This is a genomic window from Winogradskyella pacifica (assembly GCF_013403915.1).
Classification (GTDB): Bacteria; Bacteroidota; Bacteroidia; order Flavobacteriales; family Flavobacteriaceae; genus Winogradskyella; species Winogradskyella pacifica.
Map to the genome: position 1 here is coordinate 57,672 of NZ_JABFDI010000003.1, position 230,686 is coordinate 288,357.

198 protein-coding genes and 1 other RNA gene (2 of these 199 only partly in view) are annotated in these 230,686 nt (G+C 33.5%); 78 read left to right on the forward strand and 121 right to left on the reverse strand.

Features of this window, described 5'->3' with window-relative positions; all coding sequences use genetic code 11:
- On the forward strand, positions 1–1,887 hold the 3' portion of the coding sequence (locus HM984_RS03670; protein ID WP_306455283.1) for an endonuclease. The gene continues 216 nt to the left of window position 1, outside the view; 1,887 of the gene's 2,103 nt are visible here — the last part of the coding sequence; the start codon falls outside the window, past its left edge; it ends in the stop codon at positions 1,885–1,887.
- Positions 1,888–1,949: 62 nt separating this feature from the next.
- Here the strand turns inward: HM984_RS03670 and HM984_RS03675 are convergent, their stop codons facing one another.
- Positions 1,950–4,184 (reverse strand): M56 family metallopeptidase, encoded by a 2,235-nt coding sequence (locus HM984_RS03675; RefSeq protein WP_179348165.1) that lies wholly within the window; start codon positions 4,182–4,184, stop codon positions 1,950–1,952.
- Positions 4,185–4,186: 2 nt separating this feature from the next.
- Positions 4,187–4,546 carry a BlaI/MecI/CopY family transcriptional regulator gene (locus HM984_RS03680; protein WP_179348166.1) on the reverse strand — a complete coding sequence of 120 codons (360 nt, stop codon included), beginning with the start codon at positions 4,544–4,546 and terminating at the stop codon, positions 4,187–4,189.
- A 167-nt stretch (positions 4,547–4,713) separates the two neighbouring features.
- Between HM984_RS03680 and HM984_RS03685 the strand changes: the two genes are divergently transcribed.
- Positions 4,714–5,664: a calcium/sodium antiporter gene (locus HM984_RS03685; RefSeq protein ID WP_179348167.1), complete on the forward strand. Its 951-nt coding sequence runs from the start codon at positions 4,714–4,716 to the stop codon at positions 5,662–5,664.
- A gap of 461 nt (positions 5,665–6,125) precedes the next feature.
- Here HM984_RS03685 and HM984_RS03690 read toward each other — a convergent pair whose 3' ends face one another.
- Both HM984_RS03690 and HM984_RS03695 read right to left on the reverse strand, forming a co-directional pair.
- Positions 6,126–7,967, reverse strand: a complete 1,842-nt coding sequence (locus HM984_RS03690; RefSeq protein WP_115807611.1) for a T9SS type A sorting domain-containing protein — start codon at positions 7,965–7,967, stop codon at positions 6,126–6,128.
- A 337-nt stretch (positions 7,968–8,304) separates the two neighbouring features.
- Positions 8,305–9,330, reverse strand: a complete 1,026-nt coding sequence (locus HM984_RS03695) for a glutamine synthetase beta-grasp domain-containing protein (protein WP_115807610.1) — start codon at positions 9,328–9,330, stop codon at positions 8,305–8,307.
- Between the two features lie 179 nt (positions 9,331–9,509).
- Between HM984_RS03695 and HM984_RS03700 the strand changes: the two genes are divergently transcribed.
- From HM984_RS03700 to HM984_RS03720, 5 genes are all read left to right on the forward strand, one after another.
- Positions 9,510–11,696, forward strand: coding sequence for a glutamine synthetase III family protein (locus HM984_RS03700; RefSeq protein ID WP_115807609.1), 2,187 nt, complete (start codon positions 9,510–9,512; stop codon positions 11,694–11,696).
- Positions 11,697–11,922: 226 nt separating this feature from the next.
- Positions 11,923–12,066, forward strand: coding sequence for a hypothetical protein (locus HM984_RS03705; protein ID WP_179348168.1), 144 nt, complete (start codon positions 11,923–11,925; stop codon positions 12,064–12,066).
- 509 nt (positions 12,067–12,575) lie between these two features.
- A complete protein-coding gene (locus tag HM984_RS03710) occupies positions 12,576–12,845 on the forward strand; it encodes a hypothetical protein (RefSeq protein WP_179348169.1) in 270 nt (89 codons plus the stop codon).
- Between the two features lie 135 nt (positions 12,846–12,980).
- Positions 12,981–14,159 carry an AIR synthase related protein gene (locus tag HM984_RS03715; RefSeq protein ID WP_115807607.1) on the forward strand — a complete coding sequence of 393 codons (1,179 nt, stop codon included), beginning with the start codon at positions 12,981–12,983 and terminating at the stop codon, positions 14,157–14,159.
- Between the two features lie 12 nt (positions 14,160–14,171).
- Positions 14,172–15,176, forward strand: a complete 1,005-nt coding sequence (locus tag HM984_RS03720) for a DUF3078 domain-containing protein (RefSeq protein ID WP_115807606.1) — start codon at positions 14,172–14,174, stop codon at positions 15,174–15,176.
- Between the two features lie 5 nt (positions 15,177–15,181).
- Here the strand turns inward: HM984_RS03720 and HM984_RS03725 are convergent, their stop codons facing one another.
- Positions 15,182–15,841, reverse strand: coding sequence for an ATP-binding cassette domain-containing protein (locus HM984_RS03725; protein ID WP_179348170.1), 660 nt, complete (start codon positions 15,839–15,841; stop codon positions 15,182–15,184).
- A gap of 7 nt (positions 15,842–15,848) precedes the next feature.
- Positions 15,849–16,136, reverse strand: a complete 288-nt coding sequence (locus HM984_RS03730) for a hypothetical protein (RefSeq protein WP_115807604.1) — start codon at positions 16,134–16,136, stop codon at positions 15,849–15,851.
- A 321-nt stretch (positions 16,137–16,457) separates the two neighbouring features.
- Here HM984_RS03730 and prfA point away from each other — a divergent pair, with 321 nt between their 5' ends.
- The 3 genes from prfA to HM984_RS03745 all read left to right on the forward strand — a co-directional run bounded on the left by prfA (position 16,458) and on the right by HM984_RS03745 (position 19,268).
- Positions 16,458–17,537: a peptide chain release factor 1 gene (gene prfA, locus HM984_RS03735; protein WP_179348171.1), complete on the forward strand. Its 1,080-nt coding sequence runs from the start codon at positions 16,458–16,460 to the stop codon at positions 17,535–17,537.
- Between the two features lie 34 nt (positions 17,538–17,571).
- Positions 17,572–18,381, forward strand: coding sequence for an orotidine-5'-phosphate decarboxylase (gene pyrF, locus HM984_RS03740; protein WP_179348172.1), 810 nt, complete (start codon positions 17,572–17,574; stop codon positions 18,379–18,381).
- Between the two features lie 104 nt (positions 18,382–18,485).
- Entirely contained in the window at positions 18,486–19,268 is a 783-nt protein-coding gene (locus HM984_RS03745) for an ABC transporter substrate-binding protein (protein ID WP_179348173.1), read from the forward strand.
- A gap of 160 nt (positions 19,269–19,428) precedes the next feature.
- On the opposite strand, the gene HM984_RS03750 is transcribed toward HM984_RS03745, so the two are convergent.
- The 3 genes from HM984_RS03750 to purU form a co-directional block, all read right to left on the reverse strand.
- Positions 19,429–19,626, reverse strand: coding sequence for a Lacal_2735 family protein (locus HM984_RS03750; RefSeq protein ID WP_179348174.1), 198 nt, complete (start codon positions 19,624–19,626; stop codon positions 19,429–19,431).
- Positions 19,627–19,725: 99 nt separating this feature from the next.
- On the reverse strand, positions 19,726–20,436 hold the full coding sequence (locus HM984_RS03755; RefSeq protein ID WP_179348175.1) for a DUF4197 domain-containing protein: 711 nt from the start codon (positions 20,434–20,436) through the stop codon (positions 19,726–19,728).
- A 162-nt stretch (positions 20,437–20,598) separates the two neighbouring features.
- A complete protein-coding gene (purU, locus tag HM984_RS03760) occupies positions 20,599–21,453 on the reverse strand; it encodes a formyltetrahydrofolate deformylase (protein WP_179348176.1) in 855 nt (284 codons plus the stop codon).
- Between the two features lie 145 nt (positions 21,454–21,598).
- Between purU and HM984_RS03765 the strand changes: the two genes are divergently transcribed.
- The 4 genes from HM984_RS03765 (at position 21,599) to HM984_RS03780 (ending at position 27,151) form a co-directional block, all read left to right on the forward strand.
- Positions 21,599–25,012: a methylmalonyl-CoA mutase family protein gene (locus tag HM984_RS03765; RefSeq protein WP_179348177.1), complete on the forward strand. Its 3,414-nt coding sequence runs from the start codon at positions 21,599–21,601 to the stop codon at positions 25,010–25,012.
- Positions 25,013–25,222: 210 nt separating this feature from the next.
- The gene (locus tag HM984_RS03770; RefSeq protein WP_179348178.1) at positions 25,223–25,696 is read left to right on the forward strand and encodes an OsmC family protein; all 474 of its coding nucleotides are present in this window, start codon (positions 25,223–25,225) and stop codon (positions 25,694–25,696) included.
- Positions 25,697–25,941: 245 nt separating this feature from the next.
- Positions 25,942–26,481: a sigma-70 family RNA polymerase sigma factor gene (locus tag HM984_RS03775; RefSeq protein WP_115807595.1), complete on the forward strand. Its 540-nt coding sequence runs from the start codon at positions 25,942–25,944 to the stop codon at positions 26,479–26,481.
- Between the two features lie 55 nt (positions 26,482–26,536).
- Positions 26,537–27,151 carry a DEAD/DEAH box helicase gene (locus HM984_RS03780; RefSeq protein ID WP_179348179.1) on the forward strand — a complete coding sequence of 205 codons (615 nt, stop codon included), beginning with the start codon at positions 26,537–26,539 and terminating at the stop codon, positions 27,149–27,151.
- A gap of 4 nt (positions 27,152–27,155) precedes the next feature.
- Here the strand turns inward: HM984_RS03780 and HM984_RS03785 are convergent, their stop codons facing one another.
- The gene (locus HM984_RS03785; RefSeq protein ID WP_115807593.1) at positions 27,156–27,551 is read right to left on the reverse strand and encodes a hypothetical protein; all 396 of its coding nucleotides are present in this window, start codon (positions 27,549–27,551) and stop codon (positions 27,156–27,158) included.
- A gap of 117 nt (positions 27,552–27,668) precedes the next feature.
- On the opposite strand from HM984_RS03785, the gene HM984_RS03790 reads away from it, so the two are divergent.
- On the forward strand, positions 27,669–28,112 hold the full coding sequence (locus HM984_RS03790) for an Lrp/AsnC family transcriptional regulator (protein ID WP_115807592.1): 444 nt from the start codon (positions 27,669–27,671) through the stop codon (positions 28,110–28,112).
- A gap of 46 nt (positions 28,113–28,158) precedes the next feature.
- Here HM984_RS03790 and HM984_RS03795 read toward each other — a convergent pair whose 3' ends face one another.
- Entirely contained in the window at positions 28,159–29,130 is a 972-nt protein-coding gene (locus HM984_RS03795) for a YpdA family putative bacillithiol disulfide reductase (RefSeq protein WP_179348180.1), read from the reverse strand.
- Positions 29,131–29,245: 115 nt separating this feature from the next.
- Between HM984_RS03795 and HM984_RS03800 the strand changes: the two genes are divergently transcribed.
- Entirely contained in the window at positions 29,246–29,848 is a 603-nt protein-coding gene (locus HM984_RS03800) for a DUF1684 domain-containing protein (protein WP_115807590.1), read from the forward strand.
- Positions 29,849–29,882: 34 nt separating this feature from the next.
- Here HM984_RS03800 and HM984_RS03805 read toward each other — a convergent pair whose 3' ends face one another.
- The 4 genes from HM984_RS03805 to HM984_RS03820 form a co-directional block, all read right to left on the reverse strand.
- Positions 29,883–30,347, reverse strand: coding sequence for a GNAT family N-acetyltransferase (locus HM984_RS03805; protein ID WP_179348181.1), 465 nt, complete (start codon positions 30,345–30,347; stop codon positions 29,883–29,885).
- Complete coding sequence (locus HM984_RS03810) at positions 30,344–31,204, reverse strand: hypothetical protein (RefSeq protein ID WP_115807588.1); 861 nt, start codon at positions 31,202–31,204, stop codon at positions 30,344–30,346. The genes HM984_RS03805 and HM984_RS03810 overlap by 4 nt, the downstream gene beginning before the upstream one ends.
- Before the next feature lie 72 nt (positions 31,205–31,276).
- Positions 31,277–32,089 (reverse strand): 3-deoxy-8-phosphooctulonate synthase, encoded by an 813-nt coding sequence (gene kdsA / locus HM984_RS03815; protein WP_218845007.1) that lies wholly within the window; start codon positions 32,087–32,089, stop codon positions 31,277–31,279.
- 176 nt (positions 32,090–32,265) lie between these two features.
- On the reverse strand, positions 32,266–32,625 hold the full coding sequence (locus HM984_RS03820) for a hypothetical protein (RefSeq protein WP_179348182.1): 360 nt from the start codon (positions 32,623–32,625) through the stop codon (positions 32,266–32,268).
- A 210-nt stretch (positions 32,626–32,835) separates the two neighbouring features.
- On the opposite strand from HM984_RS03820, the gene typA reads away from it, so the two are divergent.
- From typA to HM984_RS03850, 6 genes are all read left to right on the forward strand, one after another.
- A complete protein-coding gene (typA, locus tag HM984_RS03825) occupies positions 32,836–34,632 on the forward strand; it encodes a translational GTPase TypA (RefSeq protein ID WP_115807586.1) in 1,797 nt (598 codons plus the stop codon).
- A gap of 273 nt (positions 34,633–34,905) precedes the next feature.
- Positions 34,906–35,823 carry a GNAT family N-acetyltransferase gene (locus tag HM984_RS03830; protein ID WP_179348183.1) on the forward strand — a complete coding sequence of 306 codons (918 nt, stop codon included), beginning with the start codon at positions 34,906–34,908 and terminating at the stop codon, positions 35,821–35,823.
- A 181-nt stretch (positions 35,824–36,004) separates the two neighbouring features.
- A complete protein-coding gene (locus HM984_RS03835; RefSeq protein WP_179348184.1) occupies positions 36,005–37,144 on the forward strand; it encodes a DegT/DnrJ/EryC1/StrS family aminotransferase in 1,140 nt (379 codons plus the stop codon).
- On the forward strand, positions 37,145–38,455 hold the full coding sequence (locus HM984_RS03840) for an O-antigen translocase (RefSeq protein WP_115807583.1): 1,311 nt from the start codon (positions 37,145–37,147) through the stop codon (positions 38,453–38,455).
- 10 nt (positions 38,456–38,465) lie between these two features.
- Positions 38,466–39,770, forward strand: coding sequence for an O-antigen translocase (locus tag HM984_RS03845; protein ID WP_179348185.1), 1,305 nt, complete (start codon positions 38,466–38,468; stop codon positions 39,768–39,770).
- Positions 39,754–40,587 carry a phytanoyl-CoA dioxygenase family protein gene (locus HM984_RS03850; protein WP_179348186.1) on the forward strand — a complete coding sequence of 278 codons (834 nt, stop codon included), beginning with the start codon at positions 39,754–39,756 and terminating at the stop codon, positions 40,585–40,587. Before HM984_RS03845 ends, HM984_RS03850 begins: the two co-directional genes overlap by 17 nt.
- Here the strand turns inward: HM984_RS03850 and HM984_RS03855 are convergent.
- The gene (locus tag HM984_RS03855; RefSeq protein ID WP_179348187.1) at positions 40,584–41,717 is read right to left on the reverse strand and encodes a glycosyltransferase; all 1,134 of its coding nucleotides are present in this window, start codon (positions 41,715–41,717) and stop codon (positions 40,584–40,586) included. The two genes, HM984_RS03850 and HM984_RS03855, sit on opposite strands and share 4 nt — an antisense overlap.
- A gap of 121 nt (positions 41,718–41,838) precedes the next feature.
- On the opposite strand from HM984_RS03855, the gene HM984_RS03860 reads away from it, so the two are divergent.
- A complete protein-coding gene (locus HM984_RS03860) occupies positions 41,839–42,921 on the forward strand; it encodes a glycosyltransferase (RefSeq protein ID WP_179348188.1) in 1,083 nt (360 codons plus the stop codon).
- A gap of 9 nt (positions 42,922–42,930) precedes the next feature.
- Complete coding sequence (locus tag HM984_RS03865; protein WP_115807578.1) at positions 42,931–43,338, forward strand: sugar 3,4-ketoisomerase; 408 nt, start codon at positions 42,931–42,933, stop codon at positions 43,336–43,338.
- Here the strand turns inward: HM984_RS03865 and HM984_RS03870 are convergent.
- The 11 genes from HM984_RS03870 to HM984_RS03920 all read right to left on the reverse strand — a co-directional run bounded on the left by HM984_RS03870 (position 43,323) and on the right by HM984_RS03920 (position 53,915).
- Positions 43,323–44,243 carry a glycosyltransferase family 2 protein gene (locus HM984_RS03870; RefSeq protein ID WP_179348189.1) on the reverse strand — a complete coding sequence of 307 codons (921 nt, stop codon included), beginning with the start codon at positions 44,241–44,243 and terminating at the stop codon, positions 43,323–43,325. The two genes, HM984_RS03865 and HM984_RS03870, sit on opposite strands and share 16 nt — an antisense overlap.
- Positions 44,244–45,140, reverse strand: a complete 897-nt coding sequence (locus HM984_RS03875) for a glycosyltransferase family 2 protein (RefSeq protein ID WP_179348190.1) — start codon at positions 45,138–45,140, stop codon at positions 44,244–44,246. It lies immediately after the preceding gene.
- A 49-nt stretch (positions 45,141–45,189) separates the two neighbouring features.
- Complete coding sequence (locus HM984_RS03880; protein WP_115807575.1) at positions 45,190–45,873, reverse strand: cell division ATP-binding protein FtsE; 684 nt, start codon at positions 45,871–45,873, stop codon at positions 45,190–45,192.
- Between the two features lie 104 nt (positions 45,874–45,977).
- Positions 45,978–47,165, reverse strand: coding sequence for a tryptophan synthase subunit beta (gene trpB, locus HM984_RS03885; RefSeq protein ID WP_115807574.1), 1,188 nt, complete (start codon positions 47,163–47,165; stop codon positions 45,978–45,980).
- A gap of 393 nt (positions 47,166–47,558) precedes the next feature.
- Positions 47,559–48,176, reverse strand: coding sequence for a phosphoribosylanthranilate isomerase (locus HM984_RS03890; RefSeq protein WP_179348191.1), 618 nt, complete (start codon positions 48,174–48,176; stop codon positions 47,559–47,561).
- Between the two features lie 167 nt (positions 48,177–48,343).
- Positions 48,344–49,132 carry an indole-3-glycerol phosphate synthase TrpC gene (trpC, locus tag HM984_RS03895; protein WP_179348192.1) on the reverse strand — a complete coding sequence of 263 codons (789 nt, stop codon included), beginning with the start codon at positions 49,130–49,132 and terminating at the stop codon, positions 48,344–48,346.
- The gene (trpD, locus tag HM984_RS03900; protein ID WP_179348193.1) at positions 49,129–50,121 is read right to left on the reverse strand and encodes an anthranilate phosphoribosyltransferase; all 993 of its coding nucleotides are present in this window, start codon (positions 50,119–50,121) and stop codon (positions 49,129–49,131) included. The genes trpC and trpD overlap by 4 nt, the downstream gene beginning before the upstream one ends.
- A 421-nt stretch (positions 50,122–50,542) precedes the next feature.
- Complete coding sequence (locus tag HM984_RS03905) at positions 50,543–51,115, reverse strand: anthranilate synthase component II (RefSeq protein ID WP_179348194.1); 573 nt, start codon at positions 51,113–51,115, stop codon at positions 50,543–50,545.
- Between the two features lie 86 nt (positions 51,116–51,201).
- Positions 51,202–52,602, reverse strand: a complete 1,401-nt coding sequence (locus HM984_RS03910) for an anthranilate synthase component I family protein (RefSeq protein WP_179348195.1) — start codon at positions 52,600–52,602, stop codon at positions 51,202–51,204.
- A gap of 282 nt (positions 52,603–52,884) precedes the next feature.
- Positions 52,885–53,454, reverse strand: coding sequence for a YceI family protein (locus tag HM984_RS03915; protein ID WP_179348196.1), 570 nt, complete (start codon positions 53,452–53,454; stop codon positions 52,885–52,887).
- Between the two features lie 2 nt (positions 53,455–53,456).
- Positions 53,457–53,915, reverse strand: coding sequence for a MarR family winged helix-turn-helix transcriptional regulator (locus HM984_RS03920; RefSeq protein ID WP_179348197.1), 459 nt, complete (start codon positions 53,913–53,915; stop codon positions 53,457–53,459).
- Positions 53,916–54,261: 346 nt separating this feature from the next.
- Here HM984_RS03920 and HM984_RS03925 point away from each other — a divergent pair, with 346 nt between their 5' ends.
- The 4 genes from HM984_RS03925 (at position 54,262) to HM984_RS03940 (ending at position 58,718) form a co-directional block, all read left to right on the forward strand.
- Positions 54,262–54,579, forward strand: a complete 318-nt coding sequence (locus tag HM984_RS03925; protein ID WP_115807567.1) for a rhodanese-like domain-containing protein — start codon at positions 54,262–54,264, stop codon at positions 54,577–54,579.
- A gap of 17 nt (positions 54,580–54,596) precedes the next feature.
- Positions 54,597–55,007, forward strand: coding sequence for a rhodanese-like domain-containing protein (locus tag HM984_RS03930; protein ID WP_115808390.1), 411 nt, complete (start codon positions 54,597–54,599; stop codon positions 55,005–55,007).
- A 137-nt stretch (positions 55,008–55,144) separates the two neighbouring features.
- On the forward strand, positions 55,145–57,541 hold the full coding sequence (locus HM984_RS03935) for a protein-disulfide reductase DsbD family protein (protein ID WP_179348198.1): 2,397 nt from the start codon (positions 55,145–55,147) through the stop codon (positions 57,539–57,541).
- Positions 57,542–57,734: 193 nt separating this feature from the next.
- Positions 57,735–58,718 (forward strand): DNA topoisomerase IB, encoded by a 984-nt coding sequence (locus tag HM984_RS03940; protein ID WP_115807565.1) that lies wholly within the window; start codon positions 57,735–57,737, stop codon positions 58,716–58,718.
- Between the two features lie 4 nt (positions 58,719–58,722).
- On the opposite strand, the gene HM984_RS03945 is transcribed toward HM984_RS03940, so the two are convergent.
- From HM984_RS03945 to msrB, 5 genes are all read right to left on the reverse strand, one after another.
- On the reverse strand, positions 58,723–59,679 hold the full coding sequence (locus HM984_RS03945; protein ID WP_179348199.1) for an aldo/keto reductase: 957 nt from the start codon (positions 59,677–59,679) through the stop codon (positions 58,723–58,725).
- Positions 59,680–59,686: 7 nt separating this feature from the next.
- A complete protein-coding gene (locus HM984_RS03950) occupies positions 59,687–60,214 on the reverse strand; it encodes a peptide-methionine (S)-S-oxide reductase (RefSeq protein ID WP_179348200.1) in 528 nt (175 codons plus the stop codon).
- Positions 60,193–60,447 (reverse strand): glutaredoxin family protein, encoded by a 255-nt coding sequence (locus tag HM984_RS03955; RefSeq protein WP_179348201.1) that lies wholly within the window; start codon positions 60,445–60,447, stop codon positions 60,193–60,195. The genes HM984_RS03950 and HM984_RS03955 overlap by 22 nt, the downstream gene beginning before the upstream one ends.
- A gap of 74 nt (positions 60,448–60,521) precedes the next feature.
- Positions 60,522–61,061, reverse strand: coding sequence for a peptide-methionine (S)-S-oxide reductase MsrA (gene msrA / locus HM984_RS03960; protein WP_179348202.1), 540 nt, complete (start codon positions 61,059–61,061; stop codon positions 60,522–60,524).
- Positions 61,061–61,513, reverse strand: a complete 453-nt coding sequence (gene msrB / locus HM984_RS03965) for a peptide-methionine (R)-S-oxide reductase MsrB (RefSeq protein WP_179348311.1) — start codon at positions 61,511–61,513, stop codon at positions 61,061–61,063. Before msrB ends, msrA begins: the two co-directional genes overlap by 1 nt.
- A gap of 250 nt (positions 61,514–61,763) precedes the next feature.
- On the opposite strand from msrB, the gene HM984_RS03970 reads away from it, so the two are divergent.
- Entirely contained in the window at positions 61,764–62,192 is a 429-nt protein-coding gene (locus tag HM984_RS03970; RefSeq protein ID WP_115808388.1) for an FKBP-type peptidyl-prolyl cis-trans isomerase, read from the forward strand.
- A 142-nt stretch (positions 62,193–62,334) separates the two neighbouring features.
- On the opposite strand, the gene HM984_RS03975 is transcribed toward HM984_RS03970, so the two are convergent.
- Positions 62,335–63,834: a sulfatase family protein gene (locus HM984_RS03975; RefSeq protein WP_179348203.1), complete on the reverse strand. Its 1,500-nt coding sequence runs from the start codon at positions 63,832–63,834 to the stop codon at positions 62,335–62,337.
- Positions 63,835–63,862: 28 nt separating this feature from the next.
- Complete coding sequence (locus HM984_RS03980) at positions 63,863–64,624, reverse strand: DeoR/GlpR family DNA-binding transcription regulator (RefSeq protein WP_115807559.1); 762 nt, start codon at positions 64,622–64,624, stop codon at positions 63,863–63,865.
- 192 nt (positions 64,625–64,816) lie between these two features.
- On the opposite strand from HM984_RS03980, the gene HM984_RS03985 reads away from it, so the two are divergent.
- The 9 genes from HM984_RS03985 to bglX all read left to right on the forward strand — a co-directional run bounded on the left by HM984_RS03985 (position 64,817) and on the right by bglX (position 80,765).
- Entirely contained in the window at positions 64,817–66,382 is a 1,566-nt protein-coding gene (locus HM984_RS03985) for a glycerol-3-phosphate dehydrogenase/oxidase (RefSeq protein WP_179348204.1), read from the forward strand.
- 54 nt (positions 66,383–66,436) lie between these two features.
- The gene (gene glpK / locus HM984_RS03990; protein ID WP_179348205.1) at positions 66,437–67,933 is read left to right on the forward strand and encodes a glycerol kinase GlpK; all 1,497 of its coding nucleotides are present in this window, start codon (positions 66,437–66,439) and stop codon (positions 67,931–67,933) included.
- 15 nt (positions 67,934–67,948) lie between these two features.
- The gene (locus HM984_RS03995) at positions 67,949–68,677 is read left to right on the forward strand and encodes an MIP/aquaporin family protein (RefSeq protein ID WP_179348206.1); all 729 of its coding nucleotides are present in this window, start codon (positions 67,949–67,951) and stop codon (positions 68,675–68,677) included.
- A 91-nt stretch (positions 68,678–68,768) separates the two neighbouring features.
- Positions 68,769–71,540 (forward strand): helix-turn-helix and ligand-binding sensor domain-containing protein, encoded by a 2,772-nt coding sequence (locus HM984_RS04000; RefSeq protein ID WP_179348207.1) that lies wholly within the window; start codon positions 68,769–68,771, stop codon positions 71,538–71,540.
- A gap of 301 nt (positions 71,541–71,841) precedes the next feature.
- Positions 71,842–74,916, forward strand: a complete 3,075-nt coding sequence (locus tag HM984_RS04005) for a SusC/RagA family TonB-linked outer membrane protein (protein WP_179348208.1) — start codon at positions 71,842–71,844, stop codon at positions 74,914–74,916.
- 19 nt (positions 74,917–74,935) lie between these two features.
- Complete coding sequence (locus tag HM984_RS04010) at positions 74,936–76,543, forward strand: RagB/SusD family nutrient uptake outer membrane protein (protein ID WP_179348209.1); 1,608 nt, start codon at positions 74,936–74,938, stop codon at positions 76,541–76,543.
- Positions 76,544–76,645: 102 nt separating this feature from the next.
- Entirely contained in the window at positions 76,646–77,452 is an 807-nt protein-coding gene (locus HM984_RS04015) for a glycerophosphodiester phosphodiesterase (RefSeq protein ID WP_179348210.1), read from the forward strand.
- 81 nt (positions 77,453–77,533) lie between these two features.
- Positions 77,534–78,397: an endonuclease/exonuclease/phosphatase family protein gene (locus HM984_RS04020; protein ID WP_179348211.1), complete on the forward strand. Its 864-nt coding sequence runs from the start codon at positions 77,534–77,536 to the stop codon at positions 78,395–78,397.
- A 10-nt stretch (positions 78,398–78,407) separates the two neighbouring features.
- The gene (gene bglX, locus HM984_RS04025) at positions 78,408–80,765 is read left to right on the forward strand and encodes a beta-glucosidase BglX (protein WP_179348212.1); all 2,358 of its coding nucleotides are present in this window, start codon (positions 78,408–78,410) and stop codon (positions 80,763–80,765) included.
- Positions 80,766–80,909: 144 nt separating this feature from the next.
- On the opposite strand, the gene HM984_RS04030 is transcribed toward bglX, so the two are convergent.
- The 4 genes from HM984_RS04030 to ssrA form a co-directional block, all read right to left on the reverse strand.
- Positions 80,910–81,230 carry a hypothetical protein gene (locus HM984_RS04030; RefSeq protein WP_115807549.1) on the reverse strand — a complete coding sequence of 107 codons (321 nt, stop codon included), beginning with the start codon at positions 81,228–81,230 and terminating at the stop codon, positions 80,910–80,912.
- 127 nt (positions 81,231–81,357) lie between these two features.
- Positions 81,358–81,765, reverse strand: a complete 408-nt coding sequence (locus HM984_RS04035; RefSeq protein WP_257018445.1) for a hypothetical protein — start codon at positions 81,763–81,765, stop codon at positions 81,358–81,360.
- Positions 81,766–82,063: 298 nt separating this feature from the next.
- On the reverse strand, positions 82,064–83,584 hold the full coding sequence (locus HM984_RS04040; protein WP_115807547.1) for a hypothetical protein: 1,521 nt from the start codon (positions 83,582–83,584) through the stop codon (positions 82,064–82,066).
- Between the two features lie 316 nt (positions 83,585–83,900).
- Positions 83,901–84,294, reverse strand: a transfer-messenger RNA (tmRNA) gene (gene ssrA / locus HM984_RS04045).
- Positions 84,295–84,740: 446 nt separating this feature from the next.
- Here ssrA and HM984_RS04050 point away from each other — a divergent pair.
- Both HM984_RS04050 and HM984_RS04055 read left to right on the forward strand, forming a co-directional pair.
- Positions 84,741–85,610, forward strand: coding sequence for a DMT family transporter (locus HM984_RS04050; RefSeq protein ID WP_179348214.1), 870 nt, complete (start codon positions 84,741–84,743; stop codon positions 85,608–85,610).
- Positions 85,611–85,922: 312 nt separating this feature from the next.
- Complete coding sequence (locus tag HM984_RS04055) at positions 85,923–87,125, forward strand: NAD(P)-dependent oxidoreductase (protein WP_179348215.1); 1,203 nt, start codon at positions 85,923–85,925, stop codon at positions 87,123–87,125.
- A 1-nt stretch (position 87,126) separates the two neighbouring features.
- Here HM984_RS04055 and HM984_RS04060 read toward each other — a convergent pair whose 3' ends face one another.
- The 9 genes from HM984_RS04060 to HM984_RS04100 all read right to left on the reverse strand — a co-directional run bounded on the left by HM984_RS04060 (position 87,127) and on the right by HM984_RS04100 (position 92,922).
- Positions 87,127–87,825 carry a hypothetical protein gene (locus HM984_RS04060; RefSeq protein ID WP_179348216.1) on the reverse strand — a complete coding sequence of 233 codons (699 nt, stop codon included), beginning with the start codon at positions 87,823–87,825 and terminating at the stop codon, positions 87,127–87,129.
- 4 nt (positions 87,826–87,829) lie between these two features.
- Positions 87,830–88,495, reverse strand: coding sequence for a DUF1361 domain-containing protein (locus HM984_RS04065; protein WP_179348217.1), 666 nt, complete (start codon positions 88,493–88,495; stop codon positions 87,830–87,832).
- Positions 88,483–88,890, reverse strand: a complete 408-nt coding sequence (locus HM984_RS04070) for a ribosomal maturation YjgA family protein (RefSeq protein ID WP_179348218.1) — start codon at positions 88,888–88,890, stop codon at positions 88,483–88,485. Before HM984_RS04070 ends, HM984_RS04065 begins: the two co-directional genes overlap by 13 nt.
- Before the next feature lie 17 nt (positions 88,891–88,907).
- On the reverse strand, positions 88,908–89,522 hold the full coding sequence (locus HM984_RS04075) for a SanA/YdcF family protein (RefSeq protein ID WP_179348219.1): 615 nt from the start codon (positions 89,520–89,522) through the stop codon (positions 88,908–88,910).
- The gene (locus HM984_RS04080; protein WP_179348220.1) at positions 89,519–90,037 is read right to left on the reverse strand and encodes a hypothetical protein; all 519 of its coding nucleotides are present in this window, start codon (positions 90,035–90,037) and stop codon (positions 89,519–89,521) included. The genes HM984_RS04075 and HM984_RS04080 overlap by 4 nt, the downstream gene beginning before the upstream one ends.
- Complete coding sequence (locus HM984_RS04085; protein WP_179348221.1) at positions 90,034–90,369, reverse strand: hypothetical protein; 336 nt, start codon at positions 90,367–90,369, stop codon at positions 90,034–90,036. Before HM984_RS04085 ends, HM984_RS04080 begins: the two co-directional genes overlap by 4 nt.
- Before the next feature lies 1 nt (position 90,370).
- The gene (locus tag HM984_RS04090) at positions 90,371–91,765 is read right to left on the reverse strand and encodes a DUF4153 domain-containing protein (protein WP_179348222.1); all 1,395 of its coding nucleotides are present in this window, start codon (positions 91,763–91,765) and stop codon (positions 90,371–90,373) included.
- A gap of 76 nt (positions 91,766–91,841) precedes the next feature.
- Positions 91,842–92,135, reverse strand: coding sequence for a winged helix-turn-helix domain-containing protein (locus HM984_RS04095; protein WP_179348223.1), 294 nt, complete (start codon positions 92,133–92,135; stop codon positions 91,842–91,844).
- Between the two features lie 178 nt (positions 92,136–92,313).
- Positions 92,314–92,922 carry a hypothetical protein gene (locus HM984_RS04100; protein WP_179348224.1) on the reverse strand — a complete coding sequence of 203 codons (609 nt, stop codon included), beginning with the start codon at positions 92,920–92,922 and terminating at the stop codon, positions 92,314–92,316.
- Positions 92,923–93,029: 107 nt separating this feature from the next.
- On the opposite strand from HM984_RS04100, the gene HM984_RS04105 reads away from it, so the two are divergent.
- Positions 93,030–93,383 carry a hypothetical protein gene (locus HM984_RS04105; RefSeq protein ID WP_179348225.1) on the forward strand — a complete coding sequence of 118 codons (354 nt, stop codon included), beginning with the start codon at positions 93,030–93,032 and terminating at the stop codon, positions 93,381–93,383.
- 42 nt (positions 93,384–93,425) lie between these two features.
- Here HM984_RS04105 and HM984_RS04110 read toward each other — a convergent pair whose 3' ends face one another.
- Positions 93,426–94,397 (reverse strand): transglutaminase domain-containing protein, encoded by a 972-nt coding sequence (locus HM984_RS04110; protein WP_179348226.1) that lies wholly within the window; start codon positions 94,395–94,397, stop codon positions 93,426–93,428.
- A 31-nt stretch (positions 94,398–94,428) separates the two neighbouring features.
- Between HM984_RS04110 and HM984_RS04115 the strand changes: the two genes are divergently transcribed.
- The gene (locus HM984_RS04115) at positions 94,429–94,797 is read left to right on the forward strand and encodes a DUF1801 domain-containing protein (protein ID WP_179348227.1); all 369 of its coding nucleotides are present in this window, start codon (positions 94,429–94,431) and stop codon (positions 94,795–94,797) included.
- Between the two features lie 284 nt (positions 94,798–95,081).
- On the opposite strand, the gene crcB is transcribed toward HM984_RS04115, so the two are convergent.
- Both crcB and HM984_RS04125 read right to left on the reverse strand, forming a co-directional pair.
- Entirely contained in the window at positions 95,082–95,447 is a 366-nt protein-coding gene (gene crcB / locus HM984_RS04120; RefSeq protein ID WP_115809020.1) for a fluoride efflux transporter CrcB, read from the reverse strand.
- Positions 95,448–95,670: 223 nt separating this feature from the next.
- The gene (locus tag HM984_RS04125; protein ID WP_179348228.1) at positions 95,671–96,690 is read right to left on the reverse strand and encodes an SRPBCC family protein; all 1,020 of its coding nucleotides are present in this window, start codon (positions 96,688–96,690) and stop codon (positions 95,671–95,673) included.
- 94 nt (positions 96,691–96,784) lie between these two features.
- Here HM984_RS04125 and HM984_RS04130 point away from each other — a divergent pair, with 94 nt between their 5' ends.
- The 10 genes from HM984_RS04130 to HM984_RS04175 all read left to right on the forward strand — a co-directional run bounded on the left by HM984_RS04130 (position 96,785) and on the right by HM984_RS04175 (position 106,197).
- Positions 96,785–98,821, forward strand: coding sequence for a dipeptidyl-peptidase 3 family protein (locus HM984_RS04130; protein WP_179348229.1), 2,037 nt, complete (start codon positions 96,785–96,787; stop codon positions 98,819–98,821).
- Positions 98,822–99,080: 259 nt separating this feature from the next.
- A complete protein-coding gene (locus tag HM984_RS04135; RefSeq protein ID WP_218845008.1) occupies positions 99,081–100,235 on the forward strand; it encodes a DUF3095 family protein in 1,155 nt (384 codons plus the stop codon).
- A 329-nt stretch (positions 100,236–100,564) separates the two neighbouring features.
- Entirely contained in the window at positions 100,565–101,236 is a 672-nt protein-coding gene (locus tag HM984_RS04140; protein WP_179348230.1) for a phosphoglycolate phosphatase, read from the forward strand.
- A 220-nt stretch (positions 101,237–101,456) separates the two neighbouring features.
- The gene (locus HM984_RS04145; protein ID WP_179348231.1) at positions 101,457–102,176 is read left to right on the forward strand and encodes a DUF2971 domain-containing protein; all 720 of its coding nucleotides are present in this window, start codon (positions 101,457–101,459) and stop codon (positions 102,174–102,176) included.
- Between the two features lie 196 nt (positions 102,177–102,372).
- The gene (locus HM984_RS04150) at positions 102,373–102,615 is read left to right on the forward strand and encodes a type II toxin-antitoxin system ParD family antitoxin (protein ID WP_028284019.1); all 243 of its coding nucleotides are present in this window, start codon (positions 102,373–102,375) and stop codon (positions 102,613–102,615) included.
- Positions 102,612–102,914: a type II toxin-antitoxin system RelE/ParE family toxin gene (locus tag HM984_RS04155; RefSeq protein ID WP_115809027.1), complete on the forward strand. Its 303-nt coding sequence runs from the start codon at positions 102,612–102,614 to the stop codon at positions 102,912–102,914. The genes HM984_RS04150 and HM984_RS04155 overlap by 4 nt, the downstream gene beginning before the upstream one ends.
- A 161-nt stretch (positions 102,915–103,075) precedes the next feature.
- Positions 103,076–103,801, forward strand: a complete 726-nt coding sequence (locus tag HM984_RS04160; RefSeq protein ID WP_257018446.1) for a tRNA-uridine aminocarboxypropyltransferase — start codon at positions 103,076–103,078, stop codon at positions 103,799–103,801.
- A gap of 153 nt (positions 103,802–103,954) precedes the next feature.
- Complete coding sequence (locus HM984_RS04165; protein ID WP_179348233.1) at positions 103,955–104,179, forward strand: hypothetical protein; 225 nt, start codon at positions 103,955–103,957, stop codon at positions 104,177–104,179.
- A gap of 14 nt (positions 104,180–104,193) precedes the next feature.
- Positions 104,194–104,682 (forward strand): P-loop nucleotide/nucleoside kinase family protein, encoded by a 489-nt coding sequence (locus HM984_RS04170; RefSeq protein ID WP_179348234.1) that lies wholly within the window; start codon positions 104,194–104,196, stop codon positions 104,680–104,682.
- A gap of 27 nt (positions 104,683–104,709) precedes the next feature.
- Positions 104,710–106,197 carry a pyridoxal phosphate-dependent decarboxylase family protein gene (locus HM984_RS04175; RefSeq protein WP_179348235.1) on the forward strand — a complete coding sequence of 496 codons (1,488 nt, stop codon included), beginning with the start codon at positions 104,710–104,712 and terminating at the stop codon, positions 106,195–106,197.
- A gap of 55 nt (positions 106,198–106,252) precedes the next feature.
- On the opposite strand, the gene HM984_RS04180 is transcribed toward HM984_RS04175, so the two are convergent.
- The 4 genes from HM984_RS04180 to HM984_RS04195 form a co-directional block, all read right to left on the reverse strand.
- Positions 106,253–107,158 carry a TIGR01777 family oxidoreductase gene (locus tag HM984_RS04180; RefSeq protein ID WP_179348236.1) on the reverse strand — a complete coding sequence of 302 codons (906 nt, stop codon included), beginning with the start codon at positions 107,156–107,158 and terminating at the stop codon, positions 106,253–106,255.
- A 348-nt stretch (positions 107,159–107,506) separates the two neighbouring features.
- A complete protein-coding gene (gene mnmC2, locus HM984_RS04185) occupies positions 107,507–108,208 on the reverse strand; it encodes a tRNA (5-methylaminomethyl-2-thiouridine)(34)-methyltransferase MnmC2 (protein WP_179348237.1) in 702 nt (233 codons plus the stop codon).
- Positions 108,209–108,377: 169 nt separating this feature from the next.
- Positions 108,378–108,836 carry a hypothetical protein gene (locus HM984_RS04190; protein WP_179348238.1) on the reverse strand — a complete coding sequence of 153 codons (459 nt, stop codon included), beginning with the start codon at positions 108,834–108,836 and terminating at the stop codon, positions 108,378–108,380.
- The gene (locus HM984_RS04195) at positions 108,814–109,317 is read right to left on the reverse strand and encodes a DUF4920 domain-containing protein (protein WP_179348239.1); all 504 of its coding nucleotides are present in this window, start codon (positions 109,315–109,317) and stop codon (positions 108,814–108,816) included. Before HM984_RS04195 ends, HM984_RS04190 begins: the two co-directional genes overlap by 23 nt.
- 117 nt (positions 109,318–109,434) lie before the next feature.
- Here HM984_RS04195 and HM984_RS04200 point away from each other — a divergent pair, with 117 nt between their 5' ends.
- Entirely contained in the window at positions 109,435–110,508 is a 1,074-nt protein-coding gene (locus HM984_RS04200) for a branched-chain amino acid aminotransferase (RefSeq protein ID WP_179348240.1), read from the forward strand.
- 45 nt (positions 110,509–110,553) lie between these two features.
- On the opposite strand, the gene HM984_RS04205 is transcribed toward HM984_RS04200, so the two are convergent.
- The gene (locus tag HM984_RS04205; protein ID WP_020894985.1) at positions 110,554–110,940 is read right to left on the reverse strand and encodes a pyrophosphohydrolase domain-containing protein; all 387 of its coding nucleotides are present in this window, start codon (positions 110,938–110,940) and stop codon (positions 110,554–110,556) included.
- A 41-nt stretch (positions 110,941–110,981) separates the two neighbouring features.
- Here HM984_RS04205 and HM984_RS04210 point away from each other — a divergent pair, with 41 nt between their 5' ends.
- From HM984_RS04210 to HM984_RS04225, 4 genes are all read left to right on the forward strand, one after another.
- The gene (locus tag HM984_RS04210; protein WP_115809037.1) at positions 110,982–111,167 is read left to right on the forward strand and encodes a hypothetical protein; all 186 of its coding nucleotides are present in this window, start codon (positions 110,982–110,984) and stop codon (positions 111,165–111,167) included.
- 203 nt (positions 111,168–111,370) lie between these two features.
- Positions 111,371–113,224, forward strand: coding sequence for a tetratricopeptide repeat-containing sensor histidine kinase (locus HM984_RS04215; RefSeq protein WP_179348241.1), 1,854 nt, complete (start codon positions 111,371–111,373; stop codon positions 113,222–113,224).
- A complete protein-coding gene (locus HM984_RS04220; RefSeq protein WP_179348242.1) occupies positions 113,221–113,841 on the forward strand; it encodes a response regulator transcription factor in 621 nt (206 codons plus the stop codon). The genes HM984_RS04215 and HM984_RS04220 overlap by 4 nt, the downstream gene beginning before the upstream one ends.
- 158 nt (positions 113,842–113,999) lie before the next feature.
- Positions 114,000–115,322 carry a DUF5723 family protein gene (locus tag HM984_RS04225; protein ID WP_179348243.1) on the forward strand — a complete coding sequence of 441 codons (1,323 nt, stop codon included), beginning with the start codon at positions 114,000–114,002 and terminating at the stop codon, positions 115,320–115,322.
- 363 nt (positions 115,323–115,685) lie between these two features.
- On the opposite strand, the gene HM984_RS04230 is transcribed toward HM984_RS04225, so the two are convergent.
- A complete protein-coding gene (locus HM984_RS04230) occupies positions 115,686–116,339 on the reverse strand; it encodes a YceI family protein (protein ID WP_115809041.1) in 654 nt (217 codons plus the stop codon).
- Positions 116,340–116,486: 147 nt separating this feature from the next.
- Here HM984_RS04230 and HM984_RS04235 point away from each other — a divergent pair, with 147 nt between their 5' ends.
- From HM984_RS04235 to HM984_RS04270, 8 genes are all read left to right on the forward strand, one after another.
- Positions 116,487–117,044, forward strand: a complete 558-nt coding sequence (locus HM984_RS04235; RefSeq protein WP_115809042.1) for a nucleotide exchange factor GrpE — start codon at positions 116,487–116,489, stop codon at positions 117,042–117,044.
- Between the two features lie 52 nt (positions 117,045–117,096).
- Positions 117,097–118,224 (forward strand): molecular chaperone DnaJ, encoded by a 1,128-nt coding sequence (gene dnaJ / locus HM984_RS04240; RefSeq protein WP_115809043.1) that lies wholly within the window; start codon positions 117,097–117,099, stop codon positions 118,222–118,224.
- Positions 118,225–118,604: 380 nt separating this feature from the next.
- Positions 118,605–119,534: an ABC transporter ATP-binding protein gene (locus HM984_RS04245; RefSeq protein ID WP_115809044.1), complete on the forward strand. Its 930-nt coding sequence runs from the start codon at positions 118,605–118,607 to the stop codon at positions 119,532–119,534.
- The gene (locus HM984_RS04250; RefSeq protein WP_179348244.1) at positions 119,534–120,847 is read left to right on the forward strand and encodes an ABC transporter permease; all 1,314 of its coding nucleotides are present in this window, start codon (positions 119,534–119,536) and stop codon (positions 120,845–120,847) included. The genes HM984_RS04245 and HM984_RS04250 overlap by 1 nt, the downstream gene beginning before the upstream one ends.
- A gap of 3 nt (positions 120,848–120,850) precedes the next feature.
- A complete protein-coding gene (locus tag HM984_RS04255; protein ID WP_115809046.1) occupies positions 120,851–121,726 on the forward strand; it encodes a mechanosensitive ion channel family protein in 876 nt (291 codons plus the stop codon).
- 96 nt (positions 121,727–121,822) lie between these two features.
- Complete coding sequence (locus tag HM984_RS04260) at positions 121,823–122,986, forward strand: sigma-54-dependent transcriptional regulator (protein WP_179348245.1); 1,164 nt, start codon at positions 121,823–121,825, stop codon at positions 122,984–122,986.
- Positions 122,987–122,998: 12 nt separating this feature from the next.
- Positions 122,999–123,877, forward strand: a complete 879-nt coding sequence (locus HM984_RS04265; protein WP_179348246.1) for a PPK2 family polyphosphate kinase — start codon at positions 122,999–123,001, stop codon at positions 123,875–123,877.
- Between the two features lies 1 nt (position 123,878).
- Positions 123,879–124,457, forward strand: a complete 579-nt coding sequence (locus HM984_RS04270; RefSeq protein ID WP_218845009.1) for a hypothetical protein — start codon at positions 123,879–123,881, stop codon at positions 124,455–124,457.
- A 138-nt stretch (positions 124,458–124,595) separates the two neighbouring features.
- On the opposite strand, the gene HM984_RS04275 is transcribed toward HM984_RS04270, so the two are convergent.
- The 10 genes from HM984_RS04275 to lysA all read right to left on the reverse strand — a co-directional run bounded on the left by HM984_RS04275 (position 124,596) and on the right by lysA (position 138,678).
- Positions 124,596–127,859: a S41 family peptidase gene (locus HM984_RS04275; RefSeq protein ID WP_179348247.1), complete on the reverse strand. Its 3,264-nt coding sequence runs from the start codon at positions 127,857–127,859 to the stop codon at positions 124,596–124,598.
- A gap of 41 nt (positions 127,860–127,900) precedes the next feature.
- Positions 127,901–129,088: an acetyltransferase domain-containing protein gene (locus HM984_RS04280; protein ID WP_179348248.1), complete on the reverse strand. Its 1,188-nt coding sequence runs from the start codon at positions 129,086–129,088 to the stop codon at positions 127,901–127,903.
- An 87-nt stretch (positions 129,089–129,175) separates the two neighbouring features.
- Entirely contained in the window at positions 129,176–130,456 is a 1,281-nt protein-coding gene (locus HM984_RS04285) for an acyltransferase family protein (RefSeq protein ID WP_218845010.1), read from the reverse strand.
- Between the two features lie 83 nt (positions 130,457–130,539).
- The gene (locus HM984_RS04290; protein ID WP_179348249.1) at positions 130,540–131,898 is read right to left on the reverse strand and encodes an MFS transporter; all 1,359 of its coding nucleotides are present in this window, start codon (positions 131,896–131,898) and stop codon (positions 130,540–130,542) included.
- Between the two features lie 255 nt (positions 131,899–132,153).
- Positions 132,154–132,663 (reverse strand): nuclear transport factor 2 family protein, encoded by a 510-nt coding sequence (locus HM984_RS04295; RefSeq protein WP_179348250.1) that lies wholly within the window; start codon positions 132,661–132,663, stop codon positions 132,154–132,156.
- Between the two features lie 44 nt (positions 132,664–132,707).
- Positions 132,708–133,445 carry a hypothetical protein gene (locus HM984_RS04300; RefSeq protein WP_115809054.1) on the reverse strand — a complete coding sequence of 246 codons (738 nt, stop codon included), beginning with the start codon at positions 133,443–133,445 and terminating at the stop codon, positions 132,708–132,710.
- 165 nt (positions 133,446–133,610) lie between these two features.
- Complete coding sequence (locus HM984_RS04305) at positions 133,611–134,348, reverse strand: LytR/AlgR family response regulator transcription factor (protein WP_115809055.1); 738 nt, start codon at positions 134,346–134,348, stop codon at positions 133,611–133,613.
- Complete coding sequence (locus HM984_RS04310; RefSeq protein ID WP_179348251.1) at positions 134,348–136,237, reverse strand: tetratricopeptide repeat-containing sensor histidine kinase; 1,890 nt, start codon at positions 136,235–136,237, stop codon at positions 134,348–134,350. Before HM984_RS04310 ends, HM984_RS04305 begins: the two co-directional genes overlap by 1 nt.
- Positions 136,238–136,344: 107 nt before the next feature.
- Entirely contained in the window at positions 136,345–137,382 is a 1,038-nt protein-coding gene (locus tag HM984_RS04315; protein WP_179348252.1) for an AI-2E family transporter, read from the reverse strand.
- A 90-nt stretch (positions 137,383–137,472) separates the two neighbouring features.
- Entirely contained in the window at positions 137,473–138,678 is a 1,206-nt protein-coding gene (lysA, locus tag HM984_RS04320) for a diaminopimelate decarboxylase (RefSeq protein WP_115809718.1), read from the reverse strand.
- Positions 138,679–138,919: 241 nt separating this feature from the next.
- On the opposite strand from lysA, the gene HM984_RS04325 reads away from it, so the two are divergent.
- The gene (locus HM984_RS04325; RefSeq protein WP_179348253.1) at positions 138,920–139,576 is read left to right on the forward strand and encodes a hypothetical protein; all 657 of its coding nucleotides are present in this window, start codon (positions 138,920–138,922) and stop codon (positions 139,574–139,576) included.
- 104 nt (positions 139,577–139,680) lie between these two features.
- Positions 139,681–140,874, forward strand: a complete 1,194-nt coding sequence (sucC, locus tag HM984_RS04330) for an ADP-forming succinate--CoA ligase subunit beta (protein WP_115809058.1) — start codon at positions 139,681–139,683, stop codon at positions 140,872–140,874.
- 99 nt (positions 140,875–140,973) lie between these two features.
- Here the strand turns inward: sucC and HM984_RS04335 are convergent, their stop codons facing one another.
- Positions 140,974–141,234, reverse strand: a complete 261-nt coding sequence (locus HM984_RS04335; RefSeq protein WP_020894963.1) for a DUF1456 family protein — start codon at positions 141,232–141,234, stop codon at positions 140,974–140,976.
- Positions 141,235–141,317: 83 nt separating this feature from the next.
- On the reverse strand, positions 141,318–142,118 hold the full coding sequence (locus HM984_RS04340) for an alpha/beta hydrolase (protein ID WP_179348254.1): 801 nt from the start codon (positions 142,116–142,118) through the stop codon (positions 141,318–141,320).
- Positions 142,119–142,260: 142 nt separating this feature from the next.
- Between HM984_RS04340 and HM984_RS04345 the strand changes: the two genes are divergently transcribed.
- Positions 142,261–142,662: a TerB family tellurite resistance protein gene (locus tag HM984_RS04345; protein WP_115809061.1), complete on the forward strand. Its 402-nt coding sequence runs from the start codon at positions 142,261–142,263 to the stop codon at positions 142,660–142,662.
- Positions 142,663–142,998: 336 nt separating this feature from the next.
- Here the strand turns inward: HM984_RS04345 and uvrB are convergent, their stop codons facing one another.
- The 11 genes from uvrB to HM984_RS04400 all read right to left on the reverse strand — a co-directional run bounded on the left by uvrB (position 142,999) and on the right by HM984_RS04400 (position 174,209).
- Positions 142,999–145,002, reverse strand: coding sequence for an excinuclease ABC subunit UvrB (uvrB, locus tag HM984_RS04350; protein ID WP_179348255.1), 2,004 nt, complete (start codon positions 145,000–145,002; stop codon positions 142,999–143,001).
- 156 nt (positions 145,003–145,158) lie between these two features.
- Positions 145,159–148,092 carry a T9SS type B sorting domain-containing protein gene (locus tag HM984_RS04355; RefSeq protein WP_179348256.1) on the reverse strand — a complete coding sequence of 978 codons (2,934 nt, stop codon included), beginning with the start codon at positions 148,090–148,092 and terminating at the stop codon, positions 145,159–145,161.
- Positions 148,093–148,126: 34 nt separating this feature from the next.
- Positions 148,127–150,433 carry a T9SS type B sorting domain-containing protein gene (locus tag HM984_RS04360; protein WP_179348257.1) on the reverse strand — a complete coding sequence of 769 codons (2,307 nt, stop codon included), beginning with the start codon at positions 150,431–150,433 and terminating at the stop codon, positions 148,127–148,129.
- A 431-nt stretch (positions 150,434–150,864) separates the two neighbouring features.
- On the reverse strand, positions 150,865–153,210 hold the full coding sequence (locus tag HM984_RS04365) for a choice-of-anchor L domain-containing protein (protein ID WP_179348258.1): 2,346 nt from the start codon (positions 153,208–153,210) through the stop codon (positions 150,865–150,867).
- A gap of 83 nt (positions 153,211–153,293) precedes the next feature.
- Complete coding sequence (locus HM984_RS04370; protein WP_179348259.1) at positions 153,294–158,960, reverse strand: T9SS type B sorting domain-containing protein; 5,667 nt, start codon at positions 158,958–158,960, stop codon at positions 153,294–153,296.
- Positions 158,961–159,309: 349 nt separating this feature from the next.
- Complete coding sequence (locus tag HM984_RS04375) at positions 159,310–164,151, reverse strand: T9SS type B sorting domain-containing protein (protein WP_179348260.1); 4,842 nt, start codon at positions 164,149–164,151, stop codon at positions 159,310–159,312.
- Positions 164,152–164,617: 466 nt separating this feature from the next.
- The gene (locus HM984_RS04380) at positions 164,618–166,399 is read right to left on the reverse strand and encodes a T9SS type B sorting domain-containing protein (protein ID WP_218845011.1); all 1,782 of its coding nucleotides are present in this window, start codon (positions 166,397–166,399) and stop codon (positions 164,618–164,620) included.
- A 38-nt stretch (positions 166,400–166,437) separates the two neighbouring features.
- Positions 166,438–168,900, reverse strand: a complete 2,463-nt coding sequence (locus HM984_RS04385) for a T9SS type B sorting domain-containing protein (RefSeq protein WP_179348261.1) — start codon at positions 168,898–168,900, stop codon at positions 166,438–166,440.
- Positions 168,897–172,331, reverse strand: coding sequence for a T9SS type B sorting domain-containing protein (locus HM984_RS04390; protein WP_179348262.1), 3,435 nt, complete (start codon positions 172,329–172,331; stop codon positions 168,897–168,899). The genes HM984_RS04385 and HM984_RS04390 overlap by 4 nt, the downstream gene beginning before the upstream one ends.
- Positions 172,332–172,427: 96 nt before the next feature.
- Positions 172,428–173,255 (reverse strand): ABC transporter permease, encoded by an 828-nt coding sequence (locus HM984_RS04395; protein WP_179348263.1) that lies wholly within the window; start codon positions 173,253–173,255, stop codon positions 172,428–172,430.
- Positions 173,256–173,312: 57 nt separating this feature from the next.
- Positions 173,313–174,209 (reverse strand): ABC transporter ATP-binding protein, encoded by an 897-nt coding sequence (locus HM984_RS04400; RefSeq protein WP_115809071.1) that lies wholly within the window; start codon positions 174,207–174,209, stop codon positions 173,313–173,315.
- Positions 174,210–174,423: 214 nt separating this feature from the next.
- Here HM984_RS04400 and HM984_RS04405 point away from each other — a divergent pair, with 214 nt between their 5' ends.
- Positions 174,424–175,488, forward strand: a complete 1,065-nt coding sequence (locus HM984_RS04405) for a hypothetical protein (RefSeq protein WP_115809072.1) — start codon at positions 174,424–174,426, stop codon at positions 175,486–175,488.
- Here HM984_RS04405 and HM984_RS04410 read toward each other — a convergent pair.
- The 6 genes from HM984_RS04410 to HM984_RS04435 form a co-directional block, all read right to left on the reverse strand.
- Positions 175,485–176,003 (reverse strand): IS1096 element passenger TnpR family protein, encoded by a 519-nt coding sequence (locus HM984_RS04410; protein WP_020894948.1) that lies wholly within the window; start codon positions 176,001–176,003, stop codon positions 175,485–175,487. The genes HM984_RS04405 and HM984_RS04410 overlap by 4 nt on opposite strands.
- A gap of 24 nt (positions 176,004–176,027) precedes the next feature.
- Positions 176,028–177,044 (reverse strand): COX15/CtaA family protein, encoded by a 1,017-nt coding sequence (locus HM984_RS04415; RefSeq protein ID WP_179348315.1) that lies wholly within the window; start codon positions 177,042–177,044, stop codon positions 176,028–176,030.
- A 41-nt stretch (positions 177,045–177,085) separates the two neighbouring features.
- Positions 177,086–177,448 carry a four helix bundle protein gene (locus HM984_RS04420; RefSeq protein WP_179348264.1) on the reverse strand — a complete coding sequence of 121 codons (363 nt, stop codon included), beginning with the start codon at positions 177,446–177,448 and terminating at the stop codon, positions 177,086–177,088.
- Positions 177,449–177,453: 5 nt separating this feature from the next.
- Positions 177,454–178,890 (reverse strand): CCA tRNA nucleotidyltransferase, encoded by a 1,437-nt coding sequence (locus tag HM984_RS04425; RefSeq protein ID WP_179348265.1) that lies wholly within the window; start codon positions 178,888–178,890, stop codon positions 177,454–177,456.
- A gap of 173 nt (positions 178,891–179,063) precedes the next feature.
- On the reverse strand, positions 179,064–179,768 hold the full coding sequence (locus HM984_RS04430; protein WP_179348266.1) for a nucleotidyltransferase family protein: 705 nt from the start codon (positions 179,766–179,768) through the stop codon (positions 179,064–179,066).
- 3 nt (positions 179,769–179,771) lie between these two features.
- The gene (locus HM984_RS04435; protein WP_179348267.1) at positions 179,772–180,962 is read right to left on the reverse strand and encodes a UDP-N-acetylglucosamine 4,6-dehydratase; all 1,191 of its coding nucleotides are present in this window, start codon (positions 180,960–180,962) and stop codon (positions 179,772–179,774) included.
- 226 nt (positions 180,963–181,188) lie between these two features.
- Between HM984_RS04435 and HM984_RS04440 the strand changes: the two genes are divergently transcribed.
- Positions 181,189–181,950 carry a lipopolysaccharide kinase InaA family protein gene (locus tag HM984_RS04440; protein WP_179348268.1) on the forward strand — a complete coding sequence of 254 codons (762 nt, stop codon included), beginning with the start codon at positions 181,189–181,191 and terminating at the stop codon, positions 181,948–181,950.
- Here HM984_RS04440 and HM984_RS04445 read toward each other — a convergent pair.
- The 6 genes from HM984_RS04445 to HM984_RS04470 form a co-directional block, all read right to left on the reverse strand.
- Positions 181,930–182,709, reverse strand: coding sequence for a glycosyltransferase family 2 protein (locus tag HM984_RS04445; protein ID WP_115809078.1), 780 nt, complete (start codon positions 182,707–182,709; stop codon positions 181,930–181,932). The genes HM984_RS04440 and HM984_RS04445 overlap by 21 nt on opposite strands.
- A 98-nt stretch (positions 182,710–182,807) precedes the next feature.
- Entirely contained in the window at positions 182,808–183,887 is a 1,080-nt protein-coding gene (locus HM984_RS04450; RefSeq protein WP_179348269.1) for a UDP-N-acetylglucosamine 2-epimerase, read from the reverse strand.
- A 29-nt stretch (positions 183,888–183,916) separates the two neighbouring features.
- Positions 183,917–184,858 carry a stealth family protein gene (locus HM984_RS04455; protein ID WP_179348270.1) on the reverse strand — a complete coding sequence of 314 codons (942 nt, stop codon included), beginning with the start codon at positions 184,856–184,858 and terminating at the stop codon, positions 183,917–183,919.
- Positions 184,859–184,907: 49 nt separating this feature from the next.
- Complete coding sequence (locus HM984_RS04460; RefSeq protein WP_257018447.1) at positions 184,908–185,822, reverse strand: ATP-grasp fold amidoligase family protein; 915 nt, start codon at positions 185,820–185,822, stop codon at positions 184,908–184,910.
- A 24-nt stretch (positions 185,823–185,846) separates the two neighbouring features.
- On the reverse strand, positions 185,847–186,893 hold the full coding sequence (locus HM984_RS04465; protein ID WP_179348271.1) for a sugar-transfer associated ATP-grasp domain-containing protein: 1,047 nt from the start codon (positions 186,891–186,893) through the stop codon (positions 185,847–185,849).
- 26 nt (positions 186,894–186,919) lie between these two features.
- The gene (locus HM984_RS04470; RefSeq protein WP_115809082.1) at positions 186,920–187,735 is read right to left on the reverse strand and encodes a 2,3,4,5-tetrahydropyridine-2,6-dicarboxylate N-succinyltransferase; all 816 of its coding nucleotides are present in this window, start codon (positions 187,733–187,735) and stop codon (positions 186,920–186,922) included.
- Positions 187,736–188,197: 462 nt separating this feature from the next.
- On the opposite strand from HM984_RS04470, the gene ruvX reads away from it, so the two are divergent.
- The 4 genes from ruvX to mazG all read left to right on the forward strand — a co-directional run bounded on the left by ruvX (position 188,198) and on the right by mazG (position 190,541).
- Positions 188,198–188,608 carry a Holliday junction resolvase RuvX gene (gene ruvX / locus HM984_RS04475; RefSeq protein ID WP_115809083.1) on the forward strand — a complete coding sequence of 137 codons (411 nt, stop codon included), beginning with the start codon at positions 188,198–188,200 and terminating at the stop codon, positions 188,606–188,608.
- A gap of 124 nt (positions 188,609–188,732) precedes the next feature.
- Positions 188,733–189,323, forward strand: a complete 591-nt coding sequence (gene def, locus HM984_RS04480) for a peptide deformylase (RefSeq protein WP_115809084.1) — start codon at positions 188,733–188,735, stop codon at positions 189,321–189,323.
- Between the two features lie 10 nt (positions 189,324–189,333).
- On the forward strand, positions 189,334–189,765 hold the full coding sequence (locus HM984_RS04485) for a DUF5606 family protein (RefSeq protein ID WP_115809085.1): 432 nt from the start codon (positions 189,334–189,336) through the stop codon (positions 189,763–189,765).
- A gap of 2 nt (positions 189,766–189,767) precedes the next feature.
- Positions 189,768–190,541 carry a nucleoside triphosphate pyrophosphohydrolase gene (mazG, locus tag HM984_RS04490; RefSeq protein WP_179348272.1) on the forward strand — a complete coding sequence of 258 codons (774 nt, stop codon included), beginning with the start codon at positions 189,768–189,770 and terminating at the stop codon, positions 190,539–190,541.
- Positions 190,542–191,026: 485 nt separating this feature from the next.
- On the opposite strand, the gene HM984_RS04495 is transcribed toward mazG, so the two are convergent.
- From HM984_RS04495 to HM984_RS04565, 15 genes are all read right to left on the reverse strand, one after another.
- A complete protein-coding gene (locus HM984_RS04495; RefSeq protein ID WP_179348273.1) occupies positions 191,027–193,051 on the reverse strand; it encodes a DUF349 domain-containing protein in 2,025 nt (674 codons plus the stop codon).
- Positions 193,052–193,131: 80 nt separating this feature from the next.
- Complete coding sequence (locus HM984_RS04500; RefSeq protein ID WP_179348274.1) at positions 193,132–193,893, reverse strand: shikimate dehydrogenase family protein; 762 nt, start codon at positions 193,891–193,893, stop codon at positions 193,132–193,134.
- Entirely contained in the window at positions 193,862–194,881 is a 1,020-nt protein-coding gene (locus tag HM984_RS04505; RefSeq protein WP_115809089.1) for a DUF368 domain-containing protein, read from the reverse strand. Before HM984_RS04505 ends, HM984_RS04500 begins: the two co-directional genes overlap by 32 nt.
- On the reverse strand, positions 194,881–195,849 hold the full coding sequence (locus HM984_RS04510) for a DUF368 domain-containing protein (protein WP_115809090.1): 969 nt from the start codon (positions 195,847–195,849) through the stop codon (positions 194,881–194,883). The genes HM984_RS04505 and HM984_RS04510 overlap by 1 nt, the downstream gene beginning before the upstream one ends.
- A gap of 37 nt (positions 195,850–195,886) precedes the next feature.
- On the reverse strand, positions 195,887–197,293 hold the full coding sequence (locus HM984_RS04515) for a tetratricopeptide repeat protein (RefSeq protein WP_179348275.1): 1,407 nt from the start codon (positions 197,291–197,293) through the stop codon (positions 195,887–195,889).
- A gap of 161 nt (positions 197,294–197,454) precedes the next feature.
- Positions 197,455–198,630, reverse strand: a complete 1,176-nt coding sequence (locus HM984_RS04520) for an aspartate aminotransferase family protein (RefSeq protein ID WP_179348276.1) — start codon at positions 198,628–198,630, stop codon at positions 197,455–197,457.
- Positions 198,631–200,448: an OstA-like protein gene (locus HM984_RS04525; protein ID WP_179348277.1), complete on the reverse strand. Its 1,818-nt coding sequence runs from the start codon at positions 200,446–200,448 to the stop codon at positions 198,631–198,633. It lies immediately after the preceding gene.
- Between the two features lie 191 nt (positions 200,449–200,639).
- Complete coding sequence (locus HM984_RS04530; RefSeq protein ID WP_115809094.1) at positions 200,640–201,920, reverse strand: adenylosuccinate synthase; 1,281 nt, start codon at positions 201,918–201,920, stop codon at positions 200,640–200,642.
- 12 nt (positions 201,921–201,932) lie between these two features.
- On the reverse strand, positions 201,933–202,385 hold the full coding sequence (locus tag HM984_RS04535; protein ID WP_020894917.1) for a Fur family transcriptional regulator: 453 nt from the start codon (positions 202,383–202,385) through the stop codon (positions 201,933–201,935).
- A 102-nt stretch (positions 202,386–202,487) separates the two neighbouring features.
- The gene (locus tag HM984_RS04540) at positions 202,488–204,695 is read right to left on the reverse strand and encodes a RelA/SpoT family protein (RefSeq protein ID WP_115809095.1); all 2,208 of its coding nucleotides are present in this window, start codon (positions 204,693–204,695) and stop codon (positions 202,488–202,490) included.
- Between the two features lie 158 nt (positions 204,696–204,853).
- Complete coding sequence (locus tag HM984_RS04545) at positions 204,854–205,795, reverse strand: FAD-dependent oxidoreductase (RefSeq protein WP_179348278.1); 942 nt, start codon at positions 205,793–205,795, stop codon at positions 204,854–204,856.
- A 195-nt stretch (positions 205,796–205,990) separates the two neighbouring features.
- Positions 205,991–206,710 (reverse strand): 3-ketoacyl-ACP reductase, encoded by a 720-nt coding sequence (locus tag HM984_RS04550; protein ID WP_179348279.1) that lies wholly within the window; start codon positions 206,708–206,710, stop codon positions 205,991–205,993.
- 143 nt (positions 206,711–206,853) lie between these two features.
- Complete coding sequence (locus tag HM984_RS04555) at positions 206,854–207,303, reverse strand: SET domain-containing protein (protein ID WP_218845013.1); 450 nt, start codon at positions 207,301–207,303, stop codon at positions 206,854–206,856.
- Positions 207,304–207,352: 49 nt separating this feature from the next.
- Positions 207,353–208,585 carry a M48 family metallopeptidase gene (locus HM984_RS04560; protein WP_179348280.1) on the reverse strand — a complete coding sequence of 411 codons (1,233 nt, stop codon included), beginning with the start codon at positions 208,583–208,585 and terminating at the stop codon, positions 207,353–207,355.
- A gap of 96 nt (positions 208,586–208,681) precedes the next feature.
- On the reverse strand, positions 208,682–209,479 hold the full coding sequence (locus HM984_RS04565) for a TrmH family RNA methyltransferase (protein WP_179348281.1): 798 nt from the start codon (positions 209,477–209,479) through the stop codon (positions 208,682–208,684).
- A gap of 47 nt (positions 209,480–209,526) precedes the next feature.
- Between HM984_RS04565 and HM984_RS04570 the strand changes: the two genes are divergently transcribed.
- Both HM984_RS04570 and HM984_RS04575 read left to right on the forward strand, forming a co-directional pair.
- Positions 209,527–211,293, forward strand: a complete 1,767-nt coding sequence (locus HM984_RS04570; RefSeq protein WP_179348282.1) for a T9SS type A sorting domain-containing protein — start codon at positions 209,527–209,529, stop codon at positions 211,291–211,293.
- Positions 211,294–211,397: 104 nt separating this feature from the next.
- Complete coding sequence (locus HM984_RS04575) at positions 211,398–212,198, forward strand: DUF6503 family protein (RefSeq protein ID WP_179348283.1); 801 nt, start codon at positions 211,398–211,400, stop codon at positions 212,196–212,198.
- 211 nt (positions 212,199–212,409) lie between these two features.
- Here HM984_RS04575 and HM984_RS04580 read toward each other — a convergent pair whose 3' ends face one another.
- The 4 genes from HM984_RS04580 to HM984_RS04595 form a co-directional block, all read right to left on the reverse strand.
- The gene (locus tag HM984_RS04580) at positions 212,410–213,720 is read right to left on the reverse strand and encodes an amidohydrolase family protein (RefSeq protein ID WP_179348284.1); all 1,311 of its coding nucleotides are present in this window, start codon (positions 213,718–213,720) and stop codon (positions 212,410–212,412) included.
- A gap of 13 nt (positions 213,721–213,733) precedes the next feature.
- Entirely contained in the window at positions 213,734–216,706 is a 2,973-nt protein-coding gene (locus HM984_RS04585; RefSeq protein WP_257018448.1) for an amidohydrolase family protein, read from the reverse strand.
- A gap of 112 nt (positions 216,707–216,818) precedes the next feature.
- On the reverse strand, positions 216,819–217,886 hold the full coding sequence (locus HM984_RS04590; protein ID WP_179348285.1) for a DUF3810 domain-containing protein: 1,068 nt from the start codon (positions 217,884–217,886) through the stop codon (positions 216,819–216,821).
- 261 nt (positions 217,887–218,147) lie between these two features.
- Positions 218,148–219,773, reverse strand: a complete 1,626-nt coding sequence (locus HM984_RS04595; protein WP_179348286.1) for a glycoside hydrolase family 30 protein — start codon at positions 219,771–219,773, stop codon at positions 218,148–218,150.
- A 216-nt stretch (positions 219,774–219,989) separates the two neighbouring features.
- On the opposite strand from HM984_RS04595, the gene HM984_RS04600 reads away from it, so the two are divergent.
- Positions 219,990–221,453 (forward strand): aminoacyl-histidine dipeptidase, encoded by a 1,464-nt coding sequence (locus tag HM984_RS04600; RefSeq protein ID WP_179348287.1) that lies wholly within the window; start codon positions 219,990–219,992, stop codon positions 221,451–221,453.
- Between the two features lie 109 nt (positions 221,454–221,562).
- On the opposite strand, the gene HM984_RS04605 is transcribed toward HM984_RS04600, so the two are convergent.
- The 3 genes from HM984_RS04605 to HM984_RS04615 all read right to left on the reverse strand — a co-directional run bounded on the left by HM984_RS04605 (position 221,563) and on the right by HM984_RS04615 (position 224,544).
- Positions 221,563–222,783: a peptidylprolyl isomerase gene (locus tag HM984_RS04605; RefSeq protein ID WP_115809113.1), complete on the reverse strand. Its 1,221-nt coding sequence runs from the start codon at positions 222,781–222,783 to the stop codon at positions 221,563–221,565.
- On the reverse strand, positions 222,776–223,309 hold the full coding sequence (gene gldI, locus HM984_RS04610) for a gliding motility-associated peptidyl-prolyl isomerase GldI (RefSeq protein WP_179348288.1): 534 nt from the start codon (positions 223,307–223,309) through the stop codon (positions 222,776–222,778). Before gldI ends, HM984_RS04605 begins: the two co-directional genes overlap by 8 nt.
- Before the next feature lie 215 nt (positions 223,310–223,524).
- The gene (locus HM984_RS04615) at positions 223,525–224,544 is read right to left on the reverse strand and encodes a DHH family phosphoesterase (RefSeq protein WP_179348289.1); all 1,020 of its coding nucleotides are present in this window, start codon (positions 224,542–224,544) and stop codon (positions 223,525–223,527) included.
- A 276-nt stretch (positions 224,545–224,820) separates the two neighbouring features.
- Between HM984_RS04615 and HM984_RS04620 the strand changes: the two genes are divergently transcribed.
- A complete protein-coding gene (locus tag HM984_RS04620) occupies positions 224,821–225,240 on the forward strand; it encodes a nucleoside-diphosphate kinase (RefSeq protein WP_115809119.1) in 420 nt (139 codons plus the stop codon).
- A 174-nt stretch (positions 225,241–225,414) separates the two neighbouring features.
- Here HM984_RS04620 and HM984_RS04625 read toward each other — a convergent pair whose 3' ends face one another.
- From HM984_RS04625 to HM984_RS04660, 8 genes are all read right to left on the reverse strand, one after another.
- On the reverse strand, positions 225,415–226,119 hold the full coding sequence (locus HM984_RS04625) for a M949_RS01915 family surface polysaccharide biosynthesis protein (RefSeq protein WP_179348290.1): 705 nt from the start codon (positions 226,117–226,119) through the stop codon (positions 225,415–225,417).
- 207 nt (positions 226,120–226,326) lie between these two features.
- On the reverse strand, positions 226,327–226,626 hold the full coding sequence (locus HM984_RS04630) for a type II toxin-antitoxin system RelE/ParE family toxin (protein ID WP_179348291.1): 300 nt from the start codon (positions 226,624–226,626) through the stop codon (positions 226,327–226,329).
- Positions 226,613–226,870, reverse strand: coding sequence for a type II toxin-antitoxin system ParD family antitoxin (locus tag HM984_RS04635; RefSeq protein ID WP_179348292.1), 258 nt, complete (start codon positions 226,868–226,870; stop codon positions 226,613–226,615). Before HM984_RS04635 ends, HM984_RS04630 begins: the two co-directional genes overlap by 14 nt.
- A 203-nt stretch (positions 226,871–227,073) precedes the next feature.
- Positions 227,074–227,682 carry a porin family protein gene (locus tag HM984_RS04640; protein WP_179348293.1) on the reverse strand — a complete coding sequence of 203 codons (609 nt, stop codon included), beginning with the start codon at positions 227,680–227,682 and terminating at the stop codon, positions 227,074–227,076.
- On the reverse strand, positions 227,672–228,103 hold the full coding sequence (locus HM984_RS04645; RefSeq protein ID WP_179348294.1) for a lipocalin-like domain-containing protein: 432 nt from the start codon (positions 228,101–228,103) through the stop codon (positions 227,672–227,674). Before HM984_RS04645 ends, HM984_RS04640 begins: the two co-directional genes overlap by 11 nt.
- 165 nt (positions 228,104–228,268) lie before the next feature.
- Positions 228,269–228,775, reverse strand: a complete 507-nt coding sequence (locus tag HM984_RS04650; RefSeq protein WP_147298337.1) for a hypothetical protein — start codon at positions 228,773–228,775, stop codon at positions 228,269–228,271.
- Between the two features lie 293 nt (positions 228,776–229,068).
- On the reverse strand, positions 229,069–229,572 hold the full coding sequence (locus HM984_RS04655) for a YfbM family protein (protein WP_179348295.1): 504 nt from the start codon (positions 229,570–229,572) through the stop codon (positions 229,069–229,071).
- Between the two features lie 171 nt (positions 229,573–229,743).
- Positions 229,744–230,686 carry the 3' portion of a serine hydrolase gene (locus tag HM984_RS04660; RefSeq protein WP_179348296.1) on the reverse strand. 869 nt of this gene lie beyond the right edge of the window, so only the last 943 of its 1,812 coding nucleotides appear in the window; the start codon falls outside the window, past its right edge; the stop codon is at positions 229,744–229,746.

Here is a 230,686-nt window from a genome sequence, read left to right on the forward strand (position 1 = left end):
TTAGAACCTGATAGTCCTAGTATAGATACTGACGAGTTTATTGAAATAAAATCAACAACTCCGAATTTTTCAACAGATGGCTACATATTAGTATTCTTTAATGGATCGAGTAGTGGCGGCGATAGCAGCTATTTTACATATGATTTAAATGGTTTAACAACAGATATTAATGGTTTGTTGGTTGTGGGTAGTGCGAATGTGACTCCTTTTCCACAAGCTTTAATGTCCGAAAATGTCATTCAGAATGGTCCAGATGCCGTAGGTATTTATCAAGCTTCAATAAATGATTTCCCAGAAGAAACGGTAGCAACTCAAACGAATCTAATTGATGCTATGGTGTATGGAACTAATGATTCTGATGCTACTGGTTTATTAGATAAGCTGGGTGAAACACTTCAGCATAATGATAGTGGTACTAATGCCAATCCAAAATCTATTCAACGTTATGTCGATGGTATGGGAAATGAAACGTTTTCGTCTGCAACTCCAACACCAAGAAGAGAGAATGATGGATCTGGTATTGCTATTACTGCGATTGCAATTTCAGTAACAGAAACACAGATTGGGGAAGGTGAGGCTTTTGATATTTTGTTTACATCAGATACAGAGATTACTTCAGATATAAATTTCAATATAAGTTTAGATAATTACGGATTTAATACCTCAGATTATACGGGTAATACAAATATTACAATTTTAGTTGGTGAGACTACGGCGAGTACAACAATTACAATAATTGATGATGCGGATGATGAAGGTGATGAGGTTTTAAAAATTAGATTTTTAGATTTAGTTGAACCTATCATTGCTAATAATGGTGATATTGAAATACGAGTTGTAGATAATGATTTTACAGTAGCAGCTTGGGGGACACCATTAGAGCCAACATATGGCATTGTAGAAAGTACACAACCAAATGGCTATTATAGTAATTTAGATGGTTTAGCTGATGTAGAATTGCGACAAGCATTACAAGATATTATAGCCGATCCAAGTGTTGTTAGAGCGCAGACGTATGCTGATGTTATTGATATTCTAAATGAGGCAGATCAAAACCCAGAACATAGTAATGAGGTATGGTTGGTTTATTTAGAAGAAGGACGTGCTAAATTAGATATTCAAACAAATTCTTTAAGTACGGGGAAGTGGAATAGAGAACATACATTTCCGAGATCTCGTGGTGGATTTGACAGTATAGAGGATGATGAAATTGCAGATGGGATTGATGTGTATTGGACAACCAAAGCAGACTCGTTACGTCATGGGAATTCTGATGCACATGCGTTAAGAGCTGCAGACGGACCAGAAAATAGTAGTAGAAATAACCAGTTCTATGGTCAGTATAATGGTCCAAGTGGAACAGCAGGTAAATTTAAAGGAGATGTGGCAAGAGGTGTATTCTATATGGCAGTACGTTATAATGGTTTGGAAATTGTAAACGGCTTTCCGGAAGGCAATGTTGGTGAGTTTGGCGATTTAGCAACCTTATTAGATTGGCATAGAAATGATCCGCCAGATGATTTTGAAATGAATAGAAATAACGTAATTTATAACTGGCAGAAGAATAGAAACCCATTTATAGATCAGCCAGATATGATAGAATATATTTGGGGAAATATGATTGGTGAAGATTGGGATCAGACATTAAGTGTTACTGATAATACAGAACTTAAAGTAGCTATATTTCCTAATCCTACAACAGGACGTGTTTATATTTCAGGATTAAATGCGAGTGCAGATGTTGAGGTCTATTCTATTGATGGAAAACTTTTAAAGCAATCGCAATCTGTAGAGGAGTATATAGATTTAGATGTGGCTTCTGGCTTGTACCTTTTAAAATTATCGAGTAATAATCAATCCGTGATAAAAAAAGTTATTGTAGATTAAGTAAGGTGTATTTATAAAAAAAAAGCCAAACTAAATGATTTTAGTTTGGCTTTTTTTTAGGATTAGTAACCATCGAGTTCGAGGTCACTAGTCCTTATTATTAGTTCATTTTCAGCTATTCCAAATTCTATATTGGGAATGCCATCGTTATTTCTATAGCTTGCACTACTTTTCTTTCCTTCTTTATTGTTAAGACTGATTTTTATACTTATAATCTCACCTAATTTATTGCGTTTTAACTTTGTGTATTTCACTGAGATATCCTGATTTTTCATAATGTTTTTTTGCGCTTCTAAAATGTAATTTTGACTAGTCTTTGAAATGTAAACTAAAGATGCACTTTTTGAGATGTCTTCTGTATCAATATAATTTGTGCTATATGATATGCTCCATGGATTGTCTTTTTTATTGCTTTCTTCGTTTGGAGTAAAAATAAAAGTTTTACTCTCTGTAGAGTCGTTTTTGTTTTTCGATATAACTTCTACAACTCCGTTTGTACCTTTTTCTCCGTATTTTTCTTTGGCTTCTTTTCCTTTTAAAACTGAAATACTCGAAACCGTTTCTTTAGAGTATACTTTTAATAAATCTGATTTAGATATTTCTTTACCATCAAGAATATATAATAGGTTGTCCTCATTTGGAAATTGGGCGTTCGTATCAGTATGTCTATAACTTCCTTTTACAGTGTTATTTGATTTTGTAGTAAGAACAATGACACCATTCTGCCCTTTTTTACCATAAACTTCTAGAGCGTTTTCGCCTTTTAAAACAGTCATGCTTTCAATATCATTAGCATCGATAGTTTTTAAATATTCTGACGTCGCAGGTTTGCCATTTACAATTATTAATGGTTTTGGATTCTGAGAACTAAAACGTGAGTTGTAAATTGCCTTATTGGATGGGTTATGAATTATGACTTCTTGACTGATAATTTTAGGTTTAGATCCGTCTTCATAATAAAAATCAGATTTTTTGTTGATTTGACTCTTAATCTCTAAGGAATCCATAGAGGAATGAATAGTGTCTTTATTAAAACTTAATTGACTAATTTTAGTCTTGTATTCAGGAGTTTGAGTATTAAAATAGATACTGTCTTCGATTATAAAGCTTGTATTTTTATGATCATTAGGTTGAACGACTTCAACTCCAAAACTCCCGTCATCATCCATTTTAAATTCAAAAGGAGCAATACCATCTTTGTCTTTAACATGGTAATTTGTGGTGCCATTTTCGGTTTTAAAATCAATATTTAGATTCGAAATTTCGCTGTTACTGTTGCGCTTTATATGTTTTATGGTCATGGTTACACTCTTAGACTTTAACAATGTTTTCATTTGGTCTAAGCTTTCGTCACTCATGTTTTTTGTAAACTTAACCTTGATGCTTTCGGTTGTGATGCTGTTAATAAATTCAGTGGTATTGCTATTGTTTTGAGCTTCAACATAAACAGTTTCCGTATTCATACTCATTAATAAGCCAGCTAAAAGCGGAAGAATTAAAAGGTACTTAAATAGATTTTTTTTATTTGATCTCGATTTGTTTAACATAAGTATTCGTTTTTTGATTGATGAATTATAAAAATTATTAGATAATATAGTGGCGTGATTGGCAACGCTGGTTTTTAATAATAAATGTTGGTATTCTTTTGTGGTGTTGGTAAGGGATTGTGTTTTAGAATCTGCGATATATTCTAAGTTTTGGCGCACTTCTTTTCTGTACAACCAAATTAAGGGGTTGAACCAAAATAGAATACAGGCCAATTGTGTACAGATAATATCTATAGAATGCAATTGGTTAACATGAACTTTCTCGTGTGTTAGAATAAGTTGAAGTTCTTCTGCTTCATACGATTCCGGATTATAAACAATCCATTTAAAAAATGAAAAGGGTGAAATTTTAGTATCTACAATCACATAAGTGAAATGTTGGTCTTTGTGTTTTGGATTTTTTAGAAGGAGTAAAACTAACGAGCCCAACTGAAAAACAAACTGAATAGCAAACACGATCAACCCAATACCATAGAGTATTGGAATAAGTTGAAACCAATCAAATGCGACTTCAGTTGGAGTAGTAACAAAACTTGAAGGTGTAGATGATATAAAGGTTGTTACTTCATTTGCTATAGGTTCAACAGGGATATAAACAGGAATTACGATTAAGGGGAAAATTAACGCAAGTACTAATCCCGTTAAAAGAAACCATCGGTTGTGCTCAAAAAAAGTTTCTTTTTTCAAAAAAAAGTAAAAACACACATACATTATGGCAATTACGGAGGATGCTTTTAATAGATATTCCATAATTATTTTTTGTTTTCTATTAAGGCAATAATCTCTTTTAACTCATCGACACTAATTTTTTCTTCCTTAGCAAAAAATGAAACCACATTTTTGTATGAGCTATTAAAGTAGTTTTCAATAGCGGTATTCATAAACTTGGTTTTATAGTCTTCTTTTGTTACAATAGGGAAGTACTGATGTGTTTTGCCATAGGCATTATAACTAACATAGCCTTTTTCTTCTAGATTTCTAATAATGGTAGAAAGCGTATTGTAATGTGGTTTATCAACCGATATCTCTGCTAATACATCTTTTACAAAAGCTTTTTCCAACTTCCATAAAATGTGCATTATTTCTTCTTCTTTATTTGTTAGCTTTTGCATAAACGTAAAATCTAGTGTTAGTCTTTAATTCAAATGTATAACTATTTTTGTAGTTATACAACTGTAAAAATAGTTTTATAACGAAAATTATAGTTTTAGTAGGTGTGAAAATGAAATATTATCTTTGCGCTTTTAATGGATATAAGTAATTAAAAATATAAATAGAGATGAGTGTGTTAATGGTTGTTGCAGGGTTAGCGTTGTTAGTAATTGGTGGAGATTTTTTGGTTAAAGCATCCGTTGGATTGTCTTTTAAACTTAAGCTGTCTAAGTTGGTTATTGGTATGACAGTTGTGTCTTTTGCGACGTCTGCACCAGAATTATTAGTGAGTTTGCAAGCTGCTTTAGAAGGGGTTTCGGATATTGCCTTAGGAAATGTCATCGGTTCTAATATTGCAAACATTGGCTTAGTATTAGGAATAACGGCTATTATTTCTCCATTAGCTGTAGATCGTGACTTTTATAAACTGAATTGGCCAATGATGATGTTATTGTCATTTGTACTGTATTATTTCTTAAAAAATGATGGAGTTTTAACCGCTATTGAAGGCTTGTTAATGATGATTTCTTTAGTTGTCTTTTTAGTTATTTTAATTAGAAGTTCTAGAAAATCAACTAAAGCAAACGTTGAAGAGGTAGACGATGCACTTGCTGTAGTTTCTAACTTTAAAATAGTAATGTGGTTGCTAATTGGTGCGGCAGGTTTATATTTTGGTTCTCTTTGGTTAGTAGATGGAGCTAAAGAGTTAGCGATATCTATAGGTATTAGTGATTATGCCATCTCTGTTACCGTAATTGCTATTGGTACAAGTGTACCAGAATTAGCAGCTTCTGTTATTGCGGCATTAAAGAAAGAAAAAGCTATTTCATTAGGAAACCTTATCGGTTCAAATATATTTAACATCGCTTCAGTATTAGGTCTTACAGCAATGATAAAACCTATCGTTGTTAATCCTCAAACTCCAGAGATATTATCAACAAATATATTTTGGATGATTGGTTTTGCTGCTATTTTAATTCCGTTTATAATCATCCCAAAACGTTTTGAAATAGGAAGGTTTAAAGGAGTGTTATTGTTAGGGTCTTATTTGGTGTTCATATATATGGCGCTTAAATAGATGTTGAGGTAAATTAGGAATGTACGTTGTTGATGAAGGTACGATTACCTTCTCTTAATTAGCATAAAGCATAAAGCATAAAGCATAAAGCATAAAGAGAAAGCCTCATGACCTTATAATCCGTGAGGCTTTTGTATGCGCTAGAATGGTTCATTAATTCTATTATTTCTAGCGAATAACTCAGCAAGCACTATTTTGAGTTTCTTGTTGTAACCTCTACAGTGGTTGGTCTAACAACTAAATTCTTAGCATTAAATTTAGCCTCTTATACTCGCTAGGGTAAGTTTTTAATTATATGAAATGAACGTTATGACTATTGAGTCGTTGAGGTATTAAAGCTCATTTTACACCTGTCCTCAATTGAACATAACGTCTAAAAAGTAATAGAAAAAAAAAGCCTCCTGAAAATATTTCAGGAGGCTTTGTATATAGTAATTGGAATTACTAATATGTTGCTTTACTTATTTAGTAACAACAAACTTCTTAGTAATGCTTGAGTTTCCAGTGGTAACTTTATATACATATAATCCTGCAGCTAAATTACTAGAATTAAATTCTGCTTTGTATACTTTACCTGGGTAAGCTTCCTCATTGAATACACGACCAACATTACGACCGTTAATATCAAATACCTCTATCGATACGTTACCAGTTGCTTGAGGTGTAAATTCAATATAAGATACACCATTTGTTGGGTTAGGGTATGTTCTAAAGCCTAATTCTTCAGCATTCACTGTATTTACACTAAGTAAACGTTGTTGTTCAGCGTAAGCCTGGTAATCAAATTCTTCACAAGTTCCTATAGCAATTACACCGTCAAGGTCATAACCGTCTTCCGTTGTTGTTAATTCGTCGTTATTTACAATTTTCACGTAGTAAATAAAGTTAAACCCACCAGCGTCTGAAATATCAATTGTATTATCTGATTTACATACAGTACCAGCAAAATGATAATTGATATCATCAGCAGACACATAAACATTAGCAAACTCTTTGTAACTGTCACATCCTAATGAATTACCAAAAGTAGTTTCAACAATTACTAAGTCTGGACCTTCTTGGTTGTAAACAGCACCACCAAATGTTAAAGTAACTTCTCCACCGTATCCTAATGATGTAAAGACGTAATCATCAGTTGATTCTGGCTCACCAAGTACATTGTTAGGCGTTTCAGTTCTAATAGCGTCAATAACACCACCATTCTTTTTAGTTCCTTCAACATAGTTAAAGTAATCTACAGCATAACATCCTGCAGGTGTAGGTAAAATAGGTTCTTTACAACCCGTTAAAGCAACAACACCATCTAAGTCAAAACCATCAGCAGAAATAGATCCACTAGGTGTTGTATCTACAATCTTCACCTCTGTAATATAAGATAAGAAAATAGGTGCATTGCTAATATCTAAATCGCCTGCGTCATCTGTAAGAACTGATCCAATAAGGTAAAAATCGATACCGTTTTGAGATACATAAATATCAGCAGATTCTGGGTAGCTAGCGAATGATGCGTTACCAAATGTAGTTTCAACAACTTCGATATCTGGACCTTCATTATTGTAAACAACACCATCAAAAGTTATTGTAACTTCTCCACCGTAACCTAATGATAAAAAGTTTAATGAGTCATCCATCTGAGGTTGACCTAAAGCTTTATTTGTGTCCATGCGCTCAGCAACTGTTAATGCATTTCCATTGTTATCTAATCCTGGGATATAGTTCATAGCTCCTGAACCATAACAAACATCAAGAGGAATGTCTTCACAGCCATTAACTGCTTCAATACCATCTAAATCGTAGCCATCTCCAGCTCCATATGTTATATCTGTAATTCTAATTTGAGTAACGTAATCTAAAGCAACACCTTCAAGGTCTATTGCTCCATCACGACAAACTGTACCGTATTCGATCCATGTTTCACCGTCTTGAGATAGCTCTACTAATGCCATTTCATCATCATATCCACTGCAGTTATCTCCAGAGAAAGACGTTTCATAAATCATTATATCGGTTCCGCGCTCATTGTATACAGCTCCGCCTAAAGCAAGAGTAATGCTTCCTTTCATACCTAAAGTATAAAATCCGTTAGCAGCGTTTGATTTGTCTGGTGCATTTAAAGCGGCATTAACATCTGAACGACTCGCAAGTACCGCATCACCATTTGATTGAGTGCCTTGGGTTGAGGCAATCACTTCGACAGCATTACAGCTATCTTGTGAATTACCTTGGAAGGCATTCATATTAATTGACATAAAAGTAGCAGCTCCGCATAAAACAGGAAGTAGGTGCTTAGTAAAATTTTTCATAAGTATTTGAATTTGGTTAATAACAATACAATATTATGAAGGTGTGTATTGGTAGCCCAAAAAAGGCGAAGACTATCTCAAAAAGTCGATAAAATGACGTAATTTACTATGAAAAACAGATTTTATCGTTGTAAGGGAATACTCCTTAGTTCTTATGAAACTCATAAGTATGAGCGAGATACAGTAATAAGTGAAGTTGTTTCTTGAGAAGTATGTTGCTTACTTGTAAATAAACATGAGATTAAGTGTGTTTTAATCTTCACATGTAATAAGGAGTGAAAAAGTCGTCTAGAAAAAAAAATTCTAGACGACTTTTAAAATATATAATAGTGGCTAATTAAGAAATGTCAGCACTTTTTACAGTTTTAATAATTCTACCTGCAATTTTGTATGGATCACCATTAGAAGCTGGTCTTCTATCTTCTAACCAACCTTTCCAGCCTTTCTCAACTACGATAATAGGAATACGGATTGAAGCTCCTCTATCTGAAACTCCCCAAGAGAAATCATTAATAGATGCCGTTTCGTGTAAGCCTGTTAAACGTTGATCGTTAAATTCTCCATAAACAGCAATGTGTTCTTTAACTACAGGACGGAAAGCTTCACAAATTTTTGCATAAGTTTCTTTATCTCCACAAGTTCTTAATACCTCGTTAGAGAAGTTGGCGTGCATACCAGAACCATTCCAGTCCATATCTCTACCTAATGGTTTTGGATGGTATTCAATATAGTAACCATATTTTTCAGTTAAACGGTCTAGTAAGTATCTAGCGATCCAAATTTCGTCACCAGCCTTTTTAGCTCCTTTAGCAAACAATTGGAATTCCCATTGTCCGGAAGCAACTTCTTGGTTAATACCTTCAAAATTTAAACCAGCATCAATACATAAATCAGCATGTTCTTCAACTAAACCTCTTCCGTGAGTATGTAACCCACCTACAGAACAGTAATACATACCTTGTGGTGCAGGGTATCCGCCTATAGGGAATCCTAATGGTAACTGAGTTTTAGTATCCATAATAAAATACTCTTGCTCAAAACCAAACCAGAAATCATTATCATCATCATCAATAGTAGCTCTACCATTAGAAACGTGAGGTGTTCCATCAGCATTTAAAACTTCTGTCATTACTAAATAACCGTTGATTCTGTCTGGATCTGGATAAATAGCTACTGGCTTTAATAAGCAATCAGAAGATCCACCTTCAGCTTGTCTAGTAGATGATCCATCAAAAGACCACATGCCTAATTCTTCTAAAGTACCTTTAAAGTTTTCGTGCTCTTCTACTTTGGTTTTACTTCTCATATTTTGAGTTGGGAAGTAGCCATCTAACCAAATGTATTCTAATTTAATTTTTGCCATAATGATTGTTTTGTTTATCAGATAATAATGACACAAATATTGTTATTTTTTTTTACCCATCAAAAAAAATGGGGGTATTTAGTTTAAAAGTGTTTAATTATTGTAGACTACCCTAATTTTGTGTAGGTAATTGTCTATTTTTTAAATATTTTGTATTTTTGACCTTAAAAACTAACAATATGTCAACACTCAGATTTCATGCTGTAAAAGCATCTTTAAAAAGGAAGCCGTTAAAGATTAAGGAGAAGAAACGCCGATCCGAAATCTTTGGCTCTAATGTGTTTAACGAGGTAGCGATGCGTCAATATTTAACTAAGACCGCTTTAAATAGTGTTTTAGAAGCCGTTGAAAAAGGAACTAAAATAAACCGTCTTGTTGCAGATCATATTTCTACAGGAATGAAAGAATGGGCAATCAGTAAAGGAGCAACACACTATACACATTGGTTTCAGCCATTAACTGGGGCAACAGCTGAGAAACATGATGCATTTTTTGAAACTATTGGTGATGGACTCGCTATTGAAAAATTTGGTGGAGATCAATTAGTACAGCAAGAACCAGATGCTTCTAGTTTTCCAAATGGTGGTATTAGAAACACGTTTGAAGCTAGAGGTTATACAGCTTGGGACCCTACATCACCTGCTTTTATATATGATAAAACATTATGCATTCCAACAGTTTTTGTATCCTATACAGGTGAAGCATTAGATTTTAAAACTCCACTTTTACGAGCTTTGCAAGTGGTAGATAGTGCTGCAGTTGCTGTGTGTAAATACTTTGATAAAAACGTAAAAAGCGTCAGAACCTCTTTAGGTTGGGAACAAGAATATTTTTTAATAGATACGGCATTGGCATTATCTAGACCAGATATCTTATTAACCGGAAGAACGCTATTGGGGCATTCGCCAGCAAAGGGTCAACAATTAGATGATCATTACTTTGGTACTATTCCGGCAAGGGCGATGTCGTATATGCGCGATTTAGAACACCAATGCATGCTATTAGGAATTCCTGTTAAAACAAGGCATAATGAGGTGGCACCAAACCAATTTGAATTGGCTCCCATATTTGAAGAAGCTAATTTAGCAGTGGACCATAATTCATTGTTAATGGATATTATGCAGAAAATTGCCAAACGACATAGTTTTACAGTGCTTATGCACGAAAAACCATTTGCAGGTGTTAACGGTTCAGGTAAGCATAACAACTGGAGTTTATCTACAAATACAGGTGTCAACTTATTATCTCCAGGAAAAACACCGATGAGTAATCTTCAGTTCTTAACCTTCTTTATTAATACGATTAAAGCGGTACAGACGCACGAAGAGTTATTAAGAGCTGCGATTGCTTCTGCTAGTAACGATCATCGTTTAGGAGCTAATGAAGCACCTCCTGCGATTATTTCTATATTTATTGGAGATCAACTAACAAAAGTGCTCGGGGAATTAGAAACAGTAACTAAAGGGAAATTATCTCCTAAGGAAATTACAGACCTAAAACTTAATGTGGTTGGTAAAATACCAGAAGTGATATTAGATAATACAGACAGAAATAGAACCTCGTCATTTGCCTTTACTGGTAATAAGTTTGAATTTAGAGCAGTGGGTTCTACAGCGAATTGTGCTAACCCAATGACAGTTTTAAGTACGATAGTTGCAAAACAACTAATGGATTTTAAAATTGAAGTCGATGAGTTAATCGATAAGAAATCAATGAAAAAGGATGATGCTATTTTTAATGTATTGAGAGAATATATTAAAACATCTAAGGCGATTCTTTTTGAAGGTAATGGTTATAGTGAAGCATGGGAGAAAGAAGCTAAGAAGCGTGGGTTAAGTAATAATAAAACGACACCTGAAGCATTAAAGATAAAAAAGGCTAAATCTACAATAGAACTTTTTGACAGCTTAGGGGTGATGAATAAGGTGGAGTCTGAAGCGCGTTACGAAATCGAAATGGAAGATTATATTCACCATGTTCAAATAGAAAGTAGAGTCATTGGGGATATTGCCAGAAATCATGTAGTGCCAACTGCTGTGAGGTATCAAAATATTCTGATAGAAAATGTAACAGGTCTTAAGACTATTTATGGAGATCGTTTTAAAGATTTTGCGAAAGCACAACTGGTTCTTATCGAGCAAATATCAGAACATATTGAAACGATTAACTCAACGGTAACTAAAATGACGGAAACGCGAAAAGCAATTAATAAAGAAGCGAGTCTAGAAAAGAAAGCTGATGGATATTGCAATGAGGTAAAACCATTATTTAAGGATATTAGATATCATTGTGATAAACTAGAATTAATGATTGATGATGAGTTGTGGCCTTTAACTAAATATAGAGAGCTTTTGTTTACTAAATAATTCATATAAAATGTCTTAGAGGTGTTTGAGTAGGTAATTCTATGCGATGAAATACGTATATATACGTACAACTTACAGTGCTAAAATTGTGTTTTGTGCAGTTTGTCGATAACATTAAACTAGTTGTCGAAAAGGTGATGGTATCATGCGAAATAATTGGGGGTGGACCTTTTAACGATACGTTTGTTTAGTATCTTTGTAGGGCTATTAATCAATATTTGTAAAAATGAAAAAGTTACTACTTAGTGTAGCAATTCTTGTTGGAGCAACGCTTATTTTATCTCAAGACAATTCTAGCGAATTGAAAAATGTTAATAATGATGAAGTTGTAAGTGTACAAGTAAAGCTACCAGCAGATCTTAAAAATTAAGATAAAATTATTAGGTAATATTTGCCTTCTAGGCTATAAGATAAAATCGATGTTTCGGTTTTATCTTTTTTTTTGCTTTAATTGATTTCTTCCAGTAAACATATAGTGTGCTTATAGTTAAGTAACTATTTATCGGTATTGTCAATCTCTCGTTAAATCTGTAATAGAATATACAGATCTTCTAATTTAGGAGTATATGATTTCTAAACTCCAAGCTATTGCTTTGGGTATAGTATTGACTTTTTTTCTAATTCAGAGTTTTCTCAAGAAATTAGTAAAAAAAAAGTAAAAAGACTATCAATCGCAAATATGCTTTTTTTGATTACAGATATCCTATTTCTGTAGATTGAGCAACTGTTTCAACAATGATGGAGGGCGATTATCCAGAATCAGAGTGTGAGTTGTTCTTCAGAATAGGGTGCAAGCATCATATTACAAGTCATCTTAATATATATATCACATAGAATAAATACAACGTTGCTGTTAAGGCTGTTTTTAACGAAGGATTTATGTCTTTCGATTTAAATTTAGAAATCCTATTTAGTCCCTATACGAGATTTTTACCATTTTTATTTGTGGGTGGTGGTTGCAATGTATCTAATTCTTTTATAAGTACAGTTGCAAGAGCACAAGGAGGGTTTGGTTTTGAGGTTCTACTCACTAAAGGTGTTGGCCTAATATTATTTGGGGAATATAATTATATGTTTATCGAGGATCATTTAGTTTGTCTTATGGCAGATGAAACAGATGACGTTATTGAGAGGTGGATTAAGCTCTAATTTATACTTCGGTGGTAAAAAGAAAAAGGAAGCATTATTTAGAAAAATGAAAACTGTTATTAATTACAGCTTAATCATTCCTTATAATTAAACGCAATTCTTACTTTTGCAATATCAATACTAATAAACGATACAATGAGTAATTCGGTGAGTAAAAGATATGCGCAAAGAGGAGTTTCTGCTTCAAAGGAAGATGTCCATAATGCTATAAAGAATATCGATAAGGGCTTGTTTCCTAAAGCGTTCTGTAAAATAGTTCCAGATTATTTAACTAATGATTCTGATTATTGTTTAATAATGCATGCCGATGGAGCTGGTACAAAATCGTCTTTGGCATACATGTATTGGAAAGAAACTGGAGATATTTCAGTTTGGAAAGGCATCGCTCAAGATGCGTTAATTATGAATATTGACGATTTACTCTGCGTCGGAGCCACAGATAACATAATGTTGTCTTCAACCATTGGAAGAAATAAGAATCTAATTCCTGGTGAAGTCATTTCAGCAATAATTAACGGAACAGAAGACTTAATTGAAGATTTAAAGTCTTTTGGAGTTACGATCCATTCAACTGGTGGTGAAACTGCAGACGTTGGCGATATAGTAAGGACGATTATTGTCGATTCTACAGTCACGGCACGTATAAAGCGCTCAGATGTTATTGATAACGCTAATATTGTTGCAGGTGATGTTATTGTCGGTTTAGAGTCTTTCGGTCAGGCCTCTTACGAAACCGAATATAATGGAGGTATGGGAAGTAATGGATTAACATCAGCAAGACACGATGTGTTTTCAAAATATTTAGCCGAAAAATATCCAGAAAGTTTTGATGCTGCTGTACCAGAAGACTTAGTGTATTCCGGACAAACAAAATTAACAGATACTGTTGAGAACTCACCAATCGACGCTGGTAAGTTAGTGTTATCGCCGACAAGGACTTACGCGCCAATAATCAAAGAAATTCTGAATACATATAATAGTGATTCGGTTCACGGCATGGTGCATTGTAGTGGAGGAGCGCAAACAAAAATTCTTCATTTTATTGATGAACTTCATATTGTAAAAGATAATATGTTCAAAGTTCCGCCGTTATTTAAACTAATTCAAGAACAATCTAAAACAGATTGGAAAGAAATGTATCAAGTGTTTAACTGTGGCCATCGTATGGAATTGTATGTAAAGCCAGAAGTTGCAAGTGCTATTATTGAGATTTCAAAATCTTTTAATGTAGATGCTAAAATCATTGGTCGCGTAGAAGCTTCCGATAAAAAACAACTTACTATTAGCAGTGAATACGGCACATTTAAGTATTAATTTATTTCAAACATGAAAAACTATTCTTGGTTTATATTTAGCGTATTTGTCTTATGCTCTAGTATCCTTTTTGCTCAGCCAGATTCTTTATATTTTCAAAAGAAAAAGAATGAACCTATTCAATTAGGGTGGAGAACTAAAAAAGAAGTTGGCTTAACGCTTAATCAGGTGTCTTTTACAAACTGGAATACAGGTGGAGCTAATTCAATCTCGGCTATTATATCAGGTAAGGCAGAGGCAAAATATAAGCAAGAAAAATGGTTTTGGAATTCTAACTTTAACATCCGTTATGGTTTAAACAAGCAAGAAGATCTAAACATTAGAAAAACGGAAGATGTTATTGAGGTAATCTCTAATATTGGTTTAGAAAAAGACCCCAAAAGTAATTGGTTTTATTCTTCAAAATTTAGTTTCAACACGCAATTAGCAAATGGATATAATTATCCTAATAGAGATGAGCCTATATCTAGAGTTTTAGCCCCTGGTTATATGTTTTTTGGTTTGGGAATGGAATATGGAAGGTTTATAGAGCGCATGTCCTTTTATGCCTCACCATTTACCTTAAAAACAACATTTGTTTTAGATAATGATTTAGCAAATAGAGGTGCTTTTGGAGTAGAGCCAGCTATTTATGATTTAGAGGGGAATATGCTTAGGGAAGGTAAAAAGGTGAGACAAGAATTGGGTATATTATTAACTAATAAATATGAAGAGGAGCTTTTTGAGAATATTAAAGTGTCAAGTTTATTACGTTTATATACGGATTATATTAATAGTTTTGGAAACGTTGATTTAGAATGGGAACTCAATTTGGACATGAAAGTCAATAGATTTGTAAAGGCTACTTTAGGCTCCCATCTTAGGTATGACGATGATATTAAGGTAGAAGTTGAAACCAATGAATTAACCAATGAAGAAAGTGTTATTGTAGGTCCGAAGTTACAATGGAAACAAATTTTGGGTGTTGGTGTAGTGGTAGATTTAGATCAAATTATTAAAAGTAATTCATCATCTTAATTCTTTTATAAGGTACCTTCACTTAAATATTTATAATCCTCAAGTTCTGTAAGCTTTTCAATTTTTTTTGTGGAGCCATTATTTAATAAGTAAATATGATCTGATGCCTCAATAATGTGTTGATACATATGGTCGGAGATAATAATAGCTTTTTCTTTTTTTTCTTCTTGAATAAGCTGTTTTACAGTTTCAATATGTAAAGGTGATAAATGAGAAAATGGTTCGTCTAAAAATACGATTTGACTTTTGGTTTTTAGAATAATATAGGTTTCAATAATACGTCTTTCCCCACCTGATAGTGCGTTGAATCTCGCATTTTTATAGATAGAAAACGCTTCAAAACTTTCAATAAAAATAGCCCAATCAATAGCATATAATTTAAATACAAAAGACAAGGTCATGTCACCAGGAATAAAATTATACTGTGGCAGATATATGGCAATTCCTGTAGAATATAAGGGCTTTAAAAGAGGTTTGCTATCTAATCTTACCAACATGTATTTTGGTTTTAAATTCCCAAAAGCAATATTGAGCAAGCAGCTTTTGCCACAGCCATTTCTACCTAAGATAGCTGTAACCTCTCCCGTTTCAGCTTTGAGGTAAATACCGTTTAAAATGCGTTTGTTTTTAAAGTAAAGTTCGACATTGTCTAGTTCAAATATCATTTTGTTATCAAGTGAATTCCTTAAATATGGTAATAAAAATAATGGTTAAAATACAGTCTAAAATAAATATAACAGAAAAAAGCTTTAAAGTAGAAATACCTAAATTTTTATAAAAGGTTAATTTCCGTTTATTATTAGTTTCACTCACATAATACCATGCAAAAACCGTAAGAAATAATTTGGTCACTAATGCTGGTACTATTAGTGGATTGAAAAATCCGATAATAGCATTCGCCGTAAAAGACCAAACCACAAACGGTCTGTAAAATGTAAGTATAGCTAGGAATCGATACATAGTTTTATACTAACGTTATTTATGGGGAGTTTATTTTTACCTGTAATATTGAATTTGTATTAGCATTGAAAAGAATCAAGGCCGCTCTGCTTTTAGAGTCAAGAATAAAGATTTTATAGTAAAGCGACATTTTCTATGTTTTAATACTGATAACAATAATACTAAAAGAATTTATTAGTATTAAAGTAACTTAATAGAAGCTAACTAGATCATTGAAAGTTACTGATTTATCAATATTTAGGTCTTGATTCTTTATTCTAGAAGCGCAGCGGTCTAATATCTCAAAAAAAACGTATTTTTGAAATCCAATTTTGAAGAGAGATGTTAGAGAAAATACAGATTATAAAACAACGTTTTGATGAGATCAATGATCTTATCATTCAACCAGATATTATATCAGATCAGCAGCGCTACACCAAGCTGATGAAAGAATACAAGGATCTTAAATTAATTGTAGATAAAGGTGAAACCTACAAAGAATCCTTAGAAAATATTTCTGAAGCTCAAGAGGTTCTTGCGGATGGCTCTGATGCCGAAATGGTAGATATGGCTAAAATGCAACTTGAAGAAGCAGAAGAAATCATTGAAAAGCTTGAAGAAGAGATTCGTTTTATGTTGATTCCTAAAGATCCAGACGATGCTAAAAATGTCGTTGTTGAGGTGCGTGCGGGTACAGGTGGAGACGAAGCTAGTATTTTTGCGGGTGATTTATACCGAATGTATTCAAAATATTGTAGCGATAAAGGTTGGAGAGTCGATGTTGTAAGTCAAAGTGACGGAACATCTGGTGGTTTTAAAGAAATTATTTTTGAAGTATCAGGTGAAGATGTTTATGGAACTTTAAAGTTTGAAGCTGGTGTACACCGTGTACAACGTGTGCCACAGACAGAAACTCAAGGTCGTGTGCATACAAGTGCAGCAACGGTTATGGTATTACCTGAAGCGGAAGAGTTTGATTACGAATTAGATATGACGGAAGTTCGTATAGAGCGTACCACATCAACTGGTCCTGGGGGGCAGTCGGTAAACACAACCTACTCTGCTATTAAGTTACATCACGAGCCAACGGGAATGATTGTAAGTTGTCAAGACCAGAAATCATCTCATAAAAACTTAGAAAAAGCCTTAAAAGTGTTACGTTCGCGATTATACGATTTAGAATTAGCGAAGCAACAAGCAGCCGATTCTGAAAAACGTAAAAGTATGGTGAGTTCTGGTGATAGATCTGCTAAAATTAGAACCTACAATTACCCACAAGGACGCGTAACAGATCATAGAGTACCAGGTTTAACCCTTTACGATTTGCAAAATATCATTAATGGTGATATTCAAAAAATAATAGACGAATTAATGTTAGCCGAAAACACAGAGTTGTTAAAGGCTAATGATGATGTAATTTAAATTGAAGCCTCTTTACTGAGGCTTTTTTTATACTATGACTACACAGCAACTTATAGACCAAATTAAAAAAAAGAAATCGTTCCTTTGCATAGGATTAGACGTCGATTTAAATAAAATTCCAAAGCATCTATTAAAAGAAGAAGATCCTATCTTTGCTTTTAATAAAGCTATTATTGATGCGACACATCATCTTTGTGTTGCCTATAAACCCAACACAGCATTTTACGAAGCATACGGTATAAAAGGCTGGCAAGCTTTAGAAAAAACAATCAACTATCTTAACGAAAATTATCCTGAAATTTATACGATTGCAGATGCGAAACGTGGAGATATTGGGAATACAAGTACGATGTACGCTAAAGCATTTTTTGAAGATTTAGGTTTTGATAGTGTTACTGTTGCACCTTATATGGGAAAAGATTCAGTAGAGCCTTTTTTAGCTTTTAAGGACAAACACACCATACTTTTAGCATTAACTTCAAATGAAGGAGCTTTTGATTTTCAAACAAAGTCGGTTGATGGAGTAGAGTTGTATAAACAGGTTTTAGAAACGTCTAAATCTTGGAAGAATTCTGAAAACTTAATGTATGTGGTTGGTGCTACTAAAGCTGAGTTTTTAGCGGATATTAGAAAAATTATCCCAGATAGCTTTTTATTAGTGCCTGGCGTTGGTGCGCAAGGAGGAAACCTTCAAGAGGTTTGTAAATATGGTATGAATAGTTCTGTTGGCTTATTAATTAATTCGTCTCGAGGCATAATTTATGCGTCTCAAGAAGAAGACTTCGCGGAAGCTGCAGCTCAAAAAGCTAAAGAATTACAACTACAGATGGCTGTTGAATTGTGAACTGTCATTCCGAGGACGTAGGACGTGGGAATCTCTTGAAACAGAACTATAATTAAACAGATTGCTGTACTCAGGTTTTACTGAGCGGGGCCAAAGTATTCATAATGACATATATCGATCAACTTAAACGAGACATCCAACTCAACAAAACACCCAAGCGTATCATCTCTTTGGTGCCTTCGCAAACCGAATTATTGGTAGATTTAGGTTTAGAATCCTCAATTGTTGGCGTCACTAAGTTTTGTGTACACCCGAAGCATCTTAGAATGTCTAAAGCTGTTGTTGGTGGCACAAAGAAAATCAATATTGAAAAAATAAAAGCACTTCGTCCAGATATTATCCTTTGCAATAAAGAGGAGAATACTAAGGAGATTATTGAAAGTTTAGAAGAAATAGCTCCAATTCACGTGAGTGATGTTTATAACCTCGACGATTGCTTTGAGCTCATTAAGATGTATGGGGCGATTTTTAATATTGAGAGGACAACGTCAACTTTAGTAGCAAATATTCAATTAGAACGCGAAGCATTTCAAATTACACTTCAAAACACGGATAAGTTAAAAGTTGCTTATTTTATTTGGAAAAAACCCTGGATGATTGCGGCATCAGAGAATTTTATAGATGCTATGATTACAGAAGCTGGTTTTGTAAATGTGTTTAAAGATGATAAACGTTATCCGGAAGTCGACATAAGTAATCCAAAATTAAAAGAGGCAGACCTCATTTTACTATCAAGTGAACCTTTTCCGTTTAAAGAAGAACATGTCTTAGAATTAAAAGCTCAATTTCCAGAGAAGACTATAAAAATTGTCGATGGTGAATTGTTTTCTTGGTATGGGAGTCGTGTACTGAAATCTTATAGCTATTTCAAAACCTTTCATAATTAAGCATAAAAAAAGTCGATACCTAACTACAATATCGACTTCTAACTAACTAATGTAAGATCTAACTAACTCAATCTTTTGCACTGCAAAGATGGTGAGTTTAATTAGCTTCGAAGTTAAGAGAACGTTAGGGTATAATTAAGTGTAATTTAATAAGTTAGGATTAGTGGACTTGGACTTCCGAATTGTGCACAACAAATCCTAATTTATTAATTTTATAAAGAACTTTAGTGGCTTTGTACTCAGAGAAATCACTTAAAGCGTGATCTGTTTGTCTTAAATTATAAGCGTCTTCAATAAGTTGAAGGTACTTTTTCTTAAGCTTTATTCTTTTTTTTATTATTTTTTCTGAATTGCTCACAGCTAAATTTTAATAAATACCTTAGTAAATTACTAAAATTTAGCTAGAACAAGTGTTTTTTTAAGTAAAAGATAACAAAATCTATAGCGTAATGCTGATTTAATCTTGCATAGCAAAGACCTTCTTCAATAAATCACTACTACGAGAAGATACTTTTGTTCTTATTTCTTTTTCTTCAACAGCAATCATAGTATAAACACCTTTTAAAGCTTCTTGCGTTACGTAATCCGTTAAATCAGGGTTCACATTATTTGTCAAAGGAATGTTGTTGTATTTGGTAATAAGGTTAGACCAAATTTGATCAGCACCTACTTTGCTAAACGAATTATTTATAACAGGCTTAAACTTGCTATATAATTCCGTTTGCGTTTTTGATGTTAAATACGATGTTGCAGCGTCATCTTCTCCTAAAAGAATGTTTTTGGCATCATCAAAAGTGATGTCTTTTACAGCATTAACAAAAATTGGAGTCGCTTCAGATACGGCATCTTCTGCAGCTCTGTTAAGTACCTTTAAACCTTCATCAGCTAAACTGCTTAATCCAATTTTACGAAGTGCGCTATCTACTTTTTGAAGTTCTTCTGGTAAAACAATTTTTACCAATTCATTTTTAAAGAAACCATCTTCTGCGGTTAATTTAGTTACTTGTTTTTCAATCCCTGTGTCTAAGGCTTCTCGTAATCCGGCTGCAATATCAGCATTACCTAAAACACCACCAGTTCCTTGTGGTAAAGAATCGACAACTTGCTGTAATTCAGCACAAGCTGTTAAATTGAAAATAATCAGTAGGGCAAAAATTCTTTTAATCATCATTTAAGTTTTAATTTTTGGTAAAGATAATTTATATAGGCAAAAAAACTTCAAGTTTTAGGCCTAAAATAGACATCTCAACTTATTATTATAGACACATTTAAGTTGCAATAGTCACTATAAAATTGTTTTTAAGTTGAATTTGTATCTGTAAATTAGTATTTAAGAGAAGACAATGGTCTTATTATTATAGACCATAACTTTTCTATTGGCGTGAAGTTTAATAGCATTAGATAAAACTATCTTTTCTAAATCGCGTCCTTTTGCTATTAAATCTTTAATTGAAAAGGTATGAGATACATGTGCCACATCTTGTTCTATAATTGGTCCGGCATCTAATTCTTCAGTGATATAATGACTTGTAGATCCAATAATTTTTACACCGCGTTTGTATGCCGAATGATACGGTTTTGCTCCGACAAAAGCAGGTAAAAACGAATGATGAATATTGATAATCTTATTAGGGTATTTATCAATTAATGTTTCAGAAACAATTTGCATATAACGCGCTAAAACGATAAAATCAACCTGATGCGTTTCAAGTAAATTCAACTGTTCTTGTTCAGCTTCATGCTTTGTCGCTTTGGTGACAGGCACATGATAAAACGGAATATTGAAACTATCGGCAATTGGTTTTAAATCGAGATGATTACTAAGAATGAATGGGATTTCAAGAAATAATTCACCCGAGTTATAACGGCCTAAAATATCATACAAACAATGATCGTATTTAGAAACGAATAATGCCATTTTTGGTTTCCTTTCAGCAGAATATATTTTCCATTTCAATTGAAATTTCTCGGCCAATTCAGAATTGAATAGGTGTTTGAATTTTTCAAGTGAGAACGAATTTGATGCAAATTCACATTCCAATCGCATAAAAAATATGTTTTGCTCTCTGTCGACATGCTGATCGATATAGACAATATTTCCATCGTTTGAAGCCATAAAAGTAGTCACCGAAGCAATAATATTCGGTTGATCTACGCAATGAATAAGTAATGTGATTTTATGCATAAAACTAATCTTGAATGAGTTGATAAAAGTAATTAAAATTGTGTGCCATTGCCACTTTCTCTGCGTTTTAGATAATTGATGATTATTGCCTTAGATTTTTGAATATTCCTTAAATTTGCCATTCAAATAAGCAAGATTTTTAAGAATGGAACAAGTTGCACCTTATAAGCCAAAATATAAAGTACGTATAGTAACAGCCGCATCTCTTTTTGATGGACACGATGCAGCCATAAATATAATGCGTCGTATCATTCAATCGACTGGAGTTGAAGTGATTCACTTAGGTCATGATAGAAGTGTAGAAGAGGTTGTGACTACGGCTATCCAAGAAGACGCGAATGCCATTGCATTAACATCATATCAAGGGGGTCACAACGAGTATTTTAAATATATGTATGATTTGCTGAAAGAAAAAGGAGCTGGTCATATTAAAATCTTTGGTGGTGGAGGTGGAGTTATTCTTCCTGAAGAAATCAAGGAATTAATGGATTATGGGATTACCAGAATCTATTCTCCAGATGATGGAAGAGCGCTTGGTTTACAAGGCATGATTAACGATTTGGTTCAACAATCAGATTATGCTATTGGAGATTCATTAAGTAACGAAGTAGATCTACTTCCTACTAAAAATCCAAAAGCAATTGCTAGAGTGATATCTTCTGCAGAAAACTTTCCAGAAGTTGCAAAAGCGACATTAGACAAAATTCATATAAAAAATAAAACATCTAAAACACCAGTTTTAGGAATAACAGGAACGGGTGGAGCAGGAAAATCGAGTTTAGTCGATGAGCTGGTTCGTCGTTTTTTAATTGATTTTCCAGAAAAAACTATAGGTTTAGTATCGGTAGATCCTTCTAAACGTAAAACAGGAGGTGCACTTTTAGGCGATCGTATTCGTATGAATGCAATCAACAATTCAAGAGTGTACATGCGTAGTTTGGCAACACGTCAATCTAACTTAGCATTATCCAAATATGTAAACGAAGCCATTGAAGTTCTAAAAGCTGCAGAATACGATATCATCATCTTAGAAACTTCTGGTATCGGTCAATCGGATACTGAGATTATGGAACATTCTGATGTGGCCTTATACGTTATGACTCCAGAATTTGGTGCAGCAACACAATTAGAGAAAATTGACATGCTAGATTTCGCCGATTTAGTAGCGATTAACAAGTTTGATAAACGTGGTTCTTTAGATGCGTTACGCGATGTAAAAAAACAATACATGCGTAACAATCATCTTTGGGATGTTCACCAAGACGATTTACCGGTTTACGGAACGATAGCTTCACAATTCAACGATCCAGGAATGAATACGCTTTATAAAGCGATTATGGATAAATTGGTTGAAAAAGCTAATTCAGAATTAAAATCGACTTTCGAAATTTCTAAAGAAATGAGCGAGAAGATTTTTGTGATTCCACCGTCTAGAACACGTTATTTATCTGAAATCGCAGAAAGTAATCGCGCTTATGATAAAACCGCAGATGCGCAAGTTGAAGTGGCTCAGCGTTTATACGGCATTTATAAAACATTAGAATCTGTTTTAGAGGCAACTCCAGAATTAGATAAAGCAGGAATTGCTTCAGAATCGATAGTGTCTAATGAAGAGAATAAAGATTTTGTAAAACTTTTAGTTAGTGAATTCGACCGTGTAAAATTAAACTTAGATCCTTACAATTGGGAAGTGATTACTGGTTGGGATGAGAAAGTTAATAAATACAAAAATCCAATTTATAGCTTTAAAGTAAGAGATAAAGAGATTAAAATCGAAACACATTCGGAGTCGTTATCCCATTTACAAATACCACGAATAGCGTTACCAAAGTATCAAGCTTGGGGAGATTTATTACGTTGGACATTGCAAGAAAACGTACCAGGAGAATTTCCATACACCTCAGGATTATATCCTTTTAAACGTACAGGCGAAGATCCAGCACGTATGTTTGCAGGTGAAGGAGGACCAGAACGTACTAACAGACGTTTTCACTATGTAAGTGCAGGTTTACCAGCAAAACGTTTATCTACTGCTTTCGATAGTGTAACACTTTACGGAAACGATCCAGATTTAAGACCAGATATTTACGGTAAAATTGGTAATGCAGGGGTTAGTATTTGTTGTTTAGACGATGCTAAAAAACTGTATTCTGGTTTTGATTTAGCCAATGTAATGACCTCGGTAAGTATGACGATTAATGGTCCTGCACCAATGTTATTAGGGTTCTTTATGAATGCGGCCATTGACCAACAATGTGAGTTTTACATTAAAGAAAATGGTTTAGAAAAAGAGGTTGAAGCCAAAATGGCTAAGATTTATAAAGGCAAAGAACGTCCATCTTATAATGGAGAGCTACCAGAAGGAAACAATGGTTTAGGACTCATGTTATTAGGTGTTACTGGAGATAAAGTATTACCAGCAGATGTGTATGCCGAAATAAAAACCAATACCATTGCTCAAGTTAGAGGAACGGTTCAAGCAGATATTTTAAAAGAAGATCAAGCACAAAACACCTGTATTTTCTCTACAGAATTTGCATTGCGCTTAATGGGAGATGTTCAAGAGTATTTTATTGAAAATAACGTCCGTAACTTCTATTCCGTTTCTATTTCTGGATATCATATTGCAGAAGCAGGAGCCAATCCAATTACGCAATTAGCGTTGACCTTATCTAATGGTTTCACTTACGTGGAATATTATTTAAGTCGTGGTATGGACATCAATAAATTTGGTCCAAACTTATCGTTCTTTTTCTCAAACGGTATTGATCCAGAATACGCAGTAATAGGTCGTGTGGCACGTAAAATTTGGGCAAAAGCAATGAAGCACAAATATGGCGCCAATGCAAGAGCACAAATGTTGAAATATCATATTCAAACCTCTGGGCGTAGTTTACATGCTCAGGAGATTGACTTTAATGATATTCGTACTACGCTTCAAGCTTTATATGCTATTTATGATAACTGTAACTCACTACATACTAATGCGTATGATGAAGCTATTACCACGCCAACTGAAGAATCAGTTAGACGTGCCATGGCAATTCAGTTAATCATCAATAAAGAATTAGGATTAAATAAAAACGAAAACCCAATTCAAGGCTCTTTTATTATTGAAGAGTTAACAGATTTAGTAGAAGAAGCTGTGCTTTTAGAATTCGACAGAATTACAGAACGTGGTGGTGTTTTAGGTGCTATGGAAACGATGTACCAGCGTAGTAAAATACAAGAAGAAAGCTTGTATTATGAAACCTTAAAACACAACGGGAAATTCCCAATTATTGGAGTGAATACCTTCTTAAGTTCTAAAGGGTCTCCAACGGTTGTGCCGGCGGAAGTAATTAGAGCAACAGAAGAAGAGAAGCAATTCCAGATTAAAACGTTAGCGAATCTTCATGAAGCAAATGATACAGCAGCATTGTTAACAGATTTACAACAACGTGCCATTAATAACGAAAATATATTTGAAGCTTTAATGGAAGTTTGTAAAGTATGTAGTTTAGGTGAAATTACGGCTTCGCTATTTGAAGTTGGAGGTCAGTATAGACGAAACATGTAAGTAGAGAGCCCATTTTTCCTTTTTTGAAAAATGGTGCGAATCACTTATGCTGAGCGTAGTCGAAGTATCTCAGAGAGCCACTTTTTGCTTGTCGAAAAAAGTGTGCGAATCGCTTATCCCAAACTAGTTTTGGGATCTCAATAAATAATAATAAGATAAAAAAGCGTTTCAATCTGAAGCGCTTTTTTTTACATCAATTAAAATAACACCATGTCTATAAAACACATCTTTAAAGCAACCGTAAACTGGACAATTAATCAAGGCGAAAGCACACAAAACCCAAGAACTTTCAGTCGGAATCATGAGGTGTTAATAGATAATAAAACAACGCCATTACAAGTGTCGGCAGCAAAACCCTTTAGAGGTGACGACGCCTTGTTCAATCCGGAAGATTTATTATTGTCAGCTTTAACATCGTGCCACATGATGTCTTATTTATACGTTTGTGCTCAAAATAATATTGAAATCTTAAGCTATACAGATCATGCAGAAGGCGATTTAGAAGTTATGGCTTCAGGAAGTGGAAGTTTTAAATCGGTAAGGTTAAAACCTATGGTGACTATAAAAGATGAGGCACAAAAAACACTAGCACTAAGTTTGCATAATAAGGCAAACAGCTTATGTTTTATAGCTAATTCTTGCAATTTTCCAATTACTCACGAAGCAATTATATTGGTGAAATAATTCAACATCAATAAATAGTGTCATCTTTTTTGCATCTTTTTAAAGATTCTTTCGTCTATTATATGAACTAAAAAAATAGATATCATGAAAAATAAAGAATGCACTTGCGACTGTGATAGTTGCGCAAAAGGAAATTGTTTTGACTGTACTTGTAATAGCTGTGCATGTACAAACTGCAATTGTTAAATTAGTGTTAGTTCGGATACAAGATTTTGTGTCCGAACTAATTTTAATTAATTTAGAGTATGACTACAAAAGATGTTTGGGGACTATATGCAGAAGACATAAGACGCTTTATACTAAGTAAAGTAAAGAATCCTGTGATTACAGAAGATATTCTTCAGGAAACCTTTATAAAAGTTCATACAAAGTTGCATACCCTAAAAGACGAAGATAAACTGAAATCATGGTTGTTTTCAATTGCTAGATATACGGTTTTAGATTACTTTAGAGAAAATAAACAAGAGTTTCCTGTAGACGATTTAGAAATAGAATCAGAGCCAGAACCTAGTGAACATTCGGAGCAAGATTGTCTTAGAGGTATTATAAAAAGCTTACCTAAAAAATATAGAGACCCTTTGTTTTTATCTGATATTAAAGGCTTAAAACAACAAGAGGTCGCTAATCAATTACACCTTTCATTACCAACGGTAAAATCTCAAATTCAGCGTGCAAGAAAACAGATTGCACAGGGTTTTATGGATTGTTGCGGCTTTAAAATGAATGATGAAGGTCATTTAGTTGGAGAAATACAAGACAAAGCCGACTGTAAAGTCTGTCATTAATGGTATCTTTGCAGTCCTTAGTAAATTTTTAATTTACTATTTAAAAAATGCATTCATGTCTTTCAAAAAATTACATCCTTTATTAAAAGAATCTTTAGAAAACGCTGGTTATGAAACTTCAAATCCGTTTCAGAAAAAAGTACTTCCAATATTAAAAGGGGGCTCTGATGCTTATATCATTGCACCAAAAGATAGTGGGAAAACAACAGCGCTTATTATTGCGACTATTCATAAGCTGAAAGCTGAAGCGTTTGAGGATTCTCCACGTGCCGTAATCATTGTAAAAGATAAGGCAGATACTTTAGCTTTAAAAGATGAATTTGAGCGTTTTACTAAAAACACAGATTTAAGGGTTTATGCGCTTTACGATGAATATGATATTGAAAAGCAAAAAACGGAAGTGTATTACGGTCAGGATATTGTGATTGCCACTCCTGCACGATTAAGTAAGTTGTATTTTTTAAATGGTATTCATTTAGGAGAAATCCAATTATTTGTTATTGAAGATGCGGATTATGTAGGTAGAAATAACACCTATAATCTCCTATTACGCTTATCAGAAAGTGTTGGTAAAAGTCAATTTGTAATTATAGCAGATGCCATGAGTTCTAAAATTAAGAATTATCAAAATTCTTTTATGAGCAATGCACAACTAATTGAAAAAAAATAACGTCTTAAAGCGTCAACATCCAAGTGCGTTGTAATTTTCTAAACTTTCTTAATTCTCCACGAAGAATAGGTAGATAATCTCTTCCGTTACTATTAGATTTTTCTAGTCTTTTGCAATTGCTGTATAGACGCGTTGTTAAACGGTCTAAGCTTTCTAGATGCTTACTCTTTTTATGAGAACAACGTTCTTGTTCAGCACTAATAATTTGAGGGGCAAGATTTGTAGATTGTTGAACAATATCTCCTGAGAAATAAATATGCTCATCCTCTGAACCATCAGCATTCAAGTATGATAAATCTTGATTGAGATAGGTTGAGATACTTCGAGACAACACAATAATATCTATTGCCTTCTGGTAAACAGGCAAATGAGAAAAATGCGATGGTAGGTTATAATTCATAATTTCAATAGCAATTACTACGAAATTAAGGACTAAATACGAATTTAAACTTTAAGATTTAAAGTGATTTTGTATATTTACTTTAATAATAATGTTATTATAGTTAAATTTCTTTAAATGAAGATAGATAATTTAAATTGGAAGATTTTAAAGTGCTTACAACAGAATGCGCGCATATCTAATGCCGAAATCGGAAGACAAGTTGGTATAACGTCGCCAGCAGTTTCGGAACGTATAAAAAAAATGGAGGATGCTGAAGTTATTCAAGGGTATACCACATTCGTTTCTCCTTTTGAAGCGGGTTATCAGCTTAAGGCTTTAATTACATTACGAGCGTTTATGGGGATGCTAAAACCTTTTTTAGAGAAGGTGAAAACCTATGATGAGGTGGTAAATTGCTATCGTATTACGGGTAACGAAAATATAGTAATGGAAGTGGTGCTAAAAAATCAGAAGCACTTAGAGGTTTTTATTGATCAGTTAATTAGTTATGGTGAAACTAAAACCCAGATTGTACTATCTCATGTTATTAAGTACAGTGAAATTAAACCTGTGAAATAATTACTCTAGAGAAGCCTAGATTCGTAAGTCCGTTTTCTTTTAATAATTATATAGTTTGCTCTATATGATTAGCAATCATTTTGGCATGTACTCTAGAGTTTTCAATAAACCATTTGTGCGTTTCTTTTCCTCCACAAATAACTCCAGCTAGATAAAGGCCTTTAACATTAGATTCCATTGTTTCTGGATTATAATTAGGAATGGATTTTCCATCTGTAGAAAATGCAATTCCAGCCTTCTCTAAAAACTTAAAATTTGGTCTGTAACCTGTTAATGCAATGACGTAATCGTTGGTTATTATTTTTTCGCCTTTAGGAGTATTAACGATAATTTCTGAAGGTTTTATTTCTTTGATTTCAGAATTAAAATAAGCTTTAATACTACCTTCTTCAATTCGATTTAAGATATCTGGTTTGACCCAATATTTTACACGTTCTCCAATGGCGTCCCCTCTTACAATCATAGTAACATTACCCCCTTTTCTATAAATTTCTAAAGCGGCATCCACCGACGAATTACTTGCACCTACAACTACAATATCTTGTAAAGTAAAAGGATGGGCTTCTTTATAGTAATGAAACACTTTTGGTGAATCTTCACCTTCTACATTTAAGAGATTTGGAATGTCATAAAACCCTGTCGCTATGATGATTTTCTTTGTGTTGTATTCTGCTTTATCCGATTGAACTTTAAATCCGGTTGGTGTTTTGTTGACGTCTATTACCGTTTCATAAAGATTAATATTTAAAGCGTTAGATGTTGTAACACGCCTGTAATATTCTAAAGCTTCATTCCGCGTTGGTTTAGGGTTGTTACTAATAAAAGGAATGTTGTCAATCTCTAATTTTTCAGATGTTGAAAAAAAGGTCATGTTCAACGGATAATTAAATAATGAGTTGGTTAAAGCTCCTTTTTCGAGTACCAGATAATTCAAGTTTCGTTTTTTGCATTCTAACGCACAGGCAATTCCTATTGGGCCAGCTCCAATAATTAAAACGTCTAAATCTAAATCTTCCATAAGTGTTTAAAATTACATTTAAAGTAGATGATTATAAAATGTATACTATTAAATATCTCATAAAACTGAAATGAAATTCTATATGTTGTATTTTTGAAGTTTAAATCATAAAATTATGCGCATTTTAGTTGTTTTAATTACGGTTTTGTTTTGTTTTAGCTGTGCTCAGGAAAAAAAGGTTTTAAAATATGAAACTCCATTTCAAGAAAAAATGAATACTGAGTTTAAGGATGCGTCAAAATCCCCTTTAAAAGCGAAGGATTTAAAGAATTTTGAAGGTTTAGATTTCTTTCCTTATGATTCGACTTATGTTGTAATAGCTACTTTAAAGCGCACGCCAAATAGCGAATGGTTTTATATGAAAACCAGTACAGATCGCTTATCTAAAGAACGTGTTTTTGGTGTTTTAACTTTTGAATTAAAAGGTGAATCTCATCAATTGAATGTTTACCAAGGAGAAGAATTGATGCAAACGGAAGGTTTTGAAGATTATTTATTCTTGCCTTTTTTAGATCATAGTAATGGATATTCAACTTATGGTGGTGGTCGCTATATAGATTTAGAAATTCCCGATGGCAATGCATTAGAAGTAGATTTTAACTCTGCATATAATCCGATGTGTGCTTATAATGAGAAGTATTCTTGTCCTATTGTACCCGGTGAAAATTATATTAAACTAGAAATTGAAGCCGGAGTAAAAGCTTATAAAAATCACTAGACATGATGCCTCTATCTACTGTATGATTTTTACTTTATAGTTGCTTTTCTACCAGGTAATTTTCAAAGCCAGCGCCTTTAACATTCTTGTTTTGTTTTTTAAGAACTTCAAAGTATTTATTGTCAAAAAAAGGTAAAGCTGTTTTGCTGACGTCAGATTTCAGGACTTCAAAATCATTCATCATCACTTGAGATTCTATAATCCGTAATAGTTTTGAACCCACCCCTTGGCGTTGATGGTCTTTATGAACAAATAATCCATCTAAATAATTGCCGTTTTTTAAGTAGGCAAAACCAACCATATTGTTTTCGATTTCAGCAATAATAAAATAGAATTTATCGATTCGTTTTTCCCACTCTTCAACATCGTCAGCACCAGAAGACCAAGCATTAATTTGCTTTTCAGAATAATGTTTCTTATTAATATGAGTAATAGTATCTCTAAAAAGTGAAGTGATTTCAGGAATATCTTCTAATGTTGCGGGTCTTATTTGTATCATTTTTTTAATTTAAATATACTACCAAAAGAGACAACACGCTGAAAAAAGTAAAAACTTTGCTCTGCATGATCTGCTGAATCATTGGTTGTTCTTATATTATTCATATCAATATAGCCACCTTTTGCATTTAATTGTATAAAAAAGTGTTTAAAGAATGTGAGATTTAATCCAATATTAGCAGATAATCCATAACCTGACACATGAAATTGATCATATCTATCCTTTTGTAACAGTGTTGTATTCGTTCTAGGAAATAAAAGACCTCCTCCGATACCTTCGGTTATATTGACTTGAAATTTATCTGTATCGTTTATATGAAATAATGATGAAATATCATCATATCTTGCAATTTCGGTGTAGATAAAGTTGAGACCGTCCGTGTGTTCAAATTTTAATAAATCACTAGAAATAAATACATTTTCATCATTAAACTCACCGTTATAATTGCTTCCAGGTTCATTGTCTGGTAAATTAATATAGCCGTTTACATTTCTATTTCTGTCTCTATTCATAACATATTTCATGTGGTCTAAACCAATTGAAACGGTGTAATGATCTGAAATAAAATAACCCAATTTGGCATTTGTTTGAGGGATGGTCATTCGAGTAGGATTTATATAATCGATATGCCAACCTTTAGGTTTGTCTTTTGCTGTAGCATCACTTATCGTAAAATCGTAATCTTCACCTTTAAAGCGAATATCCGATTTTGAATAGGCTCCTCTATTTCCGCCCCAGCTAATAAATAATTTTCCTTTATTAGAGGTTGAGTATTTTAGTGTTCTTTGAGTTTGGCTGTATGTTATTGTACATAACAAAGTGAATCCTAAGTTTAGAATTCTATTTAAATAGTTCATAAGATAACTTCCGTAAGGATAAGGGTAGACGTTAATCTAATCCCTTACTTACAATAGTTGTGAAAATAGAAGTTATAATGAGTTAATTGTTTTTCTAATAGCAACTAAATTAGATAATAAGCTTTCCAAATTATCTAAGTGTAACATGTTGGCTCCATCACTTTTTGCATTTGCGGGGTCAAAATGTGTTTCAATAAATAAACCATCGACGTTATTAACGACACCAGCTCTTGCAATTGTCTCAATCATATCTGGTCGTCCTCCGGTAACACCAATACTTTGATTAGGCTGTTGTAATGAGTGGGTAACGTCTAAAACTGTTGGGGCATATTGGCGCATGGTTGGGATACCTCTAAAATCTACAATCATGTCTTGGTAACCAAACATGGTACCACGATCTGTAATCCAAGCTTTATCATTGCCAGCATCTTTAACTTTTTGAACGGCATGCTTCATCGCTTCAGGACTCATAAATTGTCCCTTCTTTAAATTAACAACTTTTCCGGTTTCGGCAGCAGCAACTACTAAATCTGTTTGTCTCACCAAAAATGCAGGAATCTGTAAAACATCTACATATTCTGCAGCCATTGCAGCATCAGATACTTCGTGGATATCGGTTACTGTTGGGACGTCAAAAGTTTCAGAAACTTTTCTGAGAATTTTTAAGGCTTTTTCGTTTCCAATACCTGTAAAACTATCAATTCTACTACGATTCGCTTTTTTGAAACTACCTTTAAAAACGTAAGGGATTTCAAGTTTATCTGTAATTTTTATAACTTTCTCGGCAATACGAAGTGCCATATCTTCACCTTCAATAGCGCAAGGGCCGCAAAGTAAAAAGAAGTTATTGGAATCTGTATGTTTTAATTTTGGAATTGATATCAAAGCTTTAGACTTAAAATTAGTAAGGTACAAAGATACGATTATGTATGTTTAGATGAAACTATGATTAATGGATATTAAGTTTCAAAGTTTCAAAGTTTCAAAGTTTCAAAAGTTCGATGCTTTGCGTTTTTGCAAATTTGTTTTTACTTAGCCATCAATAAGTCTTCCGTATTCAATTAAAAGACCTTCTTAATACTATTTCTCACAATCCATAGTGACATTACAAAGTTTCCAATAACTAAAAGCCCTCCATAAAATAGTAGTTTTTTTGAGGTTTCTGACCAATGAATAATATGGAGTAAATCAAATACATAAGCTAGAATTAAGTAAGAAGACAAGCACACAAAAATAATTCCTAAAGAGAAATTTAATTTTCTATTTGGTTTAATTAGTTGCCATAAAAACGGAATTCCAAATAATAATATAGGATAAGCAGAAATGCCTTCACTTTTATTCATGGTTGTAAACCAATATATAATTACCGACAAAAAATAGAGGTAAGGGATAAATTTGGTGTATTTGCTAAGAGTTTTCATCTGTTAATTTTTTAGAGTTCAGATTAGCCTAAAAAAGGCAGTTTTAGTTGCCTAGTTAGCGGTAGGTTTTGTAGGGAAGGCTTTACCTGTTAATCAATTATTTAACGTAAGATACGGCTTCAAATTATTTGATAATAAAATTATAACATATAATTAACGGAAAAAGAAGAATAAAACGTACATTTGCACGCTTAAAAATCAGCATCAGTTATGACCAAGATTAAAAATATTGCAATTATTGCGCACGTCGATCACGGAAAGACAACATTGGTAGATAAGATTATGTATCACTGTCAATTATTCCGTGAAAACGAAAATACAGGAGACTTAATTCTAGACAACAATGATCTAGAAAGAGAAAGAGGTATTACAATTACTTCTAAAAATGTTTCTGTAGTATACAAAGATACTAAGATCAACATTATTGATACACCTGGTCACGCCGATTTTGGAGGTGAAGTAGAACGTGTATTAAACATGGCTGATGGTGTTGTGTTATTGGTAGATGCTTTTGAAGGGCCAATGCCACAAACACGTTTTGTATTACAAAAAGCAATTGATTTAGGTTTAAAGCCTTGTGTAGTTATCAATAAAGTGGATAAAGAAAACTGTACTCCAGATGAAGTACATGAAAAAGTTTTCGATCTAATGTTTGAACTTGGTGCTGAAGAGTGGCAGTTAGATTTCCCAACCGTTTATGGTTCTGCAAAGAACAACTGGATGAGTGATGATTGGAAAAATGAAACTAAAAATGTTGAGCCATTATTAGATATGGTAATTGAGCATGTGCCAACTCCAGAATTTGAGAAAGGAACAACACAAATGTTAATTACATCTTTAGATTTCTCTTCATTTACTGGTCGTATTGCGATTGGTCGTGTACAAAGAGGAAATATTGTAGAAGGACAACAAATCGCTTTAGTAAAAAGAGATGGTTCAATCGTAAAAAGTAGAATTAAAGAAGTATTCATTTTTGAAGGTTTAGGACGTAAGAAAGTTCAAAGCGTTGAAACTGGAGATATTTGTGCACTTGTTGGTGTTGAAGGATTTGAAATTGGAGATACTGTTTCGGATTTAGAAAATCCTGAAGGTTTAAAATCTATTGCGATAGATGAACCAACAATGAGTATGTTATTTACAATTAACGATTCTCCTTTCTTTGGTAAAGACGGAAAATTTGTAACATCTCGTCATATTAAAGATCGTTTAGAAAAAGAATTAGAGAAAAACTTAGCGCTTAAGTTAGGTGAAACAGGTAGTGCAGATAAATTCATGGTTTTTGGTCGTGGTGTATTACACTTATCGGTATTAATCGAAACGATGCGTCGTGAAGGTTATGAATTACAAATTGGACAACCACAAGTAATCATCAAGGAGATTGATGGTGTTAAATGTGAACCAATTGAAGAGTTAACAATTGACCTTCCTGAGACGGTATCTGGTAGAGCTGTAGAGTTTGTTACTAAGCGTAAAGGTGAGTTACTAAGTATGGTAACTAAAGGTGAGCGTATGATTTGTGAGTTTATGATTCCTTCTCGTGGTATTATTGGTTTACGTAACCAATTACTAACAGCAACTGCTGGTGAGGCAATTATGGCACACCGTTTTAAAGAATACCAGCCTTATAAAGGTGATATTCCTGGACGTATTTCTGGATCTTTAATCTCTATGGAAAACGGAACAGCGATTCCTTATTCAATTGATAAATTACAAGATAGAGGTAAGTTCTTTGTTGAGCCAGGAGAAAGTATTTATGAAGGACAAGTTATCGGAGAAAATTCTCGTCAAGATGATATGTCTGTAAACATTACAAAAGCTAAAAAGCAGAGTAATGTACGTAGTTCTGGAGCAGATGATAAAGCTAAGATTGTACCTGCAATTAAGTTTTCTTTAGAAGAAGCTTTAGAATATATTCAGAAAGATGAGTATGTTGAGGTAACTCCAAACTCTTTAAGATTACGTAAAATCTATTTGAAAGAAACAGATCGTAAGCGTAATAAAATATAATCTACTAAGATTTATTATATATTTTGAAAAGAGAAACATTGAAAAATGTTTCTCTTTTTTTGTTTTATAAATTCAGGAAAACAAACACGTTAATCACTCATTGGGTTTTGCTTATAATGTGGTTAATTATTTCCTTGTCGCTTCAATAATTACTCTGTATTAATAAACTTAACTCATAGTTTTTTGTTTACTTTGGTGTCTAACTAAATAGTCAACATTATTTTCTCAGTAAAAAAATATCACTCTAGCTTACAATCGGAATGGGATGCGTTTGTGAAAGAGGCTAAGAATGCGACATTCTTGTTTCAACGTGGTTTTATGGATTATCACAATGATCGTTTTGAGGATTTTTCAATAATGATCTATAAAGATGATCAGTTGTATGCGTTACTTCCTGCAAATAGTGTTGAGGATAAAGTAATTTCTCATCAAGGCCTAACTTACGGGAGCTTTGTGCTTCAAGATAAATCTAAATTCTTTTATGCTTTTGAAGCCTTTAAAGCGATGCTTGCTTTTTATGAATTAGAAGGGTTTAAGCAACTCGAAATAAAAGTGATACCCACGTTTTATAATAGTATGCCAGCAGATGAATTGGACTATTTCCTTTATAAAGCTAACGCACAATTATTAAAAAAAGATGTGCTAATGGTCATTGATTATGCCCATAAATTACGTTTTCAAAAAAATAGAAGAGAAGGTATCAATAAAGCCTTAAGATCTGGACTAAAACTTAAAGTAGATACAAATTTCAGCGAGTTTTGGAATTCAGTTTTAATACCAAATCTAGATAAGAAACATGGTGTAAAACCAGTCCATTCTTTACAAGAAATAGAATTATTGGCGACGCGTTTTCCAGAGAATATCAAACAGGTCAACATATATAAAGATGATAAAGTTGTCGCAGGATCAACCGTTTTTTTAACTAAAACAACTGTTCATCCTCAGTATGTTTCTGGTAATGCTGATAAAAACGCGTACGGTAGTCTCGATTTGGCTTATGATTTTATAATCAATGAAATGGGCGATGATAAGCGTTATTTTGATTTTAATATTTCGAGTGAAGACAACGGGAATAAAATTAATGAAGGTCTCATTTTTTGGAAAGAAAGCTGTGGTGCACGAAGTTATACGGCTAACACATATCTGTTAGAAACGTCTAGTCATAAAATTTTGGATATACCTAAAACATAAGTTTATTTTTCTTCCTTATAATTCAAATAATTATGAACTAATTAAAATGAGTATTATATAAGGTTGTTGAAATCTAATTAATTAAAGTTTTAATTTAATCAATTGTTGTTTTATATTTCACAGACTTATCTGATTAGTTAATTGTACAAAGAAGAGATATGTCCTTTCAATTTTTAAATTTATGATTAAGTTTTTAGATTTATATAAGATCAATAACCGCTTTAGAGACGCGTTTCAAGCGTCGTTTAGTAAATCTTTAGACGATGCCCATTTTATTCTAGGAAATAACGTTACCAATTTTGAAAACGAGTTTGCCAACTATTGTGGTACAAAATTCTGCATTGGTACAGGTAATGGATTGGATGCCTTAACTCTGATCTTAAAAGGCTATATAGAACTCGGTAAGCTAAAAAAAGGAGATAAGGTTATTGTACCTGCCAACACATTTATTGCAACAATCTTATCGGTTATACATGCGGATTTGATTCCTGTTTTGGTGGAGCCCAATCCAGATACATATACGATTTCTGTCGATACAGATAAGGCCATATTTGTTGATGCTAAAGCCATTATAATGGTTCATTTATATGGTCAATTGGCAGATGTTGAAGGCTTACAACAAATAGCTAAAGATTTTAATTTACTTTTATTTGAAGACGCAGCCCAAGCACACGGAGCCATTTTAAATTCCAAAAAGAATAGTTCAAATTCGATTGCAGATTCAATTTCAAATTCAGCTAAAGCAGGTAACCTTTCAGATGCAGCAGCATTTAGCTTCTATCCGAGTAAAAATTTAGGAGCACTTGGAGATGGTGGAGCCATTACAACTAACGATTCAGAATTAGTTACTGTCATTAAGTTATTGCGAAATTACGGTAGTGAAGAAAAGTACACGAATAAAATTATTGGTTTTAATAGTCGTTTAGATGATATGCAAGCGGCATTTTTAAGTATAAAATTGAAGACCTTAGACAACGATAATGATAGACGCAGGGAAATTGCTAAGGCTTACTTAAATGGCATTAAAAACCCAAAGCTAAAATTACCACTTTATGATGGTAGCAAGAATCATATATTTTATGCTTTTGTCGTTGAGGTTGATGATAGAGCTGATTTTATAAAGTTTTTAGATGCCAATCAAATAGAATGGTTGATTCATTATCCTATACCACCGCATCAACAAGAGGCTTTGCGTTCTTTTTCGTGTTTTAATCTTCCACTTACGGAAAATATTCATAAAAGAATTATAAGTTTGCCTATGAGTCCTGTGATGATAGATAAAGATATTCAGTCGGTTATCTCGGCTTTAAACACATATTAATTGAAAAAGTTTTTTAATTACATCAATAGCGAAGTTTTAGTAAAGGCAGCAAGTTTAAACTTAGCCAATATTAGTCTCAGAATTTTAGCAGGTATTTTAATTTCTAAATTTATTGCTGTATACATTGGTCCACAGGGGATGGCACTTATTGGAAATTTGCGAAATTTTATGAGCGGTCTGCAGTCGTTATCGATTTCAGGACTTTATAAAGGTGTTGTTAAGTTTGTAAGTCAGGTTAAAAATGATTCGGTTGAGCTTACAAAAACCTTATCCACTGTCTTTTATTTAGGGTTTTTCTCGTCTACTTTCCTCGCTTTTTTATGTTATTACAATGCTCAGTTTATAAATGATATTATTTTTTCGTCAAATTATAGATATACATATATCATTAAAACGCTTGCCATTATTTTGCCTTTCTATGCTTTAAATATGTTTACCTTTTCTATTATGAACGGGTTTTCTAAGCACAAATATTTGTTGCTTATAAATGTTTTAGGTCAAGTTCTTGGGCTTTTAGTAACGCTAATTCTCATATATCAAGAAAATATAGATGGTGCATTAATAGCCATAGTGATTACGCCTGCGCTTAATTTGCTTATAACTATTGTTGGTATAGCGTTTAGACGCAGTTTAATGTCATTTGTTAAGATTACACAAATAAGTCTGTCGGTCTTAAAGAAATTAAGTCCTTATATGATTATGGCGTTGGTTAGTGCTATTGCAATACCAATTGTGATGATTATAATTAGAAATTATCTTATTGACGAAGTTGGTATTAAAGCCGCAGGCCATTGGACAGCAATGACAAGAGTTTCAGATTATTATTTGATGTTTATCAATTCGTTGACGGCACTTTATATTTTGCCTCGTTTTTCTGAAATTAATTCTAAACGCGATTTTAGAAAGGAAGTATTTAGTTTCTACAAGAGTATTATGCCTGCATTTTTGGTATTACTATTAATTATTTACTTAAGCAGATCTCTATTAATAAACATATTGTTTACCGAAGATTTTAGACCAGTAGAAGATTTATTTGGGTATCAGATCTTAGGTGATATTGCACGTGTACTTTCTATGGTTATAGCCTATCAGTTTTTAGCGAAAAAGATGTTTGCACATTTCTTAATTCTAGAAGTGTTTTTATTCATAATGATGTACTTTTCTAGTATCTACCTCATTGATGAGTTTGGATTACAAGGAGCTGTAATGGGACATTGCTTGAGTTATTTTATGTACTTCGGAATAATATTATTACTCTTTAGTAGTTCTTTATTTGGGGTTTTAACTGAAGATGGTATAGAAGGATATTAAAAGCAAACACGTGAAACTTCCAAAATTTATTAGTAGTAATATAGTGCTTAAAATTACCTCGCTTAATGCAGTGGTGATTACTATTAGACTAATTGTTTCTGCATTTGTTCAGCGTTTACTTGCGGTTACTGTTGGCGAAGCTGGTTATGCAAGTATTGGTCAGGTACGAAATGTATTGGCGATGCTTACAAGCACATCTACTTTAGGGACTTTTAATGGAGTTGTTAAATATGTCGCAGAATTTAAAAAGGATCAGCCAGAACTTTCTAAGCTATTTTCTACTGTTAGTGTTTTTGCAATAGTTGGCTCATTGCTTTCTGCGGCGGTATTATTTTTAGGAGCATCGTTCTTATCCGATTATCTGTTTCAATCTCAAGAGTATATTTATATTTTTCAATTGTTTGCTGCTATTGTACCATTTATTGCTGTTGGTAGAGTTACCAATGCGGTGGTTAGTGGGTTGTCGGATTATAAACGCTATGCTAAAATTGAACTCATAAGTTATCTTCTAGCAACAGTGGCCCTTGTTATTGGTGTATATACTTCAGAATTAAAAGGAGTAATCATTGCTATTGCACTAGCACCAGTAATTCAGTTAGTTGTTTTGGCTTTTGTATTTGGAAAAACCCTGAAAACCTATGTGAAATTTAAGTCTTTAAATTTCAGTCTCATTTATAAAAATAAATTATTGGCATTTACATTAATGTCTTTTATTTCTACGTTTTTGTTGAATTATATTGAGTTGAATATAAGAACTCTAGTCACTGATGAATTAAACATTAATGAAGCAGGTTATTGGACAGCAATTACATTTATTTCTAAAAACTATATGGTGTTTGCTACAGGATTATTTACACTGTATGTATTACCAAAATTCGCGAGTATCCATAATAAGCATGAGTTTAAGATTGAAGTACTCAATATTTATAAAACCATTTTGCCGATTTTCGGATTAGGAATGCTTTTGGTTTATATCCTGAAAGATTATATTATTCTATTAATTTATCCAGATTTCACAGGAATGGAACCTTTGTTTAAATGGCAATTATTAGGTGATTTTGTAAGATTAGGAGCCTTAGTCTTATCACATCAGTTTTTAGCGAAACGTTTAGTAAAAAGTTTTGTAATTACTGAAATAGCGTCTTTAGCATTGTTTTTTGTATTGTCTAAAGTGTTTATTCAGTATTATGGTACCGAAGGGATTGTAATTGCTCATTTTGTGAGGTACATTCTTTATTTTATAATGGTCTTTTTTGTTATAAAAATATATTTCAGTAATCAAAAAAATAATTTCACCGATGGAAAAAACATGTAAAATATTTATTGATAATCAACCTTTTGAATTTAAGGTTGAAGGTGATTTTTTTTGGGGGAAACCAGAATTACTTTACCCACAGGAAGATAATGTTTTGTCTAAAATGTCGTGGGAAAATGATGGTTTTAATATCGTGGAAGCATTTGAAAATCAAGATTTTTTAAAGCTTCAAGAATCTGTAAAAAATATTATAATTGATGCTTTAAAGGCTAATAATGTCGCTGTAGATAATGAAATATTTGACTTAAAGGATTATCACAAATTTGTGACTACAGATGCATTACATAATCAGGTAATTTCTATAACTCGTAATCTTGAAACCTTAGATTTTGATTTTGATATTGACTTGTTAGCAAAACGGTTTGGGGACATTTTGGGTTACAAATTGACATCTTATGTAGAGGAATTAAAAAAATCACATATTCAAATAAGAATAAGCAGACCAAAGTCGTTGGATATAAATCCACCACACAGAGATGGTTATTTGAGTTATTGGGAAGATATTATTAATGTTTGGTTACCTGTAGCAGGTTGTAATGAAAAATCGTCTTTACCAGTAGTAGCAAAAAGCCACCTTATACCAGAAAACGAAATTTTAAGAACAGAAAGTAAGGGCGCAAAAATTAACGGTAATATTTATTATGTGCCCTGTATTTTGGAGACAAAATCTGGAGTCATAAAGATGACAAGACCAAACCCTAAGGAAAGTGAAGCCTTATTATTTTCTCCATTTTTAATTCATGGTGCTGCCGTAAACGAAAATGAAGATATCACAAGAGTTTCTTTAGAACTTCGATTTCCAAAACAAAAAAATTAAGACCATTTTTCTAAAAATAATTTCGCATTCTCTGTATGGTCATGATACTGTTTTACAAACTGACGTGCATTCTTAGAAATGTTAATTATTTTTTCAGGGTTTTCAATTAGCCATTCTAGTTTAGAGGCAATCGCCTTAGCGTCTGGTAACGCATTTATGGCAATAGTATTGGGTGTAACATTATAATAGTCCTCCCATTCCTTTTCAGCGCCTGTAAACACTACTTTTCCTTTTGCCATAGCTTCTAAGGCATTATAGCCTTGGTCATAAGCATAGACTTGATCTAGTAAGATATGAGCAGTGTCAAAAGCTGTAATGTATTCTTTATAAGGTAAATTTTCAACTTTAATTATATTGACTTTTGTTTTGTATTTGGCATCAATTAGATCTAATGCAGCATCAAAAATATCATTTCCTTTTTTATAATAGTTGGCTCTGTTGATGCCATGAAAAATAGTTATTTTTTCATCTAGATTAGGTGCCTGATAAGGTATACTATCTACATTTATAACATGAGGAATCATTCCTAAATGTTTTTTATGGTTTTGTAAAGGAATATAATAATCGAGATCAGAACTAATAACACCTTCAATTTTATCATAAATATGATGGTGTAATTTTACAAATTCAGGTGTTAAATATTTTAAACCTAACGCGAAATCTGTAGGCTTTACACGACCTTCAAAATAAGGGGTATGTATGGAGTATCTAAATTTTTTATCTATCGAGAATTTTACGCTAGAGTAGTCTGTACCACAAGATAATATGTATGCTTTCTTGTTCCAGCTAGTTAATAAATCAAATACGTTTTGTTCATCTTTAGCCGAACAGAGAAAAGAAGATTCATTTATAAATTGGACAACATCAAAGTTTTCTAATTGCGCTTTATGTTTTAATAGTTGCTTCTTTACATCAATAAAATGTAAGTCTATTTTAAACAAACGGATCATTAAAGATCTCACTTTTTGTAATGGTCCTATTCTAAATTTTTGATTTATTTCTATATCAACATCAATTTTTTTGAACCCATCATCCATGCCAACAACAATTGCTTCATGTCCTAAATTTTGCAGCCCTTCTTTTAAATATCTATGTGACCTGTTGTATTCGCCAACCAATAAAACTCTCATGTGTAGATTCTAATTATTGTAATCAAAGTTAAGGAACATCTCAAGAATAATCTAGTTAGAATAGCATTGAAATATAGATGTTTCATTTATATCGTTACATTTGTCTTAAAGATAATCGTTAATGCCAAAAGTTAAGAATAAAAAGATTTGTATTGTTGTTTCTTCCTTGGGTAAAGGCGGCGCAGAACGCTCTTCTGGCTTATTATCGCAAATACTTTTTGATGTTGGTTATGATGTGCACGTAGTTAGTGTGCTTAATGATATAGAATTTCCATACAAAGGGAAACTGCTTAACCTTGGAGAATTAAAGGATGAAAATGATACCACCTTTGGAAGATTTAAAAGATTAAGAATTTTAAAAGCCTATTTAAAACAGCATAACTTTGATTATGTCATTGATAATAGAACAAGAATTGGGACTTTAAAAGAATATATTATTTCACAGTTCATCTACAATCCTAAGAAAACGATTTATTGTGTTAGAAGTTATAATGTAGATTTATACATAAATCCTAATCGATTTTTAGGAAAATTAATATATAGTAATGCCTATAAAATTGTTGGTGTTTCTAAGCTTATTGCTCAAAAAGTAAAGGAAGATTATGGGGTAAGCAATGTCACTTCTATTTATAATGCAATTAACTTTAAAACTGAAGTGATAACAACGGAAACAACTGAGGACTATATCCTGTTTTTTGGACGCTTAGATGATGATGTAAAAAATATTTCGTTGTTGTTAGATGGCTACTCAAAATCAAAACTACCGAGTCAGAATATTAAACTTAAAATTTTAGGAGACGGTAAAGATTTAGAGAAATTAATAAGTAAAACTAAAGATCTTTATTTAGACGCTTCTGTAGAGTTTCTAGGTTACAGTCCTAATCCTTCAGCAGTAGTTAAATCGGCGTTGTTTACAGTATTAACAAGTAGGTATGAAGGTTTTCCTAGATCGATTATAGAATCCATGGCGTTGGAAACTCCTGTGATTTCAGTCGATTGTAAATCTGGTCCAAATGAAATTATTCAAAATAACCACAATGGTCTTTTGATAGAAAATTATAATTCAGATGCATTAGCAGAGGCGATGAACCGCCTTTTTGAAGATAAAGATTTATACTTGCATTGTAAACAGAATTCTAAATTGAGTGTTTCGCAGTTTTCGGAAGAAAATATAGCAGCACAATGGCAATCTATTTTAAAGTAAAACCTTAATATGAATACAATAAACGACGTAAAAATAATTGACATTCCTAAGGTACATGATGAGCGTGGTTTTTTAGCCGTAATAGAAAAAGACGCTATTCCATTTGCAATAAAACGTGTGTATTATTTATACGATGTACCAAGTGATAGTTTTCGAGGTGGACATGCGCATAAGGAACAAGAATCGGTGATTATTGCTTTGAGTGGAAGTTTTGAAGTTCTTATAGACGATGGTAAGACTAAAAGACGAATCATGCTTAATAAACCTAATCAAGGCTTATATATACCCACAGATATTTGGAGAGAAATCGATAATTTTTCTTCTGGCTCTGTTTGCTTAGTGTTAGCTTCTACAGAATATGATGAAGTTGAATATATAAGAGATTACGATGATTTTAAAAATCAGCTTTTAGGATAAATTAAACGTTCTCCTTTTAATGATTGTAATTTAAGCAAGAGTTGAAGCAACCATTTAGGTGACTTAAGAAGCAAGCGCTGTCTAGTACTAATATTCTTACGGTCTAAATGTGATGTGTAATACAAAAAACTCTTATTATCATTTTGTAACTTACTTAATACGGCCATCGAGTATCTATTACGATCTAAGAAATCTTTTAAAGAATTATTGGTTTTTTCATATTCAAAATAGGAGTCAAAATTTGGTTTTTTTTCTAAATCGAAATTTGTATTCGATAGGCTATAATCGTCATGGTGATAATAGGTCAAGAGCTTATTAATAAATAGGATCTCAAAATGAAGCCCAAACCTAATCCACATGTCAGTATCTTCTCCGGTAATAAGTGATGTATCAAAAACTCCACTTTTCTCTATAACTGATTTTTTGAAAACGACACTAGAACTTGTAAGAAGTGTGTATTTCTTGCTGGCTTTAAAATAATTATAAACTCCGTAAAGTTCGGTTTGTGTGAAGCTATATGGCACAGGAACAACTTTATTCTCATATTTTTGAGCTATAGCAGCAGAAAAAATATTTATGTTAGGAAATGCGGTGATAGCATCAAACATGTATTGCAAATAGGATGCATCCCAAGTGTCATCTCCATCTAAAAGTGCAATATAGTCAGTGGTTGCCGTTTTTATTCCTGTATTTCTAGCATTTGAAGCTCCTTGGTTTTTAATGCTTAGAAGTCTTATACGATGGTCGTCAAAACTGTTTATAACGGCTTCGCTCTTATCTGTAGAACCATCGTTAATAATAATAACCTCAAAATCTTTGAAACTCTGATTCAGAACACTTTTAATGGTGTGTTGAATATAGTTTTCCTTATTATAAACCGATATGATTACAGAGAAAAATGCCATTTATCTTTTCGATTTTAAAGTGCAATAATAACTTAATCGGTACAAATCAAAAATCATGAGCGAAGGGTTTTTACCAAGTAGGTTCTTTCTGAAAGTAGCTTCAAACTTATAATAAATAGAGGCTAGTACTTTTGAAATGACGTTATCCTTAACTTTTGAATAGATATTTGTAATTCGAGTGTAATTAGATGGTAATAAATCTTGATTGATAAATAGATTTATCGCTTCAACCGAGTCTAATGATTTTTGTAAAAAAATCTTACTGTCTTCAAGACCAAGATGGTAAACAGGATTTTCTATATGTTGTATTCTAATGTTTGCTTCCTTTAAATTATAGGAAAACAAGGTGTCTTCATGCCGTAAGTTAGGAATATCTTCATTAAAACGAACCGTATCAAAAACACGTTTATGTATTAAGAAGTTTAAGGTTAAAAAGCTCAAATATGTGTTTTTGTTTCGAACTTCGGCAGATAAGGCTTCTCGTTTATTTCCATAAATCCAACGTAAGAGTTGAGCATCATCTACATGTTTTTCTTGATATAAAATACCACCATAAATAACATCTGATTGTTCAGAAATAGATTTAAGATAGGTACTTATAAAATCATCATTTTTGGGAATGACGTCTGCATCTAGAAAAAGGCACCAGTCGTATGTTGCCTTTTGAGCAAGCTTATTTCTTATAGCACTTCGGCCGATATTCTTTGGCAGAATATGATACTCAGAATGTGAAAGTGTATTTATAATGTTATTATACTCCTGAAATTTAATATCGTTAGAACAGTCATCATAACACAATATTTCAAAAGGGGTTTCCGACGTAATTAACTGCTTATGTACTTCGGAAACGAGTTCTGAAATATTATAATTATAAACAGGAATTAATACAGAAATCATAAGATTTTACAAAGGTTAACCAAGAACTTAAGAGCGTTACATTGAAGATTTAACTCTTACGTTGTACAACTTCAAAAACTTTGTTCTCGTCACATTTTAATGTTTTGCTCGGATACTTTAAAAGTAAAGCATAATCGTGTGTGGCCATTAAAATAGTATTGCCATTTTTATTAATATCTTGTAATACTTCCATGACTTCAACACTGGTTTGTGGATCTAAATTCCCGGTTGGCTCATCGGCTAAAATCAATTCAGGATCATTTAACAATGCACGTGCAATAGCAATACGTTGTTGTTCTCCACCAGAAAGTTCATGAGGATATTTAAAGCCTTTGGTCTTCATTGCCACCTTATCTAAAACTGTATCTATACGGTCTTTAATACGGTCTTTTTCTTTCCAACCTGTTGCTTTTAACACAAATTCTAAATTTCCAATAATCGTACGGTCTGGTAGTAATTTAAAATCTTGAAAAACGATACCCAATTTCCGTCTTAAAAAAGGGATGTCTTTTTCTTTCATGGTTTTTAAATTGAAATCCACAATTGAACCTTCTCCTTCTGTTAATTGTAAATCACCATAAAGCGTTTTCATGAAACTACTTTTTCCACTTCCTGTTTTACCAATAAGATAGACGAAATCGCCTTTCTTCATTTCAAAATTCACCTTAGACAGCACCATACTGTCACCTTGATAAATTGTAGCATCTCTAAGTTCTAAAACTGTTTCGGACATATTATAGATATAAATAATTGGTAACTGTAAATGTATTGCTTAAAATTTCAAATCCAAAACATAAGTTTTAAATTCCAATTTAGAATTCTATTTTCAACCAACAACTACAAATCAAAATAATCAATATAGTTCTGCAAATCCTTATCACCACGACCAGATAAACTAATCACCACAACGTCGCTAGGTTTAAAAGTTTTATGTTTAAAAATAGCCAAAGCATGCGAACTTTCAATAGCCGGGATAATACCTTCCAACTTTGTTAATTCTAAGCCAGAGTTCATCGCTTCATCGTCGGTTGCTGAATAAAATTCACCACGACCTGTTTTATACAAATGTGAATGTAGTGGTCCAACACCAGGATAATCTAATCCTGCAGAAATCGAATACGGCTCTGTAATTTGTCCGTCTTTGGTTTGCATTAATAAGGTTTTACAACCATGAATTATACCTTCTTTTCCTAATACAGAAGTTGCTGCACTTTCACCGGAGTGAATACCTTTTCCTGCAGCTTCTACAGCAATAATACCAACATCTTCATTGTCTAAAAAATGATGATAGGTTCCTGCGGCATTACTTCCTCCGCCAATACAAGCCACAACGTAATCCGGATTTTCTCGACCTTCTTTTTCCTTTAATTGCCATTTTATTTCTTCGGAAATCACCGATTGAAATTGCGTAACCATGTCTGGGTAGGGATGTGGACCAATAGCAGAACCAATAATGTAATGGGTATCAACCGGATTGTTAATCCAATCGCGAATAGCTTCATTAGTGGCATCTTTTAAAGTTCGACTACCAGATAATGCAGGTACCACTTTGGCGCCTAACATTTTCATTCGGGCGACGTTGGGTGCTTGACGTGCAATATCAATTTCTCCCATATAAACCACACAGTCAATACCTGTTAAAGCACAAACAGTAGCGGTTGCAACGCCATGTTGACCAGCTCCGGTTTCGGCAATAATTCTGTTTTTGCCTAAACGTTTTGCCATCAGAATTTGACCAATGGTATTGTTGATTTTGTGGGCTCCAGTATGATTTAAATCCTCACGTTTTAAATACACTTTGGTATTGTATTTTTCTGAAAGACGTTTCGCAAAATAGAGTGGAGAAGGACGACCAACATAATCTTTTAAAAGTTGATTGAACTCTTCTTGAAACGAAGGTTCAGCCATAATCTTTAAATAGTTTTGACGCAATTCTTCTACATTAGGATAAAGCATTTCGGGAATGTATGCTCCACCGAATTCTCCGTAATAGCCTTTTTCGTTAATTTTGTATGTGTTTTTCATAAGCCTTTGTCATTCCTGCGAAGGCAGAAATCTATTATTTTCATTGTGGATCACGCTTTTTTGCGTGATGTGGCAATCTGTTTCTTTATTTCTTTCCGTTCATTTTGTCTTGAAACACTATTAAATAAAAATTGTCCAGTGGACGATTTTTGTTTAATACAAAACCAAAAATTCAAAACGATTTATTAGGAAATTGCTAAAGCACCATTCGCTTTCAAAGCTACATGCTTGAAGCTTCGCTTCGCAGTTCCGCTTTTTCGCTCTTTATTTCTGAAAATCGTTGTTTCCGACGCTGTCGGAATTTGGGACACTCTTATATGCTAATTTTTGCTTTCCTCCCAAGTTGTTTTAATTTTTGCTAACAGCTAACAGCTAACAGCTAACAGCTAACAGCTAACAGCTAATTACATTATGTTTAAACGTTTTCAATTCCTCCACATTCTTCAATCCAGGTTCTATTTCAAATTTACTATTCACATCAATAGCATAACAGAACTTTGAAGCCGGACTTTCTTTGAATTCTTTTATTTTTTCAATTTCATGTAATCCAATACCTCCACTTAAAAAATAAGGTTTGCTTGATGGATACTTTTCTAATACATTCCAGTTGAACGTGTAACCGTTTCCTCCTGGTAATTTTCCTTTGGTATCGAATAAAAAATAATCACAGACATCTTCGAAAGGTTGAAGCACATCAAAGTTGAATTCATCTTTAATGCTAAACACCTTTATAACCTCAACAGTATTTATAGCAGCACAATATTCTGGCGATTCGTGACCATGAAATTGAACGGCTTGTAAGTTGAATGTCTTAATAGTGTCTTGTACAATTTCTAGTTCTTCATCCACAAAAACACCAACTTTTTTAATTGATTTTGGCAATTCAGGAATACTAGAATCAAAATGTCTGGCTGATTTTTTATAAAATATAAAACCGAGATAGTCAGGTCGCAAATTAGCCACAGTTTCTAGGTTCTCCTTATATTTCATGCCGCAGACTTTTAGTTTCATATATTCCAGCGAAAGCGGGAATCTCACCACGCTTTTTAATTTTTGTCATTCCTGCGAAGGCAGGAATCTATTTATTTCTTTTCGATATAATTTTTTCGTACTTCAAATAGCACTCGAAGTGACGTTAAAATTAATTTGTTTCTTTTCTATTTTAGACCTGCTAGGTTTTATAAACCTGCTAGGTCTTTTATAAATTGAGTAGCACTGGCTCCAGGATTATCTGTTTTCATAAAGTTTTCGCCGATTAAAAAACCTTTAAATCCATAAGGCTGTAATTCTTTGATGGCGTCCACCGAACTAATACCTGATTCTGATACTTTTACAAAATCATTTGGTATCAATGCACTTAATTGTTTTGAGATATCTAAACTGACTTCAAATGTTTTTAAATTTCTGTTATTCACACCTAACATATCTAAAGATGGCATAATGGACTTATGTAATTCGTCTTCGTTATGGACTTCTAATAACACATCAAGTTTTAGGCTTTTAGCTAATTCAGAAAACTGCTTAATCTCAGCTTTAGTTAATATGGCTGCAATTAGTAAAATAGCATCTGCACCAATGGCTTTGGCCTCAATAATCTGATATTCATCAATAATAAATTCTTTTCGAAGCAAGGGCAATTCGCAATTTTCTCGGGCAATCATTAAGTCGTCCATGGAACCACCAAAATAAATCTCGTCTGTTAAAATAGACATGCCACATACTCCTGCGTTTTCGTAACCAATGGCAACATCTTCTACCAAAGCAGTATCATTTATAATGGATTTAGAAGGTGACTTACGTTTAAACTCTGCAATAATACCAGTCTGACTTGCTCTTAATTTTTCTGACAATGACCTTGTTTTCATTCCGAAATAAGGTAGCTGTTCATAAGCTTTTATAGGAATTAGTTCTTTTTTAAGATTAACCTCCTTGCGTTTGTCTATTACTATTTTGTCTAAGATGTTCATTTGCTCAATTCAATTAGTTTATCTAAACTTTGTTTTGCTTTTCCACTAACAAGAGATTCTTTCGCCAATGCAAATCCTTCCTTGTGTGAAATTTGCTTGGCTGTAGCAATGGCTAGTCCGGCGTTAGCACACACCACATTGTGCTGTGCTTCTGTACCTTTATAATTGATAACACTTTTAAAAATTTCAGCAGCCATTTTGATACTGTTTCCGCCAAAAATTTCAGATTGTTGGATTTGTTTGACTCCTAATTCATGCGGTTCAAATAAGGTTTCTGAAGTATTAGAAATCACTTTCGTTTTTCCTGTTAACGAGATTTCATCATAACCATCTAAAGCATGTACAATCGCATAGTTTTTATCAGATTCTTGATATAAATAACTGTATAATCGCAATAATTCAAGATTAAAAACACCAACCATTTGATTTTTTGGAAATGCAGGATTGACCATGGGGCCTAACATATTGAAAAAGGTTTTTACACCCAATTCTTTTCGTATAGGAGCTACGTTTTTCATAGCAGGATGAAACAAAGGTGCATGTAAAACGCATATTCCGGCTTCATCTATACTACGTTTTAAAAAGTCGGTATCACTTGTAAATTTAATCCCTAAATATTCCATAACATTCGAAGATCCACAAGCCGAAGACACACCATAATTACCGTGTTTAGTAACATGAACTCCAGCACCTGCTGTAACAAATGATGATAAGGTTGAAATATTAAAAGTATCTTTTCCGTCACCTCCGGTTCCGCATAAATCGATAGTCTCGTAGTTATCTAAATTTACTGGAATACATAATTCTAATAATGCGTCTCTAAAACCTCGAAGTTCTTCTGTGGTGATACTTCGCATCATATAAACGGTTAAGAATGATGCAATTTGACTTTGATTATATTTTCCTTCGGATATGTTGACCAAGACGTTTTTGGCTTCTTCACTAGAGATGCTTTCTTGGTTAATGAGTCTGTTTAATAATTGTTTCATATCAATGCCTGCGAAAGCAGGTATCTTTTTTTTATTTGTTCTTATTTTCTTTTGTTCATTTGCCTTGATGCAAACGAACCAAAAATCACGATCAAAATTAGGAATTACTCGTCTATTTATATTTTTTCAATAAGGAATTCGTGAATGCAAAACATTTGCTAAAGCATCATTCACTTTCAGAACTTCGTGCTTGAGGCTACGCCTCGCATCTTCGTTCTTTCGTTCATTATTTCTGATTTTTGATGTTTCCGACTATGTCGGAATATGGGACATTATTTTTTACTAAATATTGTATTCTTCCCAAATTATATTTTAATTTTTTCTCACTTCTCACTTCTCACTTCTCACTTCTCACTTCTCACTTCTCACTTCTCACTTCTCACTTCTCACTTCTCACTTCTCATTTCTCACTTCTCACTTCTCACTTCTTACTGTTTACCCAATTTTCTAAAATCTGTTTTCCATTAGGTGTCAACACCGATTCCGGATGATATTGCACACCTTTAACGTCGTAAACTTTATGCCTTAATGACATTATTTGTCCGTTGTCGTCAAAAGACGTAGCTTCTAAACAATCAGGTAAATTGGCATTAACGACCCATGAATGATATCTGCCCACTTCAAAAGTTTTGCCTAAGCCTTTAAAAAGGGATTCGTCATCAACTGAAAGTGTAATGCTAGTGGCTACACCATGATACACATTATCTAAATTTTCTAATGAACCACCAAAAACTTCACCAATAGCTTGTTGTCCTAAACAAACACCTAAGATACTTTTGGTTGGAGCATAAGTTTCTATAATCTTTTTTAATAAACCGGCTTCATCTGGGACTCCAGGTCCTGGAGATAACACAATTTTATCAAAAGCATCGACTTCTTCTAGTGTTAGTTTATCGTTTCGTTTTACGGTGACTTCACAATCTAAATCTTCTAAATAATGAACTAAATTGTATGTAAAACTGTCGTAATTATCTATGACTAATATTTTTTTCATCGCAATGTTCCGTGAAACGGAATATCTTTTTAATTATACTTCAATTTTTTAAATAGATCCCTGCCTATGCAGGAATGACAGCTAACTCAAATTTCCTCAGCCTGTTCAATCGCTTTCGTCAATGCTCCTAATTTATTATAAACTTCTTGCAATTCACTTTCAGCTTCAGATTTGGCAACTATTCCTGCTCCTGCTTGCCAAAATAATTTATGATTCTGACTTAAAAATGTTCTAATCATGATGGCATGATTAAAATTGCCATTAAAATCCATAAAACCGATAGCTCCTCCATAATAACCTCTGCTTGTTTTTTCATACCTTTCAATCAACTGCATGGCTTTGTGTTTTGGTGCTCCACTTAGAGTTCCGGCAGGAAATGTGTCTGCAACCACTTGCATGGTATCGGTATTTTTGTGAATTGTACCTGTAACTTTACTCACTAAATGTATCACGTGAGAGAAGAATTGTACTTCTCTATAATTTTCGACAGTAACATTGCTTCCGTTTCTACTTAGGTCGTTTCTTGCCAAGTCAACTAACATCACATGCTCACTGTTTTCTTTGTCGTCTTTTATTAATTCTTCAGCTAATTGAGCGTCTTTTAGGTCGTTTCCACTTCGCTTAAAAGTACCAGCAATAGGATGAATTTCGGCTTTACCATCACTAACCACTAATTGTGCCTCTGGAGAGCTGCCGAAAATTTTAAAATTCCCATAATCAAAATAGAATAGGTAAGGGGATGGGTTAATACTTCTTAAGGCTCTGTATACATTAAACTCGTCTCCGCTAAATTGTTGCGAAAATTGTTTAGACAATACCAATTGAAAGACATCTCCACGGCCACAATGCTTTTTTGCGAGTTCTACATTTGCTTTATATTCCTCATCTGTAAGATTAGATTTAATGTCTCCTTTGGGTTTAAAATCGTAAGAGGCATATTGTCTCGTTTGGATCAATTGTAAAATGTCGTCAATGTTATTTTCGCTATGAAAACAATGCGCAAAAATATAAGCTTCATTTTTTTGATGATCTATAGCGATGATATTTTGATAAACAGCGTAGTATATTTCAGGAATAGAAACAGAATTGTCTTTTTTTGAAATTTCGATATCTTCAAAATACTTTACCGCATCATAAGCCGTGTATCCAAAAATTCCATTATTGATAAACTTGAATTCTTTGTTTGAATCTACTTTAAAACGTTGTGTAAACTTATGAATCTCTTCAATGACACCAACGGTTTGAATTAAATTGCTCTTAGAGCTTCCATCAGGATAGGTTTGAGAAATTGTATCACCTTCCACTTTTATAGAAGCGATGGGGTTGCAGCAGATATATGAAAAATTGTTGTCGTTTGCATGATAATCACTACTCTCTAACAGAATACTATTTGGGAATTTATCTCTAATTTTAAGATAAATACTAACTGGCGTAATAGTGTCTGCTAATATTTTTTTGTAATGTGTGTTTAAACTAAATGTTTTCATCTTTGCTGAATTTATTTCAGTATTCGGTTAAATTAAAAAAGGCTTGTCGTGAATGACAAGCCTTTTTTTTATATAAGTATTACATACCAAGGATTAGTTCACGAACGTAAGTTTGAGAAATTCCACCACCAAGTATGATTTGTATTTATTTTCATCTGAACATCAAAGATAGAAATCAAAATTCGGATTTCAAACACTTTAGGAAAAAAAGATTCCTGTTGCGGTAAATTTCAGGCAGACAGGAATCAAAATTTAAATATTACTAAATGTATTTATTTTGGATTAAAACTTAAGCGTCACATTTAAATCAAATTCGTCATAAATTGCTTTATCTTTTATCGTTTCTAAGATAGAAGGTGATTTGTAAGTAATATTATGTTTCGTTCTGTCAATCTTTAAATTTGCAGTTGCTGTGTTATCTTTAATTAGTAAAGGAAAAGAAATAGCTTCTGTTTTTCCTTTAATGGTAATGTTAGCTTTTACGTTGAAATTTCCATCTTTACCTGTAACAGATGTAATGTCTAAAGTCGCCGTAGGGAATTCTTCTACACCAAAGAAATCATCAGATTTTAAATGGCTATCTAATTTCCCTTTGTATTCTCCATCGAGATCTGTACTACCAAGAGTCGTCATATCGATAGTGAAGTTTCCTCCTGTTAAGGTTTTTCCATTAAAAATTAATGAACCACTTTTTAAGTCAATAGTTCCGGTATGTTCGCCACCTACTTTATAGCCTTTCCAAATTACTGAGCTCTCTTTAACTTTTACGGTTTTGTCTTTTAACGTTGTGTAAGACATAAATGATAATGCTAAAATGAATAGCATAGCAATGTTTGAATTTCTGTTTTTCATAATTATTTCTTTTTAAGTTTTATTAAAAGGGTATTCAATTGTATTAACTCTTTTTGAGTCAAGTTTTTTGTGATGTTTTTTTCTGTACGATTTATAATTGGGTCCACTGTTTTTAAAGTTTCTAAACCCATATCTGTAATGACGATTTCAACTTTTCTTCTGTTGGTTTTACAAATGGTACGGTTTACAAATTTTTTTTTTATTAGCTTATCAACTAATCTTGTGGTATTACTCATTTTACTTACCATACGTTCTTGTATGTCTTGTAAGTTTATAGCATTTCCATTTTGACCTCTTAAAATTCTAAGGACATTAAATTGTTCTAAGGATAAATCGAAAGGTTTTAGCTCTAATAATAAATCATCCTTCATCCATGTTGTGGTGTGAAAAATATTTATGACTGTCGCTGTTGGTATTGGCAAATCAGCTTTTGTTTTTAGTATGTCGTTTAATTCTTTCATGTACAACAATTGTATATACAAATGTATGTGTTTTATTGATATGTGAAATTAATATTTTGTTAAATTTAAAACGTGTAGGTTTTAATTATTTTGAAGTTCATGACTTTCAAAAAAAGATGTACTAAAAGAATGATACAAGAGTTATATATAGGATGCTATTAGTCTAATACTAAAAGAACATCGTATAAAAATGAATAAAAAGCGAGTAATTAGCTGTATTATTACAATAGATTCTTACGATAAAGGCAGAATATGTTAAAAAATGAATCTGAAATGTAACACTTCTGATTTTTTTACGTCTATATCATAATGGAATGTTAATTTTGCTAAAAATTAAGAATAAAGAATGGCTGATTTATCACAAGAAGAATGGACAAAACAACTCAAAGCAGACGATAATGCAGTTGTTTTAGATGTAAGAACACAAGATGAGATTGATTTAGGGATGATTCCTAATGCAATTCATATAGATATATTTAAAGGACAAGGATTTATACACGAAGTAGAACAGTTAGATAAAACAAAAAACTATTATGTGTATTGTAAATCTGGTAATAGAAGCGGACAGGCTTGTGCTATTATGAATCAATTAGATATTGAAAATGCTTATAACCTCTTGGGTGGTTTTAGCGAATGGCAAGGTGAGGTTGCCCACAATCAATGATTTTAAAACACACAAAAATGTATAGAGTATTTGTAATATGTTGTTTGTTGTTAACACTAGGCGTTAGCACAAGTTGTTTAGACAGTAGTCCGGCGGACTCTGAAATAAAGCTAATAACAGCTGACGAAATGCAATCTATTTTAGAATTAGAAGATGTGCAATTAATTGATGTAAGAACCCCCAAAGAATATGAAGGTGGTTACATTGCTAATGCGCAAAATATAGATTTTATGTCACCTACTTTTGATGATGACATTACAAAATTAGATAAAAATAAACCTGTGATATTGTACTGTAAATCTGGAGGTCGAAGTGCTAAATGTGCTAAGAAGATGAAAGATGCAGGATTTAAAAAGATTTACGATCTTAAAGGAGGAATTTCTAAATGGAAATTTTCCGATGGAATCAAAATTGAAGAAAAATCGTAACAAACTAACCGAACTTAATGTTCGGTTTTTTTATACTCACAATTCTCTTCCCGAATTCTTAAGATTTTTATAAATTAGACGATTGTAATCCTAGAATAGAAACCCTTCTGTTACATTTGCAAATTAACATGTCGTTTATGAAATTTAATAAAATACTTCTACTTTGCCTTTTGGCATTTACGTTTTCATTCAATTTATTTTCGCAAGTTTTTGATCCCGTGAAATGGGAAACTAAAGTTGAAAAAATTTCAGATACAGAATACAATCTTATTTCAACAGCAACGATAGATGCTGGCTGGCATTTATACTCGCAAAATGTGCCAAACAATGGCCCTATTCCTACAACCTTTGTTTATACCGAATCTAAAGATTTTGAATTAATAGGAAAAACATCTGAAGAAGAAGGTGAAACTATTGACGATCCTGTTTTTCAAATGCGAATTAAATATTTTGGTGAAAAAGCAGAATTCTCACAACGTATTAAAGTTCTTAATAAAGAATTGTCACTTGTTGAAGGTGAAGTGGAATTTATGGTCTGTGATGACGAAAAATGTTTACCACCAACTTATATAGATCTTACGTTTAACCTAAAGGATGCTGAAGATACTAAGGAGATTCCTGCAGGAATGGCATTAAATTTAACAGGTAATACCACAAAAATTCTTGAGCCTGTAAAATGGAGTACTTCTGTTGAAAAACTAAATGATACCGAATTAATTTTAGTGTCTACTGCAACTATTGATAGTGGCTGGAAATTGTATGCTCAAAATATTGAAGAAGGAGGTCCAATTCCAACAAGTTTTGACTATACATTAAAAGACGGTATTGAGCTTGTAGGTTCTACCAACGAAGAAAAGGGTGAAGAAAGTATAGATAAGGTCTTCGATATGAAGATTAAATACTTTAAAAATACGACAGAATTCAGACAGAAAATTAAAGTTTCAGATGCTACAATTTCTTCAATCGTTTCTGAGGTTGGTTTTATGGCTTGTGATGATACACAATGTACCGCACCAACTTATATCGATTTAGAATATGATTTAACTAAGACAGTTGTGGCTTCTTCTGATATTTATGAAAACTCTGAAGCAGATGACGATGAGTCGAGCGAAGGCTTATGGTCTATATTTATTATCGCTTTCTTTTCAGGATTTGTAGCATTATTAACACCATGCGTGTTTCCAATGATACCAATGACGGTGAGTTTCTTTATAAAACAAAGTCAATCTAAAGCCAAAGGCATCCGTAATGCTATTATTTATGGATTATCAATAATCGTCATCTATGTCTTATTAGGTACAATCATAACAGCGATTTTCGGTGCTGATGCGTTGAATGCATTAGCAACAAACGTTTGGTTTAACCTTATCTTCTTTATATTATTAGTGGTTTTTGCCATTTCATTTTTAGGTGCTTTCGAAATTGTATTACCAAATTCATGGGCAAATAAAGCCGATAAGCAAGCCGATAGAGGCGGACTCGTTGGCATCTTTTTTATGGCTTTAGCCTTAGCAATTGTCTCATTTTCTTGCACAGGTCCAATAGTAGGAACTATTTTGGTTGAAGCAGCTTCCAAAGGAGGTATCGCACCGGTAATAGGAATGTTAGGCTTTTCATCTGCAATCGCATTACCATTTGCATTATTTGCTGCTTTCCCGGGTTGGTTAAATTCTCTACCAAAATCAGGAGGCTGGTTAAATACAGTGAAAGTCGTTTTAGGATTTTTAGAACTAGCTTTAGCATTTAAATTCTTATCGCAAGCCGATTTAGTATTGCAATTACATTTCTTAGAACGCGAAGTATTTATAGCAATATGGATTGCCATTTTTGGAACCTTATCCTTATATCTTTTTGGGAAAATTCAATTACCACACGATTCTCCACTGAAACATATTTCCGTAGGACGCTTATTATTTGGCTTACTAACGTTGACCTTTACGATTTATATGATTCCAGGACTTTGGGGCGCACCTTTAAAAATTATAAGCGCCTTTCCTCCTCCATTAGATTATTCTGAATCTCCGTATGGAGTCGGTAATTCAAAAGCTGGTGGCGCAAGTATAACAGATATTCCTGAGGGTGCCCATTTATTAGCACCACATGATATTTTAGCATTTAATGATTACGAAACCGGTTTGGCTTATGCTAAAAAAGTAGGGAAACCTGTGATGCTAGACTTTACTGGATGGGCTTGTGTGAATTGCCGTAAAATGGAACAAAATGTTTGGGTAGATCCACAAGTATTATCTAAACTTAAAAACGACATTGTGCTTATTTCTTTATATGTCGATGAGCAAATCGATTTTCCTGAAGGTGAAGCACCAGATTCAAAATTAAGACCTGGTAAAAAATTAAAAAACCGTGGTCAGAAGTGGAGCGAAATGCAAACTATTAGGTACAAAACCAATACACAACCGTATTACGTATTGATGGATCATAATGAAGAAAATCTAAACGAGCCTGTTGCTTACACTCCAGACATTGAGGAATACGAGGCATGGTTAAAAGAAGGGATTGGGAATTTTAAAGATTGAGAAAACGAACGTTTTACGCTTTTTATTACCAGCTTTTTTGTGATAATCTGACTTCTCCCTTTAAGAGTTATTCTGCTGTATTTTCTATTAGGGTTATAACCATAAATGTAATAAAGACACACTACATGGCTTTTGAGTTAAGCGATGTGGTGTTAAAGAATTTACTTTATAATTCATTAACAGGAATGGCATCATGTACTACAGAAAAAAGCATGGCAAGGGCTTTCGCTACGTCGATAGCTCTAATAATACGATTAAAGATAAAGATCTAAAAGAATGGTTTAAGTCTTTAGTTATTCCTCCGGCTTGGACGGAAGTAGAAATCGATTCTAAGAAGACAACTAAAATTTTAGCGACAGGTAGAGACGATAAAAACAGAAAACAATACATCTACAATCCTAAATTTAGAGAAAAACAAGATCAAGAAAAGTTTGATCGCATTCTTAAGTTCGCCGACAATTTAGAGCATATGCGTCGTGTTACTGGGCAGCATCTTCGTAAGCGTAAATTAGCTAAGGAAAAAGTGCTTGCGTGTATGGTTCGCCTTTTGGAAGCGGCTTATTTTCGTCCAGGAAGTGATCGTTATTCCAAAGAAAATAGCAGTTATGGTTTAACAACGATGAGAAGTAAACACTTACAGATTGATGGAGATGAGTTGATTTTTCATTACATCGGAAAGTCTGGTAAAGAACAAGAACGGCATATTGTAGATAAAAAGTTAGCTAAAATAGTACAAGAAATCGACGACTTACCGGGTTACGAAATATTCAAATTTATTGATGAAGACGGTGTAAAGCAAGACGTGAAGAGCGATCATCTCAATGCATATATTCGGGATGTGATGGGAGACGAATTTTCAGCCAAAGATTTTAGAACATGGGCAGGCACTGTAATTGCTGCTATGGCATTAGATGAGATTGGCTATTCTAAAGAACAAGATCAAAAAGAACTGGATAGTAATATTCGCAATGCTGTTATAAAGGTTAGTGAAAGGCTAGGGAATACGCCTTCGGTAGCACGTAGTTCTTATATTGATCCACGTGTCATTGATGAATATATTGATGGTAAAACCATTAATTATTTTCAAAAGGAAATTTTGCGACTTTTGAAGGTCAACGAAAATCTTTCAAGAGAAGAAATCGGTGTGTTATGTATGTTGAAAAAGAAGTTAAAATAAGCGGTTAATTCCAACTGAGATCACTTCGCTCTTGCCAATAGTCTTGAGGATCTACAGTAAGCGATTTTAGTTTTAAAATCTCGTCTGCTTCTAGTTTTAAATTAAAAGCTTTCAAATTTTGTTGAAGCTGATTAGTGCTCGACGCACCACTTAAGATGAGGCTTGGTTCTAAACTATCCATAATAAAACGAATGGCTATAGCATCTGCGTTAACGTTGTATTTCTTGGATAGCGCTTCAAGATAGTCATAAGCAGATTTATAATTAGGAAACGTATCGTTTTTGAAAATTCTACCATTAGCTAAAGCTTCTTTAATGATTACGGTTTTATCTTGTGCTAATAATTCTTTTAAAATTTCAAAAGTAGATTGTTCAAATATATTGAAAGTCACTTGATAGCTATCAAATAGATTTTCACCATTAAAACTAACTTTTCGAGCTTCTTCTATAATTTTTACCTGCTCAGTTCCGCTAGAAGACATTCCGATTTTAAGTTGATGCTCTTGTTTTAATTCGTTTAATCTCGAGAGTACAGCATCATTGGTTAAAACACCACTATCTAATGTTGCTGAATGAATTTGATAGATTTTTAAATTAGGCAATAAGGCTTTTGAAACGTCCCATTGTTCGTTCAATTTCTCTATAGAATGTTCTTTTATTTCATGCTTACCTGAAAATCCAACTTCCCAATTCGCAACATAGGTATACCCAAATTTGGTAGAAAGATGAACGTCTTTGTGGTTTCTAGAGTCATTCCAATCTTGCAAAAACTGTTCACCTAAACCATAAGAAGGAGCCACGTCAAAATCACGAATTCCTAAGGCGTAGCTTTCATCTAAAACCTTTAAAGCATTTGCCTTAAAACTCTCAATAGACTTATTTATGTTTTGCTCTGGTCTTATATTTATATAATCTGGTCGGCCTAAAGCGGCTAAGCCTAATCCAATTTTTGTGTTGCTCATCTGTTAATTATTCTGATGTCGATTGTAATGTTTTAGGAATAAAGTCTGTATCAATATAATTTGAAAAATCCTTTAATAAGAGTCTCAATTTAGGATTTATAAAGCGTTCGCAGAAAGGTTTTTTAGGATTTTTTTGATAGTAACTCTGAATGGCTTCACGAGACGCTTTAAATTCGGAAAACGGATAGGCTTTAGTTATTAGTTGGTTTCTATACTCTAGTTGAAATGCATTTAATAAAGTTTCAGTTTCTGCTTTCTGATCCTCTGAGAAATAATAGATGGCAGAACGGTATTTGTCTCGCATAGAATGTGCAGATGTACTTTTGTGTGTACGTAAATGAATTTCAATTAAAACTTGAAGTGAAATAATATCAGAATCAAACTGTAAAATTACCGCCTCGGAAAACGAGCTATTATTCTCGGTAGAAGCAATAAAACCTTGTTCTACATTATAGACTCCTTTCAAAGATTGAAATACAGCTTCGGTACACCAATGGCAACCACCTCCAAATGCTATTTTAGTTGGTCTATCCATTTTATTAATTCTGCGTCCGATGGGTTTCGTAATTTTTTAGTTCCTAACGTGAGTGTTGGAAAATTAAGTTTTTTATTGGTATATAAGTTTCTTAATTCTTCAGCATAATCTTCATTGATGTCTACATCTAAAAATGTATATGATAAACCTCGCTCATTTAAAACCTTTATGTAATGTTGGGATTTATGGCATCGCGATGTGCCATATAACTTGATTTTTAAAATAGAAGACATGTGTTATTCGCGTGTTTTTTGTTGATAAAAAAAAAGCAACTCTCAATAGAAAGTTGCTCTTAAATATTTGTTTGTTATTTTAACTTATCTGAATGCAATTTTCTGAGCTTCGCTAATTTGGGATCTATAACGAAACTACAATAACCGTATTCCGGATTGCTTTCATAAAAATCTTGATGCTCTTTTTCTGCTTCATAAAAAACAGGAGCAGAAGTTAATTCGGTAACAATAGGTTGTTCGTAATAAGGTTTCATCTCCTTAAGTACAAGGTCCGCAATGTCTTTCTGTTTATCATCATGATAATAAATTACAGAACGGTATTGTGTGCCACGATCGGCTCCTTGTCTATTCAGTGTTGTAGGGTCGTGCGTGGTCATAAAAATGACTAGAATATCTTCGTAGCTAATGACGTTAGCATCAAAAGTAACTTGTACAACTTCAGCATGCCCCGTTAAACCAGAACAAATTTCTCTATAGGTTGGTCGTCCAGGAACAGTTCCACCCGAATATCCAGATATCACTTCTTCCACACCTTTTACTTCCTGAAAAACAGCTTCTGTACACCAAAAACAGCCTCCGCCTAGGGTTGCTATTTGTAAATTTTTAGTTGTCATTAGGCAGTCTCCGTATCTAAAATCATGGATTCTGAATTCACGCAATAGCGCAATCCGCTCGGTTCGGGTCCATCTGGGAATACATGACCTAAATGCCCATCGCAAGTGTTACACATCACTTCTACGCGTACCATTCCGAAAGTTGTGTCTTTTTCATACTTAATGGCGTTTTCTTTTATGGGTTGCGTAAAACTTGGCCAACCTGTGCCTGAGCTAAATTTTATGGTAGAATCAAACAACGGAGTGTCACAACAAACACAATTGTATTTGCCTTCGTCATAAGCTGTACAGAGCTCACCTGTATGTGCGCGTTCTGTACCTTTCTGTCTCGTAATTCTGAATTGTTCAGGAGTTAATTGAGTCCTCCATTCTGCTTCTGTTTTTTCAACTCTTTTATCTGGAGTTGGATTTCCATTTACGGAAAAGTTGATGACTTCTTTCCAAGTTAACATAGTTAATGGTCCTTTCTTGTTATAATTGATTTGTCTATCTGTTTTCAAGATAAAGGTAGTCGAAATGTTTTTCAATTTCTTACAGTTATAGAATTATAAGTGCGTTACCTAGGTATCTTTCTAAATTTACATCAAACGGTTAATATATCACGTTAAGTTTTTCTTAAATACACCGAAAATATTAGGTTTCATTCTTTATTCTGTCTTAGAAATAATAGTTTTGCAGCTTAAATAAATGAAAACAAGAAGTATGAGTATAGTAAAAGAAAATGATACAGTAAAAGTTCATTACACAGGGAAGTTAAAAAACGGACAAATCTTTGATAGTTCTTTAGAACGTGAGCCATTAGAGTTTACCTTAGGTAAGGGCATGTTGATTCCTGGTTTTGAAAATGCTGTCATTGATATGAAAGTGAACGATAAGAAAACTGTGGATATTCCTGTAACTGAAGCTTATGGTGAGGTAAAACAAGAATTATTTCATAAAGTTGAAAAAACACAACTTCCTGAAGAAGTAAAGCCAGAAGTAGGTTTAGGTTTAGTATCTAAAGATGCGCAAGGTAATGAGCACCCTTTTAAAATTGTAGAAGTTAATGATGACCATATAGTAGTAGATGGAAATCATCCATTAGCAGGACAAGAGTTAGTATTTGATCTAGAATTAGTAGAGATTAAATAAGTGTCTGTCTGAGCGCAGTCGAAGACCTGATGAAAATTATTTTTAGTGGTAATTCGAATGCTCCCATGTGACAAAATAAAAAAAACCTGTAAAGTTCAACTTTACAGGTTTTTTTATTAAAAATCAAGGGCAAAAAGGCTATTTATTTTATAATGTGTGCTTCACACCATGCGTCGTATGCGGTTTGTAATTCTTTAACTATTTCAGGATGCTGCGCTGAAACATCATTGCGTTCTCCTGGGTCAGCTTCAATATCAAACAATTTCAGAGTTAAATCATCTCTTATTGGCGCGATATATTGTGCCGATGGTTCGCTTTTCCAATGATTTTCCTTAGCATTTGTTATTTTCCATTTTCCTTGTCGTGCAGCCCAAGTTTTTTGCCATTTCCAAACTAATAGGCGCTCTTCTTTTGGTTCAAGTAAACTAATGCCATCAATATCCTTATCAGTGATTGTAATTCCTGCAGCGTCCGTTAACGTCGGTAGAATATCTAATGCAGATACATAACGTTTTTCAATTTTGCCAGGATCCACATGTCCTGGCCAACTTACTGCCATTGGCACTCTGATGCCACCTTCCCAAAGAGAGTATTTACCACCTGTTAATGGTGCGTTATTTGCACCTGTAAGAGGAGAACCACCATTATCTGATACAAATACAACTAAGGTGTTTTTGTCTAATCCGGTTTCATTTAGAGCATCTAAAACACGGCCAATATTATCATCTAAACAATTCAAATTGGCTAAGTAGTATTTTCGTAAGTCATTTGTATTTATGGCGCCAACTCTAGAGTATTTATCGTAGTACGCTGAGTAACTTCCTGGTTTATGATTTCCAAACTCTTCTAAGTTGTCAGGGTCGTAGTTAGGAATCTCTTTAACATTAAACTTATCTAAATATTTTTTTGGCACTTCGTGAATTAAATGATGAACAGCACTGTAGGATAGTGTTAAAAAGAAAGGCTTGTCGTGTTTACGTTTTAGATAATCTATAGACTCGTCTGTTAAAATATCGGTAAGATAACCTTCTTCGTAACTTTTTTCACCCATATTATGCATTAAAGGTCCCAATAATGCACTCGTGCCATAGGGATCTGGAGTGCGATCTTTTATACTTTGAGAATTTGCCCAATAATCGTGAGCGTGTGCAGAAAACCCTAAAAACTCATCATAACCATGTTGTAATGGATATTCTCTAACATCATTTTTATGAAAATTACGGCCTAAATCGTTTTTGCCAATACGCGCTGTGTGGTAACCGGCTTCTTTTAAATACTCAGGAATTGTTTTTACATCGTCTGGTAATCCTGGTCCCCAACTAGCTGGTTTATCCCAACGGAATTGATTTTTTCCCGTAATAATTCCTGCTCTAGATGGACTACAAACTGGTGCTGTAACGTAAGCCTGTGAGTACACCGTTCCGGATTTTCCTAATCGTGCGATATTTGGACTAGAAACAGAGGTGTCAAAATTGTCAAAAGGCGAAAAATCCGCATAACCTTGATCATCGATAACAATTAAAAGAATGTTTGGTTTTTCATTCTGCATTGCCATATTTTCTAAAGAAGTTTCACTTTTCTTCTTTTCTGAATGACATGAAAATAATAAAGCAAAAACTAGTAATGTTACGACGTGTTTCATTTTAAAAGTTGTTTAGGTTAATTCAAATTTATAAGCCATCTACAATCGTGACTTTGATTTCTTTTTCTTCTAATTTTTTTCGTTTTATATCGGAAATACCACTGTCTGTGATAATTTCATCCACACGTGAAAGATCACATATCCGAGCAAAGCTCTTTTTTCCGAATTTTGATGAATCCGCCAAAACAATCACTTTTTGAGCTGCATTTAGCATTTTCTTGTTTAATTCAGCTTCTTCTAAGTTTGTAGTAGAAAGGCCGTATTCTAAATCAATCCCGTCAACACCTAAAAACAATTTACTGCAAGACACATTTTGTAAAATATATTCCGCGTAATTCCCAATAACAGAAGCAGAACTGTGTCTTATGTAACCACCAAGTTGAAGGATTTCAATATTTTTATCATGTATAAGGTGTAGAACCACATGAAGTGAAGACGTAATTACTGTCAGTTTGTTTTTGGGTTGAATGTATTTTGAAAAGGCTTGTACGGTTGTTCCAGAGGCAATTAAAATAGAGTCGTTTTCAACAATACGACTTGCGGCCAATTGCGCAATGCCATTTTTCTCTTCTACTGAGATTTTTTCTTTATCTAAAACCGTACGTTCATTAATGTATGGGTTTTCTAAAGAAGCTCCGCCATGAGTTCTGTGGAGTAAACCTTTTTGTTCTAGAAGTTTTAAATCTTTTCTAATAGTTACTGCAGAAACATTTAAAATCTCACATAAGTCTAAAACTTCAAGGTGTTTTTCTTTCTCTAACCGGTCTAGTATGTCTTGATGTCTCTTCATGTATTGAATTTTGATGCGATGTTTTTTTTGATAATGATAAGGCTTGAAAACAAACAAATATAATAAAACGAAACAAAATGAAGCTGGTGTTTTTTGATAATCTTCATTATTAGAGAAATATAAGTTTCATTTTGTTTCATTTTGAATTAATTTATTTATATTTGAAACTAATTGTAATACAAATACACTATTTTGTTCAAAAGAGAAACGTTATTAGATCAGTTAAAAACGACCGAAAATTGGGATGTTATTATTATTGGAGGAGGAGCAACAGGATTAGGTGTTGCCTTAGATTGCACAACCCGTGGTTATAAAACATTGCTTTTAGAGCAGGTAGATTTTGCTAAAGGAACTTCGAGTCGAAGTACAAAATTAGTGCATGGTGGAGTTAGATATTTAGCGCAAGGAAACATCGATTTGGTTCGAGAAGCTTTGTATGAGAGAGGGTTGATGTTGCAAAATGCCTCACATTTAGTAAGTAATCAGTCTTTTATAATTCCAAATTATAGATGGTGGGATAATTTTTTCTATATGGTGGGAATGAAGGTTTATGATTTTTTATCCGGAAAATTAAGTTTTGGTAAGTCGATTAGAATTAAGAAGAGTGAAACCATTGCTAGGTTATCAACTTTAAAAACAGATAAGTTAAAAGGTGGTGTTGTTTATCACGATGGTCAGTTTGACGATTCTAGGTTAGCCGTAAACATCGCTCAGAGTTGTATTGAAGAAGGTGCGACAGTTTTGAATCATGTTAAGGTGAAAAACCTTCAAAAAGACGATAACGGATTAGTTAATGGGGTCGTTGCTATAGATACCGAAACTCACACTGAATATACCTTAAATGCAAAAACAGTTATCAATGCAACAGGAGTGTTTTCTGATGAGGTTTTGCAAATGGATAATAAATCTGCAGAGAACAGTATTCGTCCAAGTCAAGGTATTCATTTGGTATTTGATAAATCATTCTTACCAGGAAACGATGCTATAATGATTCCGAAAACGGATGATGGTCGTGTGTTATTCTTAGTACCATGGCATAATAGAGTGGTGGTCGGAACAACAGATACTTTATTAGATAGTCATAGTTTAGAGCCAAAAGCTTTAGATAAAGAGGTCGATTTTGTTTTAGAGACAGCAAACAGGTATCTTAATAAAAAAGCGAGCAAAGCCGATGTGTTAAGTATTTATGCCGGACTAAGACCTTTGGCAGCACCAAAAGATAAATCAGAAAAAACTAAAGAAATATCTAGAAGCCATAAAATAATAGTTTCAGATTCTGAATTGATTACAATCACAGGAGGAAAATGGACTACGTACAGAAGAATGGCTCAAGATACCGTGGATAAAGTCATAGAGTTAAAGAAGCTGCCGAGCTCAAAATGCAAAACACAAAACATTAAGATTCATGGTTCTAACGGAGCTGTAGATCGCGCAAATCATCTTTATATTTACGGAACAGATCAAAAAGGTATTGCTCAGCTTGTTAAAGAAAATCCTGAATTAGGAGAACTTTTGCATCCAAGATTAGAGTTTACAAAAGCAGAAATAATTTGGGCTGTAAGACATGAAATGGCGAGAAGCATTGAAGATGTGTTAGCAAGGCGTGTGCGAATACTATTTTTAGATGCAAAAGCAGCTATAGAAATAGCACCGCTTGTTGGCGAATTATTAAGAGTAGAATTAAATGAAACTGATGATTGGAGAGTTGAACAAATTTCAGAATTTATACAAATTGCAGATCAATACATATTAAAATAATATTAATTTATTCCGAACTCTACTTCGGTAAACTAATAAATAAACTAATAAATTATGGGTAAATATATTCTGTCCCTAGATCAGGGTACAACAAGTTCTAGGGCGATAGTTTTTGATAAAAAAGGTGGTATTGTTTCAATAGCTCAAAAGGAGTTTACTCAATATTTTCCTAAGCCAGGTTGGGTAGAGCATGACCCTATAGAAATCTGGTCTTCACAAGCCGGAGTTGCAGCAGAGGCCATTGCTAAAAATGGATTGGATGTTGAGCACATCGCGGCTATTGGAATTACAAATCAGCGTGAAACTGTTGTGGTTTGGGATAAAAACACGGGGAAACCTGTTTATAATGCGATTGTTTGGCAAGATAAAAGAACTTCAGATTACTGTGACCAACTAAAAAAAGAAGGTAAGGCAGAACTTATAAAGAAAAAAACAGGTTTAGTTATAGATTCTTATTTCTCAGGAACTAAAGTTAAATGGATTTTAGATAATGTTGAAGGCGCGAGAGCTAAAGCCGAAGCTGGAGATTTAATTTTAGGAACTATTGATTGTTGGTTGGTTTGGAATTTTACAAAAGGTAAGCAACACGTCACAGATGTTACTAATGCTTCTAGAACCTTAATGTTTAATATCAATACCATGGAATGGGATGATGAATTGTTAGAGTTATTGACCATTCCTAAAAGTATGTTGCCAGAAGTAAAAGCGTCAAGTGAAGTTTATGGTCACACGACATCGACATTTTACGATACTAAAATTCCCATTGCAGGAATTGCAGGTGACCAACAAGCAGCATTATTTGGGCAAATGTGTACCAAACCAGGCATGGTTAAAAATACTTACGGAACCGGTTGTTTTATGTTAATGAATATCGGAGATAAACCAATCGTTTCAAAAAACAACTTGTTGACGACTGTAGCTTGGAAAATTAACGGAAAAACAACCTATGCCTTAGAAGGAAGTGTTTTTATTGCAGGAGCCGTTGTGCAGTGGCTTCGCGATAGTTTAAAAATTATAAGAAATTCTTCAGATGTCGAAAAATTAGCAGCTTCGGTAGATAGTACAGATGGTGTCTATTTTGTTCCGGCTTTTGCTGGTTTGGGAGCGCCACATTGGAATCAGCATGCAAAAGGTACTATGTTTGGATTGACAAGAGGGAGTACAGATGCACATATCGCTAGAGCAGCTGTAGAGTCTATAGCATTTCAAACTATGGATATTTTAAAAGCCATGGAAGCTGATGCCGATATATCTATAAAAGAATTACGTGTAGATGGTGGTGCTACAATTAATAATATGTTGATGCAGTTTCAATCGGATGTTTTAAACACTAAAACGGTAAGACCAAAAATAGTAGAGACCACTGCTATGGGAGCGGCGTTTTTAGCAGGTTTGGCTGTTGGTTATTGGGAAAGTCCTGAGGAAATTCAAGATATTTGGCAGGCGGATAAAACGTTTAGTCCAAAAGAGGACAGAACGGAAATTGAAACCAATATTAAAGGTTGGTATAGAGCTATTGATGCTTTGGAGTATTGGACTAAAAACATTTAAAACAGCGTTTAAATTATGACACCATTTATAGCAGAAATTATAGGTACAGCGATTTTAATTTTACTAGGTGGAGGCGTTGTGGCTAATGTCGTCCTCAATAAAACCATTGGTAATAATAGTGGTTGGATAGTGATTACAACAGGTTGGGCTTTGGCTGTTTATGTTGCTGTGGTTATTGCGGGGCCTTATAGTGGAGCGCATATTAATCCAGCAGTTACAGTTGCTGTGGCAATCGCTGGTAAATTTCCCTGGGCTGATGTGCCGATGTATATTTTAGCGCAAATGATTGGAGCTATGATAGGAGCTTCTGCAGTTTGGTTAACTTATAAGAATCATTTTGACGAAACAGAAGACGCAGATTCTAAGAAAGCCGTTTTTTGTACTGCGCCAGCGATTAGAAATACGTTTTCAAACTTTTTTAGTGAAATGATCGGGACGTTTGTCTTACTCTTTACCATATTTTATTTTGCAGATGCCAGTATTACAGAGACTGAAGCCGTTATAGGTTTAGGGGCTTTAGGAGCTTTGCCTGTTGCTTTTTTGGTTTGGTCCATTGGCTTGTCTTTAGGAGGTACTACTGGTTATGCCATTAATCCGGCAAGGGATTTAGGGCCGCGACTTATGCATGCTATTTTACCAATTAAAAATAAAGCAAAAAGTGATTGGTCGTATGCTTGGATTCCTGTTTTAGGGCCATTAACTGGTGGAGCGTTAGCAGCTTTTTTAATGCTTGCGTTGTCATAGCTTAGTATTTCAAGTTTATAATTTTTAATGTCAGTTCATAAAGAGCTGGCATTTTGTTTGTTCATTATCTAAAACTATCTTTACGAAACAGATGAAACACTTCATATTTATATTATTTCTAAATGTATTCTTGATGCTTCCTGCGCAAGAATTACCGCCTATTGAAAAATTTACAGCGTCAGATTATGGTGGTGATAATCAAAACTGGATGATTTCCCAAAGTGCAGATAATTACATTTATGCTGCAAATAATAAAGGCCTTTTAGAATATAATGGTTCTAGTTGGGTGGCGTATCCGTCTCCAAACAATACTATTTTGAGAGCAGTAAAGGTTATTGGAGATAGAATTTATTCGGGTTGCTATGAAGATTTTGGGTATTGGGTAAAGGATGAAAAAGGATTACTAAATTATACATCACTAATTCCAAAACTAAAAGAAGCCAATATTAGCGATGATCAAATTTGGAACATTTTAGACCTTGGAGAATGGGTGCTTTTTCAATCGGGTCACGCTTTGCATTTTTTCAACAAGGAAGCTGAGACTTTTAAAATTATTACGTCACAACAAATTATTTACAAAGTATTTAATATCAATAATCATATTTATTATCATGTGGCTAACGAGGGGATTTATCTTATAAAAGATGGGCAACCTAAATTAATAATTAGTGATGCTGTCGTTATAGAAGATCGGGTTATTAATATGTTTTTTGTAGATGACCTTCTGACGATTCTTACCAGGAATTCTGGTTTTTTTCAGGTCAAGAATAATCAATTAGAACCATGGGAGATTACCGCAAATGAGCGGTTAAAACGATTAAACATATTTAACAGTATTAAGCTTGAAGATAACAGTTTTGTGATTGGTACAATTTCTAATGGAATTGTGAAAATTAGTAATGCAGGTGAATTTGAATATGTTATAAATCAGAAATTAGGATTAAGTAATAACACCGTTTTAGCTTTGTTTGAAGATGCGAACCATAATGTTTGGGCAGGATTAGATAACGGTATTAACTGTATAAATATCACATCACCAATACAAACATTTATAGATTACGAAGGGGTTTTAGGAACCGTGTATTCTACCATTATTTACAAGGATTTACTTTATGTAGGGACTAATCAAGGACTGTTTTATAGGCCGCTAAAGTCTAGAGATGAGGCGTTTCGTTTTGTAGAAGGTACAGCGGGTCAGGTATGGAGCTTATATAATCATAATAACGAAAGTTTGATATGTGGTCATCATTTAGGAACTTTTAGTGTTGATGGAAATCAGATAGAAAAAATTAGTTCAGACTTAGGGGCTTGGAACTTTAAGAAAATTCCAAATCATGATAATCTATTGCTTCAAGGAAACTATGATGGCTTATATGTTTTAGAGCTTAAAAATAAAACTTGGACGGTCAGGAATAAAATTGAAAACTTTAAAAACTCATCGCGCTTTTTCGAAATTAACAATGCCAACCAAATCATGGTAAACCATGAGTATAAAGGAGTTTTTGTTTTAAACATGAATTCTGATTTTACTCAAACTATAGATGTGGTAGATGTTTCAGAATTAACTATTGGAAATAGTTCTAGTTTGGAGAGTTATCAAGGAGACATACTATATACTTCAAAAAATGGCATATTTAATTATAATGAAGCTGAACATAAATTCGTTAAGAATAGTGTTTTAACAGATTTGATTGCGTCCAAAAATTTCACTTCCGGAAAAATGGTGGTCGATCAGACAGGTAAATTATGGCTGTTCTTCAAAAACAACATTAGCTATATTACTAATGACAATCTTACTAATAAACCCCAGATTACAGATATTGCAATTCCTTCAAGTTTAAGAAAAGGGGTTTTAGGATTTGAAAATATACAGCACATTGAAGGTGAAAAATATATTTTAGGAACAGTAAACGGTTATCTAACGCTTGATTTAGCAAATATTGAAGCTGACACCCCCCATTCAATTCATTTTAATACTATAATGAAAAAGAACATAGATGGGAGTTCAAATCATTTGTCTCTAACCGAAAATGGTTCATTTGAACACGAGAAAGGTATCGTCTCATTTGGGTTTTCGGTTCCGGAATACAATAAATTCCTAGATGTTAGCTATAGTTATAAAATTGAAGGGCTTTCTGACAAATGGAGCGATTGGTCTCACTCGTCGAGTGTGCAATTTGAAAATATATCTTTTGGTGATTATACTTTAGAAGTTAAAGGAAAAGTTGGAAATCAACTTACGGAGAATACAATTGTATATCATTTTGAAGTGAATAGACCGTGGTATATTTCCAATTTAGCGATTCTGGTGTATGTTTTAATTTTAATAGGAATTGCATTTTTAGTTAATAAGGTTTATAAATTTTACTACGAACGAATTCTTAAGCATGAACACATCAAAAGTGAACGTGCACTCATTCAAATAAAGAATGAAAAATTAAATCAAGATATCGAAGGAAAAAATAGAGAGTTAGTGATTTCTACAATGAGTATCATTAAGAAAAATGAGTTACTCAATAAAATAAAGAAGGAATTAAAAAAGAATAGAAATAATAAAGATATTGAAAGCGCCGTAAATCTAATTGATACCAATTTGAACAATAATAAAGATTGGAAATTCTTTAAAGAGGCATTTAATAATGCAGATAAAGATTTTATGGATAAAATTAAGGCCGCACATCCAGATTTAACACCAAATGATTTGAAGTTTTGTGCTTATTTACGGTTGAATTTATCCTCTAAGGAAATGGCTCCATTGCTTAATATCTCTATTAAAAGTGTGGAGACTAAGCGTTACAGATTACGTAAAAGGTTACAATTAAATCATGATGACAGTTTAGTTAACTATATCTTAAAATTCTAACACCTCGACAATACCATTTTCTACCACGACTTTACCTCGACAAGTGTGTTTTTAGGCTAAATTTTTGGTTTTTTTTAAGAAATTTTAAGTTCTCTAGATTACTAATGTTTATAATACTTACCGAGATTTTTTCAAGATTTATTATTGTTAAATTTTATGATGTTCGTTTTTTATCGAGGTATCGATTGTCAAATTAGCAATTATTTGAGGTTAAATTTACAAAAGCTTAACATTGCATCTCATTTCTACATGTTTTGAAATGATAGTTTTGGGCTTTAATTTTTAACTAAATCAATCATTCATGAAATTCAAATTTCAAAAATCAAGAATTGAAATATTCTTCTGTCTCTTTTTATTGTGCAGTTCGTTTTCTCTGATTGCGCAGACCACAGTAAAAGGAAAAGTGCTTTCTGCTTCAGATAATATGCCTTTGCCAGGTGCGTCTGTCATAGAAAAAGGAACTTCTAATGGAACACAAACAGATTTTGATGGTGTGTTTACTTTAGATGTTTCAAATGAATCCGCTATTATGGTGGTATCTTATGTAGGATTTAAATCTAAAGAAGTGGTCTATAGTTCGGGAGAAATCTCGATAACTTTAGAAGAAGATAGTGCTTTAGAAGAAGTTGTAGTTATTGGTTATGGTTCACAAAAGAAAAGTGATATCGTAAATGCTGTGTCAACTACAGACCTAGAGAAAGCAACCTTATCACCAACATCAGACGTTAATGAAATGTTGAGAGGTAGAATTGCAGGCTTACAAGTTAATGTCGGCGGAGGTACGTTACGGCCAGGTGGTACATCTGATATTATTTTTAGAGGGCAAGGTTCTATAGAAGGTAATGTAAGTGCGATTTATGTTGTAGATGGTATTATTAGAGATGGAGGTATTGAGGATATTGACTCAGATGATATCAAATCTATTGAGTTTTTAAAAGATGCTTCTGCTCAGGCTATTTATGGCTCTAGAGGTGCTAATGGTGTTGTTTTAATAACAACTAAACGTGGCTCTGAAGGTAAAGTAAGTGTGAGCTATCACGGTTTTTTAACAACAAAAAGTATTGAGCGGAATTTTGATGTTTATAGCGGACAAGAGTTAGCGCAATTACGAAGAGAAGCTTGGAGGTCCACAAGAGCAGACGATAGTTATGCTGATGATGTTGTCGATAATGTATTTACAGAAGTTGAATATGATAATCTTACAAACAATCGTTTCGTAAATTGGGAAGATGAATTAATGAGAAATGGTTTCGTTAATAGTCAGGCAATAAGCGTTAGTGGTGGTACGGAAATGACTAAGGTTTTTGGTAGTATTAATTACTTCAAAGAAGATGGTCTTATACCTTCATCTAGTTATACAAGAAAAACGTTACGTTTAAATGTAGATCAAAAAATATCGGATAAATTCTCTGTAAATTTCGATATAAACTTATTAAATGATGATACTGATAGAGCTGCAAATGTTAACGTAATTACCACATCTCCATTAGGTAGTGCTTATAACGTCGACGGAAGTATTACACGTTTTCCAAGTGGTGAAGAGTTGTCAGCTGTTAACCCACTGTGGAATTTAAGAGAACAAAATCACGAAGAAAAAGGTAATGATTATGTTGTTAATGTAACACCAATATGGCAGATTACTAATGATTTACAATACCAGTTAAAGGCTAATTTAACAAGAAGAACTTCAGAAAGAGGGCAATACCAATCTTCTTTAAGTTCTGCGGGTGACGATGTTAGAGGTATTGCTAGAATTGACAATCAATTACGTGAGTCGTATTTAATAGAGAATATTTTAACTTATGACAAAACCATAAATGCTAATAATAGTCTTAATGTAACCTTAGTGCAATCGACGCAAGAAAATGCGTTCACAAGAACCTTTACCGAAGGTCAGGGGTTTGCTAATGAAGATTTAGGGTATAATGGTATTTCAAGTGCCATAGGTAATGTTACTGTAGAGCGCGATGGTGATCAATTTAGATATTTAGGGTATTTAGCCAGAGCACGATATTCATTATTAAATAAATATACTTTTGAAGGTACTGTGAGAGCTGATGGTGCCTCTTTAAATGGTGAAGGTAATAAATGGAGTTATAACCCAGCGGGTTCTTTTGCTTGGAAAATTCATAATGAAAACTTTTTAGAAGATGTAAGTTCTATACAAGAATTAAAATTTAGAGCAAGTTATGGTTCTTTGGTTAATGATTTAGGTCGTGCTTATACATCACTATTTACAGCAGATTTCCAACCTTATATATTTGACGAGGAAACTGGGTCAGGATTCTCACCATCGACTATTTTACCTAATCCAGATTTGAAGTTTGAAAGAATCACCACTTTAAACCTTGGTTTCGATTTTTCAATATTCAATAGAATATTAGTAGGTAGTATTAACTGGTACGATGCAAGAACTACAGATTTATTATTAAGAAGAGGTGTGCCGCCAGTTACAGGATACACGTCAACATTCTTTAATGCAGGTGAAATGCAAAACACAGGTGTTGAACTTAGTTTAACAGCAAATATTTTTAATACTGAAGATTTTAAATGGTCAGTTTCTACAAATTGGTCTAATAATAAAAACAAAATATTAGAACTTTATGATGATGGAAATGGTAACGCGATCACTGAAGATAATTCATTTAATTATTATGTTGGTCAGCCAGTTGGCGTTATTTATCAGTACGCTTTTGATGGGATTTGGCAAGAAGGTGAAGATTTTGAAAATGCACCTCAAGCTAATTCAGAATCAGCAAATCCTCAAACAGATTTAAGGCCTGGTGATATCAAAATTAAAGATGTCAACGGAGTCGATGAGGACGGTAATATTATCGCTGGACCTGATGGTAAAATTACACAAGAAGATCGTGTGTTTATCGATCCTAATCCAGACTGGTTTGGGTCATTATCTACAACAGTATATTATAAAGGGTTTGATTTACTTGTCGATTTCTATGCTGTAGAAGGGGCTACAAAAGTGAATCCATTCTTAAATGAGTACAATAATGGTGGGACTTTAAGAGGAGATATAAACGGTGTTAAAGTAGATTATTATACACCAGAAAATCCGTCAAATTCATTTCCGCGTCCGAATAAAGATGCTGCCGATCAGTATTTAAATGCTTTAGCGGTTAAGGATGCATCTTACCTTAGATTAAGAACGGTGAGCTTAGGATATACTTTAGCAGACAAGTTTACATCTAAATTAAATTTTGAGCAGATTAAATTTTATGTGACTGCAACAAATTTATTTACAAACACAGATTATATAGGTTACAGTCCAGAGGTAAATATTAGATCTACCTTTTCAAATGCTGATACGGGTTATCCTGATGCAAAGTCATTCACATTTGGAGTAAGAGTTAAATTTTAATTATAAAAAGAATAATATTATGAAAATGAAGTTTTTTTATTCAAAAATAAAAAGTGGATTTCTGCTAGCCACGGCGTTATTCTTTGTTGTTACTTCTTGCGAAGATTTCTTAGAAGAACAACCGAGTACGCTAATTGATGCGGATTATGTTTATACTACTGAAGGAGGCTTAAAATCTGGAGTAGTAAGTTTATATAAGTTTGAAAGAGATCGTTATGATAATAGTACTGAGGATTTCATGGGATCGGTATTGATGTCTTCTCGGGGTGATTTAACCTTTTCAAGATCTGGATATACTGGTTTAATGGGGAGATATGAAAGAGGTACGTCTCCAGTAGATCAGGGTACTAATTTTGCGTCTTCATTATTTTGGAAACATTTTTATAATATGGCTAATAAAGCGACTGCAATAATAAATGCAGCTGAAACTTTAGAGGGTATAGATGAAGATACAAGAGCGCAAATTTTATCTGAAGCAAAGTTTTTTAGAGCACATTCGTATTTCTACTTATACAGAATGTACAATAATATTTATGTGACGACAGAAACTATAACTGTGGATAATGCTTTTGATGTTATTAATGATAAATCTACAGAGCAAGAAATTTTCGCACTTATCAATAGTGATTTAAACTTTGCGATAGACAATTTAGAGTGGTCAGATACATTTGGACGTGTTACTAAAGGAACAGCAAAGCATGTAAAGGCTAAAGTAGCAATGTGGCAAGGTAACTGGACTGAAGCAAAAAATCAAGCGGTATCCTTAATAGAAGAAGGACCTCATGGTTTGGTGTCTAGTACCGCAGATGTGTTTGCTGGTGATAGAAATAATTCTGAATCATTATTCGTTATTCAATCTCAAGATGATTTACTTGGTGGTGGTAACACAACCATGATGAATGCAAATTATGTCACTCAATATTTTCAGATTTCAGGTATAGAATCTAATAATGAACAAGGAGGTAGAGGTTTTTCTAGAATTTTGCCAAACCTATATCTGTTAAATCTTTTAGCAGAAGATCCAAACGATACAAGAGATGATGATACGTATTTTCGATTAAAATATTATTATACATCTGGAGATAGAATTGGTGAGGAAGTAGATGATTATGCGGCAATCACGGATTTAGATAATCCAAGTAGTAACTACACATCATATTACCAAAGAATGCACCCTTCTTGTATAAAATTTTCACAAGAAGATGGTAATGAAGAATCTTATTTAATAAGAGGTAATGTAACGGTTTACAGATTAGCTGAGACATATTTAATAGCTGCAGAGGCTATTATGAGATCTTCAGGTGATCCTTTACCATATATAAATGCGGTAAGAACTAGAGCTGGTGCTACGCCAGTGACCACCGTAAATCAACAAACCATTTTAGACGAACGCGCTAGAGAATTAGCTTTTGAAGGGCAACGTTGGTTTACTTTAAAACGAATGGGACAATCGGTTATCGATTTCCAAATGACCAATTACGCTGGTGATGGGGAATATTTTCCAGCCAATTTAGGATCTAAAGATCCTAGAGAGAATTGGAGATCACATTTTATTAACTGGCCAATATCTCAAAATGATTTAGACCTTTTAGGTCCAGGTTATCCTCAAAATAATGGTTACAATTAATAATTATTTGAATTAGTCATTCTATTGAAACAAAAGGGCAAGTTCACTTGCCTTTTTGTTTTCTTAATATTTAGACGTTATATATTAAAAATACAATTTCATATGAGATATTTAACTGTTTTGTTGTTGTGTATAGGATTTGTTTCATGCAATTCTACAAGTAAAGACACTGAAATTACTTTTGCAGATAACCCTGTCATTGCGCACAGAGGCGCATGGAAAACTAAAGATTTACCAAAAAATTCAATTGCGGCATTAAAAGAGGCGATTAGTTTAAAGTGTACAGGCTCAGAATTTGATGTTCGTATGACGGCAGATGAAATCCTAGTTGTTACTCACGATGCCGATTATGAAGGTTTAGATATTGAATCTTCAACCTATGAAGAACTTGCTAAACACAAATTATCAAACGGCGAAACACTGCCAACTTTAAAAGATTTTATTACTGCGGGCATGACAAATAATACCACTACAGGTTTAGTTTGCGAAATAAAGCCTTCTAAAACTGAAGGACGTAATGTTCTTATGGCAGACAAAGCTGTAGCCACAGTCAAAGAACTTAAAGCAGAAGCGTATGTGTCTTATTATATCAGTTTTAGTTATGAGGTTATTAAACACATTAAAACAATAGAACCTAATGCTAAGGTCTTATATCTAGATGGTTCAAAAGCACCAGAAGACTTACATAAAGATGGAATTACCGGACTCGATTATTTAGTTTGGAAATTAAAAAATAAAGAAAATTGGATTACAGAAGCTAAAGATTTAGGTCTTAAACTAAATGCATGGACGGCCAATAAAGAAGAAGATATTGATTGGTTATTGAGTCATGATTTTGATTATATTACCACAGATGAACCAGAATTGGTGTTTAAGAAATTAAAAGCAAATTCTAGTAGCACAAACTAAGCGTTGCTATCAGAGATTATTTTTATGCTGTCGATAATTTATTTTAAAAGACAGAGAGCATAAGTTCTAAACAAGAAATAAATGAAACAAATTAATTTATTTATTATTAGCCTTATACTTTTAGGTTGTAGTTCTAATAAAAGTAAGCCTGAAGCTAAAAATGAACAGTTTACATTAAAGGCAATGACTTATAATATTCGTTTGGATATTGCTTCAGATGAAGAAAATGCATGGCCAAATCGAAAAGATTTTTTAAGTTCTCAAATATTGTTTCTTAGTCCTGATGTTTTTGGAGTACAAGAAGCACGGCCGAATCAAATTGAAGATTTAAATGCCGCTTTGCAAGATTATAAATTTATAGGTGAAGGAAGAGATGGCAACGGAGAGGGCGAGTTCTCTGCAATTTATTACAATTCAAACAACTTAAAGGTTGAAGAACAATTCACCTTTTGGTTATCCGATTCGCCAGATAAAGTTTCTACAGGCTGGGACGCTGCCTATCCTAGAGTTTGTACGTATGGTTTATTTTCTTCAAATAAAACGGGTAAAAAGTTATGGGTGTTTAATACCCATTTAGATCATGTTGGTGCGGAAGCGCAAAAGGAAGGTGTAAAACTTATTCTAAAAAAAATAGCTTCAGAAAACATCCAAAACTATCCTGTTCTGCTTATGGGTGATTTTAATGTAGAACCTAATAGTCTGGTCGTAGCAGAAATTTTACCAACCATGTCAGATTCAAGACAAATAGCCACATTAAAGTTTGGACCGGAGGGAACATTTAATGCCTTTCAATATAATGAACCCGTAACGCGACGCATCGACTATATTTTTATTTCAAAATCTCCTAGCATTACAGTACATAAGTATGCCGTATTATCTAGTGCTATTGATTTCAAATTCCCTTCAGACCATTTTCCTGTGTATACAGAAATGGAGTTAAAATGATTTTAGTATAATGATTAATACAAAAAAAACATTCCTATTTGCAGTCGTTAGTGTAAAGGCTGCTGTTATTCTACTTGTTACTTGTGCTACAGTAGATTTTGATACGTCAGTAGAGGCTAATTCCGGATTTATAAAACACACAACGTCTTTAATAGATAAGCGGATTGAACTCAAAGTAGATTCTGTATTAGCATTAATGACCATTGATGAAAAAATAGGCCAACTAGTACAGTATAGTGGTAAATGGAATGCGACAGGTCCATCAACTTCAGAAAGAGATCAGTATAAGTACAACAAACTAAAGAAAGGTGAAGTCGGCTCTATGCTGAATGTGGCTTCTGTAGCTTCAATCCGAGAAACACAACGGATTGTAATGGAGAATTCTCGATTAAAGATTCCCCTTATTTTTGCGTATGATGTTATTCATGGTTACAAAACTATATTTCCTATTCCTTTAGGTGAAAGTGCGAGTTGGGATTTAGATATTATAGAACAATCGGCTGCAATTGCAGCAAAAGAAGCATCTGCATCTGGTTTAAACTGGACGTTTGCACCCATGATCGATGTTTCTAGAGACGCACGTTGGGGAAGAGTAATGGAAGGTTCTGGTGAAGATACGTATTTAACTACAAAAATTGGAGTAGCGAGAATAAAAGGGTTTCAGGGAGACGATTTATCGGCAACACATACTATTGCGGCATGTGCAAAACATTTTGCAGGTTATGGTTTTGGTGAGGCTGGTAGAGATTACAATACGGTGAATATTGGTGAGTATGAACTTCATAATACTATTTTACCTCCTTTTAAAGCTGCTGCAGAAGCCGGTGTGGCAACATTTATGAATGCTTTTAATGATATTGATGGCATACCAGCAACAGGACATAGGCATTTGCAAAGAGATTTGTTGAAAAACGAGTGGAATTGGCCAGGTCTAATGGTTTCCGATTGGGGAAGTATAGGCGAAATGATAGCACATGGGTATGCTAAAGATTTAAAGCATGCTTCAGAAATTGCTATTAATGCAGGGAGTGATATGGATATGGAATCGTATGCTTATGAAGCTTCGTTAAAAACATTGATAGAAGGAGGTAAAGTTTCAATAGATGTCATAAATGATGCTGTGAGTCGTGTATTACGAATTAAATTTCAGCTAGGACTGTTTGATGATCCTTATAAATATTGTGATACAGAAAGAGAGAAAACTGAGATCTATTCTAAAGAGAATTTAGAAATTGCTAGAGATGTCGCTAAGAAATCTATTGTATTACTTAAAAATGATAATCAAGTCTTACCACTTTCAAAAGACATAAAAAGCATCGCTGTTATTGGGCCGTTAGCTGATGACAAAAATGCGCCTTTAGGGAATTGGCGAGCAGAAGGTGACTATAATTCTGCGGTATCACTATTAGAAGGCGTAAAACAGGCGGTATCTAAGTCAACAACGATACATTATGAAAAAGGAATTGAGTTAACGGTTCCAACGGTTAAGCCAGGCGAAAATCAGTTTTTAATACCTTTAGAATTTAATACAACCGATAGATTAGGAATTAAAAAAGCAGTTGAAGCTGCTAAGAAAGCTGAGGTGGTTTTATTAGCTATAGGTGAAGACGCCTATCAGACGGGAGAAGGACGAAGTCAGGTAGATATCGGATTTAAAGGTTTACAATTAGAATTGTTAGAGGCTATTCAAAAGGTGAATAAAAACATTGTAATTGTGCTGATGAACGGCCGTCCAATGGATTTAACTCGTGCTTCAGAAGTGGCTCCAACTATTTTAGAATGTTGGCATTTAGGGTCGGAATCTGGTAATGCCATAGCAGATGTTATTTTTGGGGATTATAATCCATCGGGTAAATTACCAGTGTCATTTCCGCATCATGTAGGGCAAGAGCCGCTATATTACAATCAAAAAAACACAGGACGACCTCACGGATTGAAACAAGTAACGTATTCTGCTTATAGAGATGCACCGAGATTTGCGTTGTATCCTTTTGGACATGGATTGAGTTATACCACTTTTAAATATGATAACTTAACATTAGATAAAACTGAAATAAAAGCGACTGACAGTATCAATGTTTCTGTGTCTATAACAAATGCTGGAGATACAGATGGAGAGGAAGTTGTGCAACTATATATTAGAGATTTAGTTGGTAGTTTGGTAAGGCCAATTAAAGAATTAAAAGGTTTTAAAAAGCTAATGATTAAGGCAGGTGAAACTAAAACAGTCACGTTTACAATTAATGCTGAGACACTTCAGTTTTATACAGCAAATAAAAAATGGGAGGTAGAGCCTGGTGCATTTGAAGTTTGGGTTGGAGGGAGTTCTGTAGCCACTTTGCAAAAGGGTTTTAGTGTTGTTGAGTAGTTAGTGTTCAGTTATACTGATAATCTTAATTTTTAAGTTTTACTAAAAGATTGGAGTTTTTGATTTGCATCTTTTTAATTCACATTAATAGATAAAACAGCCTTTATTTTTATTTTGGGTTGTTGTACGTCCGAATTTTCGACTTTAATTTCTAAAAGAACCATAACCGATTAGGCTCCACAAAATAAATAGTCCAATCAATCCTATAGTGGCGTATCCGAGGAGCACTCCTGTTAAAAGTATGAGGCTGATTATCAGTATTAGCATTTTTAATGTATTCTTGTTTTTGCCTTTAGATTTATATCTGTTATAACGATAAGACTGATCTAGAAATATTTCATCTGATTTTTTTAAATAATATTGAATTTCAGAATCATCAAAACCACTCTCTTTCATTTCCTTTTTTATGTCTTTTGAATCTAGTCCTTTTTCTCTCAGTGAGATACTAAAATCGAGTTTATTCATGGAGGTTGCAATAGTGGTTAATATGTTTTCTATAATGGTTAGTTGCTTGGTTATGACCGTAATTTAGTCAATAAATCACAGATAGAAAATGCATTAAGGCTTTTGTTAATGTATTGTGAATGAGCGATTAACTATGCCTAATTTTGTTGGTTATTTTTATTATTCTACTGTCAATTTCATTAATTCTTTCGGTCCAATATTCCACTGCTTTTTTTAAATCAGTATATCTTTTCTTTTTAGTTCCAGTTGTAAATTCTCTAGGAAGGCTGAATAGAAAGTGACTGTTCTTATCCCAATCTTTGCTTTTTTCACTTTCATTTTTTGGTTCTAATCTTGTCGTCCAAAACCTTAGATTCTCTACATAAATGACTTTTTTCTCATTGAGAAACTCAATCAATTTGTTTTTGTCTCTCGGAATATATCCAGGACCAGTACAGCCACACGAATGAAAGGTAATCCCTGTTTCGTAAAGAGATTCCATGTGATTCCAGGCTTTTGTGTCGGGCTTTTTTGGTGATTCAAAGTCAAATCCCATATTCGCGGTTATTCCGCCACATTCAGGACATTTATAAGATTGTTTTTCAAATTCTATTGAATCTCTATCAATATCCTTCAGTAATCTTCTTTTGAAGGTTTTCCGACATTCAAAACAAGCGTAATGTGGTTTATATGTATTAATTCCGTATCGGCACATTTTCGTTTAAATGTCTTGTGTATGATTAGTGGCGTGTGTAAGCACCTAATTTAGTAAATAAAAACCCAATAGAATATCTGCGAGGATTTTCGTAAGTCGGCGAGAACTAGCCATTAATTATATATGGTGCTGTGGGTAGTTATTGCTTATAACAATTAAATAAAATTAGTTCAAGTGTTACAATTTTCGTTATATCTTCTGAATGTTTAAATTTATAAGTGATTATTGTTTTAAATTTTTCTTCTACAAACGATTCGAAAAGTTCGTGTTCCTCAATTGTTTCTTTTGCAATTTCAATAACTTTTGCGAAATCTTTATTGTCCTTGTTAAAAATAATAAGCGCAATTTTTTCATCTCTCCATAAAACGTATCTTTCTATAAGTTGATTAATTGCTGAACTTAAATAAGACTTCCCTTTCCATAGTTTGCATTCCGCAACAAAGGTATTTATAGCATTCATATCCTGAATTAGGATATCAGTTTTCCCTTTTTTATTAAATGTTTCTCCAGTTGCTATATGTTTTTTTGATATTTGAGTTAAATGAGGAAGAAAATAATCTCTAAAATCTTCTTCTCCAAATGAGCTATGAAGGTGTTTTAATTTTTCTAAACTTTGTCCAAAAAAGAATATTTGTTGAATTAAAAAAGAATGAAAGTTTTGTTCACTAATTTTATCAAAAATAGGCTTTAATTCACTAATAAACCCTTTTTCATTTTTCAACCATTTTTTTAGAACTTTAATGTATTTTAATTCGTTTTTTGAGAAGTTTTCTAATAGCAATAATTGCCCTAGTTTGTGCTTCTCAGCAATAATTTGAATTTCATATTTTTCTTTATCTGTAAGATTTAAACTTTTGTAAACATTTTCAGATGTTAATTGAAATAAGATTTTCTTTGTATGATTAACAATAATTTCAATTAATTCACTTTGTGTTCTACCTTTGAATGTTGTTAATCCTGTAAACCTATTGTATTCTCCATCATACAAGAATAAATTCATAGGTAGTTTACCTTTATAAGCTATTTTTATAGAATTAAATACAGGAATTTCGGGAATGAATTTTATCCAATTTTGAAAAGTTGAATGTAATAGGTTTAAATCAGTATTTTTTTTAACTTTCTTCTCAGTTTTTGATTTAAAGTAGTCTAATAGTTGATTCCTTTTCCATTCAATTTCTTTTGGTATTTCAAGACTGTTTTTTACCCAATATTCAATAACACTAAAAAACCTTTCTCCACCTATGCTTGGTGTTCCAAAGCTATCAATTATATAGTCTATATAGTCGGTTATTTCTTTATACCAATTATCTTTTTCAATACTATGCTCAATAAAACTACTTGTGTAGCTAACTGAATTGAGTACTTTATTTGGAATATCAGTATATAATTCTTTTTTAAACCATTTTTTCTTAAGCAGAGCTTTGTGATTGTCACAACAATTTGGGAAAGTATTAAACCAGTCATTTAGGTTGGAAAGAATGCTTTTATGGTATTCACAACAATTTGGAAAATCTTTAGGCTGTGTATAGTTGTGATGTGGTATATTAGAAAAACCTAAATCCCAAATATCACTTCCTGGTATTTCTACAAATTTTTTGTTTTCTATATCAGAAATGAACTTTTTAGGATTTGAAATTTCGAGATTTATATTTCTATTCATAAAGTTTTTTTTTTCTAATTACCCACAACAATTAAATATAAACAATGGTCCATATCTAAATCACAGCAATTTACATAATAATTCGATTATATCATTCGTGTTATGTGTGAACTATAAATAGAAAACCCTGTAAGTTAAAAACTTACAGGGTTTAAAAGTGGAGTCGGAGAGATTAACGTCGTTGTTCTCTAGTGAATCCCATCCTATAAATACAACTTTTTGTGCTTTCAGCCCAAATGCTTTTAAACAACAAAGCTCAATCAAGTAAAACTTGTTGAGCTTTTTATGCTTAAAATCACAACAAAGTTGTGCTTAATTGTGGAGTCGGAGAGAATCGAACTCTCGTCCAAACAAGTAACCAAAAGGCTTTCTACACGTTTATTCTTTTCTTGGGTTTTCGACTAAAAGCTGGTTAAAGACAACCCACTTTTAGCTTAGCTTCTTAATCTCGAAAAGGTATCAAAGCACTACCTAATCTAAGTCAATTTTTACGATGCCTAAAAAAGAACGCCATTAACTAAGGCTTTCTCGAGACATTTAGCACTCCTACCTAGTAGGACGAGGCTTAATCTTACTATAATTCAGATTATGCAGCTAAAGCGTAGTTATTCTCGCCGTTTAAAATTTGGTCTAGCCTTTTACGTGTATCAATGCCATTACACGACGTGCTTACAATCTAATTAATCTCGCTGTCAAAACCAGTCGACCCCATTTACTTCCCACGAAAGTGGGAATCTCTTTAATAAATTGATAATAATTTTTTGAGCGTTCCCTTATCAGGTCGGGCTGTCCGCTATATCTTTTGCTAAAAAAGCAAAAGGATGACGCTTCCATCCCTAACGCGCTAAACCAAGAAACTGTATTGGTGTTTCAAGGGCTGCAAAATTACTAAAAATAATAATGCAAAGGCTATACCAAACTTGTTTTATATGTATTTGCAGAAATAGTGTCAGTAGATGTCATAATCGCGATGCATAAGAACGACGTACCACGTTACTCATAAAGTCAATTTTGTATTAATAAGAATCGATAATTACAATGCGTTTATTGCTTTAAATTTCTAAGCGATTTTAATATTTTAAATAGCATATAAAATTTTAAATTAACGATGGTTTTAAAGCTTACTTTTGTCGGCTTCTAATTAAACCATGTACTCATGACAAAACCAAGAATAGCACTTGCGGTTGGCATTATTTGTATTTCAATATTTCCTATTTTGGTGAAGCTAAATCTAACGCCAGGATTGGTTTCAGCATTTTACAGAATGGCTATTGCTTCTGTTTTTATTGTGCCCTACGTATTGATCACAAAGCAGTTTAAGGTTAGGTCTAAAAAAGCAGTCCTACTTTCTGTGATTTGTGGTGTTGTATTTGGTTTAGACGTTGGTGTTTGGAATATTGCGATTCAACAATCTACTGCAACACAAGCGACATTGCTAACTAATTTATCACCAGTTTGGGTTGGTGTTGGTGCCTTTTTGTTTCTAAAAGATAAACCGAAACAGAATTTTTGGATGGGTACTATTGTGGCCATTATTGGTATGGTACTCTTAGTAGGCTTTGAATTGTTTCTAAATTTTGATTTTAATCTCGCCTTTATTTTTGGTGTCTTATCAGGTATGCTCTATGCCATTTATATGTTGTTGAGTAAACATATTTTAGAAGATATGGAGGTGATGACCTTTATGACGATTAGTCTCGTGTCTTCAACCATTGCATTGGGAGTGCTTAGTTATGCTTTTAATGAGCCTTTTACAGGGTTTTCAGATGCAGGCTGGTTGGTATTAGTTGTTCAAGGTATAGTATGTCAGCTTTTGGCGTGGTTACTTATTAGTTTTGCAACAAAGCATATGCGAGCCACAAGAGTTTCTGTGAGTCTGTTAGGGCAAGCTGTATTGGCTTCCATTTTAGCTTGGTGGTTATTAGATGAGCAAGTGTCTTTACAAATGGTTATTGGCGGTATTGTATTACTTTTTGGCATTAGACTTACATTTTATGAAAAGCCTTTGCTGAAACCTAAGATTTAAAATTTACCTGAGTAATAGTTGTCTACTTTAATAACTTTTAGTGGTTATAGAACATTTAAAAAATGCAGATGAATCTTGTCTTAAACCAGATTTCTGTAATATTTAATTAATGGTGTTCCATACCATAATATCATGTAAATATTTTAACCGAAGAATGTTTGCTAAAACATGCAATTCCTCTTATTTTCGTGAAAATATTTTTCAATATTAAATGCTGAATTTAAAGTGTTTCTTTACACAAATCACTAATATATGTGTTACCTGAAAGCCTAAGTATTTAATTTCGAAATATCTTAATTTTAAAATATAGCTATGACATTCGCCATCATAAAAGAACGTAAAAATCCACCAGACAGACGTGTGGTATTTTCTCCTGAACATTTAGCAGTAGCGAGAACGCAATTTCCGGATGCTACGTTTATTGTAGAATCTTCGGATATTAGAATTTTTTCGGATGAAGCTTATAAAGCTTTAGGTTTTGAAGTGTTGGACGATGTGTCGCATGCCGATGTAATGATTGGTGTAAAAGAAGTGCCGATTGAAAATTTAATTTCAAATAAAAAATATTTCTATTTCTCACATACCATTAAAAAGCAGCCTTACAACAGAAAATTGTTGGTCGCTATGTTAGAGAAACATATAGAAATGTTTGATCACGAAACTATTGTTAGAAAAACGGGTGCGCGTTTAATTGGTTTTGGACGTTATGCAGGTTTGGTTGGTGCATACAATGGGTTTAGAGCTTTAGGATTACGAGATGGTTTGTTTGAATTACCAAAAGTTGAAACACTTGCAGATTTAGATGCCGTAAAGACAGAATTAGATAAAATCACCATCCCAAATATTAAGATTTTACTCTCTGGAACAGGAAAAGTGGCCTATGGTGCCAAAGAGATTTTAGATCATTTAGGTATTAAGCAAATTAGCGATGCGTTGTATTTAACATCGCAATTTTCGGAGCCAGTCTATGTTATGGCAGATGTTATGGAATATGCCAAACGAAAGGACGGTAAAGTAGGAGATAAGTATAAGTTTTATAAAGATCCATCAGGTTATGAAAGTAATTTTATGCCTTATGCTAAAGAAACGGACTATTTTATAGCAGGTCATTTTTATGGAAATAATGCCCCTTATTTATTTACAAGGGAAGATGCCAAACATCCCGATTTCAAAATTAATTTAGTGGCTGATATATCTTGCGATATCGATGGGCCAGTAGCTAGTACAATCAGACCTTCAACTATTGAAAATCCTTTTTATGGTTACGATCCTAACACAGAAAAGGAAGTCGCTTACGATGCAAAAGGAGCAATAACCGTGATGGCTGTAGATAATTTACCATGCGAATTACCAAAAGATGCTAGTGAAGGTTTCGGTGAAACATTTTTAGAACACGTTATTCCTGCTTTCTTTAATAACGATGAAAGAGAAATCTTAAAACGTGCTAAGATGACTGAAAATGGTAAACTGACTAAAAGGTTCAGCTATTTGCAAGATTATATAGATGGAAAGTAAGTTACAACGGATTGTAATTAATAATACTTAAGTCTTCATTTTCTAAATTAACATAGTGATAATTAACCTTGTCATTTTTGTAGAACTCACCATTTTTGTTGGTGTCAGATATGCTTTTAAAGTATAGTCTTTTGAGTTTTGGTATCACTTCCCAATCGACTATTTGAGCTAAATTTGGTGTTAGTTTTTTTAAGTTAGTGCCATCAACATGACTTATATATAACGTTTCAACATCGTTAGAATCTAGCTTTGCATCTTTGTTTGTGTCAGCATCTCTAATGGTGTAAACTAAATATTGAAGTCCTGTTTGTTGTCGGATATCTTCAAGAAAATGAACAGATGTAATCTCTATGATGTCATCAGTTAAAGTGGTTAGTTGTTCTGAATTAATATGTTGGAATTTAAGAGAACTGAAGTCACCAGATATTGAAAAATTATTATAACGCGATACCGAATAAGAGGTATAATCACGTCCTTTCTTATAGCTAGAAGATCTCGAATTATAGTCTGTAATATTACCTACAGGATGAATTAAATAGTCCGTACTATCAATAAGAATGGGTAAATCTGCAATTTCGATTTTTGAGCTGTCTTTTTTGATTTCAGTTGTAATGCTATCATCATGACTGATGGTTTGTGGTTTTTCGTCACAGCTCATTATAAATAAGACTAGACATAATGTTATAAAAATTGATTTCATGATTTTAATTTTTTTCTAATTGATTTAAGTTCTTAAACATCCAAAAGCCAACCACTAAAAATGTTCCAAAACCTAAAGTGAATAACCACGCTTCAAAATGTTGAAATGGTGACATCATAATAGTGATAATATCCATAAATAAATAGTGTGGTCCACTTATAATTTCCCAAGAATTGTAACGTAGAAACCGACCTAAGTAAACTCCAAATCCACATAAAAAGATGATGGCAATAGTAATGTTTTCAACAGGGAGTTTTTTAAATTGAGAAGTTACGAGGTTCTGCATATCCATTATAGAAATATAGAATAGTAATAAACCACTAAGTGCAAATGATAACACCACCAGCACATCGAGCCATAAAAGTGAATCGTTTCCTATTCTAATATGAATAAGATCAGTAACAATATAAGGTGCATTAGGCAAAAAGGCTAACCAAACCATAAACCAGAATCCAAGTTTTAGCTTACTCAAATTTTGTGAGGTATTTAAATACATCGTTATGGCATAAGGTAGGATGGCCAAAAACACATTCCAGATTAAAAATAGAAAGAAATAGGACTTGTTCAGTTTCATGCGGACCATGAGTAATATAACACTAAACAGTAGGGCTACTGTAATTAATGATAGGGTTTTAAAACGATTAAGAATTAGTGTTTTTAGAACTTCCATAATCTTATATTTTGCTTGTTTTGTAATTTGAAAATCGACGATTCAACAGCTAAAACAGTCAGTATTCCTAAAGTGTAAGCGAGCAAATCTGTGACATGGAATGTGCTACCGAAAATGAGTTTAGCCGTAAAACTATCTTGTAAATTAAAGTAGGTTAAGAATGGGGTGAGTTGAAGCAATTCGATACCATAAGCAATTAAGAGGACGACCAAACTCGACGCCCTCACATTCAAGTTGGTGCATCCTCTAAAAATTGCATATAATAAAATAACAACGAGATAATCGCCAAATGTGTAACGAATAAATCCTGTTTTGATGATGAAAGCGATGGCTAATTCTATAAGGAATAGGCTATGTGCGAGTACTAAATATTTTTTGTTGAATTGAAATTTCATGGTTGTGTTTTGAGGTTTTATTTAATAGCTATTTTGTCGCCTAAAAATTTAGGTGTTACATTAAAAAGTAAGTCTAAACTTGCTTTGGTACGTGCTAAATATTCGCGTGGAGGTGTTTTGTAAACATCTTTGGCATTGTAAGCTATAGCGTCAATACCATAATGTTGAGCGATATAAATGGCGCGCTGGTTATGGAACTTCTGCGAGATAATAGTAATCGTATTTTGGCCAAATATTTCTTTAGCTCTTACTATAGAGTCTAAAGTTCTAAAGCCAGCATAATCTAAAAATATACGGGCTGCAGGAATCCCTTTTGCAATTAAATCGTTTTTAAAATCTGTGGGTTCATCATAGTCTTTTCTGCCATTGTCACCACTGACCAAGATGTACTCTATTTTTCCGGCTTTGTAAAGTGCAACCGCAGCATCTACTCTGTGTTTGTAGAATAAGTTGATGTTGCCGCTTGGCGCAAATTTGCTTGCTCCAAGTACAAGTCCGACGTTGTTCTTAGGGATATTATCAATAGCGTCATAAGTCAATCCTTTAGCTTTAAAACTCACCCAATGAAAAGTGGTAAAAACACCTAATGCGATAAATAATCCTGTTATAATTAATATTTTAAATGTTTTCATACTGAAATGAGATTAAGGTTTAATAAGTCATGCTTCGGAAAAATGGCATCTCTAAAATCTGAAATGGAAATATGCATAAGTTTCCTGTAATCAAAATGATGGAATGCATTAGCCGCTTTTCCTATTTTGAAAGATTTATGGTAATACTTATAGTAATCAGGAAGAATAGCAACACCAAGAATAATGGCTCCATACAAATACGGACTGCGTTTCCCGTTGCCATAACAAAGACATTGTAACGCAATTTCATCTTCAACTTTAGTGCTGTAGCCACAAAGCACATGATAGCAATCGTGACGTTCAACCTTTGGAATTAGTTCAAAATTGTTTTTATCCAAGAATTCGCCTAAATGTCTTCCAAATGTAGGTTTCGGTAGATTTAGTAAATCCGTTTTGGTGAGGTTCCAAGGTTCATGATTTTTAAACATGTTGGTGTAAATGCGTTGTGAATGTTCAAACAACCAAATGATAAATTGCTTTCGTTTTGCTTTTAAAATTTTAAATAGGTTGTTCATGGTAATTCGGGTTGATGTGATTCTACATTGTTGTTGTTGTTTATAGGCTGTATTTTTCTACTTTGTATGAGTTCATATCTCCATATAAAAAGCGACAAACTGAACACGAAACTGAAATAACAAGTAGCAACGATACTTTGGTCTAATCCAATAATAGCTGCAATACAAAGCGTAAATAAACTAATGATATAATACGGGAAATAGAGTTTAAACACACGCGTTTTATCATGTCTATATTTGGAAGCCCAAAACACGCACGACACACTTAGTCTTACCATAACTACCGTTAGTACACCTGCAAAAAGGGACAAAAAAATAATTAATGCGATCATTTTATTTCGTATTAATTTTGAAATTGTCGTATTGTAATTCCTGCCAATTATTCGTTTTTAATTTGTCGATATAACCGTAATATTTTTCTTCAATAAGATATGTGAATCCTCTATCGAGGTCTTTCTGATCTAACTGCTCATTTAATAATAAAGTGTTGTTATTAGAGAGGCCGATGACATAATTATAGTCCACTGATTTGGCATAATTAAAGTTGTAATTGGTAATATGATAGTCCCAATTTATAGTGCTAGAAACAACTAGAATTATAAATGCAGCTTGAGTATTGAGCCTAAAGAGAAACCAATTATTTTTTGCGCTATTAATCTTTAGAAGTGTTGTAACCAGTCCGATTGTAGCTAGTAAAAGATAAATGACAACACCAATACGCTTATACGTTAAACCAAAATTATAGATGTATTGAGCGTTTTTAAATACAATGCTTAGAACCAATAGAATATTTAAAATGATCCAGGTAAAAGCAAGACGTTTTAATGTAGTGTTTTGCTCGTAAAAATTAAGATTGCCTCTAAATACATATAATAGAATCATAATAGCAATAAGAATTGAGGCAATAAGTGCATTAATACCACTATGAACCTGAGCAGAATAAACAGAAGCGCTAATATCTTGCTGCGTTGTTAAAAAGGTGATATCTGTTATTAAGTACATTACAATCAATACGTTTAATAGCGAGATAAGAACGACACCAAGTTGGTTTTCTTGTTTTAATTTTGGAATAGAAAAGGCTTCGGTTTTATGTAAACTGTTTTCGGTTTGTAAATCAATTTCAGTTGCGGGTTCGACTTCAATTGGTGCATAAATATTATTGAACAAATAGTACCCTAAACCTGCCATTAATAACCATTGAATATTTATAAAACCGAAATCTATTTTTTCTATTAAGTTGCTAAAAACAGGGTTTCCTTCTTTGTAGAGTGCAATGAAGGTGATTACAATAACGGCTGGAATTAGAATGATTTTAACCCAATGTAAATAATCAATGTCGATTTTTTCTTTTGTGTCTTCAGGATTAGTTTTTGATTCAACGATAGCAAAGTTGCGATGAAAAAAACCAGCAATTGTAGTGTATAAGCCGTTAAGCCAACTGACGTAAATAGACGATTTAGTCTCAGAGATCTGACCTATTAAAGTGAAGAATGCTACCAGATTTGCAATTACAGAAAGTGTAGAACTATGGAAAAAGATGGTTAGTCCTGTGATGAAGTAGGTTATAGTGTAGATTTGGGTTTTCCGATTCTTAAACTGAGACTTGTTATTAATAAAAAGGATAACAACAGTAAGAATATTGAATAAAAAGAGGTTAAGTCCGATAGTTTGGTTGTAGAAGAAGGTGCTAAATAAAAGGGCTGCAATGAATAAGATTAGTTTTTTCATGATTGATTATTTTAAAGTACTTTGAATTTCAAAGTGAATGATTAAAAAAAATGATATAATAAATAGAGTAGGTGTTTTACGTTTTGCTTATTAATTTTTCTAGGGCTTCAATATGTTTTTGAAATTCTAATTTTCCGAGCTTTGTGACGCTGTATCTTGTATTCGGTTTTCGACCTATAAATTGTTTTTCAACTAAAATGTATTCTGCTTTTTCTAATGCCTTAGTATGACTTGCTAAATTACCATCTGTGGCACCCAATAATTCTTTTAGCATATTAAAATCCGCATACTCGTTTACCATAAGTACAGACATAATGCCGAGTCTTATCCTATGATCAAAAAGTTTATTTATGTTGGTTATTATGCTCATTTCACTTCCTGCGAAAGCAGGAATTTTATTTTTTTTAATTTCAGTATTCAGTTTGGAAATTAAGATAATTAATATTCCAATAGTTTGTCAATTCCTTAAAAATCTCTGTCAATCTCCGCGTAATCTCTGTGCATCTCTGCGTTATTTTTTTTCTTTGCGCCTTTGCGAGATCATTTTTTCACTTTACATCATATTTAAAATGCATCCAAGTGCCATATACAATATGCATGATACCAAAACCAATCACCCAAAGCCAAAACCCATAGCCAGGATATAGTGTTGCAATAAGCCCTAAAGCTATCTGAATAAATCCTAAATATTTAATATCTCCAATACTATATTTTGAGGCATTGATTAAAGCTAACCCATAAAAGATAAGCATTAATCCACCAGTTTGCCCGTATTTACCTTGACTCAAGATAATTAAAATATATAGACCTCCAGAAATCAAAGGAATTAAGAAATTATAGATTAAGCGTCGAGATGATTTATCCCAAATTTTCTCACCATTTTTTTTTGCTTTGCGAGTTGTAAGAAAAACACCACTAGCAATACTAAATAATGCAACTAAGATTAAGACCAACATTACGGTTCTAAAAATCCAGCCATCAAGCAAAAGAGTTCCATAGCTGTACGTGTCGACTAACCAATATGTAATTGCTGCTCCAATTAAAGCGTAAATACCTGCGAGAATTCCAGATAATCCACTCAAGGAAATAAATCGTGACGATTTATTCATAAGATTTTTAATCTCACTGATGTCTTTTAGATAATCTTTTTCACTCATGTTAAAGTACTTTGAAATACAAAGTAAATTAAATTAATTGGTTTGGGCAAGTTTATTTTTGAGATTTGGTTAAATTTATATTCAATTAATTAAACCGTAATTAAAATATGATTGAATTACTTTTAGCGATAGCAAATATGTCTGGAGGCATTTTACTTGGTCTAGCAACTCTAGATAAATGGGATGGTGAGCATAATTTTTTCAACAAAATTGCTGGTTTCTTAGCACCATTTGATACCATAATAGGACTTGGTCTTATCATTTTAGCGATATTAGAATTTTGGGATGGTCTGTTGTTTAACATCGTAAGTATCCTAGGGGGGATTTTACTTTTAACACACGTGTTCGGTAAAGTACCTGCTTTAGAAACAAGTCTGAGAAAACTCTCTGCGAAGCTAATGCCTTTTAAAGCTATTATTGGAATTGGACTTATTGTTATTGGTTTGATTAAATTGTTTTAAAGTAGACTAGAAATAAGGATTGATTTTATGGTTATAGAATTATTAGTCTTTTAATAGTTTTATTTTGAACTTCATTAATACCATCTGACCGTCAGATATAGCTAAATTTCTTCGTCTTTTGAAACTGTAAGGTATGCTTACTTTATATAGTCCATCTAATTCTATAAATTTTATTTTATCAGATTTACTTATACCATCAAATGAGTAATAATAGTTTTTTTTAGTATCAATTTTAGTAAAATATAAATTAATCATAGAATCGGTTTTTGTGATAATATAACCAACCGTTCTATCCTCAAGCTTCAGTTCAGATTTATGATATGCTTCATATACAGCAGGAAAATTAAAATAGTCAACTCTTGAAACTGGTTTTTCTAGTAATTGCCACTGACTATCATCTGGAAAATGAGATAGAATTAATTTTTCTGGGTTAATCATAAAATAAGTGTCAGAAAAATTAAAAAAATTGTCATTATAAATACTATTTCCTGTGGACCAAGTAACGTCCATTAAATACCATTTTTGGTCTATTTTTACAGCATTCCAAGCATGATTGGAATTACTTCTTTTCCTTCCTATTTCATTAGCAAACTGTTTGGCATAACCAGGAACAACAACGGATATGATATCTAATTCAGATAATGTATAATTTAATAGTTGAGCATATCCTTCACACATAGCAGATTTCTTTCTTAATGTTTTCTCAGCAACCCTTTGATTATATTGATATAGCTTTAATTCATAGTCTCGTTTTGATTTAGCTCTTATTTTTTTAATTTTCTTTTTCTTTCTTAAAGATTTGTAATCGTAAGTAATATTATTAGCAAGCCAGTAATATACAGCTCTAGTTCTCTCTAAGTCTGTTTTAAAATCTGTTCTAATTCTATCAGCAAAGCTTTCAATTGATTTAAATTTTGCAGGATAAGTGTTTACAAGCGAATCGATCGTCTTGTAATTTTGAGAGCAAACAAGTTGTATTGAAAATAGAAAAAAGACTAGCAGAAATGTTTTCATATTACTAAATTAGACAAAAATTGTTCCAGTTTTGAACCCAGCCGAAGCACATATCCTAAATCAACCAGAACCGTACAAATCCATATTTATACATTTGCAAGTATTGATTGAGCATACCTTGCCAGAAGCCGATTTATTATACAAATGGAGAATGCCGTGTTACTACATGGATAAACGACCAATGTGCTACATTAATAAAGCCAAAGACTATGTTGATGTTGGTTTTTGGCATTCCGCACATTTATCAAAAAAATGGGATGCTTATTTAGTAAGTGAAAAACGGAAAGTGGTTAAATCGCTACGTTATAAAACACTCGATGATATTGATGATGCCGTTTTTATTGCAATTTTAAAAGAAGTAGAAGGGGTGAAGGCGAAGGGTTTTTATAAGAAAGGGTAGGTTTTAGTGCTCAGTGCTCAGTGCTCAGTGTTCAGTGTTTAGTCTCAAGATGGAAAATAGTTATATGATATTACACCTCCAAGTAATTTCTGCTTTGCGTCTCAGCGCCTTCGCGAGAAACTTTTTTACTCTGCAACTTTACATCTTTGCGCCTCAGCGAGAGCTAATTTTAAGAAAAGACATTCAACCAGTTTCCATAAAGACTCTGCGAAACCTCCGTACAACACTGTGTTATTCTTACGCGCCAACTTTGAGCCTTTTAAAAGCTTTGTAACTTAAGAAATTCACTTCACCAAAAACATCCCCAAAAACACAGCCAAAAATCCAACCACAAAACTAGCAATCGTATAAATCGCAAAACTCGTAAAGTCACCCGATTTTAAAAACACATGATTCTCATAAGCAAACGTAGAAAACGTGGTAAAACCTCCACAAAACCCTGTTGCTAAAAGCAAGGTCTGACTCTGAGACAATGTTTCATTTTTAGCAGCTAAACCAAGAATAATTCCAATGAGTAAACTACCAATAATATTAGCCGCAAACGTACCGTAAGGAATCCCGGTTTCAGAATTGTTAAGCCATTTTCCGATGATAAAACGAAGCACGCTACCAAAGCCACCTCCAAGAAATACGAGTATAAGTTGTTTCAATTGTTTTAGTTTTTAGTTGATAGTCGATGGTTGCTGGTTCGAAGTATATTATTGTCAATCATCAGTTTCAAACTAGGGAATTAAGTTATTCAATTATTACGTTATTTAGTCGTATTCTTATTCACGATTTAACGAGATTTTTTTAGCTTCACACTTCACACTTCACACTTCACACTTCACACTTCACACTTCACACTTCACACTTCACACTTCACACTTCACACTACTTCACGGCCAAATAAATCTCTGTTCTCCAATCTGCAGGATTAGGATAATTCTCAGGTAACGTCAAATACGTTTGAATCATCGGTCCACCTTCAACCACTTCCAGATTATTCGTTGCAATATAATTCAGTGTGGCATCCCAGGCTTCCTTCATATTAGAAAAATCACCTTCTAAAACCGTTTTTACAGTTCTAAATGATTCTAGTTGTCCTGTTAAAATTTCAGATTCATCAGAAAGTATTTTAGAATTTGTAGGAATACAAGCCGAGAATATAATCGCATCATTTTCAGCATCCCATTTATTGTATAGAATAAACGGTTTCCCGGCCATAGAAATATTATGTGTAATGGCATAAGCACCAACTTCGCCTAACATGGTTTTCGATTTTTCGTCAAAATCATTGAATTTAGTAGACGTCGTGTTGTACAAATAATAACCTCCACTGTGTTGCGTGATGCCTTCAACATTAATTGTGTAAACTTTCATGTCGGCTTCAACCACACTGTCTAGAAGCTCTAAACTGCGTTCGTACTCAGGACCAACTTGCTGTTCCATGCCACCAGAAAACGCTGACCACATTTTAAATCCAAAAGGCAAATTATCTCCAGAAATTGTCCAAGTCACATCCGTAGTACCATCTTCATTAGCTTTAAAATCCCAATTCACATCAGATTTCGGATACCTTGCAAATTGCATCTCTTGTGTAATTGAAGTATTAGGATTTGCTCCTGTAGTGCTCATATAGCCTTCATCACCATCCTCATTCCATGTGTATGAACCTCCAACACCTTTGGTGGTATCGCCTAGTGTCACCACTATTTCAGGATTAATTTCAATCCAAGAACGCCACGAATCCCAAGTCTTAAAATCCACCACAGTGTTATAGATAACAGATGCTGGTGCTTTTATGGTTCGTGTTCGTGTCACTTCGTACGAATTTGGCTGCACAGCAATATAAATTGAAACACCAATGACAAGGATGAGTAATAATAAGAGTAAGGATTTAAATGCTTTCATTTATAGGGATTATATTTAGTGGTTTATCAAAGATAGTCATTTTATGATATGTGATATATACATTACATTTGTGTACAACTAAATAAATAAACACATGAATTTAAAATCATTATTTAAAATTTGTCTTTTTGCCCTATTAATCGTGGCATGTAAGAATGAAGTAAAAGAAGAGCCAGTAGAAACTGTTGAAACTGTTGAAACGGATTTTAGTTTTAATGTTGAAGAATTTGCTGACATTAAAATTTTACGCTACCAAATACCAGGTTGGGAAAATCTAAGCTTAAAGGAGCAAAAATTAGTCTATTATTTAACGCAAGCAGGTCTTGCTGGTCGCGATATTATGTGGGATCAGAATTACAGACATAATCTTAAAATTAGACAAGCTTTAGAAAATGTATATACCAAGTTCGAAGGAGATAAAACAACTGACAATTGGGCAAGTTTTGAAACTTATTTAAAACGTGTTTGGTTTAGTAACGGAATTCACCATCACTATTCTAATGCAAAATTAGAACCTGCTTTTGATAAGGAGTATTTAAATGAATTATTAGCAGCAACCAATACCACTTTAGAAGGTGAAGCTTTAGACGTTTTATTTAACGATAAAGATTCTAAAAAAGTAAACCAAGCTAAAGGTGTAGATAATGTATTAGAATCTGCAGTTAACTTTTATGGTCCGGATGTAACGAATGCCGATGTTGAAAATTTCTACAAAACTAAAATATCTCCAAATGCAGATAAGCCATTATCTTATGGTTTAAACTCGCAATTGGTAAAAGAAAATGGAGTGTTAAAAGAACGCGTTTATAAATCTGGCGGATTATATGGTGCAGCTATAGACGAAATTGTAAAGTGGTTAGAAAAAGCACAAGGAGTTGCTGAAAATGAAGCACAGGGCAATGCTTTAGAATTGTTAATTAAATATTACAAAACGGGAGATTTACAAACTTGGGACGATTACAATGTCGCTTGGACAGCTGCAACTGAAGGGAATGTAGATTACATTAATAGTTTTATTGAAGTGTATAACGATCCATTAGGTTACAGAGGGTCTTACGAGAGTATTGTACAAATCAATGATTTTGACATGTCTGAGAAAATGGCTGTATTGTCTGAAAACGCACAATGGTTCGAAGATAATTCACCGTTAATGGATGCGCATAAAAAGGACAGTGTTGTAGGTGTTACATACAAAGTGGTTAACGTTGCTGGTGAATCTGGAGATGCTTCTCCAAGTACTCCAATTGGTGTTAACTTACCAAATGCAAACTGGATTAGAGCTGCCGTTGGAAGTAAGTCAGTATCTCTAGGGAATATTATCCATGCCTACAGCAATGCAGGAAGCACTGGACGATTATCTGAGTTTGTACATGATGCTGAAGAGTTACAATTAGAGGAAGAATACGGACAATTAGCAGATAAATTACATACCGCATTACACGAAGTAATTGGTCATGCCTCAGGACAATTAAATCCTGGAGTTGGAGAAACTAAAGAAACGCTTAAAACGTACGCGTCTACTTTAGAAGAAGGTCGTGCAGATTTAGTTGGTTTATACTATTTATACGATTCTAAATTACAAGAACTTGGTTTAGTTGAAGACTGGAAAAAAGTAGGTAAAGCAGCGTTTGATGGTTACATAAGAAATGGTTTAATGACGCAATTAATTCGTTTAGATTTAGGTGATAATGTTGAAGAAGCACACATGAGAAACAGACAATGGGTTTCTGCTTGGGCTTTTGAAAAGGGAAAGGCAGACAACGTTATTGAAAAAGTAACAAGAGACGGAAAAACATACTTCAATATTAATGATTACGATAAGTTACACGATTTATTCGGACAATTATTAAAAGAAACACAACGTATTAAGTCTGAAGGAGATTACGCAGCTGTTGAAGCGTTGGTTGAAGGTTACGGTGTAAAAGTAGATCAAGCCATTCATGCTGAAGTTTTAGAGCGTAACAAGCAATTTCCATCTCCGCCGTATAGTGGGTTTGTAAATCCTGTTTTAGTTCCAGAAATGAATGATGCTGGCGAAATTACGGCGATTAAAGTCACACAACCAAATGCATTTGCAGAGCAGATGTTAAACTACAGTAAGGATTACAACAACCTTCCTGATGTAAATTAAGTTGTAAATTATTATAAATTTCAAAAAAGCACTTACAGTTTTGTAGGTGCTTTTTTTCTGGAATAGAATTACAAATATGAATAGCAAACAACAATTATCAATTATGTTATAACGTTGATTAATTTTAAAATTGACTATATTTAAGATAATAGGAGGTAGTCGTCTTTAAACACGGTTAATATTTTGTGTTTAAAAGCGACTCTAAACAAAAAGAATAAAAGCATTTTAAAGAAAAAGAGAGCCATCTGTATTGGAAATAATGGAAAATATAAAATTTTATAACCAACTAAAAAAATCAACGGATACACTAACTGAGTTATTGGGAAATGAATCTAATTTTTCTAATGTACCAGATACGTGGCACGTTGTCATCGTTGATATTTTAAATTCCACACTAGCAGTTGATGAAGGAAAACACCATCAAGTGAATCTAACAGCTACAGGAGCCATAATTTCGGTTTTAAATTTTATCAGAAAAGAAAAGCAAAACATAGAAATACCTTATTTTTTTGGAGGTGATGGTGCTACATTTATGATTCCCACGGTATTCTTAGAGCCAATCATACAGATCTTAGATAATTATAGTCTTCATATTAAGAATCACACCAATTTAATACTTAGAGTCGGTCATATTTCAGTTAATTATTTAAAGGGTCAGGACTATGGATTAAAAATAGCGAAACACCAATTAACCAATCAATTATCGATTCCTATTGTATTAGGTAGTGGTTTAAAAATGGCTGAAGACCTAGTAAAAACTAATTTTGAAGAGAGTAGAACTAATTTCGAAAAAGCCCTTTTAAATTTGGAAGGCATGGAGTGTCGCTGGAAAGAAATTAATCCTATTCAAACTCAAAAAAAAGTAGTTTGTTTATTATTAGATGCTATAAATGAAGACGATCAAAGACGTATTTATAGAGATGTTATTACACAGATGGATATGTTTTTTGGTGCTTTTGATAATCGGCAACCTATAAAATCGAATAATTTAAAATTAAATTTTAGTATTCGTAATATATGGGAGGAAATGAAGATTAGCCTCGATCAACAAAAATTAAGTTACCTAGTTAAAAAATGGATGTCAACATTGATAGGTAAATTCTATTTAAACTTTTCAAATGATGGAAAACACTATTTAAAACAAATCGGACAATTATCTCATACATTTATGCTCGATGGCATGATTAATACGGTTTTTACAGCAGAACAATCTAAAATTGATCTTTTTATAGCGTATTTAAATCAACTCGAAAAAGACAACAAAATCATTTATGGTATTCATATTACGCACGCCTCTGTAATGTCTTGTTATGTGTTAGATCGAAAGACCAAACATTCTCACTTTGTAGATGGTACCGAAGGAGGTTATACATCTGCCGCTAAGATGTTTAAGCAAAAGTTGAAACAGGTGTAGCATCTCCATTTGAAGTTTTAAACACCTATTAAATCTAAAAAATCGTCAGTTCGATTGCATTGGATTCTAATGTACGAGAGGAAATCAAATTATAGTTTTACCTAAAAGTTTATTTGGTTCGATTGTCCCCTTGAGGATTAGTGAGAAACAAAATATTTTTTGTTTTGAAACTACCGAGCGAAGCTTATTAGGGGTGTTTTTAAAGTGAAGCAAAATAGATTATAAATAAGCAGTGATGATATAAAACCACCCAAAATCGTGAATAATTTTGCAGAACTAACAAGTCTGTTTTACTAAAACTTCCGCATCTTTGCTTCAAATTAAACACTGTGAATTTTAAAGACAAAGACCTTATTATATTCGATTTTGATGGCACGCTAATTAATAGTATTCCAGATCTTACCTTGGCCGTAAATAAAATGCTGAAGCATTATAGTTTACATCCCTTAACCATAGACCAAGTCACGCCTTATATAGGCAATGGCGCAAAACCTTTGGTGCGTAGAGCGCTAGAATATAGGATGCAAGATAAAGCGCTGCCAGAAGCCTTGCTAAAAGAAGCCTTTGAAATCTATTTGGGGGCTTATAAAGAGGCCATTTGTATAGATACGTTTATGTATCCTGGTGTTTTAGAAACCTTAAAAAATTTAGATAAAAAAGGCTACAAAATGGCAATATGCACCAACAAACCGTTTGGATTTATAGAACCAATTTTAGACACCTTAGAGATTACAAAATTCTTTAAAAGCTGGATAGGTGAAGATTCCTTAGCTGAGAAAAAGCCAAGTGCAGTACCATTGTTACACTTAGCAAAAGAACTGAATACAACGATAGAAAAAAGCATTATGGTTGGTGACTCTAAAAATGATATTCTAGCCGCTCAAAATGCAAACATGGCCAGTATTGGTGTGAGTTATGGTTATAACTATAATGAGAATATTGCCGATTATAAGCCAACTGTAGTGGTTGATGAATTTGCTGAACTTACAAAGTTGTTTTAAAGAGGTAAAACTTAGAAAGCATAAATTTTGAAAAAGCACTTACAGTTTTGTTGGTGCTTTTTTGGTTGAAAATAGTACGTGATTTTACGTATATGAAAGTTGAAAATATTTAGTAAATTTAAAGATAACTAAAACAACATAAAAGTTGCTGTATCCTGACTTATTTATAGGATATAGTTAATAAAAGTTATTATATAACGAATTGGCAACAAGCTGAAAAATGAAACTTTACAAATATTATCCCGATACAAATTATTCTTATAAATCTCTATCAATAAAAGGTCTATGGTGCCATTACCCTAATAAAATGAATGACCCTTTTGATTGTTTGGGTTATATTGATAGAAAGTTTGATGCAGAACAAATAGCTAATTTTAAAAAGCATTTGGACATTAAAAATCAGACATTACAAAATTTGTTGAAATGGGATGATGATAAAATATCCAACTTCATTAACCAACAACGCAAAACTACAATAGAAAAATTCGCTTTTTGTTCACTAAGTAAATCAGTAGATGATATTTTAATGTGGTCTCATTATGCTTCTGGACACACCGGTTTTGCTTTAGAATTTGAATTTGATGAAAAAGAAATTAATTCCAATTTTCAAGAAGTACAATACGTTAAAGAATTGCCAGAATTTAGAACGGACAAATTAGCCAAATTCTTAAGCGGAGAAAATGAACATTTGGAATATTTACTATCTGACATCTCTATAAAAGCAAAATTATGGAAAAAAGAAAAAGAATTAAGAATTTGGAGAAAGCAACCAACTTATTACCATTACAAATTGGAGAATTTAAAAGCTGTTTATTTTGGAATAAATTGTAGTGTAGAAACCAAAGCTATTATACTGCATTTGTTGAATGAAAAGGATAAAAACTTCCCGTATTATATAATGAAAATAAAAGATAATCCAATTAGATTAACATATAAATAAAGCCAGTTGCCAACACTGTGTATAATTAATTGCTATGTTCTTCTCTACTTGCGAAAATTCCTGCGGAATTTTCACGGGTTCGTAAAAGTTTGCTAACTTAGTTGCTTAACCACGCAACTAACCATACACAAAACCGTTCTCCGCAATTTGGCTACGTTACCAAGATTTGGTATATTTGAGTAAAATTATAGTCAAAATGGGAAAAAACACATCAATATCACTCGGAAATCATTTTGAGGATTTTATCAGAGAAGAAGTAAATTCTGGTAGATATGGTTCGGTTAGCGAAGTAATTCGTTCTGCATTACGTTTGTTAGAACGTGAAGAAAAAAAAGAAAGAGAACTGATTAAAGCTCTAGAAGTTGGAGAAAATAGCGGATTTGTTGAAAATTTTGACCCAAAACAGCATCTAAAAGAATTGCATCGTAAACACTTATGAGCAAAAATAAATATCGCATAAGCCAACAAGCGATTGAGGATTTAGATAAAATTTGGATTTATACGCTTAAGAAATGGTCTAAAGAACAAGCAGATAGATATTACGATTTAATAATAGCAGAAATTGAATTTATTGCGGACAATTACCTGACAGGAAAATCCGCAGAACAAACTCGAAAAAACTATCGAGTTACGAAAATCAAATCCCATCTCCTTTTTTACAGAAAAGTGGATAATGGGATTGTGGAAATCGTTAGAGTTTTACATCAGAGAATGGATATTAAAAAACGACTGAAATAAAAACTGTACACAACAATGTGTGTAATTCATGGCTAGTTAGTGCCTACTTACAACAGTCCTCGTAGACGTTTTATTCAGTTTTTATTTACTAAATTATGTGCTTTACCACACAACCAATCTAACACAACTTGTAACCACCCAGAACAACAGAAATATCCCCTTTGCAAGCAAACATAAATAATACAAGACTAACCTGTTACAACTGTATGAGTCCTAAAAGCACCTGTATTTGTAAACACATTCATGCGTTACATACTAAGACGCGTTTTATTATTCTGATGCACCCAAAAGAGTACAAGAAAGAAAAAAATGGAACGGGACACATGACGAAGCTTCAACTTGAAAATTCAGAAATTATAGTGGGCGTCGATTTTACCAATAATAAGCGCGTTAATGATATACTAGCTAATGAAAAAAATAGTTCTTTTTTATTGTATCCAGGGAAAGATAACTTCAACTTATCTGTAAGTGATAGTTCAGAAGTAAAGTCTTTTGTGGGACATCATCCACACCTCTTCATTCTCGATGGAACATGGCCTTGTGCTCGTAAAATGCTAAAACTAAGTAAGAACTTGCAAGGCCTAAAACGAGTGAGTTTTGATAATGACATCAAATCAAAATTTATCATTAAGCAGCAACCAGAGTCACTTTGCCTCAGTACAATTGAGTCCGTCCTTACGGTATTAAATTTACTTAAAGAAGGAGACGTTGAACACTGTGACACAAAGGATTTCCTGATGCCTTTTGAAAAAATGATTGCACATCAACTCGACTATTTGCGAAACCCAAATAATAAAAACTATCGTTCTACAGCGGACAATGAGATTGCTGTAAAGAACCTATATAAGAAAACTGAAAGAAATACTATTTTTGAAGTAGAGCATTAATTGTAGTCGTGGTCAATGTTAGTTATTAAAGGTTTTCTATTTAGAAAATCCCATGCAGACGTTCTATTCCGTCTTTATTCACTAAATTAGTTGCTTTACCATTCCTAAACACACATATCAGGCTATTCTGATTCAAATTATTAATCCATTACAATGAAATTAAACCTATTATCATGCGACGCTCAACGGCCAGACAAAAGAGCCATCGCCAACTGTATTACTGAGATTTCTACTAATGGGAATGCATCACTATCTAATGAGCTTACAGAGATTCTTCTAGACGGAGATCCTGTAGATATTGAGGTTGCAGATAAAAATTCTGGTTCTGCTTTAAGAGCCTTACGAAAGCTAGATGTCGATTACGAAATCGTTGAATAAAAGTTGAAAACAAAATGATTCACCTCATAGTAGGAAATACAGGTTCAGGAAAAACGACTTACGCCAACGAACTCAAAAGAAACATCAAAGGTGTTGTGTTTTCAATCGATACGTGGAATAATGTGTTGTTTCTTCCAGATAAAAAAGAAACGGATGGTTTAGAGTGGTTTTTAGAACGCATTGAACGTTCAGAACGGATGATGCTTGATCTAATTCATCAGTTAGAACATTTAAAAACAGATGCGATCCTAGATTTAGGATTGTCTAAATTCGGACATCGCGAAAAGTTTAGGAAATTTGCTGAAATGAATAATTACAAAGTAAAGCTGCATTTTCTAGATGTTTCTAAAGCCGAGAGGTTAGACCGCGTGATGAAACGTAATACAGAAAAAGGTGCCACGTTTGAATTTGAAGTGACAAAAGACAACTTCGATTTTATGGAAACTTGGTTCGAAAGACCATCTGAAAAAGAACTTAGTGATGGTTTTGTAATTTCTGAATAGAATAAGAAGCAATTAAATAATCAGATTATGGATAAGCGAGAAAACGCAATTGAAATTAGTAAAACAGAATTTCGAAAAATGGGTTATCAGCTCATTGATACCATTTCTGAGTTTCTCGATGATATTTCAAATCAACCCGTCACAACAACCAAAACACCCTTAGAATTACAAGAGCTATTAGGGAATTCACCGTTACCAAAAGAAGGAGTACCAGCTGATCAACTATTGGCATCAACGTCTAAGTTATTATTTAATAATTCGTTATTAAACGGTCATCCTAAATTTTTCGGATTTATAACATCGTCAGCAGCTCCAATTGGTGCCTTAGCCGATTTGTTAGCCGCTTCTGTAAACCCCAATGTTGGTGGGCAAATCTTAAGTCCGATAGCCACCGAAATAGAAAAACAAACCATTAAATGGTTAGCCGAATTTATAGGAGTAGATCCAAGCTATGGTGGGGTTTTAGTCAGTGGAGGTAATATGGCAAATTTTACCGCGTTTTTAGCGGCAAGAACAGCGAAAGCACCAAAAAGCATCAAAGAAGATGGACTTTCAAATACTTCAAAACAGCTCATTTCATACTGTTCCAAATCAACGCATACATGGATAGATAAAGCTGCGATTTTATTTGGGCATGGTAGCAATTCTATTCGTTGGATTCCGACGGATGCTTCAAACAAAATGAATATTGAAGCTTTAGAGCAAAGCATTAAAAATGATATAAAACAAGGCCATCAACCCTTCTTGGTTGTTGGAACTGCTGGTGATGTAAGTACAGGAGTTGTGGATAACCTTGAAGCTATTGCTGCGACTTGTAAAGCTCACGATTTATGGTTTCATATCGATGGTGCTTATGGTATTCCTGCAGCTGTTATTCCTGAGCTAAAAGAGGTGTTTAATGGAGTAGAGGAAGCCGATTCCATTGCGTTAGATCCTCATAAATGGTTATACAGTCCTTTAGAAGCCGGTTGTACGTTGGTTAAAAACCCAAAACATTTAATTGACACCTATAGTTCGCATCCCGACTATTATAATTTCAGTTTAACAGAAGAAGGAGGATCTCTAAATTTCTTTGAATATGGACTTCAAAATTCGCGAGGTTTTAGAGCTTTAAAAGTGTGGTTGGCTTTACAACAAATAGGTCGTGATGGTTATGTTAAATTAATAAGTGAAGATATTGTCTTGTCAAAATATTTTGCAGAATTGGCAGCACAGCATTCAGAACTAGAACCTGTAACTCAAAATTTGAGTATTGCTACCTTCAGATATATGCCACAAAATCTTGAAGTAAAGGATGAAAAAAGAGCAGAATATTTAAATACATTAAATGAAGACTTAGTAAATACACTGCAAGCAGGAGGCGAATTGTTTTTATCTAATGCTATTATCGATGATAAGTATTGTATGAGAACCTGCATTGTTAATTTCAGAACAACTAAAAAGGATATTGAGGAGTGTATTGAGATAATTATCAACGAAGGTCGAAAATTACATGCCTCACATAGTTTCACTTAGATAAACATTACAAGTGACAAAGTCGCTAATTTAAAAACGAAGGATGAACGTTTACTTAGCCCAATAAATCGTCTAAAGCAGGTCTTAAATTCACATAAGTATAATTAAATCCTTCAGCTTCCACTTTTTGAGAACTGACACGTTGACTTTCAAACAAAAGAATATGCATGTCTCCTAAAACGAGTTTCATCGCAAATTTTGGAATATTTGGTAAAATTAAAGGCCGATGTAAAACCTCCGCTGAAACTTTTGTCAATTCTTTATTCGTTACCGGATTTGGAGCTACACCATTATAAATACCTTCAAATTTATTTTGAACGGCATAAACAAAAAGTGAAGCTAAATCTTCAACATGAATCCAGCTTTGCCATTGTTTACCACTTCCAAAAGCTGCGCCAACACCATATTTTATTGGTTTTACAATTTGTGGTAATGCGCCTCCATCTTTGGCTAAAACTAACCCGATTCTAATTTTAGCGACTTTACAGCCCAAAGCTTTAAAACCATCAACAGCAGCTTCCCATTTATGCACAACTTTACCTAAAAATGTTTCTGAAATCTCAGAATTTGTTTCTTCGTAATAGTTTACTAAACTCGTTGGATAAATGCCAATAGCACTCGCAGAAACAACGTGTTCAATGTTATAATTATGTTTTTTTATGGTGTCTTGTAGAAGTTGCGCTGTTTTTGTGCGACTTTCAATAATGACTTCTTTATAGTCATCAGTCCAGCGTTTGGAAATAGAAGCGCCAACCATATTTATAATGGCAGTAACACCTTCAAAACAGTCGTGATCGATCTCGTTGTTATCCGGATTCCAATAAAACCCTTTGTAATTGGGTTCTGTACTCAATTTGGATTTGGAAGTCGTTAAATAATGAATGTTAATTCCTGCAGAATGACATTGGTTTACAATTTTCTGTCCAATTAACCCAGTTGCTCCTGTAATTAAAACGGTCATTTTTCTTTTTATTTAAAGATACGAAAGGTTAAAGGGTATTGTTAGGAGTTTAATTTTGATTTAACGTTTGAGGAACAAAACTTTTAAATGGTATCGTTTTTCAATTCGCTTTTTGGCGCAGCTGGAGTGTAAGCTTCGAGTTTACTAGAAATATATTGAGAATCTTAGCTTAAAATAAGCCTCTCTATAGTCCCACTGAGCGCAGTCGAAGTGTGAAATTTCTGAAAAACGGAATTTCACTCGAAGTGACGATTATTAAATAATGAAATTTAGGATTTAAAGCATTTGGTGCATTGAATCTCACTGAATGTTACTTTCCCTTTTTCTGGGCTCTCAACATTTAATAAACTATTCGTTTACTAAATGTTTCGTTGCTCTCAACATTTCACGTTTGCCTGGAGGTCCAGGTAATCGTTCTACAATAAAACCAACAGCTTGCATAGCGCGTCTTACGCTGCCTTTTGCAGAATAGGTGACTAATACGCCATTTTCTTTCAAAGCATTAAACATAATTTCAAAAATATCTTCGGTCCATAAATCGGGTTGCACACGGGCACCAAAAGCATCAAAATAAATAATGTTAAATTGGTCTTTGGCATCAATATCCTTGAAGAATTTTTGTTGTTTTTCTAATTCAAAATTCGAAGTTATTTGGCATAATTCTTCCCAGGGAGTTTCATGTAACTTTTCGAAAACAGTGTCGTGTTCTTTAGAAATTAATTCAATATAATTAAGTTGTTTTATTTCGTCTAGTTGAACAGGATACGCTTCTACACCAATATAATTGATGTTCAATTTTAATTTTTCAGCTTCCACTAAAGTTAAAAAAGCGTTGAGACCTGTCCCAAAACCAATTTCTAAAATTGATAAAACACTTGATGGAGAGTTAGATTCAGTATGATAAGTGTCATTATAAAAATGTAAACCATGTTTCATAAATACATGATTTGCTTCTTGTATGGCACCATGAATAGAATGGTATTGCTCGTTCCATTCTTCTATTTGAATGGTTTTAGAACCATCGGATGTGGTAATTATATGTCTTTTCAAATGTTTTTGGCTATTCGGTTTTTGTCACATGATGCATCTGATTTTCTTTGAACCAAATATTTCAGTTTAAATAAAAATACATCTGTTTGTCATTTTGCTAGAATCAAGTCTTGATTCTAAAAGCGACTTGTGCTGAGCGAAGTCGAAGTAAGCGATCTTATATCTTTTTTTACTGAATCAGTAGTCTTTTAATCTTTGGAATTGGGCCTGTACATTCCGTTTTGTGGCAGCTTAAACAATTATTTATTGCTGCATTATATCTAATCTTTAATTCAGCATTAGAAAGTGTATCTACTACCGCTTCTTGCGATTTAATAAAAACGTTTACAAAACTCTCCCAATTCTGAGTCCTAGATTTACCATCTGTCATTTCCGCAGAATGCAGTTTTAATAAATCTAACGGTAAGTTAGTCGGCGTTTCACCAGCGACAATTTGTGCTTTTAATTGTTGATTGTAAGCGTACATAGCATTCATAAAACCAGCCATTTCAGAAGGTTGATACATGTCGTATACAACAGCCTTCTTTGTCGGTTCATTAGATGCTTTTTCTTCATTTTTACAGCTAACAAGCATTGAAAATGAAAGAATAACTATGCTTAAAAGTTTATTGTTTAAGTAAAACTCCATCAGCTTCAAAACCATATTCAAATTTAGGATCTGTAATCGCAGCAACTTCTTCTGCAGTCTTACCAGCATCTTCTGCGTAATGTCTTAATTCTTCAATAGACGTTTCAGAAACATAAGCTTTTCCGTTCATTACAACATCACCTTCAGCATTTAAAGGCATAAAAAAACCGTAATCTTTAAATTTTACCATCACTTGGTTGTCTTCACCCATATCTAAGGTCATCCAACACCCTTTTTTAGAACATACTTCAATGATTTTTCCTTTCACTTTAGAGGTAATAGTATCACCAGTTTTTAAGGTTTTATATTGCTCCATCATACGTTCAGAAGTTAGAGCATCTGTATCATTAATTTCTTCGCCGAAAGAAGCATAAGCAATTTCTTGTTTTGCTTCTTCAATCTTAACTTCTGTAGTTTTAGAATCGTCTTTGCAAGACAAAGCAAATAAGCTAATTGCAAAAAGTAAAATGATTTTTTTCATTATTAATAGGTTTTGATTTGAATTACTATATAATTACAAATTTAGTCAATTTAACGGAATATAACCTTTTATTAACCGTACTGATTATGTACTTTTGTTTTAAAATCACATATAATTATGGCCAATCATACCGATAAAATCAGCGTTGAAACATCTGAAACTTCTAAAATTAATACTGTAGATTTTAGTAACTTAGACTTTGGTCGTGTGTTTACAGATCACATGTTTGTGTGTGATTATGAAGATGGGAAATGGCAAGATCCAAAAATTATGCCTTACCAAGCCATGACTTTTGAGCCTTCTGCTCGTGTGTTTCATTATGGGCAAGCAGTGTTTGAGGGGATGAAAGCCTATAAAGATGACGATGGAAAGGTTTTTCTATTTAGACCAAAACAAAATTTTGAAAGAATTAATAAATCATCTGGTCGTTTGGCAATGCCTGCGTTTCCTGAAAATTATTTTTTTGAAGGTTTAGAGGCTTTATTGAAATTAGATAATGATTGGATACAATCAGGAGTCGGTAACTCATTATATTTAAGACCATTCGTAATTGCAACGGAACCAGCGATTTCTGCGTCTCCTGCAAATTCGTATCGTTTTATGATTATTTGTTCGCCTGCAAAATCGTATTACAACTCAGCAGTTCGTGTTTTAATCGCCGATCATTATAGTCGTTCTGCCAATGGTGGTGTTGGCGCTGCTAAAGCCGCAGGTAATTATGCTGCTCAGTTTTATCCGACAAGTTTAGCACAGAAAAAAGGGTTTCAGCAAGTCGTTTGGACGGATGCAGACACGCATACACTTCTTGAAGAAGCCGGAACAATGAATGTGTTTTTTAGAGTAAATGATACCTTGATTACAGCACCTACAAGCGATAGGATTTTAGATGGTGTTACACGTAAAAGTATCATTCAACTCGCTGAAGATTTAGGAATTACTTGTGACGTAAGAGCAGTAACCGTTGCGGAAATAAAAGAGGCAGCGAAAGATGGTAGTCTTAAAGAAATCTTTGGAGCCGGAACTGCTGCAGTTATTAGTCCGATTTCAGCATTTGAGCATCAAGATGAGTTATTTGAAATTTCTGGTGTTGACGCTGAAGATTCTTATGCTAAATTATTTAAACAGACCTTATTAAATATTCAACACAATTTATCTGATGATAAGCATGGTTGGAGACATGAAGTAAAATAAAAGTGTAATACTATATAAAAAAAGCAGCCAAATGGCTGCTTTTTTTTATGATTCTAAAATGTCTTTAATATGTGGTTTAAAGTAATTAGGGCCTTTTAAAACTTTGCCATCTTCACGATAAATAGGTTCACCGTCTTCACCTAGTTTACTCATGTTACTACGTTGTATTTCTTCAAATACTTCTTCTATTTTGTGTTGCATACCGTGTTCTATAATAGTACCACACAAAATATAGAGCATATCACCTAAAGCATCCGCAACTTCAACTAAGTCATTGTCATTTGCCGCTTCAAGGTATTCTTCATTCTCTTCGCGCATTAACTTATAGCGTAGCATGTTTTTATCAATTCCTAAGTCTGCTTTTGGTGTTTCGCGATGTCCTATTTTGAAAGCCGTATGAAACGCTTTTACCGCATTAATTTTGTCTTGCATAGTTGTGGTTTTAATCCTTATTTTTGCATAAAAATAAGAAGATGTTTAGTACTGGTCAATTGATTTTTGGAATATTATTTTTTATTGCATTTGTAATTGTGATTGCATTTCAGTACCGTAAAGATCTTCAACTTCATAAGAAGCATTACAAAGGTACCATCTGGGTGCTTATTGCTTTTATTGGTTTCATAGGTATGATTGCATCAATTAAGTATATTTTTATGTAATCATCTGTTTTTTAGTCTTTTTGTCTAGAGATTAGTTTACAATTCAAATTTTATCGCTTATTTTCAGAAATATACCTTTTATTAGGTATGTTTTGGTGTGCTTTTACTTTGCATCTTTGACTTGTTAAATCTTTTTTACATAAAAATGTAATTTTGAAATTATATATTTCTAAAACCTTTGAGATTTTATGGTAATAAAATACATGACTACAAATTTTACGATTATACTCTGTTTTATACTATTACCATTGCTATGTTTTAGTCAAAAACAACAAGATTCTTTATTTGTAATCTGGGAAAACACCAAACTAGCGGATACTACAAGAGCTAGTGCTTACAGAGAATTTATTTATAAAAATTATTTTGAAAGTAAAACAGACAGTGCTTATGCGATGGCATTACGTTTAATGGATTTTACAGAATCGCATCAGTTAAAAAAACATAAAGCAGATGCACTCATACTCTTAGGAGAAATAGAACATACTTTTGGTGATAATACGACGGCCTCAAAGCACTTTGGGTTGAGTTTAAAACTTTATGAGGAATTGAATGATAAGAGAGGGCAAGCAAAAGCTATTAATGGCTTGGGTGTTTCTTACAGAAAAGTCTTTAATCTCGATGAAGCCAAAGCGTATTACGAGAGATCATTAGCGCTTAGTAAAGAAATAAATGATACTATTTTAATTTCTCAATCTTTAGTTAATATTGGAAACATCTATAATTGGCGTTACAAATCGGATAAAGCATTAGACTATTATCAAGAAAGTTTAAAGCTGTCTAAAGCGATTAAAAACAAAAGAAATGAAGCTTTAGCTTTAATTAATATTAGTGATTCCTATATTCAGAAAAAAGATTATAAGCGAGCAAAAAAGACTATAGACAAAGCTATAGAAATTGGCGATTCTATGGGTAATATTAATACGTTAGCTCATGCCTATCGCACGCTGTGTTCTAGTTATTTTAAACAAAAGGATTATGACAAGATTATAATTACGGCGAATAAACTGCTAGATTATGGTCAAAAGTTATCGAGCAATGAAATGATTGATGGTGCTTACTTTTTTCTTTTTGAAGCTTATAAAGGAAAAAGAGAGTTTGATTTAACCATAAAATATCAAAATTTAAGACAAGATACTAAAACGACTATAGATGATATTAGTGCTGTAAGAATATTAGAGAAAATAAAAATTGATAATCACCGAACAAAAGACAGTCTTATTCATATAAACGAGACACTAAAAACAAGAATAACGCATCAAAATGAGAAAGCGAATCTGTTTTTGGCTTGGGGCGTGAGTTTAGCTGTGCTTTCAATTATCGCTTTTTTAGTGTATAGAAATATAAAGCAGAAACAATATAAGGCAGAACAAGAACGTCAAGATGAAATTGATGAAAAAGAAAAAATTCTTAAAGATTTAGAATTATCTACAATTGATGCCATGATTGAAGGTCAGGAAAAGGAACGTCACCGTTTGGCCGCTGACTTACACGATAGTGTTGGTGCTACTTTAGCCGCAGCTAAATTACAATTTGATTATTTTGTAAAACATCAAAATGATGTTGAAGATTCAGAAGAGCTAACAAAAAAAATTAGCACATTATTAGAAAATGCATATGTTGAAATTCGCGCAATGGCGCATCTAAAAAATTCTGGTGTCATTGCAAAAAATGGTTTGCTTCCGGCTGTAGAAAAACTAGCAAAAAATGCTTCAGGAATAAACGGATTGGAATTTGAAGTTCAGAGCTTTGGTTTAGAACAGCGCTTAGATAATTCCTTAGAAATTTCAATTTTTAGAATTATTCAAGAATTAGTAACTAATATTATAAAGCACGCAAAAGCAACTCAAGGAGTGATTCATATTACTAATCATTCTGATAATCTCAATATTATGGTCGAAGATAATGGAGTAGGTTTTAACCCAAAACAACTCTCAAAAACAAAACCAGGAATGGGAATTACTAGTATCGACAAGCGTGTGGAGTCTTTAGATGGGAAATTCACCATTGAATCAGAGATAAGTAAAGGAACAACAGTAATAATCGATTTACCATTATGATAACAGTAGCTATAGCTGAAGACCATCAATCTTTTATAGATGGTATAAAATTACTTTTAGAATACGAAGAGGATATTACAATTGTAGGTACAGCAAATGATGGTGAAGCACTTTTAGATTTAGTACGTCTAAAGCAACCAAGTGTTGTAATTACAGATATAAGAATGCCAAAAATGGATGGTATTACAGCTGCAAAAAAGATAAAAAAAGAATTACCTCAGACAAAAATATTAGGCTTTACAATGTTCGATCAAAAGGATGCTGTTAAGCAAATGTTAGACGCTGGAGCTTCTGGTTATTTATTGAAAAACTCACCTTTAGAGGAAGTCTTAAAAGCCATACGAGCCGTGTATAATGGTAATACTTATTTTGATGCTAATATTGAAATAGAGGCAAAAAACGACACTAATAAAAGCGCTAAGAGCATATTGACCAAACGACAAGTTGAAATCTTAAATTTCGTAGCACAAGGTAAAACGTCTCGTGAAATTGCAGATGAACTTTTTATAGGTATACATACGGTTGAAACGCATCGTAAAAACATGATTCGGATTCTAGGACTTCAAGGTAAAGGTGAATTAATGCGCTATGCCTTAGAAAAGAAGTATAAATTTTAAGGTTCTGAAATGTATTGATTTGAATGTAAAAGCAAAAATATACCCAGTTTTGGGGATGTAATGATAAGTATAAAATTTTAACCTTTGAAAAAGGTAATATATCTAGAAAAAAAATCAATTAAAATTTTAACTTCGCTATTAACCAATCTTAATTTATTATGAAATCTATTAAACTATTCAACCTATTTCTTTTTCTTTTAATCCTTAATTTATCCTTTGGTCAAAGCTATGTTGGCCATTCTATCGATAATTATTCCGGTATACAGGGGGTTATTTATAATCCATCGAGTATTGTGGGTTCTGGCCTAAGAGCTGATGTTAACTTAGTATCAGGTAGTGTCTTTGGAGGTAGTGATTATTTTGGGATTAATGTCAACGATATTATGAACTCTGATGGTAGTTTTGATTTTGAAGACGACACTAAAAAATTCCCAAGTAACGCCAATAACTTTTTTTTAAATGCAGATATTGTACTTCCGTCGTTTATGTTCAACCTTACTAATAAGAGTAGTATTGGTATTGTAACTAGAGCAAGAGCAAACTTTAATATTAACAATATAAATGGTGAACTTTATGAAGCCATTGCAGATGACTTCGATTCAGATGATAGTTTTAGATTTGATTCTAAAGACTTAAATGGTACCGTACATGCTTGGGCAGAGATAGGAGTCGCTTATGGAAGAATACTTATGGAGAAACCCAACCATGTCTTAAAAGGAGGGGTTACGTTAAAGTATCTTCAGGGTGCAGGTAGTATGTTTATGAGCAGTCCTGTTTTAGCTGGGGATTATGATAATCCTTCAGAAACATTAACAACTAGCGGGCAATTAAACTATGGAACAAGTCAAGATTTTGATGACGATGATATCGATTTTAGTAATCTTACTTCTGGTTTTGGTTTAGATCTTGGTTTTACATACCAATGGTATACGGATCGTGAGAATGATAATTTGCCTACTTATAAGGATCCTTATAAATTAAAAATAGGTATTTCGGTAACAGATATTGGTGCTATTAATTATGATAACGCCACAGTTACCCGTTACGATTTAAATGCTACTGTAAATACGGATGATTTTGATGACGATACAGAAGATTTTTTAGATTCTAACTATGCAAATACAGAAACTAATGAGTCCGCAAAAATAAACTTGCCAACTGCGCTACATTTACTTGTAGATTATAGATTGACAAAGAAATGGTTTGTGAGTGCACAGGCAGATTTATCTATGGTGAAAAAAGGATCAGAATTGAGTACTTCAGCTCTTAATACCGTAACTGTGGCTCCTAGATTAGAAACTAAATGGTTTAGCTTTTATGCGCCACTTAGCTACAGGCAATATGATGATGTGTCTTTTGGCGGAGGTATTCGTTTAGGACCATTAACCGTAGGTTCTGGGTCTGTTTTTACCAATCTTTTATCTGATAGTTCTAAGACTACAGATGTTTATGTAGGATTAAAGATTCCGTTATATAGATAATATTTGAAGAAAATAAATTAAAAATACCCATTATTGGGTATTTTTTTAGTTTATAGTGTTTTGTAAGTTTACAATGCTATTAATCAGAACTTGCTATTGTGAAAATGCTCCTTGTTTTTTTGGCACTTTCTATAAAGCAATAATTATTTATTGATAACATGAGTTGGCACTACTAGTTTTAGGGAATTATGAAAGTCAACTTTTATTAAAAATCCTCTTTATGGGGATTTTTTTGTTTAAGATATTCAATTTTTAATTATAGAGGTGACATCGACGCGTGTGCTATTTTAAAGCTATGCCACTATCAAGCAAAAAAAAAGCAGCCATTACAATGGCTGCTCTTCGTAATAAAATAAGTTCCTTTTATGCTTTGTTTGCTGTTAAGGTAATTTTCAATTCAATATCATCATTAATGAATTGATCACCTAGGTCATCAAAAAATGATTTTGAACCATATTTAATATTCCATTTAGAACGGTCTATTGTAAATGCTTCACTTGTTAATGTCACGGTGTCTTCATTTAAAGAAACTGCTACAGGAAAACTGATATTATTTGTCGTTTCCTTAATCGTTAAATTACCAGAAAGCATAGATTTTCCTTCTTTAGTTTCCATCCCAGTAACTTCAAATTTTGCAGTAGGGTGCGATTCAACATTAAAAAAATCGGCACTCATAAGGTGACCAGTTAGTTTTGCATTATCTTCTTCTTCAACAGGAATGTCGTTAACCACAATACTGTTCATGTCAACAACGAATTTCCCATATTTAACAGCGCCATCAATAACACTTAATTTACCAGCGCTTAAGGCAATTATACCATTATGAGTACCGGTTGGTTTAAAACCTTTCCATTCAATTGTAGATTTATCTGTATCTACAGCATAATTAACAGAACTAGATTCAGCAACTGGTGCATCTTTAGCCTTTGTGGTATCGGCTTCTTTGGCTTTGTCTCCACAACTTGAAAATGTAATTAGTGCAATTAGCGTAAAAAACTTAAAAAAATTTGATTTCATATTTAGTGTTTTTATTTGAGTTGATAAAACAAAGATATGAAATACTGCCTTTAAAGTATGATAAAAAAATGTTAATGACATTTTGACATTTTCGTAATAATGGCAGTACTTTTGCCAATCTAATTGAAAGTAAAAAAAGAACTCAAAATGAGTAAAAAAGATAAAAACAATAAAGTTGAAGATCCACAAGTAGAGGATCAAGCAACAAGTACAGCAGAAGGCGATGTTGAAACACAACAGGAAGCACTAAAATCTCCAGAAGAACAATTACAGGATCAATTGGTTGCAGAGAAAGATAAATTCATGCGTTTGTTTGCTGAGTTTGAAAACTATAAAAAGCGAACAACTAAAGAACGTATCGAATTATTTAAAACAGCAAGTCAAGATGTAGTAGTGGCAATGTTGCCAATTCTAGATGATTTTGAACGTGCTTTGTCGCATATTGAAGACGACAAAGAAGCTGAAGAATTAAGAAAGGGAGTCTTGTTAATTTATAACAAATTACAGAATACCTTAGAGCAAAAAGGTTTATCTAAAATAGATGTAAGACAAGGAGATGCCTTCAATGCAGATAACCACGAGGCTGTAACACAAATTCCGGCACCAACTGATGATCTTAAAGGAAAAATCATTGATGTCGTTGAGCGCGGTTATAAATTAGGAGAAAAAGTTATTCGTTTCCCAAAGGTGGTAATCGGACAATAATATTGAAATACGAATTTGCACGTTTCTGTGAAAATTAAGAATTAAGTAGTTGATGAAAGAAGATTATTACGACATATTAGGAATAAGTAAAGGAGCAACTGAAGCTGAAGTAAAAAAAGCTTATCGAAAAATGGCATTAAAATATCATCCAGATAAAAATCCTGATGATACGGAAGCCGAAGAGAAGTTTAAAAAAGCGGCAGAAGCATATGAGGTTTTAAGTAATGCTGACAAAAAAGCACGTTACGACCAATTTGGTCACCAAGCCTTTGATGGCAGCGGAGGCGGAGGCTTTGGCGGAGGTGGCATGAATATGGACGACATCTTCAGTCAATTTGGCGATATCTTTGGAGGCGGAGGCTTCGGAGGTGGAGGCGGATTTAGTGGCTTCGGTGGTGGCGGAAGACAACGTGTTGTTAAAGGTAGCAATTTGCGTATTCGTGTGACATTATCTCTAGAAGATGTAGCTAATGGAGTTGAAAAGAAGATTAAAGTAAAACGTAAAATACAAGCACCAGGCACAACATATAAAACATGTGCTACTTGTAATGGTGCAGGTCAGGTTACTAGAGTTACCAATACTATTTTAGGTCGTATGCAAACGGCTGCGGCGTGTCCAACTTGTGGTGGGGCAGGTCAAACTATTGACAAAAAACCGGCAGATGCAGATGCACATGGGTTAAAAGTTTCTGATGAAACCGTTACTGTTAAAATTCCAGCAGGTGTTGTAGATGGTATGCAGCTTAAAGTTACAGGAAAAGGTAATGATGCACCAGGTAATGGTGTTGCAGGTGATTTGTTGGTCGCAATACAAGAAGAAGAGCACGCAACCTTAAAACGCGAAGGTGATAACTTACATTATGATATGTATGTAAGTTTGCCAGATGCGGTTTTAGGAAACTCTAAAGAAATAGATACCGTAACAGGAAAAGTGAGAATAAAAATTGAACCTGGCGTGCAGTCTGGTAAAATTTTAAGATTACGAGGTAAAGGTATTCCTAGTATTAATGGTTATGGTAAAGGTGATTTGTTGGTTCATGTAAACGTTTGGACACCAAAGACTTTAAGCAAAAAGCAAAAAACATTTTTTGAAAGTATGAAGGATGACGAGCATTTTGAACCTAAACCAGAAAGCTCGGATAAATCTTTTTTTGAAAAGGTAAAAGATATGTTTTCATAAAGGGAGCCTATTTAATAAAAATTAGTATATTTGATTTATCGCTAATCTAATTAGCGGTAATTTTTCTTTTTCATAGCAATTTTTTCCCATCCTTGTCTAACCATAAGGGTGGGTTTTGTTTTTTATGACCTAATGAGTTGGTTTTGAGTCTTATTTAATGTTGTCTTGCACTTAGAAGCTTTCGTAAAAGCAATTGTGACGTTCTCATATGTCTTTAAAATTCTTTAGATTTATTAAAATTTGTTGCAGTCTGAAGCTTACTTTTCAAACTAGTTAAAGAAATATACTATAATTACCGAAATAGTAACATATTCTTATTTTAGAATCTATAACATTTAATATATTTACGTAATAACCATATCCTAAAAATTTAGTTTCATATGAATGACTTATTAGTTGCTAATTCCGTCTCAAAAAGTTTCGGAGATTTTAAAGCACTAAATCAAGTATCTATTGCTGTACCAAAAGGTAGCATCTTTGGTTTACTTGGCCCAAACGGCGCAGGTAAAACCACATTGATCCGTATAATTAACCAAATTACCATGCCAGATGAAGGTGCTGTGCTATTAGATGGTCAGCCGCTAAAGCCAGAGCACGTTAGAGATATTGGTTATTTGCCAGAAGAACGTGGGTTGTATAAATCTATGAAAGTAGGTGAACAATGTTTGTATCTAGCGCAGTTAAAAGGATTAACGAAAACTGAAGCAAAAGCAAGATTAAAATATTGGTTCGATAAATTAGAGATAGGAGATTGGTGGAATAAAAAGATCCAAGAATTAAGTAAAGGTCAAGCCCAAAAAATACAATTCATTGTAACTGTGCTTCACCAACCAAAATTATTGATTTTTGATGAACCTTTTTCTGGTTTTGATCCTATTAATGCTAATCTAATTAAAGATGAAATCTTACAGTTAAGAGACGAAGGAGCTACAGTAATTTTTTCAACTCACCGCATGGAATCTGTTGAGGAATTATGCGACCATATCGCCTTAATTCATAAGTCGAATAAAGTCTTAGACGGAAAATTAAACGATATAAAACGTCAATATAAAACAAACACTTTTGAGGTGGGATTAGAATCCTTAGATAGAGCAAAAGTGATTTCTGAAATTCAAGATAAATTTGAAGTGCTTCCAGCAACTTTCAGAAACTTAAATGATGATATTAAGTTGAATATTAAAATAAATGAACAAACATCTCCTAATGATTTACTGTCATTTTTAACCTCAAAAGCTCAGGTGCATCACTTTGTAGAAGTGATACCTTCTGCTAGCGATATTTTTATTCAAACTGTAAAAAACAACCAATAATGAATCATTTACCATTAATTATAAAACGTGAGTACTTTACAAAAGTGAAAAACAAATCATTTATTGTAATGACGTTTTTAAGTCCGTTAATAATGATTGCGCTTTTTGCAGTAGTGGCCTATTTATCGCAATTGAATAACGATAAGGAACGTACCATTTCTATTTTAGATGATACAGGTTACTTAGAAGAAGTATTTCAAAATACAGAGTTCACCACATACACTAACTTAAACGGGTTAAGTCTAGACGATGCCATTGCTTTGGTTAAAGAAAAAGAAGATTATGGTTTATTATATATTGGTAAAGCCAGTTCTCTTGATGATGTTTCAGGTAATGTAAAATTTTATTCTGAAGAATCACCTTCTTTAAGTGTCATCTCAGGTTTAGAGCTACAGATTGAAAAACGACTAAAAGAAAAGAAACTTGAATTAGATGGAGTTTCTTTAGCACAAATTGAAGCCTCTCAAACAGATATTGAAATTGGACAAGAAAGTTTTGAAGGAGAAAAGAGTTCTAAAATAGATAATGTTGTAAAACTTGCATTTGGTGGGGCTGCCGGTTATTTACTATTTATGTTTATTGTTATTTATGGTAACATGATTATGCGTAGTGTTATAGAAGAAAAAACAAGCAGAATTATCGAAGTTATTATATCCTCTGTAAAACCTATTCAATTAATGATGGGGAAAATTATAGGGACATCATTAGCCGGTATTACACAATTTGTAATTTGGGTTATTTTGGGCGGTGTTTTGTTGGTTGTTGTTTCTGCCATTTTTGGTATCGATTTAACACAAGTACAAACACCACAGCAAGAAATGATGAACCAAGCTATGCAAGCAGATGGTACGCAAGCGATGGCTGAAAACTTAATTACAGCAATAAGCAACTTACCGTTAACGAATCTTATTATAGCGTTTTTATTCTTTTTTATTGGCGGTTATTTGCTTTACAGTTCGCTTTATGCAGCTATTGGTGCGGCAGTAGATAATGAAACGGATACGCAACAATTTATGTTGCCAATTCTAATGCCGTTAATTTTAGCGGTTTATGTCGGTGTATTTACGGTTATTGAAGATCCGCACGGTACGATTTCAACGGTATTTTCGTTTATTCCATTTACGTCTCCTGTGGTTATGTTAATGCGAATTCCGTTTGGTGTTCCATTATGGCAACAAGGTTTATCTCTGTTACTTCTTATAGGGACGTTTATCTTTGCAGTATGGTTTGCAGCTAAAATATATCGTGTTGGTATTTTAATGTATGGTAAAAAACCAACGTATAAGGAACTTTTTAAATGGTTGAAGTATTAGATAATGGAGCAAGATTTAAGTGAAATAGAAGATAAAATAACAGAGAGTGGTGCTTGGCAGACTATAGTGGATTTCCTCGGGTTACACGTAAATCTTGGTACAGATATTAGTATTTCAATTTTTGATATTCTAATTATCATTACCGTCATTTTTGTTACTACTATTGCCTTAAGAATAGTTTTAAAAATCATGACCCGAAAGGTGCCTGAAGAGAACAAGGGTAAATTTGGTGTTGTTTATGGGTATTTCAGATGGCTTGTATATATTATTATACTCTTAATAACGTTGAACAGCGTAGGTGTTAATGTAACAGCAGTTTTTGCAGCTTCAGCAGCACTTTTAATCGGGATTGGTTTAGCATTACAAACCTTGTTTCAAGATATTATTTCTGGAGTTTTTATACTAATTGATCAATCCGTACATGTTGGTGATATTATTGAAATAGATGGTAAAGTCGGCAGAGTAGATGAAATTAAATTACGAACCACAAGGGCTGTTACTATTGATAATAAAGTTTTAATAATTCCTAATCACTTGTATTTAGAAAACAGTTTGTATAACTGGACGCAAAACGGAACTACAACTCGTGAAAGCGTTGAGGTTGGTGTCGCTTATGGAAGTGATGTGCAATTAGTAAAGAAACTGTTATTACAGGCTGCAAGTACAAATAAGAGTGTGCTTTCCGAACCAGAACCAGGAGTTGTTTTTACAAATTTCGGTGACAGTTCTTTAGATTTTAAGGTGTCATTTACATTAGCAGATAGTTTTAAAGCACAGTTTCCTAAAAGTGAAATTAGATTTGAAATAGATCGGTTGTTTAGAGAAAATAACGTGTCTATTCCGTTTCCGCAACGCGACATACATATTATTCAAAAATAAAATAGGTTTATGATTTTACACGATTCAAAATACAATGTAGTTTGAATCATAGCATGAGTTTCAAGTGTTAAAACCATATTCGAAAAAAATAAAATTATGCCAAAAATATTAATAATTGAAGATGAGGCTGCTATACGACGTGTATTGGTAAAAATACTTTCTGAGGAAAATAGTACCTACCAAGTTGAAGAAGCAGAAGATGGTTTAGTTGGAATTGAAAAAATTAAAAAAGAGGATTACGATTTAGTGCTTTGTGATATTAAAATGCCAAAAATGGATGGGGTTGAAGTATTAGAAGCTGTTAAAAAGATTAAACCAGAAACACCAATGGTAATGATTTCTGGTCACGGTGACTTAGATACAGCTGTAAATACCATGCGTTTAGGTGCTTTTGACTACATTTCTAAACCGCCAGATTTAAATCGATTATTAAATACGGTTCGTATTGCTTTAGATAGAAAAGAACTTGTGGTAGAGAATAAAATGCTTAAGAAAAAAGTAAGCAAAAACTACGAGATGATTGGTGAGAGTGAAGGTGTAGAACGTATTAAAGACATGATTGATAAAGTGGCGCCAACAGATGCTCGTGTATTAATTACAGGACCAAATGGAACAGGAAAAGAGCTTGTTGCACATTGGTTACATCAAAAAAGTGAGCGCTCTAAAGGCCCAATGATAGAAGTTAATTGTGCGGCAATTCCTTCAGAATTAATTGAAAGTGAGTTGTTTGGACACGTAAAAGGGGCTTTTACATCTGCAGCAAAAGATAGAGCAGGGAAGTTTGAAGCGGCTAATGGAGGTACCATATTCCTAGATGAAATAGGTGATATGAGTTTATCCGCTCAAGCCAAAGTATTGCGTGCCTTACAAGAAAGTCGCATTCAACGTGTTGGAAGTGATAAAGACATTAAAGTGAATGTTAGAGTAGTGGCAGCGACCAATAAAAATCTTAAAAAAGAAATTGAAGAGGGCAACTTCAGAGAAGATTTATACCACAGATTAGCGGTGATTTTAATAGAAGTACCTTCTTTAAATGATAGGCGAGTAGATATTCCATTATTAATCAATTATTTCTCAGAAAAGATTTCTATTGAACACGGAACTGCTCAGAAATCATTTTCAGATAAAGCCATTAAGTTACTTCAGAATTATGATTGGACAGGTAACATACGTGAATTACGTAATGTGGTAGAACGCCTTATTATTTTAGGTGGAAGTGAAGTAAGTGAAAGTGATGTCAAAGCTTTTGCTTCAAAATAAAACCTAATTATTATGAAAGATATCAAGATAGACGATTTCGAAATTTCATCTCAAATCAATATTAAAGATTTGCCAACAACATTCGATTTAGATGCAAGTGAAAAGAAAATAGAAAAGGAATTAAGAAAAGTCAGTCGCGATTTAGCAGACATCCAAAACCGAATGTATGCGCATGGAAAATATGCTGTGCTTTTTTGTATTCAAGGTATGGATACAGCTGGTAAAGATAGTTTGATTCGCGAAGTTTTTAAAGAGTTTAATGTTAGGGGAATTGTTGCTCATAGTTTTAAAAAACCTACAGATTTAGAATTAAAACACGATTATCTTTGGAGACATGTCAGAGCTTTACCTGCAAGAGGTAAGTTTGGCATTTTTAATAGAACACATTACGAAAATGTATTGGTTACAAGAGTACATCCTGAATATCTAATGTACGAGAATATTCCGAATGTAACATCGCTAAAAGATGTTGATGATACCTTTTGGGAAAAACGATTCAATCAAATAAATAACTTTGAAAAGCATATCGCAGACAACGGTACCATCATTTTTAAATTCTTTCTGAATCTTTCAAAAGAAGAGCAAAAGAATAGATTATTAAGACGTTTAAATAAGCCTAATAAAAATTGGAAATTCTCGCCAGACGATCTAGACGAGCGTGAGCATTGGGATACTTACCAAACGTGTTATGAAGATGCGATTAATAAAACGTCTAAGCCTCATGCACCTTGGTATAATCTTCCTGCAGACGACAAACCAACAGCGAGATATATCGTAGCAAAGATTCTTTACGATACACTTAAGGAATATACCGATATTCAGGAGCCAGAATTACCAGATAGTCAGAAAGCGAATATAGATTCTTATAAGCATCAACTCGAAAATGAATAGGATGAATATTCTGATTATAAGAATTCTATTAATTTGTAATATTATAGCCCCAATGTTTAGTGACGCTCAAAATAACGATGACCTTCCGTATTATGAATTACCTAAAGCACCAGAAGAGTTTACAGCAGGCACTATGGCAGCGCGTATGGTTGATGCCTTAGGATTTCGGTTTTACTGGGCTACAGATAGTTTAACGTCTAAAGATTTAGCGTTTAGGGCTAATCAAGAAGGTAAATCAACCGAAGAAACTATAATTCATATTTATAGTTTGTCTAATACTATTGTAAATTCAACTTTAAAGCAATCAAACAGCAAGGTTAAAGAGAATCTGTCTTATACAGAATTGAGATCTAAAACCTTACACAACTTAAAAACTGCTGCAGATATTTTAAGAACGAGTAAAGATATTTCACAATACAAAATTATTTTTGGTGACCGTGAAATCCCGTTTTGGAATCAAATTAATGGTCCAATAGCGGATTCAATTTGGCATTGTGGGCAAATAGCAATTAATAGACGCACAACAGGTAATCCTATGAATCCTAAAGTGAATCATTTTACAGGAAAGATCGGGTCTTAAATTGTCTGTTGCTTTGTCTTATCACGTTTCATCTTTATCTTCCTTCTTCATTTGAATATACTTAAATACGAGCCGCACTTCTAATCTTGAAAAAAGGATTACGGCAAATACCATTACTATATCTAAACCTGTTATGTGTTAATTTCCCTTTGCTGGTTGAGGAAACGGAGGAATTTTAACCTCTTTTTTAATACTTAATTGTTTCATTAATTCTTCGATGGCTTTTTCAAGCTGTGGATCTTTTCCGATAGATAATGCTTTTGCATCTTGTCTAACTTCAATATCAGGCGCCACTCCTTCATTCTCTGCAATCCATTTGTTATTTATAGGGTCAAACACAGCATTGTCTGGTGACGTTAATGAGCCTCCATCAATTAAAGCATAATGCGTTGAGGATTTTACTAAACCTCCCCAAGTTGTCATACCAATTAATTTACCAACATTTTGCTGTCTAAATACCCATGGGAAGAAATCTCCACCAGAACCCGCAAGTTCATTAATTAATAACACTTTTGGACCTAATATACCAGCCGGAAGTGTTAACGGTTTACCATTTGGTACTTCATTAGTTAAGCCAGCTCTTAAGCTACGTGTCATTAAATCTACCATATAATCATCTAATAAACCACCACCATTAAAACGTTCGTCAATAACAGCTCCTTCTTTATCTTGTTGTGCAAAGTAATATCTATTGAAAGACACAAAACCAGGACCTCCGGTATTTGGAACCCAAATATATCCTAAACGACCATTCGATAATTTGTCTACCAATCTACGGTTGTCCTCAACCCAAGTGCGTTGTCTTAACGAGTTTTCATTAGAAATAGGTTCAACAATTTCTTTCCAGTTGCCTTTAAATTCAGGTTTATCATTAATATGAAGAATGGTTTGTTTTCCTGAAGTACCATCTAAATATTCATAAAAATTAGTATCGGCTTTAATTTCCTTTCCATTAATACCTACAATATACTGGCCCTCTTTTATGTTTAATCCAGGGGCATCTAGAGGACCAGTTAAACCTGGATTCCAACTTTCAGTAGTAAAAATACGATCGATTTTCCAGTGGTTTTTGTCGGTACTCATATCAGCACCTAATAAACCTGTTGTAGATCTTTCAATATCTGGATAATCGCCTCCTCTAACAAAACTATGACCAACAGATAATTCACCATTTACCTGATCTAAAATGTAATATAAATCGGCACGATGCTTTATAAACGGAACCAATGGAGCGTAACGTTTGTAAACAACATTCCAGTCACGACCATGCATATTTGGATCGTAAAAATAATCGCGTTCGTATCTCCAAGCTTCTTCAAACATTTGTTCCCATTCTGCAGAACGATCTAAATTCATTTGTAAATTAACTTTAAGGCGTTTGCCTCCTTTGGCATCTCCTCCTTTGGTGCTGATTACTTGCCAATCACCATTAATCTGAGCTAACATATGTTCTCCATTTGTGGTAACCGAAACCGAACGCACACCAGGTGTAAATTCTTTGTTTTCTTGTTTTTCAAGATCAAATTTATGAAGTAGTGCTCCTCTATCATTTGGGACATATTCTGAAATAAACATGGATCCTTTTGGACCAGCAATGATATATCCATAATTTCTTGTAGGTATTGGTAATGCTAGTGTACGGCGACCAATATTTTCAAAATCGATATGCATTGCTTTATGGTCATCTTCCTTTTTCTCTTTGGAATCTTTATCCTCTTTCTTGTCATCAGGTCTCTCTTCACCCTCATTTTTAATGTCTTCTTCATCACTTTTCGGTTTAAAAGGAGAATCATCATTAGCATCCAAATTAATAACATATGCAGCATAGGCAGGATTGGCCGTCATAGAACTTGTATTCGCCCAACCAGAAGCAAGAGCTACGTCTGTACTGGCTAAAAAGTAAAGTTGTTTTTTATTTAAATCCCAAGCAGGTGAGAAGGAATCTGCAAACGCATCTGTAATTGGTTTGGTGATATCTTTTTCAATTGAGTAGATATAAATTTGTCTAAAGTTATTAGACGCTGATTTCTGATAGGCAATCCAATTACTATCTGGGGACCACTTTAATTCAATACTGTTACGTTCTAAATTAGTGCCTCCAATGTCAATTGTTTTAATTTTTTTAGTTTCTAAATTAACAAATCGTAAGCGCACATCATCATCAACAAAAGCAATATACTTTCCATCTGGAGACCATGTCGGGTTCCAAGCCAATTTAGATTCTCCAATAGAAATAGTTTCAGGTTTTGATAAACCATCCTGATCAGAAATCATTAACGCATAATTCTTTCTATCGGCATCAGAAAACCAAGCGATTTTATCACCTTTTGGAGACCAAATTGGTCGTCTGTCTGCTGTGCCAGAACTTTCAGTAATATTTCTAGAATCACCAAATTCTACAGGAATTGTAAAGATATCTCCGCGAGATTGCATAATGGCACGTTTTCCGTTTGGGGATAAAGATGCTGAACGGGTGGAATTAGAAACATCTTCCCATTTGGTTTCTGACCATGGAAAATCACCAACCACAGTAATTGATAATTGGGTATGTTTACCTGTTGAAATATTCATGGTATGTAAATAACCATCGCGTTCATACACCAAAGTGTCATCATTACCGCTTAGCCATTTAATGTCAGAACCTTTAAAGGTTGTAATTTGTTGCATTGATTTTGTCTTCGGATTGTAAGACCAAATATTAGCGACTAAATCGCGATCAGACAGAAAATAAATGTTTTCACCTAACCACATCGGTTGGATATCGGTGGTTTTTTCATTTGGGAGTAAAACTTCATTTTGTGTTTTTAAATCCAATATAATAAGTGGCGTATTTTGGCCTCCTCTATAGGCGCGCCATTCTTCATCCCAACGATCCATTTTGTCTAAAATCAATTGCGTTCCATCTGGTGAATACGACCCATCGTTACTCCATTGTTTTGTTAAGAGTTGCGGTGCTCCGCCTTCAACTGAAATCGTATAAAGTCGATTGTATGGTCGTGGTGCCGTTTCTCTGTTACTTGCAAATAAGATATGTTTACCATCGTTTATCCAACCTCTAACCGTAGAGCCGCTAGGATGCCAAGTTAAGCGTTTTGGTTCTCCACCGTTTTTAGAAACCACATACACGTTGTTTGTGCCAGCTCTGTTAGAGCTGAATGCAATCCAATTACCATCTGGTGAAAAGTATGGGTTAGATTCGCTAGCTGCCGTTGAGGTAATCCGTTTAGCTTCGCTAGAATTTAATGCAGAAATCCATATATCGCTTCCGTAAGTATAAGTAATATGAGTCGCACTTATATCGGGTTGACGAAGTAATCTGGTGTCTTGAGCAAATGTAACGAAACTTGAAAGTAGAAATAAAATAACGACATATGGGGTTGTGAGATGTGTTTTGAATTTCATGTGATATGATTGATTAAATTAATAAGATTGATATTATAAAGTTACAAATAACTAAGCCACCATTTGTCTTTATTGTTGGTTTTGTATTGCATATATGTTTTGCAAATTGGATATAGAGCCAAAACAATAACTATCCAAATAAGGTACACCGTAACTAAAGAATAGCCATAACCTTGTAAAATTCCTGAAGTCATCGTTTCATTATCTAGTATCATGAGTTTCCAGTCTTTTCCTGTAAGTAACAAGCCTAGAATTGCCCCTAAATGTATAACGAAAATGTGCAACATATAATAAAAGAAAGGCACCCTTCCAAAAACGAGTAAAAAATTGGTTGCTGTGTTTTTTATCGTTTCAATGAAATATAAAAAAAGTAAAGCAGGTCCTAAAGTGATTAAAAGATATGCGAGTGATGGTGGGTATTTTGTAACATTGAAGAATGAAATTACCGTCTTTTCACTTGTTTCTTGTAGAGTCCACGGCACTAAATCAGCGTAAAAATTAAATCCTCTAAGCATAAAAAAGGATATAATTGCGGATGTGCCAATATATAACAGCCATTTTTTTCTAAATGCTTTTGATGTGTCTTTTGTATAAAATTTTCCAAAGCAATAGCCTAAAACTATAACACCAATCCATGGTAAGATAGGATAAGAAAATGATACATAATGTCCTTCTGCAAAACTGAGAAACTGACCTTGATGAAGCATATACCATAATATGGATGAGATACTATCTCCTTCTTTAATAATACCATCTAAAGCGTTATGTCCAAATACAATTAGAAGTCCGAGGGCAAGTATGAGTCGTTTTGGGAGATAAATAATAATACCCAGCACAATCATACATAAGCCAATTGCCCAAATGACCTGAAGATTAATAAAACCAAAGTTCACATCAAACCACCAAAGAAAATTATTTATAAAAATTTCCACGAAAATGAGCCATAACCCCCGTGTAATTAAAAATTTTGAAAGTTGTTTTTGGGGTTTGTTTTGACCATATAAAAAAGCCGATGTACCGGCAAGAAACACGAATACCGGCGCGCAGTAATGCGTAATAAAACGCGTTCCAAATAAAATGATGTTTGTAGATTCTAAATTTTCAGGATAATTACCTGTGAATGCGTTAATATGAAAATAATCCCTTACATGATCTAAAGCCATAATAACCATGACTAATCCTCTTAGAACGTCGATGGATTCTATTCTGTTTGATTTGATTGATGACATGAGTCTTAATTTTTTAAAAATCGAAGACCTGAGGAATCATAAATATATAAATATTTGCACTGTATGGCTCCTAAAGGTCGGCATTACTTATTTATCTCGAATTATTTTTAGTTCAGGAATTTCTACCTGTTTTAGGTCACTTGTTTTTCTGCTGTATTTTCTTCCATTTAAGAATTTGCCAATAAATGTATTTCTAACAAAAAAATGATACGTCACAAAACAAATGCAACTAGTTGTTAGCATTACAAATAAAAATTTTAAGACTCCAGATATATCCCAATCGGCAATTAGAGCAGGAATTATAATCGTCAAAGGAAGGTGCAGCAAATATACCCAATAGGATGCATCAGAGATATATCGCATTCTCGCAGAATGATGACTTGCGTATCTAATAAAAAGTCCTGTGATACCAAAGATGAGTAACCAACAGGCTAAAGATCGTATACTCATAATGATTAATAAATCCAATTTTGCGGTGTCTAAAATAAAATACCATGTAAAAAGCGCGGTTCCTAATATGGTAAAAAGCCAATCGTGTTTCATAAAAGTTTTCAAGAATGATTTTGACTTATATAATAACCAACCAAACATGTAGAAAAATAAATAGAAAATAAACGTATTGAATTCCAGGATAAAACTTGTTGAAGTATTTACCCAATATTTATCCATAAAAACGAGGATTAACACGGTTAGAAATGTAAAGACAAAAAGTCTTAGGACGGAATTCTTCAATATATAATGGAACGTGTTATGAATAGACCTTGAAATCTTAGGTAATTTTTTAAACAGTAATCCAAGTAAAAAGGAAACCACAGAAAACATAATGAGATAATATAAAAACCATAAATGCATGGTTCTAGTTGGAATAAAGCTTTGTGCTGTTGAAAATTTCTCTAGTGTGTTTTCTATGACATCAGGATTCGAAGCAAATACCTCTAAAGTATAGTTCATGCCACCAACTACGGGAACAAATAAAATGATTACAAAAACCAAAAAAGGTAAGGTGATGCGATTCATTCTATTTTTAAACATTCGACGAGCACCTCGTTCATAGAATAAAAGTGCAGCAAAAAAACCTGCAACTACCATAAAAATTGGCATTCTGAATACATGAATTAGAGATGAAATCCACTCTAAGTTAGGATTGAAGTTATTAGGGTCTCTTATAGGCCAAGCTTCATAAGGTTCTCCTCCTATATAGGTTATTACCGAATGTAGCACAAGCCCTAAAAGCATCATTATGGCTCGCAGAGAATCTAATGCATGTATGCGTTCTGTTTTTTGTCTTACGGTTTTCATTTTAATCAATTGTTGTAAAACAGACAAATCAGTAATGGCTTTATCATTAGCTAATTGCAATAAGCTCAAAACACTAAAACTTTCCTGAAGTGTGTTTTATAGCTATTACTGATTCTATCTCCATTTAGTGCCTGTTTATTATAGTTGTTATTCTAGTCTAATGTGACTTGACGTGTAACTAATGTTTTGTTTAAAATTTTAAAGCTACCTACTTTTGTTCTGTGTTTGTTAAAATTGATAAATGGCATCATAATACCCATTATTAAAGGAAGTACTGCTATAAAGAGAAACACATATTCCCAACTAAAATGCGTTTTTAATACACCTAATAATGTCGCTCCTGCTGCTCGTCCCATATTAGAAATTGCCATATATAATGTGAATTGTGTCGCAGCTACGGTTTTCCAACACAGATGCATTCCTGAAGCAAAAACAGCAATACATAAAAAGGTATATAAGGTGCTGTAGATTAATATAAATCCGTACATCACGGTAGTATTGCTCCATAGATTAGTTGAAAATGCAAATACAACTATTAGGATGGTAATAAGCGTTAAATAGTACATTAGCATTTTTAGCTTTCCAAAGTAATCTACTAAGTAGCCTCCTACAAACATTCCTAAAACTCCTGCTATAATTGAAGTAATTGCAAATACCTCAGAAAAGGACGTATTTGTCCATCCCAATTCTTGTATGGTGAAAATTGGTAAAAGGGTATCTATTAAACCATACATGGTACCAATTATAAACGAAGCGAAACAAAAAATGATACTAGATGGTAATTTTACAACGCGGTATAAACTTTTTAAAATTTGCGACCAACTTCTTAATTGTGTTTTTATCGATTCTTCAACAGCTTGTCCTTTGGTCCACGGCATTATTTTTTCGCCAGGTCGTTCAGTAAAATAAATTGGTACAAACATAATTAATGCGACAACAATAGATAATGAAGCAATGGCTAGCTTAAACCCAATACTATTTATTAAAGCAGTCCCAATGACCAACGCTAGTGAAGTTCCAATGGTTTTACTTCCCCACATGAGTCCATTTGCTCTAGCTTGTTCATTGGCAGGAATTACATCAACAGCCATACCGTCAGTTGCCACATCTTGAAACGCTCCGAAAAAACTAATCAAAAAACCTGTAATCATTAGTCCAGAAGCATTATTTAGCGGATCAGAAACAAAGCCAATACTCAGAAAACTTAGTATTAATCCTAATTGCCCAAAAATTACCCAAGGTCGCTTTCTTCCCATATCGAGAAACGTAAATCGATCCATTAGTGGTGCAATTAAGATTTTAAAACTCCAGGGTATGGCAATAACACCAATAAATGACGCAATTTCTAAGGGAGATTTGCCATTCATTGCCAACCATGCAGGTATTGCAAAGAAAGTAATGCCTTCTGGTATTCCCTGAGCGGTATATAAGGCTGAAAATGAAAAATACCTAGATAAAGCACTTTCCTTTAAACTTCTGCTAAATTTTAAGTTTAGATTATATTTAGTCATTATAAAGGATGATTTAAAATGTTTTAAATATTTGAGGCATTCAATATCAGGGTAAGGTCAATCCCTTTTGTTAAACACGTAAGTGTCTTTTATCTATATAAAGAGTGCTAGGGTAATAATTGTTTTTTAACAATAAACAGGCACATCAGTAACAACAAGATTATTTACTGATCGTAAAACTTCAAAACACTAAAACCTTTTAAAGTTGGTATCGTTATTACTGATTCTATCTCCAAATAGTGCCTGTCTGTAATTTTATTGTTCTTCTATCTCTGGTAGATTATTTTGCGCTTCGATGTCTTGAAGCCCTAATACAATCTCTGTTTGATCCCACATACCAACGATTCTTACAATTTTTCCATCAACAAAGCGATAGGTTAAATGAACTGGCATGTCAATAACTTTTCCATTGCCTTTTAGTGTGCCTTGCCAATCTAACCAGACGTTAACCCAAGTATGTCCATCGTCGGTTAGAACCATTTCATAGTCTTGATCTTTCTTTGCGAATCCGCGTTGTGAATAATGGGCATCATTACCTTGATGATAAGCCTTGAGGTTCTCTTTTAATATAGGGTTGTCTTTAGTGTTAAAAAACACTTTACACGTATCTACTAGGGCGTTTACGTTGTAATTCATTGCGTTATAGTTAGCTATCTGCGCCTTTACAATATCAATTTCGGGTGATTGTTGTGTATAACGCGACTCTTTTTGTTGGCATGCTACAAACATTGAAATAGCGAAACCTATTAATAGTAGTTTTTTCATCTTATTTTGGTTTTTAAGTGCTGAGATCTATTATCTAGATTTTTTTAATTCATGCTTAATTCAGTTTCTAAAGTAAAAGCGTAACTCCATTGGTCGTCAACAGCATCTTTAAATTTTTGACGTAAAGCTTCAGCTTTAGATTTGCCATTTGCGTCTTCATATAATTTCCAGATACTTTCTTGGTCTTTATCGAGATCCGCAAAATCTTTGAAAGGTTCAGAAATAAAAAAGTCGGCATTTTCACCACCCATAACACGGTACCAGTAACCACGATTATCACCTTCTTTTTTACTTATGGCAGAACTCATTTCTTTTACAGCTTCATTAAAAGCTTTATAATCGCTGACTTTAAAGTTGGTTACCCAAACCATTCCCAGGTCCTCAAAAGCTGTTTTTTTGCTAAACTCAGGTATAGATCTTGTGGTGTTGTATTCAAAACTTTCAATATTGGGTATAATGAATTCTAACGCTGTAGCAGTACAAGCTTTTCCTGCGGCATCAGTTTCAGCCATTTCTGCCCAATTTGCCAAATGCGATTCTAAGACGTAAATATTACCTTTCCCTTGTAAGCGATGCCAAACATTCCATTTGTTTGTACCATTATTTTCTTTATAGCATTTATTCCATTTTTTTACACCTTCAACAAAAGTTGAATTATGACCAAACTTAATAGTGTACTCCGTTAATTGCATGATATTACTTTCGTCTTCTTGGGCTTGTGTTGCGGCAGGAAGCAAGAATGCAAAACATGCTGCGAATAAAATTCTTTTAATTGTTTTCATGATTAATAGTATTTAAATGGTTAATGATAAGAGAACCCATAAATTGAATTCTCTTCTCAAGTAACTGTAAATCAATTGAAAAAGAAAGTGATGTAGGACGAACTCGGGATTTTGTTATCCGAAAAGCATTATTCTCTTATCGAAGGAAAATAAAAGAAAGAAAAATTAAATAGTTTGAAGTCGTTTTAGGAGTTCATCTTTTAAAGATTTACTAATCGGAATGACTTTTCGTTCAATAACAATATGACTGTTAGCTATTTCGTTGATTTGAGATAGGTTTACAATGTAAGAACGGTGGACTCTCAAAAAATGTTTTGATGGTAATTTCTCTACCATATCTTTTAAAGTCATTACTAAGACATACTCCTTGTTTTTTGAATAGATTCTGCAATAATTACGCTCAGCTTCAATATAAAGAATATCAGTAATACACACTTTTACCATAGAATTTTGATGGCGTACAAAAACACAGTCGCTTAAAATTAAGGACTCCATGTTTTGAAGTGTTTGATCGTTGTTGGTTTTAGAAGAAATTTGGTTTACCGTTAATTCTATAGCACGTTGAAGATCTAGTTTTTTAAAAGGCTTTGAAATAAACCCATAAGGATGTGTTTGTTTGGCTCTGTTAAAATGGTCATCGTTAATATTTGCCGTTAAATAGATTACAGGGATATTATGTGTTTTCTGCATGGCTTCTGCAGTTTCAATACCATCTAATTTTCCTTTTAAATTAATATCTAGAAGTAAAATGTCTGGTTTTGTATCTTTAATATGAAGCAAAGCATCTTCTCCTCTTGGCATAATACCAGTAACATCATAACCTAATTCTGTGAGTTGAAGCGAAATGTTTGCGGCAATAATCATTTCATCTTCTACAATTAATATTTTTGTCTTTTCGATCATTAGGCTGCTGTATCTGTTAAAAAGTCAAATTCTATTATGGTACCATTTTTAGTGAATTCAGTCATTTTTCCATTGAGTTGCTGAGTGAGTAAATTAACTAGCTGTGTACCAAACCCTGTGCCTTTTGGTAAAAGTCCTTTCACTTTACCAATACCATTATCAGCAACTTTTAGAAGTAAGTGGTGGTCATTGGTTTTTTCTAAACTGATAGAAATCAGCCCTTTTTTGTCTTTCGGAAATGCATATTTTAAAGCATTGGTTAGTAGTTCATTTACAATTAAGCCAATCGGAACAGCGGTATCAACATCTAGGTCGAGATTGTTCATAGCACATTCAATTTTTACTTTGTCATCTGCATTAAAGGTGTCTAAAATACCTTCGCTGAGGTTTAGGAAATAATCTTTCATTTCTATACTTCCTAAATTTGTGCCTTGATATAATTTCTGATGAATAATCCCCATAGATTGCACTCTGTTTTGACTCGCAATCATGGCGTCTTTACTTGCTGAATCTTCCATCTGGGCAGACTGCAACGCAATGAGACTTTTTACCATTTCGAGATTGTTTTTTACACGATGGTGAATTTCTTTTAACAATAATTCATTTTCAGCATTTTTAGCGCGAATGATTTTTGTGGCCTTTTTGTTCTTGTTGAAAAAGTAGAGTAGTGATAAAAGTAACAATCCTAATAATGCAGCAACCGCAATAATTAAGCTTTGGGTTTTACTTTTTTGTTCAATTAGTAGTGCTTGGGAGGCGAGTGCCTCGTCTTTTTTACCAGTTTCGTATTTAATTACGGCTTCAGTTTCAAGGTTCGTAATTTTATCTTCAAGGATTTTTGTTGCATTCGTATTCGCTTTATCCTTATAACGTATAGCATTTTCAAAATCACCTAATTTAGAATAGGTTTCAGATAAGTCTAAATACTGTTGAATAATGCCATTTTGACCTTTTTCCTCGTAAGCTTTTACACCAACAGACAAATGTTCTAGTGCCTCTTCATAATTATTTTGCAGCAAATAAACTTGTCCAATCTCCGTCCGGAATGTAGCGCAGCGTTCTTCACCAATATTAGCTTTACATAGCTCCCAAGCCTTTATAAAATCTTTTAAAGCATTATTATAATCTTTGGCTTTTACATAAACATCCCCTCTATAAGAGTGTGCCCTAACAGGAATAAATACTTCATCTGCAGCTTTAGTTCTTACAATTTCTAAGCAATAATCAGCAGCTTTATAAGCTTTATCAAACTCTCCTAATTCACCATAACTCGTAATTAAATTAAATTGTGCGATGGCAACGGAAGCATAATTTTTTGTATTTTCTAAAATAGGAATCGCTTTGTTGGTGTATGCAATGGATTTATCAAAATCTTCCATTCTTAGATAGAGAGAGCCAAGCGTTCTATATGCATTTCCTAATCCGCTTTCGTCTTTTAATTCTTCATATATAGCGATCGCTTTAAATAAGACATCTTGAGCCTTATCCAATTTTTGGACGTTTATATAATCTATGGACAAGGTTCTATATGTGTCTGCAATTTTGGTTTTATCTTTACTTTGAATGTAGTATTCTAATGCCTTTTCTGAATGTTTTACAATGGAGTCTGGTGAAAATGTGCCATTATATCCAAACCAATTTGCTAACGTTTCATGTATGTTAGCGATGGTTTTAGGATCTTTAGTTTCAATACTTCGCTTTAGGGTTTGTAAACCAATGGCATGAAAATTATCGAGATTTTTTCCTGTATACGCATTATGTTCCATCCAAGATAGACACGAGTCAATGGAGACAGATTTTAAGTCTTCTGGAGTTGAAATATGAGATTGCGAAAAACAAGGGTATGCAATATAGCATACAATTAAAATGGTGGAGATAGTTTTATTCATAAGTCTTTAATAGTTGAGATTAAAAGACTTAGGGTGCTTTAAAGATAATAAAAATGTTTGTGACTTGTTAAAACGAGGATAAAAAAATAGAATTATAGTATTAGTTATTAATGGATTTGCTGTGAATCACCGTTCAAATTTTTACCATATTCCTCTTTATATATTCTAACTAAGGCCATAAAAATACTGATTAATAATGGTCCGAAAATTAATCCTATAAACCCGAATAACGGCACACCGACAATAACACCAATCAAAGTAATTAAAGGGTGGACATTATCTAATTTCTTTAGCACATACAGTCTTATAATGTTATCGGTTAAACCGACCACAACCACACCATAGATTAAAATTCCCCATGCCTGAAATGAATTTCCGGCGGATAAGGACAATATAAATACAGGTATGATTCCTATAAATGTTCCAATAAACGGAATCATGGACCCGATGGTAACAATAACAAACCAAAAGAACGGTTCTTCGATACCAAAAATTAGAAAACCAATTAATGCAATTATACCTTGAGCAAAAGCAACTAAAGGAATACCAATAGCATTAGACTTTACCATGGCTTGTACTTCTTTGCCAATTTCATTAACATTATCTGTGTTTAAAGGCAGGTAATCGCGTAAAGATTGTCTTAATTCTTTTCGATTGGTTAGCATAAAAAATAGTATGAAATACATTAAACCTATCGCTATAAGTAGGTTAAATGTGTTACCAGCCATACTTTGTAAACTGTCGGAAAGCCATGTGGTTATGCCTTGCGTATCAATTTGAGAGTTGATATCAATACCAGTCTCAAATTTTACTTTGCTCACCTGATCTTTAAAAGCATCAATAACCTTTTCACTATTGCCAGCAACATCAGAAATTTTATTTCCTAACATAATACCAAAGCCCGTAAGTGGAATCATTATTACTATAAAAGATGCCAACATAAGGGTTGCAGCGGCTAATGCAGGTCGCCAATTATACTTATTTACCAATTTTTTCATTGGCTTTCTTAAAAGAATATAAAATGTTATTGCTCCTAAAACGCCAGTCAAATACGGTAACATTTCACGAAAAATCAAACTACCAAAGAGTAAGATTAAAAGTAAAACAAAGATTTGACGAATTATTTTAGGAGGAATATGATTCATATTGATGGCGTTTACAATTACTCAAAGGTAATTGCAAACACAATGGAAACATGCTCTAAAACAAAAGAATATTAACGCAATTAAGTTAATTTATAGAACGATTTCTACTTGGTTATTTAGGATGTCATCAAAAGTTTCGCGCTTTCTTATTAAATGCGCCTTCCCCTTGTAAAGTAATACTTCAGCTGGTCTGTAGCGCGAGTTGTAGTTGCTGGCCATAGAATAACAATAAGCACCTGCATTTTTAAAGCATAGAATGTCGTTTTCGTTGATTTCAGAAATACGTCTGTTATTTGCAAACGTATCGGTTTCACAGATGTAACCAACCACAGAATAAAAACGTTCGCGTCCTTTTGGGTTTGAAATGTTTAAGATATCATGTTGAGAGCCGTATAACATTGGGCGTATTAAATGATTAAAACCAGAATCAACTTGAGCAAAAACTGTTGAGGTGGTTTGTTTCACCACATTGACTTTAGCTAAAAACACACCAGCCTCACTTACTAGAAATTTGCCAGGTTCAAAGGCTAAGGTTAAATCTTTGCCGTATTCTTTACAGAATTCGTTGAAACGTTGTGATAATTTTTCGCCTAATTCTTCAATATTGGTTTCAATATCTCCTTTTTTATAAGGCACTTTAAATCCGGAACCGAAATCTATAAATTGAAGCGTTTTGAAGTTTTTAGCCGTATCAAATAAAATTTCACTAGCATATAAAAAGACATCAATATCTAAAATATCACTTCCGGTATGCATATGAATACCGTTGATATTCATATTCGTGTTTTCTACAATACGAAGTAATAAAGGAATCTGATGAATTGAAATCCCGAATTTACTATCAATATGTCCAACAGAAATATTGGTGTTTCCACCAGCCATAACATGCGGATTTATTCGGATACAAACAGGAACTTTAGGATGCTTCGTTCCAAATTGTTCTAAGATTGAAAGATTATCAATGTTAATCTGAACCCCTAATTTAGCAGCTTCTTCAATCTCTTCAAGAGACACACCATTGGGAGTAAAAATAATATCTTCGGGTTTAAATCCGGCTTTTAAACCTAATCGTAATTCTTGAATGGAAACCGTATCAATTCCTGAACCCAACTTATTAAATAATCGTAACACAGAAATATTAGACAATGCTTTAACGGCATAGTTAAGCTTCAGATTTTTCACCTTACTAAACGCTTTTGTTAATCGCTTGTATTGAAATTCTATTTTTTCAGCGTCATAAACATAAACAGGACTTCCAAAATCCTTTGCAATTTGTAATAAGGTACTATCTTTCATTCTTTCTTTGTCTTTATGTGAGATGGCGAAAATATATGTAATCCACATAATAAACATAAAAATGACAAAAAATGGTTATTTTTACACAAAATGTTAAATAGTTAACAAATTGAAACGCGTATTTAAAAGTTGAATATTTTCTTTAAGTAATATTGAAGCTTTTAAATGCGAGAACGAAGTGGTTCCACACGTTCTTAATTTTATAATTATTTTTCTTTAAAATTATCAAAATTTTAAACGTGTGAAAACTATTGCCTCCTGTGTTCAAGATATTATTGTGGCCAGTCCTTTTTTAGAAGAAGGCTTATCTAGAGAAATTATTAATTTTTCTGCTTTAGCAAAAGAGTTGAATGATCCGATTTCTAAAATGCTGCGGAAACCTATAAAAGATGGCGCTATTATGATGGCTTTACGTCGTTATCAACAACCATTAAATCTAGAAAATTCTAAAAGTTTAAAGAAAACTTTTAATGAATTAGGCGATATTACGGTACGCTCTAATCTAAGTGATTTTACATTTCAGAATTCAAAAACCTTAATACATAGTCATTCTCAGGTCTTAGAGAAAATTAGTGACAATCATCAAACGTTTTATGCCTTTACGCGGGGCATGTTTGAAAGTAATATAATTATATCCACCTCTGAAAAAGAGAGTGTTCTCAAAGCATTCAAAAAAGAAAATCAAATAGGATTACAAGAAAAACTGTCTGCCATTAGTATTTATTTACCCAAGGGAAATTCTAAGATAGTGGGCTTATATTATCAAATTTTTAAGCGTTTAGCATGGGAAAATATTACCTTATATGAAGTGGTTTCGACGACTAACGAGTTTACCATTGTAGTTGAGGACCATTTGGTTGATAAGGCATTTTCTGCTATAAAGCGTTTAATTGATTAAACTTCTAGAGCGTGTGTTGTAAAGCGTTAAATCAATTTTAAAAACTATTGGTAAAAACTATTAGTATGCTTACTTTTGTCAGACCATTAAATTTCTGATCAAAAATGAATTTACACGAATATCAAGGAAAAGAATTATTAAGCAGTTTTGGAGTACGTATTCAACGTGGTATTGTAGCTCAAAGTGCTAAAGAAGCTGTTGATGCAGCAAAGCAATTAACAGCTGAAACTGCTACAGGTTGGCATGTTATTAAAGCTCAGGTTCATGCAGGTGGACGTGGAAAAGGTGGAGGCGTAAAATTGGCTAAGAACCTTAAAGAAGTTGAAGAAATTGCAGGACAAATCATAGGAATGGATTTGGTTACACCTCAAACTTCAGCAGAAGGAAAACGTGTTCATCAAGTTTTAGTTGCAGAAGATGTTTACTATCCTGGCGAAAATGAGCCAAACGAATATTATATGTCTGTTTTATTAAATCGTGCTACAGGAAGAAACATGATTGTGTATTCTACAGAAGGTGGAATGGATATTGAAACGGTTGCAGAAGAAACTCCAGAATTAATACATAACGAAGAAATTGATCCTGCTACAGGGATTTTACCTTTTCAAGCACGTCGTATTGCTTTTAACTTAGGTTTATCAGGTACAGCTTTTAAAGAAATGACAAAATTTGTTACGGCTTTATATACTGCTTACGATAAATCAGATGCCTCTTTATTTGAAATCAATCCTGTTTTAAAAACAAGTGATGATAAAATAATGGCTGTTGATGCTAAAGTAACTTTAGATGCTAACGCATTATACAGACACAGAGATTTAGCGCAATTACGTGACTTACGTGAAGAAAACCAAATTGAAGTTGAAGCAGGAGCTTTAGGTTTAAACTATGTAGACTTAGACGGAAACGTTGGTTGTATGGTAAATGGTGCTGGTTTAGCAATGGCAACCATGGATTTAATTAAGCAAGCAGGTGGTGAGCCAGCTAACTTTTTAGATGTTGGTGGTACTGCAGATGCAGCTAGAGTAGAAGCAGCATTCAAAATCATATTAAAAGATCCTGCTGTAAAAGCAATCTTAATCAATATTTTTGGTGGAATTGTAAGATGTGATCGTGTTGCACAAGGTGTCATTGATGCTTATAAAAACATGGGTAACATTACAGTGCCAATCATTGTACGTTTACAAGGAACAAATGCAGACATCGCAAAAGAATTAATTGATAATTCTGGTTTAGATGTAATGAGTGCAACTGAATTCCAAGAAGCAGCTGATAAGGTGCAAGAAGTATTAAATAAATAAGTATCCGATACGGTTTTTTAAACCTGACAGGTATTATTACATATATGAAAAGAGCAACATTAATTTGTTGCTCTTTTTTTGTCTCTATAATTATAGAATTTAATCTTTCTTCTTTTCCTCTTTCTTTTTCTCTCCTTTTTTAGGCATTGGTCCTCGTAAATGAATAATTAAACCATTCAAAAAATTACGAAGTATTTGATCTCCACATTCCATATATTTCGGGTGATCTTCATTTCTAAACATAGCATTCAACTCACTTTTAGAAATTCTAAAATCTACCAATTCTAAAATTTTTACGATATCATCGTCTCTTAATTTGTGAGCAACTCTTAACTTTTTAAATATGTCGTTATTTGTCATTTTATAATTTATTTATAGATCTTTATATTGGAATCTGTTGATTTTTATTTTTTTTGTAAAACTAGTAAAATCTAAGAGGTTTCTTAATACAACCATAGATAAGCTTGCTCAAAATGAGTCGCCCAAAGTTTTTCATTATGTTGACCACCTTTAATATGATGACTTTCAAATTGCGATTCATTCACACCTTTAGATTGAAGTAATTTAATCATTTCTTCTAACTTCGGAATCATGGTTTCACCTTCATCGGTACCCGCCAGAAAATAGAATTTTGATGTTTCTGGAATTTCAGAGGCTTTCACGAAATCGTAAATCTCAGGATTAATCCAAAAGGCAGGGGAGAAGACTCCAGCTTTACCAAATGTTTCAGGATATTTTATTACGGCATAAAACGATAGTAAGCCACCTAACGACGAACCGAAAATAGTGGTATGTTCTGCGTCTGATTTAGTTCTATAGGTCTTATCGATGTGTCGTTTTAATGTGTTTTCTATAAAACTTAAATAGGCATCACCTTTTCCTCCTCCATGTTTTTTATGCGAATATGGAGTGAGTTCGTCTGTGCGTTTAGCGTTGCCGTGTTCTATTCCAATAATTATACTTTCGTTATCCGTTAAGGTATCCATATATTCATCAACTTCCCATTCTCCAACAAAGGATGTTTCGGCATCAAATAAGTTTTGTGCATCATGCATATAAATGACAGGATAAGAATTTTCGGAATTTTTATAATTTGTAGGTAAATACACCCAAATAGTTTTTACGGAATTTAGTTGAGGAGCTGCTATGGTGAATTTTGTAACTTGTTGTGAAGCAGTGTTTTGAGCTGTTATTCCGCTCGCTATAAATGCTGAGATTAGCAAATATAAATACTTCAATTTCATTGTTTTAATGTTGTTTTTGTGTGACAAAAGTTTAAAAAAATCGACCAATTACATTTAATTTTTCGACAAGATACATTATATCAACGACAATAAAATAAACTACCTCTGTAACTTTACACTATAAATTAATCCCCATATAATCATGATTAATCGTGTTGAAAAACTGAGTTTGCTTTCCGAGATGATTGCCTTCGCTCAAACAGATGAAAATATAAAAGCTATAGAATATAAATTTTTATATAGTATTGCTAAGCAGTTGGAGATTTCAAAAGAAGATTTTAAATATCTCTTTGAGCACCCTGTAACTTACGTGCATTTAAAATCGCATAGCGAACGTATTGTTCAATTTCACCGATTAGTATTACTTATGAATCTCGATCATAAAGTAGCTCCAAAACAATTAGTTAAAATTCACAACTTTGGATTACGAATGGGATTAAGTCATGAATCAATTAACAGAGTTCTCGATTTAATGGATAGTTTTCCTAATAAAATTGTACCACCAGATTTCTTGATTGATATTTTTAAAGTGCAGTATAACTAGTCTTCAGTATCTAGTATTCAGTTTGCAGTCTCAATCGTGATTTTCAAAAGCTATCCTATTTAAATATATGCTTAATTTTTAGAACAATCTCTCTGTGAATCTTTGTGCCTTCTCTGTGTAACTTCGTGTAATAGTTTTCAGTTTTAGTCTCAGTCTCAGTTTTTAATCTTGAAATTTAATTATTGCGTTTCGGAATGTTTACTCTTTCGCAACTTTTTGTAAAATCTTCCAACCTTCCGTTAATTTTTTTTTAGTTTCACACTTCACACTTCACACTTCACACTTCACACTTCACACTTTTTACTGACTACTGACCACTGAATACTGACCACCGTTTCACACCTTCAACTTCTCTAACTTACTCTGATAAGCAGTTATCTCATCTCTAAAACGAGCGGCTTCTAAAAAGTCTAATGCTTTTGCAGCTTGTTCCATAAGTTTACGACGTTCTCTAATTTTCTTTTCTAATTCCCCTTTATTCAAATAATCACTTTCTGGTTCAGCTGCTATTTGTGCATCCAATTCTGTTCTGTATGTACTCACTGAATTTTGAGTTAAAGCACTATTTAAACTCTTATTTAAAGCTTTAGGAACAAGGTTATGTTTGGTGTTATAGGCGATTTGTTTTTCACGACGATATTCCGTTTCGTCCATTGTTTTTTGCATGCTTTTTGTGATTTTATCAGCATACATAATCGCTTTCCCATTTAAGTTTCTTGCGGCTCTACCAACGGTTTGCGTTAAAGAACGTGCCGAACGTAAAAAACCTTCCTTATCGGCATCTAATATGGCAACTAAAGAGACTTCAGGTAAATCTAAACCTTCACGCAGTAAGTTGACACCTACCAAAACATCAAAGACGCCTTTTCGTAAATCTTGCATTATTTCTACTCGTTCCAAAGTATCTACATCACTATGGATATATCGGGTTCGAATTGAAATTCTGGTTAAATATTTGGTCAATTCTTCAGCCATTCGTTTCGTCAAGGTAGTCACTAAAGTCCGTTCGTCTTTTTCAACGCGGTTTTGAATTTCTTCAATTAAATCATCAATCTGATTTAGACTTGGTCTGACTTCAATAATAGGATCTAATAATCCTGTTGGTCGAATGACTTGCTCTACATAAACACCATCAGTTTTTTGCATTTCGTAATCTGCTGGAGTGGCAGACACATAGATCACTTGATTTTGAAGGGCTTCAAACTCTTCAAACTTCAAAGGTCTATTGTCCATGGCTGCGGGCAATCGAAAACCATAATCAACTAAGTTGACTTTTCTACTTCGGTCACCTCCGTACATGGCATGGACTTGTGAAATGGTCACGTGACTTTCATCAACCACCATTAAAAAATCATCCGGAAAATAATCCAATAAACAGAACGGACGCGTTCCTGGAGATCTACCGTCTAAATATCTTGAATAGTTCTCAATACCAGAACAATATCCCAATTCTCGAATCATTTCTAAATCGAACTCTGTACGTTCTTTGAGTCGTTTGGCTTCAAGATGTTTACCTATTTCTTTAAAGTAATCGTATTGTTTTACTAAATCGTCTTGTATGTCTTTTATGGCGCCGTTCAACACATCAGGAGACGTTACAAACATATTTGCAGGATAGATGTTTAAGCGATCATAACGTTCTATAATTTCGTTGCTTCTAGCATCAAAAGCTTCAATTTCTTCAATTTCATCACCAAAAAAGTGAATTCTAAAGGCGTGATCTGCATAACCAGGAAACACGTCTACGGTGTCACCTTTTATTCTGAAGTTTCCGTTTTTAAATTCAGATTCTGTTCTAGAATATAAACTTTGAACCAATTGATGTAATAATTTAGTACGAGAAATAACTTGATCGCGTTCTATAGAAATCACGTTCTTTTGAAATTCCACAGGATTCCCAATACCATATAAACAAGATACGGAGGCGATGACAATCACATCACGACGACCAGAGAGAAGGGAAGAGGTGGTGCTTAAACGCATTTTCTCTATTTCCTCGTTAATAGATAAATCTTTCTCTATATAAACGCCTGAAACCGGAATATAGGCTTCGGGTTGGTAATAATCATAGTAGGATACAAAATACTCAACAGCATTCTCAGGAAAAAACTGTTTGAATTCAGAGTAGAGTTGTGCAGCCAAAGTTTTGTTGTGTGCCAAAACCAAAGTTGGTCGTTGCACTTCTTCAATAACATTGGCAACGGTAAAGGTTTTACCAGAACCCGTAACACCCAAAAGCGTTTGGTATTTTTCTTTTCCTTCAATACCAGCAGCTAATTTTTTTATAGCTTGTGGCTGATCACCAGTAGGTTTAAATTCGGACTCAATTTTAAATCGCATATTGCAAAGTTACAATAAAGCGCTTATAATTTAATTGTGAAGTGCGTTACAATTGCGTTAAAATAAAATGGACTTCAAGGTTTAAAACCTGAAGTCCATTTTATAGATTGTTCTGTATAGATACTACTTAACTGCTAGAAGTATTAATTACACGCTTTAATGCTTTAACGCAAAATGACCTCGAAGCTCTTCTCCACTTTTTAAAGTAATTAAATACCAGAAATCATTTGACTCAAGCATTTTTCCATTGTAATAACCATCCCAAGAGTAATTCGAAGGAATTAATTGTTTAATAAGTTTACCATATCTATTAAAAATAAGTATCTCTTTTACAATTTGATTTCTATCAATAACGGTCCATGTATCATGAGCATTGTCGTTATTTGGTGTAAAAAACACAGGGATAAAAAGATCTACTTCAATTTCAAAATTAAACGTTTTTAAAACACAGCCGTTTCGGTCTTGTACATATACGACATGTAGACCTCTTCTAAGGTTATTGAATACGTTAGAGGTTTGGAAATCCGAACCATCGATAGCATATTGGTAATCTATAGATGTATCTGTCATATTCACTGTGAGTGTTCTGTCATTTACAGTAATATTAAATTCATCCAAGGTAAAATCTATTGCTTCATTGATTGTGATGTCAAAACTACTTTCATTAGAGCAGGTATTTGGTGCTGTTCCTATGTCGTTATAAATGTATAAGGTTTGAGAAGTGGTAATAATATCTCCTGCATTTAATTGGGTTCCTGTTCCATTTGCACCTGTAAAATAGTTACCATTGGTTAGTGTAGGCAATGCATATTCTGCACAAATAGTTTGATCGGTAAGCGTATCTACATTTGGCGCACCAGTAATTGTAATATCAAAGCTACTTTCATTATTACACGTGTTTGGAGCTGTGCCAATTTCAACATAAATGTAGATGGTTTGAGAAGTCGAAATTACATCTCCAGCATTAAGTGCGGTACCTGTGCCATTTGTCCCCGTAAAATAATTACCGTTAGAAAGTGTTGGTAACGTGTATGACCCACATTCCGTTTGATTAGAAAGGGTATCAACATTAGGACTACCACTTACGGTTACCTCAAAACTACTTTCATTAGAGCACGTGTTAGGGGCTGTTCCTATTTCATTGTAAATATAAATGGTTTGTGTTGTAGAAATCATTTCACCAGCATTGAGCTGTGTTCCTGTTCCATTAGTGCCTGTAAAATAATTACCATCTGTTAGTGCAGGCAATGTATAATCTGAACACACATCTTGGTTAGCAATGGTATCCACGTTTGGTGCACCTGTAATTGTCACATCAAAACTACTTTCATTTGAGCAGGTGTCAGGAGCTGTACCAATTTCAACATAAATATAAATGGTTTGTGAAGTCGAAATGGTATCACCAGCATTGAGTGGTGTACCTGTGCCGTTTGTCCCTGTGAAATAGTTACCGTTTGTAAGTGAAGGTAAGGTATATGCAGCACATTCCGATTGATTAGATAGTGTATCAACATTAGGATTGCCACTTACGGTAACCTCAAAACTACTTTCGTTTGAACAACTATTAGGTGCTGTTCCTGTTTCGTTATAAATGTAAATGGTTTGTGTTGTTGAAATAATTTCACCAGCATTGAGCTGTAATCCAGTACCATTAGCACTTGTAAAATAATTACCATCTGTTAGTGCAGGCAATGTATAATCTGAACACACATCTTGGTCTGCAATAGTATCCACGTTTGGTGCACCTGTAATGGTGACATCGAAGCTACTTTCATTAGAGCACGTATTAGGAGCTGTTCCTATTTCGTTATAAATATAAATGGTTTGTGTTGTTGAAATAACAGCACCAGGATTAAGAGCTGTTCCTCCACCGTTAGTTGCAGTGTAATAGGCTCCGTCAGTTAAGGTTGGTAAGGTATAACTAGAACATGTAGTTTGATTTGAAAGTGTATCTACAGCTGGATTTTCAATAAATAGTTGGGCCGTATTCGTAATTAAGGTACATGCATCGTATGTAACTTCACAGTAATATTGATTTTCATTAAAACTTAAAGGAGCATTAGTGATACTTAAGGCGCTAGTTTGAGTGCCCGAATATGGACTAGCGTTGGGAACGTTAACCCAGTTTCCTGAGGCGTCAAGAACTTTCCATTGGTATTGAAAAAGACTAGTATCTAAAGTCGTGCTAAATGTTACAGTACCATTCTCACAAATGGTTTGAGTAATAGGATCTGTAATATCTGGTATGTTATTCGTAATCGGATCTGCTGTGTGTGACCCTAAATTAGAACAGTTTTCACTAGATTGAATAGACCAATCGTTACTATCGTAAGTTGTTTGTGGTATGGGTGCATCTGCATTTCTGATAACTGTATAGCCTCTTTCGTTTGGTGCATTTACAGTATCAATAAGGTTTCCGTTTTTAAATAATTTGAATTCATCATTATCGTTAATACCTGTAGGGATATTGAAATCAACAGTTAGAGGAGAACAATTTGTACCGCTTCCCATTTGAATGATAAAAGTACTTAGTGGTGGAATTGTCCCTACAATGTCAATAAAGGTATTATTAGGTGTTGCATTTCCTACATCTCCGTAACGTTCTATGATATAAATATTATCTATAACTACAGGGGAATTTGTGGGATTATAAAGTTCTATAACCGCATAATCGCCGCTATTGGCATCATATATTTCTGAAATATAAATATCCGCAGGCTCACAATCTGAAGCTATCACTGTAAAATCTATAGCAGATGTCCCCGTACAGCCGCCATTACTTATAATAGAAATGCTAGAAGTGTCGACTGCACCAGCAGGTATAATAGCTGTAATTTGAGAATCGTTAACAATTGTAAACGTAGTAGAGACTCCATCAACGGATACAGAAGCGGCATCATTAAAATTACTCCCGTTAATCGTAATCAATGTGTTTTCTGGTCCACTAGCAGGTGTAAACGTATTAATTATGGGGGCAGGGCAAAAGCTGTTACTTTTTATAATATCGCTATCCACGGAAGCATAAACGTTCGTTATAAAAAATAAACTTAAGACGTAGGTATAGTGAATTAATAAATTAATGCGTTTCATTGCTTCAAATTAACGGTGAGAAAAATAATTGGTTTTATTTGTTAAGATAAACCCAACCTGTAAAAGGCTTAGAACTTGTATTAGGCTCGTTTAAATATAAAACGTAAAAGTAGGTTCCTACCGGTAGTACTTTATCTGTGTGCATTAAGCCTTTATTCGCTATTCCGAACCATTTATTACTATTGTTTCCTTCAAATATTAAAGTTCCGTAGCGGTTATAGACTTCTAATTTATGATTGGTGTAAACATCATATAAACCTTGAATGTTAAACCAATCGTTCTTCATATCATTATTAGGTGAAAACCCATTTGGAATAATGAGCTCAACGGTTGACGTTGTAGTTTCAAAATCGATAGATTTAATTATACAACCATTAGCATCTTGTACATACAAGGTATGTGTACCTTCAGAAATATTTGTGAAGGTATTTTCACTTTGAAAACTAGAACCATCAATGGCGTATTCGTATGCTATTGATATATCTGTCATTGCTATCGTTATAGTACTTCCATTGATTTGAATGTTTGAATCCGTAAGCGCAAAATCAGTAGACGGATAAATTGTAACATCAAAGCTGCTTTCGTTACTACAAGTATCTGGATTTGTACCAATTTCATTATAAATAAAGATGGTTTGCGATGTTGAAATACTAGCGCCAGCATTAAGTTGCGTTCCTGCTCCGTTGGTTTCCGTAAAGTAGTTCCCTTCTGTAAGGTTTGGTAAGGTAAATTCTGAACAAATTGAAACGTCAGAAAGTGTATCTACATTTGGAGTTCCGGTTACACTTACATCAAAACTACTTTCATTAGTACAAATATTAGGAGCCACTCCGGCTTCGTTATAAATATAAATCGTTTGAGAGGCAGATATAACATCTCCGGCATTTAAAGGTGAACCACTTCCATTTGCACCTGTAAAATAATTTCCATTAGTGATACTTGGTAACACATATTCAGAACAAACAGTTTGATTGGCTATGACACTTACAAGTGGATTTCCACTAATAGAAATGCTAAAGCTAGATTCATTTTGGCAAGTGTTTGGCGCGGTACCAGAAACATTATAAATATAGATGGTTTGAGATGATGTAATAACATCTCCAGCGTTAAGTTGAGTACCAGTTCCGTTAGTTCCTGTATAATAATCCCCGTTAGTTAAAGCAGGTAAGGTGTAGTTAGAACATACCGTTTGGTTGGATAAGGTATCTACTTCAGGGTTTGAAACTTCAAGTTGAGCAACGTTCGAAACCAGATTACAATCGGTAGATGATATCATACAGTAGTATTGAAAATCATTAAAACTCGCAGGCGTATTTGTAATGGTTAATGTACTTGTTGTCGCTCCAGAATAATTACTGTCGTTAGTCACGTTAACCCAGTTTCCAGCAGCATTAAGAACAAGCCATTGGTAAGTATATGATCCGGTATCTACAGACACTGAAAAAGTAGCTGTACCGTTTTCGCAAATATCTTGACTGTTAGGATGTGTAATATTCGGAGTAGAACTACCACCATTAGCCGTATGAGCACCTAAATTAGAGCAATCTTCATCTTCTAACAATAACCACTCGTTAAGGTTAAATGTTGTACTCGGTGCCGATGCATCTGCGTTTCTAATAAAACTGTAACCAATTTCATCATCTGTAAACATTACATCGATGACAGCCCCATTTTTTACTAATTTAATTTCATCATCCTCGTTAATACCAGCATTAATCGATACACCAGCCGTTAAGCCACTACAAGTATTACCTGTGTTACCCATTTCAATAATATAGGTGCTAAGAGGAGCAATAGAACCTTCTAGTGGAATTGTAGCACTTGGGGCAGCATCACCAATATCTCCAAAACGTTGTACTTCGTAAACAGTATTTAGACTTATAGTTGCATTGGTTGGATTATAGAGTTCTATAACACCATAACTTCCTCCATCGGAATCATAAACTTCAGAGATGTAAATTTCATCGGCAGAATTACAATCAGAATCAATTAGGGTAAAATTTGAAGCGGTTGTAGTGTCACAGCCTCCAGAGGTTGTAAGCGTTATACTAGATGTGCTAGAAACTCCAGATGGAACACTAATAGCAATTTCAGTATCACTTAGTATTGTAAAGCTTGCATTTACACCGTTAAAGTCTACTGTCGTAGTCGTCGTAAAATTACTTCCATTAAGTGTGATTTCTGTATTTACAGGTCCACTTGAAGAATTCAATGTGTTTATGATTGGTGCCGGACAAGTAATGCTTTCGGCTTTGTAGGTTGAATAATTTGTGTTATTAATTAAAAAATAACCGTTAAAAATTAAAACAAGAGGGAATAATAAAAAAGTAGAATTTTTCATTTAGTTTAGATAAAATAGTGGGCAAAAATATGTAATAAAATACTTTCGTTTGTTAAGTAATAGTTACGTTAATTCTTGCTCAAATAAAGGTTGAGTTAGTTATCACAAAAATAGAAGATTAAGTGAGAACTTAAAATATGAAGAATACTATTTTTAGTGTGAAATGAATCAAGTACTTAACGTCTTGTTTTTGTTTTTTATGTATTGTTTCGAACTTTGAAAGCGTTAGATGTAGGTATTTTCTGCTATGAATACATAAAATTAGAATGTAAAGTTTGTATTGGTACTGTATAGTGGTATCATAAATCTATAATTTGAATTTTTATAGGTCTAAACGAAAATTGATATAGAACAATAGACCGATAGTTTACATTTAAAGGAGAAGTTTACCCTTAATAAAGCAGAGTCTAGAATAGAGGAGTAAATACTAATTATCGTCTCAAAGCAAAATGACCAGTGTAGATCTTACCATCATAAAAATTAGCTTTAAACCAATAATCGTCACTAGGAAGTGGTTTTCCTTTTAGCATGCCATCCCAACTACGATTGGCATTTGTGAGTAGTGTTATCAATTTACCATAACGATTAAAAATCTGAATAGATGCTATTTGATCGAATTGTGCAGCTGTACCAACAACTTGCCAAGTCGGATTGTCGTTATCTCCATTTGGAGTAAAGAATTTTGGGAAGCCTAAGACTGAAATAATTTCTTCTTGAGTACCACAACCATTTTTATCTCTTATATAAACGGTATGAAAGCCTCTAGAAACATTTGTAAATACAAAACTATCTTGGTAAAGTCCATTGATATCATCTAGCGCGATTTCGTAATCACCTTCACCTGAAAGTGTAATGGTAACCGTATTATTAGGAGCAACACCAACAACGCTAACACCATCTATAGTTGCTAATTCTGAACCCAAAACTGTAATTGTTCTACTAGAAGAACAGCCATTTGGGTCTGTAACAATGACCGTATAAATACCAGGTTCTGTAACATCATAAAACAAAGTGTTGTTCGGTGTTGTAGTTCCATTAAATTGCCATTCGTAATAATAATTGTTTGGCAAATCGTTTAACACACCACCATATATTGTAAGTGGTTCTGGGAACGTATTTAAACAATATAAAACGGTTTCATCAGGTTCTAAAACTGGAGTATAAAGCACATTTAAGCTGGCAGTAGAAATACCATAACACTGATTGTTATTTGTGATTTTTACGTAAATAGTTTGGGTATATGCTACCGTATTTTCAAAACTAACAGATAATTGATTAGAGTCACTTAAAGCATCTTCTTCTGTTTCATAATAGCGTACTACAGCACCTGTCGGAATTTGGTTTTCAATAGAGACTTGAATATCAGATAAATCAAAAGTGGTAAATCCATCTATAACCTCTCCGTCACAGGCTTCTAAATTAGGGATATCAACCGTGTTATTTGAGGTTTGTAACTCTAACTCTGCAATGTCAAAACAATTGGCCCTATTTATGACTCTAGCATAAATAGTTTGAAATGGAGTCGTATTTTGAAACGCTTCCGGATTTGTAATCGGATTTATATTGGCAATAGCATCTGCTTCTGATAAGAAAAATTGATCAACATATACGTCTTGGTTTGCACTGGTTAAATCTGAGGAGGCATCAAATAAATCATACATAGTTAACCCGTCCTGGCTACTATCACATTCAATTAAAATAGAGTCAACTCCAATAGGTAATGGAGCATATTCAATTATAACCTCTCCGTAGGAAATACAGCCGTTGGCTAAGGTAACTTCAACAGTGTAGGTGCCAACTTCTGTAACAGTATAGGTTTCGCAAGTAACACAACCTAAAGCTCCTTGTACTAAAACACCATCTTTAAACCATTCATAAGAGTTTTGACCATCTTGGTAAGCATTAAGTTCAAGCGTTTCACCTTCACAAAGTGCATTGTTTGTAGCAAGAAGTAAATTAGGACCTATGTCTGAAGAGAGTTCAAAACTACTAGCCTCTAAAAAAACAGCAGAGTCATATCTGTAATTCTGCTCATCAGCAATAACTAACTTAACATGGTAAGTGGTATTCGGCACTACATTTGCTGTAGCCGTTAAAATAGCGGTTTGGCCATTAAAATTAATAGGAGCATTACTATCATTATAATTGCCAAAATAGGTTTCGTTTTCTGGTGGGCAACTACCTTGAACGCCTGGCATCACTGTCGTCACTTTAACAGGCGTGTTTGTGTTTGGGACTAAAGCTATATTTTCATAGGCTTGCTGTCCGGTTGCAGGTCTAATTAAAAAGCCAAACAAATCTGAGTACCTACAGGTGTTAGAATTATTTTCTTGATATTCTTCTGAGGCAAAAATATACCTAAAACTTATCTGTGAAGCAACAGACGTAAACTCAAATTCTAAAATGGTAGCGTTTATGGTGCCAGATTCATTTAATGCATTTTCAAGATCTCCATCTCCAATCCAATTAGGCGCATTATCATCACTCAAATTATTATTTGGTCCAGGCACATTATTCAATCGTCCTGTACTTAAAACAATACCACTTTCAAATGGGAAATTAGTACCAGTAGCATCAAAATATCCGTAGCTTTGATCCGTTCCTCCAAAATCACCACCAACCACATTGGTTACAGTAACATTGTCGATACAGTTACTATCAATCAAAATATTTTCTATAAGCTCTTGAGGACTATAAGTCTGACTATCTACTGAAATATTTTGAGCATAATTCAATAGAGAAAAAAAAAGGACAATAGCGAGTAGTGTTTGCTTCATTTTCGTTTTAAGGGACTGCAAAGATACACTACTAAGAATTATCTAAATTCAAATAAGATGTTAAAAAAGATGATATGGTTTTATTAACGACGAAGCGCAAAATGACCTTTGACTTCAAAAGCAATGGTACCTTGTTTTATTTCTGCTAAAAACCAATAATCGCTAGCTGGTAGATTGTGTCCATTGTAAGTACCATCCCAACCTTGGGTATTTGAGCCTAGTTTTGTAATTAATTTACCATAACGATTAAATATGTAAACACTACTTCCAGGCAAGGTTTCTATACCTATAATATGCCAGGTGTCGTTTTTTGTATCTCCATTAGGTGTAAAAAAAGGAGGAGCATCAATGACTAAAACTTCTTTGGTAACTTCCGCACAGCCATTTAAATCGATGATAGTTACGATATGGTAACCTAAAGACACATCTTCAAAAACATTAGATTCTTGCGGGGCACCATCATCTAATATATAAAGGTAATTACCAATACCACTAATTGTAATTGTAATATTATTTGGGTCAGAGAAATCTACAGTTTCCGTTAAATCTATAGTTGCAGATTCTGATGCTGTAACATTAAAGGTACATGTTGTTACACATCCTTGTTCTGAAGTCACAGTCACCGAATACGTGCCAATTTCTGTAATTTCAATTTCAGAACTATTTTGATTTGTGGACCATAAATAAGTATCGGTAGCATAAAACGTCTCAGCGGAAACGACCAAAGGTAAATTATCGATGCAAACAACCTGATCTGGAATATCTACCAACGGTTTAGCATTGACGATTACTAAAAAATCAACAAGTTCAAAACAACCTGTGGTTATGTTTTCTATACGTGCTGTGATGCGGTCGTTGTTAAATCCACTGTAAGCCGCGTCGTTTATTGGGTTTATATTTTCAATTGCGTCAATAGCATTACTAAAGTAAGTGACGCTGAAGTTTGACGAATTTTGAAAGCCTAAAATACTTGCCGTCTGTTGATTTAAATTGAAATCAAAATAACCATCATAATCGTCATCACAAGCAATAATGTTTGGTGGTTGATTTGCTATAGGTAATGGATTTACTCTAAGTTCAAAAGGGTGAATGTAATAGCAATGTGTGGTACTGAATTCTACACGAGCAAAAAGGATATCATTTGTACTTGTATACGTGTAATTTGTGTCTAGGGGATTTTGATTGGCAATAGCATCTGCTTCTGAAGTGTAATAACTAAAGAGTACATTGTAATTGGTATCTACAATAACCTCGTTAATCGTAGACAAATCGAAGCTGTTGTTCTCGTTTTCGCAAGTATCAAATAGGTCAAAAGTATTTGTGGCAGGCGGAAGATTTACATTTAATTCTAATGGCACAAAAGTGAAACAATCTGCAACAGAATTAAACACCTTAATATATACCGTTTGCGGATTGCTAATGTTAGTATAATTTTCAGGATTTAAAATAGGATTGTTGTCTATTTCTAAATCGTCTACGGATGTGAAATAGGAGATGACATTATTAGGATTTGGTGTTGTGAACAAATCGTCTTCGGCAGTTGTTAAATTGAAAGGTGTATTGGCATCATAATTAGTGTCACATTCTAAAAGCGGCTCAGGTATCTCTGGATGCGGATTTACAATTAAAGTAAAATTAGTTACACGATAACAACCCGTGTCGTTGTTTTCAATTCGGACTATAATCTGTTGTTGGTCTGAAGTGGTTAATGGAGATATAATGGGATTATCGCTATCTATAGCATCGGTAAGGTTTAAATGATACGTTACTGTGAAATCATCAGAATTTTGTGTGCCTAAAATAGTATCGGTTTGGGATTCTAAATTAAAAGAAGCCATACCATCATTAGAATCATCATCACAAGCCTCAATATTATTTGGTGTATTTGCTATTGGTGAAGGATTAATTTGAAGTATAAAATCATAAACGAAAAAGCAGCCCGTCTCAGGGTGTTCAATACGAACAAAAATAACATCATTTGTTGTTTGATAATTATAATTTAAGGCTAATGGATTTATACTGTTTTGGGCATTATTATAACTTTCAAAATAGGATAAAGTGGCTTGTGTACTTGGATTAAGTAAGATAGCTTCAATTTCTGAAAGGTCGATACTATTGGTCGGGTCATCACAAATTTCATAAACTTCAAAATCATTGAAGGGTGGAGGAAGATTTACAATTAAATCTAATGGAACGTTAACATAACAATAACTGAGTGTATTGGTTATTCTGACATAAGCCGTTTGTGGATTACTAATATTATCATAGTTTTCAGGATCTAGAATTGGATTTGTATCAGCTTCTAAATCTTCTATAGTTTCAAAATAAGTGACTTCAATATTGTCTTGTCTTACACCAAGGATTTCAACTTCAGAAACGGTTAAATCCCAAGTTAAAATACCATCGTAATTGTCATCACAGCGTGCAATTGGTGTTGAAGAATTAACAACAGGTGCTGTAATAACATTAATATCAAAAGCTGAAATTCCTTTGCAGTAATTGCCATTATCTACTCTGGCATAAAGCTCTTGTGGATTTGTTGAATTGGTGTAAATTAAAGGGACTGGATTACTATTGTTAGTCGCATCAAAAGCAGATTCATGAAATGTAATATCTAATGTTTCTGGACTACCAGCAACCATTTCGGCTATCTTATCGTTTAAATCAATGGTTATAAAACCGTCGTTACTAATGTCATCGCAAACAAAAATGCTTGTTGCAGCATTAAAAATAGGAATAGAACCAACTTCTATCTCAAATGAAGAGGTGCCAAAACAATTAGAGTCTGTAAGGCCTTCTACTCTAACATATATCGTTTGAGGGTTAGAGGTGTTATTATAAACTGAATATTTATCTATAACATTATCGCCAGCAAGGGCATCAGCTTCTGTTCTATAATAAAGGACTTGTTTATCTGGTTGACCGTTAAGGATTTCATCATCTTTTAAATAGAAGTAAAAATCAGCAACTCCGGTGATATCTGCTTCACAATTTTCAAAGTTTGAAATAGGAACAAATTCAGGTAAGGTATTTACATAAACGTAAAATCCAGACAAGCTGAAACAGCCGGTGGTTTCGTTTTCAACACGTGCATAAATGTATTGTGTTGCTGTGGTATAATCTTCTGGTGTTGTTATTTCATTTTCACCTGATATAGCAAAATTATAATCATTGTAAAATGTAATTTCAAACCCTGTTGTAGCACTTGTTATTTCTGGAATTTTAGAAATTAAATCCACATTAGAAATGCCATCTAGGTCATCATCACAAACAATAATAGCTTCAGGATATGCAATTGTAGGTGCGCTAACCACGTTAACCTCTAGAGTGGAAATGTCATAGCATCCGGTTTGAGAATTGGTAACTCTTATATAAAGCAATTGGGGGTTAGACGTATTGTAGACATAATCTGGAAGTATGTTTTCATTATTTATGGCATCGTTTTCAGTTAGGTAATATTTAACGTTTACAGCAGGCACACCTTGACTTGCAACACCATTAAAAGTATCCATAACTAAAGTGGTGAATCCATCATTATCTTCATCGCAATAATCAACAACTTGAGGTGTTAAGATAATGGCCGGAGCAATTTGCAACGCAATATCTACAAAACCGTCACATTCGCCATCGGCCATAGTGGCATATAAAATTGTACCATTGTCAATGACATTAAACGGAATAAATTTATCTAATGCATTGATGTCATTCTCTCTATCATCTTCGGTTAAATAGAATGAAACTTCAAATTCGTCATAGTCATCTTTAAGATCTGCTTCAATAGCATTCAAATCAAAATCAGCGATGCCATCATTAGTGTCATCATCACAAACAATAAAAGTAACATTAGAAAATGTGTTTTGTATGATATTAGAATGCAGTTCTAATTCTATAATTGTATTACATCCTGTAGCAGGATCTTGCACGCGTATATAGATTATTTGAAAGTTTGGGGTTGTGTTTATATAATTTTCAGGATCAGCTATGGGATTCATGTTATTTACAGCATCTGCATTAGTGGTATGGAAACTAATATCTAATCCTACAAGACCTTGCAAAACATCATCGATAACTGTTGTTAAATCAAAAGTTTCAAAGCCATCGTCATCTTCCTCGCAGGCATTAATCCATTGGTCATCTAAATTAATATCGGGGGTTTCTTGTAATTCAACAGAAATTGAAGTTGTAGAAAAACAACCTGTAAGCGCATTATAAACTCTAACATAAAGCGTTTGGGAGATGTTAGCGTTTGAGTATGGTGAGAAAATGGGATTAATACCTAAATCTGCTTCGGGTTCTGAATAATGATAAGAGACAAATAAATTAGCATTCCCGTTTATAATTTGGTCGTTAGCAACGGTTAAATCTACTAGGGTAGAACCACTTAAAGTGGGATCTTTACAAACGATGATGGGATCTGAATCTTCATAGTCTGGTTTTTCATTCACCACTAAATTGAATGTAGAAAATGCCAAACAGCCGTTTACTGTATCTTCAATTCTAACATAAATGGGTTGTGGAGATGTGGTATTTTGAATAGTGCCAAGAATTGGGCTATTGCTGTTTTGAGCTGCATCACTAGAGTAGTGGTAGCTAATATTGTAGTTTGAAGGAGGTACAGAAGCTAATACTTCATTGTCTTTAGTGGAAAGATCAAAATTCTCGACACCATCATTAGAGTCATCATCGCAATACACAATATCTGAAATTTGAGTAGACGGTTGCTCTGTATTGAGTGTCACTTCAACAGTATCTTCAATGACGCATGAAGTGGCGTTGAGTTGAATTGTAATTTCGACTTTATACGTGCCGGAAGATTGTGCATCTAGCGTTGGATTATTTTCACCAGCGATGAGTATATCATTTTGAAACCATTGGTATGAGGCTTGTGGATTTTGAATATCTCCATTCAACAAAACGGAATCTCCACATGTGGTAATATTGGGACCAAGATCCACATTGGCATTAAAACTATTACCTTCTATAAAAACAGCTGAATCAAAATTATTGTCCGTTTGGTCTGCAATAATCAGTTTAATTTGATATTCTACGTTAGGTTGAATTGCTGCTGTTGCGGTGAGTACAGTTGTTCTTCCATTATAATTAGTGTCACCAACGTTGTAGCCTTCAAAAAACGTTTCATTTTCTGCAGCACAAAAGCCTTCAATTTGGTCGTGAATAGTATTTGTGTTTACAGGTGTAGCTGTACCAGGAACCAAGGCAATGTTCGAATATGGTGCAGAAGAACCTGCTTCGCGAATTAAAAAAGCAAAGCCATCTGAATAAAAACAGGGGAATTCTTGCTGGTATTCTTCCGAGGCTAGTAAGTAATTAAACTGAATCTGATTAGCTACTGAAATAAAGTTGAATTGTATGGATGTGGCATTTTGAGTGTTAGAAATGCCTAAAGCATTTTCTAAATCTGTATCCGTTTGCCATGCGTCATCACCTTCATTTAGAGGATTGCTGTTAAGAATATTACCTGCGGAGTTGACATTTCCTGTGGTTAGTAAAATACCATTTTCAAAAGGGAAACTAGAATTTGCGCGTTCAAAATAACCGTAGCTGTTAAAGCCATTTATAGAACCATTAACAGGTGATGATATATTAGAGATTTCAACACAATTCTGTCCTAAATTTTGTTGAATAAGTTGTTGTAAAGGCAAAGAATCATCTGTTGTTATTTGTTGAGAATAGCTACAATTAAGTGCTATAAAAGTAACAATGAGAGAAAATACTACGTTTAGTTTCACGGTTTTATATTAGAAAAAAGCTGACATAAAATTTTTAAAATTTTATGTCATGCAGTTTTAGGAGAAAAAAATAGTGAAAAATCAATAGTAATATTGGTTTTAAGGGTAACTAACCTTTTTAATTGGACGAATGACAAATAGTTAAGTGCTCTCTTTATTATGTAAAAATGTCACAGTTACAAACCGATAATCGCCAACAGACCTATTATTACCATTATAAGTGCTATTCTAATTGTCAGTGCTATGAGGTGCTATATATATATTAATAAGAACCATATTTTTAAATACAAAAATCCCCTTACCAAGATGTAAGGGGATTGTTGTAAATTAAAATTGAATATAATGTTTATTAATGCTTCAAGGTGAAATGCCCTTTAACTTCAAAAGCAATTGAACCCCGTTTTATTTCCGCCACAAACCAAAAGTCACTTGTTGGAAGTATTTTTCCATTGTAATAACCGTCCCAACCTGGGGAGCTAGACGTTAACTGTTTGATGCGTTTACCGTAGCGGTCAAAAATATTAATAACAGTTCCAGGTAAAGTTTCAATACCTACAATATGCCAAGTATCAAAATCACCATCGTTATTAGGTGTAAAGAACTTCGGAATATCAACAACTAATACTTCCTTAGTAACATTAGCACAACCATTTAAATCTATGATTGTAACGGTATGGTAGCCCATTGCTACATTTTGAAAAACATTTGATTCTTGAGGTTCAAAATTATCTAATTGATAAAGGTAATTACCAATACCACTAATGGTAACTGTAATATTGTTTGGATCTGAGAAATCTACAACTTCTGTTGTTTCTATAGTAGCTGCTTCAGATTCCGTGACTCCAAAATAACTTGTATTCTCACAACCATATTGAGACGTTACAGTCACCCAATAATTGCCTACTTCAGTCACCTCAATTTCTGGAGTAGCTTCTCCAGTAGACCATAAATAAGAATCACCAGTATAATTAGTATTTGCAGATACAAGTAAAGGTGTATTATTTAAACAAATAACTTGATCGCCTACATCAACTACAGGTATAGGGTTTACAATGGCCGTGAATGACGTTATACTATAACATCCTGTATTGCTATTTTCTAAACGTGCATAAATAACTTCACCATCAAAAGCCATATAATCCATTTCTAAAGCTGAATTATTTTCATGTGCTTGAAGCTCTGTATTATGATACGTCAGCGTAAATAAATTAGAATTTTGTCCTCCTAAAATACTTGCGTTTTGTTGTGCTAAATCAAATTCTAAAATACCATCAAAGTCATCATCACAAGCCTCTAAATCATTTGGTTGGTTAGCTATTGGTAAGGCATCTACTTTTAAATTGAATTCGTAATAAGTGGCACAATGTGTAGTGCTGTACTCAGTTCTTATAAACAACGTATCAAAATTACTTTGGTATGTGTAATTAGTATCTAGCGCATTCGTATTAGCGATTGCATCGGCTTCGTTAGAGAAGTAGCTATATAATACGTTATAACTATTATCAGTTGCAATTTCATTAATTTCTGTTAAGTCTACAGTATTAGTGTCATTCTCACAGATTGTATAGTGTTCAAAATCATTAATGATAGGTGGTTGATTTACGATTAACTCTATCGGAAGCGCTGCGTAACAATTAGAAACCGTATTGGTTACTTTCATATAAACCGTCTGAGGATTTGATATGTTTGTATAGCTTTCAGGATTTGGTATTGGATTCGTTCCTGCTTCAGAATCTTCAAAATTAGCGTAATATTCAATAACAATGTTTTCTTGTCTAACATCTGTAATATTAGATTGTGCGCCAGTTAAATCAAAAACTAGGGTGCCATCTGTGTCATCATCACACTCTATCATTGGTTCTGCTAAAGTTACGTCTGGTACTTTAATGACATTAACCACAAATGATGTAATAGATTGACAAATTGTACCATTATCTATCTGAACAAAAATTTGTTGTGGATTTACAGTATTTGTATACTGAAGTGGAATTTCATTAGTGTTATTTCTAGCATCATTTTCAGTTGTAAAGAATTTTACAGATTGAATATCTGGAATGCCTGCTTTTACTTCATCAGCTATACTTGAAAAATCAAAGAGCTCAGAGCCATCATTTGAAATATCATCACATACAAACCAGTTTGTTGGTTCGTTGTAAGTTGGGTTGGTACCAACCTCAATTGTAAATGAAGAGGTCGTGTAACAAGATTCGTCTGTAGTATTATCAATCCTCACATAAATTTGTTGTGGATTGCTAATGTTTTCATAGATGCTTGTTTTATCAATAGCATTCGTTTTATTATCGGCATCAGTTGGGTTAAGGTAGTAACTTACTGCTTTTCCTGTTTGTCCGTCTAAAGCTTCGCTATCTTTGTTTTCAAATACAAATTGACCGATACCATCCGATACATCTTCACAAAACGTATATTGTTGTACATAGTTAGATAAATCTCCAACATATGGTAAGGTATTTACAATAATATCTAACGCTTCAATAGCATAACAACCTGTAGTACTATTTTCAACACGCATGTAAACAATCTCTGTTTGTGCGGAATAGTTAGCTAAACCTTGAATTTCATTTTCATCAGAACGCGCATCCGCTAAACTATTATGAAAGCTTACACTTCTATTAGGTGTAGCTAAAATAGAATTAGGAATACTATTGTTTAAGTTAATAATTGAAAAACCATCTCTATCCGCATCACAAATAATAATGTCTAAAGGTTTTTCGCTTTCTGGTGCTGGTAAAACCGTAACTTCAAATGAGTTATAATCAAAACAACCAGTTTCAGAAAATGTAATTCTAGGATATAATGTAAATGGGTTACTTACATTTACATAGTTATTAGGTAATGCATTGGTATTATCAATTGCATCTTGCTCTGTAAGGAAATAGGTGACTTCAAAACCATCTTCACCATTAGTTACATCAGCATTTAATGTGGATAAATTCGTAGTTGTTAAACCATCTTGGTCTTCATCACATACCGTTAAACTCACCACAGAATCAAATTGAATGATAGGATATAATACCAAGTCAAATTCAGCCACTTCAGTACACGTTAGACTTTCTAAGGTAATATAAATGGTTTGTGGGTTGCTTTGAGAATTATATGTTACACTTGGGTCAATAGCGTTAATTCCATTATCTCTATCTGTTTGTGTTTCATAAAATACGACGTTTACATCAGGCAGTTCATTGATGATGCCAACCGCAATATTTTCGAAATCAAATCCTTCTGTCCCATCGTCATCAACATCACAAACTGAAATATCTCTAATATTAGTCGCTGTTAATAATAGGTTGGTATGCAGCTCAATTGGTGTCGTAGAGGCACAACCAGAACTCGTGTTTTGTACTCTTATATATACAAGTTGTTCTTCAAAGTTGATATTTGCATAATTAGTATCATCTGCAATTGGGTTTAATCCAGAAAGTGCATCCTCTGGTGAGGTATGAAACGTTACTGTAACATCAGTTAAACCTTCTAGAACTTCTGGAATAATAGTGGTTAAATCAAAATTAGCAAAACCATCTAAATCCGTATCACAAGCATCGATATAATGTACTTCTGTGTTTATAACCGGACTGTCAATTACACTAACATTTAAAGTAGTAGTACTAATACAACCTGTTTCAGTATTTTTGACACTTACATGTATTATTTCTGTTGGGTTGGTATTCGTATAAGGCATAGAATAAGCGTTGATGCCAGAAGTAGCATCTGAAGCAGAACTATGATAGCTAACTACAAGGTTGGGTTGTGAAAGTGTAATTTCAGAATCTTTATAAGCGTTTAAATCCATCGCCACTCTTCCGCTAACAGAACCCGCACTACAAACCTCTAGGTCTGTTGGGTTTGAAATTATTGGCAATCCATTTACAATTAAGTTAAATGTTGAAAATGCTAAACAACCATTTACGGTATCTTCAATTCTTACATGAATAGGTTGCGGATTCGCCGTATTTTGAATCGGACTTGTAATAGCGTTACTATTGTTAATAGCATCAGCGTTATTATAATGATAAGAAATGGTATACGTTGATGAAGGAACAGAAGCAATAACTTCGGCATCTTTGGTTGATAAATCAAACGTTTCTAAGCCGTCACCACTTAAATCATCACAAAGTAAAAAGTCTGTTAAAGGATCCGAAGTTTGTGTAGAACTTAAAGTAATATCAATAGCATCTTCTATAACACAAGAATTTCCTGCAAGTGGTAATTGAACCTCTACACGATAGTTACCCGATTGTGATGCTGTTAAAGTCGATTGGTTGGCTGAAGGAATTTGTGAGTTATTGAAAAACCAAGAATAAACAGCATTAGGGTTGTCTATGTTTCCATCTAATTCAACACTGCTCGCACATGTAGAAAAATCTTCTCCTAAATCTACTGAAGCATTAAAACTATTTCCTTCAATAAATACAGCAGAGTCATAATTTTGATCATTCTGATCTGCAATAACAAGTTTAATTTGATATTGTACGTTTGGTTGAATAGCTGCAGTTGCAGAAAGTACAGTGGTTCTACCATTATAATTAGTGTCACCAAGATTATAACCTTCAAAATACTCATCATTTGAAGCAGGACAAAATCCTACAATTTCATCGTGAACCGTATTAGTGTTAACCGGTGTTGTGGTTCCTGGTATTAAAGCAATGTTGGTATAAGCGTCAGTAGTGCCAGCTTCTCTAATTAAGAAAGCAAAACCATCAGAATAATCACAAGGAAAATTACCAAAATATTCTTCCGAAGCTAAAATATAATTAAACTGTATCTGATTTGAAATTGATATAAATTCAAATTCTATTGATGTTGCATTTACAGTACCTGATATTCCTAAAGCGGTTTCAAGGTCACTATCTGTTAACCATGTTGCATCTCCTTCGTTTAATATAGTATTGTTTTGTCCGTTACCAGCAGATGTTGCATTTCCTGTGGTTAAGACAATTCCGTTTTCGAAAGGAAAGTTTGAATTAGATCGCTCAAAATAACCGTAACTACCAATTCCAATAGAAGATCCATTTGACGGAGAGTTAATGTTTGAGACTTCTACACAGCCTTGTATTAATGTGTTTTGAATTAAGTCTTGAGGTGAAACAGAGTTATCTACGGTTACTTGTTGTGAAAAAGAAATACTACAAATTAATCCAATAAATAAGCAGAGGGAGCGGTTTAAATAAGTCATTAGTTTCGGTTAAGGTTTACTATGTTAGTGTAGGGTAGATTTGGAGTCAACGCACACACGTTATTTAATATGGGCGAAAAGTAGATTAAAATAAGATGAAATACAAAAAAATACGTCAAACTACACTAAATGTTAACGTTTAGAGCCGAGAAAGTGGCTTTTAAGCTGATATATACAGCAAAAAGAGATTATTCTTACATATAAAATCATGACTATTTCAAACAGTTACGTAAGAAATATCTTAATTTGTATGCCAGTAATTTAATTTCATAATAGTGTTAAATCTAAAATATAATTATAGATAATAATTAACTATTAAAGTTTGTGAGGGAATTTTTAATATGTGGAGGGAATTAGTAAAGAAATTTCACTAACAGGTATAAAATTAAAGTAACTAAAGGGTAATTGCAAAAAAATAAGATGAATGGACTAAAACTTTAACAATTCTTGAAAATTAAGACCTATTCTAGTAGTTTATGTATACCCATCCAACGAAAGGTTTATAATTTGGGTCATTTAAATTTAAAATATAATAGTACGTACCCACCGGTGCTATGTTGCCTTTATTGTTAAGTCCTCTATTTATTTTACCGAACCAAGGTTTTTCATTATGCCCAACAAAAATTAAAGCTCCGTAGCGATTGTAAATTTGTAATTCGTGTTCTGTGAAAATATCATACAGCCCTTGAATATTAAACCAATCATTCTTTGTGTCACCATTGGGCGAGAATCCTTGAGGAATATACGGTGGACAATTTTCAACGGTTAAGTCAAACTGAAAAATCTCATAACAAGGATCGCTTATTAATCTAACATATATGGTTTCAGGATTAGAGCCATTATTATAATCTGATGGGATAATAATCGAATTAACATTCATTTCTAAATCCTCTAATGAATGGTAAAACGTAATGTCGTCTTCATTATAATTTAGTGTGCTTAGGGCATCAAATAAATTGAAACTCGAAATTTCTAAACCTTCATTACAGCCCATTAGGTTAGGCAGTGGTATTATTTCAGAAACAATAAGTAAGTCAATAGTTTTAAATGTACTATTGTTGTTTTCATTAGATTCTGTAACCACACCAGTCATACTGCCATTATCATCCACTATGGCCACAATGGTAACATTAGGATTTATACTATCAGGTAACGTGAGGTAAACGGAATTACTTTCACTACCATCTATAGCAATATCATTTAGAGTTGCACTTGTATCAATAAAAAGACCATCACTATAGAATGCAATTGGAGTATTGGCAGGCAAAACATCGGTGCTATTTGTGTTATATACGGTGTAAAATAATTGAATGGTATTATCTCCGCAACTGACAGTGTTATTGTCAATAGTTATTGTGGCATCTGGTAGCTGACTATTTAAAACGGTGATAATATTATTTATCATTACAAAATCTTGACCAGAGGTAAGTGAGATCGTAGCTGAAGTATCACCAATATTGATATTATTCTGAATGCTATAAACATCAATATCCATATTGTATAGATTTGAATCACCTGTAAAAGAATTAGTACTATTAAAGGCGTTGTTTGCAGGATTTAAGGGAGGGTTGCTAATAACACTTCCGTTAATAGTTAGTTGCTCATTAACGGCTAAAGATTTGTCACCTTCCCAAGCAATGAAACCAATTTTAGCATTTTCATTATCTAATACGTTTAAATTATCTAGTGTAATATTTAGGACATCAGGGACACTTTGTAACCCATCATAAACATTAAGTTGGTTTAGAGGTAAGTTATTATCTTCATAAATAATAGTTATTGCCCAGCCTCCAAAGTTGGTGCCTGTAGAACAGTATGGACCAATATCATTGGTAAGATCAAAATTAGAAACGCTGTAATTTGTACTGCCTTGATCTAAAATTATTGAAGTCACATCAGCAAATGCAGCAAAGAAAACACGGTCAGAATCTAAAGCATCACTAAATGTGCGTTCTGCAGTAATATCTATATTGTTTAATGAAATATTAAAATCCCCAGTATGCGAACCTGCCCAATATAAATAGGCCGCAACTATATTTTGGTCACTATTTAATGATAAGTTTGCTGATGATGAGGTTAAAATGGTACAAGGTCCAAAACTACCATTCTCAACGGTATTCATTGTATTGCCAATAGCTGTATAATCAAATCTGCCGTTAAATTGCTGGTACAAGGAAACATCTTGAGCAAATAATGGTTGTGTTATGCTAAATAAGAATAAACATACTATGTAATAAATGTTTTTCAAATTACGAGATTGGTCAAACGAAAATACAATTTTTAAAATTACCGTTTCAACGAAAAATGATTGGTAAATGTTCGTCCATCTTGAAGGTCAACTTTAAACCAATAATCACTATTTGGCATCACTTTACCGTTAAATGTTCCATCCCAACCGACACTAAGCGGATCTAGCTCTTTTAATAGTTTGCCATAACGGTCAAATATCAACACAGAAGAATTGGATTGAAAAAGAGACGAAATCCCCTTTACTTGCCAATGATCATTTTTGTTATCGGCATTTGGCGTAAAGAATTTAGGGAAACCGATCACAGAAACTAAGGCGTCTGCGACCCCGCAATTATTTTTGTCTCTAATGTAAACAGTGTAGAGTCCTGGAGCTACATCTTGGAAAGTCGTGGCATCTTGGTAAGGACCATTACGATTATCTAGCGCATATTCATAATCTCCTTCACCACTTACAAAAACGGAGATCGTATTATTCTGAGTAGCATCAATAACTTCAATATCCGAAACTGTAGCAATATTTGAAGGTAAAACAGTTACAGTTCTATCTTTAAAACATCCATTCGTATTGGTGACTCTTACTGTATAAGTTCCTGGTGCATTGATTTCTATGGTAGAGGTGTCTTCTCCCGTTGACCAGTCATAGTAGTAATTGTTAGGAATATCATCAATAAGCCCACCATTAATAGTTATCGTGTCGGGAAAAAAGTTGAGACAATATTGTGTTTCAAATGTGGTTTCAATATTAGGGAGTCTAAAAACAGTAAGTTCTATTTCGCTAATTCCATAACAGGCATTAACATTTTCTACACGTCCATAAATGGTTTGATTATAAGCCACAGTATTAGTGAAAGTAGTACCAAGTGGATTGCTTTCAGTTAAAGCCTCTTCGTAAGTTTCATAATATACCACATCTAAATTTGCAGGGGAGCCAGCTAATATCTCAGCGTTGCTATCACCAAGATTAAATTCCATAAAACCGTCTTCAGTGCCATCTGTATCACATAACGCGATGTTAGCGTTGTTAGTGGAGGTTGTACTAACTTCTAGAGAAATTTCACTAAAGTTAACACAGCTTGTATTATTGTTGGTGACTCTAGTATAAATAATTTGTGGGTTAAAAAAATTATCAAAAGAACTACCGTCAATAGCGTTTGATTGATTCTCAGCATCAACCTGAGAGAGGTAATATTCTATAGTTGCATTTGGGTCTCCTTGTGTAATTTCATCCGATGCTTGCGTAATGTTAAATGTTGTAAATCCTTCAGGGATACCATCTTCATCACACTGTATAAGTGAAACGTTATTAGCCACTGGTTTAGGGTTGACAAAAACATTAAAAGAGGTAAACCCAATACAGCCAGAATCTAAATCTTCAATTCTAACAAATATTTCAGTTGGAGTAGGTGTAGCAGTACTATAATTAACGGGTAGTGCTGACATTAATGTTTCTGCATTTGCTTGGCTTAAATGATAGCTAATAGCATAATTGGTACCTGCAATGCCGTCAATAATTTCTTGAGACTTCACATTAAAATCAAATGTAGAAATACCGTTTTGGTCGTTTCCATCTAAATCATCATCACAAATATTATAATCTGTAGTGGCATTAAAATTAGTAAGTACCGAAACATTTATATCAAAATCATTAATAATATAACAACCCGTCGTTAAGTTTTCTATTCTTACATATATAGTCTCATTACTAGATGTGTTATTGAAAATATTGCCTAAACCATTTACATTAATATTGGCATCACTTTCAGATTTATGATAGGTTACCATAACATCTGATTCTCCATTAATAATATCTTGAGTTAAAATGTTGAGGTTAAATTCTGTGATATTATCATCATAAGGAGCTGTAGAATCGCAAACTTCTAGGTTTGGTAAACTGATTGTAGTGGTATTATTAACCAAAGGGTTTGAGGGTGCTTCTGGAAAAGAAGCTGTACCAGTCCACTCTAATGAAAACGGACTATTACCAACCGGTCTATCAATAACAATAAAGTAGCTTTCACCAGCTAAGACGTCGATATCACTTACAAAACTATCTCCATCTGCACCTGGTCCATCAGATGTTTCTGTAGATGTAGCGTTTAATCCTGTTCTATTATTTCCTTGGTTAGCTGCCGCAGGATTTGTAGTGGAACATCTAATGGCTTGTCCGATATTACCACAGCTTACATTAGGTCCAAACACGAAGAAATCATAATCTTCACTAATATTAGAACTACTCGGAGTCAGAGTAAATGCCAGTGTCCCATCCGTAGCTATATTAACTTCTAGCCAAATACTATTGTTTTCTTGACTTCCACAGGTATTAGAATTGTTTAGTTCTTGCGTACCAACACCATTTACATCTAAACTAAAATCAGAATTGCCACATACTGTTACGGCAAATTGGCAATCATTAGGTTGTTGGGCATAAATAAGTGTACTAAAAAAAAAGCACCAAATCAATACTATAGCTTTTTTTATGAAATTAGGGGTATTCATCATCGTTTTAATGTAAAGTGATTTGTAAATATGCGTCCGTCTTCTAAGGTTACTTTAAACCAATAGTCGCTTGTTGGCATTTTTTCTCCGTTGAAGGTACCATCCCAACCAAGACTTAGAGGGTCGAGTTCTTTTAAAAGTTTTCCATATCTATCAAAAATTAATACAGTAGAATGTGCTTGGAAATCATTAGTAATACCATAAACCTGCCAAAAATCGTTTTTAGAATCATTATTTGGTGTGAAAAATTTAGGAAAACCAATAACCGAAACTAAATCTTCTACAATGCCACAATTATTTTTATCACGAACATAAACGGTATATAATCCTGGTTCAATATTATTAAAGGTATTGCTATCTTGGTAAGGGCCGTTAATAGCATCGATCGCATATTCGTAAACTCCTTCGCCATTCACCATTATAGAAATAGAATTGTTCTGAGACGCATCAATCACTTCAATTTGTGAGATGGTGGCTATATTAGATGCTAAAACAGTAATCGTTCGGTCTTTAAAACAGCCATTGGTATTAGAGACTCTAACATTGTAAGTTCCTGGCGCATTTATTTCAATTTCAGATGTGTTTTCTCCGGTAGACCAATTGTAATAGTAGTTACTAGCAGAATCGTTTATAATCCCTCCGTCTAACAGGATTGTTTCTGGCGAGAAATTCAAACAATAGAACGTTTCAAATTCAGTTTCAATATTTGGTAATTCAAAAACAGTTAAGGCGATTTGACTTATACCATAACAAGCACTGGCATTTTCTACTCGTGCATAAATAGTGTGTTGGTAAGGTATGGTATTGGTATATGTTGCACCGATAGCATTAGTTTCTAATAAGGCATCATCATAGGTTTCATAATACACTACATCTAACCCTACAGGGGAGTTGGCTAAAACTGTAGCGTTAGCATCGGTAAGATTAAATGTCATAAATCCATCTTCGCTGCCGTCTGTATCACATAAAGATAAACTTGCGTCGTTTGAAGAGGTTGTACTAATTTCTAAAGTAATTTCACTAATGTTGGCACAGTCGGAATTTGAATTTGTGACTCTTGCATATACGGGTTGAGGGTTGAAGTAATTGTAAAAGGCATCCGCATTAATCGCGTTTTCTTCATTTTCAGCATCAGTTTGAGAGGTGTAAAAATCAACACTTGTATTTAATGCGTTATCTGTAATCTCGCCGATACTTTCTTTCAAATTAAAAATAGTGAAACCTTCAGGAATACCATCTTCATCACATTGAATAATTGTAATATCATTGGCCACAGGAATAGGATTAATTACCACATTAAAAGAAGCTGTATTAAAGCAATTAGTGTTTAGCGTGTTTTCTACTCTAACAAAAATAGTGTCGTTAATTGCGTTTGTATTGGTGTAATTAAGTGGCAATGCGCTGGTGTTTGTATCTGCATCATCTTGTGAACCATGGAATGTGATATTAAGGTCTGTTTCCGGTTGAGCGTCTCTAAGCGTTGGAATGATATCTCCAAGTGCTATTGTGGCAATACCGTCCATAACATTACCGAGATTATCACAAAACTCAATGGTGTTTAATGTTGGAATTTGAGGTGTATTAAATACTTCAATATCAAAAGAATTGACCGCGAAACAATTGGTGTTACTTGCGTTATCTACACGGACAAATAGGGTTTGTGGATTAGCCGTATTGATGTATGGAAACGTTAATTCATTTTCCCCAGAGTTTGCATCCTCGGGTGTTTCATAGTAGCTTACATTATAGTCTAAAGCGTCTTGGGTCAATAACGCTTCAGGATTTTTAGTTGTAAAATCGAAGCTTGTAAATCCGTCGTTGTCATTATTATCGCAAACGAAAACATCTGAAAGTGGATGTGCCACAGGAATTTCAAAAACACCAACAACAGCACTACCTGTTATTGGACATTCACCATTGTTCTGTTCAATATAAACTTCATAAAAACCAGGAGTATCCACTCGTAATTGGGCTGATGTTTCAGCTAAAGGAACTCCATCAAAGGACCAAACATAATCCGCACCAGCAATGTCATCAGCTTGTAATATGTAAGTATCATTGGTGCATAATTTTAACTCGGTAGTACTAATACCATTTCTAATAATATCCGTTTCAGAATTAAATAAAGATTGGATAAATGGAGGTAATCCAATTGTACTAGTGTTTTGATTTGAGCCATTAATATCCAATAATATCCCGCGTTCATTGTAGTTAGCTGCCGATCCATCAGCTTCAGGATTATTAATGATACCTAAATATTTTGAAATTGTGGGATTGCCATTATAACTTAGATTTGCTCTATAAATACGTCGATCAATACCTAATTGCAACGCACCAGCAGAAACATCGTTAGAGGAATGAATGACTTGTAGTGAATTAGGAATATCATCGCTTTCTAAATTCCATTGTAATATATGGCTGGTACCGTCACCAGAAGCGCCTTCGCTCATTGTGGCATATACTTTTCTACTTTCTGCAGAAAATTCTACACCATAAGGACTATTTCCGTTTAGTGAACTGTAAAGTTCTAATGGATTGGATATCGTTCCGGTTTCGTTATTAAAATCGTATAAAAAAACATTGCCAGGCGCATTGTTACCCGCAAGTATAGCTTCACCATAGTTGGCAGCAACTAGTTTAGACCCATCAGGTGAGGATTTAATGTATCCTAAAGAATTTCGTCTATACCCTTCAATAGGAATATAAGGACCAACTTCTGAGATAACAGGCGTAGATTGTACGCCATTGATGCCAATTCTGAATGCGTAAAATTTATTACCCAAATGCGTAATCACCCAAAAGGATGAACAATCTTCTGCACGAACAGCCGTAATTTTTTCTGAACTTTTATATTGAACTTCTAACGGAATAGATGCATCATAGGTTACTAAATGTATATTCTTTTCTACGGCATCTACATCTCCTAATCCAGCATTTAAAGTCATGTCTATTAATGAATAATTAAAACCATTGTTATAGCCATCATCTTGAGACGGAATAGTTCCTCCTCCTTCATAAGTACCAGTGTATTGATTAGGATATGTGCTTGCATTATTATGATGCGGTTCATCTACGGTAAAAAGGTAATACTTATTGGGGTCTTCAGGTTTAGGAACAATGAGACCAGAAGAAGTACTAGATGGATCGCCTAAAAGCCCGGTGCCACCAAAGTAATCACCATTTGCCATAATTTGATGATTTCTATTCCATACGGTTCTTCCGTCAGAATAAAATAATAAATTCCCATCAGAATCGGCAATAGAAGTACAGCCCTCTAACGTATCTACTTGGCCATTAGTTATTGCAGTTACAGTCCCTGTTTCGGCATTAAATTGTAGACCAGCGTTACGGCCAAAATACCAAAATGAAGCCTCACTTTGAGCAAAAAGATGAGCACTAATAAGTAATAATAAAATTAAAAAGGTCTTTTTCATAAGAGCTTAATGTGAATATTACACATCAGGCACACAATATAGCAACTAGAACATAAAAACCCTAAGATTTAACGGTGTATAATTGTAAAGGAATTTTTACAAATCTCTCTTTTTTAGCAACTGAAAAGATAAAAACACGAATAATGCCGTCCAACCTAAAACGATAGCAATCTCATACCAATGTACAGCATAGTCATACATAATATCCGTTTTTTCAGGGAATTTAGTCATTACAATACGTTGTATAGGTTGGTTGATAAGGTTGTACATGGATTCTAGAGGTAAAAAACCTTTGATCTTAAATGCTGTTTCTACAGTTCCGGATACATAGACTGCTGCCCAAAATATTAACCACTCCACGATGTAAAGCACTACCAAGAACGCTAAAGCAAATGCAGAACGTTTTACCAACATGCCGAAAAATAAACATAGACTGAAGAATCCAACGAGCTTTACAAAATAGGCTAGTAAAAATTCAACTTCTCTAAAAATAATAGTGGCTTCCGTATAACTTGAATAGTACATTCCAATTAAAAATGTTGCAGCGCCAATAAGTACGGTGGCACACAATGAGAAAAATACAATTGTATAGAATTTAGAAAGTATAAATTCTTTCTTACTTAAACCATCTATTAGGTTCTGCTTTAAAGTTTTGTTACTGTATTCGTTACCAATCATACTTACGACGACAATAGCAAAAAAGAACTTAAAATAAGAGGCGAAAAAGGTAGTGATATGCCAAATAATTGGAAAATTAAAAATACCTAACTCACCTAATTCAAGAGTAAAAAAGCCGAAAAAATTTATTTTAATGGATGATAAAATAAGTACTGTAAATGGTAAAATAAAGGAGATAAATATTAAAACAAGGCTGACTTTATTAAGCCAAAGTTTTTGAAATTCTATTTTTATAAGACGTAACATATTTGATTGGTTTTGCGCACTCTCAAATGATGAGAATTATGCTGTTCTTTGATTGGTTTATTGGTTGTCTGTGAGTTGTAAGAATTGCTCTTCCAAACTTTCTTTACGTTTTACGAGGTGTGATAGTAAAATACCTTTGTCAAACATTAATTTATTAAAATCGGAAGCCGACATTGGTTCGTTTAAGAAAGCAGTAATCAATTCTCCTTCAACTTTTATTTTACCAATATTTGAATGTAACTCTAATAGGCCTATAAGTTCTTGATGTTTTTCAGATTTTAATTCGAAAAAACCGTGACTATTAATCATTTCATCTACACGACCTGCATATAATTTTTCACCTTTACGAAGCACAACCACATGCGAGCATACTTTTTCAACTTCATCCAAAAGGTGAGAAGCCAAAAGAATAGTCGTACCATTGGCAGCAATATCTTTTATAATTTGTCGTATTTGATGGATTCCTTGTGGATCTAAACCGTTAGTAGGCTCATCTAGTATTAAAATTTCTGGGTCATTAAGTAGGGCAGAAGCGATAGCTAAACGCTGTTTCATCCCTAAAGAATAAGTTCTGAACTTATGATCTTTTCTATCTAGCAATCCGACGACAGCAAGTTTTTCTTCAATTTTACTTCGATCCACTCCTTTTATACGGCAAACTAATTTTAAATTTTGTTCAGCCGTCATGTACGGATAAAAGTTTGGACGCTCAATGATTGCACCAACTTGCTTTAAGGCATCGTGAGTTGAGGTATTTCCGTCAAACCAATGAAAATCGCCATGTGTTTTGTTCACCACATTTAGAACGATACCTAAAGTTGTAGATTTACCACTTCCGTTAGGACCTAAAATGCCGTAGACATTGCCTTTGTTAATTGTAAAGCTTAGGTTTTTAACGGCAGTGAGATAACCGAATTTCTTTGTAAGATTATTGATAGTAAGGATTGGCTCCAAAATGACTGGTTTTTGAGATGCTGAAGTAAGTTCAGCAAAAGTTGGTTATGTTTATAAGACGATTAATGCTTTTATTTGTTACACGGATTTTTATTTTATAATAATTAATTGGTCAAAATGATTGATTTAATTCGTTTCTAGATCTTTGAAAGATAATTTAATCAAATTTAAAAGTAACTTTTATTATTCATTTTAAAACCCTTAAATTTATCACATGAGTGAGGATTTAAAAATATCAAAACGAAAACCAACATACCCTGTTTCTGAAAAATTGGATACGTATTTATCTAAATATAGAAGAAATATAGATTTACCTATTTTCTATTCTGATTTATTACGCTTTCAAGGTTCTGTGGTTGTTTATGACAAAGATGATGTTGATACGCTTTGGGTACGTGTATACTACAATGGATTTGAACGCGAAGAAATTGATATTAGTTTAAAACAAGTATACTCAAATTTAATTTCAGATGGAGGTACTAGCATCTTAAAATACCTTAGTGTTGATGCCATTGATTTTTGCACATTCGGTAATTCTAAACCCTTCAGAATAAAAGTGAGGAACATTCTCAATGATAATTTCACATATTTTTACGTCAAAACAGCTGATGCCTCACGGGTTTATGGATTAGAACTTGAGCAAATGTTATCACCATATCAAATTAATTTTTTGGTTTGTAAGGATACGTTGATTGAAGAGCATATTGCAGGTATTCCGGGTGATGAGTTTATAAAGAATATGTTGCCCAATTGTAGTTCGTCTGAAAAAGCGCAAATAGCAAAAGAGTTTGTGAAGTTTAATGAACGTTGTTTAATACGACTTTTGGGAGACATGCGTTCTTATAATTATGTCATTGTTCCAACACACGATTTTGATCATGTCGTTTTTAAAATTAGAGCCATTGATTTTGATCAGCAATCGTATGAGGGTAATCTAAAGATTTATAGGCCTCAATTTTTTAAAGAGAATTTTAAAATGGTAGAATTGGTGCGTGAAAAAATTCAACACGAATCCATAGATCAGTATAAAATTGAGGAACGCTCTATAGTTGCCAAGCGAATGATTAGTTACCGCTCGCGATTAAAAGCATTATTAAATTGTATGGAAGCGGACGAAATATCTATTCCAAAACATATTGAAATACTAAAAGAAGATATTTACAACTACACCCTTGATATTAACTTTAAAAAAAGCAAAAACATGGGTGAAGTTTTAAAAAATGCACTTGATTTTGTAAAGCGCAACTATGAGGATGTTAATTTAAAGCGATTTAGTTAATTCCAATTTTCGTCAAAATCTAAATCACTGTAATCATCAATATCTAAGTCGTCTTCAAATTCATTATAGTCGTCATCATCTTCTTCAGCTTCAAACGTTTTTTCTGGAGCTTCATCAGGAATTTGACCATGAACAAACATTAGATTCGGGTAATCCGTACCTTCTGCTTCTTCGACGATTTCACCTAGTTCGACATAAAACGTCCACATATTCATAAAATCGTAAAGGTATATGAGACGTGTAGATGCTTCGTGAATAATAGAGTTGATAACCGTTTCGTTCATCATCTTTACTTCATTACCAGCTTCGCTCATGTCCATCATAGCGATTTCTTCACCTTGATTCCACTGCTCATCACTTACATAAAATGAAGCCATTTCCATACCATCAAACCCAAAAGATTGCGTAATGGTATTGTGTAAATCTTCCATAGTGTCATTTTCGCGTATTTCTATATCGCGGAACACATCATCTTCGGTATCGTTATCTAGGATAATTCTAAATCTATAAATCATGCTGCAAAGTTAAATCATTTTTAATTATTTCGTAAAGCGATGTAAGGTAAATGTCATAGCACTTAACAAAATAAATGCACCTACTTGATGCAGTACACCTAACCATACCGGAACTGCTAGTAACAACGTAAAAACTCCTAATAAAAATTGAACACCTACCATTACTAATAGTAAGTTAATCCCTTTCTTCTGAAAACCGGTAAGTGTCATTTTATTAGCTTTGTACCAAATGGCGAGTATAAAAATCACCACGACATAAGCCAAAGTTCTATGCACAAATTGAACACCACTTTTACCTTCTAAAAAGTTGAGGTAAGTTGGGGTGTGTTCAATATAAACGGTTTCGTGAATCCATTTGCCTTCACTCATTAATGGCCAATGGTTATGAATCCATCCAGCATCTAAACCAGCTACAAAAGCACCATATATAATTTGAAGAATAAGAACGGCTAAACCAATTCTAATAAAATTTCTAAATTTTTTATCAATGACTTTTTTCTCAGGAAACATTAAATCTAAAGCCACCCAAAACGTATAAGCAAACGTTAAGAATGCGGTGGTTAAATGTGCTGCTAATCTAAAATGACTCACATTAGGCTCATCTACTAAACCAGATTTTACCATATACCAGCCCAAAAAGCCTTGAAAACCTCCTAAAAGAAGTAGCACAATTGATTTTTTTATAATAGATGCCGAAAGGCGTTTTTTGATTAAAAAGTAGATGAAAGGAATTATAAAAACTAAGCCTATAAATCTCCCAATAACTCTATGAATCCATTCCCAAAAATAAATATCTTTAAACTCTTCTAAACCAAAGTGATTATGTAGTTTTTGATATTCAGGGTATTGTTTATAAAGTTCGAAAGCTTCATTCCACTCTACCTCATTCATTGGTGGAATGGTTCCTGAAATTAACTTGTAATTTGAAATAGATAAACCTGAATGTGTCAGTCTGGTGATACCGCCAACAATAACCATTATAAAAATTAAAGCACAACCTGTCAATAACCAATATATAACTGCTTTATTTTCTTTTTTTATTTTCAAAGTTTCAAAGTTTTAATGTTTCAAAGTTTCAAAGTTTAGGCTTTGATTTTTCTGATGAAACTGGTTAACATTCTTTCAATCTCTCTTGTATCGGTATATAGTTTGTTAAAACTAACCTCATTTAAAAATTTCAAATTATAAGAAATCTCTAATTGCGTCTGTAGTTCAAATAATGAGCTTAGCGCAATATTTAGAAATCTTAAGTAATCTTTTTTTCCATCTCTTCCATAGGCTTCAGCGATATTACTTGGTATTGAAGTTGCTGATCTTTTGATTTGAGATGTTAAAGCGTACAATTCATCAGGAGGAAAAACTTTAACTTCAGTATAAATTTCCGTTACCAAAGCCATTGACTTTTGCCAAACTAAAAGTTGACGATAAGTGTGGTCGTTTTTCATCTTTGTTACTTTGAATCTTTGCTGCTTTTTAACTCAGCTCGCAATCCTAATGCCTTTCCCTTTTCTAACATCAACTCAAAAGCCGCTTCATAGTCATTTGGAATCTCTCCTTCTAAAATGGCTTCTTTTATCGCCTCTTTTATGATTCCGATTTCTCTTGAAGGCTTTAAATTAAAGGTTTCCATGATTTCTTCTCCAGAAACTGGTGGTTGAAAATTACGAACTTGGTCGCGTTCTTCAACTTCAACAATTTTAGCTCTTACCTTCTGAAAGTTATTATGATATTTTTTGAATTTTTTTGGATTCTTTGTAGTGATATCAGCTTCACATAGCGTCATTAAATCTTCAACATTATCTCCTGCATCAAACACCAAACGTCTTACTGCGGCATCTGTTACTTCGGTAGCTAGTACTATTGGTCGCGAACTCATAAAAACCATTTTCTGAACAAATTTCATTTTGTCATTCAAAGGCATTTTTAAACGTTTGAAAAGTTTATAGACCATTTTAGATCCTACAAATTCGTGAGCATGGAACGTCCAACCGATTTTTTTATGAAATTTTTTCGTTGGCGCTTTTCCTATATCGTGTAATAATGCAGACCAACGCAACCAAAGATTATCAGTGGTTTTAGCAATATTATCAACGACTTCTAGGGTGTGATAAAAATTATCTTTATGCCGCTGGCCTTCAATTTCATCAATACCTTTTAAGGCTGTTAATTCTGGTAAAATATAATCTAATAATCCTGTTTTTTCTAAATGGATAAATCCGATAGAAGGTGTTTTACTCTCTAGAATTTTGTTAAGTTCAACGACAATACGCTCTTTAGTAATAATGGTTATACGCTCTTTATTATCGGTAATAGCTTTAAGAGATGCTTCTTCAATTTTAAAATTTAGCTGTGTTGCAAAACGAATCGCTCGCATCATGCGTAACGGATCATCACTATAGGTAATATTCGGATCTAAAGGAGTACGAATAATCTCTTGGTCTAAATCACTAAGGCCATTAAAGGGATCTAGAAGCTCACCGAAATTGCCTTCATTCAAACTTAAAGCTAGAGCGTTAATGGTAAAATCGCGACGGTTTTGGTCATCTTCTAAAGTGCCGTTTTCAACCACCGGATTTCTACTGTCTTCATTATAGCTTTCCTTACGCGCACCAACAAATTCAATTTCAATATCCTCGTATTGTAACATGGCTGTTCCGTAAGTTTTAAAAACTTGAACTTTTGGTTGATTCGGTAAGTTTTTAGCGACTTGTTTTGCTAATTCAATACCACTTCCAACAGCAACCACATCAATATCTTTAGCATTTCCACGTTCTAAAAAATAGTCGCGTACAAAGCCTCCAATAACGTAACTTTCTACCTGCAATTCTTCTGCAGATTGAGTGATATATTTAAAAATAGGGTGTTTTAATCCTTGTTTGTGATTCATAAGATAATTGAAACTACAGGTGCTCAATAAATGAATTAAAAAGTAACTGTATTTTTAGCTGTGCAAAGATACGACACGTGACTAATCTTTTAAAATGAATACTGCCCTTTTTGGGGTACACAAATTAATTTAAGATTTAGCGATGAAATAGGGGAGTGGAAAAAAACAATGCACTAAAACTTTAAATGTTTAATATCTTGTTGTGCTTTTTCAAAATCTTCAGGTTTTCCGATGTCTAACCAATAATTTAAAATCGGGTAATTGACAATTTTTTTATTCTTAGCCAATAAGATTTCAATTAAATCTGTAGCATCAAAAAAGTGGTTTTCCGGAATAAACTCGAAACACTCTTTTTTAAACATATAAATACCAGCGTTTGAATAATAGGTGTAAGATGGTTTTTCCTTTAAATCGGTAACAAAATCAGCTTTGGTTTCAACGACTCCATGTGGAATATTAACTTTATAAGGTATGGTTGCAATTAATGCATCTCCTTTTTTTGAAAGAAAATTATTGAAAACCGCTTCGAAATTGACGTTAGTGAGTAAATCTGCATTCATCACTAATATATAATCATTTGTAAAATGTTCTATAAGTTTTAAAGCACCAATAGTCCCTAAAGACTTTGATTCTTTTATGAAATTAAAATGAATTTTATGTTTATTGTTTTCTTTAAAATAAGTGATGATCTGCTCACTTAAATAATTGACAGCGATGTTTATGTTCTTAATTCCGGAAGATGCAAGGTGATCTGTGTTATATTCAATTATGGGTTTATCGCCTATTTTTAAAAGCGGTTTTGGAGTGTTTAGGGTGAGTGGCATTAAACGTTCCCCTTTACCACCAGCCATGATTACAACATCAATTTTGTTATGCATCAGTTACATTTTATGATCTAAATACTTACCTGTTTCCTTATGGTTAAAGTTCGGTAATATTTTATAAAATAATTGGGTTAAATCTTCTTTTGTCCAAGATTGTTTTATCTGTAGTTCTTTTATGCCATTTAAAAATGTATCGAGTTCTTTACTGTTATCGCTTACAAGTTTGTTTTCGATTATACCAATGGCATTAAAACGTTCTACGTCTATGGTATCTTTTTCTGTAAAGAATTCTTCAAAATCCTTTTCGCCTGTAGTATCACTTTTTGTCAATAAATAAGGCCATTGTCCTATTTGAGGTAAGGATTTGGAGAGTAACCTTGCTTCATTTTCATTGTGGCATAAATAAGGGTCGTAACCAAGTGCCTTAATGTATTTTATAGCAATATCAGCGAAGCTAATTGAGTGTAAGTGTTCGTTAAGTTGTGGGAAAAATATTTCATTATTCTCGCCAAAAACACACGACATTAAACAAAGTTCACCAGATTCTTTTGGTGTGATAAAGTATCGTTTTATATCGTTTGGAGCTACAATAGGCTGTTGTTTTTTAATCCGTTGCTCAAAGCTATATAATAAAGACCCATCGGAACATGCCACATTTGCAAAACGCGCAGTAGAAATAATGATGTCTTTGCTTTTTTGCATTAGAAAAAGTTCCATAATGCGTTTTGACGCTCCCATCATATTTACAGGATTTGTAGCTTTATCTGTGGAGACACAGAAATATTTTTTTACGCCGTGAGCAATGGATTGTTCAATGGTTTTTTTAGTATTCAAGATATTAACATCAATCATGCGCATTAAAGTAAAAGCATCTTCTTCGCTTCGCACATGTTTTAATGCAGAAAGGTTTAATACATAATCATAATTACCGTCTGAAGCAATAAACGCATCATATGCCATAGAGCCAATATCTAAAGCGAAGGTTTTAAAATCACCATCAATATAACCATAAGAACTTCGGATATCCCTTACCAATTCAACCAAATTATTTTCACTAATATCTACGATGTGAAGTTTCTTCGGTTGACGGTTAAAAATTTCTTTAGTAATGGCTTGGCCAATTGTGCCTGCTCCACCAAGGACTAGGAATTTAGAGGAGGAAATAATGTTTTTTAATGCGTCAGTGTGCATCTCTACATCATGTGCAAATAATTCGTTCTTTCTACCGATAAGATCTAACAACTGCATTTAAAGTATTATTTATTGTAAATTTAAGATAATGATTTTATAATTTTAGGGAATAATATTAGGAGTTATTAAAACGCCTAGTTTTAAAGTAAAAATAGCGATTTCGATTTAACTTGTAAATACAGAATAGAATATAAAAATATGATTATTTTTGTCAATTAAAGTGACTTATAATAACACGTAAAACAAGTGATTAAACGGTTTAACTATCGTTGATTATACCTTTGTGAATAGAACAAAAAACATACACGATAGTTTTAAGCAACATGAAGCGTTTTTAGACGATATCATTACTAATTATGATATTAAAGGCGAAGATTATGGCAATCAAAAAAGAAATTCTTTAAAGCTTTTTAAACTCGAAGACAAAACACTCAACGTAAAGTCTTTTAGAATACCAAATGTCGTTAATCAGGTTGCTTATCGATTTTTACGAAAAAGTAAAGCGCAACGCTCTTTTGAATATGCAAAAGAACTTCAGAAATTGGATGTAGGAACTCCACAGCCTGTTGGGTATTATGAATACAAATCGCTCTTTCTGTTTAATAAGAGTTACTATATTTCAGAGCAATTAGAATGTGATTTAACCTACCGAGAGCTTCTTACAGATTTTAATTATCCCAATTACGAAGCTATATTACGAGCATTTACAAGGTTTACATTTCAGCTACATGAAAAAGGAATTATGTTTCTAGATCATTCTCCAGGTAATACCTTGATTACCGTTGATAATGATTCGTATGAGTTTTATCTTGTAGATTTAAACCGAATGAAATTTTTACCAATGGATTTTAGTGCGAGAATGAAAAATTTCGCAAGACTATCTAAGTACAAAAATATGGTGGAAATTATGAGTGATGAATATGCCAAATGTTATGGAAAACCATATGATGTTGTATTTCATGCAATGTGGGAAGAAGTACAAGAGTTTAGATCAAAAATAAGACGTAAAAAGAAGATGAAGAAGCTACTTAAGTTTTGGAAATAGATGTTGTTTTTCTTTTTTAAGTTCTCTTAATTTTGCATATTTTAAAAAGGTAAGATGACCAGTTTGATAGCAGATCATAAAACCATTAAATCCATCTAAAAACCCGAAGCGTAACACATACGCCTTAAAAAATGCCCAACTAGGATTCCATATTAATTTATAGAAAGGCGCTGTTTTACCAAGCTCGAAATAGGCATTTGCAGAAATGGATGAAAAGGACTCCATCTTTAAATTAAATTCAGAATATGATTGGTAGGTAAGATGTAGTATATCTCCTTTAAGGTGTCCCGTTTTTCCCAAGGACTGAATAACAATCCTGTCATGTGGATTTATACCTTTCCATTGCGCTTTTCGTTTATCAAAAACGCGTAATTTTTTGTTAGGATACCAATCAGAATGTTTAATCCATTGTCCACAAAAATTATTAAAACGGTTGGCATAGTAACCGTCAAATATCCAATTCGATTTGAGGTCAATTATAGATTTTTGTAGTGTTTCAGACAAGGATTCGTCACCATCTAATGATACTATATGGTCGTAACTAGCTTGTGATAATGCAAAATTCTTTTGTTCTATATAACCTAAAAATTCTTGTTCAATAAACACAACATTATATTTGGTGCAGATGGCTTTCGTTTTGTCTGTTGAAAACGAATCAACAACTACAATTTCATCTGCAACATTTATAAGAGACTTGAGGCACTCTTCAATATACCGATCTTCGTTAAATGTTATAATGACAGCAGATAGTTTTATCATGGGTATTTTTTATTGCGTGTAAAATTAATGATTTTTATGGTTATGAAGTTGATGGTTTCATATTGTAAAAGGTTTCTCGTTTTTTTTATTATAATGCATTATTGTTTAATTGTATATGGCTTAGAATAACTCTTTAATGTAAAATAGCCCAGGCGTTTTCTAATTTTATACTTACGAATTAAATTGAGTGGTTTGTTTTTTAAATGACTTTTATCTTCGTGTAGAAAAGATATACAAGTTTCAACAACGCGTTTGCTAGATTGGCCATCAAAATACGGGTGTAATTGATTAATAAATGTATTAATATTTGTAATCAACTCTTCAGGATAATTTAGAGCTTCATCAAAAGCGCTTTCTATAGCATTTGCAGTTTCAATATTTATTAAATAGTCATGATTAAATGTATGTCTATAAGTCACTACAGGTTTTAGTTGAATTAAAAATTCTTGAATAGCAGACGTCGTATCTGCAAACATAATATCGGCTTTTTTTAACAGAGGAGCTAAATCGGTAGTGTTATAATAGGTGAAGTGATTACCGTTTAAATTTTCCCATTTACCTTTTATATCATTAGGCAACTTAGGGTGAAGTACCATGAGAAAATTATATTTTCCTGAGGTAGCTAATTGTCGAATGGTTTTAAAAACATCATCATGAAGTGCCAAACTCAATCGTTTGCTAAATGTAGAAGCAATCATTATCGTTGGCAAGCTGTTTTTTTCTTTTTCAACAATAGGGAACAAAGGGTCTACCTTACTCCAACCTGTTTCTTTCACTTCGAAATATTGGTATTTTTTTTGTAGTAATTTAAAAACAGAAGTAGTTGACGGTCCTTGCGTACAGTATAAATCGAAAAAACCACGTAATCTAAAATGGGCAAATTTATTATTTCCCTCTGGTCGTTTTTGAGCATTAAAGCCATGAAAAATTTGCACTTTCAAACCCGAAATAAAATCAGGAACATCATTGGTTGCCGCCAGTACAATATCAGGCTCATAATTTACGACACTTTTAATAGTATCTAAGACATTGTTTTTTCCTTGTAATGCCGTTTTACCATCGTCAAGGTCGCTAAACCACATCACGCTATCTCCTCTGCTTAAAATTTCTTTTTCCAAAGGAGTCCCTATAGGTAAAGCATAACTATAAGATATATATATTAAAAATTTATAATGCATTCTACTTTTATCTTTAATGCCGTAAGTGTTTAGCGCATACGCTTTTCTAACCAACCTAAAATATAATCTAAAATGTGTGGAGGACTACGATCTAAACTTTGAAGTCCTAAGAATAATTTCCCTTTAGACTTTACATTCAATTTGAATCGGTACCAATACAACGGTTTTTTATACGATCTAAAATACATGAGTTGTAAATCACTTTGGAAGTGACAGGTCTTATTTTTTATTTCTAAATGATTTGCTAAGCCTTGAGGTGTAAACTGAGTTGTTTTTCTAAAACGATGTTTAATGTTTTCTATAAGGACGTCCTCGTTGGCATTAAAATAGGTTTCAAATGTCGATTTTCTTAATGGATGCGGAGTGTGCTTAAAGTTATAATACTTGTTAAAGCCCGCTAATTTAGCTGCGTTTTGTTGAATAGATTTATGTCCAACTCTAGTTTTTTTAAATTTTTTATAAAAAATATCGTTGTCAAACTTTAGCCATTTCCCTCTTAAAATAGGAAGGCCGTTTTTAAAGAAATCAGTTGGTTTAGTCTCATTTATTAAAAAGAAGTCATCATTCATATAAATAAAGTGCTCTGCCAAATCTGGAATTCTGTACAAACAGGTTTCAATTGGTCTGCAATTAAAAGTAGGTAGGTATTCTTCATAACCTTTAAAGACGACCTTGTGATCTACTATAGAAACTTTTTTATAAATCTCATTATTATTGTTTTTTAAAAAATCTGGTGCTTGATTATCTGTTATAATATGAATATTTCTAATATATGGCGCATACTTTAAAATAGAATCAATGGTGAACTTAATTTCATTGACGTGGTCATAACGTGTTCTAAATTTTTCAGAATTAATTTTAGTTTTATCTTCTAAAAAAGGTAGCATTTTAGCTTTATGGTGCTCGTCATTACCATCTACCCAAAGAATTACAGCATCAATAGCATGTTGGTCTACTTTTTTATTCGTCATAATTTAAGTTCGAAGGTGCTAATTATTAGCTCTAAATATCTAAACGAAGTTAATCTATTTTAGTAATAGCTTGTTGTCCATCTTCTAATTTAGGGAGTATAATGTAATCTCCTATAATTTTATTGTATTCCTCTGGAATAAAATCTTTTCTTCCATCAGACGGATAAAACGTCATTTCTCCAAAAATGGTTTTGCCTTCTATAGAATAAAAATCAACACGAACAAAGGGGAAATTTGCTGCTAAAATTTCAGCAAATTTTATCATTTCTTCTAAATTGCTAGGTTTTTTTATATCCGAAGAAATACTCTTTTCAAGAGAAACATACCTATATGGTAAGGGTTTAAAATCGAAATCATAAAAGCCTCTTTTATGATTGTCAGCTCTATCTAAGTGTACTTCTAAAAACTTAGCCGTTCCGCTAAAACAATAAAATTTATAATCGATAAGCGAATTCTCTTCATCGTTTTTTAAAAATTTCTCAACGATTAATCTTGGCTGCACATCTTTATAAGCCCATTCTTGCCCAATTCGGTAATATTGATTTTTATTCAGCCATTTACGAAATGACTTAAGTGCTTTTTCCTTATTTAGATTTGTTTTGTCTGTAACAATTAAATTATGACTGCTGGTATGTGTGGCTTTTACCACAAATTTAGCTGGAAACTCATCAAAAGGAATGTCTTCTGGTTTATCATAAACACCGTAAATATCGTTTAGATATTGAGCTCCAATTTTTTCTTCAACATATGCTCTTACAGCATATTTATCAACTAATTGAGTTAGGATTTTTGGGTGATAAAACACCTTCATCCATTGCAATTTTGCATTAAATTCAATAGGGTTTTCTAAATCTAATTTTTTACCAGTATAAAATTCATAAGATATAGGTGTGTAAATTTTGGGCGGTAAAGAACGCATTTTTCGCAAGTGCCTTAAGAAGAATCGACGTATTTTACTTGGCATTATAGTGATGATTAAATGTTAAAATTAAGATTCTTGTCTTTGTTTCCAAAGGTTAGACCAATTTAAATCCTTAAAACATGGTCCTGTAGTGGCTTCACTTAGTTTTATTCCATTATTAATTCCGTTGACCTCTATAACTTGAACTTTTTCTAAATTATCTACCGTTAAATCCCAACCCAAACATCCCATAAAAGGAATGACACGATGCATCTCTATAGCCTTATCGACACATTTACTGAAATGAGGAATCGTTTTTTGATGGAATGAAACATTGCTATCTGGATGTTTATCTACTTGAAGCCAATTCATATAACCTACTGAATGAAATTCACCAGTATTAATATCTATCGGAATACTTATAGCAGAGTTAGACATGATATGGGTATCTTTAGTACGACCAAATCTAATATAAGATGCTCTTGCAGAAATATTTCCTAGCTCGTCTGACACAGTTGTAATTCTAATTGTAGCCACAGAGTTATCTGCAAATTCAGAAAAGAAAGGATGCTGTTGTATAAATTTTTGAAAAACACCATTCCCACACTTGTTTGAAGTATAGATGGAAGGATCAAAATTATTCTTGTTAAGAATATAAACCCCTTTACCGCGTTTAGAATTCTCTTTTTTAAAAACTATTTTATCTTGCTTTTCAAAAAGGTAATCTTTAACGGCCATTGGGTCGATAATTTTACTATCTGGACTACAAAATTTACCATTAATAAAATAGGTGACGTCTAATGATTCCATGCTAGGAAGTAGAAATGGAGTTATAAAGTTTCTGTCTGCAACTTTTCCGTAATCTCCATTTAACTTTGGTACGACTTCTTTAGCATAATAATTGTCCGGAATCCATCCGTCTTCAAAACGATTCTGAATAGCAGAATACACATATAACCATGGAGCATAGGCTTTATTTCCTAATACTTCTGTTGCATATTCATCTGATAGTTTTCGGAATTTTGGACTAACCTTACCGTTATAGCTTTCAATTATTTTGAGCGCCTTTAATGCACGACCGTTTGATCTTTTAAGTTTAAAATGCCAATATATATCATGCTTAAGTTGCTCCATATCTAATTCAAATTGTAAATTAATTTTTAAACCGCTACATCATACTCACGTAATGCATCGTTTAAAGATGTTTTCTTATTTGTACTTTCTTTACGCTTTCCAATAATTAAAGCACAAGGTACTTGAAATTCGCCAGCAGCAAACTTTTTAGTATAACTTCCAGGAATAACTACAGAACGCGCAGGTACAACACCTTTAGTTTCTACAGGTTCGTCTCCAGTAACGTCAATGATTTTTGTACTCATGGTTAAAACAACATTTGCACCTAAAACAGCTTCTTTTTCTACACGTACACCTTCAACAACTATACAACGACTGCCAATAAAAGCACCATCTTCAATAATAACAGGAGCGGCTTGTAACGGCTCTAAAACTCCACCGATACCTACGCCACCAGAAAGGTGAACGTTTTTACCTATTTGTGCACAACTACCAACAGTTGCCCATGTGTCTACCATTGTACCTTCATCTACATAAGCACCAATATTTACATAACTTGGCATTAAAATAGTGCCAGCAGAAATATAAGCTCCGTGTCTTGCTACCGCATTCGGGACAACTCTAATTCCTTTAGACGCATAACCTCGTTTTAGTGGAATTTTATCATGATATTCAAAAATACCAACTTCAAAAGTTTCCATTTTCTGAATCGGAAAATATAAAACAACTGCTTTTTTTACCCATTCGTTTACTTGCCATCCATCAGCTGTTGGTTCCGCTACACGTAACGTTCCGGCATCAACAAGATCTATAACGCCTCTAATTGCATCGATAGTGACTTGGTTAGTTAATAAGGAACGGTCGTCCCATGCATTTTCTATTACAGATTGTAGTTGTTTCATGTGTTTGTTTTTATAGTTTTTAATATATGACAGCTGCTGTTAGCTATTAATCATTCTTTTAAATGATAATGCTTTTAACATGGTCATTTTATCTTTTTAATCAAATTTAGACATCAAAGATACTTTTATAATAACTGAAGCTAAAATACTTTTCAAAAAAAGTGACCTTTTAATTAAGTTGTGTCTTAATAATAATTAAAGCTTTGATATCACTCATAGATATCTTAGAATTTAATTAATAGCTAATTTCGAAAACTCCTCTCCCCACATATTGAGGAGTTTTCTTTTTTTTTAGTTCTGATAAAATGTGACCAACAAAATATAGTTGTGTCTTAAGTATAATTATCACAGTGATTTATTTTTTAGAGGGAATATGTCATATGATTAGTTTGGGTTAAATTGATTTTTTTAAAAACGCTTCTTTTATTAAGAAGCGTTTTTTATTATATTATCTTTGTGGTTATGGGACGAATTTTAGCCATTGATTACGGCACAAAACGAACAGGACTAGCGGTTACTGACGAAATGCAAATTATTGCATCAGGACTTACAACTGTTAATACAAAGCAATTACTTGAGTATTTAACAACATATATTTCAACCGAAAATGTTGAAAAATTTGTAGTTGGCTTACCAAAGCAGATGGATAATACAGCATCTGAAAGTGAAGTTTATATTCAAAAATTCTTGAAGGAATTAACAAAAGCAATTCCGCAAATTCCTGTAGATCGTGTAGACGAACGTTTTACTTCTAAAATGGCGTTTCAAACGATGATTGATAGTGGGCTGAAGAAAAAGCAACGTCAAAATAAGGCTTTAGTTGATGAAATTAGTGCAACTCTTATTCTACAGAGCTATCTTTCTAGTCTTTAGTGTCTCTCAAAAAAATTGAAACTAAAATGTGTCTGCCTGATAGATTTAGTTTTTGTATTTAGTTTTTGAAATTTGAAATATTATAATAGAATTTGGTACTTTTGCACCCGAAAATAAATGAATTATGATTTTACCTATCGTAGCCTATGGAGATGCTGTATTGAAGAAGGAGGCCAAGGAAATAGACAAAGATTACCCAAAATTAAAAGAGCTTATCGATAATATGTACGAAACCATGTATGGTGCGTACGGTGTTGGTTTGGCAGCTCCTCAAATTGGTTTGGCAATTCGGTTGTTTTTAGTGGATACAAGTCCTTTTGCAGACGATGAAGATCTTTCTGAAAAAGAGAGTGAACAAATGAAAGACTTCAAGAAAACATTCATTAATGCTCGTATTTTAGAAGAGGAAGGTGATGAATGGGCTTTTAATGAAGGTTGTTTAAGTATTCCAGATGTTAGAGAAGACGTTTTTAGAAAACCAAAGATTAAAATTCAATATCAAGATGAAAATTTTGATACACATGTTGAAGAATACGATGGCTTAATAGCTAGAGTAATTCAACATGAATACGATCATATTGAAGGCATTTTATTTACAGATAAACTATCATCTTTTAAAAAGCGTCTTATTAAAGGACGACTGACAAATATTTCAAAAGGCAAAATAAAAATAGATTACAGAATGCGATTTCCTGCAATGAGCAAGAAACGTTAATATAAGATATATGAGCTTAGATAAAATTTTATCCATTTCTGGAAAACCAGGTTTATTTCAAATTGTAAAGCAAACAAGAACAGGTGCTGTTGTAGAGTCGTTAATCGACCAAAAACGTATCACGGTTGGTGCACACAGTAACATTAGTATTCTTAGTGAAATTGCTATTTATACCTTAGCCGAAGAAGTACCATTAAGAGATGTACTTAAAAAGGTAATGGAAAAAGAAGGAGGACAACCAACTTCGATTAGTCATAAAGACAGTAAAGATGTTTTAGAAGAGTTTTTCTTCGAAGTTTTACCAGATTATGATGAAGATCGTGTGTATCCTTCAGATATAAAGAAAGTTGTACAATGGTATAATTTACTTCAAAAAAACAATCTTTTAGCGTCACTTGAAGAGTCTAAAGATGACAAAAAAACTTCTGAGGAAGAAGAATAAAAATGTCTGATAAAGCAGCCCAATTAAAAGCCTTTGAGCGTTTGTTAACTATTATGGATGAGTTGCGAGAGCAATGTCCATGGGATAAAAAACAGACGATGGAATCCTTACGTCATCTCACCATTGAAGAAGTTTACGAACTTGGAGATGCTATTCTCGATAATGATTTAGACGAGGTTAAAAAGGAATTGGGAGATGTTTTGCTTCACATTGTGTTCTATTCTAAAATAGGAAGTGAAACCAATGATTTTGATATTGCAGATGTGTGTAACAGTATTTGTGATAAACTTATAAGCCGTCATCCTCATATCTATGGGGATGTCGTAGTTAAAGATGAAGAAGACGTAAAGCGCAATTGGGAACAACTTAAACTTAAAGAGGGTAAAAGTAGTGTGCTCGAAGGAGTGCCAAAAAGTTTACCTGCTGTTGTAAAAGCTAGTCGCATACAAGAAAAAGTAGCTGGTGTTGGATTTGATTGGGAACACCCAGAACAAGTTTTTGAGAAAGTAGAGGAGGAGATTGCCGAATTAAAAGTTGAAATTGCAAAAGGAGATCAAGATGCTATAGAAAGCGAATTTGGGGATGTCATGTTCTCTATGATTAATTATGCGCGTTTCCTTAAAGTAAATCCTGAAAATGCCTTAGAACGCACTAATAAAAAATTCATAAAACGTTTTCAATATTTAGAATCTAAAGCTAAAGATTTAGATAAATCTTTAAAAGACATGACACTTTCTGAAATGGATATCTTTTGGGAAGAGGCAAAATTACTGTAATGCTATGGCATTCCTGCAAAGGCAGGAATCCACTTTGAATGATGCTTTTAATTTTGTAATAAATTAAAAAAAATAAAAAGCTAAATATCAGAATTGTCTGTCAAAACTTGACACGAAAACTATAAGGAATTATTTCTGCTTAAAAATGAATTGCCTTTATTAAAGTGTCAACTCCCTTCTAAAGACGACACTGAAAACAAGCTATTTGTTAAAGTTTTCTAAAATTTATAATCCAAACATCCAAAAGTGCTTTCTGTGCGTAAATACTGTATATAAAAACAAAAGCGTTTTTATAATCTTAGTAGGAAATCTTAATTATTATTTTAAGCGGTTGTAATTAAGGTTAATTTAGTTTAGTTAGGGCAAAACCCACTTGTAAAGCACAAGTGGGTTTTGATATTTTAGAGATTGAATAAAAAAAATAGTATTTACAAGAATTAAGAAATTCACGCAAATACTATTTTAATAGATTTTCTTAGTTTTATTTAGCTATACATACCACGTACCTTAGTCAACTTAGATTTCCAAGTGTCTAATTCTTTTTTGTGGTTGGCAATATTCTTATGTACATCTTTTACCAATGGATTATCTGATTTTACATTAGAGAAAAACTGTAAGTTATTTTCTAATTGATTAATTTCAGATTTAATTTCAGTAATTCTTTTTCGGATAAAGTTTTGCTCATTATCTAGTAATCGCGTGTCATCAGAATCGGCTAAGTTTTCGAGTTTGCTCTCAAACTTAATCATTTCTAATTTCGATTTATCCATTTTAAGCTTATCGAATTTATCATCAATCGCTTTGTAGAATTTACCATCGATATAACGTTTGTTTTGCGGTACATATCCAATGGTTTTCCACTCGGCAATTTTGTCTTGTAGTATTTTAATATCTGCTTTAGGATCTTCAGTAAGCTCAAGTGTTTTTAACTCGTCAAGAAGCTTTACTTTCTTATCAAAAGCATCATAAAGGTGCTGGTCTTGGGCTTTGCGCTCTGTATGCATTTTGTCAAAATAGTGATTACAAGCGGCTTTAAATTGCTTCCAGATTTTATCGCTATCGCGTCTTGGAACATGACCAATTTTTTTCCATTCATTCTGAATTTTCTTCATCAATGGAGTTACCGTTGCAAAGTCTTCACTGTCTTTATTGTCTTCTGCAATTTGAATTAAATCCTTTTTCTTTTTAAGATTATCGTATTGATCTTTCTTTAAATCTTTGTAAAAACTGTTTTTACCACGATTAAAAGTTCTAACTGCTCCTTTAAATTTTGCCCAAGTACTTTCATTAACTTTTAAAGGCACTTTACCTGCCTTAAAAAAGGCATCTCTTAAAACTTCAATGTCTTTAATTTTTTTCTGCCATGCGCTATGTGAGTTGCCTTTGTCTTCTGCAACAGCCACTATTTGTGCAATGATTTCTTCCTTACGCTCAAGGTTTTTTTCGTGAGCCTTATCCATATCAGCATAGTAAGATTGACGCTTATCATGGATTGCTTTTGTAGCATTGCTAAAACGTTCCCAAATGGCTTCTCTGTGCTCTTTACCAACAGGTCCAAGTTCTTCTTTCCAAAGTTTATGTAATACTTGTAGCTCTCTAAAAGAACGGTTTGTATTTTCATCTTCTGCTAACTCTTCTGCACGTTCTATGATTTTTAATTTCTGATCATAGTTATGCTTAAAGTCCATATCTCTCAAATCATTATTGAGATGTAAAAAGTCATAGAAACGCTCTACATGATGATGGTAAGTATTCCAAGCATTATTGTATTTATCTCTTGGAATTGGTCCTGCATTACGCCATTTTTCCTGAAGCTCTTTGAAGGTTTTATAGGTTGTACCCATATTTTCTTCAACACTTAATAAACCTTTGATATCTTCAATTATTTCTAATCTAGTGTCAAGATTTTGCTTAAGGTTTTGCTCACGTTCTTTATAATAAGCATTTATCGTTTGCTTGTATTCTTTATAATGTGTGTTGAATTGTTTTTTGGTGTCATTGGTATAATAGAAATCTATTTCGTTACCACCATCTTCAATAAATTCTTCCTTTTTTTCATCTAGAAGTTCACTGTATTTCGCATTGAATTCGCCTTTAATCTCATTAACATGTTTAGAGATGGTCTGAATTTTATGAGTTTTCAAGAGTCTACCGATTTCAGCAGTTAACTCATCCATAGTCATGGCATGATAATCTTTTTCTTCTACCTCATGACGTTCAGCATTAGATTCATCTTCAGCATCTTCAGCGTTTGAAGCTTCAATTTCGTCAACAAGTTCATCTTTAGGTGCTTTAGTTGTAGGAGTGTCCTCAACGTCATCGTCTTCAGATTTTACGTTGTCTACAGCTTCAGTTTCAACCGTTTTAATTTCAGAACCTTTTTCAAGATCATTATTTACTTCAGTATCAACGGCATTCGTTTCAATTTCAGTTGGTTGTGTTGGAGTAGTTTCTGTTGATTCTACTTCTTTTTTTCCATCTGCATCTTGCAGGTTATCATTCTCAGACATATGTCAAATATATTTTTATAGATGTTAAAGATACTAACAAGTGGTTTAACTACAAAGGAAATGCGTGTAGAGCTTGTATTTTAGGATTTATTCCAGATCTCCCAAGATTTTTTAGCCTGTAAACTTAACATTTCTAGGCCGTTAATGGTCGTTGCTCCCTTAAGTTGCCCACAGTGTAAGAATTTAGTTTGCTCAGGATTGTAGATAAGATCATATAAAATATGCTCTTTTGTGATGGCATCATACGGAATATCTGGACATGCGTTAACTTTTGGAAACGTGCCAATTGGGGTGCAATTGATAATAATGGTATAATCCGAAATAATTTTTTCTGATAAGTCGGAGTACAAAAAGGTAACGTTTTCTTTTTGGGATCGTGAGACAAAATCATACTTAATTTTTAGCTTCTTTAGCGCATAAGCAATAGCTTTAGAAGCCCCTCCTGTACCCAGAATTAAAGCTTTTTTGTGATGTGATTTTAAATGTGGTTTTATGGAGTTTTTAAAACCATAAAAATCGGTATTATAACCTACGAGCTTTTTCTTTTTTGTAATCCGAATGGTGTTTACAGCTCCAATGTCTCTTGCTTTTTTGTTGAGTTTGTCTAGTAAAGGGATAACTTGTTCCTTATAAGGAATAGTGACGTTAAGACCTTTTAAGTTTGATGTCTTTTTTATGATTTCTGAAAGCTCGTCTATAGATTGTAAATCGAAATTTACATAGGAATTCGGTAGGTTTTCAGAGTCGAATTTATCTTTAAAATACCCTCTAGAAAAAGAATATGAGATATCTTTTCCTACGAGTCCGAATTTAAGCTTTGATTTGTCTTGTGCGTTTTCCATACCATTCTAATCCTAAAACTATAAGGATTCCAAGGGCAATATAAACAATTGCGATGTAAGTTTGGGTGCTCAATTCTGGTAAATACCGTTGGTAATTGGTAATGATTTGTTTTCCAGTGGAATCTAAAGTCGCTACACCTTCTACATTCGTTTTGTATATCGTTTCTTTCCAAGGCCATACAACCCCTAATGAACCGATGATAAAGCCCATGATGGTCGCAAGCGTTATAAATTTATAGTTTTTTAGAATATAACTTAGCATATGAGAAAACGTCACTAAGCCTGTTACTGAGCCCAAGGTAAACACCGCTAAGACTTTTAGCATGCGTATGCGATATGCGTTATTGATAAAATCAAAATTACCACTAAAAATATCGAACATAGTATCGTAAAGTGCATTTACAGAATCGACCAATAATAATACATAATTACCCAGAAGAATAAGTATAAATGAGCCAGAAAAGCCAGGCAAGGTCATACCTGAGACACTAATTATACCACAGAAGAAAACAAAAAAGAGGTTGTCATTTTCCGTTGCAGGATCTAAAAAGCTAACACTGATTCCTGCTATTGCACCAAGAACTAAAGCTAATAACGTAGTTCTGTTCCATTCTTTAAAATCTTTAGAAATATAATAGATGGATCCTAAAATCATTCCAAAAAAGGTACTCCATACATAGAGTTCATAATGCACAATGAGATAATCTAGTAATTTAGAAACACTAAAGTAACTCACTATCATACCCAAAAAAAGTAAGCTTAAAAATTTGCCGTTTATATAACGATAGAAGCTTTTAAAACGTGCATTAATTAAAAGCTTAAAAGCTGTTTTATTAACGCGTTGTAGTGAGTAGATGAATTCTTCATAAAAACCAGCAACAAAGGCAACAACTCCACCAGATACGCCAGGAACTTTATTAGCAGCTCCCATGGCTAAACCTTTAATGACCAAAAATAAACGATCGATTAGGGTTCTGGTACTTTGCATTACACCTTATTTTTTTGTTTTCCTAAGCCTTCTAATATAAGAATGACTGCAAACCCGATAACAATAAAAACAATTGCCATAACTAATTCATTATCTCCAATATAGGTTGTTGGTGAAATACTTCGATCTAATAGCGTCACCACTTCTCCTTCAGAATTTATACGCGTTTTTATAATCTCTTTCCATGGCCAAATTTTATTTAGAGAGCCAATCATAAACCCGGTTAAGATGGCTAGTGTAAGATTCTTATGATGTTTAAACATCCAATTTAAAGCTTTTGAGAATACTTTAAGGCCAATGATAGCACCCACAGCAAGCAATACAAATTTTAAAAAGGCATCTTTAAAGAGTTCCATGTTGCCGGTAAGTAAACCATCTCTTAAGTTATTAATGGTATCAATTGCGGTTTGATATGCCCCTAGAATTAATAAAATGAATGCACCAGAAACTCCAGGTAGTATCATAGCAATAATAGCAATGAAACCACAAAATAATAAATAATATGGACTATCGGGGGAGGCAAAAGGTTCCGCTAAGGTGATATAAAACGATATAATTGTAGTTATAATTATTGCAATAACCAATTTTACAGACCAACCTTTAATTTGTTTAGCGATGTACAAAATACTAGCTAATACAAGTCCAAAAAAGAACGACCAAAGTAAAATAGGTTCGTTGTGTAATAGCCATTTTATGATTTTAGCTAAGGATAAGATACTGATGGCTATACCAGAAAAAAGCGCTAATAGAAAGTTGCCATTAAAGGAGTTCCAAGCGGCTTTAAAACCATCTTGTTTCCACACTTTAATAACACTGAGGTTAACCTTATCAATGCTTTCAATAAGTTCTTCGTAAATACCAGATATAAAAGCAATGGTTCCACCAGAAACACCAGGAACAACATCTGCTGCTCCCATTGCAATGCCTTTAAAAATAATCACTAAATAATCTATAAATCGTCTTTGCATTCTTTGATAAAATAAGAATGCTAAGGTATGATTTTTTTTAGTTTGATGTCTTTTTAGCTTCTGAAATTATAGCTTTAATCAAGGGCTTGTCTGTAAGTTGTGGAAATAATTCTGAAATAATAAAGTTGTAATCAATATTAAGTCGGGTTCCATTTTTAAGGTGAAAACGGCCTTCTTCAGGCTGATGAACTGTGAAATACAAACCTGCTAATCGGTATTCTACTTCGGCATTTTCCGGATAAAATTCTGAAGCCTGAAGTAAATTGAATATAGCTGCATCGTGGTCTCCTAATGTTATAAGCACATCAGTTCTGTTTAACCACGTATCCAATTCAAAATTACCTAATTCTAAGCTTTGTTTGTAGCCACGCTCTGCTTCTTCAAGGAAATTTAAACGTTTATTTACAGCCGCATATAACTTCCAATAGGTGGCATTGTCACCATCTATAATAACCGCTTTATTAATATAGTATAATGCCTTTTGGTAATTAAGACGTTTCATGTAGAACTTGGTAATTCCAATCCAAGCTTTGTCTAACAAAGCATCTTCATCTATTGCTTTTTTGAAGAACTGAACAGCTAAATCTTCCTCATCGAGTTTAGCATAGCACTGACCAATACGCAAAAGCGCAAAAGAGGTTGGGTCGTCTAAAGCCAAGGTGATTTTGTAATTTTCAATCGCCTCTTCATACTGTTTTAATTTCTCTAATACTTTTCCTTTTTCAAGATAAGCGCCTACAAAGGTATCATCCGAAATTATGGCAAAATCTAAAGCAGCATTTGCTTTTGTGTAATCTTTAATTGTAAAGTATTGGCGACCTAGTTGATGCCAGCCAACCTCACAATACGGATTGGTATTTAGAAATATGTTTAAATAGTCAATAGCTTCTGTATGTTGATTTAAAAAATCATAACAATACACAATATTATGAAGCGCAGAATAATCTGAAATATCGCTTTCTAAGCATTTTTTAAAATATATAATAGCACTTTCAAATTGATCTAAAAACAAATACTCCATGCCTACCAAAGCATATAAATCGCCATCATCTTCTGGTGTATTAGATAAATCTATGGCAATTAATAAAGTATCTATAGCTTGTTGATGTTTATCTTGCTTAGATAATACATTTGCTTTTTGAATAAAGATTTCTTCGTTTCTAGGTTCTATATTATGAAGTCTATCTAAAAGATTATTGGCCTCTTTAAACTTGTTTTCAATAACTAAAATTTCAACTTGAAATAATCTTAGATTAATCGAAGAAGGGTGTTGTTCTAAGCCTAATTTAATGGCACGTTTAGATAGCGCAATCTTACCATTCTCTAAATAGTGGTGAATAATGTTTTCAAAATCGTTTGAATCAAAGAACAAAATATTGTTGGTCTTTAACATCGATTCAAATCGAGTAATTGGAAAGTTTTCGTCCTCTTGACTGTAATGCATAAATGATTTAATATTTCGCTGAAATAAAATTACAGCTATCCTTTAGGATACATCGTTTTTAATGGTAATGTTCTTAACAAAATAATTAACATTCAAACCCTTGTTTACGTAGTGGGTCTTAGATGCTTGATGTTAAGTGTGTTGGTGGGGTAGTGGTAGGGCTAAATTTCGTCTAGTATTGACGTTATTAAACGACATCCTTCTATTATTTCATCATTAGAAATGGTCATTGGAGGTGTAATTCGGATGGCTTTGGGTTCAAAAAGTAACCAAAACAAGATTAATCCTTGGTCTTGAGCTCGTAAAATTAGGGTACTTGTGAGTTCTGCACTTTCAGTAAAAGCGGCTAACATTAATCCGCGACCTCTAATCTCTTTGATGTGTTTATGCTGAAGATGTTTCCTAATTAATTGTTCCTTTTCTAAGGCTTCAGACATCAGATTTGACTCTGTAATTTCTTTTAAAGTAGCTAAAGCTGCAGCAGCGATTACAGGGTTCCCTCCAAAGGTTGTGATGTGTCCTAATTTTGGATTATCGCTTAAGCAATCCATCATTTGTTTAGAAGCTGTAAACGCTCCGATAGGTAAACCGCCTCCTAAACCTTTGCCTGTAACCACGATATCTGGTTGGCAATTATAGTTTTCGAATCCGAATAATTTTCCTGTTCGTCCTATTCCTGGTTGGATTTCATCTAAAATAAACACAGCTCCAACCGCATTACAGCGTTGTTGTACTTTAGTTAAATAGTTGTTGATTGGTTCAATAAATCCGGCTCCTCCTTGAATAGTTTCGAGAATAACAGCAGCTGTTTTTTCGGTTATTTGATTTAAATCGTCTTCAGAATTAAATTCAATGTGTTTTATATCTGGAATTAAAGGTAAAAAGGGCTGCTTGCGTTCTTCATAATCCATAAGACTTAATGAGCCCATCGTATTACCGTGATACGCGTTTTTTGCAGCAATAATTTCTGAGCGCCCTGTAAAACGTCTTGCTAATTTAAGGCTGCCTTCAATTGCTTCTGTTCCTGAATTGACTAAGTACGTTGATTCTAAGGGTTTTGGTAAATGTTTGGCTATTAACTTCGTTAATTCTAATGCTGGTTTTTGAATGTACTCTCCATACACCATAACATGAAGATATTTGTCTAACTGCTCCTTAACTGCATTTACAACTTTAGGATGCGAATGTCCTAAGCTACATGCTGAAACTCCTGCAACAAAATCGAGATAAGCTTTGCCTTTAGTATCGTAAATATAAGATCCTTTGGCATGACTTATTTCCATTGCCAAAGGGTGAGGAGTAGTTTGAGCCTGGTATTTTAAAAATGCGTCTTTCAATTATTCACCTTCTTTTTTAATAATCGTTTTTAAAGGTTTTGTCTTTGTAGAATCTGCTTTTTTGGTCGTAGATTCTAAAGGTTTTACCGCTGTTTTCTTAGGAAGGTTTCGGGCTGCTTTATTCTCTTTTTCTGGAGTTGCTTTTCCGGCGTCTTCTATACGTTGTGTAATTGCATCACCGATAAATGCTTCTGGTGGAACGTAGTCGTCTAAACCTTTAATTATTGGTAAGTCTAAAGGAGGATCGTCTTTGAATAAATCTTCAACAGATAGTGGTTGTTCTTCACCACGCCAATCGAAGTCTCTTAATTTTCTACCGCTTTTTGGAAAGTCAGATTCAGGAAAAATATTACCATCAATTTGGTTGATAAATCGGACTTCATCAATAGCCTGATCAATAATTTTAACATTAATACTTCCAGATTTTGACTTTTGAATACCTATCAATTCGCCATCATCATTTCTTAAATAACGAATGGTTTCAGCATTTTTAATGATGTCTACATTATAAAGTTCGTTGTCTCTAAATAATCCAATCAGCCGTTGTCCTTTTATTTGGTTAAAAGCATCTTCACTTATTGTATCCTTACTAATTAAAAAGGCGTTTTCAAATACTTTTAGAGAATCTAATTGTTCTGTTTTTGGATTAGAAATTAAGTGAATGGTATCTCCGGTCATTTGGTTGCCTATATTCCAAAGTACGGGTTTTCGTTTGGTAGCAAAAGCATCTGTAGAACTAAATCTATTGAGGTTAATCATTTGGGTAAGCCCTTCTTTATGATTAACGTGAATAGAATCGGATTTACCTGCCATATCACTTTTATATAATCGGGCATTATTATAAGCGCGCGTAATACGATTTTCGGGTTTACCAGTAACCATTAATGTATCTGCATGGATGTAAACAGAATCTTTTTCTTGAACCGTTATAGCCAAAGCACGTTTCGTAATATACATGGAGTCTTGTGCGCGCCAAACTTCTGCGTAATGACCTTTTACGATGCTTTTGTTTAAGGTGTCTGTAACCGTTATATTATTGGTCGCCGAAGCGAAACTATTATTTCTATCAAAATATAAACTATCTCCTTCTACAGTGCGGTTGTCGTAATCGATTTTGGCGTTACGTTGAAAATGTCCGGTATTGTTGTTAGTGTCATAAAAGCCACGTTCGCTATATATTTTACTAGTTTCTCCAACGATTGTTGAAGGTCCGAAAAGATAAGCATGACCATTTTCTGTAAAGAAATCGAGACGTTCGGTGTTTAGGGTGTAATCAGGATTTACGAGAACGACATCTTGAATAAATTGGTATTTACTAGCATTCATATAATACCTACCGATTTGACTTGTAATTGTTCCTGAAGTATCTCTAACAACAGTGCCTCTTGCATTGTAATAGGCTTCTTGCTTTATTCTGTCAAAATAAAGTGTATCGGTTTTTAATATAGATTGTGGTTCTGTTAAAACAACATCTCCTCTGGCAATAGCTAATTGCGATTTACCGCTATATTCTAAATATTTAGCCACCATATTTATGGAGTCACCTTGCTTCATTACAACGTTGCTAAAGGCTTCAATGAAATCTTGATCTTCGTAATAAATAGCTTTATCGCAAAAAAGATCTGCTCCTTTGTGAATAAAATGGACTTGCTGTGACTTGTTTCTTAGAAATACGATTGCTCCATCTTTAACGTCTGGTGACGTTGAAGTTCTACCAGAGTATTTGACAGTGATTTTTTGCTTTTCTTGTCCAAAGCTAAAAAAGACAGACAGGAGGCAAATGATAAATAGAAGCTGTTTAAATCGTTTCAAAGACATATATTTTTTACAAAATAACACTTATTAGATTTGCTTTAGTGTGTGTTAACGTTTTTTTTAACAGAACTGTGTAGCTTACCAAGTATTGTTGTAGATAAAAATATTGGTTTTTTTGAGAAACAGTTTAAAGCTTAGACGCTATGTCTTTACAGTAAATTTCACAAAAAAACCAATACTTTATTTAACGCTAATTATACCGTCTTACGAATAATCGTTTGTTTACGATCTGGTCCTACAGATACAATTGTAATAGGAATATTTAATTCTTTCTCTAAGAATTCAACATAACCATTTAAATTTTCTGGAAGTTGTGATGCTTCAGTCATTCCTGTTAAATCCGCAGCCCAACCTTTTAATTCAGTGTAAATAGGAGTGATGTTTTCCGCTTCAATATTATATGGTAAATGCGTAATAGTTTCACCTTTATATTTATAAGCGGTACAAACTTTCAAGGTTTTAAATCCAGAAAGTACATCACCTTTCATCATAATTAATTGGGTAACACCATTAACCTGACAAGCATAACGTAAAGCCACTAAGTCTAACCAACCACAACGTCTAGATCTTCCGGTTGTTGCTCCAAATTCGTTACCAACGCGGCCCATAGTTTCACCATCTTCATCAAATAATTCCGTTGGGAATGGTCCTGAACCAACACGTGTAGTATAAGCTTTAAAAATTCCGAATACTTCTCCAATTTGGTTTGGAGCAACTCCTAAACCTGTACATGCACCAGCTGCTGTAGTATTAGAAGATGTTACGAAAGGATAGGTTCCGAAATCAATATCTAATAAAGAGCCTTGCGCACCTTCTGCTAATATAGATTTACCAGATTGTTGTGCTTGATAAATATATTCTTCCGAGTCAATAAATTTTAATGATTTTAAAGTATCGATAGCTTCGAAAAAATCAGCTTCTAATTCTTTTAAATCATATTGAATATCTACGTTGTAAAATTCAATCATTGCTTCATGCTTATCAGCTAAAGCTCTGTATTTGTCTTTCCAATCGGCTAATTCAATATCACCAACTCTAATACCGTTTCTACCGGTTTTGTCCATATATGTTGGACCAATTCCTTTTAATGTAGAACCGATTTTTGCTTTTCCTTTTGACGCTTCACTTGCAGCATCTAATAAACGATGCGTAGGTAAAATAATATGTGCCTTACGTGAAATGCAAAGGGATTTTTTATAATCAACATTTTGCTCTTCTAACTTATCGAGCTCTTTCTTGAAAATAACAGGATCGATAACAACACCATTACCAACAAGATTCACTTTATTCTCGTGAAAAATACCTGATGGAATTGTATGTAATACATGTTTCTTGCCATTAAACACTAAAGTATGACCTGCATTTGGTCCTCCTTGAAAGCGTGCAATAATATCGTAGTTAGAGGTAAATACATCGACAATTTTTCCTTTGCCTTCATCTCCCCATTGTAATCCAAGTAGTAAATCTACTGCCATTTTAAAATTGAGTTAGTCGTCTTTTTTACGATTACCGTAAAAATATAATGAATGATTAGTTATCTGAATATCAAAAACCTCTTCTATGGTTTTTTTTATGGATTGAATGCGAGGGTCACAAAATTCTATGACTTCACCTGTATCTGTGAGAATCACATGATCGTGGTTTTTATCAAAATACGATTTTTCGTAATGTGCCTGACTTTGCCCAAATTGATGCTTGCGGACCAAAGCACACTCCAGAAGTAATTCAATAGTGTTATATAGCGTCGCCCTACTTACACGATAGTTTTTGTTTTTCATTTTGATATATAAAGACTCAATATCAAAATGTTCTTTGCTGTCGTAAATTTCTTGAAGTATAGCGTAACGCTCAGGTGTTTTTCTATGACCTTTATCTTCAAGGAATTGTGTAAATACACGTTTTACAATTTCCTGATTACTTTCTTCTGTGGTTGCATTCATAATTAAGAAGCAAATTTAAGGAAATTTTATAGGATATGAATTATAAATTTAGGTATTAAAACTGAAAGAAATGAACAAGTTTAAAATAATAGTTAATAACATTTATACGCGCGTCACTTTGTCAATTCCATTAATTTTTTTAAGCTTATCAATTAGCTTTTTAAGCATGGCCTGATTCTTAACCTGAACCGTTATTTTACCCGTAAATACACCATCATCACTAGAAAAGCTAATACTCTTCATGTTAACATGCATATTTTCTGAAATGAGCCTTGTGATATCGTTTACAAGGCCTAAGTTATCTATACCAGACAAAATAATCTGTGAAGTATATACTTGTTGAGAGGAATCTATCCATTTGGCCTGCATAATTCTGTAGGCATAATTAGATTGTAAACTTACAGCATTAGGACAGTTTGTTTTATGAACTTTTAAGCCATCGTTAATTGTTAAGAAACCGAAAACTTTATCTCCAGGAATCGGATTGCAGCAATTAGCTAAGGTATAATTAAGTTTTTCTTCTTCTTTACCAAAAACCAACATATCATATTTAGAAGTGATTTCTTCCTTATGAATATCTTTTGGAACGGATGGTTTGTAAATCTTATTTTTAAAATAACTTACAAAGGCATTGCTGCGCGATGAAGCAAAGGCTTTTAACTTAGTGTTATCGATACTACCAATACCAACACGATAGAATAAATCTAAAGAGGTGTTTAGTTTAAAATAACTCACCAATTCATTAATAGAATTTTCATTCAGATTGATTTTAAGTTGCTTTAATTTCCGTCTTAAAATCTCTTTGCCTTCTTCTGCTATTAGCTTAGTATCTTCGTTTAATGCCGATTTTATTTTACTGCGCGCTCTTGCTGTTGTAGCATAATCTAACCAGTTCGCATTAGGTTTAGCATTCTCAGACGTCATGATTTCTACACGATCACCACTTTGTAGCACATGACTCAAAGGCATTAATTTACCATTGACTTTAGCACCACGTGTTTTCATGCCAACTTCGGTATGGATACTAAAAGCGAAGTCGAGAGGAGTAGCTCCTTTAGGAAGCGATTTTAAATCGCCTTTAGGTGAAAAGACAAAAATTTCTTTAGAATATAAATTGAGCTTAAACTGTTCTACAAAATCTACAGCATCTGCTTCATGATTTTCTAAGGCTTCTTGTAAACGGTTAATCCATAAATCGAGATTATCTTCTTTAGCATCTGCATTTTTGTATTTGTAATGCGCCGCATAGCCTTTCTCTGCAATCTCATTCATGCGGGCACTTCTAATCTGAACTTCTACCCAGCGGCTTTTTGGACCCACAACTGTAATGTGAAGGGCTTCATATCCTGTGGATTTAGGAGACGAAATCCAATCTCGAAGTCGAATAGGATTAGGTGTGAAATGATCCGTTACGATAGAATATATTTTCCAAGCTAAGAATTTCTCGTTAGCCAAATCAGAGTTGTATACAATACGAACCGCAAACTTATCATAGACTTCATCAAAAGAAACCCCTTGTTTTACCATTTTTCTACGAATACTAAAAATCGATTTTGGACGACCTTTAATTTCGTAGTTTAAACCTTCGGTATTTAATGAGTCTTCAATGACTTTAGAAAACGCCTTAATATAAGCATCTTGATCTTCTTTACTATCTTGTATTTTGGCCAGAATATCGTTATAAACTTCTGGTTCGGTATATTTTAATCCTAAATCTTCAAGCTCTGTTTTTATGTTATAGAGACCAATTCTATGCGCTAACGGAGCGTAGATGTACAAGGTTTCAGAGGCAATTTTAACTTGCTTGTCTGCACGCATGGAGTCCATGGTCTGCATATTGTGCAAACGGTCTGCTATTTTTATAATGATAACTCTAACATCATCATTTAAGGTAAGTAGCATTTTTCTAAAGTTCTCAGCTTGTAAAGACACATCCATGTCCTTTTTTAGCGAAGAGATTTTGGTGAGCCCATCTACAATTCTAGCGACTGTCTCGCCAAATAACTGTTCTATATCATCTATAGTGTAATCAGGATTGTCTTCAACAACATCATGAAGTAAAGCAGCAGCGATAGATGTGGCATCCATACCTATTTCTTGCGCCACAATTCTAGCTACTGCAATCGGATGAAAAATATAGGCTTCACCAGATTTGCGTCGTTGATCTTTGTGTGCATCCACAGCAACCTCAAAAGCATGACGAATTAATTTTTTATCATCATCAGTTAAAGTTTGGTAGCTTACTTTTAATAATTCTTTGTAAGCTTTGGCGATTGCCTTATTCTCTTTTTCTATCGCTTCCTCAGTCATAGAACTAATGTAATAAAACCATTGGTAATGAGCACTATTTTTTTTGTGGGAATTTTATTTTTTTTTGATCTAATTTAGTATTTGGAAACGTTTTTAGATGATATGAATCATTTTAAGATATTAAAGATTCTTCATTTTTCTAAAAGTTAATAATGCGATTAATTCTTTTTAGTTAGCAGTTCTCCAAGTTCAATGCCGCAACCCCAAGCTACCGTAAATCCGGCACCGCCATGACCATAATTGTGGAAAATATTGCGGAAAGTATCATCAAATTCAAATCGAACACAACGTCGTTTTGGTCGTAAGCCTACAATCTCTTCTAGTATTTCTGGAGGATTCTCATTATAACCAATGGTGTTAAGTCGATTTAAAATTAAAGTAGTGTCAGAGGCCTCTACATTTCTATTCCAATCGTTTTCATAATCTGTTCCGCCAATTACACAGTCGTTACTTCTATTAATAATATAGCTAAGAGCTCCTTTTTTGGTGGAATCGGCAAAAGAAGGAGTATTCATTTTTTTACAACGTAAAATTTGCCCACGCATCGGTTGTAATTCCCTATCGTTGCATAGTTTTTTTGCGCCTAGTCCGGTACAATTAATAACTAAAGTATTTAGTGCTGCTAGTTCTTTAAGGTCTTTAATTTCACGTTCCTCAAAGTGACCTCCGTTTTTAATGAATTTTTCAAATAAATAAGGTAAATATAATCGGGGTTCTGCTAACGGAACTATGGATATGAATGCCGTTTTTATACCTTTAGGAAGCTCTGAAGGTTTCGCTTTTCTAACAGTTTCTTTAGGTAATGTTTGAGTCCAATCATTATTACTGTAGTTGTTATAAGCTGTTAAAAAAGGAATGAAAGCAACTCCGTTTTTAGGTTCTAGGTCATTTTGATAACGCTCATATGCAAGTGATGCCCATGTATTGGTTTTTTCTTTAGGTTCAATTTCAAATGGAAACCAAATGGCTCCAACTTTACTCGATAATGTGTCGTCAAAGCGCTCCTTTGCAACTATAGTGACTTCAAGTCCTTTTTCTTGAAGTATAATTGCGGACGTTAACCCCACAATCCCTGATCCTACAACAGTAACTGATGGCATGCTGATTTTTGTTCTTTGTGCTGGAATTCCTAAAAAATGAAAACCCAATAGCGTTATAATGCAATGAAGTTCGTCTTTTTATTTTAAATAATCAAACGTCTCATATTTGTGTGTATTACTAAAATTTCGAATAGTTTAGAAATAACAAAACCCACAATTAATGTAGGTTTTGTTATTTTGATGTTTGAAACTGAATTACGGATTAGTAGACCATAACGATGCATTTGCCATCATAGCGCGTCGTGGTAATTTTAAACCAGATACAATTAATTCTGCAAAATCTTCGGGTTGTAAAACGCTGTCTTCAGAATCTTTGCTAGCAATACCTAATTCTATAGACATATCTGAAGCAATCGTACTTGGTGTTAAAGTACACACTCTAATATTGTTTTTACGGACTTCTTTCATTAAAGATTGCGACATGCCGATAACTGCAAATTTTGAAGCTGAATATGCTGATGTTGTCGCATTACCGCTTAATCCAGCAGTAGACGATACGTTAATAATATCACCTTCATTTTGAGCTATTAAATGTGGTAAAACTTCTTTGGTGACATGATACATTCCCATCACATTGGTTTGTATAATTTGACTCCATTGGCTCACGTCCATATCATTTAATGATCCAAAAGCAGCAATACCAGCATTGTTTACCAAAATATCAATAGATCCTAAGGTTTCAATTAAGGTTTTAATGCTTGCTTGTACTTCCTCGTAGTTGCTAACATCAAATGCAGCGTAAGTAGCGTTTACACCAAATGCCTTTAATTCTGAAACGGTTTCTTTTAAAACGGCTTCATTTCTACCCGTAATAGCGACATCAATGCCTTCTTTAGCAAAAGCTATAGCCGTTGCTTTTCCTAAACCTCTTCCGCCTCCTGTAATTATTGCTTTTCTATTTTTTAGATCTGTCATTATATTATGTTTCTTTTTATTCAAAGTTATAAAAATTGGGTGTCTTTACTGTTATAATAATGTGAAGTTACTGCCTTAAATATTTAATACGTTCTAAAAGTGTGAGATGTCTATTTTTGATCAGTATTGGATATCAGTAAATGTTATTCACCATGTTTTTTCCAATAGGATTTGCCGTAGCTACAAAATACTTCTTCGCCGTAGTCTATATTTTTTGTGGCTTTTATGCAGACATTATTATCATCGTCTAAAGTAATTGCAGCATTGTTCTTAAAATTACTTTGCGATAAGCCTTCTGCATCATTAGCATACTTGGCGAAGCAATCGGTATGCATACTATCCATAATAGTACCATCTAGCAAATTAATAAAGTACCTGTCTTGGTGTTGTTCTGCTCTTAGTGCCGCTTCGTTGTTATCGATAATTTCGCCTTTAAACAACGAGATAATTTCATCTTCATAAATGTCAACTGCCGTAAATAAACCTTGTCCTGCCTGTTTAATTTGTGAAGGCTGAATAAACAAGTAATCTGATTCTGGAGCTTCAATGGTATTTGTGCTTATATAATGGTCTTCTGTATTGGAGTCGCTCAAGGTTTATGAGATTTATTAACGATGTTAGTTAGTAAAATTTAAAGCGCTTTTATTTTTTCAAATTCTTAACGCGTTCCAAAAGCGTAGGATGCGAATAATGCATAAATACATAGGCTTTATGAGGTGTTAAATTGCTCAAGCTGTTTTTAGATAATTTCTTTAAAGACGTAATTAATGGTTCAGCTTTATAAGTGTTTTTGGCATAATCATCGGCTTGGTATTCAAAAACGCGTGAAACGTAATTCATTATTAAACCTGTAATTTCTGAAATAGGAGAGTAGAGTAATCCAAAAGCAATCAGACCAACATGAAAACTCGGAATTTCAACACCAATGGCATTCGATAATAACGGATTTGAAATAAAGATGGATAAAATAAAAAGTGTTAATCCCGTAAGTAGAATAGAGGTCACTAAATTAAAAATGATGTGCTTCTTTTTATAATGCCCTACTTCGTGTGCTAAAACAGCAACAATTTCTTCATCGTCTAAATCGTTGACTAAAGTATCATAAAGTGTAACCCGTTTTTCACTTCCAAAGCCCGAAAAATAGGCATTGGCTTTAGTACTTCGTTTTGAACCATCGATGATAAATATCTTTTCGAGATTAAAACCAACGGATTCCGCATACGTTGAAATTTTAGTTCTCAATTCTCCATCTTCTAATGGGGTTTGTTTGTTGAATAATGGCACAATAAGTTTAGAATAAAACATATTCATAAACACGGTGAATACAGTTACAATTCCCCAAGCATATAACCAAAATTGATTTCCTGTTACCTGATAAAACCAAACAATAAGAGCAATGAGACCACCGCCTAAAAGTGCCATCATAACTAAACCTTTCAATTTGTCTAAGATGAATAGTTTCTTGGTGGTTTTGTTAAATCCGAATTTCTCTTCAATCACAAAGGTTTTATAGTAGCCAAAGGGTGTCGTAATAATATCGCTCGCTATCATGATGATACCGAAGAAAATTAAAGCGATGATTATTGGATTGTCTGAATAACTTCGTGCCATGTTATCGACGTATTCAAAACCATCTAAAAGTAAGAAGCCAAGAGTTAAAGCCAATGAAAACACGGACGTTACAAGTCCAAATTTATAATTCACAGTTTTGTAAGCTTGTGATTTTTTATATTCCTCAGCATCATACACATCGTTTAATACTTCTGGAATTGGATCATTATAATGTTTTGCATTTATAGCATCTAGCACTTTATCAATTATAAAGTTGATGACGATAATAGCTATGATAATATAGAATAGGATTTGTGCTGTCATAAAGAATAAAATTCCAATTTTGATAATTTCAAATTCCAAGTTCTAATCAGTAACGTTTTGGAATTTGCGTTTTAGTATTGAGATTCGCGAATTTTCTCAAAGAAAATTCCGCTGTCGTTTCGCTTCAAAAATAAGGATTCCTGCAGCGACAGAAACATTCATCGAGTCAATTTCACCTTGCATTGGGATGCTTATGTTTTTTGTCGCAGCTTCTCTCCATTCTTCTGATAAACCTGTGGCTTCTGTTCCAACCACAATGGCTGTTGGCAGGGTGTAATCTTGTGAATGATACGGTTCTGATTCCTGTAAAATAGCAGAAAATATATTGAAATTATATTTTTTTAGAAACGCAATAGCTTCATCAGAACTCGCCGTAGCAATTTCCGTTGTAAATACGCAACCAACACTAGAGCGAATAATATTAGGATTGTATAAATCTGATTTTGGATTCGCAATAATCACCGCATCTACATTTGCCGCGTCTGCCGTGCGTAAAATAGCTCCAATATTGCCAGGTTTCTCCGGTGCTTCGGCGACTAAAATCAGTGGATTTTTAGATTCAAATTTTAAATCTTCTAGCGTATGCTTTTTTGAATTCACAACAGCAATCACACCTTCAGTAGTATCGCGATGTGCTAATTTTTGAAAGACGTCTTTTGATATTTCAATAATCTCAATATTGTATTGTGACATCGCTTGAGCTTCGCTTTCAGAAAATAATTCAGGATAAAATAGTAAGGTGTCAATATTATAGCCACCCTTTATAGCTAATGATAATTCCCGCTTCCCTTCAATTAAAAATTGTCTTGTTTTTTTACGTTGTCTCGATTTTTCTTTAAGAAGCGCAAGTTGTTTTATGAATGGATTTTGAACGCTAGAGATGGATTTACTCATTACTATATTATTTAATCTATATTTGAGAGATACAAATTTAACCTATTATGAAACAAAAACTACTTAACCTATTTCTATTCTTAACAATCAGTACGATTTCATTTGCTCAGGTGGCTAATCAACCAAATGATTACGTGGTTTGCGATGATGACAATGATGGTTTTGCTTTATTCGATTTAACTTATGTAGATGCACAAGTTTTAGGAAGTCAGAGTGCCGTAGATTATACGGTAACGTATCACGAAACAATGAGTGATGCTATCAATGGAATTTATGCGATTAATTATTCTTATATTAATATTACCAGTTGGTTACAAATCATATATGTGCGATTAGAAGCTAATGCTATTGGGAATTATGCGCTTACTGAATTAGCCTTAGTTGTAAATCCAACACCTATTGTAACTGTAGCAACATCTATGATGTTATGTGATGATGATGCCGATGAGACCGCTGTATTTGATTTAACAGTAAACAATTTAGAAATCACACAAGGTAATACTGATTGGACAGTAGCGTATTATGAAACGCAATCGGATGCTCAGGCTCAGATGAATATGATATCTAATTCAATAGCTTATACAAATACCTCAAATCCGCAGACATTATTTGCAGCAGTTACGGATACCAATACGGGGTGTGTAGGTATAACTCCATTAACTATACGTGTATTACCAAATCCTTCTGGTGTTATGGGCACTCCAAGTGATATTATGTTATGTGATGATAATAATGATGGCATAGCAACGTTTGACTTAACTGTAAATGAAAGTGTTATTAATCCGTCAGGTGAGCCTTTTACACTATCTTATTTTATAAATGAAGCTGATGCCTTAGGTAATTTTGCTCCAATTTTAGATCCAACTAATTTTACAAACGTAAGTAATCCACAAACTATTTATGTTAGAGTTGAAACTCTAGACGGCTGCTATGCACTTACTAATTTTGATATTTCTGTTAATCCTTTTCCTGAAATATATTTGGAAAGTAATTATAGCTTTTGCACAGGCAGCACTTTGGTATTGGAAACAGGATTATCTGTTCTTGATTATTATTTTGAATGGGATCTTAATGGAAATACGATACAAGGCGCAAACCAATCATCACTCACCGTAACAGAACCTGGTGGATATGACGTTGTATTGTATTCTTTAGATTTTGGGTGTTCTAGCAGTACCTATATAATTGTAGAAGAAGTTAGTTGTACAGATACTGATGACGATGGAGTCATTGATAGTGATGAGGATATAAATGGCAATGGTAATTTAGAAGATGATGATACCGATGGTGATGACATTCCAAATTATTTAGACGATGACGACGATGGAGATGGTGTTGCTACTAATGTTGAAATTAATATTGTTTTAGGAAGAAATGTTTCTCATGTCTTTGTAGATACAGACAATGACCTAGTTGAAAACTATTTAGATGACGACGATGATGGCGATGGTGTTCTTACTATTGATGAAGATTATAATAATAACGGAGATCCGACGGATGATGATACCAATTTTAATGGTATCCCAGATTATTTAGAGAATTCAGTAGCGTTGAGCGTTAAGACATTTAATACGGTTGAATTTAGTATGTATCCTAACCCAACAATAAACGTGGTAACTATTAATTTAAAAACGTCTGAGATCGAAAATCTAAAAATTACCATTTATGACGTTCAAGGTAAACGTGTTGCTATTTCTAAACATCAAAATTTAAGTATTATTAATTTAAATACATCTCATCTTAGTTCAGGTTTATATTTTGTAGAACTTGAAAGTAATTCGAATAGAAGTATTCAAAAACTGATTAAAGAGTAACAATTTAAGCTTTATATCCTTAAAAAAGCTTCAGCTAATTCTTGAAGCTTTTTTGTAATGCTTCAAATTTAATTTCGTCAAAGACTTCAACTTAAAACTATATTATGAAAAAAACAATTTACGTATTACTATTAGCTATTTCAATAACTGCTTGTAAAAACGAATCAAAGCAAGAGCCTTCTAAAGCTGCAGAAGCTGTAGAGGCAGAAACTATGACAACTAGCATTTATCCAGAATCTATAACTAAAGTTTTCAATGCACATGGTGGTATTGATACTTGGAATAAAATGCAAACACTTTCTTTTTCTATTGAAAAACCAACAGGAATCGAAAAGACCGTTAAAAATTTAATGACTAGAGCAGAATTAATTGATACACCAACGTATACGCAAGGATTTGATGGTAAAACGCTTTGGATTAATGAAAAAGATGGTAATGCATATAGAGGAAAGCCTAAATTTTATAAAGGTTTAATGTTTTACTTCTATGGAATGCCTTTTGTTTTTGGTGATGACGGTGTGGATTATAAAGAAACAGAACCTTTAGTTTTTGAAGGAAAAACATACCCTGGAATTCTAATTTCTTACGAAGCTGGTGTTGGTGAATCTTCAGATGATCAGTATAAGATTTTTTATGATGCCGAAACCGGACAAATGGAATGGTTAGCTTACACCGTAACTTTTGGGAAACCTGAGGGAAGTCCAGATTTTCATTTCATAAGATATAATAATTGGCAAACTGTTAATGGTTTGGTATTACCGAAAAGTGTAGATTGGTATAACTATGAAAATAATTTACCAACAGAAAAGCGAAACACAGTTGAGTTTACAGATGTTATGCTTTCTGAAAAAGCTCCTGATCAGGCAATGTTTACAATGCCAGAAAGCGCGAAAGTGATTGATTAATTAGGAATTAAATTAGAGTAAAAAAAAGCGAGCCATTTGGCTCGCTTTTTTTTTGTATTAAGACGTTACGTAAACGTGCTGATGTAATTTAATAGTAACTTAACTTTGAAAGTAAAAACACCCGATAAGTCTCCTCAAGGGGATATTCCGCCCAAGTTTATTTTTTGGATTGTCCCCTTGAGGGGACTTGAGGGGTGTAAATTAATAATTATTAATCTTCTTGACTAGGTTTCTCAGAAAACCGTTTCCAAAGTTCCGTTTGGTGCGTTTCTAAGCTTAGTAGTCTACCATCAATAAAAGCATGCGTCAATTGGTTAGTTCGCATATCTAAAGCATCACCTTCACTAATAAACAGAGTCGCGCTTTTGCCAACTTCAAGCGAACCGTACATATTGTCTATACCCATAATTTTCGCAGGATTCTGCGTAATTAACTGTAAAGCTTGTGATTTTGTTAAGCCATGAGCAACCGTGGTACCAGCATAAAACGGAAGGTTACGAGAATTCATACGCTCCATTTGTCCACTAGGTTCTAAAGCAACTAAAACACCAGCATCAACTAATATTTTGGCTTGCTTAAAAGTGTAGTCGTAATCGTCATCTTCTAATTCTGGTCTAGAATGCACACGTCTTAAGAATACAGATATATCATTTTGCTTTAAGAAGCTTGCGATATTTCCGGCTTGATAAGCACCAACAATAGTGATTTTAGAAACCCCTTGTGATTTTGCAAAATTTACAGCATCGGTAATTCCTTTTTCATCATCAACAGTAACATATAAACGCTTCGAGCCATCAAATACGCCAGCTAAAGCTTCATACGGTAAGTGACGTTCAGTAGAACTTCCCATACTATAACTTTTAGATTCATTAAAATAATCGCCTAATTCCTTAACTTGAGTGGCATAGTTTTTATTCGGTTTCAATCCCGGATCTTCACCTAACCACCAACGTCCACGGCTAAAACTACTTGGCCAATTCACGTGAATTCCATTATCCATTTTTATAGCGGCATCCTCCCAGTTCCATGCGTCATATTGCACCACAGATGAGGTTCCAGAGATACGTCCACCTCTTGGTACCACTTGGCCTAGTAATACACCGTTAGGTCGCATCGATTCTGTGATTTTAGATTCTGTGTTATAGGCTATAATACTTCTAATATGTGGATTAAAAGTTCCTAATTCTTCAAGATCATCAGAGGCTTTTACAGCGTCTACTTCAACCAATCCTAAAGTCCCATTAGCCACAATAAATCCTGGATAGACATCTTTGCCTTTTCCATCAATGATATCCATAGCTTGTCTGGTCAGTGGAGTAGAAGCTTCTGGTCCAATAGTTGTGATTTTTCCATTACTGACTACAATAACACTGTTTTCAATTACGGTGCCATCTCCAATATGTGCGGTTGCACCAACAATAGCAAAATCTTTAGTTTGCTTTGGTGCAGGTGTTTGTTGTGCGAATCCAATAGTGATACACAACATCAATAACACACTATTTATTTTATATAAATTTTTCATTTGTAACTATTTTTTAGTTGTGTAAATCCATTGAATCACAATGCATTAATTTTTCCTCTTTCTTCTTAACAGGTTGTGTTTTTAATCCCTTGTTTTTATCTTGAAGCATTAAGTTAATGAGTTCGCTTTTCTCTTTTTTGATCGCTTCTCTCATTTCTTTGTCACGCGCTAAATCGAAATAAGTCACTCCTTCTATAATGGTTTTTTCAGCTTTAGCATAAATGGATAACGGATGATCTGTCCATAATACAACATCAGCATCTTTACCTACTTTTAGACTTCCAACACGTTTGTCTAGATGTAAAAGTTTTGCAGGATTTAAGGTGACAAATTTCCAAGCTTCTTCTTCGCTAACTCCACCATATTTTACGGATTTTGCAGCTTCTTGGTTGAGACGACGCGACATTTCTGCATCATCACTATTAATAGCTACTGTAACACCAGCGTTGTGCATAATAGCAGCGTTATACGGAATAGCATCATTGACTTCGTATTTATAACCCCACCAATCGCTAAAGGTCGAGCCACCAACTCCGTGAGCTTTCATTTTATCAGCAACTTTATAGCCTTCAAGGATATGTGTGAAGGTGTTGATTGTAAAGTCGAATTGATCAGCAACCTTCATTAACATATTAATTTCACTTTGCACATAAGAATGACAGGAAATAAAACGCTCTCCGTTCAAAATTTCAGCAAGAGTTTCCATTTCGGCATCATGTCTAAATGGTTTACCGCTTTTCTTTGCTTCATCATAAGCTTTTGCTCTGGTAAAATAATCGACAAACACTTGTTCCACTCCCATACGCGATTGTGGGAAACGTGAATTGCTTCTACTTCGCGATTGTTTAACATTTTCACCTAAAGCGAATTTGATAAACTTTGGAGAATTTTCATAGATTAAATTATCTGCCGCTTCTCCCCATTTTAATTTAATGATGGCCGAACGACCACCAATAGGATTTGCAGAACCGTGTAATATTTGAATCGACGTCACTCCACCAGCTAAATTGCGGTAGATGTCAATAGCTTCATCATTTAATACATCTTCAATAGTAACTTCTGCTGAAGAGTTTTGACCTCCTTCATTTATAGAAGAGGCAGCGATATGTGAATGCTCGTCAATAATACCAGCGGTAATATGTTTCCCTGTGGCATCTATTACTTTCGCGTTTTTACTAGAAAGGTCTTTTCCTATTTTTGAGATTTTACCGTCCTTAATTAGAACGTCTGTTTCCTCTAAAACACCTTCGCTTTCATTGGTCCAAACCGTTGCGTTTTTAAATAATAGCGTTTCTGATTTTGGCTTTTCGGTGAAACCGTATGCTAAGTTGGGGTAGGTAATAGGACTCATAAATGGAGTACCAGCATCGTCCTTATCTTTCTTTTTGTCACCCTTCTTTTCGGAATCTTCTTTTTCGATTTTATTAGCAAAAAAGGATAGCTCATTACCATTTGGTAAAATAGCTTTTCCATTAAGACTAGTGTTGCTTGTTGCATTGGCTACAATCCTAATGTATTCTTTTTTAGTACTGTCTGCCGTTTTAATTGTAAGGTTTAACCAGTCATCTGTATAACTCGCTTTAGTCCCTAAATTTTTAGCGTTACTCTCAATTTTAGCATCAGTTTTACTCGTGCTGTTTGAGATGGTTAATTTATAGTCGTCACCCGCAAGTTTAAAATCGTAATCGCCATCAATATCTTTAGTAGTCATGTTTTCGATAACATGCGCTGAACCTTGAACCCAATTTTCGTAGAGTTTTGTTTTCTTTTCAAAAATGTCTCCATCGGTAATTAAAAAATTAGCATAGCTTCCTGTTTTTAAAGTTCCTAAAACATTTGATTTTCCTAATAAAGAAGCAGGAACTGTAGTTAAAGCTTCTAATGCTCTTTGCTTAGACAATCCATTTTCAATAGCCTTCATTAAATTAGAAGAAAACGTTTTGTTCGATTTTAAACCATGTGTTGTTAAGGCGAATTTAATGCCGTTTTCTGCTAGTAATCTTGGGTTGTGTGGTTGTTGATTCCATGATCGCATATCACTTAAAGACAATGTGCTTGCCAAGAATGGATCATCAACATCATACGCCAATTGAAAATCTATAGGCAAAATTAGAGTAGCGTTTGTTCCTTTTATTTCATCAATACGTTCGTATTCATCGCCACCTCCAACTATAGTATATTGAATATTAAACGCATCACCAACTTTATCGGCACGCATTACATTAGCTCTACTTCCAGCTTCAAAAATTTGAAGTAAGTTTTTGTTTTTATTTAAGGCTTCTAAAGATAAATCTTTAGTGTCAATGTTTCCGGCTTGGTACCATTTTGCATCATCATACATTTGACGTAATAGTGCCATGCTTCCCATAATAGAAGATGGATACGATTGGCGAGACGTCACACTTTTACTAAATGATAAATGTTGTGTGGTTTCTCCATCCATAACACGCATAGAATTGTCAGCGTTATTGTTTAGTGCAATTAAAGCACCTGTACCACGAACAACACCATCTGGCATATGTGTATTAACAACACCAAAACCTAATTTATGAAGATCAGAAGCCGATTTAGCGTCGTATTTAAAACTTGCCATAACATCTTGCTCTGGCATAATATGGTCGTTCCAATAATAGCCACTTCGACTCGCACCATATTGTGGACCATTGCCACCGCGCTTTGGTTTTTCTACTCCAAAAGTGGTGTACATGTCAATAAAAGACGGGTAAATGGTTTTTCCGGTAAGATCAATTTTTGTGGTGTTCTTCGGAATGTTTACAGATTCACCAACACTAACAACTTTACCATCCTTTATTAAGAGTGTAGCATTGTTTATGGTTTCTGTTGGAGATACATGGATCGTAGCATTTGTAAATGCGATGTAGTTAGAGTTGTTTGCGATGACTCCAGAATTGCTAGGGAAGTAATCTTGTGCAAATACTGAAAAACTGCACATAAAAATGAGCAGTCGTAAATGGACTTTAATCATATGTTTTGGTTAGTTAGATTGAATTCTAAAGATAGGAATTATAGCTAAATGGCTGTGTTTAATGTTAATATTTTAACATTTTCTAAGCAGGAAAAAGGGAGTCTAACTAACCTTATAAAGGTTGATTTTCATAATAATTAACTAAGAGCGCAACGACATAGCTGTAGCTTTTCATGCCAGCGGACTGATTATTTGCTTTTAGAAAATTATCAAAAGTTTTTTCGAAAATAGGTTCTATTGGGTTTTCGTAGGCATCCCAAAATTCTCGAACGTCTTGGTAGTTTTTTAGTATGCCTGTATTCACAGTTAGAATTGCAACATCATAAAGTTCTGGGTCGCGCTTAAAGAGTTCACCTAAACAATACCGAAGAGCAAATGTATAGCCAGAATATTTAAAATAAACATCATCATTGTGGATAGCAGCTAAACTTCCAATGAAATTAGCTTCGTTTTCTGCGGCATAGCCCAGTTGGTGAGCTGCTTCGTGACACGCTGTTGTTGGAAATTTATAGGTCGAAATCAAGCCGTTGACTTGAGCTTCATTGGTGAAGGGATTTAAATAACCCGAAAAGCCCATATAAGTTAAAGGTAAACTGTATATAGATTTTTTGATGCTCTTTGGATGATATTCAAGGTGCGGATATACTTCTGAGAGTGTTTGGTATCCATCTGTTACCTTGGTTAAAATTTCAGACTTGGTATAAGGCATTTCAACTTTTAAAGTATCGTTGTTCGCGAGTTGAAGCTGTAATGTATTTGATTTTTGAATCAGTTGTTCCGTAAATGAAACTAGTTGTTCTATGGTGTAATCGGCTTCAAGGTTTAACGATTTGTAAAGCGGTTGTCTGTAATAATTAAAAGCCCAAAGGATATGAAATGCAAAATAGGCAATCGATAAGGTGGCTCCAATATCTACTAACCAATTCACAGTATCTTTAATAATACGTGTTCTGTTTACAATAAGCCATCTGATGAGATAGATTCCTGCTAAAGTGTAAAATATATCTCCAGCTGAAAAGGATATCCAGCCAAACGTATAGCGCATTAATTTTGAAATAAAAACGTAAAGTCCATTGCTGTAAAATTGCTCAACAAATTCAGGATAGTATTTTAATTGAGATAATAGTAGCAATTGAATTCCGAAGAACACAACAAGAATTAGTTTTTTGTTTTTGCGCATGATTCAAAAATAGGGAAAAGTTTGGATTGCGTTTTTTATTTTTTAATCAAGAGAACAGTGGTTTACTAGAAAGCTTTAGGTTCTAACGAATCCGAAACTATGCAATCACTTTCTTCTTTGCGGTAAGTATTGTGCGAATGTGAAATTTAGATTCTTATTTGTTTCTTATTAATTGTTCATTTTCGTGTTAATAACGAAAATGAACAATTAAATATTAGGGTTGATTTTATACTTAGTTAAGTACCAAATTACAACGTTTCCCTATTTACTTTTTAAATGAATCGTTTGAACAGCTTTAGGTGCAATTTGAGCTGTATAAGTTTTCGTTTCTAATTTGATTGATAGCTCATGTGCTTCTTCATTATTGTTATAAACAACAACTGCGATTGAGCCATCAGGATTTTTAGCCGCTGTATAAATTAGTCCGTTTACATTATCACCTTTTAAAGCAATTCGACGTGCGTCTGGGCGGATAAACTTGCTGAAATGGCTTAGTAAATAATAAAGTGGTGTGTAAATCACTTCGTCAGTGGTTGGATTGATAAGTACTGGAGCACTATTAAAATTATTATAAGGATTTGGTTGTCCTTTGTGGCTCAAAATACTGCACCATTCAATGTAGCCTTGAGTGCCGTGGTTTAAATCTGTAATGATGTCGTTAACGTACGTTTCAAAAGGTACAAACGTACCTGCGTAATCCGTACTTGCTCTCCAATATTGACCAATAGGATCCTTAGCATCAATATCTATGCTCGATTCCGTATGAATCATCCCTTTGTTTGGCCAGTTTTTTTGTAATTCGGCTAATTCTTTAGCATACCAGTTGTTATCTTTTAACTCAGAATTTGTGTACCAATGAAAAGCAGTTCCCCAAGCATACTTAGAAGCTTCAGGATCTTCATACGTTTTTTGAACATAGTCGTTCATCGTAGATTTGTTATGGTCATAAATCAAGACACGTAATCCAGATTCTAAATCATCAAGATTTAAATGACTATCTTTAACAAGTTGCGGACCAAGGTGATCTCTTAAAAAGTCACGACCTTGTTCTGGAGTAAATCCGTTACTATCCCAATGTGCATCATGGGCATGTAATGGTTCGTTTTGTGGTGTAATACCCCAAAGGTTAATGCCCTGTTCTTTGTATGCCGTCACATATTTTGACATGTATTTTGCCCAAAGGCCATAATATTCAGGACGTAAACTACCATTAGTCATTTCAGACGTTTCACCGGTTTTCATCCAAGATGGTGGACTCCATGGAGAAGCGATAATTTTAAAGTCTGCACCAGGAATTTTAGAAGCTTCTAAAATCATAGGAATAATATCATAGCTAGGTTCTACGAGTTCAATGCCACGAACTTGGTCGTTTTCATCACCACTGAATCCTTTCATGTCTTCATGAATACTAAAAGTTGAAAGATTTTCGTCACCTTCTTCAATATAGGTATAATGATTGTTTGAATAATCGCTACTGTTAATATGTGTTCGAGTAAGCGTGAAACCAGCTCCTTCGGTTGGACTAAAAAGTTTAGTTAAGACTTGTTTACGAGATTCCACAGGGATTGTAGCCAAATTCCATGCTGAGGACTCGGTAAATGAAGCACCGAAACCATAATATTTTTGAAACTCTTCATTAGGAAGTATTTCTAAAGTTACTTTCTTAATATCAGTGGAAGTTGTTTTAGTATCAGCACTAGACAATAATTTGAGGTTGTCCCCCGCTTGAGATGTTTGGTAAACATCCGAAACATAATCGTCGTAAGCGCTTTTTTTTGTTTTGTTAGATGTACAACCAACAAACACAAAAGCTATAACTAAGGCGTATAACCCTGTGGCTTTTGAAATGTGAATTTTGCGGTTTTTTTTAGTCATTATTACTTTCATTCTTTTAGAGATTTTACTATTAGTTTAGACTGATAAAGATACATAATGAATTTGTAAATTTCCTACAAGATTACAGAAAAGTAGAGCTAAAGATGAGTAACGTATGCGTAACAAATTGAATTCAGTATGACCTGATTTTTGATTCTGAAACAAGTTAAGAATGTCAATAAAGTGATAATCGTATTTTGTACCTTTGCAAATCTAAAAACAAGATTTATGAGTTCAGAAATAAGAGCCTTAGAGCCAAAACAACTATGGAATAAATTCGCAGATTTAAATGCTGTGCCACGACCTTCAAAAAAAGAAGAACGTGTGATTCAATTTATGAAAGATTTCGGAAAAAATTTAGGTTTAGAAACGATAGAAGACGAAGTTGGTAATGTCATTATCCGTAAACCAGCATCGAAAGGCATGGAAGATCGTAAGCCAATTGTAATGCAATCGCATTTAGATATGGTACATCAAAAAAACAACGATACCGTTTTTAATTTTGATGAACAAGGTATTGAAATGCATATTGAAGGAGATTGGGTAAAAGCAAAGGGCACAACGCTTGGCGCTGATAATGGTTTAGGAGTTGCTACTATTATGGCCATTTTAGAAAGTGATACTATTGCGCATCCTGCGTTAGAAGCTTTGTTTACAATTGATGAAGAAACAGGGATGACAGGTGCCAAAGGTTTAAAAGGAGGTTTACTTAACGGTGCTATTCTTTTAAATTTAGATACTGAAGAAGATGATGAAATCGGAGTTGGTTGTGCTGGTGGAGTAGATGTTACTGCAAGACGCGAGTATAAAGAAGAAGAAACTCCTGAATTTAAAATTGGATATACTATTACTGTAAAAGGATTACAAGGTGGTCACTCTGGAATGCAAATTCATGAAGGTTTAGGAAATGCCAATAAATTAATGAACCGTATTTTATTTGATGGTTTTGAAAATTTTGGACTGCGTATTTCTGAAATTGATGGTGGAAGCTTAAGAAATGCTATTCCAAGAGAAAGCAATGCAATCGTTGTTATTGATGCCATACATGAAGCGGCTTTTGAAGCTGAAATGGTAGAGTTTGCAGAGACTTTGAAAGTTGAGTTTAAAACTATGGAGCCCGATTTAGAAATTGTAGTTTCTAAAGCGGAGACTCCAGAGAATATCATGGATTTAGGTGTGCAAGAAGGCTTAACAAGAGCTTTGCATGCGGCTTGGAATGGAGTATATCGTATGAGTCCAGATATTAAGGACTTGGTAGAAACGTCTAATAATATCGCTAGAGTTATAGTGAAAGATGGTGCTATTAAAATAGGTTGTTTAACACGTAGTTCTGTAGAAAGTACAAAACTAGATTTAGCTAATACATTACGTTCTGTTTTTGAGTTGACAGGTTGTGAAGTAGAGTTTTCTGGTGATTATCCTGGTTGGGCACCAAATATGGATTCTGCCATATTAAAAGTAATGGTTCCTATTTATGAACGTTTAAATAATGGTGAAAAACCACATGTTGCAGCTTGCCATGCAGGTTTAGAATGTGGTATTTTAGGAACTAACTATCCAGATATGGATATGATTAGTTTTGGACCAAATATTAAAGGAGCGCACTCCCCAGATGAACGTGCTCAGATTTCTTCTGCACAGAAGTATTGGAAATTTGTTCTAGAAGTTTTAGAAAATATTCCTAAAGCTTAATTTGCATAAAAAAAAGACCTGTTAGGTTTTGAAAATCTAACAGGTCTAAATACATTAAAAAAAAGCAGCTCTCTAGCTGCTTTTTTTTATGTCTTATTGTAGGTGTTACCTATTTCTTAATGCTTGCCAATTCAATGTCAAAAACTAAGTTGGCGCTTGGTGGAATTACAGGAGGGTTTCCTCTTTCTCCGTAGCCTAAATAATAAGGTATAAATACTCTCGCTTTGTCCCCAATTTTCATGTGAAGCATAGCTTCTCTAAATCCTGCGATTAACCCAGCAGTTTCGTTGTAAGGCATATCAAAAGAACTGTAACGACCAGCTTTATCAGTACGCTCGTCGTATTTGCCATTTTTTTCAGCGACATCTTTCCAAGTGGTCCAGAACAACTCTCCATTTTCTAAATAACCAGCACATTCTATATTTACACGATCTGTAGCCTTAGGTGTTACACCTTTGCTTTCATGGGTAAAGATCATTGCCATTCCTGTTGGAGATTCAATTTTACGACCTTTTAACTCATCGTTCTTTTTTAAGAACGCAACTTTTGCTGCATCTGCTTTTGCTTTAGCTTCAATTTTAGCTTCTTCGGCTTTCTTTTCTGCATCAAGTTTAGCTTGTGCTATACGTTCTTTAATTTTTGGAAGTTCTTCTGTAAATACTTTAGGCGCATCAAATTTCTTTGCAGCTGAACCTATGCGAATAATATTTAATTTTTTAATGATAACATCTTCAAGTGGTTTGTTAGTTCTTGGTGCCACTTTTACATTTGATATCGTATCTAGGATATTTAAACCTTTTACTAATTCGCCAAATACAGAATGACAAGCGACTCTAGGGTTTTCACAATCTCTTAAAACACCGTTTTCGTCATAACCATCTAGCCATGGAGTGACTTTTTCTGTGATAAAAAATTGACTTCCATTAGAATTGGGACCACTATTAGCCATAGATAATATACCAGGCTTATCATGTTTATATTCTGCTACAAGTTCGTCTTCAAATTTATATCCAGGATCACCAGTTCCTGTAGCTGTTGGGTCACCTCCTTGTACCATAAAATTATTCATTACACGGTGAAACGTTAATCCATCATAAAAAGGCTTTCCTTTTAATTCTTCTTTAACTAACGGGTGATTACCTTCTGCTAATGCTACAAAGTTTGCAACTGTAACAGGTGCTTTTTCATAAAATAGTTTAGCAACCATGGTGTCTTTAGAGGTTACAAATTCGGCATAAATACCTTCTTCTAAATCAGGGTAGCGTTCTTGGCAAGACGTGTTTGATAATACTAATAGTGCAACGAATGCTGTAAGTGCTTGTTTAATCATTTTTTTGAGTTATAGTGTTTAAAGTTACTTCACAAATTAAAGGAACATTGGTTCCGATTTTATGTTCATCTCCATAATATCCAAATGCTTTTTGGGATGGGAAAATAAACGTTGCTGTCTCGCTTGGTTTTAAAAGTTTTAAGCCTTCGCGCAAACCCGTGAACAATTCTTCTTTGTCCATAATATAGGTTTTAGTAGTGTTGGCATAAATTTCGGTGCCTTCAATATCAGAGACATCGAAAGTAAAATTAACAACATCACCAAATTGTGGTTGAATGGTATCCATTTCAACTTTAGTATTGTAATAATACCAAAAGCCACTTTCTGAAGCGATATAATTGTTATCTGGATTACTTTTAATAATGTCAAGAATTTGTTGCTGCTCTAATTCATTAAGCTTTTTATTGCGCTCTGCAGATGCTTTTAAAAATGAGCCAGATTGTACAGATTCTGGTAGGCGTGCTTCAGGAGGTTTACAACTGAAACACAGTAATACTACAGTAGAGAGTATGAGTAGGTTTTTCATGTGTTTGTATTTATTGTTTTTTAACGGTCACATGCTGTTCGCTATTAATCATCTTTTTGAATGATTGGATTTTAAATATGCTCGTTTCATGTGTTTGTATTTATTGTTTTTTAACGGTCACATGCTGTTCGCTATTAATCATCTTTTTGAGTGATAATATATTAAACATGCTCGTTTCATATTATAATATTTTAATCGTTACCAATTTAGGGGTTTCATTGGTGCAAATCTTGTTTATACTGTGGTAATATACTAATAAATTTATTTAGTGTTGTTTGCATATCATCGTCGCTACGTCCTCCTGCTGCATTTGTATGGCCTCCTCCATTAAAATACGCTCGCGAAAATTCGTTTACCGAGAACTCTCCTTTACTACGTAATGATATCTTTATAATCTGATCTTGTTGACTTTCTATAAAGATGGCAGCAAAAATAATATCTTTTAATGATAATGCATAATTTACAAATCCTTCGGTATCTCCTTTTTTAAAGTTGAATTCATCTAACTCCGCCTGAGATAAGGTCATATAAGCTGTTCTTAATTCAGGAATAACTTTAAGGTTTTGCATGGCTCTACCTAATAGTTGTAAACGACTATAACTATTAGTATCGTATATATTATTATGAATTTGAGAGTTATCGGCTCCTTTTTCAATTAAATTTCCAATAACTTGATGCGTTCGGCTTGTGGTTGCAGGGAAACGGAAAGAACCCGTATCTGTCATAATCCCAACATAAAGGCACGTTGCTATCGTAGCATCAATTTTATCAGCATCGCCAAGCATTTCTATGAAATTATAAACCATTTCGCAAGTCGAAGACATACTTATATCCGAGTACATATATTTAGCGTAATCGTCTGGTTGCTGATGGTGATCTATCATTACTTTAATAGCAGTAGATGGCTCTAAAACTTCAGCCATTGCGTGTCCTGCGCGATGAAAAGCATTAAAATCTAAAGTAAAAATAAGATCAGCATTATTAATAAGTGTTGTGCTTTCTTCTTGTTGCGTTTCAAATTTTAAAACGGTATCATCTCCTGGTAGCCATTTTAAAAAATCGGGATAATCATTTGGTGCCATAACGATGGCATTATGATTGTGCAATTTTAGATAATGATACAACGCTAAAGTTGAACCCATAGCGTCTCCGTCTGGGTTTCTATGTGGAACAATTACAATGTTCTTAGGGACACTTAAGAGTGCTTTTATTTGTGGAATTTGTGCTTTAATCATAGATGGCGAAGATACGTTTTTTAGCTATTTTGAAGATGGCTTTTAATATGAATTATAAGATTGTTTGAGTTCTAAAATGTATGGCGAAGCAAAATTAATGGAAAATCAATTTTACAGGAACAGATAGCGAAACTAAAAAATGTGAAATTTTCTCAATGTGATTGCTGTTTATAATTGAATTTGAAAGATGCTTATTTGGTAACATTAATTTAATAAAAACTGCTCTTGATTAATTAAAGAAATACATTACTTTTGCACCTCATTAAAAAAAAATACATGGCAACTAACAGAACATTTACAATGTTAAAGCCTGATGCTGTTGAAAAAGGACACATTGGCGCAATATTAGAGAAAATTTCGGCTTCAGGATTTAGAATCGTAGCGATGAAATTAACACAAATGACTACAGCAGATGCTGAGGAATTTTATGCAATACACAACGAACGTCCATTTTTTGGAGAGTTAGTAGAATATATGACTCGTGGTCCTATCGTAGCAGCTGTTTTAGAAAAAGAAAATGCAGTTGAAGATTTTAGAACTTTAATTGGAGCAACTAATCCTGCTGATGCAGCAGAAGGAACTATCCGTAAATTATATGCAGCTTCTATTGGAGAAAATGCAGCTCACGGAAGTGATAGTGATGAAAATGCAGCTATTGAAAGTGCTTTTCATTTTGCTGGTAGAGATATGTTTTAATACACATTTTAACTTATAATATTATAAAAAGGCTGTCTTTAGGGATGGTCTTTTTTTGTTTTTAAGAGTCGCATTATTCATAGTAATTTGGTTAATTCTTAATGAAAAAATATTTTAATTTTCAAAGTAGGTAATAACAAGCTATTATTTATAGCCATTGTTGGCAGCCATTATTTAATTTTCGTCAAAATTTAATTTTTGGTTTTCCATGTCATTCTTCCAATTATAAGGGAAAATTCCATTTTCGTCTTCTGTTATATTTTTCATTATAAGTTGAACGTTGTCTTGAATTACTTTCGGTAGTTGATAATACGACTCATCTACTTGAGTGTTTCTCTCGAAATCCAGAGTTCCGTTTTGGTGTCTAATCGCGCTCTTTTTTCCATTATGATACACCAAAATTTTAATTCGCCCATCACTTGTTCCATTCATAGCAAAGGTTCCATACACTATTATCGGGTCAATGAATCCATCGTTGTCATGGTCATTTAACTCAAAATATTTTGTCCAAATAGAAATTGAATATTCCTCTGAGACTTCATTCCCTTTTGGAAGAATAAAGTCAGTCACATTCCATTCGAGATCGTATTGTCCGTTTTTATATAGAAGGCAAAATACCTTTATAGCGTCAAAACAGTCTTTTCTTTCATCACATTTTACTTTGTTTTCGGTCATAACAATAAAGTGCTTTCCACCTTTATCATTATACTCATACGCCCTATAAACAGAATAATTGATTTCAAGTTTGGTCTTTAATGAATCTGTGAAAATTGAATTAATTTCATGTTCAGTTAATGGGTTACTTGAAAGGATCGTATTTTGACTAAATCCGATAGTTGAGACTATAAATGTTACGAGTATTGTTACTATGGTTCTCATTGTTTCTTAAAAGGCTGAGGTCGTCTGTGTGACTAATTGTGCGGTTAAGCGAGTAAGTTAGCAAATAAATCACAGATAGAGTAGTCCGCAGGAATGTTCGTAAGTCGGCAGTGAACCAAGCAATTAATTATACACGGCTTAAGTTTACAATTCATTAAATTTAAGTATAAATCAGAAAATGAGAAACTTATTATTTATGTGCAGTTTTTATTCAGCTATTCTTTTCTTCAAATCTATTCTTTCGTGCAATATTCTCGTTATTTCAACATAATTTTCGTTCAAATTTCTGTAGAATATTATATGTCGATTTGCACTCATTCCGAGAAGCTGCTTTGATATTCCATCGTAGAATTTTCCTATGTCTGGGTTTTCTGCAATTTCTTGACAATTAGAAATCTGATCAGCGTAATATTTGTCAGCTTGTTTTTCCGACCAAATCTCAAATGTATAATCCCAAATCTTTGATAAATCCTCAACAGCTTTATTGGTCAACTTAAATTGAGCCATTCGAATGCTTTTTCGCTTTTAGAGATTCAAGATGTTTTTTGGGGTCAAAGTCGTGAGCTATTCCACTGTCAATTCCTTCTTGAATTGCTTTTTTCAATGCAATGACTTTACTTTCTTCTTCTTCTAAAAGTCTTAATCCTGCACGAATAACGTCGCTAACGTTTTTAAATCTTCCTTCACTTATGCTACTTTGCACAAATTGGTCGAAATGATTTCCAAGTGATATTGATGTGTTTTTATTCATTTGAGTACTAAATTGAATCAAATATACCAAAAATTGGTATAGTTAACAAATTCCCCAAGTTGCACACAACATTGTTGTGTATGGTTAGTTGCGTGGTTAAGCACCTAGCTTAGCAAACTTTTACGAACCATAAAAATTCCGTAGGGATTTTCGAAAGTAGGCGAGGACAAGCAATTAATTATACACGGTATCACAAACAGTTTTTATTTCAGATTATACCCAATACTTAAATTTAAGTACGTATTTCTTACATCAATAATATCATCACTAAACTCTTTCTCGACTTCGAGTAATGTACTAAATCCTTGGTAAAAAGTTATTTCTATCCTAAAATCTTCAATAGGATAACCAACCCCCATATTGCCTCCAATATCAAAATTTGATTTTAAATCTCCTAAATCTAGACTTCCATTATTTTGAGATAATAGAATTCCAAATTGTGGTCCGATAGTTAAGTATGGTTTATTAAAAAATTTGAAATTTAATGGAATCGATATATAATCTAACTTGTAATCAATAGTGCTAATATCTAATCCACGTCCTTCTCCATTAGCGAAATCTTTTTCTCTGTCGCCAATTTGGTTATAAATAATTTGCGGATAAAATTTAGTTTTTTCATTAATATCAAATTCTGCGAAAGCTCCAAAGCTAAATCCTATTGATGAAGAATTGATATAAGAGCCATTGACAGGTCTGAATTCGTCGGTAAAACGTGACATGTTTAGTCCCAATATTGTGCCAAATTCTGTTTGCGAGTAGCTTGATGAAGCTAAAAGCAAGTAAGTTAAAAAAAATAGTACCTTACTTTTCATATTTAAAGATTTCTTGTTGATTTTGAGGCACAGCTACTCCGTCAATTTCTGTTACTACGATTTCCAAGGTGTTTTCAGTCAATAATAGTATTTCATTTAAGAATGTTCCCTCTTGGGCAACCACAACTGCTATTTCGTTTCCATTTCTTGTCCAATTAAAAGAAACAGTAAAAAAATCACAGGGCGTTTGAGTGATTTCTTCTGGTGCTTTTTCTGTTCCAGTATTGTTTGCAGTAAAAATAATGTTTTGTTCAATTTGGCAGTCAACTGCAGTTACATCATTTCCTTGATTTTCAACGGATACTAAATTCCAGATACCTATAAGTTCATCCTGATTTGATTCGTTTGAGTCATCGTCGGATGAACAAGAGAACAACATGATTCCAATTAAAAATCCAAGTAGTAAGTTCAGTTTTTTCATTTCGTAAAATTTTAGTTTAAATTGTTTGTAACGTTTATGTATAAGGAAAGTTGCGTGTTTGTGGGCGAGGATTTTCCGCAAGAAAAATCAGACGTAACAAACACGCAACGACCTTTGATTAAGCATTAAACCGCAATTATTTTTATACGGTGTTGTGATGCGTTATTATTTTATTTTCCAATTTTTTAGAATTTTTTCCAATTTCAGTTTGGATAAACCCATTGTGTCAATTTCTAAATCATACATTCCTGTTCCGCATTTCCAATAACCCAATTTATAAAGACTATCAGACTCTAGTTTTTCCTTTTTAATTTTATATTCAGTTTCTAGAGTATCTAATTTAGAGAACCATTTTTTAGTTTCAAAATCATATTGAGTATATAGTTCTTCGTATTCTAATTTTGATATTGGGTTCTGAAAATAATCACTTTCCATTACTATCTTATTTTTCCAAATCCAAAAACTTTTTTGGTAATATATTTCCTTGATTTTATGAAATGCATTGGCAGTGTCTGAATTCTTATTCGACCAAATTTGAAGATAAATATCATTTTCAAATATTGAATTCGATTTAGTGGCTTTATTGTAATCATTCTTTAGAGAACATATACTGTCTAGTTTCCAATTTTCATTTAGATTCAATAACCCTAATTCAGTTCTTTTAGAATTCATTTTTAATCCATAATTATCAGAAAATTTTTCAGGTATAATATTTATTGTAATTAAATATATAATTCCAATTCCTATAATAAGATATATTATGTTTTTTCTTTTCAAATTATATTTCCGATTTTATTTCGAGTGAGCAATGCATCACAACGTGTTTCTTTAGTTTGTATTAAATATCTTTATATAGAAAAAGAGGAGAACTATAACGTGTTTTAGATTAGTGATCCCTTACACGTACGTATATGGTTTGTTGCGAGAAGCCAGCAATAAATTATATACGGTGTTGTAAACAGTTTTTAATTCAAATATGTAATTATAGCTTCATTATTTTCAGATGCTTTTTTATAAAATTCTTTAAATTCCTTAAAACTGTCAATTAGAAATTCGTGAGATTCTGATTCAGTCCAAATTTCAGGATAAATTCCAATTTCGTTCATTTCAGAACCATTAATTTTACTTTTTAAAACGTCATCTGTTATTTTTTCCAATTCAGAATATGTTTCTTTTACTTGATTCGGATTTAGGTATTGAGCTGGTCCATAACCAAGGTCTTGTCCTTCGTCAATAATCTGAAAACTAAAAAGTGCTCTTTGTAATTCATTCGGTTCGTTTTCAAGTCCTCCAATTATTTCTCCAGTCAGAATATAATTAATTCCGTCCCAAGATTTATCCAAATCAAGAAACCATTCAGCCTCATAACTTTCGTCTGCATAAATTTTATTTTCAAGAGTTTCAGAGTTATTCAAAAAGCCATTCAATTCCTCTTGAGATACTCTGATAACATTTCCAATCATTCCCATATTTCTATTTTGTTTTAGGTTGGTCTAAATTGTTTACAACTCGTTATATAGTAACTTCCATCACCAATACCCCATATTAATGTCGGGATAAGTATAACTTCTAGTACTACTTATCAGTTAATAAAATTACTGAATAATTTCAACTTTTATATACGTAAAGTCACGTATGCATTAATCTTCTAGTTTTCGTTTGGCCACAAACGTCCCATTGGGCTGTATAAATTTTACTTCATTAATACTTTTATCATCACTTGCAAGAAACTCAATCTTAAAGCCTTCGAGTGTTTTAAAATTAAATTTATGCTCTGCTGTTGGTATTAAGGCATATTCTGGTTGTCCGGGTACAAAAACATAAAGTACATTTTCGTCTTTAATGTAGGCTTTAATTTCTGTGCCCATTAAATCGTATTTGCCAACATACTGCTCTAAGGTTTTAGCATCTACATCGATGGTGTTTGGTGTACGTTTAAAAGCAATAGGATCTAATAAGCCTTCAATAGCGATGCGTCCATAATCGATATCTCCTGCAATGTTGGTGCTAAAGTTTATTTTAATTGAGTTACCAATGTCTGTGGTGTCTACTTTTCCATTTTTAATCTCAAGAAGTTCAAACGTGTCGTAATGAAAATGATTTAAGAATATTTTTTTTTCATTCAGTTTAGAAAATAAGGAATCGTTTTCAATTTCAATTTCAAACTTACCGTAGCCTTTCTCTTCATAAGTACCTGTGTAATCTAATTTGGTATGTGATGGTCTCGTGTTTTTTACATTAGAAGTTTCCTTATCGTCTTTAGCTTCTTTCATAGCGTCTAAGGACTTGTCTAAATCTTCCTTGTATTTTTTCGCCCATTCTGTTTTGTCAACATTCAGCATATAATCTGCCGTGATATTTCTAATAAGTCTTGGCACTGATGAGCCATTTTGATTCGTTAAAACCACAATTCCCAAACTATCTGAAGGATATAAGGCAACACTCGCTGAAAAACCATCAATATTACCACCATGTTCTACCATATAATGACCTTTATACGAATGCAAAAACCAGCCATAGCCATAATTAGCGAATTGTGCATCTGGTAATTCTTTAGAAGGAAAGCCTGCAGCAACAACCATT

Coding starts and splice junctions, on each gene's coding strand:
- HM984_RS03675 (WP_179348165.1), bottom strand. CDS start 4,184: ATGGAATATCTATTAAAAGCATCCTCCGTAATTGCCATAATGTATGTG.
- HM984_RS03680 (WP_179348166.1), bottom strand. CDS start 4,546: ATGCAAAAGCTAACAAATAAAGAAGAAGAAATAATGCACATTTTATGG.
- HM984_RS03685 (WP_179348167.1), top strand. CDS start 4,714: ATGAGTGTGTTAATGGTTGTTGCAGGGTTAGCGTTGTTAGTAATTGGT.
- HM984_RS03690 (WP_115807611.1), bottom strand. CDS start 7,967: ATGAAAAATTTTACTAAGCACCTACTTCCTGTTTTATGCGGAGCTGCT.
- HM984_RS03695 (WP_115807610.1), bottom strand. CDS start 9,330: ATGGCAAAAATTAAATTAGAATACATTTGGTTAGATGGCTACTTCCCA.
- HM984_RS03700 (WP_115807609.1), top strand. CDS start 9,510: ATGTCAACACTCAGATTTCATGCTGTAAAAGCATCTTTAAAAAGGAAG.
- HM984_RS03705 (WP_179348168.1), top strand. CDS start 11,923: ATGAAAAAGTTACTACTTAGTGTAGCAATTCTTGTTGGAGCAACGCTT.
- HM984_RS03710 (WP_179348169.1), top strand. CDS start 12,576: ATGTCTTTCGATTTAAATTTAGAAATCCTATTTAGTCCCTATACGAGA.
- HM984_RS03715 (WP_115807607.1), top strand. CDS start 12,981: ATGAGTAATTCGGTGAGTAAAAGATATGCGCAAAGAGGAGTTTCTGCT.
- HM984_RS03720 (WP_115807606.1), top strand. CDS start 14,172: ATGAAAAACTATTCTTGGTTTATATTTAGCGTATTTGTCTTATGCTCT.
- HM984_RS03725 (WP_179348170.1), bottom strand. CDS start 15,841: ATGATATTTGAACTAGACAATGTCGAACTTTACTTTAAAAACAAACGC.
- HM984_RS03730 (WP_115807604.1), bottom strand. CDS start 16,136: ATGTATCGATTCCTAGCTATACTTACATTTTACAGACCGTTTGTGGTT.
- prfA (WP_179348171.1), top strand. CDS start 16,458: ATGTTAGAGAAAATACAGATTATAAAACAACGTTTTGATGAGATCAAT.
- pyrF (WP_179348172.1), top strand. CDS start 17,572: ATGACTACACAGCAACTTATAGACCAAATTAAAAAAAAGAAATCGTTC.
- HM984_RS03745 (WP_179348173.1), top strand. CDS start 18,486: ATGACATATATCGATCAACTTAAACGAGACATCCAACTCAACAAAACA.
- HM984_RS03755 (WP_179348175.1), bottom strand. CDS start 20,436: ATGATTAAAAGAATTTTTGCCCTACTGATTATTTTCAATTTAACAGCT.
- purU (WP_179348176.1), bottom strand. CDS start 21,453: ATGCATAAAATCACATTACTTATTCATTGCGTAGATCAACCGAATATT.
- HM984_RS03765 (WP_179348177.1), top strand. CDS start 21,599: ATGGAACAAGTTGCACCTTATAAGCCAAAATATAAAGTACGTATAGTA.
- HM984_RS03770 (WP_179348178.1), top strand. CDS start 25,223: ATGTCTATAAAACACATCTTTAAAGCAACCGTAAACTGGACAATTAAT.
- HM984_RS03775 (WP_115807595.1), top strand. CDS start 25,942: ATGACTACAAAAGATGTTTGGGGACTATATGCAGAAGACATAAGACGC.
- HM984_RS03780 (WP_179348179.1), top strand. CDS start 26,537: ATGTCTTTCAAAAAATTACATCCTTTATTAAAAGAATCTTTAGAAAAC.
- HM984_RS03785 (WP_115807593.1), bottom strand. CDS start 27,551: ATGAATTATAACCTACCATCGCATTTTTCTCATTTGCCTGTTTACCAG.
- HM984_RS03790 (WP_115807592.1), top strand. CDS start 27,669: ATGAAGATAGATAATTTAAATTGGAAGATTTTAAAGTGCTTACAACAG.
- HM984_RS03795 (WP_179348180.1), bottom strand. CDS start 29,130: ATGGAAGATTTAGATTTAGACGTTTTAATTATTGGAGCTGGCCCAATA.
- HM984_RS03800 (WP_115807590.1), top strand. CDS start 29,246: ATGCGCATTTTAGTTGTTTTAATTACGGTTTTGTTTTGTTTTAGCTGT.
- HM984_RS03805 (WP_179348181.1), bottom strand. CDS start 30,347: ATGATACAAATAAGACCCGCAACATTAGAAGATATTCCTGAAATCACT.
- HM984_RS03810 (WP_115807588.1), bottom strand. CDS start 31,204: ATGAACTATTTAAATAGAATTCTAAACTTAGGATTCACTTTGTTATGT.
- HM984_RS03820 (WP_179348182.1), bottom strand. CDS start 32,625: ATGAAAACTCTTAGCAAATACACCAAATTTATCCCTTACCTCTATTTT.
- typA (WP_115807586.1), top strand. CDS start 32,836: ATGACCAAGATTAAAAATATTGCAATTATTGCGCACGTCGATCACGGA.
- HM984_RS03835 (WP_179348184.1), top strand. CDS start 36,005: ATGATTAAGTTTTTAGATTTATATAAGATCAATAACCGCTTTAGAGAC.
- HM984_RS03850 (WP_179348186.1), top strand. CDS start 39,754: ATGGAAAAAACATGTAAAATATTTATTGATAATCAACCTTTTGAATTT.
- HM984_RS03855 (WP_179348187.1), bottom strand. CDS start 41,717: ATGAGAGTTTTATTGGTTGGCGAATACAACAGGTCACATAGATATTTA.
- HM984_RS03860 (WP_179348188.1), top strand. CDS start 41,839: ATGCCAAAAGTTAAGAATAAAAAGATTTGTATTGTTGTTTCTTCCTTG.
- HM984_RS03865 (WP_115807578.1), top strand. CDS start 42,931: ATGAATACAATAAACGACGTAAAAATAATTGACATTCCTAAGGTACAT.
- HM984_RS03870 (WP_179348189.1), bottom strand. CDS start 44,243: ATGGCATTTTTCTCTGTAATCATATCGGTTTATAATAAGGAAAACTAT.
- HM984_RS03875 (WP_179348190.1), bottom strand. CDS start 45,140: ATGATTTCTGTATTAATTCCTGTTTATAATTATAATATTTCAGAACTC.
- HM984_RS03880 (WP_115807575.1), bottom strand. CDS start 45,873: ATGTCCGAAACAGTTTTAGAACTTAGAGATGCTACAATTTATCAAGGT.
- trpB (WP_115807574.1), bottom strand. CDS start 47,165: ATGAAAAACACATACAAAATTAACGAAAAAGGCTATTACGGAGAATTC.
- HM984_RS03890 (WP_179348191.1), bottom strand. CDS start 48,176: ATGAAACTAAAAGTCTGCGGCATGAAATATAAGGAGAACCTAGAAACT.
- trpC (WP_179348192.1), bottom strand. CDS start 49,132: ATGAACATCTTAGACAAAATAGTAATAGACAAACGCAAGGAGGTTAAT.
- trpD (WP_179348193.1), bottom strand. CDS start 50,121: ATGAAACAATTATTAAACAGACTCATTAACCAAGAAAGCATCTCTAGT.
- HM984_RS03905 (WP_179348194.1), bottom strand. CDS start 51,115: ATGAAAAAAATATTAGTCATAGATAATTACGACAGTTTTACATACAAT.
- HM984_RS03910 (WP_179348195.1), bottom strand. CDS start 52,602: ATGAAAACATTTAGTTTAAACACACATTACAAAAAAATATTAGCAGAC.
- HM984_RS03915 (WP_179348196.1), bottom strand. CDS start 53,454: ATGAAAAACAGAAATTCAAACATTGCTATGCTATTCATTTTAGCATTA.
- HM984_RS03920 (WP_179348197.1), bottom strand. CDS start 53,915: ATGAAAGAATTAAACGACATACTAAAAACAAAAGCTGATTTGCCAATA.
- HM984_RS03925 (WP_115807567.1), top strand. CDS start 54,262: ATGGCTGATTTATCACAAGAAGAATGGACAAAACAACTCAAAGCAGAC.
- HM984_RS03930 (WP_115808390.1), top strand. CDS start 54,597: ATGTATAGAGTATTTGTAATATGTTGTTTGTTGTTAACACTAGGCGTT.
- HM984_RS03935 (WP_179348198.1), top strand. CDS start 55,145: ATGAAATTTAATAAAATACTTCTACTTTGCCTTTTGGCATTTACGTTT.
- HM984_RS03940 (WP_115807565.1), top strand. CDS start 57,735: ATGTACTACAGAAAAAAGCATGGCAAGGGCTTTCGCTACGTCGATAGC.
- HM984_RS03945 (WP_179348199.1), bottom strand. CDS start 59,679: ATGAGCAACACAAAAATTGGATTAGGCTTAGCCGCTTTAGGCCGACCA.
- HM984_RS03950 (WP_179348200.1), bottom strand. CDS start 60,214: ATGGATAGACCAACTAAAATAGCATTTGGAGGTGGTTGCCATTGGTGT.
- HM984_RS03955 (WP_179348201.1), bottom strand. CDS start 60,447: ATGTCTTCTATTTTAAAAATCAAGTTATATGGCACATCGCGATGCCAT.
- msrA (WP_179348202.1), bottom strand. CDS start 61,061: ATGACAACTAAAAATTTACAAATAGCAACCCTAGGCGGAGGCTGTTTT.
- msrB (WP_179348311.1), bottom strand. CDS start 61,513: ATGTTAACTTGGAAAGAAGTCATCAACTTTTCCGTAAATGGAAATCCA.
- HM984_RS03970 (WP_115808388.1), top strand. CDS start 61,764: ATGAGTATAGTAAAAGAAAATGATACAGTAAAAGTTCATTACACAGGG.
- HM984_RS03975 (WP_179348203.1), bottom strand. CDS start 63,834: ATGAAACACGTCGTAACATTACTAGTTTTTGCTTTATTATTTTCATGT.
- HM984_RS03980 (WP_115807559.1), bottom strand. CDS start 64,624: ATGAAGAGACATCAAGACATACTAGACCGGTTAGAGAAAGAAAAACAC.
- glpK (WP_179348205.1), top strand. CDS start 66,437: ATGGGTAAATATATTCTGTCCCTAGATCAGGGTACAACAAGTTCTAGG.
- HM984_RS03995 (WP_179348206.1), top strand. CDS start 67,949: ATGACACCATTTATAGCAGAAATTATAGGTACAGCGATTTTAATTTTA.
- HM984_RS04000 (WP_179348207.1), top strand. CDS start 68,769: ATGAAACACTTCATATTTATATTATTTCTAAATGTATTCTTGATGCTT.
- HM984_RS04005 (WP_179348208.1), top strand. CDS start 71,842: ATGAAATTCAAATTTCAAAAATCAAGAATTGAAATATTCTTCTGTCTC.
- HM984_RS04010 (WP_179348209.1), top strand. CDS start 74,936: ATGAAAATGAAGTTTTTTTATTCAAAAATAAAAAGTGGATTTCTGCTA.
- HM984_RS04015 (WP_179348210.1), top strand. CDS start 76,646: ATGAGATATTTAACTGTTTTGTTGTTGTGTATAGGATTTGTTTCATGC.
- HM984_RS04020 (WP_179348211.1), top strand. CDS start 77,534: ATGAAACAAATTAATTTATTTATTATTAGCCTTATACTTTTAGGTTGT.
- bglX (WP_179348212.1), top strand. CDS start 78,408: ATGATTAATACAAAAAAAACATTCCTATTTGCAGTCGTTAGTGTAAAG.
- HM984_RS04030 (WP_115807549.1), bottom strand. CDS start 81,230: ATGAATAAACTCGATTTTAGTATCTCACTGAGAGAAAAAGGACTAGAT.
- HM984_RS04035 (WP_257018445.1), bottom strand. CDS start 81,765: ATGGGATTTGACTTTGAATCACCAAAAAAGCCCGACACAAAAGCCTGG.
- HM984_RS04040 (WP_115807547.1), bottom strand. CDS start 83,584: ATGAATAGAAATATAAATCTCGAAATTTCAAATCCTAAAAAGTTCATT.
- HM984_RS04050 (WP_179348214.1), top strand. CDS start 84,741: ATGACAAAACCAAGAATAGCACTTGCGGTTGGCATTATTTGTATTTCA.
- HM984_RS04055 (WP_179348215.1), top strand. CDS start 85,923: ATGACATTCGCCATCATAAAAGAACGTAAAAATCCACCAGACAGACGT.
- HM984_RS04060 (WP_179348216.1), bottom strand. CDS start 87,825: ATGAAATCAATTTTTATAACATTATGTCTAGTCTTATTTATAATGAGC.
- HM984_RS04065 (WP_179348217.1), bottom strand. CDS start 88,495: ATGGAAGTTCTAAAAACACTAATTCTTAATCGTTTTAAAACCCTATCA.
- HM984_RS04070 (WP_179348218.1), bottom strand. CDS start 88,890: ATGAAATTTCAATTCAACAAAAAATATTTAGTACTCGCACATAGCCTA.
- HM984_RS04075 (WP_179348219.1), bottom strand. CDS start 89,522: ATGAAAACATTTAAAATATTAATTATAACAGGATTATTTATCGCATTA.
- HM984_RS04080 (WP_179348220.1), bottom strand. CDS start 90,037: ATGAACAACCTATTTAAAATTTTAAAAGCAAAACGAAAGCAATTTATC.
- HM984_RS04085 (WP_179348221.1), bottom strand. CDS start 90,369: ATGATCGCATTAATTATTTTTTTGTCCCTTTTTGCAGGTGTACTAACG.
- HM984_RS04090 (WP_179348222.1), bottom strand. CDS start 91,765: ATGAAAAAACTAATCTTATTCATTGCAGCCCTTTTATTTAGCACCTTC.
- HM984_RS04095 (WP_179348223.1), bottom strand. CDS start 92,135: ATGAGCATAATAACCAACATAAATAAACTTTTTGATCATAGGATAAGA.
- HM984_RS04100 (WP_179348224.1), bottom strand. CDS start 92,922: ATGAGTGAAAAAGATTATCTAAAAGACATCAGTGAGATTAAAAATCTT.
- HM984_RS04105 (WP_179348225.1), top strand. CDS start 93,030: ATGATTGAATTACTTTTAGCGATAGCAAATATGTCTGGAGGCATTTTA.
- HM984_RS04110 (WP_179348226.1), bottom strand. CDS start 94,397: ATGAAAACATTTCTGCTAGTCTTTTTTCTATTTTCAATACAACTTGTT.
- HM984_RS04125 (WP_179348228.1), bottom strand. CDS start 96,690: ATGAAAGCATTTAAATCCTTACTCTTATTATTACTCATCCTTGTCATT.
- HM984_RS04130 (WP_179348229.1), top strand. CDS start 96,785: ATGAATTTAAAATCATTATTTAAAATTTGTCTTTTTGCCCTATTAATC.
- HM984_RS04135 (WP_218845008.1), top strand. CDS start 99,081: ATGGAAAATATAAAATTTTATAACCAACTAAAAAAATCAACGGATACA.
- HM984_RS04145 (WP_179348231.1), top strand. CDS start 101,457: ATGAAACTTTACAAATATTATCCCGATACAAATTATTCTTATAAATCT.
- HM984_RS04150 (WP_028284019.1), top strand. CDS start 102,373: ATGGGAAAAAACACATCAATATCACTCGGAAATCATTTTGAGGATTTT.
- HM984_RS04155 (WP_115809027.1), top strand. CDS start 102,612: ATGAGCAAAAATAAATATCGCATAAGCCAACAAGCGATTGAGGATTTA.
- HM984_RS04165 (WP_179348233.1), top strand. CDS start 103,955: ATGAAATTAAACCTATTATCATGCGACGCTCAACGGCCAGACAAAAGA.
- HM984_RS04170 (WP_179348234.1), top strand. CDS start 104,194: ATGATTCACCTCATAGTAGGAAATACAGGTTCAGGAAAAACGACTTAC.
- HM984_RS04175 (WP_179348235.1), top strand. CDS start 104,710: ATGGATAAGCGAGAAAACGCAATTGAAATTAGTAAAACAGAATTTCGA.
- HM984_RS04180 (WP_179348236.1), bottom strand. CDS start 107,158: ATGACCGTTTTAATTACAGGAGCAACTGGGTTAATTGGACAGAAAATT.
- HM984_RS04190 (WP_179348238.1), bottom strand. CDS start 108,836: ATGGAGTTTTACTTAAACAATAAACTTTTAAGCATAGTTATTCTTTCA.
- HM984_RS04195 (WP_179348239.1), bottom strand. CDS start 109,317: ATGAAAAAAATCATTTTACTTTTTGCAATTAGCTTATTTGCTTTGTCT.
- HM984_RS04200 (WP_179348240.1), top strand. CDS start 109,435: ATGGCCAATCATACCGATAAAATCAGCGTTGAAACATCTGAAACTTCT.
- HM984_RS04205 (WP_020894985.1), bottom strand. CDS start 110,940: ATGCAAGACAAAATTAATGCGGTAAAAGCGTTTCATACGGCTTTCAAA.
- HM984_RS04210 (WP_115809037.1), top strand. CDS start 110,982: ATGTTTAGTACTGGTCAATTGATTTTTGGAATATTATTTTTTATTGCA.
- HM984_RS04215 (WP_179348241.1), top strand. CDS start 111,371: ATGACTACAAATTTTACGATTATACTCTGTTTTATACTATTACCATTG.
- HM984_RS04220 (WP_179348242.1), top strand. CDS start 113,221: ATGATAACAGTAGCTATAGCTGAAGACCATCAATCTTTTATAGATGGT.
- HM984_RS04225 (WP_179348243.1), top strand. CDS start 114,000: ATGAAATCTATTAAACTATTCAACCTATTTCTTTTTCTTTTAATCCTT.
- HM984_RS04230 (WP_115809041.1), bottom strand. CDS start 116,339: ATGAAATCAAATTTTTTTAAGTTTTTTACGCTAATTGCACTAATTACA.
- HM984_RS04235 (WP_115809042.1), top strand. CDS start 116,487: ATGAGTAAAAAAGATAAAAACAATAAAGTTGAAGATCCACAAGTAGAG.
- dnaJ (WP_115809043.1), top strand. CDS start 117,097: ATGAAAGAAGATTATTACGACATATTAGGAATAAGTAAAGGAGCAACT.
- HM984_RS04245 (WP_115809044.1), top strand. CDS start 118,605: ATGAATGACTTATTAGTTGCTAATTCCGTCTCAAAAAGTTTCGGAGAT.
- HM984_RS04250 (WP_179348244.1), top strand. CDS start 119,534: ATGAATCATTTACCATTAATTATAAAACGTGAGTACTTTACAAAAGTG.
- HM984_RS04255 (WP_115809046.1), top strand. CDS start 120,851: ATGGAGCAAGATTTAAGTGAAATAGAAGATAAAATAACAGAGAGTGGT.
- HM984_RS04260 (WP_179348245.1), top strand. CDS start 121,823: ATGCCAAAAATATTAATAATTGAAGATGAGGCTGCTATACGACGTGTA.
- HM984_RS04265 (WP_179348246.1), top strand. CDS start 122,999: ATGAAAGATATCAAGATAGACGATTTCGAAATTTCATCTCAAATCAAT.
- HM984_RS04270 (WP_218845009.1), top strand. CDS start 123,879: ATGAATATTCTGATTATAAGAATTCTATTAATTTGTAATATTATAGCC.
- HM984_RS04275 (WP_179348247.1), bottom strand. CDS start 127,859: ATGAAATTCAAAACACATCTCACAACCCCATATGTCGTTATTTTATTT.
- HM984_RS04280 (WP_179348248.1), bottom strand. CDS start 129,088: ATGTCATCAATCAAATCAAACAGAATAGAATCCATCGACGTTCTAAGA.
- HM984_RS04290 (WP_179348249.1), bottom strand. CDS start 131,898: ATGACTAAATATAATCTAAACTTAAAATTTAGCAGAAGTTTAAAGGAA.
- HM984_RS04295 (WP_179348250.1), bottom strand. CDS start 132,663: ATGAAAAAACTACTATTAATAGGTTTCGCTATTTCAATGTTTGTAGCA.
- HM984_RS04300 (WP_115809054.1), bottom strand. CDS start 133,445: ATGAAAACAATTAAAAGAATTTTATTCGCAGCATGTTTTGCATTCTTG.
- HM984_RS04305 (WP_115809055.1), bottom strand. CDS start 134,348: ATGATCGAAAAGACAAAAATATTAATTGTAGAAGATGAAATGATTATT.
- HM984_RS04310 (WP_179348251.1), bottom strand. CDS start 136,237: ATGAATAAAACTATCTCCACCATTTTAATTGTATGCTATATTGCATAC.
- HM984_RS04315 (WP_179348252.1), bottom strand. CDS start 137,382: ATGAATCATATTCCTCCTAAAATAATTCGTCAAATCTTTGTTTTACTT.
- lysA (WP_115809718.1), bottom strand. CDS start 138,678: ATGAAAGATAGTACCTTATTACAAATTGCAAAGGATTTTGGAAGTCCT.
- sucC (WP_115809058.1), top strand. CDS start 139,681: ATGAATTTACACGAATATCAAGGAAAAGAATTATTAAGCAGTTTTGGA.
- HM984_RS04335 (WP_020894963.1), bottom strand. CDS start 141,234: ATGACAAATAACGACATATTTAAAAAGTTAAGAGTTGCTCACAAATTA.
- HM984_RS04340 (WP_179348254.1), bottom strand. CDS start 142,118: ATGAAATTGAAGTATTTATATTTGCTAATCTCAGCATTTATAGCGAGC.
- HM984_RS04345 (WP_115809061.1), top strand. CDS start 142,261: ATGATTAATCGTGTTGAAAAACTGAGTTTGCTTTCCGAGATGATTGCC.
- uvrB (WP_179348255.1), bottom strand. CDS start 145,002: ATGCGATTTAAAATTGAGTCCGAATTTAAACCTACTGGTGATCAGCCA.
- HM984_RS04355 (WP_179348256.1), bottom strand. CDS start 148,092: ATGAAACGCATTAATTTATTAATTCACTATACCTACGTCTTAAGTTTA.
- HM984_RS04360 (WP_179348257.1), bottom strand. CDS start 150,433: ATGAAAAATTCTACTTTTTTATTATTCCCTCTTGTTTTAATTTTTAAC.
- HM984_RS04365 (WP_179348258.1), bottom strand. CDS start 153,210: ATGAAGCAAACACTACTCGCTATTGTCCTTTTTTTTTCTCTATTGAAT.
- HM984_RS04375 (WP_179348260.1), bottom strand. CDS start 164,151: ATGACTTATTTAAACCGCTCCCTCTGCTTATTTATTGGATTAATTTGT.
- HM984_RS04385 (WP_179348261.1), bottom strand. CDS start 168,900: ATGATGAATACCCCTAATTTCATAAAAAAAGCTATAGTATTGATTTGG.
- HM984_RS04390 (WP_179348262.1), bottom strand. CDS start 172,331: ATGAAAAAGACCTTTTTAATTTTATTATTACTTATTAGTGCTCATCTT.
- HM984_RS04395 (WP_179348263.1), bottom strand. CDS start 173,255: ATGTTACGTCTTATAAAAATAGAATTTCAAAAACTTTGGCTTAATAAA.
- HM984_RS04405 (WP_115809072.1), top strand. CDS start 174,424: ATGAGTGAGGATTTAAAAATATCAAAACGAAAACCAACATACCCTGTT.
- HM984_RS04410 (WP_020894948.1), bottom strand. CDS start 176,003: ATGATTTATAGATTTAGAATTATCCTAGATAACGATACCGAAGATGAT.
- HM984_RS04420 (WP_179348264.1), bottom strand. CDS start 177,448: ATGAAAAACGACCACACTTATCGTCAACTTTTAGTTTGGCAAAAGTCA.
- HM984_RS04425 (WP_179348265.1), bottom strand. CDS start 178,890: ATGAATCACAAACAAGGATTAAAACACCCTATTTTTAAATATATCACT.
- HM984_RS04430 (WP_179348266.1), bottom strand. CDS start 179,768: ATGCATAACAAAATTGATGTTGTAATCATGGCTGGTGGTAAAGGGGAA.
- HM984_RS04435 (WP_179348267.1), bottom strand. CDS start 180,962: ATGCAGTTGTTAGATCTTATCGGTAGAAAGAACGAATTATTTGCACAT.
- HM984_RS04445 (WP_115809078.1), bottom strand. CDS start 182,709: ATGATAAAACTATCTGCTGTCATTATAACATTTAACGAAGATCGGTAT.
- HM984_RS04450 (WP_179348269.1), bottom strand. CDS start 183,887: ATGCATTATAAATTTTTAATATATATATCTTATAGTTATGCTTTACCT.
- HM984_RS04455 (WP_179348270.1), bottom strand. CDS start 184,858: ATGACGAATAAAAAAGTAGACCAACATGCTATTGATGCTGTAATTCTT.
- HM984_RS04460 (WP_257018447.1), bottom strand. CDS start 185,822: ATGCCAAGTAAAATACGTCGATTCTTCTTAAGGCACTTGCGAAAAATG.
- HM984_RS04465 (WP_179348271.1), bottom strand. CDS start 186,893: ATGGAGCAACTTAAGCATGATATATATTGGCATTTTAAACTTAAAAGA.
- HM984_RS04470 (WP_115809082.1), bottom strand. CDS start 187,735: ATGAAACAACTACAATCTGTAATAGAAAATGCATGGGACGACCGTTCC.
- ruvX (WP_115809083.1), top strand. CDS start 188,198: ATGGGACGAATTTTAGCCATTGATTACGGCACAAAACGAACAGGACTA.
- def (WP_115809084.1), top strand. CDS start 188,733: ATGATTTTACCTATCGTAGCCTATGGAGATGCTGTATTGAAGAAGGAG.
- HM984_RS04485 (WP_115809085.1), top strand. CDS start 189,334: ATGAGCTTAGATAAAATTTTATCCATTTCTGGAAAACCAGGTTTATTT.
- mazG (WP_179348272.1), top strand. CDS start 189,768: ATGTCTGATAAAGCAGCCCAATTAAAAGCCTTTGAGCGTTTGTTAACT.
- HM984_RS04495 (WP_179348273.1), bottom strand. CDS start 193,051: ATGTCTGAGAATGATAACCTGCAAGATGCAGATGGAAAAAAAGAAGTA.
- HM984_RS04500 (WP_179348274.1), bottom strand. CDS start 193,893: ATGGAAAACGCACAAGACAAATCAAAGCTTAAATTCGGACTCGTAGGA.
- HM984_RS04505 (WP_115809089.1), bottom strand. CDS start 194,881: ATGCAAAGTACCAGAACCCTAATCGATCGTTTATTTTTGGTCATTAAA.
- HM984_RS04510 (WP_115809090.1), bottom strand. CDS start 195,849: ATGCAAAGACGATTTATAGATTATTTAGTGATTATTTTTAAAGGCATT.
- HM984_RS04515 (WP_179348275.1), bottom strand. CDS start 197,293: ATGCATTACAGTCAAGAGGACGAAAACTTTCCAATTACTCGATTTGAA.
- HM984_RS04525 (WP_179348277.1), bottom strand. CDS start 200,448: ATGTCTTTGAAACGATTTAAACAGCTTCTATTTATCATTTGCCTCCTG.
- HM984_RS04530 (WP_115809094.1), bottom strand. CDS start 201,920: ATGGCAGTAGATTTACTACTTGGATTACAATGGGGAGATGAAGGCAAA.
- HM984_RS04535 (WP_020894917.1), bottom strand. CDS start 202,385: ATGAATGCAACCACAGAAGAAAGTAATCAGGAAATTGTAAAACGTGTA.
- HM984_RS04540 (WP_115809095.1), bottom strand. CDS start 204,695: ATGACTGAGGAAGCGATAGAAAAAGAGAATAAGGCAATCGCCAAAGCT.
- HM984_RS04545 (WP_179348278.1), bottom strand. CDS start 205,795: ATGCCATCAGTTACTGTTGTAGGATCAGGGATTGTGGGGTTAACGTCC.
- HM984_RS04550 (WP_179348279.1), bottom strand. CDS start 206,710: ATGACAGATCTAAAAAATAGAAAAGCAATAATTACAGGAGGCGGAAGA.
- HM984_RS04560 (WP_179348280.1), bottom strand. CDS start 208,585: ATGACAGCACAAATCCTATTCTATATTATCATAGCTATTATCGTCATC.
- HM984_RS04565 (WP_179348281.1), bottom strand. CDS start 209,479: ATGAGTAAATCCATCTCTAGCGTTCAAAATCCATTCATAAAACAACTT.
- HM984_RS04570 (WP_179348282.1), top strand. CDS start 209,527: ATGAAACAAAAACTACTTAACCTATTTCTATTCTTAACAATCAGTACG.
- HM984_RS04575 (WP_179348283.1), top strand. CDS start 211,398: ATGAAAAAAACAATTTACGTATTACTATTAGCTATTTCAATAACTGCT.
- HM984_RS04580 (WP_179348284.1), bottom strand. CDS start 213,720: ATGAAAAATTTATATAAAATAAATAGTGTGTTATTGATGTTGTGTATC.
- HM984_RS04585 (WP_257018448.1), bottom strand. CDS start 216,706: ATGATTAAAGTCCATTTACGACTGCTCATTTTTATGTGCAGTTTTTCA.
- HM984_RS04590 (WP_179348285.1), bottom strand. CDS start 217,886: ATGCGCAAAAACAAAAAACTAATTCTTGTTGTGTTCTTCGGAATTCAA.
- HM984_RS04595 (WP_179348286.1), bottom strand. CDS start 219,773: ATGAAAGTAATAATGACTAAAAAAAACCGCAAAATTCACATTTCAAAA.
- HM984_RS04600 (WP_179348287.1), top strand. CDS start 219,990: ATGAGTTCAGAAATAAGAGCCTTAGAGCCAAAACAACTATGGAATAAA.
- HM984_RS04605 (WP_115809113.1), bottom strand. CDS start 222,783: ATGATTAAACAAGCACTTACAGCATTCGTTGCACTATTAGTATTATCA.
- gldI (WP_179348288.1), bottom strand. CDS start 223,309: ATGAAAAACCTACTCATACTCTCTACTGTAGTATTACTGTGTTTCAGT.
- HM984_RS04615 (WP_179348289.1), bottom strand. CDS start 224,544: ATGATTAAAGCACAAATTCCACAAATAAAAGCACTCTTAAGTGTCCCT.
- HM984_RS04620 (WP_115809119.1), top strand. CDS start 224,821: ATGGCAACTAACAGAACATTTACAATGTTAAAGCCTGATGCTGTTGAA.
- HM984_RS04625 (WP_179348290.1), bottom strand. CDS start 226,119: ATGAGAACCATAGTAACAATACTCGTAACATTTATAGTCTCAACTATC.
- HM984_RS04630 (WP_179348291.1), bottom strand. CDS start 226,626: ATGGCTCAATTTAAGTTGACCAATAAAGCTGTTGAGGATTTATCAAAG.
- HM984_RS04635 (WP_179348292.1), bottom strand. CDS start 226,870: ATGAATAAAAACACATCAATATCACTTGGAAATCATTTCGACCAATTT.
- HM984_RS04640 (WP_179348293.1), bottom strand. CDS start 227,682: ATGAAAAGTAAGGTACTATTTTTTTTAACTTACTTGCTTTTAGCTTCA.
- HM984_RS04645 (WP_179348294.1), bottom strand. CDS start 228,103: ATGAAAAAACTGAACTTACTACTTGGATTTTTAATTGGAATCATGTTG.
- HM984_RS04650 (WP_147298337.1), bottom strand. CDS start 228,775: ATGAATTCTAAAAGAACTGAATTAGGGTTATTGAATCTAAATGAAAAT.
- HM984_RS04655 (WP_179348295.1), bottom strand. CDS start 229,572: ATGGGAATGATTGGAAATGTTATCAGAGTATCTCAAGAGGAATTGAAT.